159 protein-coding genes, 3 tRNA genes and 1 pseudogene (1 of these 163 running past the window's edge) are annotated in these 195,568 nt (G+C 60.3%); 83 read left to right on the top strand and 80 right to left on the bottom strand.

The window, feature by feature from the left end; translation table 11 throughout:
* From carB to ABIB44_RS11615, 3 genes are all read left to right on the top strand, one after another.
* On the top strand, positions 1 to 3,002 hold a 3,002-nt coding region (gene carB, locus ABIB44_RS11625), incomplete at its 5' end, for a carbamoyl-phosphate synthase (glutamine-hydrolyzing) large subunit (RefSeq protein ID WP_354584831.1).
* Between the two features lie 154 nt (positions 3,003 to 3,156).
* Positions 3,157 to 4,101, top strand: coding sequence for a Rossmann-fold NAD(P)-binding domain-containing protein (locus tag ABIB44_RS11620; RefSeq protein WP_354584830.1), 945 nt, complete (start codon positions 3,157 to 3,159; stop codon positions 4,099 to 4,101).
* A gap of 311 nt (positions 4,102 to 4,412) precedes the next feature.
* Positions 4,413 to 5,651, top strand: coding sequence for a phage integrase SAM-like domain-containing protein (locus ABIB44_RS11615; RefSeq protein WP_354584829.1), 1,239 nt, complete (start codon positions 4,413 to 4,415; stop codon positions 5,649 to 5,651).
* A gap of 158 nt (positions 5,652 to 5,809) precedes the next feature.
* Here ABIB44_RS11615 and ABIB44_RS11610 read toward each other — a convergent pair whose 3' ends face one another.
* The 14 genes from ABIB44_RS11610 to ABIB44_RS11545 form a co-directional block, all read right to left on the bottom strand.
* The gene (locus tag ABIB44_RS11610) at positions 5,810 to 6,631 is read right to left on the bottom strand and encodes an IS3 family transposase (RefSeq protein ID WP_354584828.1); all 822 of its coding nucleotides are present in this window, start codon (positions 6,629 to 6,631) and stop codon (positions 5,810 to 5,812) included.
* 57 nt (positions 6,632 to 6,688) lie between these two features.
* Complete coding sequence (locus ABIB44_RS11605) at positions 6,689 to 6,949, bottom strand: transposase (protein ID WP_354584827.1); 261 nt, start codon at positions 6,947 to 6,949, stop codon at positions 6,689 to 6,691.
* Positions 6,950 to 7,070: 121 nt separating this feature from the next.
* A complete protein-coding gene (locus tag ABIB44_RS11600) occupies positions 7,071 to 7,823 on the bottom strand; it encodes a tetratricopeptide repeat protein (protein WP_354584826.1) in 753 nt (250 codons plus the stop codon).
* Positions 7,816 to 9,363: a hypothetical protein gene (locus tag ABIB44_RS11595; protein ID WP_354584825.1), complete on the bottom strand. Its 1,548-nt coding sequence runs from the start codon at positions 9,361 to 9,363 to the stop codon at positions 7,816 to 7,818. Before ABIB44_RS11595 ends, ABIB44_RS11600 begins: the two co-directional genes overlap by 8 nt.
* A complete protein-coding gene (locus ABIB44_RS11590) occupies positions 9,311 to 10,018 on the bottom strand; it encodes a tetratricopeptide repeat protein (RefSeq protein WP_354584824.1) in 708 nt (235 codons plus the stop codon). Before ABIB44_RS11590 ends, ABIB44_RS11595 begins: the two co-directional genes overlap by 53 nt.
* On the bottom strand, positions 10,015 to 11,031 hold the full coding sequence (locus ABIB44_RS11585) for a vWA domain-containing protein (protein WP_354584823.1): 1,017 nt from the start codon (positions 11,029 to 11,031) through the stop codon (positions 10,015 to 10,017). The genes ABIB44_RS11590 and ABIB44_RS11585 overlap by 4 nt, the downstream gene beginning before the upstream one ends.
* A gap of 7 nt (positions 11,032 to 11,038) precedes the next feature.
* Positions 11,039 to 12,034, bottom strand: a complete 996-nt coding sequence (locus ABIB44_RS11580; RefSeq protein WP_354584822.1) for a VWA domain-containing protein — start codon at positions 12,032 to 12,034, stop codon at positions 11,039 to 11,041.
* A gap of 4 nt (positions 12,035 to 12,038) precedes the next feature.
* Entirely contained in the window at positions 12,039 to 12,968 is a 930-nt protein-coding gene (locus ABIB44_RS11575; protein ID WP_354584821.1) for a hypothetical protein, read from the bottom strand.
* Positions 12,965 to 13,831 carry a DUF58 domain-containing protein gene (locus ABIB44_RS11570; RefSeq protein ID WP_354584820.1) on the bottom strand — a complete coding sequence of 289 codons (867 nt, stop codon included), beginning with the start codon at positions 13,829 to 13,831 and terminating at the stop codon, positions 12,965 to 12,967. The genes ABIB44_RS11575 and ABIB44_RS11570 overlap by 4 nt, the downstream gene beginning before the upstream one ends.
* A 22-nt stretch (positions 13,832 to 13,853) precedes the next feature.
* On the bottom strand, positions 13,854 to 14,858 hold the full coding sequence (locus ABIB44_RS11565) for an AAA family ATPase (RefSeq protein ID WP_354584819.1): 1,005 nt from the start codon (positions 14,856 to 14,858) through the stop codon (positions 13,854 to 13,856).
* 75 nt (positions 14,859 to 14,933) lie between these two features.
* Positions 14,934 to 17,945: a tetratricopeptide repeat protein gene (locus ABIB44_RS11560; RefSeq protein ID WP_354584818.1), complete on the bottom strand. Its 3,012-nt coding sequence runs from the start codon at positions 17,943 to 17,945 to the stop codon at positions 14,934 to 14,936.
* Between the two features lie 24 nt (positions 17,946 to 17,969).
* Positions 17,970 to 18,692: a hypothetical protein gene (locus tag ABIB44_RS11555; RefSeq protein ID WP_354584817.1), complete on the bottom strand. Its 723-nt coding sequence runs from the start codon at positions 18,690 to 18,692 to the stop codon at positions 17,970 to 17,972.
* Positions 18,693 to 18,979: 287 nt separating this feature from the next.
* A complete protein-coding gene (locus ABIB44_RS11550; RefSeq protein ID WP_354584816.1) occupies positions 18,980 to 20,182 on the bottom strand; it encodes a hypothetical protein in 1,203 nt (400 codons plus the stop codon).
* A 433-nt stretch (positions 20,183 to 20,615) separates the two neighbouring features.
* Complete coding sequence (locus ABIB44_RS11545; RefSeq protein ID WP_354584815.1) at positions 20,616 to 21,590, bottom strand: type VI secretion system baseplate subunit TssG; 975 nt, start codon at positions 21,588 to 21,590, stop codon at positions 20,616 to 20,618.
* Between the two features lie 210 nt (positions 21,591 to 21,800).
* On the opposite strand from ABIB44_RS11545, the gene ABIB44_RS11540 reads away from it, so the two are divergent.
* The 4 genes from ABIB44_RS11540 to ABIB44_RS11525 all read left to right on the top strand — a co-directional run bounded on the left by ABIB44_RS11540 (position 21,801) and on the right by ABIB44_RS11525 (position 25,318).
* Entirely contained in the window at positions 21,801 to 22,658 is an 858-nt protein-coding gene (locus ABIB44_RS11540; protein ID WP_354584814.1) for a TssN family type VI secretion system protein, read from the top strand.
* A 178-nt stretch (positions 22,659 to 22,836) separates the two neighbouring features.
* Positions 22,837 to 24,003 (top strand): hypothetical protein, encoded by a 1,167-nt coding sequence (locus tag ABIB44_RS11535; protein ID WP_354584813.1) that lies wholly within the window; start codon positions 22,837 to 22,839, stop codon positions 24,001 to 24,003.
* Positions 24,004 to 24,036: 33 nt separating this feature from the next.
* Positions 24,037 to 24,945, top strand: coding sequence for a hypothetical protein (locus ABIB44_RS11530; RefSeq protein WP_354584812.1), 909 nt, complete (start codon positions 24,037 to 24,039; stop codon positions 24,943 to 24,945).
* A 103-nt stretch (positions 24,946 to 25,048) separates the two neighbouring features.
* Positions 25,049 to 25,318 (top strand): hypothetical protein, encoded by a 270-nt coding sequence (locus ABIB44_RS11525; RefSeq protein WP_354584811.1) that lies wholly within the window; start codon positions 25,049 to 25,051, stop codon positions 25,316 to 25,318.
* Between the two features lie 149 nt (positions 25,319 to 25,467).
* Here ABIB44_RS11525 and ABIB44_RS11520 read toward each other — a convergent pair whose 3' ends face one another.
* The 5 genes and pseudogenes from ABIB44_RS11520 to ABIB44_RS11500 all read right to left on the bottom strand — a co-directional run bounded on the left by ABIB44_RS11520 (position 25,468) and on the right by ABIB44_RS11500 (position 29,644).
* Positions 25,468 to 25,983: a DUF4123 domain-containing protein gene (locus ABIB44_RS11520; protein ID WP_354584810.1), complete on the bottom strand. Its 516-nt coding sequence runs from the start codon at positions 25,981 to 25,983 to the stop codon at positions 25,468 to 25,470.
* Positions 25,984 to 26,021: 38 nt separating this feature from the next.
* Entirely contained in the window at positions 26,022 to 26,963 is a 942-nt protein-coding gene (locus tag ABIB44_RS11515; RefSeq protein ID WP_354584809.1) for a transglycosylase SLT domain-containing protein, read from the bottom strand.
* Positions 26,960 to 27,349 (bottom strand): hypothetical protein, encoded by a 390-nt coding sequence (locus ABIB44_RS11510; protein ID WP_354584808.1) that lies wholly within the window; start codon positions 27,347 to 27,349, stop codon positions 26,960 to 26,962. The genes ABIB44_RS11515 and ABIB44_RS11510 overlap by 4 nt, the downstream gene beginning before the upstream one ends.
* Positions 27,350 to 27,515: 166 nt before the next feature.
* Positions 27,516 to 27,812, bottom strand: a pseudogene (locus ABIB44_RS11505) (PAAR domain-containing protein); the annotation flags it as partial.
* A gap of 2 nt (positions 27,813 to 27,814) precedes the next feature.
* Positions 27,815 to 29,644, bottom strand: coding sequence for a type VI secretion system Vgr family protein (locus ABIB44_RS11500; RefSeq protein ID WP_354584807.1), 1,830 nt, complete (start codon positions 29,642 to 29,644; stop codon positions 27,815 to 27,817).
* A 32-nt stretch (positions 29,645 to 29,676) separates the two neighbouring features.
* On the opposite strand from ABIB44_RS11500, the gene ABIB44_RS11495 reads away from it, so the two are divergent.
* On the top strand, positions 29,677 to 30,876 hold the full coding sequence (locus ABIB44_RS11495) for a hypothetical protein (protein ID WP_354584806.1): 1,200 nt from the start codon (positions 29,677 to 29,679) through the stop codon (positions 30,874 to 30,876).
* A 3-nt stretch (positions 30,877 to 30,879) separates the two neighbouring features.
* The gene (locus ABIB44_RS11490; RefSeq protein WP_354584805.1) at positions 30,880 to 31,245 is read left to right on the top strand and encodes a hypothetical protein; all 366 of its coding nucleotides are present in this window, start codon (positions 30,880 to 30,882) and stop codon (positions 31,243 to 31,245) included.
* A 71-nt stretch (positions 31,246 to 31,316) separates the two neighbouring features.
* Here the strand turns inward: ABIB44_RS11490 and tssD (ABIB44_RS11485) are convergent, their stop codons facing one another.
* Positions 31,317 to 31,721, bottom strand: coding sequence for a type VI secretion system tube protein TssD (gene tssD / locus ABIB44_RS11485; RefSeq protein WP_354584804.1), 405 nt, complete (start codon positions 31,719 to 31,721; stop codon positions 31,317 to 31,319).
* Positions 31,722 to 31,755: 34 nt separating this feature from the next.
* Positions 31,756 to 32,151 carry a type VI secretion system tube protein TssD gene (gene tssD, locus ABIB44_RS11480; protein WP_354584803.1) on the bottom strand — a complete coding sequence of 132 codons (396 nt, stop codon included), beginning with the start codon at positions 32,149 to 32,151 and terminating at the stop codon, positions 31,756 to 31,758.
* 361 nt (positions 32,152 to 32,512) lie between these two features.
* Here tssD (ABIB44_RS11480) and ABIB44_RS11475 point away from each other — a divergent pair, with 361 nt between their 5' ends.
* On the top strand, positions 32,513 to 32,938 hold the full coding sequence (locus tag ABIB44_RS11475) for a GPW/gp25 family protein (RefSeq protein ID WP_354584802.1): 426 nt from the start codon (positions 32,513 to 32,515) through the stop codon (positions 32,936 to 32,938).
* Between the two features lie 42 nt (positions 32,939 to 32,980).
* A complete protein-coding gene (locus ABIB44_RS11470) occupies positions 32,981 to 34,864 on the top strand; it encodes a hypothetical protein (protein ID WP_354584801.1) in 1,884 nt (627 codons plus the stop codon).
* Positions 34,865 to 34,965: 101 nt separating this feature from the next.
* Here ABIB44_RS11470 and ABIB44_RS11465 read toward each other — a convergent pair whose 3' ends face one another.
* Entirely contained in the window at positions 34,966 to 37,527 is a 2,562-nt protein-coding gene (locus tag ABIB44_RS11465) for an ATP-dependent Clp protease ATP-binding subunit (protein ID WP_354584800.1), read from the bottom strand.
* A gap of 341 nt (positions 37,528 to 37,868) precedes the next feature.
* Between ABIB44_RS11465 and ABIB44_RS11460 the strand changes: the two genes are divergently transcribed.
* The 8 genes from ABIB44_RS11460 (at position 37,869) to ABIB44_RS11430 (ending at position 42,913) form a co-directional block, all read left to right on the top strand.
* On the top strand, positions 37,869 to 38,309 hold the full coding sequence (locus tag ABIB44_RS11460) for a hypothetical protein (protein ID WP_354584799.1): 441 nt from the start codon (positions 37,869 to 37,871) through the stop codon (positions 38,307 to 38,309).
* A gap of 51 nt (positions 38,310 to 38,360) precedes the next feature.
* Positions 38,361 to 39,734: a DUF5458 family protein gene (locus ABIB44_RS11455; RefSeq protein ID WP_354584798.1), complete on the top strand. Its 1,374-nt coding sequence runs from the start codon at positions 38,361 to 38,363 to the stop codon at positions 39,732 to 39,734.
* A gap of 170 nt (positions 39,735 to 39,904) precedes the next feature.
* On the top strand, positions 39,905 to 40,306 hold the full coding sequence (gene tssD / locus ABIB44_RS11450) for a type VI secretion system tube protein TssD (RefSeq protein ID WP_354584797.1): 402 nt from the start codon (positions 39,905 to 39,907) through the stop codon (positions 40,304 to 40,306).
* A 93-nt stretch (positions 40,307 to 40,399) separates the two neighbouring features.
* Positions 40,400 to 40,840 carry a hypothetical protein gene (locus ABIB44_RS11445; RefSeq protein ID WP_354584796.1) on the top strand — a complete coding sequence of 147 codons (441 nt, stop codon included), beginning with the start codon at positions 40,400 to 40,402 and terminating at the stop codon, positions 40,838 to 40,840.
* 77 nt (positions 40,841 to 40,917) lie between these two features.
* Entirely contained in the window at positions 40,918 to 41,205 is a 288-nt protein-coding gene (locus tag ABIB44_RS11440) for a hypothetical protein (protein ID WP_354584795.1), read from the top strand.
* Positions 41,206 to 41,720: 515 nt separating this feature from the next.
* Positions 41,721 to 42,029 carry a transposase gene (locus ABIB44_RS11435; RefSeq protein WP_354584794.1) on the top strand — a complete coding sequence of 103 codons (309 nt, stop codon included), beginning with the start codon at positions 41,721 to 41,723 and terminating at the stop codon, positions 42,027 to 42,029.
* A 40-nt stretch (positions 42,030 to 42,069) separates the two neighbouring features.
* Entirely contained in the window at positions 42,070 to 42,213 is a 144-nt protein-coding gene (locus ABIB44_RS20530; RefSeq protein ID WP_502916492.1) for a hypothetical protein, read from the top strand.
* Complete coding sequence (locus ABIB44_RS11430) at positions 42,200 to 42,913, top strand: IS3 family transposase (RefSeq protein WP_354584793.1); 714 nt, start codon at positions 42,200 to 42,202, stop codon at positions 42,911 to 42,913. The genes ABIB44_RS20530 and ABIB44_RS11430 overlap by 14 nt, the downstream gene beginning before the upstream one ends.
* A gap of 177 nt (positions 42,914 to 43,090) precedes the next feature.
* Here ABIB44_RS11430 and ABIB44_RS11425 read toward each other — a convergent pair whose 3' ends face one another.
* From ABIB44_RS11425 to ABIB44_RS11415, 3 genes are all read right to left on the bottom strand, one after another.
* Entirely contained in the window at positions 43,091 to 43,750 is a 660-nt protein-coding gene (locus ABIB44_RS11425; protein WP_354584792.1) for an IS630 family transposase, read from the bottom strand.
* Positions 43,747 to 44,187, bottom strand: a complete 441-nt coding sequence (locus ABIB44_RS11420; protein WP_354584791.1) for a helix-turn-helix domain-containing protein — start codon at positions 44,185 to 44,187, stop codon at positions 43,747 to 43,749. The genes ABIB44_RS11425 and ABIB44_RS11420 overlap by 4 nt, the downstream gene beginning before the upstream one ends.
* 196 nt (positions 44,188 to 44,383) lie before the next feature.
* A tRNA-Lys gene (locus tag ABIB44_RS11415) sits at positions 44,384 to 44,456 on the bottom strand.
* A gap of 326 nt (positions 44,457 to 44,782) precedes the next feature.
* Here ABIB44_RS11415 and ABIB44_RS11410 point away from each other — a divergent pair.
* The 3 genes from ABIB44_RS11410 to ABIB44_RS11400 all read left to right on the top strand — a co-directional run bounded on the left by ABIB44_RS11410 (position 44,783) and on the right by ABIB44_RS11400 (position 46,969).
* Entirely contained in the window at positions 44,783 to 45,301 is a 519-nt protein-coding gene (locus ABIB44_RS11410; RefSeq protein WP_354584790.1) for an SH3 domain-containing protein, read from the top strand.
* Positions 45,302 to 45,382: 81 nt separating this feature from the next.
* Positions 45,383 to 46,207, top strand: coding sequence for an MOSC domain-containing protein (locus ABIB44_RS11405; protein WP_354584789.1), 825 nt, complete (start codon positions 45,383 to 45,385; stop codon positions 46,205 to 46,207).
* Between the two features lie 96 nt (positions 46,208 to 46,303).
* Positions 46,304 to 46,969, top strand: coding sequence for a DUF2461 domain-containing protein (locus tag ABIB44_RS11400; RefSeq protein WP_354584788.1), 666 nt, complete (start codon positions 46,304 to 46,306; stop codon positions 46,967 to 46,969).
* Between the two features lie 161 nt (positions 46,970 to 47,130).
* Here the strand turns inward: ABIB44_RS11400 and ABIB44_RS11395 are convergent, their stop codons facing one another.
* Positions 47,131 to 47,754: a deoxynucleoside kinase gene (locus ABIB44_RS11395; protein WP_354584787.1), complete on the bottom strand. Its 624-nt coding sequence runs from the start codon at positions 47,752 to 47,754 to the stop codon at positions 47,131 to 47,133.
* A gap of 132 nt (positions 47,755 to 47,886) precedes the next feature.
* Between ABIB44_RS11395 and ABIB44_RS11390 the strand changes: the two genes are divergently transcribed.
* The 3 genes from ABIB44_RS11390 (at position 47,887) to ABIB44_RS11380 (ending at position 49,355) form a co-directional block, all read left to right on the top strand.
* Positions 47,887 to 48,312: a hypothetical protein gene (locus tag ABIB44_RS11390; protein WP_354584786.1), complete on the top strand. Its 426-nt coding sequence runs from the start codon at positions 47,887 to 47,889 to the stop codon at positions 48,310 to 48,312.
* 130 nt (positions 48,313 to 48,442) lie between these two features.
* Positions 48,443 to 48,976, top strand: coding sequence for a GNAT family N-acetyltransferase (locus ABIB44_RS11385; RefSeq protein ID WP_354584785.1), 534 nt, complete (start codon positions 48,443 to 48,445; stop codon positions 48,974 to 48,976).
* Between the two features lie 148 nt (positions 48,977 to 49,124).
* The gene (locus ABIB44_RS11380; protein ID WP_354584784.1) at positions 49,125 to 49,355 is read left to right on the top strand and encodes a CDGSH iron-sulfur domain-containing protein; all 231 of its coding nucleotides are present in this window, start codon (positions 49,125 to 49,127) and stop codon (positions 49,353 to 49,355) included.
* Between the two features lie 150 nt (positions 49,356 to 49,505).
* Here the strand turns inward: ABIB44_RS11380 and ABIB44_RS11375 are convergent, their stop codons facing one another.
* Positions 49,506 to 50,546, bottom strand: a complete 1,041-nt coding sequence (locus ABIB44_RS11375) for a hypothetical protein (protein WP_354584783.1) — start codon at positions 50,544 to 50,546, stop codon at positions 49,506 to 49,508.
* Between the two features lie 154 nt (positions 50,547 to 50,700).
* A complete protein-coding gene (locus ABIB44_RS11370; RefSeq protein WP_354584782.1) occupies positions 50,701 to 50,955 on the bottom strand; it encodes an acyl-CoA-binding protein in 255 nt (84 codons plus the stop codon).
* A gap of 234 nt (positions 50,956 to 51,189) precedes the next feature.
* Between ABIB44_RS11370 and ABIB44_RS11365 the strand changes: the two genes are divergently transcribed.
* The 3 genes from ABIB44_RS11365 (at position 51,190) to ABIB44_RS11355 (ending at position 54,645) form a co-directional block, all read left to right on the top strand.
* Positions 51,190 to 52,479 (top strand): amidohydrolase family protein, encoded by a 1,290-nt coding sequence (locus ABIB44_RS11365; RefSeq protein ID WP_354584781.1) that lies wholly within the window; start codon positions 51,190 to 51,192, stop codon positions 52,477 to 52,479.
* Positions 52,480 to 52,712: 233 nt separating this feature from the next.
* On the top strand, positions 52,713 to 53,897 hold the full coding sequence (locus ABIB44_RS11360) for a zinc dependent phospholipase C family protein (RefSeq protein ID WP_354584780.1): 1,185 nt from the start codon (positions 52,713 to 52,715) through the stop codon (positions 53,895 to 53,897).
* Between the two features lie 7 nt (positions 53,898 to 53,904).
* The gene (locus tag ABIB44_RS11355) at positions 53,905 to 54,645 is read left to right on the top strand and encodes a peptidylprolyl isomerase (protein WP_354584779.1); all 741 of its coding nucleotides are present in this window, start codon (positions 53,905 to 53,907) and stop codon (positions 54,643 to 54,645) included.
* A gap of 146 nt (positions 54,646 to 54,791) precedes the next feature.
* On the opposite strand, the gene ABIB44_RS11350 is transcribed toward ABIB44_RS11355, so the two are convergent.
* Together ABIB44_RS11350 and ABIB44_RS11345 are read right to left on the bottom strand one after the other, a co-directional pair.
* Complete coding sequence (locus tag ABIB44_RS11350; RefSeq protein WP_354584778.1) at positions 54,792 to 56,888, bottom strand: M13 family metallopeptidase; 2,097 nt, start codon at positions 56,886 to 56,888, stop codon at positions 54,792 to 54,794.
* Positions 56,889 to 56,968: 80 nt separating this feature from the next.
* Positions 56,969 to 59,029 (bottom strand): M13 family metallopeptidase, encoded by a 2,061-nt coding sequence (locus ABIB44_RS11345; RefSeq protein WP_354584777.1) that lies wholly within the window; start codon positions 59,027 to 59,029, stop codon positions 56,969 to 56,971.
* 173 nt (positions 59,030 to 59,202) lie between these two features.
* Between ABIB44_RS11345 and xseA the strand changes: the two genes are divergently transcribed.
* The 4 genes from xseA (at position 59,203) to ABIB44_RS11325 (ending at position 62,441) form a co-directional block, all read left to right on the top strand.
* Complete coding sequence (gene xseA / locus ABIB44_RS11340; protein WP_354584776.1) at positions 59,203 to 60,576, top strand: exodeoxyribonuclease VII large subunit; 1,374 nt, start codon at positions 59,203 to 59,205, stop codon at positions 60,574 to 60,576.
* Positions 60,577 to 60,636: 60 nt separating this feature from the next.
* Positions 60,637 to 60,945 carry an exodeoxyribonuclease VII small subunit gene (xseB, locus tag ABIB44_RS11335; RefSeq protein ID WP_354584775.1) on the top strand — a complete coding sequence of 103 codons (309 nt, stop codon included), beginning with the start codon at positions 60,637 to 60,639 and terminating at the stop codon, positions 60,943 to 60,945.
* A 288-nt stretch (positions 60,946 to 61,233) separates the two neighbouring features.
* Positions 61,234 to 62,040, top strand: a complete 807-nt coding sequence (locus ABIB44_RS11330; protein ID WP_354584774.1) for a sensor histidine kinase — start codon at positions 61,234 to 61,236, stop codon at positions 62,038 to 62,040.
* The gene (locus tag ABIB44_RS11325; protein WP_354584773.1) at positions 62,037 to 62,441 is read left to right on the top strand and encodes a response regulator; all 405 of its coding nucleotides are present in this window, start codon (positions 62,037 to 62,039) and stop codon (positions 62,439 to 62,441) included. Before ABIB44_RS11330 ends, ABIB44_RS11325 begins: the two co-directional genes overlap by 4 nt.
* Positions 62,442 to 62,599: 158 nt before the next feature.
* Here the strand turns inward: ABIB44_RS11325 and ABIB44_RS11320 are convergent, their stop codons facing one another.
* Positions 62,600 to 65,239 carry a TonB-dependent receptor gene (locus ABIB44_RS11320; RefSeq protein WP_354584772.1) on the bottom strand — a complete coding sequence of 880 codons (2,640 nt, stop codon included), beginning with the start codon at positions 65,237 to 65,239 and terminating at the stop codon, positions 62,600 to 62,602.
* A gap of 163 nt (positions 65,240 to 65,402) precedes the next feature.
* Between ABIB44_RS11320 and ABIB44_RS11315 the strand changes: the two genes are divergently transcribed.
* Positions 65,403 to 66,875, top strand: coding sequence for a hypothetical protein (locus ABIB44_RS11315; RefSeq protein WP_354584771.1), 1,473 nt, complete (start codon positions 65,403 to 65,405; stop codon positions 66,873 to 66,875).
* 8 nt (positions 66,876 to 66,883) lie between these two features.
* Here the strand turns inward: ABIB44_RS11315 and ABIB44_RS11310 are convergent, their stop codons facing one another.
* A complete protein-coding gene (locus tag ABIB44_RS11310) occupies positions 66,884 to 67,264 on the bottom strand; it encodes an MGMT family protein (RefSeq protein ID WP_354584770.1) in 381 nt (126 codons plus the stop codon).
* A gap of 146 nt (positions 67,265 to 67,410) precedes the next feature.
* Here ABIB44_RS11310 and ABIB44_RS11305 point away from each other — a divergent pair, with 146 nt between their 5' ends.
* From ABIB44_RS11305 to ABIB44_RS11295, 3 genes are all read left to right on the top strand, one after another.
* Entirely contained in the window at positions 67,411 to 68,628 is a 1,218-nt protein-coding gene (locus ABIB44_RS11305) for an efflux RND transporter periplasmic adaptor subunit (protein ID WP_354584769.1), read from the top strand.
* Positions 68,629 to 68,820: 192 nt separating this feature from the next.
* A complete protein-coding gene (locus tag ABIB44_RS11300; protein WP_354584768.1) occupies positions 68,821 to 71,910 on the top strand; it encodes an efflux RND transporter permease subunit in 3,090 nt (1,029 codons plus the stop codon).
* A gap of 120 nt (positions 71,911 to 72,030) precedes the next feature.
* Entirely contained in the window at positions 72,031 to 73,413 is a 1,383-nt protein-coding gene (locus ABIB44_RS11295) for a TolC family protein (RefSeq protein WP_354584767.1), read from the top strand.
* Between the two features lie 203 nt (positions 73,414 to 73,616).
* Here ABIB44_RS11295 and ABIB44_RS11290 read toward each other — a convergent pair whose 3' ends face one another.
* The 9 genes from ABIB44_RS11290 to mltG (ABIB44_RS11250) form a co-directional block, all read right to left on the bottom strand.
* Positions 73,617 to 74,510, bottom strand: a complete 894-nt coding sequence (locus ABIB44_RS11290) for a T9SS type A sorting domain-containing protein (RefSeq protein ID WP_354584766.1) — start codon at positions 74,508 to 74,510, stop codon at positions 73,617 to 73,619.
* A gap of 204 nt (positions 74,511 to 74,714) precedes the next feature.
* A complete protein-coding gene (locus ABIB44_RS11285; protein WP_354584765.1) occupies positions 74,715 to 79,391 on the bottom strand; it encodes a choice-of-anchor D domain-containing protein in 4,677 nt (1,558 codons plus the stop codon).
* Positions 79,392 to 79,671: 280 nt separating this feature from the next.
* Complete coding sequence (locus ABIB44_RS11280; protein ID WP_354584764.1) at positions 79,672 to 80,934, bottom strand: zinc dependent phospholipase C family protein; 1,263 nt, start codon at positions 80,932 to 80,934, stop codon at positions 79,672 to 79,674.
* Between the two features lie 86 nt (positions 80,935 to 81,020).
* Positions 81,021 to 82,085: an aldose epimerase family protein gene (locus ABIB44_RS11275; RefSeq protein WP_354584763.1), complete on the bottom strand. Its 1,065-nt coding sequence runs from the start codon at positions 82,083 to 82,085 to the stop codon at positions 81,021 to 81,023.
* Between the two features lie 116 nt (positions 82,086 to 82,201).
* Positions 82,202 to 82,286: transfer RNA gene (locus tag ABIB44_RS11270), tRNA-Ser, on the bottom strand.
* Between the two features lie 72 nt (positions 82,287 to 82,358).
* Positions 82,359 to 82,448: transfer RNA gene (locus ABIB44_RS11265), tRNA-Ser, on the bottom strand.
* A gap of 111 nt (positions 82,449 to 82,559) precedes the next feature.
* Positions 82,560 to 83,552, bottom strand: coding sequence for a YihY/virulence factor BrkB family protein (locus ABIB44_RS11260; protein WP_354584762.1), 993 nt, complete (start codon positions 83,550 to 83,552; stop codon positions 82,560 to 82,562).
* A gap of 88 nt (positions 83,553 to 83,640) precedes the next feature.
* Entirely contained in the window at positions 83,641 to 84,132 is a 492-nt protein-coding gene (locus ABIB44_RS11255; protein WP_354584761.1) for an acyl-CoA thioesterase, read from the bottom strand.
* A gap of 112 nt (positions 84,133 to 84,244) precedes the next feature.
* Positions 84,245 to 85,327 (bottom strand): endolytic transglycosylase MltG, encoded by a 1,083-nt coding sequence (gene mltG / locus ABIB44_RS11250; protein ID WP_354584760.1) that lies wholly within the window; start codon positions 85,325 to 85,327, stop codon positions 84,245 to 84,247.
* Between the two features lie 205 nt (positions 85,328 to 85,532).
* Here mltG (ABIB44_RS11250) and ABIB44_RS11245 point away from each other — a divergent pair, with 205 nt between their 5' ends.
* The gene (locus ABIB44_RS11245) at positions 85,533 to 86,165 is read left to right on the top strand and encodes an L-threonylcarbamoyladenylate synthase (RefSeq protein WP_354584759.1); all 633 of its coding nucleotides are present in this window, start codon (positions 85,533 to 85,535) and stop codon (positions 86,163 to 86,165) included.
* A gap of 152 nt (positions 86,166 to 86,317) precedes the next feature.
* Here the strand turns inward: ABIB44_RS11245 and ABIB44_RS11240 are convergent, their stop codons facing one another.
* On the bottom strand, positions 86,318 to 87,232 hold the full coding sequence (locus ABIB44_RS11240) for a lysophospholipid acyltransferase family protein (RefSeq protein WP_354584758.1): 915 nt from the start codon (positions 87,230 to 87,232) through the stop codon (positions 86,318 to 86,320).
* Positions 87,233 to 87,234: 2 nt separating this feature from the next.
* Positions 87,235 to 88,107 (bottom strand): hypothetical protein, encoded by an 873-nt coding sequence (locus tag ABIB44_RS11235; protein WP_354584757.1) that lies wholly within the window; start codon positions 88,105 to 88,107, stop codon positions 87,235 to 87,237.
* 170 nt (positions 88,108 to 88,277) lie between these two features.
* Here ABIB44_RS11235 and ABIB44_RS11230 point away from each other — a divergent pair, with 170 nt between their 5' ends.
* The 13 genes from ABIB44_RS11230 to ABIB44_RS11170 all read left to right on the top strand — a co-directional run bounded on the left by ABIB44_RS11230 (position 88,278) and on the right by ABIB44_RS11170 (position 107,511).
* Positions 88,278 to 88,691 (top strand): hypothetical protein, encoded by a 414-nt coding sequence (locus ABIB44_RS11230; protein ID WP_354584756.1) that lies wholly within the window; start codon positions 88,278 to 88,280, stop codon positions 88,689 to 88,691.
* Between the two features lie 148 nt (positions 88,692 to 88,839).
* A complete protein-coding gene (locus ABIB44_RS11225) occupies positions 88,840 to 93,399 on the top strand; it encodes a CusA/CzcA family heavy metal efflux RND transporter (RefSeq protein ID WP_354584755.1) in 4,560 nt (1,519 codons plus the stop codon).
* 162 nt (positions 93,400 to 93,561) lie between these two features.
* Positions 93,562 to 94,746, top strand: a complete 1,185-nt coding sequence (locus ABIB44_RS11220) for an efflux RND transporter periplasmic adaptor subunit (RefSeq protein WP_354584754.1) — start codon at positions 93,562 to 93,564, stop codon at positions 94,744 to 94,746.
* 160 nt (positions 94,747 to 94,906) lie between these two features.
* Positions 94,907 to 95,581 carry a WbqC family protein gene (locus ABIB44_RS11215; protein ID WP_354584753.1) on the top strand — a complete coding sequence of 225 codons (675 nt, stop codon included), beginning with the start codon at positions 94,907 to 94,909 and terminating at the stop codon, positions 95,579 to 95,581.
* A 160-nt stretch (positions 95,582 to 95,741) separates the two neighbouring features.
* Positions 95,742 to 98,357 (top strand): ATP-dependent Clp protease ATP-binding subunit, encoded by a 2,616-nt coding sequence (locus ABIB44_RS11210; RefSeq protein WP_354584752.1) that lies wholly within the window; start codon positions 95,742 to 95,744, stop codon positions 98,355 to 98,357.
* A 240-nt stretch (positions 98,358 to 98,597) separates the two neighbouring features.
* Positions 98,598 to 98,873: a hypothetical protein gene (locus tag ABIB44_RS11205; RefSeq protein ID WP_354584751.1), complete on the top strand. Its 276-nt coding sequence runs from the start codon at positions 98,598 to 98,600 to the stop codon at positions 98,871 to 98,873.
* Between the two features lie 125 nt (positions 98,874 to 98,998).
* Positions 98,999 to 101,158: a S9 family peptidase gene (locus tag ABIB44_RS11200; RefSeq protein ID WP_354584750.1), complete on the top strand. Its 2,160-nt coding sequence runs from the start codon at positions 98,999 to 99,001 to the stop codon at positions 101,156 to 101,158.
* Positions 101,159 to 101,385: 227 nt separating this feature from the next.
* Positions 101,386 to 102,954 (top strand): acyl-CoA carboxylase subunit beta, encoded by a 1,569-nt coding sequence (locus tag ABIB44_RS11195; protein ID WP_354584749.1) that lies wholly within the window; start codon positions 101,386 to 101,388, stop codon positions 102,952 to 102,954.
* Positions 102,955 to 103,080: 126 nt separating this feature from the next.
* Positions 103,081 to 103,983: a LysR substrate-binding domain-containing protein gene (locus tag ABIB44_RS11190; protein ID WP_354584748.1), complete on the top strand. Its 903-nt coding sequence runs from the start codon at positions 103,081 to 103,083 to the stop codon at positions 103,981 to 103,983.
* 161 nt (positions 103,984 to 104,144) lie between these two features.
* Positions 104,145 to 105,215, top strand: a complete 1,071-nt coding sequence (locus ABIB44_RS11185) for a YeiH family protein (protein ID WP_354584747.1) — start codon at positions 104,145 to 104,147, stop codon at positions 105,213 to 105,215.
* Positions 105,216 to 105,313: 98 nt separating this feature from the next.
* Positions 105,314 to 105,439, top strand: a complete 126-nt coding sequence (locus ABIB44_RS11180) for a hypothetical protein (RefSeq protein ID WP_354584746.1) — start codon at positions 105,314 to 105,316, stop codon at positions 105,437 to 105,439.
* 68 nt (positions 105,440 to 105,507) lie between these two features.
* A complete protein-coding gene (locus ABIB44_RS11175; protein ID WP_354584745.1) occupies positions 105,508 to 106,578 on the top strand; it encodes a M42 family metallopeptidase in 1,071 nt (356 codons plus the stop codon).
* A 123-nt stretch (positions 106,579 to 106,701) separates the two neighbouring features.
* Positions 106,702 to 107,511, top strand: coding sequence for an ABC transporter substrate-binding protein (locus tag ABIB44_RS11170; protein ID WP_354584744.1), 810 nt, complete (start codon positions 106,702 to 106,704; stop codon positions 107,509 to 107,511).
* On the opposite strand, the gene ABIB44_RS11165 is transcribed toward ABIB44_RS11170, so the two are convergent.
* Entirely contained in the window at positions 107,495 to 108,739 is a 1,245-nt protein-coding gene (locus ABIB44_RS11165) for a 3-phosphoshikimate 1-carboxyvinyltransferase (RefSeq protein ID WP_354584743.1), read from the bottom strand. The genes ABIB44_RS11170 and ABIB44_RS11165 overlap by 17 nt on opposite strands.
* A gap of 79 nt (positions 108,740 to 108,818) precedes the next feature.
* A complete protein-coding gene (gene aroB, locus ABIB44_RS11160; protein ID WP_354584742.1) occupies positions 108,819 to 109,868 on the bottom strand; it encodes a 3-dehydroquinate synthase in 1,050 nt (349 codons plus the stop codon).
* A 173-nt stretch (positions 109,869 to 110,041) separates the two neighbouring features.
* On the opposite strand from aroB, the gene ABIB44_RS11155 reads away from it, so the two are divergent.
* Positions 110,042 to 110,590, top strand: a complete 549-nt coding sequence (locus ABIB44_RS11155; protein WP_354584741.1) for a hypothetical protein — start codon at positions 110,042 to 110,044, stop codon at positions 110,588 to 110,590.
* A 6-nt stretch (positions 110,591 to 110,596) separates the two neighbouring features.
* On the opposite strand, the gene ABIB44_RS11150 is transcribed toward ABIB44_RS11155, so the two are convergent.
* Entirely contained in the window at positions 110,597 to 111,724 is a 1,128-nt protein-coding gene (locus ABIB44_RS11150) for a chorismate mutase (protein ID WP_354584740.1), read from the bottom strand.
* A 141-nt stretch (positions 111,725 to 111,865) separates the two neighbouring features.
* On the opposite strand from ABIB44_RS11150, the gene ABIB44_RS11145 reads away from it, so the two are divergent.
* Positions 111,866 to 113,065 (top strand): proline dehydrogenase family protein, encoded by a 1,200-nt coding sequence (locus ABIB44_RS11145; protein WP_354584739.1) that lies wholly within the window; start codon positions 111,866 to 111,868, stop codon positions 113,063 to 113,065.
* A 217-nt stretch (positions 113,066 to 113,282) separates the two neighbouring features.
* Positions 113,283 to 113,651 carry a hypothetical protein gene (locus ABIB44_RS11140; protein ID WP_354584738.1) on the top strand — a complete coding sequence of 123 codons (369 nt, stop codon included), beginning with the start codon at positions 113,283 to 113,285 and terminating at the stop codon, positions 113,649 to 113,651.
* 142 nt (positions 113,652 to 113,793) lie between these two features.
* Here the strand turns inward: ABIB44_RS11140 and ABIB44_RS11135 are convergent, their stop codons facing one another.
* The gene (locus tag ABIB44_RS11135) at positions 113,794 to 114,543 is read right to left on the bottom strand and encodes an RDD family protein (protein ID WP_354584737.1); all 750 of its coding nucleotides are present in this window, start codon (positions 114,541 to 114,543) and stop codon (positions 113,794 to 113,796) included.
* 201 nt (positions 114,544 to 114,744) lie between these two features.
* On the opposite strand from ABIB44_RS11135, the gene ABIB44_RS11130 reads away from it, so the two are divergent.
* From ABIB44_RS11130 to ABIB44_RS11075, 12 genes are all read left to right on the top strand, one after another.
* Positions 114,745 to 115,698 (top strand): stage II sporulation protein M, encoded by a 954-nt coding sequence (locus ABIB44_RS11130; RefSeq protein ID WP_354584736.1) that lies wholly within the window; start codon positions 114,745 to 114,747, stop codon positions 115,696 to 115,698.
* Between the two features lie 175 nt (positions 115,699 to 115,873).
* Positions 115,874 to 116,905, top strand: coding sequence for a DUF7847 domain-containing protein (locus tag ABIB44_RS11125; protein ID WP_354584735.1), 1,032 nt, complete (start codon positions 115,874 to 115,876; stop codon positions 116,903 to 116,905).
* A complete protein-coding gene (locus ABIB44_RS11120) occupies positions 116,886 to 117,770 on the top strand; it encodes a DUF4129 domain-containing protein (protein WP_354584734.1) in 885 nt (294 codons plus the stop codon). Before ABIB44_RS11125 ends, ABIB44_RS11120 begins: the two co-directional genes overlap by 20 nt.
* The gene (locus ABIB44_RS11115; RefSeq protein WP_354584733.1) at positions 117,767 to 119,131 is read left to right on the top strand and encodes a DUF4350 domain-containing protein; all 1,365 of its coding nucleotides are present in this window, start codon (positions 117,767 to 117,769) and stop codon (positions 119,129 to 119,131) included. Before ABIB44_RS11120 ends, ABIB44_RS11115 begins: the two co-directional genes overlap by 4 nt.
* Positions 119,132 to 119,289: 158 nt before the next feature.
* Complete coding sequence (locus ABIB44_RS11110) at positions 119,290 to 119,553, top strand: hypothetical protein (protein WP_354584732.1); 264 nt, start codon at positions 119,290 to 119,292, stop codon at positions 119,551 to 119,553.
* Positions 119,554 to 120,636 carry an AAA family ATPase gene (locus tag ABIB44_RS11105; protein ID WP_354584731.1) on the top strand — a complete coding sequence of 361 codons (1,083 nt, stop codon included), beginning with the start codon at positions 119,554 to 119,556 and terminating at the stop codon, positions 120,634 to 120,636.
* 45 nt (positions 120,637 to 120,681) lie between these two features.
* Positions 120,682 to 121,041, top strand: a complete 360-nt coding sequence (locus tag ABIB44_RS11100) for a four helix bundle protein (protein WP_354584730.1) — start codon at positions 120,682 to 120,684, stop codon at positions 121,039 to 121,041.
* 40 nt (positions 121,042 to 121,081) lie between these two features.
* A complete protein-coding gene (locus tag ABIB44_RS11095) occupies positions 121,082 to 122,431 on the top strand; it encodes a DUF58 domain-containing protein (RefSeq protein WP_354584729.1) in 1,350 nt (449 codons plus the stop codon).
* A gap of 111 nt (positions 122,432 to 122,542) precedes the next feature.
* The gene (locus ABIB44_RS11090; RefSeq protein ID WP_354584728.1) at positions 122,543 to 124,597 is read left to right on the top strand and encodes a beta-N-acetylhexosaminidase; all 2,055 of its coding nucleotides are present in this window, start codon (positions 122,543 to 122,545) and stop codon (positions 124,595 to 124,597) included.
* A 76-nt stretch (positions 124,598 to 124,673) separates the two neighbouring features.
* On the top strand, positions 124,674 to 126,203 hold the full coding sequence (locus tag ABIB44_RS11085; protein WP_354584727.1) for a hypothetical protein: 1,530 nt from the start codon (positions 124,674 to 124,676) through the stop codon (positions 126,201 to 126,203).
* An 80-nt stretch (positions 126,204 to 126,283) separates the two neighbouring features.
* Positions 126,284 to 126,901 (top strand): 3'-5' exonuclease, encoded by a 618-nt coding sequence (locus ABIB44_RS11080; RefSeq protein WP_354584726.1) that lies wholly within the window; start codon positions 126,284 to 126,286, stop codon positions 126,899 to 126,901.
* Positions 126,902 to 127,588: 687 nt separating this feature from the next.
* Entirely contained in the window at positions 127,589 to 129,091 is a 1,503-nt protein-coding gene (locus ABIB44_RS11075) for a hypothetical protein (protein ID WP_354584725.1), read from the top strand.
* 182 nt (positions 129,092 to 129,273) lie between these two features.
* On the opposite strand, the gene ABIB44_RS11070 is transcribed toward ABIB44_RS11075, so the two are convergent.
* The 18 genes from ABIB44_RS11070 to ABIB44_RS10985 all read right to left on the bottom strand — a co-directional run bounded on the left by ABIB44_RS11070 (position 129,274) and on the right by ABIB44_RS10985 (position 154,713).
* A complete protein-coding gene (locus ABIB44_RS11070) occupies positions 129,274 to 133,146 on the bottom strand; it encodes a DUF8818 domain-containing protein (protein ID WP_354584724.1) in 3,873 nt (1,290 codons plus the stop codon).
* Positions 133,147 to 133,221: 75 nt separating this feature from the next.
* The gene (locus tag ABIB44_RS11065; RefSeq protein WP_354584723.1) at positions 133,222 to 137,121 is read right to left on the bottom strand and encodes a sensor histidine kinase; all 3,900 of its coding nucleotides are present in this window, start codon (positions 137,119 to 137,121) and stop codon (positions 133,222 to 133,224) included.
* A gap of 318 nt (positions 137,122 to 137,439) precedes the next feature.
* The gene (locus ABIB44_RS11060; protein ID WP_354584722.1) at positions 137,440 to 137,694 is read right to left on the bottom strand and encodes a CAMCR motif-containing small membrane protein; all 255 of its coding nucleotides are present in this window, start codon (positions 137,692 to 137,694) and stop codon (positions 137,440 to 137,442) included.
* A gap of 40 nt (positions 137,695 to 137,734) precedes the next feature.
* Positions 137,735 to 138,310 carry a DUF420 domain-containing protein gene (locus ABIB44_RS11055; RefSeq protein WP_354584721.1) on the bottom strand — a complete coding sequence of 192 codons (576 nt, stop codon included), beginning with the start codon at positions 138,308 to 138,310 and terminating at the stop codon, positions 137,735 to 137,737.
* A complete protein-coding gene (locus ABIB44_RS11050; RefSeq protein WP_354584720.1) occupies positions 138,294 to 138,968 on the bottom strand; it encodes a hypothetical protein in 675 nt (224 codons plus the stop codon). The genes ABIB44_RS11055 and ABIB44_RS11050 overlap by 17 nt, the downstream gene beginning before the upstream one ends.
* 3 nt (positions 138,969 to 138,971) lie before the next feature.
* Complete coding sequence (locus ABIB44_RS11045) at positions 138,972 to 139,316, bottom strand: cytochrome C oxidase subunit IV family protein (RefSeq protein WP_354584719.1); 345 nt, start codon at positions 139,314 to 139,316, stop codon at positions 138,972 to 138,974.
* Positions 139,317 to 139,403: 87 nt separating this feature from the next.
* Positions 139,404 to 140,177: a cytochrome c oxidase subunit 3 gene (locus tag ABIB44_RS11040; protein WP_354584718.1), complete on the bottom strand. Its 774-nt coding sequence runs from the start codon at positions 140,175 to 140,177 to the stop codon at positions 139,404 to 139,406.
* Positions 140,178 to 140,198: 21 nt separating this feature from the next.
* Complete coding sequence (locus ABIB44_RS11035; protein WP_354584717.1) at positions 140,199 to 140,783, bottom strand: cytochrome c oxidase subunit 3; 585 nt, start codon at positions 140,781 to 140,783, stop codon at positions 140,199 to 140,201.
* Between the two features lie 87 nt (positions 140,784 to 140,870).
* Positions 140,871 to 141,725, bottom strand: a complete 855-nt coding sequence (gene cyoE / locus ABIB44_RS11030; protein WP_354584716.1) for a heme o synthase — start codon at positions 141,723 to 141,725, stop codon at positions 140,871 to 140,873.
* A gap of 66 nt (positions 141,726 to 141,791) precedes the next feature.
* Positions 141,792 to 142,931 (bottom strand): COX15/CtaA family protein, encoded by a 1,140-nt coding sequence (locus ABIB44_RS11025; protein ID WP_354584715.1) that lies wholly within the window; start codon positions 142,929 to 142,931, stop codon positions 141,792 to 141,794.
* Positions 142,932 to 143,065: 134 nt separating this feature from the next.
* Positions 143,066 to 144,889, bottom strand: coding sequence for a cytochrome c oxidase subunit I (locus ABIB44_RS11020; protein ID WP_354584835.1), 1,824 nt, complete (start codon positions 144,887 to 144,889; stop codon positions 143,066 to 143,068).
* 94 nt (positions 144,890 to 144,983) lie between these two features.
* On the bottom strand, positions 144,984 to 146,054 hold the full coding sequence (locus ABIB44_RS11015; protein WP_354584714.1) for a cytochrome c oxidase subunit II: 1,071 nt from the start codon (positions 146,052 to 146,054) through the stop codon (positions 144,984 to 144,986).
* Positions 146,055 to 146,153: 99 nt separating this feature from the next.
* Positions 146,154 to 147,464 (bottom strand): quinol:cytochrome C oxidoreductase, encoded by a 1,311-nt coding sequence (locus ABIB44_RS11010; RefSeq protein ID WP_354584713.1) that lies wholly within the window; start codon positions 147,462 to 147,464, stop codon positions 146,154 to 146,156.
* Positions 147,465 to 147,470: 6 nt separating this feature from the next.
* Positions 147,471 to 148,223 (bottom strand): c-type cytochrome, encoded by a 753-nt coding sequence (locus tag ABIB44_RS11005; RefSeq protein WP_354584712.1) that lies wholly within the window; start codon positions 148,221 to 148,223, stop codon positions 147,471 to 147,473.
* Between the two features lie 2 nt (positions 148,224 to 148,225).
* Positions 148,226 to 148,750 (bottom strand): DUF3341 domain-containing protein, encoded by a 525-nt coding sequence (locus ABIB44_RS11000; protein ID WP_354584711.1) that lies wholly within the window; start codon positions 148,748 to 148,750, stop codon positions 148,226 to 148,228.
* Entirely contained in the window at positions 148,743 to 150,197 is a 1,455-nt protein-coding gene (nrfD, locus tag ABIB44_RS10995; RefSeq protein ID WP_354584710.1) for an NrfD/PsrC family molybdoenzyme membrane anchor subunit, read from the bottom strand. The genes ABIB44_RS11000 and nrfD overlap by 8 nt, the downstream gene beginning before the upstream one ends.
* Positions 150,198 to 150,213: 16 nt before the next feature.
* A complete protein-coding gene (locus ABIB44_RS10990) occupies positions 150,214 to 153,225 on the bottom strand; it encodes a TAT-variant-translocated molybdopterin oxidoreductase (protein ID WP_354584709.1) in 3,012 nt (1,003 codons plus the stop codon).
* A 153-nt stretch (positions 153,226 to 153,378) separates the two neighbouring features.
* Positions 153,379 to 154,713, bottom strand: coding sequence for a c-type cytochrome (locus tag ABIB44_RS10985; RefSeq protein WP_354584708.1), 1,335 nt, complete (start codon positions 154,711 to 154,713; stop codon positions 153,379 to 153,381).
* Positions 154,714 to 155,212: 499 nt separating this feature from the next.
* Here ABIB44_RS10985 and rpsF point away from each other — a divergent pair, with 499 nt between their 5' ends.
* The 6 genes from rpsF (at position 155,213) to priA (ending at position 164,330) form a co-directional block, all read left to right on the top strand.
* On the top strand, positions 155,213 to 155,590 hold the full coding sequence (gene rpsF / locus ABIB44_RS10980) for a 30S ribosomal protein S6 (protein WP_354584707.1): 378 nt from the start codon (positions 155,213 to 155,215) through the stop codon (positions 155,588 to 155,590).
* 13 nt (positions 155,591 to 155,603) lie between these two features.
* Positions 155,604 to 155,879, top strand: a complete 276-nt coding sequence (rpsR, locus tag ABIB44_RS10975; protein ID WP_241934763.1) for a 30S ribosomal protein S18 — start codon at positions 155,604 to 155,606, stop codon at positions 155,877 to 155,879.
* A 90-nt stretch (positions 155,880 to 155,969) separates the two neighbouring features.
* On the top strand, positions 155,970 to 156,413 hold the full coding sequence (rplI, locus tag ABIB44_RS10970) for a 50S ribosomal protein L9 (protein WP_354584706.1): 444 nt from the start codon (positions 155,970 to 155,972) through the stop codon (positions 156,411 to 156,413).
* 101 nt (positions 156,414 to 156,514) lie between these two features.
* Complete coding sequence (locus ABIB44_RS10965) at positions 156,515 to 159,478, top strand: GSCFA domain-containing protein (RefSeq protein ID WP_354584705.1); 2,964 nt, start codon at positions 156,515 to 156,517, stop codon at positions 159,476 to 159,478.
* 108 nt (positions 159,479 to 159,586) lie between these two features.
* The gene (locus ABIB44_RS10960; RefSeq protein WP_354584704.1) at positions 159,587 to 161,683 is read left to right on the top strand and encodes a thioredoxin domain-containing protein; all 2,097 of its coding nucleotides are present in this window, start codon (positions 159,587 to 159,589) and stop codon (positions 161,681 to 161,683) included.
* A gap of 103 nt (positions 161,684 to 161,786) precedes the next feature.
* Entirely contained in the window at positions 161,787 to 164,330 is a 2,544-nt protein-coding gene (gene priA / locus ABIB44_RS10955) for a replication restart helicase PriA (RefSeq protein WP_354584703.1), read from the top strand.
* A gap of 79 nt (positions 164,331 to 164,409) precedes the next feature.
* On the opposite strand, the gene ABIB44_RS10950 is transcribed toward priA, so the two are convergent.
* Positions 164,410 to 165,012 (bottom strand): hypothetical protein, encoded by a 603-nt coding sequence (locus tag ABIB44_RS10950; protein WP_354584702.1) that lies wholly within the window; start codon positions 165,010 to 165,012, stop codon positions 164,410 to 164,412.
* Positions 165,013 to 165,208: 196 nt separating this feature from the next.
* Here ABIB44_RS10950 and ABIB44_RS10945 point away from each other — a divergent pair, with 196 nt between their 5' ends.
* From ABIB44_RS10945 to ABIB44_RS10935, 3 genes are all read left to right on the top strand, one after another.
* Positions 165,209 to 166,009 carry a class I SAM-dependent methyltransferase gene (locus ABIB44_RS10945; RefSeq protein WP_354584701.1) on the top strand — a complete coding sequence of 267 codons (801 nt, stop codon included), beginning with the start codon at positions 165,209 to 165,211 and terminating at the stop codon, positions 166,007 to 166,009.
* Positions 166,010 to 166,129: 120 nt separating this feature from the next.
* Positions 166,130 to 167,365, top strand: coding sequence for an S-adenosylmethionine:tRNA ribosyltransferase-isomerase (locus ABIB44_RS10940; RefSeq protein ID WP_354584700.1), 1,236 nt, complete (start codon positions 166,130 to 166,132; stop codon positions 167,363 to 167,365).
* Positions 167,366 to 167,481: 116 nt separating this feature from the next.
* A complete protein-coding gene (locus ABIB44_RS10935; RefSeq protein ID WP_354584699.1) occupies positions 167,482 to 167,790 on the top strand; it encodes a hypothetical protein in 309 nt (102 codons plus the stop codon).
* A gap of 276 nt (positions 167,791 to 168,066) precedes the next feature.
* On the opposite strand, the gene ABIB44_RS10930 is transcribed toward ABIB44_RS10935, so the two are convergent.
* On the bottom strand, positions 168,067 to 168,246 hold the full coding sequence (locus tag ABIB44_RS10930; RefSeq protein ID WP_354584698.1) for a hypothetical protein: 180 nt from the start codon (positions 168,244 to 168,246) through the stop codon (positions 168,067 to 168,069).
* Between the two features lie 214 nt (positions 168,247 to 168,460).
* On the opposite strand from ABIB44_RS10930, the gene ABIB44_RS10925 reads away from it, so the two are divergent.
* Both ABIB44_RS10925 and ABIB44_RS10920 read left to right on the top strand, forming a co-directional pair.
* Positions 168,461 to 168,922: a hypothetical protein gene (locus tag ABIB44_RS10925; RefSeq protein ID WP_354584697.1), complete on the top strand. Its 462-nt coding sequence runs from the start codon at positions 168,461 to 168,463 to the stop codon at positions 168,920 to 168,922.
* A gap of 36 nt (positions 168,923 to 168,958) precedes the next feature.
* The gene (locus tag ABIB44_RS10920; RefSeq protein ID WP_354584696.1) at positions 168,959 to 169,870 is read left to right on the top strand and encodes a prohibitin family protein; all 912 of its coding nucleotides are present in this window, start codon (positions 168,959 to 168,961) and stop codon (positions 169,868 to 169,870) included.
* A gap of 69 nt (positions 169,871 to 169,939) precedes the next feature.
* Here the strand turns inward: ABIB44_RS10920 and ABIB44_RS10915 are convergent, their stop codons facing one another.
* Both ABIB44_RS10915 and ABIB44_RS10910 read right to left on the bottom strand, forming a co-directional pair.
* The gene (locus tag ABIB44_RS10915; protein ID WP_354584695.1) at positions 169,940 to 171,334 is read right to left on the bottom strand and encodes a RagB/SusD family nutrient uptake outer membrane protein; all 1,395 of its coding nucleotides are present in this window, start codon (positions 171,332 to 171,334) and stop codon (positions 169,940 to 169,942) included.
* Between the two features lie 36 nt (positions 171,335 to 171,370).
* Positions 171,371 to 174,499, bottom strand: coding sequence for a SusC/RagA family TonB-linked outer membrane protein (locus ABIB44_RS10910; protein WP_354584694.1), 3,129 nt, complete (start codon positions 174,497 to 174,499; stop codon positions 171,371 to 171,373).
* A gap of 270 nt (positions 174,500 to 174,769) precedes the next feature.
* On the opposite strand from ABIB44_RS10910, the gene ABIB44_RS10905 reads away from it, so the two are divergent.
* On the top strand, positions 174,770 to 175,936 hold the full coding sequence (locus tag ABIB44_RS10905) for a ribonuclease D (RefSeq protein WP_354584693.1): 1,167 nt from the start codon (positions 174,770 to 174,772) through the stop codon (positions 175,934 to 175,936).
* Positions 175,937 to 176,081: 145 nt separating this feature from the next.
* Here ABIB44_RS10905 and aceA read toward each other — a convergent pair whose 3' ends face one another.
* Together aceA and aceB are read right to left on the bottom strand one after the other, a co-directional pair.
* Positions 176,082 to 177,365 carry an isocitrate lyase gene (aceA, locus tag ABIB44_RS10900; protein ID WP_354584692.1) on the bottom strand — a complete coding sequence of 428 codons (1,284 nt, stop codon included), beginning with the start codon at positions 177,363 to 177,365 and terminating at the stop codon, positions 176,082 to 176,084.
* 118 nt (positions 177,366 to 177,483) lie between these two features.
* Entirely contained in the window at positions 177,484 to 179,109 is a 1,626-nt protein-coding gene (gene aceB / locus ABIB44_RS10895; protein ID WP_354584691.1) for a malate synthase A, read from the bottom strand.
* A 294-nt stretch (positions 179,110 to 179,403) separates the two neighbouring features.
* On the opposite strand from aceB, the gene ABIB44_RS10890 reads away from it, so the two are divergent.
* The 4 genes from ABIB44_RS10890 (at position 179,404) to ABIB44_RS10875 (ending at position 184,838) form a co-directional block, all read left to right on the top strand.
* Positions 179,404 to 180,903, top strand: coding sequence for a helix-turn-helix domain-containing protein (locus ABIB44_RS10890; RefSeq protein ID WP_354584690.1), 1,500 nt, complete (start codon positions 179,404 to 179,406; stop codon positions 180,901 to 180,903).
* Between the two features lie 138 nt (positions 180,904 to 181,041).
* Positions 181,042 to 182,088: an endolytic transglycosylase MltG gene (mltG, locus tag ABIB44_RS10885; RefSeq protein WP_354584689.1), complete on the top strand. Its 1,047-nt coding sequence runs from the start codon at positions 181,042 to 181,044 to the stop codon at positions 182,086 to 182,088.
* 76 nt (positions 182,089 to 182,164) lie between these two features.
* Positions 182,165 to 183,409 carry an OmpP1/FadL family transporter gene (locus ABIB44_RS10880; protein WP_354584688.1) on the top strand — a complete coding sequence of 415 codons (1,245 nt, stop codon included), beginning with the start codon at positions 182,165 to 182,167 and terminating at the stop codon, positions 183,407 to 183,409.
* Between the two features lie 37 nt (positions 183,410 to 183,446).
* On the top strand, positions 183,447 to 184,838 hold the full coding sequence (locus ABIB44_RS10875; protein ID WP_354584687.1) for a hypothetical protein: 1,392 nt from the start codon (positions 183,447 to 183,449) through the stop codon (positions 184,836 to 184,838).
* Between the two features lie 118 nt (positions 184,839 to 184,956).
* Here ABIB44_RS10875 and ABIB44_RS10870 read toward each other — a convergent pair whose 3' ends face one another.
* Complete coding sequence (locus ABIB44_RS10870) at positions 184,957 to 186,471, bottom strand: glycosyltransferase family protein (protein ID WP_354584686.1); 1,515 nt, start codon at positions 186,469 to 186,471, stop codon at positions 184,957 to 184,959.
* A 63-nt stretch (positions 186,472 to 186,534) separates the two neighbouring features.
* On the opposite strand from ABIB44_RS10870, the gene dtd reads away from it, so the two are divergent.
* Positions 186,535 to 186,981 carry a D-aminoacyl-tRNA deacylase gene (gene dtd, locus ABIB44_RS10865; protein WP_354584685.1) on the top strand — a complete coding sequence of 149 codons (447 nt, stop codon included), beginning with the start codon at positions 186,535 to 186,537 and terminating at the stop codon, positions 186,979 to 186,981.
* Positions 186,982 to 187,000: 19 nt separating this feature from the next.
* Positions 187,001 to 187,327 (top strand): nucleotide pyrophosphohydrolase, encoded by a 327-nt coding sequence (locus tag ABIB44_RS10860; RefSeq protein WP_354584684.1) that lies wholly within the window; start codon positions 187,001 to 187,003, stop codon positions 187,325 to 187,327.
* Positions 187,328 to 187,445: 118 nt separating this feature from the next.
* Here the strand turns inward: ABIB44_RS10860 and ABIB44_RS10855 are convergent, their stop codons facing one another.
* The 8 genes from ABIB44_RS10855 to ABIB44_RS10820 all read right to left on the bottom strand — a co-directional run.
* Positions 187,446 to 188,165 carry a 2-phosphosulfolactate phosphatase gene (locus tag ABIB44_RS10855; RefSeq protein ID WP_354584683.1) on the bottom strand — a complete coding sequence of 240 codons (720 nt, stop codon included), beginning with the start codon at positions 188,163 to 188,165 and terminating at the stop codon, positions 187,446 to 187,448.
* Positions 188,166 to 188,246: 81 nt separating this feature from the next.
* The gene (gene gcvT / locus ABIB44_RS10850; RefSeq protein WP_354584682.1) at positions 188,247 to 189,350 is read right to left on the bottom strand and encodes a glycine cleavage system aminomethyltransferase GcvT; all 1,104 of its coding nucleotides are present in this window, start codon (positions 189,348 to 189,350) and stop codon (positions 188,247 to 188,249) included.
* Positions 189,351 to 189,490: 140 nt separating this feature from the next.
* The gene (locus ABIB44_RS10845) at positions 189,491 to 190,555 is read right to left on the bottom strand and encodes a branched-chain amino acid aminotransferase (RefSeq protein ID WP_354584681.1); all 1,065 of its coding nucleotides are present in this window, start codon (positions 190,553 to 190,555) and stop codon (positions 189,491 to 189,493) included.
* Between the two features lie 138 nt (positions 190,556 to 190,693).
* The gene (locus ABIB44_RS10840; protein ID WP_354584680.1) at positions 190,694 to 191,242 is read right to left on the bottom strand and encodes a cob(I)yrinic acid a,c-diamide adenosyltransferase; all 549 of its coding nucleotides are present in this window, start codon (positions 191,240 to 191,242) and stop codon (positions 190,694 to 190,696) included.
* A 120-nt stretch (positions 191,243 to 191,362) separates the two neighbouring features.
* On the bottom strand, positions 191,363 to 192,079 hold the full coding sequence (locus tag ABIB44_RS10835) for an ABC transporter ATP-binding protein (RefSeq protein ID WP_354584679.1): 717 nt from the start codon (positions 192,077 to 192,079) through the stop codon (positions 191,363 to 191,365).
* A 12-nt stretch (positions 192,080 to 192,091) separates the two neighbouring features.
* Positions 192,092 to 194,869 carry a tetratricopeptide repeat protein gene (locus ABIB44_RS10830; RefSeq protein ID WP_354584678.1) on the bottom strand — a complete coding sequence of 926 codons (2,778 nt, stop codon included), beginning with the start codon at positions 194,867 to 194,869 and terminating at the stop codon, positions 192,092 to 192,094.
* Between the two features lie 3 nt (positions 194,870 to 194,872).
* Entirely contained in the window at positions 194,873 to 195,160 is a 288-nt protein-coding gene (gene gatC / locus ABIB44_RS10825) for an Asp-tRNA(Asn)/Glu-tRNA(Gln) amidotransferase subunit GatC (RefSeq protein ID WP_354584677.1), read from the bottom strand.
* Positions 195,161 to 195,186: 26 nt separating this feature from the next.
* Positions 195,187 to 195,568 carry the end of a lysophospholipid acyltransferase family protein gene (locus ABIB44_RS10820; RefSeq protein ID WP_354584676.1) on the bottom strand. 446 nt of this gene lie beyond the right edge of the window, so the window shows 382 of its 828 coding nt (coding positions 447–828); its start codon lies off the right edge, out of view; the stop codon is at positions 195,187 to 195,189.

Here is a 195,568-nt window from a genome sequence, read left to right as displayed (position 1 = left end):
AAGAGCGGCCCGATGGCATTCTGGTGGCCTTTGGCGGCCAAACAGCCCTGAACTGCGCCGTGGCCCTGTACCGCGCCGGCGTGTTCGAGCAGTACCACGTGCAGGTACTGGGCACGCCCGTGCAGAGCATCATCGACACCGAGGACCGGGAGATTTTCAAGGTCAAGCTCGACCAGATTGGCGTGCTCTCGGCCCGCAGCGTGGCCTGCATCAGCCTGGCCGAGGCCCTGGCCGCCGGCGAAACCATTGGCTTCCCCATCATCGTGCGGGCCGCGTTTGCGCTGGGCGGGCTGGGCAGCGGCTTCGCCAACAACCTGGACGAGCTGCGCGCCCTGGCCCGGCAGGCCTTCACGACTTCCGACCAGATTCTGGTGGAAGAATCGTTGAAGGGCTGGAAGGAAGTGGAGTACGAAGTGGTGCGCGACCAGTTTGACAACTGCATCACGGTCTGCAACATGGAGAACTTCGACCCCATCGGCATTCACACCGGTGAGAGCATCGTGGTGGCTCCGTCCCAAACGCTGAGCAACCGCGAGTACCACAAGCTGCGCAGCATTGGCATCCAAACCATCCGGCACCTGGGCATCGTGGGCGAGTGCAACATTCAGTACGCCCTCGACCCCGTGTCCGAAGATTACCGGGTGATTGAGGTGAATGCCCGCCTCTCGCGCTCGTCGGCGCTGGCCTCGAAGGCAACGGGCTACCCGCTGGCCTTCGTAGCCGCCAAGCTGAGTTTGGGCTACTCGCTGGCCGAGCTGAAAAACAGCGTCACGCAGACCACCTCAGCCTTTTTCGAGCCGGCCCTCGACTACGTGGTGGTGAAGCTGCCGCGCTGGGACCTGGGCAAATTCTCGGGCGTGAACCGCCAGATTGGCTCAGCCATGAAGAGCGTGGGCGAGGTGATGGCCATCGGCAAATCGTTCGAGGAAGCCATTCAGAAGGGCCTGCGCATGCTCGATACCGGCAAGCGCGGCTTCGTAGCCAACCGGCCCGAAAACATTGAACTCGACACGATTGACCAGCTGCTGAGCGAGCCGAACGAGGAGCGCATCTTCGCCATCAACAACGCCTTCGAGGCCGGCTACACGCTGGAGCAGGTGCATCAGTTGACCAAGATTGACCACTGGTTTTTGCAGCGCCTGTACACCATTTTTGAGCTGGGCCAGCAACTGGCCGCCGGCCGCGCTACCGGCCTCGATGGATTAGAAACCAAGCTGTTGCGCGAAGTCAAGAAAGCCGGCTTTTCGGACCAGCAGATTGCCGTGCAGCTGCTGGGCGAGGGCGACGTGAAGGCCGACGAGCTGCGCGTGCGCGCCCGCCGCAAAGCCCTGGGCGTGCTGCCCGTAGTGAAGCAGATTGATACGTTGGCCGCCGAATTTCCGGCCAAAACCAACTACCTCTACACCACTTACCACGGCACCGAAAACGACCTGGCCCGCGAAACCGCCAAGTCCATCGTGGTGCTGGGCTCGGGCGTGTACCGCATCGGCTCGTCGGTCGAGTTCGACTGGTGCGGCGTGCAGGCCGTGCAAACGGCTGCCGAGGAGGGCTACAAAACCATCCTCATCAACTACAACCCCGAAACCGTATCCACTGACTACGACGTGAGTGACCGGCTCTACTTCGAGGAGCTGAGCTTCGAGCGGGTGATGGACATTCTGGACTTCGAGCAGCCGGGCGGCGTGATTCTGAGCACCGGCGGCCAGATTCCCAACAACTTAGCCATGCGCCTCGAAGAAGCCCACGCGCCCATTCTGGGCACCACGGCCGCGCACATCGACGAGGCTGAGAACCGCCACAAGTTCAGCAGCATCATGGACGAGTTGGGCATTGCCCAGCCGCGCTGGAAGGAACTGACCTCGCTGGAAGCCATGAACGGGTTCGTGCGCGAAGTGGGCTACCCGGTACTCATCCGGCCGAGCTACGTGCTGTCGGGCGCGGCCATGAACGTGGTTTCCAACGCCTTCGAACTGGAAGAATTCCTGAAAGCGGCCAAGGAAGTGAGCGCCGAATACCCGGTGGTGGTGTCCGAATTCATGCAGGAAGCCAAGGAAATCGAGTTGGACGCGGTGGCCGATAAAGGCGAAATCGTGAGCTACGCCATTTCCGAGCACGTCGAGTTTGCCGGCGTGCATTCCGGCGACGCCACCATGTACTACCCGCCCCAGCGGGTGTACGTGGGCACCATCCGCAAGCTCAAAATCATCGCCGAAAAGGTGGCCCGCCGCTACGACATCAGCGGCCCGTTCAACATCCAGTTCTTGGAAAAGAACGGGGCCATCAGCGTGATTGAGTGCAACCTGCGGGCCTCGCGCAGCTACCCCTTCGTGTCGAAAATCTCGGGCAACAACCTCATCAAAAAGGCCACCCAGGTGCTGCTGGGCAAGCAAGTACCCCGCGACGAGAGCGAGCGGGTCTACGACCTGCCCTTCGTGGGCGTGAAGGCCCCGCAGTTCTCCTTCACCCGCCTGCCCGGCGCCGACCCCGTGCTGCGCGTGGACATGGTGAGCACCGGCGAAGTCGGCTGCCTGGGCGACACCGCCGAGGAAGCCCTGCTGAAATCGATGCTGAGCGTGGGCTACAAAATCCCGGCGAAAACGGTGCTCATTTCCGGCGGGCCCCTCCAGTCGAAAGTGGCGCTGCTCTCGGCCAGTAAGCTGCTGGTGCAGCGCGGCTACCAGCTTTACGCCACCCAGGGCACCCACCGCTTCTTCGCCGAAAACAACGTGCCCAGCAGCCTGCTCTTCTGGCCCGACGACCAGCAGGAACCCAACGTGCTGACCTACCTGAAGGAGAAGAAAATCGACCTGGTCATTAATATCCCCAAAAACCTTTCAAAAGGCGAATTGGATAACGACTACAAAATCCGCCGCACGGCCGTGGATTCGGGCATCGGGTTGCTGACGAATGCGCGGCTGGCCAAGGCATTCATCCGCGCCTTTTGCACGCTGGGAATGGAGGATTTGAAAATTAAGAGCTGGAATGAGTATAAGGCGATGTAATCATTGAACGTTGTAAAACATCCACCCAGAACGTCATGCTGAGCTTGTCGAATCATCTCCACTGCTTCGGCAAATCAGCATTGGTTACTACTATGGTAGCGATGCTTCGCCAAGCTCAGCATAACGTTCTTTTTGAGTTAAGAAATACCATTAAATGAAAAATTTCACCTCCTTTGCCGATGCGGGCGACTATAAAGCCTTGTTGCAGCAAGCCTTGGAAATCAAGGCTAACCCTTACGGGTACCAGCACATCGGGCGCAACAAAACCGTCGGCCTTATCTTCTTCAACCCCAGCCTGCGCACCCGGCTCAGCTCCATCAAGGCGGCCTACAACCTGGGCGCGCAAGCCTGGGTGCTGAACGCCGGAGCCGATTCCTGGACCCTGGAAATGGCCGACGGCGCGGTGATGAACGGTGGCACTCAGGAACACATCAAGGATGCCATCGCCGTAATGAGCCAGTACTGCGACGTGCTGGGCGTGCGCACATTTCCCACTCTCAAGGATAAAGCCGAGGACTACGGCGAAGTCGTCTTCAACAAGATACTGCAGTACGCCACTGTGCCCGTCATCAGCCTGGAAAGCGCTACCCTGCACCCCCTACAAAGCTTCGCCGACCTCATCACGGTAGCTGAAACCAAGCAGAAGGAGCGCGTGAAAGTGGTGCTCACCTGGGCCCCGCACGTGCGCGCCCTGCCCCAGTGCGTGCCCAACTCCTTTTGCGACTGGTTCTCGGAAATCGACTGGGTGGATTTCGTCATCACCCACCCCGAAGGCTACGAGTTGGACCCGCGCTTCACCAAAGGTGCCCGTATTGAATATAACCAGCAGAAAGCCCTGGAAGGTGCCGACTACGTGCAGGCCAAGAACTGGAGCAGCTACCTCGACTACGGCCAGGTGCTCGGCAACGACCCCGCCTGGATGCTCACCCCCGAGCACATGGCCTTCACCGACACCGCCAAATTCCTGCACTGCCTGCCCGTGCGCCGCAATGTGGAAGTGTCCGACGCCGTGCTCGACGCACCCGGCTCGCTCATCATTCAGGAAGCCGGCAACCGCACCATTTCCATGCAAACCGTGCTGCATGAGCTACTGAAGTAGCTCCAGCGGCTATAATCAGCCCGGCATTTTGCGCAGTCTGCAACCTGACCTCCCAACACCAATGAAAAAGCCCCATCCTGTTGCCAGAATGGGGCTTTTGCTGTGATCCCGCTGGGATCACCTACGTTTTACCATACTTGTACGAATACTAACTTTAAACGCTCTAAAAAGGCCTTTTTATTGAGCTCTCTGACCTCATTTCACTTGACTGAACTGTATTTTGCGGTCCCACTCGCGGTCCCACTTTTTCCTTTACTACATTTGTTCAGCTAAGGATATCGACTCAACCATACACTCGACCAAGCAACATAATGGCCTCTGTAAAGCTCCTCATTCGCAGTGATCGAAAAGACCTGGGCACTACCACCATTTACGCGCAGTACACCTACAAGTCGGACAAAAAGAAATTCAGTACCGGCCGCAGTGTAGCACCCAAGCAGTGGGACGCCGAGCACCAAAAGGTTATCGGCAGCAGTGTGGAAGTGCAGGAGCTAAACGCGCACGTGCAAAAGGTAAAAGGCCGGCTCGACAAAATTATTATCGCAGCTAACATGGCGGAGGTTGAGCCAACGCTGGAATATGTCACCGAACGATTTAAAGACAAAACGAACGCAGATTCTCCACCAGCGCCTGAAAAAGAGAAAAAGAAAGCAAAGGCTCTAGATTTTCTGGAGCTCTTTGAAGAATACATCAATGCCACCAGGGCCACCAAAGCCCACGGAACCTACAAGCATTACAAGACAACGCTCAACCATTTGCGGACCTTCGTCGCTCTCAAGCACTGCAAGCTGGGCTTGGAAAACATAGACACCCTTTTTTATTATGATTTCATCACCTTCCTAACCCAGGTAAAGAAGATGACCAATGGAACAACTAATAACCAAATCAAACGCGTCAAAGTGGTGATGGGCTATACTGGGGAACGCGGTTTGACCCTCAACTCGTCCTTTCGCAAATTCAAACGGTTGCCCATGACACAAAAGCCGATCGTGTACCTTACCCAAGCTGAATTAGACCTACTTCATCATTTCGACCTCACAGCGGAACCGCGACACACTAAACTGCGCGACATGCTCGTGTTTGCTTGTGCCACCGGGCTGAGGCACTCAGATTTCATTCGTGTAACACCAGCACACGTCACTGACGACACATTGAGACTACGCACCATTAAGACAGAGCAATGGACTGAAGTAAAATTGAATTCTTATTCACGACCCATTCTTTCAAAATACCCCGAAGGCTTTCATAAGCTATCACAGCAAAAATTTAATAGCTATGTAAAAGAACTGGGAAAGTTCTGTGGCATAGATGCCAAAGTGCAAATTGTTGAAGATCAGGGCTCCAAGACAACAATTAAATGGGTACCTAAGCATGAGCTCATGTCATCGCATATGGGGCGCAAAACCTTTGTAACCCAAGCCTTCGAACGCGGCATGGACGCTGCCGTCGTAATGGCGATTACGGGACACACGGATCACCGCTCTATGAAGCCCTATCATGCAATCGCAACGACAGAAAAACGCAAGCAGATGGAAAATGCCTGGGGTTGATAAGTGGGGAATAAGTTAACTTGGCAATTCTCACAATAACGAATTGCACTGTATGCGCTAGGATTACACCGCAACTTGATTGTGTTGGTCCAGTGAAAACAGACAGCGAACTAAGATAGGTTGATTTTGAAGTCGTGTTCGAATTGGTGGGGCGAGCGTTAGCTGAGGGCGGAGTGGCGGCGGTCGAGGTTGAAGTAGGTGTCGAGGTAGTGCGCCACTTCCAGGCGGGCTTCTTCGAGGGAGGCGAACGCAGTGCCGTGCGGCAGCAGCTCGGTTTTGAGCGTGCTCCAACCGGCCTCCGCCTGAGCGTTATCGGAAGGATTTCCGGGCCGGCTGAAGCTGGGCACGGCCCCGGCTTGGGCAACGCGGGCCCGGCAAGCGGCGCTAGTGTACTGGCTGCCGCGGTCGGCGTGGACGATGAACCCCGGCGCGAGTTGGCGCAGCGTCAGGGCCCGTTCCAAAACCAGCAGCACGAGTTCAGTGGGCATCTGCGCGGCCAGGTGCCAGCCCACCACACGCCTAGAGCAGGCATCGCGCCACGTAGCCAGGTAGCACCAGCGCCCGCCCACCAGGGGTAAGTACGTAATGTCGCCCACCCACACACGGTCGGGGGCAGTGGGCGCGGGCTGCCCCAACAAACGGTTTTCGGCGACCACGGCCGCCGGGTCGGCCACGGTGGTGCGGGGCCGTTGCGGGCGAGTGCTCAGGGCCCGCAGCCCGTGCCGGTACAGCCACGAGCGCAGCGCGTAGCGCCCCACGGCATGGCCTTCGGCGCGCAATTTAGCCCGCAACCGGCGCGTGCCGTAGCGCCGGGCGTGGCGTAGGAAGGCGGCCTGCGCCGCCACCTGCCACGGGACTGGCGCTGGCTGGGCACGCCCCCGCCACTGATAGTAGCCCGCGCAACTGACGCCCAGCACCTGGCAAAGCACCTGCACAGGCCACAGTTCCGTGCAATCTTGGATGAACTGGTAGCGGCTCATGACTGAGGCGGCTGGGAAAATGCGCTTCAAGCATTTGGCAGGTGGTCACGACTTTTTTTAAAATGTCGCGCTCCATTTCCACGCGCCGGAGTTCGGCGCGCAATTGCTTGATTTCTGCCCGTTCGGCACTGCTGGGCACGGCTTGTTCCAGCGCTTGGCGCTGCCAGCGGCCCAGAACGCCGGCGAAATGCCTTGGGCACGGGCCACGTCGCTTTGCCGGGCACCGGCCGATACTTGGCGGACGCACACGGCCTTGAAAGCCGGCGTGTATTGCTTACGGGTAGTGGGCAATCCACCAGGATTCAGTTTTTCAGTCATGAGCAGCGGAAGTTAAGACTTCCCGCTGTCCGTTTTAGCTAGACCACCTCAGACCACCTCACTCACCAACAACTTCTTCAAACTACTACTCTAAACTGTATAGCTTAAATGGACCACCTCATTATTCCTCGCTGTGTAAACGAGCAGCGCTAGAAAGCTTAATCCACCCCTGCCGAGAAGTAGTTGTAGATACTTTTATCCAGCCTCGATACTGTTTAACTACTAACACTTTTTGCCCCTCCTTTATTTGAGCAATCTGTCGGGCTGCTTCGCTAGGACCCATTCGTACGGCACTACCATGTGCAACAACTATGGCAGCATCTTGACCAGACCAGAGCCTTAGAAACAGCAAAATTATCACCAGCCCTGCGCCACTTATTAAAAGTGTACTTGCTACAATGCTCAGCTGCCGGGAATAGCGTTTGTTACCAGCATAAACGGATATCAATACCACCACAGCACCAAGCAACAGGCCGCTAACGGAAACTTCTGTTGCTTTGTTGATAATAAATTGAAATCGAGGTATTTCCGCAATAGTGGGTGGAGTGGTGTTAATGTCCAGTCGTTGTAAAACTAGACGTCGGTTCGCCAGTATCTGCGAGTCCCAGGGAGCCAGCCGCAGGCCATGCTCATAATAATAGCGCGCCAGTCCTAGTCGCCCAGTTTTCAAGTAAACATTGCCCATGTTGCAGTACAGCTCCGCTCGCTCAATACCTTGCTGGTCAAGCTGCTGGTAGATGGCAAGGGCCTTGCGGTAGTTGCCCGCGGCGGCTTCCTTATTGCCGCGCTCGAAGAGCAAGCTGGACTGCTTCTGATGGGCCAAACAGCCGGTCAGGCCAAGCAGCAAGGCTAAATAGAGGATGCCGTTACGCATGGGGATAAAATTCTATTTCATCTATTAAGTGCAGTAAATCGGTGCCGTAGCGTCGGTCGGCGGTGGCCGGTGGGTTTGCGGAAAAGCGCAGGCAGTTGAGCTTGCCGAGAAAGGCACTGAGGCGGTCGCGCAAAGGAGCAGGCCCAAGCCGGGACAAGTGCAAGACTGGATTGGAGGATGCATATTCCTGGCGGGTGCTGCCGTGCCGGCGACAATAATAATCCACCAGAATGAGGTATAAGCTGCGGTAGTAGAGGCCCGGTTCGACCCCGGCTTGCGTGTTCCGTTCCAGCCGTTTCAAGTCGCGCAGGGCCCATTTATGCGCTTTGCGGTGCCGGTGCTGGCCAATGGTTGCCGCCCGGTACTGAAGTAGGAGCTGATGACCAAGCATGGCCAGCAGCAGCGCACCCGAAGCCAGCAGCAGGGCGTAAAAGGCCGGGGAGCTGGTAAAAAGCCGCAGCCGATTGTCCTGGTAAAGGGAGTGCTTGTAAGAAAGCGTATTGTCTCTCTGGGCGGTGGAACTGTTTGGTTGGCCAAGCCGGGGAACTGGGAGGCCCTGGGTCACGGCCCAGGCAAACGCGGAATCCTTGAATACCACGTAGCGGCCCTGGGCCGGATTGAAGTACGACAGGCGTACCCCCGGCAGCCGGTAATGCCCCTGGTACTGGGTCACCACGTTGTACGAATACTCGCCCTCGGCCATCATCCCGCTGGCGACTAGCCGGTGCTCCTCCCGCCGATGGCTGTTAAACAAGTCAACGCCCGCCGGCAGCACGGGGGGCGCCAGCCGCAACTTGCGCAGGTTGCCCGGGCCCGCCCACTTTATGCGGACGGTCAGCATGTTGTCGGCTTTGGGGGAAACTTCATAGCTGGCCTTCACCCGAAACTGCCCGATTGCCCGACAGAAAGCCACCGAATCCCGACTGGCAGGCAGCGGTTCGACCTGCAAGCTGAGCGCTGCTGATTGCACATCGCGAGACGTCATGCTGGGCTGCCCAAAAAAGTCCTCGGCCGATGGGGCAGCCATAAACCGGTAGCGGCGCTTCAGCACCGGCAGTGGCTGCAGGCCGGTCAGTTCGGGAATGATGAGAAACTGCTTCAACAGCTTCACCCGATAGCGCTGCCCGTCGATTGTTTTCTTCTGCTCCTGGGACGACGGCGGATATTCCTCGACGAAGCAATTGGGAAATGATAGGGAGTTCTCCTCGTCCGGGTCAACCAGCGGAACGCGGTAGTATAGCAAATAGCGCATGGTCAGGGCCTGACCGATATATACTTGGCGGCTGCTAGGCTCGGCCTTGATAAAAACCTCCTCGCTGGTCTGCTCACTGCCAGATTGTGCCGCGGCGGGCAGCGCCAAACGCAGCAGCACCGTGGCCAGTGCAAGCCAGAAGCGCTGGCCGCCGGCCCGGCGGCCCGGCGGCCGCTGGGCGGCACCACTGGTATCGGGCACTCTCTCGGTGGCCACACCTGAGTTCCCCGTCTGCTTAATAGTCTTGCTCATCGGATTCTGGCTTTCTGCCCCGCTGGCGGGAATCACTCATTTTTTCCCGCACCCGGTTCTCGTTTTCGTCAATCAATCCCATGATGTCCTGGATGTCGCGGTTGGAAAGCTGAGCGGAAGGCTTCGGGGGCGGGCCAGGTTGAGGGCCCTTCGGGCTTGGGGCACCGGCCCCTTTTGGCGGTTGCTGAGCCTTATCGGCAGCGGAGGCCGGGGCAGGGCGCTTGGTGCGGGCGAGGAAATGGCGCCGGACAAAGAGGAAATCCTGGCGGATGGCTTCATCGTCAGGGGCCAGTAGCAGCGCGCTCCGGTAGGCTGCGTAGGCATCGGGCAGCCGTTGGGTGCGGTAATACAACTGGCCGAGGTTGGCCCAGGCCCGAGCCCGCACCAAGCTATCGGCAGCGTGGGTGGCGGTTAGGTAACAAGCCCGGGCTTCGGGGTAGCGTCCTTGCTGGTAAAGCGCATTGCCCAGATTATACTGCACTGGGCCAGCCTGGGCCGGCGCAATGGGTAGCTGCCGAAAAAAGATTTCGGCGTCGTCGTAGGCTGAAGCCCGGTAGGCCGCAACGCCTCGGGCAAAGCTGACCGTGTGCCCGACCTGCGCCGGCAGCTTTAGTTGCCACAGCACCCCCAAGCCCACGAGCGTACCCAGCAGAAGCATCCACTGGCGACGAATAAACGGGATGATTTTCATGGCTTCGACGCTGAAAATCCGGTGGGTAGCAACAATTCCACTACCAGCAACCCTAAACTGACCAGCAGCCACAACTGGTAGCCAGCGAATGGTTTGTCATCGTCGGCCGAAGCCCAGGCGTGCTTCGGTGGCGGGCCCTGGATGTGTTTCAGCAGCATAGGCACGGTGCGCTGCCAGGAACCAAGGCGGGTGTAATGGTCGGGCTGCCCCTGCACCAGGCGAAGCAGCTGGTCCTCGTGGAGCCGACTGAGAATAGGCTGTCCGCTACGGGTGGTTTTGAAGCCGGACGGAGAACTGCCCGGCGAACCCACCGGAATGAAAGAACCCGCCGGAGTGCCCACGCCGACGACCACCAACTCGACCCCAGCGCGGCGCAGCGAATCCGCCAGCACCGCATACCCGGCCGAGTGGCTCTCGCCGTCCGAAAGCAGGCACAGCAGCCGGCGGGGATGTTCACGAGACGCCACCAGCACCTGGCCCGCCACACCCAACGCCTCGGCCAGAGAAGTGCCCTGGCGCCCTACCAGGCTGGGCGCGAGCGCCTGGCAGGCCCGTTCCACTGCCCCGTAATCAGTAGTGAGCGGCAGATGCAGCTGCGCGTTTCCGGCAAACGCCACAATGCCCACTTCTTCTCCGCTCAGCCGGCGCACGGTTTCTGTGATGACCTTCTGGGCTTGCGTCAGGCGGTCTGGCAAAATATCCGCCGCTAGCATGCTGCGGGATACATCGACCACGAACACGACCCGGGGCATGGCCTGGGCGGCCGGTGCCAGGCCAGGAATAGCCCGGCGCGAACCGGCCACGGCCACCAGCAGCCCCCCAATAGCCGCTAGCCGCAGCACCAGCCGGACCCGGAACAGCCAGCGACTCTTGCTCGAAATCAGAGTCCAGCCACCCTTGCCCGCCGCCCGGTCTAGTTTCCGGTTCTGAACACGGCTTAGCCAGCCGGCCACCACCAGCCCAACCGGAACCAACAGCAGATACAAAGAAGAAGAGGGCGCGAAACTGCTCATAAAAAGGCTAAGCCAGGCTGCGCAAAAGGGTGATTCTTAATATTTCGGCCAGCGCCAGACTTCCGATGGCGGCCAGCAGAAACCAGCGGTAGTGCAGCGTGAACTGCGTTTGGTTGCGGTAGCCGGCCGGCGCTTGCGTCAGGTGGTCTATCTGCGCGTATATCTGGCGCAGCGAAGATGCATCGCGGGCCCGGAAGTATTGGCCGCCCGTGCGTTGGGCCATGTTTTGCAGGGCCGGCTCGTCAATCTTTACCTGCACATAACGGTAGGTTTTACGTCCATTCAGGTCATAAAAGGGCCAGGGCGCGCGGCCCATGCTCCCAATTCCAATGGTGTATATCCGCATGCCGTTCCGGCGGGCCAGTTCGGCGGCCACGGCCGGCTCCAGAAAGCCGGTGGTATTCTCGCCGTCTGTCAGCAGAATAATGACTTTGCTCCGGTGGAGGCCCGGGCGCAGGGCCTGCACAGCCGAAGCCAACCCGACCCCGATGGCCGTACCATCGGCCAGGGCGGGCTCGTCCAAACGGTTGAGCTGCTGCATCAGGTAGCCATAATCACGGGTCAGAGGGCACCACATGATGCTCTCGCCGGCGTACACGACTAGGCCGATTCTGTCGGCCGAGCGGCCGGCCACAAAGCGGCGGATAACGCTTTTCAGCCCTTCTAGGCGGTTGGGTTTGATGTCTTCAATCCGCATGCTACTCGAAATGTCCATCGTCAGCATGATATCGACCCCCGCTGGCGGCTGTTGCTGCCGGGTAGTGGTGGCCGTGCGCAGGTCTGCCAGGGCCAGGATGATGCCGGCCAGCGCCAACAGCCGCAGCAGCAGCAGCAGGTCGGGCGGCGTCAGGTATTGGGGGCGGGCGGGTTGGGCCTCGGGCAGGCTGGCAAATTGCAGCGTGGGGTGCTGCCGCCGCCAGTAGCGCAGGTGCAGGTCCAAGGCCAGCGGAAACAGCAGAAACAGCCACAGCCAGGCGGGTTCCTGAAAAGCAACGTGCTGCATGGCGCTAGGGCTTTTCGGGTAAAGTGGTGGTTTCATCGGCCCCGACCAGCTCGCGCGCCCGCGCCAGCAACCCCGGCAGCGCATCCGTCCCCCAGCGGTGCGGGGCAAAACGAATTCGGCTCAACTCGTTCAGCAACCCGTTGAAGCCGGCGCGCCCGGCCCGGTCAGGTTCCGTGACCAGCGTACGGGGCGCGCGCACTTCTGGGGCACTAACCGGCTCATTATCGGCCTGCTCCTGCGCCAAGTAGGCGGTCAGGATGCGGTAAAGGTGCTCTGGCGTTGTACGGCTGGCCTGGGAGCCGGCCGCCAGTTGGCGCTCGAGCTCCTCCATGGCGAGCAGGGTCTGCTGCCGGGTGGGTGCCGGTGCCCGCAATTCCCCGGCGCGGCGCTCTCGATTCTTGGCCTGGCGAGATGCCAGCCAGAGCGCCCCGCCGGTGCCCAGCACCAGAGTAGCCAGCGCCAATACGCCGGTTTTAGAAAGCAGCCCGGCTTGCTGCGCGCTCATCACCGGCCTTAAGGGGTGAAGGCCGAAACGAGGGGCTTCCGGTTGAAAGCGGAGCCTTACCCCCGGCACGACCAGGGTATCCGGCACCGCGTTGCCCCTTGCCAGCAGCGCGCACAGCCGGCCCGAATCATAGGTGCCGCTCTGCGCACGCGTAAACACCACATCGTGCCGCATCGTGGCATGGCCCAATGCGTGAGTAGAAACCTGCAAAATCGCCACGGCGGTGTCCGCTGCTATTTTCTCATCAACCAAGTTCCAGCGAATGGTGGTGCCCGGTGGTTGGGTCGTTTGCAGCGTCAGCGTGACCGGATGGCCAACCAGACAGCTGCGGGAGCTGACCCGAACCGTCACGGCGGGCCGGGCGCTCGCCCCCGGCCCGCCCCCGGGGGCAAGCAGCAGGGCGGCGAAGGTGGCGGCAAGGCAGCTCATCGGCGGTGTTGCAAAAAGGTAATCAGCTCTTCCCGGTAGTTGCCCTGAATGCCCAGGGTGAGCTGCCGGGTGTTGGTGTCGTGGTAAGCCTGCCGGAATCGGTCGGCCACTTTTTGGTACTGCTGCTGCCGCTTCGCCTGAAAGGAGGCGGCCGAGGTATTCAGCCAGCGGGCGCTGCCGCTTTCCGCATCCTGCACCCGCATCCAGCCAAGCCGCGGTGCCCGTTGCTCGCTTTCGTCGTTGATGCGCAGCGCAATCAGCTCGTGCTGGTGGGCCAGCACCCGCGAAGGCGCCTCGTAGTCATCGCCAATGAAATCTGAAAGCAGAAAGACCAGGCTGCTTTTGGTTTTGTGCCGCAACAGGGTTTCCAGCGCGCCGGCCGTATCGGTTGCCTTGCCCTGCGGCCGCACACCAACCAGCTCCCGGGCAATGCGCCAGAAATGAAGGCGCCCGCGCGCAGCCGGAATCAGCCGCTCGATGCGGTCGCTGTAGAGAATCACCCCCACTTGGTCCTGGCTTTCCAGGGCGCTGAAGGCGATGGCGGCGGCCACCTCGGCGGCCACCTCGTATTTGCCCCGTCCGGGGGCTTGCACCATCATGGAGCGGCTCACGTCAATCAGAATCCAAACCAGCCGCTCCTTTTCCTGGGTAAACGTTTTGACGAAGGTTTCCCGCAGCCGGGCCGTCACATTCCACTCGATATCCCGGACATTATCCCCCGGCTCGTACCGGCGGATGTGGTCAATGGCCCAGCCCCGGCCGTGAAACGTGCTGTTGAATAGCCCCGCCAACTGCTGCCGGGTCAGCTTCTCACAGACCAGCTCAAATTTCTGAATGCTTTGGATGAGTTCCGTAAGTTCCATGAGCACAGGTAGATGAGGGCGGCTAGGGGGCGGGCACCCGGCCCAGAATTTCCTGGAGAATCGTATCGGAGGTCATGTTCTCGGCGCGGGCGGCGTAGGTCAGGCCGATGCGGTGCCGTAGCACATCGTGCGCGACGTGCCGCACGTCGTCGGGCGTCACATACCCACGCTTTTGCAGAAAAGCATAGGCCCTGGCCGCCAGGGCCAGGTTGATGCTTCCCCGCGGCGAAGAGCCGAACCGAATCAGGGGCTGCAGGTGCGCCAGCGAATAGCGTTGCGGAAAACGGGTGCAAAAAACCAGGTTCAGGATGTAATCCTCCACCTGCTCATTGATGTAAATGCGCTTGACCAGCTCCTGCGCCCGCAGAATGCTGGCGAGCGGAAAGGTAGCCGGCCGCACATCCGCATCAGCCTCCAGGTTGCGCCGGATAATGAGCCGCTCCTCCTCCAGAGAAGGATAGCCGATGAGTACTTTCAGCATGAAGCGGTCCATCTGCGCCTCCGGCAGCTCGTAGGTGCCGCCCTGCTCAATGGGGTTTTGGGTGGCGAGCACCAAGAAGGGCGGCGCCAGTGGGTAGGTAGTGCCCCCAATGGTCACCTGCCGCTCCTGCATCACTTCCAGCAGGGCGCTCTGCACCTTTTCCGGCGCGCGGTTGATTTCGTCGGCCAGCACGAAGTTCGAGAATATCGGCCCCTGCTTCACGCTGAATTCGTTGGTGTGCAGGTTAAAAATCATGGTGCCCAGAATATCCGCCGGCAACAAGTCGGGAGTGAACTGCACCCGCGAGAACTGCGCGCTGATGGCTTGCGCCAGGGCTTTTACGGTCAGGGTTTTGGCCAGCCCGGGCACGCCTTCCAACAGAATATGGCCGTTGCCGAACAGGCCCACTAGCAGCTTCTCCAGCAGGTCCTCCTGGCCCACAATGGTCTGCCGGAGGGCAGCCCGTAGTTGGTCTACGGCTGCACTTTCCTCCTCAATTTCCCTTTCCAGCTGTTCCCAGACGCTTGTTTCTATAGCTGCATTCATCGCAATGTTGTTAGGCTTTTGGGCAGTTGGATGCTTCGGCAATCGCTCATGTCGACGTAGCCGTAGGCTAGCAGATTAGTTGGTTACCGAAGCGGTGGGCGGAGCTATACTTTTTTTCAGCTGCGCATATTGATTGCGGTGGGCCTTGACTTTGTTGAGTTCTACCAGAAACGTTTCTTCTTCCAGCCGGACGTCCTCTTTGCGCAGCCGGTGGGTTCGAAAAGCAAGCTCAAATTGCTTGAGGGCCTTATCGAACTGCCCGGCTTTGGCGTAGGCGCACCCCAGGCCATAAAGTGCCCGCGCTTGATTAGGGCGCTGACTCAGCGCATGTTGAAATTGCTCGATGGCGTCCGCGTCGTGGTTAAGATACAGGTTAAGCATGCCAAAGTCCGCAAAAAACAAGCTATCGGCGGCTTCCGCCCGCTTATTGTATTCGGTAAAATCCTTGAATGCCAGGTCTAGCTGCCGGCTCCTGAAATAGCTCAACCCGCGCAGGTAGCGGGAATCCCGGATGATAGGCAGCGTATCTAATCGGATGGTTTGCGTAAAATTGCTGATGGCCTGCTCATACTTCTCCGCGCCGAGCAATGCCTTGCCGTTGGCGTAGTAGTACTTGTAATGGGGGGTGTAGCGAATGGCCTCCGCATAGCATTTCAACGCCTTGGACACGTCTTTCTGCCCTTCCGCAGCCAGTCCTTTCCAATATAGGGCTTCCGCGTTCTTTTCGTTGAATCCCAACGCTTGGTCCGCGTTAAGTATAGCTTTAGCAAAGTCGCGCTTGTGGTACCAGGACTCGCTAATTAATTGGTTGGCCACGGAAAGCCGGTTGCTAATTCGCATTATCTCGTCCTTCTGGCTGTTTTTACGGGCCGCCACTAGGTTGAACTGAAGCAGCGTCACGGCTCGGGAAAAGTCAGGAATTGCTTCCGAATATTGCTTTAAGGCCAAGCGAGTATTGCCCCGACCAATGAACGCCTCCACGTTATTAGCGTCGCTTTTAATGGCGTCGTCGTAGCTTTTCAAAGCCTGCTCATAGTTGGCATTGCGGTGATAAGCTTGGCCGGTCTTGTAGGAGGCATCCGAATACCGACTATCGCACTCCAACGCTTTCTGATAAAGCTCAATGGCTTGGTTGTAGTTATCTCGGGAAGCCGTTGAGTGAGGATTAGCGGCTTGTTGCTCTGCGGTTACGAAGCGAATCTCGGCTTTCCCATGCCAGGCCTTAGAGTTGCAGCGCCGCACGGCAATGGCGTTGTTGTACTGGCTATCGGCGCGAGGAAGCAGCCCGGCTTTAAAGGCCTTTTGGCCGGCTTCTAAGTAGTCGTTACTCACCTTTTCCACCATCTTCAGCTGATATGGTTCCAGTCCCAGCTTTTCCCCCGAACCGAAGTCGCCTCCCGCGCTTGCCGCGTCCTTCAGCCCCGCTTGGCTTAGGCCCCGGAAATAATAGGCCGAGCTATTTCTGGGGTCCAGCTTGAGCACTGCATCAAAGCTGATTACCGCTTCCTGGTAACGCTGCAAATTATAGAGCAGCTCCCCCGTCGCAAACCGAGGTGAAACAGCATTGGGGTCAAGGACCGTGGCTTTAGCGAAGTCATCGAGGGCTCCCGAAGTATTTTTAAGCAGAATCTTCCATTTACCCTTCACAACCAGATAGCGGGGCTTTTCAGGAAAGTAGTCGAGGGTGTTGTTAGTTACAGCATCGTAGTCCGTAACCGCATTCTCATAGTCATGCTTATACTTTGCATAAAATGCGGCCCGCGCCAGCCGGGCGCTGGAGTAGTTAGGAAAGGACTGAATCGCCAGCGTGTAATTTTCTAGCGCCCGTTCCAGATTGCGCGTATCGGCTGGCTGTTTGGTCGCCAGGGCCATCTTCTCGGCCATCTGTTCATATGCCTGTCCTTTGATAAAATAAAACTCGGACAGGTCATTGCTAGATTTTTTGTTTTCCTTCAAAACTTTGTCGCACGCATCAATTGCGCCTTGGTAATTCCCCGCTTCCAACTTGTTTTTAGGCAGAGAAATCTCTGCGAGCTTGCGGGTTAAAAACGCCATGTCGTCCGACACAAGTGGAAGCGCTTCTGGCTTAATATCCACGGCCTGCTTGTAGTTCTGGAGCGCGTCACTATAACGTCGTTCGCTTTTGGCTTGGTCAGCCCGGCTTTTAAGGCCTTCAAACGTGTAGATTGCTGCCAGCCGGCGGCTATCTAGGATGCGCTTATCCAGCGAAGGCACGAGTGACCTGATATCCTTAGCCTTCAGGAATAGGTCCAACGCTTCCTTGTACTGTTTGTTCTGCGCGTAAGTGTTGCCAAGGGCAATGTACTCCTCAAACGCCGCCTGCTTCTTCTTTTCCTCCTGCTGACGGGCAAACACCAAATCCTCCTTTTCCCGCTTAAAATCCTCATCGGATACGATGCTGGCCGTGGCCGTGGCATCCGAAGTAATCTGAACGTCTTCCTCCGTGATGGCAGCATCTGCCGAACTGGGTTCATAAAAGGTTAAGCCCGCAATCAGGGCCTGCCACTTACCATTGCCTTGGTTGACAAGTTGCACCAGCGCCTCGCGCATGCGCGGCTGGTATGTTTTCCCGTTTAGCTTATTGGTGCTGCTAAAGACCTCTTCAAATGTGACTTTGACGTAGAAATACTGCTTTTTCTTTATTTTGGAAACCTGTATTTTGGAAAAGAGGATGCTGAAATCAGCAGTTTTTACGTACTGCAGGTCCAATACATCGAGGTATTTGCTGACAATGAGGTCCTTGGTCGTGTTATTTGAGTAATCGGGGTCGGTGTCGTCTTCAACTATAACATTTCCGTCTACGAAAATCTGATTCCTTGTTGGAGTGTAGCTATCCTTTTTATAAGAGAGCATGTCACTATCTATCACGTCATTGAAAGTGATGGAATTCAGGAGGGTCTGCAGGTCCTCGACTTTGGCTTCGGCCTGTAAGGACATTTCGGCTGCATCGCGCTTCGATACCTTTTCCTGCGCCCACCCCGTAACGGGCAATAGCAGGGCTAGGAGCAACCAGAGCCGCCCGTAAAAGCCTGGAATGATGACAGGTATTAAGTTAGCAGTACACATATACCAGCGGCTGAATAAAGTTGCTTAAGACCGTTTTTTTACAAGAGCAAGCTTGCTAATTAGCCAGCCCGAGTTCATCGATTGGCGGGTAAACTGGCTGATTTCAATACGCCAGCCCTTGATTTGCAGAAAGCTGTAGGTGACAGAGTTGGCCCTGACGATTTTGAAACGTTTCCTCAGGCAGGCATCAATGAACAGGTTCAGGTTTCGGCTGCGGTCGCCGGGGCCGATGACGAAATTGCTGATGTTCTCCGGGTTACGGGTAGCCAAATCGATGTTGAGAAACCCGGTAGCATGGCTCATTGGGTTGTAGGAAGTGGTCGAGTCGGCCGGTGCCGGGCAGGGCAGTAGCTCCTCGGCACTGTCTTTTTTCAGGGCGAGGCGAACCCGTTCCGAGAAATTGATGTCCGCGATTACCCACTTTGAGGCGCCATTGGCCAATGTATCGGTTTGTAGAATCAACGTGGCATCCTCCGGCCGGCCATTGCACAGCACGCGGCATTTAACCCGGGCAAACCAGCCGTCGCCATTAAAGTCAAGGTACTGAGGAGCATCGGGGCTGCTAACCTGTTTGATAAAATCGTTGATTTGCTGGTAGTTCCAGCCGCTGGCCTTGGCATTGAAGAGTGATTTAATCATCTTCTCCCGCGTCAATGGCCCAGCCTGTCCGCTCTTCTGGGCATACTCGTTGATGAACGAGGAAGGGTCGTTATTGAACCGCTCAATGAATTCATCAACCTGCTTCACCTGCCAGGCAAAATTCAACCCGTATTCCTTCTCCGTGCTCTGAGCCAGGAGGAGGTTGGGCGCGAAAAGCATTATCAGGAACATCCAAAATTTGTAGGACATAGGGACAGTTCGCTAAAAGCCTGATTTAAATAGACAAATTGGACAATCTTCTTCCTGTGTTGATGTGCAGCAGGGGCGGCACGCTGCAGCTACCCGGGCTGGTGACAAGAAGGTGGGGCTCAAAGGCGACGCGCCCCACGCTAAAGCCGCAAAGCATTCGAGGTACTTGCCGGCCCCTGGCAAAATCAAAGCTTTTTGGTTTCTACCACCCCGATGTCGCCGAGAAAGACTTCCCAGCCCATCATTGACTCACCGTTCACTTCTTTTTGATATGGCTTGACAATGATTTCGACGGTGCGCTCGGTAATGTCACCGTAGGTAACCTTGTCATCCATCAACCCCTTGAATTTCTGGACGAAAGAAACGGAGGCGTGATAATTGCCATCAGCTCCTTTCATAAACTTCGACACCTTGAAGACTTCAGCAAACTCCAGCTGAACCTTGTCTAGCTGGCTGCTCCGAAGCATGAGCCGGGTCAGGTAATTCCGTATCAGATACCGGGTGCTGCTAGGCGCGTTCACATTTGATACCTCCACCCGCGCTTCTTCATTCGAGAAAAGGGCACAGGCCAGGTTTATAGCCTTTTTGGACGCCGTATTGTTGGTGTTGACTGCGGTAACCGTTTTGAGGTATCCTGTGAATTCTCTCGTTTTTTCCAGCGCTTTTTTCTTGAACTCCTGCTCTGAATACTCCACCGTCTCGGGCAAGCTTGCCGTGCCGGTTGCCGGACGGATTTTCACCTGGTTCACTGGTGGCTTGGTTGCGGGAGGCGCCGGGGCTTGGGCCGGGGCCGGGGCCGGGGCCGGGGCCGGTGCCGGGGCTGGCAGGCTGCGGTCGGAAGTGGTCGGGGCCGGGGTCGTGGGGGTTCCCGTCAATAGCTTGCCAATAATTTCCCGGTTTGAAATGAGCAGGGGCAATGCCTGGCGGGAACCGACAAACAGTTGATGGGTGCCGTCGCGGCGAACGACGCAGCACAGGCCTGATTTGGCTAGTTTTACCTTCTTGCCTTTGATAAGGCAGTTAAGCTCCGTGTCGCTTTCGTTGGTAATGGTGGTTGACTGCGCACTGCCGCTCAGGTCCACCAGCACATCGAAAATATTGGTGCGGTAGGGGGGATTGATAAAGTCTTCCTTTTCCTGCTTGCTGGGCTGCTGGTCTTTCGTAAAGATGAGGTAGCTGCCCGTGGAGTTGAAGGCAAACGCAATATCGTCGGTCGACCGGCTGTAAGTAGGGCCGGTAAGGTCTTCCAAGTTTTTAAACTTGACCTTATGCGCCGTAATCTCGGTAATTTTGCCGGGCATCTTGGTACCATCCACCATGTACACCAGGTGCTGAGCGGCCAGCCTGGTGCTGCACAGGGTTAGGCAGAGCAAAATGAGGTATTTCATTGGGGGCTTACTGTTGGAAATGAATGGAAACTGCTTCTGCATCCTGCCATCAGCGAGGGAATGGTAAAGTCGGGAGTTTCCGCAAACGAAGTCAAAATCAACGCCCAAAGAATCTATTTGCAGCGAAGGACAACAATGCGGAAGCAAAATTCATTATATTGTTTCAATAATCAATGATAATATAAGGCAAATATATTAGCAATGGCTCAACTTATATATACAATAAAAAATTAAATCTATCTATTGCCCTGTTAAGGCCCTGGCGGTATTATTCACAGCTATTTGGTTAATGAGCTGCACGCCGGATTGGTGCTCGCTGTCCACCTGCGAGGATGTAGCCCCCTCGTCAGCGAATGCGGCTTGTGTCTCCGGCCACGACGCAAGTGCCGCCCCGAACAAGTGGAAGCGTTGGTCCGTCGGCCGCAATAATTGCCTAAATGCCCGCTGTGGTGTAGCCCAGTACTGCCGATTGGGCTCCCTCACCTAGCAGAAAGGACGGGGTAGACTGAGCCAGGCCGTAGACCAACGTCACATCGGTTTCAAAAGCAACGAAATACTCCAGCAGCAATGACAGCGCCCGGGCCGGCCATTCCTGATTGAGATACGCTTCCAGCTCTGAAACCGAGAGTTCCAGCAGCGAGACTTCCAGCGCAGGCAGCACCTCCCGGTAGTCGCCCCCCAACACTAGGTCGACGCCCAATGCCAGGTCTCCCAATGCGGCTCCTCCCATACTAGCTTTGGGTGCGGCAGGCAGGGCAAATTGCAGGGGCGTCACCACGCGAAAACTAACCGGATGGCCCAGCACGCTTTCAAAGCAGCGCTGGGTGCGCGGCAAATCCCCCACCAGGCCGTGGGCCAGGGGCAGCAGGTAAAGCAGGCTGCTGAGCGGGCCGGCAGGCAGGCAGGCATCCGCAATGCCCCAAAAGCGCGCCATGGTTTCGTTGTACCACTGCGCCGAGACGTTGGCCAGGTAGCGGCGCTCTTCCTGTTCAATCCGAACCCGGCAGCGGAAAAACTCCTGTTCCAGCGGTAAGAAAAACTGGCGCGTAGCCCGCTCTTTCTGGCGCTGGCGGCGAATCTCCTCAATCATCGACGCGGTGCCCGGCGTTCCCGATGCCGCGCCCGGCTGATGGAACAGTTGCTGGGGCAGGGCATCATAAAGCCCCTCCCGGTGCACTTCGAGCACGGTGCGGACCACCTGACGCCGGGCACGTTCAAATTTTTCTTCGTAAACTTCACCCAGGTCACGCCGGTAGCGTCGGGCAAACAAGCCCAGCGGGCGCACCAGAAATTCCTCCAGGGTATGGCCATGGTCCAGCAGCTCGGCCAAAATTACTTCCAGGCGCAAATCGTAGGGCTGCTGGCGCAGGAAGTCCAGCAAATGGGTAGCGGGTTGGTTCTCCTTCATAGCAAAAGCAAGGTATAAAATAATACTTATAGCTCCCTATTGGCTTTGTGAAGTCGGAGCTACGCAATTTGGTTGGAGAAAAAAAATTCGTACTTTGGTCTCAGCGTGAATACCTAAGTATATCTTATTCACTAATGTAATTCAGTAATTTCTGCTGATTTACATTTCTCTTTTTCAAACCATTACGGCATTATAGCTCTCGGCTTGTCAATGTTTTCTGACCCTTCTTCTCAGGCCCGCGGGGCGGCCGCTGGTGCCATGTCCGGGCTGGCCGCGCAGGCCAAGGGCAACCGTGCGTTGCTAAACGGTATCCTATATTTTCTGGGTACGGTGCTGGGGTTTGGGTTGCTGGGAATGGCTGCTGTGCGCAGTTCCTGGTCTTATCCACTGACCGGTGCCCTCCTGCAACTGGCTTGCCTGCTGCTGGGCTGGCTGTATGCCGCCCGCCTGCCGGCCTGGCTGGGCCTGGCCGGCACCGAGCGCCGCTGGCAGCGCGCCCTGGTGCTGTTGCTCACAGCTGTGGTCGCTGCTGGGGTTATCCTTGCGTTGCGCTGGGTGCCGTGGGCCAAAAACCATTTTTCGCCGGACGGCTTTGCCACAGCTACCATTCCGTTTCTGCTGCCGTTCTTCTTCTGGGAGGCGTACCAGACCTGGCTGGAAATTCCCCGGCCGGAATACAAGCTTTGGCAATACAACCCCCTTGCTCCGCCGCCCAACTTTTCGCGCATCGACCTGAACCACTTTATGGTAGTGCACTTCTGGATGTCCCGCCGCTTCGCCGACCCGCTCTACCACGACTTCACGTCCAAGGCCCCCTATGAGATGCGACTAGGGGACTTGTTTGCGATTTTCATGACCGACTACAACCGCCTCAAGCCCGACCAAACCCTGCAGTATCTGGACAACCAAGGCCGAGCGTTTGGCTGGCTTTTCTATGCCAAGCGGCCCTGGTGGCGGCGACGGCAGTACTACGACCCCGATTACACGTTTGAGGATAATTTTCTGCGGCAGGGCAGTATCATCGTGGCAGAGCGGGTACCGCTTTATCACGGTCCGCAGGAGGAGTAAGTCAATGACAATGCACAGACATTAGCCGCAGGTTTCTTCGCTGCATGGCGCATTGGTTCTACCGAAAGCATCAAGCCGCTTTCGGGCCGCCGCCGCGGGGCCGACATTATATCCACTTTGGTCTATTTTGCTCATGCTGCCAGCCATTACCCACTTTCCCGTGAACTGGGTGGACGGAATGAAAATTTCCCGCCGCCATTTTGAGGAGTCCAGCCATGCTTTTGCCGACCAGCTACGCGACGCAACGGCCTTGCACCTGCGGCCGGATTACTACGGCCTGCTGCCGAGTTTTAATGAGTTGAGCGGCTCCGATTTTGAGCTCCTCGTGACGGTGGACCCCCAAAACGAAGTGCAGGCCCGCCTGACCCAGTGCCAGGCGGTGACCGCCGGTGGGGCCCGGATAGAAATCTCGGCTTCCTCGACCCCGCTCACCGCCCGCACCAATCTGGTGCAGCTGTTGAATACGTTCGGGTTGCCGGCCAACGAGGGCACGCGCTTCAGTGTGATGCTCACCGTGAACCCCTTTGAGCGGGTACCTGCCGGTGCCCCATCGCCCGACGAACTGCCCCCGCGCCATCCCTATTCCCGGCCCACCTACGGACTCTCTTTCGTGCCCACCCAGCAGCTGCATACCGCCATCAGCGCGGCCTTTGCCCTGCCCGTGGGCGAGCTGCTGCTCACGGATGGTATGCTGCGGCCGGTTGGCCATTTTGTGCCGCCTTGCACCGCCGTGGCCAGTCATCCGGCGCTGCTGCAAATGCTGCACCAACTCGACTTTCAACTCACGGAGCTGGAAACAGATGCTTTTAAGGTGATTCACAAAGTCAAGCTGCGCCTCGACAAGAGCAACCCCCTGGCCGAGCTGGTGCGGGCGCTGGCTGAGCACACCGTATTTGCCTTAGCGCAGCAGCTCACCACGCTGCGGCTTATGGCAGCAGCTCAGCCGCCCCTCTACCTGCTCGATGCGCTGGCCCGGGTGGCCAAACAGGTCAAGACCTCCCTTGACAGCCTGACCGAAGCCGAGCGCGAGGAATTGCTGAAGTACTTTGAACAGTGGTCGGAAATTTTGCCAGCAACGCTGCTGGCGGCTTTGCAGACGGCCGTCAACATCGCCTACGACCACCAGCAGGTGCATGAGCACCTGAGGCAGCAGCAGTATTTATGGTCGTTGGTGGGGGGCATTTTTCGCCAGCTTAGCCAACTGGAGTACATCGGGAAGAATAAAGAGGGGTGGCAGACCTTCATCAACGAGAATCCCATCGCCAAAGCAACCGCCGGCGGAGCCATCGGCTCGGAGGGTCGCTCCAATGGCGCAACAGCCTGGACGCCTTTTACTTCCAGTTAAATAGCCCTTGCTTTTCGCTTCTATTTTTCGTTCATGAATTCCCTCAATCAAGCCGAACGCCGCACCCGTCTGTGGCAGTTTTCATTGCTGTACCTGCTCGCGCTGCTTATCCCGCTCGGTGCGTCCTACTACCTTTTTTCCAATTCAAGCATTGCGGACGAAAACGCGCGGCTGCGGGCCGAGATGGACCGCACGAGGCAGGAGCAGGCCCAACTGGTGACCCGGTTCGATACGCTGACGCAACGGTTGCAGCACACGGTTGCCATTGACCAGCAAATGAGCAAGACCAAGAAGGACGACCTGCTTGAGCTGGGCAAGTTCACCACCATGAATCAGGACAACATGGCGGCCATCGTTAACACGCTGAGCAAGCTGAAGGACGACTCGGCGGGCATGACCGTTCCGGCCCACCGCCAGCTGGCCAGCAATGTGCTGCGCGACTTTGCGCTGTTTCGCTCAAACCGGGGCACCATTGATTTGATGCAGCAGGAGCTCAACCGGAGCGGCGATGCGGCCAAGGGCAATGTGGCCCTGGCGGCGGAGCTGTCCCAGGCCAAGCAGCAGATTATGATGCTGCAGGCCATTGCCAACAGCCGCCCGGCGGCCGCGCCAGCACCCGCGCCCGCCGCAGCGGCGGCAGCGCCGGCGCCCCGCCCCAAGCCCAGCCAGGCCGCCGCCACGCCAAGCGTATCGACGCTGCTGCAGATTGAAGAGCTGAAAGACAAAGTGGCTTTTGCCGAAGCCGACTGCATGCGCCAGCGCGGGCTGGACTTTAAAGCCGGCAGCCGCGAGCGCAAGCAGCTGCTCGAACAGTCCCGCACGGCCCTGCTACAAGTGCGGGAGGATGCCTCTACTGCGGAAATGAAACAAAGCGCGGAGAAAGCCCTGGAATCCATCAATGTCGAACTCGGGCGGCCCGCCCGGTTCTTTGGAGTGTTTTAGGGGCAGCCGAGCATAGCTTAGTATCCGCTTAGCTTGCATTATAATAGGTCGGATTAACAAACGGCAAAAGGCAATGATACTTTTTGGACCCATTTCGGCAGTCATGAATTCCTACAAGGGCCAGTACGTGAAGTACACAGGCCCCAACACCCGGATGCAGACCCACAAAAATGAGGTGGTGCAAATCCATAAGGGTGCTGTAGGCGTTTGCAGCAGCGTTATAGGGCCCAAGATTACCGTGGCTTTTAAAGAGGACTTGGGCAAGCAGGTACCCACCAACCCAGGCTTAGGCCATGAGGCAAGCTGGAAGCACCAAGTTGACTTTTACCCGTTTGACGAGTCTAACAGCTGGGAGATAGAGCTGGACTTGTAGTATGGCTTGTTGGCTGGAAAGCGAAAGGCTGCCTAGTAACTACTGATAACAGTGTTACTAGGCAGCCTTTTTCATCTTAATCCACAAGCTGACAGACAATTTGAAATTCAGCCAACTGCAGTTTGACATATGGCCTAAGAAAATCCTTTTTAGTTGTCAGCTATTGTACTAGTATTTGAAAATAATGTCTCTGTCACTATGACCTTACAATTAAGCTTACCTTGCCTCAACGAGAAAACCAATGCTTGTTTCGGGCTCTCGTCTTCCATAATAAAAAAGCTCACTGGACCAAAGAAGCTTAAAAGCTGTGCTTCATCACAATTTTGCAAAAATATCCGTAACACCCTAGGGTCATAAAAACGAAAATACAGTTTTTTCCCTGTATCTGTTTGGACCATCAAAAATTTGCGAAAATGACGATGAATCTCTTGTAAAGTAGCAGAGGAATTGATAAAAATCCCAAAGGAATTCCCCCAGCCTCGCTTTATTAACCATTTAGTAAAAATGGTTTCTTTTTGAAAACAAAAAATGTAAGGGGCTACCGATGATAACGCACCCCACTTATCGCCTCTATAAAGTGATAAATAATTATTATTTAATCTTTGCACAGTTGCTAATAGGCTCAGCATTTTAGCGCCATCTAAAATAACGTATGTATATGTCATGACTAAAAAGGAAGAACAAACAATTGAAAATTAAACGGTTATGATAAATTTTCATATCGAGGTTTATCAAAACCTAAAATTCGGGGTCCTTCCAAATATTCAATACTTGGCTTATCTAGTTCATCAACCTTGTCATCATTAACTTTATATTTTTCAATCCACATATCAACGAACTGTTCAGGCGATTTGTCTTTGCCCCCGTTCAAATCAAACGATTTTCGTTCTCTATCATTTATAGCTAAATCAGAAATGGTATTATCCATTTTAGCTTTAAGCAGCTTTCCTCCTAATGGGGCGCCCTGCTGGTGTATAACATATAAATTTGTAGGCGTAACGGGAATGTTTTTCCTTTTCAACTGCTTCGCGCTATCAGCCAAAAGCCTAGCAGCTGCATCAGTATTAGCTTGTGGGTCGAATCTATTGTCAAACGGCTTAAGGTCAGCATCTTGATTTACTAGCTTCATACTCCTGCCCGTTTTTTTGGCAAACTGAAATAGTCCCCTGCAATCGGTCCTGCTAACAGCATTGGCGTCCCCCTTTGATTCAATATACATCATAGTTTTCAGTGTTTTAGCTACCTCCATTGGCGGCAACCCTATTTCTTTACTGTATTTATTTGCTGCATCAGCTATGTACTTTTCGTAGAGTTGTTTATTATCGAGATAATTTTCGTGCCAACCTTTTTTCTTTAAACTTAAGCTCTTTTTCTTTTTACGTAAAGGGCACTCCTTAATAACTTCACTCGAATTGACATTAGCATGACTACTGGCCTTGGCACCCTTTAATGCTTTCATAAAAGAATCTACCCTCTTATTTGCACCAGACTCATTTTTTTTGATTGAAACATGACTGTTCACATCGTGCTGTGACGAGTGCCTAGCCTTACTTAAATCTACAGAAAGACTTTCCGACGCCAATGCAAGAGAAATTGCATTAATAATATTAACAATTTTTTCATGCAAGGACTGTTCCTTTTTCATAACAATTGCGACTTAACAAAGTCGATTAGATGACCAGCTTTTTTATCCGAATCCAAATAATCATTATTAAGGATAGAAGACATCCATTTATTTCCAATTTTATCTTCAAAACCAATTCCCAACAATATTATTGAACTTACATACAATAAAACTTTCCATTCTTGCATCAGCCCGTATTTATTCGCTTTTGCTACACATTCGCGTAACAAATAAGTTAGCTCGTTATCATTTAAACTGTTAGTTACAATCGGATAATACTGGGCAATGTATTCCTTTATTCTCTTCTCAGAAGTGATTTTTTGGGCATCTGCTATTGCTGAAAATTGCTCCTTATTGATAACAAACATTGGTTTACTGATTAAAGAGAGACTGGTAACATTTTTCACAGAATGGAACACCCTCTTTCGCCGCTTCTATTAAAACAGCTATTTGTTCAATAACCATTACAGCCTTCTTATCTATTCCATTTAACAACTTAGCTTGTTGATTTGTCGGCAAACTTGCAAAAGCTGAAATACCCCCACCCCCGCTAACACTACCCGGACTCGTCTCCCCAATCAAAACCGTAGGACACCCCACCGTAATAGAACCGCCATGGGCTGTCATATCCCCCATGCGGGCGGCAGGCTTCCCTCCAATAAAAACCCCTGTAGAACCCAGCACCACCGTCGCAGGCGGCCCAACACAAGTACACATATCCCCCATCACCGCCGCAGGCATCCCCCCTATCAGTACCGTAGGGCAGCCGGGCCCGGTGATGGGCCCACCCACGTGCGGGATAGGCGGCAGCCCCGGTGTTACCATCGGGCACATATGCATATCACCAATTCGAGCAGCGGGCTTTCCCATGGTTAGTTGATTTTTACCAAAGCGCCCTTCACGGTGGTCATGGAGGAGCCGCTGAGTTCGGCGGTGAGGCCTTCTACTTTGACGCCGGTTTGGCCGGCTAGCTTAGCGGTAGTTTGGGCGCTCATCTCCAACTTCTGGCCTTTCACTGTTACCCCTTGCGTGGCCTGCACGTCAGTGGTGCCCGAGCTATTGATGGTTATCTTCTTGCCGGCTTGCAGCGTTATCTTGTCGTCGGCCTGGAGGCTGATTTCCTTGGATGCGAGCGAAATTTTGGTTTTGGCATTCAGCGTGATGCTGCCTTTGGTTTCCAACAGTATGGCGCCATCTTTATCGAAGGAGATTTCCAGCTTGGTATCACGCTTGCCGGGCTTGCCGTTGGATATGAGGATGCGCTCCTTGCCGGCTTCGTCGTGGAACACGATTTTGTTGCCGCCGGCCGTTTGCAGGCCTTTCACTTTGTTTTTGTCGGGGCTGTAAGCGGCTCCTTGCTTGTTTTTGGGGTGGAATAGGTTGCCGACTACCACCGGGAAATCGGGGCGGCCGTGCTCGTAGCTCACCAGCACCTGCGAACCCACTTCGGGCGTGAACATGTGGCCTTTGCCGTCGCCGCTGTAGGGCGACGTTACGCGCAGCCAGCCCGATTCGGCTTCTTTCGGCTTGGCCACGTCCCACTGGAAACGCACCCGGACGCGGCCCAGGTGGCGCGGGTCGGCCAGGTCGATTACTTCGGCCAGCTCGGGATGAGCAGCGGGCGAGGCGTAATGCTCATTCACTGGCGGGCTATCCAACGTGCCGGACATGGCTTTGAAGCGGTTTTGGTAGTTGCCGTCGCCGTCCAGCTCGTGCTCCACGGCCAGCACGCGGTATTGGCCATAGTCTACGCCCGCGGCGTCGCGCACGTCTAGCAGGCCACCGGGGCGGAGGTCGAACGCTTCGCCGTGTCCTTCCAGTGCCACCAGCCCGCTCACCTGCTTGGCCGCAAGCGTGTCGATGGTTTGTTGGAGTTGGCTTTTATCGGTCAGCACGGAGTCGGCCAGCAGCCGGTGCGGCTGCCTGAACAAGTCCTTTGAGCGCTGCACCGCAAACTTGCTGAACGCATCTACCCCGGTGGGCACCTTGGCCGTGGCTTGCAGGGGCTGGTGGGCGCGGTAGTTGTAGTGGCTGGCTCGGAGCTGCCCGGGCTGCAGGTTCATCGAGAGGGTGAAGTTCTGCACCCCGCTACTTTGAAACTTGCTGGCTTTGGCAGTGCCCAGCCCAAGCCGGAGGGTGGTGCCGTCGTAATAGAGCCATTCGCCCTGCTGGGCAGCTAGGCGGCTGAGGAAATTGTAGTTGCTTTCGTCGTATTGCGCCACATAGGGCAGGGTGCCTTTCTGCCGGGGTTTGAGCTGACGGGCGAATGCATTGCCGTCGTAAGCACCGAGTACATCCGAGAAAATTTGTTGCACGGTTTGCTTTACAAACGAACGGCTCTGGCTGCCGTCTTCTAGCAGCACGGTGGGGCTGGCGCCGCTAACGTGGTAGTAATTGGTAAGGTCGGCGCTGGTCTGGATGCTGGTTTCGGTAATGAGGCCCTTAAACTCGAACTTACGGCCTTTGTCGCTGTCCAAGGCACTGCTCCAACTGATGGTCAGGTACTTGCCACTCAGTTTTTCGTGTCCCTGCTTGAAAAGTAGGTCGGGGCGAATACCCAACGCTTTGCCCAGGGCCTCAAACGAAAAGTCGAGCGCGAACGTGTGGTGCGTGAATAAGTCCTGCGTAATCATCAGGCTTTTGAAATCGGTCAAGGCACGCCCGCCTTCGACATGAACACTTACTCGAACGGGATAGGACATAGGACTAGCAATATAATTGTTATTCTCTTAACTTGTATAAATATTTCTCACTCGCTGTCCCGAAGTATACCTGCTTCTCGCGCCGCCTGAGGCAAAAAACATTCACTCCGATGCCACTACCCACGTCTCGTTTCAGCTATTTCACCGTTGCCGGCACAAACCGGGGCGGCGCCGGTCACCCCCGCGGCCCGCGGGCGTGCGTCACCTCGCGCGGTACCAACGATGCCGTGCTTCGCAGCGGCCCGGCCCCGCAATTACGCCCGCGCACGATGGAGCAGGCGGCGAGTGGGGGCGGTTCAGCCACCTTCAGCCGGGCGTACGCTTCCTCTTTCTCCGACTTTGGCCAGGGGGTAATGGAAGGCCTGACAGATTCGCTGAAAAACGCCTGGAATTTGGTAAGCCGCGACATGTGGGAGAGCAAAACCTACAGCGAACTGGCCACCACCGCCATGGCACTTAGCCTCTTCCGGCCATTGGATGTGCCCAGCGGCCTGGCGGCAGCGCAGGCGTTTGACTGGCTGTGGGGCACGCATGTGGCCCAGCGGCAACTGGAGATATTGCAAGCCATCAACCAACTGGTGTTAGACGTACCCCGCTGGACCTGTCGGCAATGGGGGCACGCCGTGGGGCGAATTATCGGGGATGTGGTTCTAGCCAAAGGTGGCGGGGCAGCGCTCAAGATTGGGGCAGGCGTGGCGGTGAGTGAAACTGTGCAGCTGCGTTCCATTGCCACTTCTTTGCAAAAGCTGGGTACGCTGCCGGCCGGTGCAGGCAGAATTGCCCAAGCCCGTGCCGTTTTGCCAGTGTACCGCCGGTTCACGTCCGTCCGCCTTCAAATTCCTTTTCGCAACGTGAGCACCTTGCCCAACAAGTCTGCTTTTTGGTCGGGGCTGGAAGGCAGTTCGGCCGAAGCCAAGGCATTGGCCAACTCAAGCGGCCGGGCCACGCTGGAGATGACAAAGGGAGGCGCGTGGCTCGAAACCCAAACGGCCTTGTTTGACCCGCGCTTGCTCCGCGAGACGCCGTTTTGGAATAACCAAATGCGGCCACAATGGTCCCGGCTGTCGAAGCGCTTTGCAAGTCAAGCCCGGGGCGAGGTTGAAGTGTTTCAAGGCCCCCGCTACGACGCGGTGAACAGCATATGGGTAACCGAGGAGAAAGGCGTGCTGGAAGCCTCCCAACGCGCGGGCAAAGTGAAGAATATTACAATCAAACCCATCCCCAAAAAGTAAGCTATGGGCTGGTTACAATCCTTCATGGGCCGGCGGCAGGCCGCACCGTCCCCAAAAGAAGTTCGAAGCACCGAGGACCCCTTCAACTTTTTGATGGACCAGTACCTGCGTTTCAACCAAGGGGCTGAAGCCCCCTTGCTAGCCGTTACCCGGCAACGTTTTACCGCCTTGAGCAGCGCAGCCGTCGAACAACTCTGGCGGGAAGTGGTCGAGGCTTACAATTTTGCAGCGGCCCGGCAATACGACGTGCGCGACGGCGCGTTGGCCCCCGAGCGCGTGGCGGCAGCCGTCGCGGAGCGTTTTCCACAGCTTGATGCGGAGAACATGCGCGCCCTGCTGGCCCAAACGCAGACCGGGTCCTACCGGTAACGCCGAGCCACGAATTGGTTTTTAGCTTTGCCCAACCGCCTCGGAGCAGCTACCCAAATCCCAGGGTTCAGCTAGCGCGTTTGTGTCCAGTAACTGTCATTTTCGACCGTTCCCATGGTCAGCTTAGCGGCTGAAATTTGCACGGTGCATTGGTAGGCGCCATCCATGCCATCGCCGGAAACAAATACTTCCTCATAAGATACGCAGAAGGCGTCCTCAAAGGCGAGCTTTTCGCGGGCCACGGGGCGGTTGGTTTCCTGAAAAACCAACTCCCCGCTAAGCTTCTTTCGCGAGTCGGCCGCCCATGCTACTAATAGGTCGCTTTCGGGCACGTCGAGTTGCAGCGTGATGAGCCCACTACGTACCTTGGCTGCGACCCGGCCCCGCTCGTTGGTAGCTTGTTTGAATTCGTAAGAGCAGTGAATGACCGGAAAGTCCTGATTGCCGACCGTGAGGATGCAGAGAAAAGATGCCATAGGGAAAACCGAGTATGCCCCGGCAATGAAAGTGCTAGGTAGGCCAATTATTGTCCAGCTCCACTTCGCCGATATTGAGGCGGTTTGCCGAAAGGGTAAGCGTCATTGTCATCCCGTTGCCGGAGGCAGAGCCATCAAATCGTTTGCCCAGCCCGATGCAGTAGGCGTCGGTGAACTTGATGGTTTTACGACGGGAAAGGCGGTTATCCGGCGAGAAAACCACTAATTCACCACTCATCTTTTTGGTGTCGTCCAAGCCCCAATGGTGCAGGGTCTCATCTGCTTCGGAGTCCAGTTCGACCACTAGCTGCCCACCCTGTACGCGGGCGTCGGGGCGCCCCATAGCATCGGTTCTCTGCTGCACGCTCCACATGAAACTGCGTACCGAATAGCTCTTGTTGTTGACGATGAAGGCTGCACTAAATGACATGGAAGCAATGAAAAAGTGGTGGTTTGCACCAACGAATCAGAGCGTGGTGTGAGCTTGTCGGATTCGGGTAGCAACAATAGATAATCATCGACGCCCCACCGGCTAAGACGTCTTGCCAACAACAGCAAGGCAGACTATCATCTCATTGGCTGCCTTTTAACGGGTTTGGCCTGTGGCATTGGGCAATGAAAACACAAAGCAAAAATCGTTTCCAGGCTCTTTGATTAGCAACCCGTCAATGCACAAAGACATAGCGAAGGGTACCTACAACAGGATTTCGATAGTGCAAAATAAACAACTTTGATTAATAAATAAAGATAATTCACTATTATTAGCCTCCATTTCTACTCCCCGCGTTTCCATGGGTAATACCTACTATCAATTACCGCTTGATTTGGCGGGCATTGTCGAGCGCCAGCAGCTGGTGCGCTGTTCACTGCAGGAGTCCATCGCGCAGCACCTGTACTTGATGCTGACCACTTATTTTGGCGAGTCGCGATACGAGCCTGCTTTTGGCTGCCAGGTGTGGGAACAGGATTTTGAAGCCATGACCACGATGCGTTGGAAAGACACCGTGCAACGCTCCGTGGAAGAGGCCATCCGCAACTTTGAGCCCCGTCTGGTGCATCCCCGGGCCCAAATAGCGGTGTCGGACTTCGAAAGCAAGAACGTGGGCCAACAAGTCCGCAAACGCCTGGAGGTGGTCGTGACGGCCGCTTTGCACCGGACCGATGAGCCATTTACTTTTCAGGCCAGCCTGTTCATTGCCCCGCTCTCGGTAGAGTAAACCAGTTCAATACAATACCTTTTACGACTCTCAGCTTTTACCGTGCCTACTCCTTCGTCCTTTGCTTCTGCGGCAGCTACTGATTTCAGTAAAGCCAGCGTTAAGAGCCGCCTTACCCGCCAAGCGGCGGAATTGTGGGGCTACAGCGAAGCGGAGCTAGATGGCTTTGACCCCTTGGTGCAACTGCTGCTGGAAGCCTGCTCCGTGGAGTTTGAAAAAGTTGGCCAGGAGCTGAACAACACCCAGTACCGCCTCGTGGAACGGCTGGCCCGGCTGCTAAATCCCGACGTAGTGGACGCCCCGCAACCGGCCCATGGCATTGCCCAGGCCCAGGCCAGCGAGCCCGCGGTCATATTGCCCGCCACCGCACAATTTGTGTTTGTCCCCCCTACCGTGGGCCGACAGGCGGCCGGGCAAGAGCTGTTTTTTTCGCCGCTGCAGGATACGCGCCTCGTGAGCGGCGCGGTGCGGTGTCTAGCCACGGACTCGGCAGTCTGGCTCGTTGAGCCCACGGGCCAAAAGCAGGTAGTGGCCCAGGCCTTGGCCCCACCGCCGTCCGCTCACCGCCGCCTGTGGATAGGGCTGGAATTACCAACTCAAAGCGCAAGCTTTGATGATTTGACCTTTTACTTTGACTGGTTGAACGAGCCGCAGCGAGACTTCTACGCCGGTTTCTTGCCCGGCGAGCAGTGGCTGTTGGGGGGCATTGAAGTGAAGCCTCTTCAGGGATTGCGCGAGCCCGGGCAGGCCAGTGGCCAAACAGATGGGGCACTCAACCGGGAGTATGATTTTCTACAGCGCGTCGAGCAGCAGGTGCGTGGCCTGTACGGCCCCGCTTTTGTGCGGCTCGCGGGCCCTTCCGGCGCGTTAAAAACCTACGAACCCCGCCCTTATCCCATGGAGTTGACCGCCGCCTTTACCGACCCGGCCACCGAGCTACAGGCCCTTACCCAGCCGCTGATATGGCTGGAGTTGCGTTTTGCTCACGCTTTGCCACCGGCGGCCTTCGACCAGATGGTGTGTGCCTTGAACTGCTTTCCGGTGCTGAACCGCCGCTTGCACAAGGTGCTTTTCAGGTTGCAACCGGCCTTGAACATATTTCCTTTGGTGAGCGAGGAGCCTTTTCTAGCCGTCCGGGATGTGTACAGCCTGAGCAATGTGGTGTACCGCTTTACCACCTTGGCGGACCTAACTGAAGGCCCAACGGATACCTACACGCTCCGCACCCACGGAGTGGGCCGCTTCGACACGCGCACCGGCCGGGAAGCCCTGCGCGAACTACTGGAGCTACTGCGCGACGAGAGCCGGGCTTTTACAGCGGCCGGCACTGATTTTATTGGCTCCATTCTGCGCGAGTTAGACCAGAACCTGGCGCGTCTCGAAGAGCGCCTCGACCGGACCGGTGCGGTGGAACAGCCGGTACCGTACTTGCTATTGCGCCCCCAAGAGGTGAACGACAGCGTGTATCTGGAGTACTGGTCGAGCAACGGGGAAGCCGCCAACCGATTGGCGGCCGGCAGCCCACTGCGTGTTTACGACGGCCAGGACATCGACGAAGTGCGACTGCTTAGCAGCACCGGGGGCGGCCGGGAGCGGCCCAGCCCCGAAGAGCGCACCCATGCACTGCGCCGCAATTTGCTGGCTCGCAATCGTCTTGTGACCTTGGCTGACATTAAATCAGCGTGCTGGGCTGAGCTGGGCACCCACCTTGCCGAGGTGGAGGTTCAGAAAGGGTTTCAAAGCGGAACTACGCCCACGGCTGGCTTCGTGCGTTGCATTCAGGTGCTACTCACCCCCAGCGTGGCCAACAAACTCAGTCCGCCGGAATGGCAGCTCGCGGCCCAAGAGCTACGCACTACTCTTGCCGGGCAGTCGTCAATGAACCTTCCATATGAGGTAGTGGTAAAACCGACGGCGGTGGTATAACGAAACGAGCCAGCTAATGCTAACAAAAAAGCTTCCGCACTGCAACGTACGGAAGCTTTTTGCTGAAAACCAGACGGTACCGCGAGTTGATTACCACCCGGTCATAGCGTTTCCGCGTCGGCGACTGCGGCAGCTACCGACACCTCTTCAATTTCCGGTGTTGCTTCCGCTGTTTGGGTGGTGGTCCACCTCACGGCTTCGCTGCCTTCAGGCAAGTCTAGGGCTAACAAGGTACCCTGGCGCGCCTCACCGCCGATGATGAGCCGCGAAATGGGCCGCCGCAGTTGCTGCCGAATCACGCCGGTGATGGGCCGCGCGCCGTACTTGGGCGTGAAGCCCGACAGGGCAAGGTGCTGCCGCGCCTCGGGGCTCAGCGTCAGGGTAATGCCCTGACGCCGCAGCTGCTCCACCAAAGGCCGCAGGTGAATATCGAAAATACGGCCCACGTTGGCTTCGGAGATGGGCGCAAAGGGCACGATTTCGGTCAGACGCGCTAGGAACTCGGGGCGAAAAAAACGGGTCATGGTATCCATCAGGTCGGTGGAAGACGGAATCTGCCCGGCGGTAAAAGAGGCGGCAATCTGCTCCGAACCGATGTTGGAAGTGAAGAGGATAACCGCGTTGCTGAAGTCGCCTTCGCGGCCCAGGCGGTCGCTCAGCCGGCCCTCGTCCAGAATTTGCAGGAAGATGTCGAACACCGACGGGTGGGCCTTTTCAATCTCATCGAAAAGCACCACCGAGTACGGCTTTTCCCGGATTTTATTCACCAGCAGGCCGCCTTCTTCGTAGCCCACGTAGCCGGGAGGCGCGCCGTAGAGCAGCGCAGCGGAGTGCTCCTCTTTAAACTCCGACATATCGAAGCGAATGAGAAACGACTCGTCGTTAAACAGAAAATCGGCCAGGGACTTGGCCAGCTCGGTTTTGCCGGTGCCGGTAGGCCCCAGAAAAAAGAACGACCCGATGGGCTGCCCGGCCTTGGTCAGGCCCGAGCGGGATTCCAGAATGGCCGCGCACATGGCTTTCACGGCATAGTCCTGGCCTATCACGCGCTTTTGCAGTATCTGGTCCATGTGCAGCAGCTTCTCGCGCTCGTTGCTTTGCAGCTTGCCCAGTGGAATGCCGGTTTTGCCCGACACGATGGCCGCGATGTCGTGTTTTTCCACGCTTTCTTTCTTCGTGTCGGCCAGGGCCAGCACCGCCCCCAGAATCTCGCGCAGGTAGGTTTCCAGCTCGGCGCTGGTTTCCAGGGTTTCGGGTTGCTGGTCGTTTTCCAGCTGGTTGAGCCACAGCTGGCTCACCTGGTTTTGCACCTGGTAGAGCAGCCAGCGCAGCTCCCGCAGGTAATCAGCTTCACCCAGCTCCGTGCCCCGTGCGGCCAGGGCCTCAAAATCCGTTTGCAGCTGCGTGAGGCCAATTACCGCTTGCTCGTCGAGCATCCGGATAGCAGCCATGGTTCGGTCCACGAGGTCGATGGCGGAATCCGGCAGCTGCCGGTCCTTGAGGTAGCGCTTGGCAAGGCGCACCGCCTCGCCTATCGTGCCCTCGCCAATGGCCAGCCCGTGGTGGGCCGCATAAATGGGGAGCACCCGGTCCAGCATGCGCTCGGCCACTACCATCGTGGGTTCTTCTACCCGTACAATGTCGAAGCGGCGGTTGAAAGCCTCGTCTTTCTCAATGTACTGGCGGTATTCATCGTTGGTGGTGGCCCCGATAACCGTCAGTTCCCCCCGCGCCAACTCGGGCTTGAGCAGCTGCGCGATGCCGCTGCCGGCGCTGCCTTTGGGGTCGAGCAGCACGTGAATCTCATCAATAAACAGAATGGCGCGGGTGTACTGCTTTACTTCTGTGAGCACCTTGCGGATGCGGTCTTCCACCTCGCCCTTATAGGAGGCGCCGGCCACCAGCGTGCCCAGGTCCAGCTCAAACAACGTTACCTCGCGCAGGTGCACCGGCACCAAGCCTTGGGCAATCTGCTGGGCAAAGCCTTCAACCAGCGCCGACTTTCCCACGCCGGGCTCGCCAATCAGCAGCACGTTGGGCTTGGTGCGCCGCCCTAGAATCTCAGCCATCAGCCGGATTTCGCGGTCGCGGCCCACAATGGGGTCCAGCTTGCCGTTGCGGGCCTGGGCCGTTTTATCGGTGCAGTAAGTGGCAATAGCGCCGCCTTTGCCGGCCGCTGGGGTCCCGGCGGCTTTGTTGCTGCCAGATTCTTCCGCCGCGCCGGCGGCCACGGGCGGCAGGTCGGCCAGGGCCGCATCCGTCACCTCTTTTTGGGTGAGGGGAAACGATTTCAGCTGTTCGGCCGAGAAGGCGAGGCCCGGCCGTAGCAGCGCCGCCAGGGCGCTGAGCGGGTCGGTTTGGTCGCGGGAGAGTTGCAGGGCCACTAGGTCGGCCATTTCCAGCACCTGCTGCACGCCGGCGTCGGGGGTGGGCATTTCGGGCGGCCGGGCCGCCTTGGGTTGGTCTTCGAGGCGCACTTCGGCCCATTCGCGCAGGTAATGGATGTCTTTGTCCAGCACCGATACCAGCCAGGAGGCCAGGCCAATTTCGTTGTGAAGCAAGGCGGTGAGCAAGTGCGGAGCCGCATAGTGCTGCTGCCGGTATTCGTGGGCCACGGCCTGCGCAATGTGCAGGCTGCGCTTGAGGTTGTCGGAGTACGCCATAAAACGCTGAAAAGAAAGATTTAAATGAAAAAGAGCGGCCTGCGGAGCAAAGTATTTCGGGTTCTAAGGTATAGAACTATATTTGAAGCGCTGCAAATCTAGATGTATATTGCTCGCCAGTTGTTTAGCTGTGATTATATTCTCTGTTTAGTGGGAAAAGGAAAAATAATCCTGCGATAATAGAAATTATTTTTAAAATAGAAAAATTTCATATCTTAGCACAACTTTATAGCGCTGCCTAAGTGGTAAAACTCAAAAGTCTTTTTTCACTCAACACCTTCACCGATTGGCTGCGGCGTGTCTTTTTGCCCGCATCATCCCTTTCACAACCCCCCACAATTATGTACTCATATGGAATTGGTGGCCAGGAACGGAAGCTCGACAATGCTTCTGAAGCCATTTCGGAAATCCCCCTCAACCGCACCCTGATGGTGCAGAAGCTCACCACCAACACCCCGACGCGGCCGGTGGTGGTCACGGGCCTCAAAACCCCGGAAGCAGTGTTTGCCCACTACAAGCCCGAGGTGGCCGTCGATTTTGAGAATGCCCAAGGCGCCACGGTGCCCGAGAAGCTGCACTTCGCCTCGTTGGGCGACTTTGGTAAAAAAGGCATCATCAGCCAGAGCAACTTTTTGCAAGGTCTCTCCTCCGAAACCGACGACTTGCAAAAGCTCCTGCGCCAACTCAAGTCCAACAAAATACTCAAGTCGGCCCTCGAAAAGCCGGAAACCAAGGCGGCTTTTCTCGACGCCATTCAGGCCATGATTGAGGAGCTCAACTAGGTTCTGGCCATTCTCACTTTCTCCATTCCAGTCAATAGCCGATTTCTAACTATGGCCCCCGAACAGCAAGACACCACTGCTACTGCCTACCGTCAGCGCGAAGGAGTTGCCCCCAACCTTGAACAAAGCACCCAGGCCCTGCTGAAAGTGGGCGGGTTCGACTTGCTCGAGACCACCATCGACGGCGCTTCCAACCTCAATCCGGAAAAGAAAGCCCGCAAGAAAATCTTCCTTTCGGAAGACAACAAGAAGAACGACCGGCAGCAGCTCAAGAAGCGGCTGGCCTTATGGCACACCGTATTGAGCGGGGCCGAAACCGTGGCCGAAGCCGTGGACGTAGCCCAGCAGCGCGTGGAATCTACCCAGCAGCTGCTCACGGCCAACCTCAAAACGGCCGTGGAAGCTACCCACGAACTCGAGCAGGCGTACCGCTCGGTTACGCTTTTTTACCGGAACACCGAGCAGGATGAAGTCAAAAATATTTCCATCCTGAACGCCGACAAGGACCAGATACAGGACTTGGATAATACCATATTCATCGATGCCGTGTCCGACGAGCTGGAACAGAACTACGACCGGCTCGACCTGCGCGACAACTACTCCCTGCTGGTGGTGCCCGGATACCTCGGCTCCACGGCCGTAGTGGATAAATGGGCCAAAATTGCATATAAAAACAAGGTGATGATGGTCACGGATTTTGAGCATCACGAGACGCCGGAGGACGTTATAGAGCTGTTTGAAGAGGCCAACCTGACCGGCGCCGACGCCTACAAGTCCAACGTGGTGATGACGGCCAACTGGCTGGTAGGTCGGGGCAAAATTGAAGAAATTGGCGAGGAAGAAGACATGTTTGTGCCGCCCTCTTCCTCCCTGGCGGGCCGCATTTACTCGACCTTGGCGTCGCAGGTGACGGCCGGCCGCAAGCATGGCACCCTGAACGAGGTGGAAGGGGTGAAATTCCAGCTGCGCAAAAGCGAAATTTCCAACATGGAAAAAATCGGCCTCGTGCCGATGGTCAATGAGTACGGCCGCGTGATGGCTTTCTCGGCCAAAACCCTCTTTAGCGGCGACAACATCGGCTTGCAGACCTATTCGGTGGTGCGGGTGTTCGACTACGTGACCAAGGTGCTGATTGATTTCCTCAACCGCCGCGCCTTCGAGAATTGGGACCATAACATGCGGATGGACATTCAGAACCAGATTGTGCGCTTCCTCGACGGCATTGCGGGTCCCGGCAAATTGATTGAAAAGTTCTCGATTAAGAAGTTTGAGCGGGACCCCGACCAGAAGGACCGCATCAACCTCGACATTCACATGGTGCCTTATTTCCCCGCAAAAACCTTTATGGTTTCGCTGGATGGCACCAAGGGCGACGACCCGGACAACCCCGGCCGCGACTGGAGCGCAGAATACGCGCAGCAATAAGCGTTTTTCACGGCAGGATGAAAAAATAAGTTGTTATTGTTATTAATTTTAGCAACTTATTACTATATTTGACTTAATAAGTGTTTTTTCTGTCTTCAGAAGGGTTTTCTCGGGACAGTAGAGCTACTTCGTACAGCAACCATTTTTCCACCAACCCCATTTTTATCACCATGGCATCTTTTAGTGCTGTTTTCGACGCTGCTGGCAGCGAGGAGTGTGAAGTAGTGAGCTGCGGCTACTCCTTCAACCAAACCACCGATGATAAAGGACGTCCATCTTCCGTAGTACAGGGCGGCACCATTAAGGTGACCATCGTGTCGACGGATAGCGTGAAGCTTATCAGTTGGATGCTTGACCCTTACAAGCGGGCGGATGGAAAAATAGTGTTTAAGCGCGGCGACCAGGATTCCAAGATGAAGGAAATTTCCTTCAAAGAGGCCTACTGCGTCGGCTACACCGAAAGCTTCGATGCCCGCGGCGGCGGCTCCCAAGCTTCAATGGTATTAAGCCTGGTGATTTCGGCTAACAAGATTGATGTAAACGGCGCTTCGCTGGATAATAAGTGGGTGTAAAGCCCATTAACAAAAGAAGCCCGTCAAAATTTGACGGGCTTCTTTTGTTAATGGGCTAGCAGGTAAATCATGCTTTTCTAAACAAGCGAGAAAATGGACAAGCTACAATTCCAGGCCATGCAGCGCGCGACGGCCGCTCACACGGCCCGACAGGAAGGAATTTCCGCGCTGGGCGAAGTAGTGAAATGGGCCATCGGCAAACTGGGGGAGCACGGGACGGAACTGCAAGTCGAGAACGAGCTGAAAAGACTCGAGCCCGAAATCCAAAGAAGGAGGCCCAAAGGAGGCGGCGTATTGGTGCGCATTGGCCTCATGGAGTGGGCCGCGCCCGATTTTATGGGTGACCGCGCCCAGCGCTTTATGGACATTGCCATTGTTGGTACGGGCATGGACGCGGGCACAGTGCTTCGCCAGTACGAGCAAATGGACCACCTTTTAGCAGGCCCGCCCGATGGGTGGCGGCGGCGCGACTCGTATATGTGGGTGACAAGCCCTGAGCACCATGACGAAATCAAGCCACTCACCCTTGACTAACAGGCAGTCCGCACACGCCATATGCCGGTTGCAAAACTGTAAGCCACTGGTTATTCCTCTTCATCCCCATTTTAGCCATGAGCCCACACGTACAACCGGGTCTTGCGATTAAGGCCAAACCAACGCAGATAAACGAGGCATGCGGGATTGATGCTGTAACTGCAAAAGGCTATATCTGTAAAGTTGATGAGGGTGGAATTTCTGTCTACTTGCAGCGGGAACATAATCGGGGATGGATTGAGGCCGTGATGCACCCTGAAATCTTCGCTTGGAATTTCGAGGAGGACAGGCAGCGTGGCGATAACATTGCTTACCGCAACCCCAACCATTTCAACCAGCGCTACCCAGACGACTATAAGGTTTGATGTCAGTAAGCCAATGCCAGTATGAATCGGTGAGTCTTAAATAATCGTGTGGCGAGTTTCTTATGTTTTTCAAACATATTCTTCTCGCTGCTTGCCCTGAACGCTTTAAACTTACAGCGCTTGAAGCATGGTTGGCTTGTCGCCCGCATCTGCTGATGCGCACGTCGGCCGCAAGCCGTGCTGGGGCATTAATGGGACACTTGCATGGGTCATTAGCGACCTTGTTTAACGTTGGTTACAAGTTGGTTGCGCGACGCGACTAGCAAGCGTACAGGGTGATTGGGTTGGCCGAAGGAAAGCGCATTTGTCGCCTCCTCGAACTGTCCTGGTAGTAAAAGGTAGCGGCTTGGGTAGGGGGCGACCCAACAGTTGTACGATTGGTTACTGGCCATTCGCAGGGCTTGGCAAAATCTTCACGTCAGCACCTTGCGACTAATGGCTCGGCAATTCAATCACTGCTAGAGACTGAGGTGGTCGGGTAAAAGTTGACACGGCGAAAGTAACTTTCCCTTGTCATGGAAGCAGCAAAACCAGCAGGTGAACGGCATCGAACCAAGTATGATGCGGCCTTTCCAACCGAAGCAGTCCGCCGGGTAACCCAGGATGGACAGGCGGCGGCACGCGGCGCGCAGGCGCTGGCCATGAGCGAGGCCGTGTCAGGCAAGTGGGTGCGGGCGGCCCTCACCCAAGCGGCGCGTACAGCAGGCAGCGAAGCGCTGGAGCAGGAAAACAAGCAGTTGCGGGCCCAATTGGCCCGCGCGGAAATGGAGCGCGATATTTTAAAAAAAGCGCTGACCATCTTTTCACAACCGACGGGCCGATGAAACGCTTCGCTTTCATTGCCTTACACGCTCCCTGCTGCCAGTGCGTGAGCAGTGCCGCTTGCTGGATGTCAGCCCCAGCTGCTACTACGCGTGGCGCAAGCGCGCGCCGGCTGCGGCCGAGCCAGCGCTTCCCGCCTGGCAGGTGGCAGCCCAGCGTGTCTTTGCTACCCATGCCGGCCGCTGAGGTCAACGCCGGCTGCGCGCCCAGCTGCGCCACGAAGGCCATGCGGTGGGCCGGCAGCGGCTGCGCGGCTGGCTCCGCGCCAGCGGCTTACGCGCCCTCTGCACCCGCGCCAGCATCCATCCCCCCGCGCACCACCCAGGCCGACCCACAGGCCGTTGTTGCCGCCAACAAGCTCGCCAGCTGGCCCGCGGCTACAGCCCCCAACCAAATCTGGGTCGGCGACATTACCTACTTAGTCCTGGCCACCGGGCACTGGGCCTACCTGGCCTGCTGGCGCGATGCTTTTTCCCGACGCGTGGTCGGCTGGCACGTGAGCGAGTCGCTGCATACGGACTTAATGCTGACCGTCTTTAACCGGGCCGTGGCCGTCTGCCAGCCCCCGCCTGGTCTGCTCGTGCACGCCGACCGCAGCAGCCAGTACACGAGCGACGCCTTCACCCAATTCCTGGACCGCACTCAGGCTATTGCCAGCCTGAGCCGGCCGGGTAACCCGTATAACAACGCCTTGGCCGAGAGCGGCTGGAGCACCCTCAAAATGGAGATGCTGCCCCGTGGATCATGCTTTGCCGACATGGAAGAAGCCCGCTTAGAACTGGCTGATTACTTGGACTATAACTACAACACTCAGCGACTAAACTCCGCGCTGGGCTACTGTACCCCGCTCGACATCGAACTCCACTCCCTTTTCAACCTACCTTAGCTCGGTGTCCGTTTGTAACCAACCACCTCAGTTCAGTTTTTCAGTCATGGACAGCGGAAGTTAAGACTTCGCGCTGTCCGTTTTAGCTAGACCACCTCACTTGAATAAAGACAAAAGGGTGTTTACCACGGCTAGTGCATAGTCAGGCAAGTTAGTTATCCTAATTTTCTGATAGTGTCAGTCAAGTTTGACACGGGCTTTTTCCGGCGTGAACTGCCATTTGACCGTGGCCCCCGCCGCATTGCGCTCGGCCACGCAAGCAGCGACATGGGCGGTGAGTTCTTCCAGGGTGGGAATGCGCTGGTGCAGGCACTGGCGGGCGATGGCCGAGAATTCAAGTTCGACCATGTTGAGCCAGGACGCATTTTTAGGGGTGTAATGCAGCTCGAAGCGGGCGGCCAGGGCGCGGGCCTGGGCAGCGGGCAGATGCTGGTGGAAGACGGCGTCGGTGTGGGTGTTGAGGTTGTCCTGCACGAGCACGATTTTCGCGGCCTGGGGGTAGTGGACGGCCAGGCGCTGCAGAAAGCGGCAATAGTCGGTGCCGGTGCGGCGGGCCGAGACCTCGACCAGGCGCTGGCCCGTGCCCGGCTCAAAAGCGGCCAGCAAACAGGCCGTGCCCTGGCGCACGTAGGTGCTGCTCTCGCGCCGGGGCCGCCCGGCCTTCGCCGGCTCTTCGCCTACGGCGGGCTTGGCGGGCACCGGTAGCAGGGGTTCGACGGGTTGGCCGTGGAGTACGCAGGGACGCTCATCGAAGCAGACGACGGGAAACTGCGGGTCGTAAGGCCGCTCGTAGACGGCCAGCACATCTTCCATCCGGGCTAAAAAGGCGGCGTTCATTGCCCCCAAGCACCAGTGCTGCTGGCGGTGGGGCTGCAGTTCGTTTTTTTGAGCACCTGGCTCACCGTTTCGTGCGAAATCTTGTCCAGCAGGCGCAGCGTCCAGCGGCTGTGCCCGGTGGGCGCCGGCGTACAGGCCAAGGCCATCAGCGCGGCCCGCTGGGGCCCGTCGAAGCGCGGGGGCGTGCCGCTACGCGGAGCCTCGGCCAGGGCCGCTTGCCAGTCGCCAGCTTCGTGGCGGCGGCGCAGCTCGCTGACGGTCTGCCGGCTCAGGCCCACGGCCTTGCCGGCCGCCTGCTGGCCGATGCCGGTCGCTAAGGCCAGCATGGCTTGGGCACGGCGCACGGCCCGCACCGGGCGGCGACCCGTGCGGGTGAAGGTTTCGAGGGCGGACTGGTCAGCAGCCGGCAGCAGAAAGGGAGTGAGGGGACGGGCCATATACCCGCAACGGCAGAACCTGCATTTTGTTGGCTAACTTGTTTGACTAAGCACCAGCCATATCCTACTTACTTTATTTTATCTGACTTTACCACGAACGGCCAATCCACGACTAGGTTACGAGCAAATCACGGTCCCACTTGCGGTCCCACCAAATAAAAAAGCCCCTTAGCGATGCGCCAAGGGGCTTTTGCTGTGATCCCGCTGGGATTCGAACCCAGGACCCGTACATTAAAAGTGTACTGCTCTACCAGCTGAGCTACAGAATCGGTACCTTGCACCTTGGAAGGACGTTTCCTTCTTTGGTGGCACAAAAGTAGTACGGCCTTCCGGATTACACAACTCTGCCTTTAAAAAAAAGCCTTCTCTCCTTACCGTGCGCGCCCTTTTTCTCCTCTTAACCCTGCTGCCTTTCTGTAGTTTGGGTGCAATTCCGGGAGCAAAAAAAAGTTTAACATTCCCGCAATCTGTTGCCGTTCCAACCTTGGCGCGTGCTGATTCTTTGTTTGCCGCCGGCCAGTATGAAGCGTCTTTCCCCGGTTATCGGGCGCTGGTGTGGCAAAAGAATCGGGCTTCTCCCGAATTATTTTTAAAAATGGCCTACGCCCAGCAGCAGCTCGGCCACTACCCGGCGGCCCTGCTCTACCTGAGCATGGCCCAAGCGCGCCAGCCCCGGGTGCGTACCTGGCAGCAGTTGGCTTCGCTGGCCGCCCAGCACCAGCTGGTGGGCTACCCCAATACCTGGCAGCAGGAGCTGCGGGTGCAGGCGCAGCGCTACTACTACCCCGGGCTGCAAGCCCTGCTGGCGGGGGCCGTAGTAGGGGCTGTGGGGCTGCTGCTGCGCCGCCGGGGGCGCGGGCCGTGGGTGGCATTTGGGGCGTACCTGCTGCTGCTGGCGGCTTACCTGCACCTGGTGCGCCCGGTGCCGGCGGGGCTGGTGTCGCGGGCGGGAGCGGCCCTCATGGCTGGGCCAGGGGCCAGCGCGGCCTGGCTGAGCACCGCCGCGCTGGGCGACCGCCTGCCCGTGCTGGGCCGCGAAGACATCTGGTACCGGGTGCAGTGGCAGCAGCGGGTGGCCTACGTGCGGGCCACCGACCTGCTGGTGGTGGAGTAGTAGGCTGGCACACCAGCAGATTCCATTTCTATTGGGCATTCCGACAACCTAACAATCCGCCAGCGCGCCTACTTTTGCGCCATGCCCACCGCCCTTTCCCTTACCGGCCTGTACCTGTACCCCGTGAAATCCCTCGGGGGTTATGCCGTGGCCCAAGCCGAGGTGACGGCCCGCGGCCTGCGCCATGACCGCCGCTGGCTGCTCGTCGACGAGCGCAACCGCTTCCTGACGCAGCGGCAGCACCCCGAGCTGGCTTTGCTGACGCTGGCCCCGGCCTACAATGGCTTTTTGATTTCGCACCGGCAGCAGCCCGAACTGCTGCCATTATTCATTCCTTTTGAAGCGCAGCCCGACCGCACACTGTTTGTAACGGTGTGGGACGATATTTTGTGGGCGTGGCGCGGTACGCCGGAAGCCGACGAGTGGTTGAGTAACGCCCTGGGACGTACCTGCCGCCTGGTGTATATGTCGGACATGGTGCGGCGCGACGTGGAGCCCGACCTGAATCCCGAGGGCCAGCTCGTGAGCTTTGCCGATGGCTACCCTTTCCTGCTGGCCGGCGAGGCGGCCCTGGCCGACCTGAATACCCGCCTGGCCGAGCCCGTGCCGATGAACCGCTTCCGTCCCAACCTGGTGTTTGGTGGCGGCGAGGCCTACGAGGACGATGCCTGGGAGCAGTTCCGGATTGGTAACGTGCCGTTTCGGGCCGTGCGGGGCTGCGGCCGCTGCGTGCTCACCACCATCGACCAGCAAACGGCGCAGAAAAACCCATTGGGCGACCCGCTGCGCACGCTGGCCACGTATCGCCAGGCCGAGAATAGCACGCTGTTTGGCCAGAACGTGACCGGCCCCGCCCACGGCCGCCTGCGCGTGGGCGACGCCCTGACGGTACTAAGCCGCAAATAGCATTCGGCCCCGGGCCGACGCGGGCAGCAACTCCGGCGGCAGTGGCCGCGTTGGACAATGCCGCGCCTACTCACTCTCACCCGCGCCGCTTGCTTGATGGAACTGGATTACCTGCTCGATTTCATGGCCCGACTGGCGGCCAACAATACCACGGCCTGGATGGCCGAACATCGCCCCGATTACCAGCGCGCCCGCGCCGCCTGCACCGAGCTGGTGCGCCAGGTGCTGGCCCGCGTGGCGATTACCGACGCCGACCTGGCCAGCCTCACACCCACCGACGTGCTGTTTCGGCTGCACAAAAACGACCGCAGCCAGCGCGACCCCGAACCCTACAAGCGGCGCATGGGCGCGGGCCTGAAGCAGGGCGGCCGCCACGCCCCGCGCGCCGGCTACTTCATCGCCATTCAGCCGGCGGGGCGCAGCTGGCTGGGGGCGGGCACCTTCCACCCTACTCCGGAAATGCTGGCAGCCATCCGGCAGGAAATTCACTACAGCCCCGACGAGTTTCATCGGCAGCGGCTGGCCCCGGCCCTGCTGCGGCACTTCCCGGCCGGGCTCGATACCACCGGGCCGCAGCTCACGCGCCCGCCGCGCGGATACGCGGCGACCGACCCCGATGTGGCGTGGCTCAAACTAAAAACCTTCGGCGTAGGGAAGCTTTATGCCGATGCCGAAGTGCTCGCCCCCGACTTCGTAGACCACTTGGTAGCCGACATTGTGGCGGCCCGGCCATTGGTCGATTTCTTCAACGAGGCGCTGTGAGGGGTTATTAGCTACTAATAGCATCCCAAATAAACGTCATGCTGAGCGCAGCCGAAGCATCTCTACCGCGCAAGTTATCTGGTTGATAGGACTACTGTTAGCGGGCAAGGTCCTTCGGCCGCGCGCGGCATGACATTTTTTGTCGTGCCCCGAACAACCCTTTAAAACAACCCGAACAAGGTGTTATCAATCTTCTCGATGATGGTACCCAAATCTTCGGGGTTGCGCACGTAGTCGAGCTCGTTCACGTCGATGATGAGGCTGCGGCCGGCGCTGTAGGTGCTAATCCACTTCTCGTAGTGCTCGTTGAGGTTTTTGAGGTACTCGATGCTGATGGTGTTCTCGTAGTCGCGGCCCCGCTTCTCAATCTGGCCGATGAGTTTGGGCAGGTCGGCGCGCAGGTAGAGCAGCAGGTCGGGCGGCGCGACGAGGTCAATCATCGACTCGAACAGGGCGTAGTAGTTGTTGTAGTCGCGGGTTTCGAGCAGGCCCGACTCGTGCAGGTTGGCCGCGAAGATGTGGGCGTCTTCGTAAATGGTGCGGTCCTGAATGATGCCCTTGCCCGCTTTCTGCAGCTCCTTGATGCGCTGGGTTTGCTGGAAACGGCCATTGAGAAAATAGACCTGCAAATGGAAAGCCCAGCGGGGCATGTCGTGGTAAAAGTCCTTCAGGTAAGGATTGTCATCCACGTCCTCCAAAAAAACTTCCCAGCGGAAGTGTTGAGCCAACTTATGAGCCAGCGTGGTTTTACCGGCCCCGATGTTGCCGACAATGGCAATGTGCATGTGCTGCGAACAATAAAAGGTACTAAATAGCAGAACCCCAAAGATAGCAGGGCTGCGCCGTCGGGACACCGGTAAGTCAGAACCTTTTTAGTATTGTTGTATCGCAATAACCGATAACTGAATTCTAACGCCATGGTCGCCACCGATACGAAACCCGTGCTCGCGCTGAACGACCGCCACGGAGCGCCGCTGGCCGAATTCTACTACCTGCCGCAGAGCCAGGTGCTGTATGTTCAATGGCATGGCAACCTCACGGCCGACGAGGTTATCCGGGGGGTGAGCATGGGCACGAAGCTGATGGCCACGTATCCTTTCACGCGGGTGCTGAACGACAAGCGCACCACCAGCGGCGACTGGAGCGAGGCCCTGCCCTGGCTCGAATATGAATGGCTGCCGCTGGCCGTGGCCGCAGGAGTCCGAGCCATTGCGTACCTGCTTTCACCCGACTTAGAATCGCAGATTGTGACCCAGGATTTTATGGCCGCGATTAGCCGGCAGCTGCACACGGCCCTGTTTCTGCACGAGGAGCCGGCCCGGCGCTGGCTGTTGCAGCAATAGCGGTTTTTGAAACGGCAGGCCACACCAGTAGGCTGATTGGCGTGCTGTAACGGCCGGCCCCGGCTGGCCGTAGCAGGCCGAGCCGGCTAGTTTCGGTTTTTTCGCCGCAATTTCGTGTTTTACCGCTAGTATGACTTCTGACGCTCCCGCCGCGCCGCCGCGCATCGAGCCCGCCACGCTCACCGATATTCCGACCATTATCCGGCTGGCCGAGGCTACCTGGGAACCCACCTACCGCTTCATCATCTCGGAGGAGCAGCTGGAATATATGTACCGGGTAATTTATTCGCCCGCCGCCCTGAAGCGGCAGATGGTGGAGCAGCAGCACGTATTTCTGGTGGCCTACGTGGCGGGCGAGCCGGCCGGCTTTGCCTCCTTCTCGCCCCAGCCCGCCGAGGCCGGGGCCGAGGGCCCCACCGGCTATAAGCTGCACAAAATTTACGTGCTACCCACCCGCCAAGGGCAGGGCCTGGGCCAGCACCTTATAGAAGCCGTGGAAAACGCCGCCCGGGCTGCCGGCGGCCATTTCCTTGACCTCAACGTGAACCGCTACAACCCGGCCATTGCCTTCTACGAGCGGCGCGGCTTTGAGCGCCAGCGCGAAGTGGACGTGCCGATTGGCCCGTACTTTATGAACGATTACATCATGCGGAAGTCATTGTGATTTCCGGCTGTCATTCCGGGCCGGCGAAGGACCTTATTACGTTTGAATAGTTTGCGGCGGCAAATGGAGCAGGCGTGATAAGGTTATTCGCAAGCCTAGGATGACTACCACTGCTCACTAATTAATTCACCCCTCAAAACCCAACCAAATGGCCATCAAACTAACCGTCCTTTCCAACGGCTCCCTCCGCGTAGAGGGCGAAGACATCGAACTCGTGGATGCCCAGGGCCAGCCCTACGGCCTCGGCGGCCGCGAGCGCATCAGCATCTGCCGCTGCGGGCTCTCCAAGCAAAAGCCCTTCTGCGACGGCTCGCACAAAGGCCACTTCGAGCACGACGCCACGGCATTCGATTTGCCCGCGCCCAAGCCCGCCATGTAAGTAGCACGGAAGCTACCGGCATTGCCGCAAAAAGAACGTCATGCTGAGCTTGTCGAAGCATCTCTACCGCCATACTAAAATTGGTTAGTTGCGCGGTAGAGATGCTTCACTGCGTTCAGCATGACGTTCTTTTTAGCTCTTGGTGCTACCCTAACCCGCCGCCCGGCGCAGCTGCGGGCCGAGCATCTGCCACAGGTTCTGGCGCACCACGTCGCCCATCGAGTCGCAGCGGTCGAAGGCGGTGGTATGGTGGTAGCGGTTGAGCTCGGCCTTGAGCTGGGCCACCTTTTCGGGCGGGGCCAGCTCGTGGCGGCGCATAGCTTCGAGCAGGTCGCGCAGGCGGTGGCGGTCGGCGCGGGCGCGACGGGCCATCAGGGCGCGCTCCTCGGCCTGGTACTGGCGCAGAGTTTCGGGCTTGATGTGGCGGGCACACATGGCCACTACTTCGCTGTTATCCTTAAAAAACCGGGGCAGGTACATGGCCCGGCGGCCCTCGTAGCTCTGCTGGTCGAAGTCGATGGCCCGAACCCGGTACTGCTCGTCCTCGAAGTCGGGCGTGACGGCGATGACGTAATTGTAGGCGCGCATGTCGCCGAGCAGCTGCACGAAGCAGCGCTCATTGAACTTGACGAATTCCTTGGCCACGCGCACTTGGTTGAGCTGCGGCTGGTTGAGGTGCTTTTTGATAAAATCATCGCCCGGAATGCCCACGATGTGCTCCTCAATCAGCGTATCGCCGCTCACCAGGAAGTTGATGGAATTGGGCGAGAGCAGGTGCTCCAGCTCCAGCCCGTAAAGGCGCGAGGCGTCGGCCCGCTTCACGTAAAAGTAATCGTGGTTGTCGTTGAGCTGGTTCACGATACGCACCCGAAACGGCTGCGAATTACCGAACTCGCAGTAGTCCACCCGGTCGGCCAGCAGGTGCTCGGTGAAGCTCAAATCGCCGGCCGTTTTCAGCAGCGCGTACACTTCCGTCAGGCCCTGGCTGAGCTCGCGCAGGGTCTGGGGCTCGTAGTACACGGTTTGCCAGAGGGTGTCCGTCCCGGTGCGGTCGAGCAGGGCAAACGAGCCGGTGAACTGCCGCAGCTCAGCATAAGTCACGGGCAGCACGGTATCGCGGTCGTAGGCGCGCAGGTAGCGGCGTAGCTCCGGCGTGATAGGGTACGGGGGCTTCTTGCGGGAGATTTCCACGTTCGGCAATGGTTGATTAGAAGGAAAACAAAAGAACGTCATGCTGAGCTTGTCGAAGCATCTCTACCGTCTTAGTAAAATCAATTACTGGTGCGGTAGAGATGCTTCGACAAGCTCAGCATGACGTGCTGGGCAAGCTAAATCAGCAAGGCATCTACCCTGCCAATTCCGCTACCATCTCCACGTACTGCTGGCGGGCGGCTTCCTTGCTGGTGCCGTGCAGGCCTTTCCAGGCGTCGTACTTGGCAATGGCTTTGAAGTCGAAGCCCCCGGGGCGGTCGCCGGTGGTGTCGCCTTCGGTGGCTTGCTTATACAGGGCGTAGAGCTGGAGCAGCACCATGTTGCTGGGCTTGGAGGGCAGTTGCTGGGCGCGTTGGCTGGCAGCTTCGAATTCGGCTTGCGTGGTCATGTTGGTGGAGAATTGGGTTGATGGAACGACGCAAAGAACGTCGTGCGGGCTGAAAGAACGTCGCTTCGAAATAACGGAACGTCATGCTGAGCGAAGTCGAAGCATCTCTACCGTGTAACTAATCCTGTCGTTTAGATTACTGCGGCGACAGAGATGCTTCGACTTCGCTCAGCATGACGTTCTTTGGATTCACCAATCCGTTCTCTCACTCGTTCCAACCCGCCAACCCACCTTATGAAGCGTACCGCTATTCTCGCCGCCGCGCTGCTGCTGGCCGCCCCGGCCGCCTTTGCCCAAAAAACGCTCCTGCACTGCGGCCGCCTGCTCGACGTGCGCAGCGGCAAGCTGCTCAGCCAGCAAACCATCGTGGTCGAGAAGGACCGCATCACGGCCGTGCAGGCCGGCTACACCGCCGCCAGCAGCCCCCAGGATAAAGTCATCAACCTGGAAAACCGCACCGTGCTGCCCGGCCTCATCGACTGCCACGTGCACCTGGAGTCGTCGCCCAGCCGCAACAGCTTCCGCGAAGGCTTCACCCTGAACCCGGCGGATGTGGCTTTCCGCGCCCAGGGCAATGCCCTGACGACGCTGCGCGCCGGCTTCACGACGGTGCGCGACTGCGGCGGCTCGGGCGTGAACACCAGCCTGCGCAACGCCGTAGCCCAGGGCCTGGTGCCGGGGCCACGCATCTATTCGGCGGGCATGGCTATCTCGGCCACCGGCGGGCACATGGACGAAACCGACGGCCTCAGCGAAGACCAGATTGTGAAAGCCGGCCACCCCATCAACCTGGCCAACGGGCCCGACCAGTGCCGCGAGGCCGTGCGCGAGCAGTTCAAGCGCGGGGCCGACCTCATTAAGATTGCCAGCACCGGCGGCGTGCTCGATTTGAGCAAGGACGGTACCGGCGCGCAGTACACCGAGGCCGAAATTCGGGCCGTGGTCGAAACTGCCCACGATTTGGGCATGCGCGTGGCCTGCCACGCCCACGGGGCCGAAGGCATCAAGCGGGCCGTGCGGGCCGGCGTCACGAGCATCGACCACGGCTCGCTGATGGACGATGAAGCCATTAAGCTGATGGCCAAAACCCGCACCTGGTACGTGCCCACGCTCATCGCCGGCAAGTCGGTGGCCGACACCGCCCGGCTGCGGCCCGGCTACTTTCCGCCCGTCATCGCCCGCAAAGCCCTCGACGTGGGCACCAAAATGCAGGGCACCTTCAACCGGGCCAACAAAGCGGGCGTGCGGGTGGCTTTTGGCACCGACGCCGGCGTGTTCCGCCACGGCCAGAATGCCCGCGAATTCGGCTACATGGCCGAGGCTGGCATGTCGCCGCTCGAAACCATCCGCACCGCTACCCTGAACGCCGCCGAGCTGTTGGGTGAAACCGCTGATTTAGGCACCATTGAAGCCGGAAAATTCGCCGATATCGTGGCCCTGGACGGCGACCCGCTCCAGGATATTTCGGCCATGATGCGGCCGGTGTTCGTGATGAAGGCCGGCGTGGCGTATCGACAGGAGTAGTTTTTGGGGGACCGGGGACCGGGAACTTCTGTCATCCTGAGCTCGCGAAGGACCTGACCACTGGAGAAAGATGAGTAGTAATCATTCTAACTACTTCTAAATGGTCCAAGCGTGATAGGGTCCTTCGCAAGCTCGGGATGAGCGCCGGACCACTACTCCCAACCAAATATGACACGCGTTGCCGAACTTTGGCCGGGCCCCTGCCCTTTTCCGCTAAATTAATTTCCGCCTTCATGAAAAAATCCTTGCTATCGCTGCTGCTCGTGGCGCTGGTGCTGGCTGCCGGCACCGCCAGCGGCTGGGGCTTCTTCGGCCACCGCACCATTACCCAGATTGCCGTGTACCACTTGCCGGTCTCTTTGCAGGCATTCTATTTCCGCAACATGACGGCGCTGGTGCGCCTGAGCACCCTGCCCGACGAGCGCCGCGCCACCGACCCCAGCGAGGCCCCCAAGCACTTTATCGACATGGACCATTATTCCGAGGAAGACCCCTTCGGCAAAATGCCCCGCCAGTACGACCAGGCCACCTCAAAATACACCGCCGACACGCTGAAAAAGTACGGTACTGTGCCGTGGGTAGTCATCGAGATGAAGGACAGCCTGACCGAGGCCTTCCGCAACCGCGACACCACCGACATCATCCGCTACTCGGCCGAGCTGAGCCATTACGTGAGCGATGCCTTTGTGCCGCTGCATACCACCATCAACTACGACGGCCAGCTAACCGACCAGAAGGGCCTGCACGCGCTCTGGGAAAGCCAGCTGCCCGAGCGGTTCATCAACACCTACCGTCTCGACGGCGAGCCCGCCAAATACCTCAAAAACCCACTCGATGCTATTTGGGTAGTGCTGGGCCAGAGCTACGGCTTCCTGGGCGAAACCTTCGACCGGGCCCTGAAAATCGAGAAAACCATGAAGCCGGACGTGCGCTACACATTTGCGCACCGCTATGGCAAAACCTCGCGCCGCTTCTCCGATGCCTTTGCCGATGAGTACGACAAGGCCGTGGGCGGTATGGTCGACTACCGCCTGCGCTCGGCCCCCAGCCTGGTGTCGTCGCTCTGGCTCACGGCCTGGCAGGATGGCGGCAAGCCCGACCTCAACGCCCTGATGCACCCCGGCAAGGCCACCGCCGCCGAAAAAGCCCGGCTCGCCACCGAGCTCGCGGCCTGGAAGAAAAATACCCTCTCCCAGGACCAGCTACTGCTGGCCCAGCAGAAAATGAAAAAGGTGGAAGCCGCCGAGAATATCAAATCGGCCCGCGACATGGGCGACAGCTCCGCCGAAACGCCCGCGGCCGACGCCCCCACCCCAGCCGCCGCCGATGACGACGCGCCCGGCTTCGACAAGGTGAAGGTGAAAACCAAGCGCCGCGGGGCCGATACCCAGAAAATTAAGGAGAAGGCCGACGAATAGCCCGCGCATGAATTCTTTTGCCGCTCCCGCTCGCCTGCTGCTGGGCCTGGCCCTGCTGGCTGCCTGCAACCAGACGCCGCCAGCCACCGCGCCCGTGGCCACCAAGCCCGTGGTGCCCGGCCCCGACCTGGCCACCCTCACCGATAGTGCCGCGCCGGCCGCGCTGCTGGCTTACGGCCGCCAGTACCCCGGCTCGGAGGTGCTGATTAAGACGCGGCTGGGCAACATTCGGGTGAAGCTTTACGACGATACGCCCATTCACCGGGCCAACTTCCTGCTGCTGGCCCGCAAGGGAGTGTTCGACGAAACGATGTTCAACCGGGTGGTGAAGGATTTTGCCGTGCAGGGCGGCCAGACCTACGGCGCGCGCACCATCCGGCTGAAGCGCTACCGCCTGCCGCCAGAAATCCGGGCCGCCCACTTCCACCACAAGGGCGCGCTGGGCATGGCCCGATACGACGACGAACAGAACCCCGGCCACCTGTCGTCGAACACCGATTTTTATTTCGTGGTGGGCGAAAAACTGGCCCCCAACCAATCGCAGGCCATGACTGGCCGGAAGCTAACCCCCGCCCAAACGCGGGCCTACGCCACCGTGGGGGGCGTGCCGTCGCTCGATGGCCAGTACACCGTTTTTGGCGAAGTCATCGAAGGCCAGGACGTGGTTGATAAAATTTCCAACCAGCCCGTAGAGTCGGATAAGTGGCCGGTGGAGGATATCAAGCTCACGGTAGAGGTGGTGAAGTAAGGAGGCTGGTTGTCTTTGCGGGCAGAGCGCAGCGGAATGCGGCCTCAAAAACGTAAAAAGGCCCGCTCCCAGGGGAAGCGGACCTTCTCTTATCGGGCGCGGAAACATTTTTCCGTGCGTGATTCAAACAAACTGAAGCAAAGAGCTTACCAAATTTTGGCGCGGGCGGTGGTGGGGCGCACCATTTTATCGCCCTCCTTGCAGCTAAAGGCCTTGTGGAACTCCGGGAAGTTCTGCAACGGCCCGATGGTGCGGAACTGGCCCGGCGAGTGCGGGTCGGTTTGCACGAGCTGGCGGGTAGTTTCGGGGCGCTGGTTGATGCGCCAGATTTGCGCCCAGCTCAGGAAGAAGCGCTGCTCGGGCGTGAAGCCGTCAATCAGCTTGCCCGACTTGGCCTGGGGGGTTTTCATGAAGGCCGCGTAGGCAATGGTGAGGCCGCCGAGGTCGGCCAGGTTCTCACCCATCGTCAGCTTGCCATTCACGTGCAGCGAGTCGAGGGGCATGAAGCCATCGTACTGCTTGCCCACCACGTCGGCTTTGGCCATGAACTTTTCGCCGTCTTCCTTGGTCCACCAATCGCGCAGGTTGCCCTCCGAATCCACTTTCCGGCCCTGGTCGTCGAAGCCGTGGGTCATTTCGTGGCCGATTACCGCGCCAATGCCGCCGTAGTTCACCGCGTCATCCGCCTTGGGGTCGTAGAACGGAGCCTGCAGAATGCCGGCCGGGAACACGATTTCGTTCAGGCTCGGGTTGTAGTAGGCATTCACCGTGGGCGGCGTCATGCCCCACACCGAGCGGTCGACGGGCTGGCCGAAGTGACCGAAGTTGTCATAGGTATTGAAATCGGCCACGGCAAACAGGTTGTTCAGGGCGCTTTCGCGGCTGACGCTCAGCTTGGAGTAGTCCTTCCACTTGTCGGGGTAGCCAATTTTCACCACGAAGGCGTTGAGCTTCTTCAGGGCTTCGGCCTTGGTGGCCGCGCTCATCCACTCAGTGGCCTGAATGCGCTCGGCGTAGGCCACGCGCATGTTTTCCACCATTAGCTTGGCGCGAGCTTTGGCCGCCGGGCTGAAGTCCTGGTCTACGTACAGCTGGCCGAAGGCTTCGCCCAGCGCCCCATCGGTGGCGGCAAAGGCGCGCTTCCAACGGGCTTGCGGTACCTTGGCCCCCGTCAGCACTTGCGAGAAGCGGAAAGCCTCGTCCACGTAGGCCTTGGGCAGGGCCGCGGTCACGCTTTCCACCAGATGCCAGCGCAAGTACTGCTTCTGGTCGGCAATGGGCTCGTCCTTTATCATGGCATTGGCCTCCTTCAGGTAGTCGGGCTGGCCAATGATAATGTCTTTGGCTCCGCTCAGGCCACTTTCTTTCAGGCGCAGCGGGAAGTCCAGGTTCGGGTACTCGGCGGTCACCTGGGCCACAGTCATCTTGTTGTAGTTCTTTTCGCGGTCGCGGAGGGCCACCCGGTCGCGGCTGGCTTTGGCCATGCGGGTTTCGATGCGCGTCACGGCATCGGCGTTTTTCTCCGCCGTGGCCTGGTCATCGCCCAGCATTTTGAACAGGTTGACCTGGTAGGTGCGGTAAGCCGCCCGAATGGTTTTCGAGCGGGCATCGTCGTTGAGGTAGTAGTCGCGGTCGGCCAGCGTGAGGCCACCCTGGCGCACCTGCACGGCGTACAGGGTGCTGTTCTTGCTGTCCTGGCCCACGCCAAAGCCGTACCAGCCCTTGCCCACGTTCTTGGGGTCGGCCAGGTAGCGCTGCACGTCAGCCAAATCCTGGATGGCGTTAATCTTATCGAGGCGGGGCTGCAGGTACTTCAGGCCGGCCTTTTCTACGGCCATGCTGTCCATGGCGGCAGCGTAAAAGTCGCCCACTTTTTGCGCGTTCGAGCCGGGCTTGGCGGTGCGGTCGGCGGCTACTTTATCCAGAATGCCCCGGGCCACGTCGCGGTTGCGGTTGCGCAGCTGGTTGAAGCCGCCCCAGCCGGTTTCGGAGGCCGGAATGGGGTTGTTTTTCATCCAGTTGCCGTTGGCAAAGCGGTAGAAATCGTCGCAGGGCTCCACCGTACGGTCGAGGTTGGCGAGCGTGATGCCCACGCCGGACTGGCCGGGGGTGGCGGGCACGGTGGTTTTGGTTTTAACCCCGTTGCTTTTGGTTTTGACTTTGGTTTGGGCCTGGGCGGCCCCGGCGGCCAGCCCCAGGGCGGCTAGCAAGGCTGCCCGGGTTAAGAGAGAAGATTTCAGCATCGTGAGAAATGGAATGATGAGGGAGAAAAGAACTGATAAAGTAGCACGTCATGCTGCCATTTAATGGTCTACTATGTGAATTACCAGATTTTAGCGCGGTCGGTCTGGGCGCGCATCATCTTGCTGCCGTCCGCGCAGCCAAAGGCCTGGTAGAACTCGGGCATGTTTTGCAGCGGCCCGATGGTGCGGTACTGGTCGGGGGCGTGCGGGTCGGTGAGGATGAGCTGGCGCGTCATTTCGGGGCGGGTGTTGCTGTGCCACACCTGGGCCCAGCTCACGAAGAAGCGTTGCGCCGGCGTGAGGCCGTCGATGGCCTGCGCGGCCTTGGCCTGGGGGGTTTTCTGAAACGCGGCGTAGGCAATGGTGAGGCCGCCGAGGTCGGCCAGGTTCTCGCCCATCGTCAGCTTGCCGTTCACGTGCACCGAGTCCATCGGCGAGAAGGCATCGAACTGCTTGCCCACCACGGCAGCGCGCTGGTTAAATTTCTCGCCGTCCTCCTTGGTCCACCAATCGCGCAGGTTGCCCTGGGCATCATACTGGCGGCCCTGGTCGTCGAAGCCGTGCGTCATTTCGTGGCCGATTACAGCCCCGATGCCGCCGTAGTTCACCGCATCGTCGGCCTTGGGGTCGTAGAAGGGCGGCTGCAGAATGCCGGCCGGGAACACAATCTCGTTCATGGCCGGGTTGTAGTAGGCGTTCACCGTGGGCGGCGTCATGCCCCACTCGCCGCGGTCAATCGGCTTGCCGAAGTGGTTGAGCTCGTCGCGGCTGGCCCACTCGCGCGAGGCCAGCAGGTTATTCAGGTACGATGCGCGGTTGATGGTCAGGGCCGAATAGTCTTTCCACTTGTCGGGATAGCCAATCTTCACCGTGAAGGCGTTGAGCTTCTTGAGGGCCTCAGCCTTGGTGGCCGCGCTCATCCAGTCGGTGGCTTTGATGCGCTCGGCGTAGGCCAGGCGCAGGTTTTCAATCAGCTGCTTGGCCTTGGCCTTGGCGGCGGGCGTGAAGGCCTTGTCGACGTAGAGCTGGCCGAACGCCTCGCCCAGGGCGCGGTCCGTCGAAGCCTGCATGCGTTTCCAGCGGGGCTGCTGCTGCTTGGCCCCGCTCATCACCTGCGAGAAACGGAAGGCTTCGTCGCCAAACGCTTTGGGCAGGGCCCCGGTCAGGCTGCTCACCAAGTGGAAGCGCAGGTACTGCTTCTGGTCGGCAATGGTCTCGGCCTTCAGCATCGCGCTCACTTCCTTCAGGAATTCGGGCTGGCCCAGAATCACCTCCTTAGCCGTGCTTAGCTGGTTTTGCTTCAGAATGAGAGGCAGGTTGAGGTTGGGGTAGGCGGCGGTAGCCGCGGCCACCGTCATCTTATGGTAGTTGGCGTTGGGGTCGCGCAGGTCCACGCGGCTTTTGCTGGCTTTGGCCAGGCGCGTTTCGATGCGCGTCACGGCCGCCGCGTTGGCTTTGGCCGTGGCTTCGGAATCGCCGAGCATTTTGAAGGTGTTCACCAGATACGTCTCGTAGGCGGCGCGAACGGTTTTCGAGCGGGCATCGTCCTTGAGGTAGTAGTCGCGGTCGGCCAGGGTGAGGCCGCCCTGGTACATCTGCACGGCGTATTTAGAGCTGATTTTATCGTCCTGGGCCACGGCAAAAGTGTACCACACGCTGCCGGCGTGCGCCTTGGGGTCGGCCAGGAAACGCTGCATCTCGCCCAGGTCCTTGATGGCCGCGATGCGGTTGAGGTGGGGCTGCAGGTACTTGAGGCCCGCCGCTTCGATAGCTACCGAGTCCATGGCCGAGGCGTAGTAGTCGCCCACTTTTTGCGCGTTGGTGCCTTTGGCGGCGGTGGCGGCGTTTTTAGCGGCCTCGTCCAGAATGCCGCGCAATACCACCTGGTTTTGGCCGTAGAGCACGTTGAAGGAGCCCCAGCGGCTTTCGGCGGCCGGCACGGGCGTGTTTTTAAGCCAGTTGCCGGAAGCGTAATGGTAAAAATCCTCGCAGGGATTTACCGTCAGGTCCATGTTGGCGAGGTCAATGCCGACGCCTTTTTGGGGAGGAGTTGTGGGCGGGCCGGCTGCAAGTGCGGCCGCCAAGCCGCCGAGTCCGAGTACGGCCAGGCTGAGACGCCGGGCCATCGAGGTTGAAAACATGAAGAAGATATTGGGGTGGGAAATGATGCCGTGAAGTTAGGGACGCGCGCGCTTCATCACCGTTGCACGAAGGCCACAACATTTGGCACTGATTCCGGATTGGGCAGATGGATGGCCAAACCGTTGGGCCCTGCCCGTGCCACCCACGGCCAATGGCCCGTAACTTGCGCCCCATGCCCCTCTACAACCGTCGTCCCGAGTTGCCGCCTACGCCCGCGCCGGCCCCGCTGGGCCTGGCCGAACTGCTGAGCCAGGTACGCCTGGCCCTGCAACGGCAGCTGGCCGACTCCTACTGGGTGGTAGCCGAAGTTTCCGACCTTACCCTGCCCCGCTTTGCCGGCGCGCACTGCTACCTTACTCTTACCGAGCAAACCACCGACGGGCGCGGCATGCCCATCAAGGCGCAGGCCCGGGCTACGCTCTGGAGCCAGCGCTACCAGCAGCTGGGCCCGGCCTTCGAGCAGGCTACCGGCCAGCCCCTGCGCACCGGCCTGAAACTGCTGCTGCGCGTGCAGGTACGCTTCCACGAGCAGTATGGCCTGAGCCTCGACGTGGTGGCCATCGACCCGAGCTACACCGTGGGCGAGCTGGCCCTGCTGCGCCTGAAAACCCTGCGCCAGCTCGAAGAAAAGGGCCTGCTCGAACGCCAGAAGCAGCTAGCCCTGGCACTGGCCCCGCAGCGGCTGGCCGTCATCTCCTCCCCCACCGCCGCCGGCTTCCAGGATTTTGTGCAGCAGCTGCGCGAGGCCCCGTACGATTTCGCGCTCACGCTGTTTCCGGCCACCATGCAGGGCGACGAGGCCCCGGCCAGCATCCGGACGGCGCTCGATGGGGTGCGCGCCCGGCGCGGGCAGTTCGACGCCGTGGTGCTGATTCGGGGCGGGGGCAGCCGCACCGATTTGCTGGCTTTCGATGAATATGGGTTGGCGGCGGCCGTGGGCGCGTTTCCGCTGCCGGTGCTCACGGGTATCGGGCACGAGCGCGACGAGGCCGTGGTCGACCTCACCGCCCACCGCGCCCTGAAAACGCCCACCGCCGTGGCGGCCTTTCTGGTGGATAGGCTGGCCCGGCTCGAAGCCGCCATTCTGGACCTGGGCGAGCAGGTGGTGCAGGCCGCCCGCCGCCAGCTGGGCCAGCGCCACACCCGCCTCGACCAGCTTGCCGGCCGTACCCGCCAGGCCGCCCAGGGCCAGCTCGACGCCGCCCACGACCGGCTGCGTGCCCGCGCCCGCCAGGCCACCCAGGCCCCGCGCGAGCAGCTGCGGCAGCTGGGCCAGGGCCTGGAGCGCTTTCGCCACCAGCTGCCCCGCGCCGCCCGGCGCGCCCTGGCCCGCGAGCAGCGCGACCTGCGCCAGCGGGGCCGCCTGCTGCTGCGCCGCTTTGCCCGCCACCACCAGCGCCGCCGCGAAACCCTGCTGCGTCGCCGCTACCAGCTGCAGCTGGCCCTGGAGCGCACCCTGCACCGGCAGGAGCTGCGGCTTTATCAGTTAACAGTTAACAGTGAGCAGTTAACAGTGAGCCGACAGCGGCAAGAACCCAATCAATAACCACAATTTGCTTCATTGCTCTTTGCTCACTGATAACTGATAACTGATAACTGATAAAATATGACTTACCGCGAAGCTATCGAAGAGCTCGAAACCATCCTGCGTGCCCTCGAAACCGATGCGGTTGACGTGGACGACCTCACGGCGCGCGTCGAACGCTCGGCCGAGCTCATTCGCCTCTGTCGCCACAAGCTGCGCCACGCCGAAGCCTCGCTCGACCGCGTGTTCGACTCGCTGGATGAAGACGAGGAAAACGAAGAAGAAACGGAGGACGAAGACGACGAGGAAAGCGCAGAAGTCGAAGAGGACGGAACCGACGAAGACGACGAGCATGACCACCTGCCCGGTGGCCCCGGCCGGGCCTGGTAGCCCCTATTCCGGTCGCAAACGCCTGCGCCTATGGGGCCACTTTGCTGCTGTTCAGCGAGTGATAGCACCTATTTATTTTTGCAAATCAGCTACTTAACTCCTTAATAGCCGTATGCGGCGAGGCCGCCGGAGCGGCCATGGGCCAACTGCCACCGTCTTAGCCGTTATTTGTCCTTCGGCCCACTTCCGCTGTTGGCCAGGCCACCGGCTTCGTGGGCAAACCAAGGTTCTCGATTCTTTTGCACAACTTGCCGGCGTCCGGGCGTTCACGTGGCTCATCTGTCTCCCTTGCTTCTACTCACTCCTGCTCTGCTCCTGCTCGTGCTCGGGCTCGTGTGGTTTGTGGTGCGCTACCAGCGCGGGCAGCTGCAGCAGCAGCAGGAGCTGGCCCAGCTGCAGGAAGCGGCCCAGCAGCAGGCCCTGGCCGCCGCCCTGGTGGCCCAGGAAGACGAGCGCCAGCGCATCGCCGCCGAGCTGCACGATGGCGTGGGCACCATCCTGGCCCTGGCGAAGCTGCACCTCTACGCCCCCGGCAGCCCCCCCGCCCCCGAAGCCAGCGCCCTGATTGACCAGGCCGTGGCCGAAGTGCGGCGTATTTCGCGCAACCTCCAGCCGGCCACGCTGCAGCAGCTGGGCCTGGGCCAGGCGCTACGGGCCCTGGTGCAGGCCGTGCCGACCGACAATGGCCCCGAGGTGCAGCTCGAACAAAGTGGGGTGCTGGGCCGCCTCATTCCCTCGCACGAACTCATGGTGTACCGCATTGCCCAGGAGTTGCTCGCCAATGGCCTGATGCACGCCGAGGCCGGCCACATCCTGTTGAAAGTTACGGCCACTCCCGGGCTGCTCGTGCTCACCTATTCCGACGACGGCCACGGCTTCGACCTGGCTACCCTGGAGGAAATGCCACCGCCCGGGCCCCACGGCCAGGTTGTGGGCATGGGCCTCATCAACCTGCGCAGCCGCGTGGCCGTGCTCGGCGGCCAGCTCAGCTACCACTCGCAGCCCGGCGTGGGCACCCGCGTCGAGACCACATTGCCGGTGACGCTGCTGGCCGCTACTTCTTCGCCTAATTCCTCCATTACATTTGCCTTATGAACACGCCTACCGCTGCCGCCCCTCCCGTGCGCCTGGCCATCGTCGACGACCACATCCTGTTCCGCAAGGGTCTGCGTGCCCTGCTCAGCGGCTACGCGGGCATTGAGGTAATATGCGAGGCCAGCAACGGCCAGGAACTCCTGGAGCTCCTCGACCAAGGCAGCCGCCCCAACGTCATCCTGATGGACATGCAGATGCCCGTGCTCGACGGGCTGCAAACCACGCGCCTGCTGCGCACCCAGTTCCCTGACGTGCGCGTCGTCATCATCTCTATGCACGACGACCCTTCGCTGGTGAGCACCGTGCTGGCCGAAGGTGCCCACAGCTACCTCGTGAAAAATACCTCGCCCGAAGAAATGCGCGGGGCCGTGCTGGCCGCCGCCGCCGCCGGCGCGCGCTGATTGAGGAGTACAGGTTGACAAACCCCTGAAAGCGCGTCATGCTGAACGCCGTGAAGCATCGCTACCGCAGCAGTAACTGGTTTTACTATTGCGGTAGCGATGCTTCACGGCGTTCAGCATGACGCGCTGACCATTTTCCGCCTTATATCATTCGCCCCTTACAGCGTGATGGACAAACCCGCCGTGAAGGTGCGGCCCCGGTTGAAGAAGGCCTGCAACAGGTCGAGGTTGCCGGCATTGGAGTTCGAGCGGTTCGATACGTCGGTGAAGTAGAACTCATTCAGCACGTTCAGGACCGAGGCTTTTAGACCGAACCGGGTGCCGTTCTGGAACATCGGCTTGAAATCGTAGCCGAAGTGCAGGTCGAGGTTGCGCGAGGTGGGCAGGCGGTAGGAGTCGGTGCTGGTGCTCTGGTTGAGAATGGTTTCGGGGTTGAAGTCGGCGTAATACTTGGTGAAAATCAGGAACGACGGCCGGATGTAGGCTCCCCGGAAAGGCTCGTAGCGCAGGCCCACCTGAAACTGGTTCTGGGCGGCATTGCCCACGTGCACGCCGTTGAGGAACACGGCCTGGTCGAGGCCGCCCTCGATGGGAAAGCCGGCTTCGTCGGTCTGGTTAAGCAGGCCCTTGCCCGTCCAGCGCCAATCGCCGAGCGAGATGGCGGCATCCAGCTGCAGCCGGCGGCTGATTTCCTGCGCCACGCTCATTTCCACGCCCATGTGGCGGGCATCCACGTTGCGCACGTTGCTGTACACGCCGGTGCCCGAGTTGAACGAGGTCGTGGTTTTGTTGGCCCACAGCGTGTAGTAGGCATTCAGGGTCACCTTCAGGCTGGGGTAGCTGATGCCGTAGCCGATTTCAGCGCTGGTAATGCCCTCGGGCTTCACGTTGTCGTACTTGCGGCCCGAGGTAGTGTAGAGCAGGTTGAAGAACGGCACCTTGCTGTTGTAGCCCACGTTCACGAACACGTTGTCGTGCTCGGTGAGGTTGTAGTTGGCCCCGGCCTTCAGGCTGTAGCCGTTGAAGGTCGTCCAGCCCGTCGAGGCCGGGCTGCCATCGGCCTGCACTTTCTGGAAGTAGTCGATGCGCTTGTACGACACCTGCGAGAGCGTGCCGCTCACCACGGCCGAGAGCAGCGGGGTTTTGTATTCGAGTTGCGAGTAGCCGCCCAGCCAGCGGGTTTTGCCGTCGTAGTTATAGCTCAGCTTGTCGCCCAGGCCCAGGCGGGCCGTGGGGTCGTTCTGGTTGCCGCCGTTCACGTAGTAGTCGCCGCCCAGCAGGTCGCGCACTTCGCGGTAATGCAGGCCGGTGTAGTCGCGGCCATCCACGCCGGCCGACAGCGTAAGCTTGTCGTTGAGCAGGTAGTCGCCGCCCACCACAAAGCCGTACCAGCGGTGGCTGTTCACGGCATTCACCAGGATTTCGGAAGATTTGCGCTGCCCGTCGGCCCCCACGGCCGCGTAGTTGGTATCGTATATTTTTTGAAAGCCGGTCTGCCCGTTGGCATCGGTCACGGTGTTGGTCGAGGAGTTGCCGGTGAGGGTGGTGGAGCCCCCGCCGGTGCCGTACGAGGCGTAGGCCACCGTCGAAATAAACAGCCGGTCGTTCACCTGCCACAGGTCGTTGAAGTTCACCTGGGGCTTGTGGTAGAAATTGGTCCGCTCGTTCAGGGTTTCCTGGCCGTGGCTCACCTTCACACCCCCCACGATGGAGTAGCGGTCGAGCGTGCCCCAGTAGGGGTTGTATTGGAAGCCCTTGTCGCCGCCCGGTTTCACCTGGGCCCCGATTTCGCGGGCCTTTTCATACGAGTACTTGTAGACCTCGAAGGGGAACGAGCGCTGCCCGTGCCGCTGGGGCGAGCCCAGGCCGGTGAGCGAAAGGGTATGCTTGCCGGCGCGCTTGCTCACGGTGCCAAAGTAGGTCCAGGCATCGTCGAAGGCCTTATCGACCCAGCCGTCGGAGGTGCGGCGCGAGCCATAAACCGTCACGGCCCAGTCGCCCTTGAGCTGGCCCGTGCTGAGCATGAGCGAGTACTTCTGGTAATTATTCGAACCGGTTTCGACGCGGGCCAGCACGGCCTTTCGGTCGTCGAAACCCTTGGTGAGCACGTTGATGGTACCGCCCACCGAGGGCACGGCAATTTTGGAAGCCGACAGGCCGCGCTGCACCTGCAGCGACTTCGTGACGTCGCCCAAATCCCAGTTGCTCCAGAATACCTGGCCGTTTTCCATGTCATTCACGGGCACGCCGTTGATGAGTACGGCCACGTTGCGCTGGTCGAAGCCGCGCACGCTGATGCGCGAGTCGCCGGTGCCGCCGCCGCCCTGGGTGGCGTACACACCGGGCGTTTCGTTGAGGATGAGGGGCAGGTCGCGGTTGCTCAGGGTTTCGCGCAGCTTCACTTCGTTCACGGCCGAGAAGGCCACGGGGGTTTCGCGCTCCTGGGCCTGAGTGGCCACCACCTGTACCTCGGCCAGGCTCGCGTTGTCGGAGCTGAGGGGGAAGGAAGCCACCACGCTCTGGGCCGAAATCTTCACGGTTTGGGTGCTGGGCTTGTAGCCCACAAAGCTGGCCTGCACCGTGTAGGTACCGGCGGGCAGGTTGGCCACTTTGTAATTGCCTTCGGTGTCGGCCCCGGTGCCGGTGTTCTGGCCGTTGCCGGTTACCTGCACGGTGGCCCCGGGCAGGGTTTCGCCAGTCACCTTATCGAGCACGCGCCCGCGGATGGAAAATGTGGTTTGCGCGACGGCTGGCAAGCTCAGCAGCAGGGCAACAAGCGCAGTAATAAAGTGCTTCATACCTATTAAAAAAGCCACCGGCACACTCCGGGCACAACAAATATACGGTGCGGCGGCGGCCAGCCATCAACCACGCGGCCAATGCTTTTCAGGTAGCTACATCCGGCTGGGGCAGGCTGCCCAAAACCATTGGCCGGGCAGCAACAGCTACGTAGTTTTGGGCATGTATTTCTTTCCTTTCGTTCGTATTTCCGCTTGTGCCGGGCTGCTGGCGGCCCTGTGGTTGGCCGCGCTCCCGGGCCGCGCCCAGGCCCCCGTCTACCGCTTCGACCTGCGCGCCGAGAAGCTCGACGTGCCCGCCAGCGCCTGGCAGGTAACGCACGTGCTCGACCTGCGCACCGACCGCAGCCAGCTGGGCAGCATTCATCGCGGCCTGGGCAACCAGCTGGTTCCGGCTACGTTCGCCCAGCCGCTGGCCGCCGAGGTGCAGCAGCTCATTACGACGCAGCTGCCGGCCCGCGCCGGGGCCCGGCCAGTCATCCTGCGGGTCTTCGCCCTCAGCATCGGCGAAGACCTGCGCCCGACGTCCGAGCATGGCGAAGCCGAATTAGTAGCCGACTTCCTGGAGCTGCTGCCCGACAGCACGTTCCGGGTATTGCTGCCGGTGGGTGAAACCACCCGGCGCGGTGGGCTCGACGTGACCAAATTTCACCCCACCAACATTGCCTTGGTGCTGCAGCAGGCCCTGCGCCGGCTGGCGGCCCTGCCCACCGCCCCGCCCACCGCCGAAACCCTGAGCCGGGCCGATGCCCTGGCCGGCCGGGGCGGAGCCGCCGCGTTGCGTTTTGCCGTGCAAGCGGCCGCCGCGCCCAAACGCGGCTTCTACCGCAGCCTGCAGGAGTTTCGCGACAATGCTCCCACCGACCCCGGCCAGCCTTTTCTGGTTACGCACGTGCCCCACGCCGGCAAGCGCTGGGCCGGCTCCGATGAGATTCAGGCCAGCTACCTCTACCTCGACGCCACCCACCCGGCCCGGCCCGTGCCCACCGGCGACCTGTGGGGCCTGAGCGACGGCCAAGAGCTGTTCATTGCGTACCGCAACCGCTTCTACCAGCTGCTGGCCGCGCCCGATGGGCGCAGCTACACGTTTGTGGGGCCGCCCGTGTTCAACCCGCAGGTGGCCGCCGGCCGGGCCGCCGCCACGATTGGGGGCGGGCTCATCGGCGGGGCGCTGGCCGGGGCAGCCTACGGGCCCGACCTGATGGCCCCCTACGAGCTGCACCTGGCCAGTGGGCGCGTGCTGCCGGTGCAGGATGCCGGCCAGACCGATGCCGATGGCTTCGCGAAGGCTGCCGCTACGGCGCAGGTCTACGTGTACCGGACCGCCGATGCCGCCCGGCGCACCACCCTCACCCTCCGCGCCAACGGCCAGCCGGCCAGGGACCTGCCCGCCCGCTACTTCATGCCCATTACCTGGGAAAACCGCCGCACCGAGCTCCAGCTTTGCATGCAGGCCGGTACCGGCCCCGAAACCTGCCAGTCGTTCATGCCCAGCTTCGACCAGCCGACCTACCTGGAATGCACCGTGCCCGCCGACGGGGGCGCGCCGGTGCTGCGCCCGGTTTCGGCTAAGGATGGTGCCGCGGCCGTGCGACGAATGCAGTCGGTGCTAACCGCCGACCCTTCGGATAAATAGCCCCGTGCCTACGCCAGCTCCACGGCCGGGTCCCAGAACAGCTTGTCGAAGTCGACCACCCGGTCTTCTTCCACCTTTATTCCCTCGGCTTCGAGGGCATCCTGCATGGCGGTGGGCGTGGCAAAGTGCAGCCGGCCGGTGAGGTGGCCCAAGCGGTTGAGCACGCGGTGGGCCGGCACCGAGGCGTCGGCGTGCGCGGCCAGCATGGCGTAGCCCACCGTGCGCGCCCCGCGCCGCGAACCCAGGTAGTGGGCAATGGTGCCGTACGAGGTAACCCGGCCGGCCGGAATCAGGCGCACGACTTCGTGCACGTCCTGAAAAAAATTGCGGGGTTCGGGCGGGGTTTCGGCGTTCGGCTTCATCACCGCGAAGATAGGCTTGGTCTGCATGATGGGCCTGCTGGTCGATATTTGGGGGTAGCTGACGCAACCTGCGGGCCGAAAACACACTTATTGGGGTTATCAACCCCACCGCCCTTCGGCGCAAGGTGGCCGGCCCGCGAACATCGGGCCCCGCTTGCGCGTTCATGCTCTCTATGTCGCTGGATAATCCCCCCGTTGCCGAGCCCAAAACCTGGGACACTACTTCGACGCCCGCTCCCACGGCGGCCCCGCCGTTGGCCTCCACCGAACCCGACCACGAGCCGCAACCCAAGGGCAAGCGCGGCTGGCTGGGCTGGCTCGTTGCGCTGGTACTGATTGCCGGCTTGGCCTGGGCCAAAGTCACGTACTTCCCCAGTCCCAATAATGACAAAGATGCCGGGGCAAAAAAGGGTAAAGGCGCGGCTCCGGGCGGCAAAGGCGGCGCTGGAGGCAAGCCTAAAGTACCGGTGCAGGTATACGTGGTGGCCGCCAGCAAGCTGGCTGATGAAGTAGCTTCCACGGGCTCGGTGATGGCCGATGAGTCGGTCACCATCCAGAGCGAGATTTCGGGCAAAATCACCAGCCTTAATATCCCGGAAGGCCAGCCGGTGCGCAAGGGCCAGCTGCTGTTCACCATCAACGCGGCCGACGTGCAGGCCCAATTGCGCAAGCAGGAATACAACATCAAGCTCTACCAGGACCAGGAAAAGCGCCAGCGCACCCTATTGGCCAAGGAATACATCAGTCGGCAGGAATACGAGCAGAGCAACAACTCCTTGCTAACCGCCCAGGCCGACCTGCAGGCCCTGCGCGTAACGCTGCAAAAAGCCTACGTGCGCGCCCCGTTCGACGGCATTCTGGGCCTGCGCAACACTTCGGTGGGCGCTTATGTGTCGCCGGGCACGGCCATTACCACGCTCTCGCGGGTGTCGCCGGTGAAGGTGGACTTCAGCGTGCCGAGCCGCTTCGCCCAGTCGGTGCGCGTGGGCGACCCCGTGCTGGTGACCGATGAGGCCACGACCAAGAAAATCGAGGCCAAAGTCTACGCCATCAACCCGCAGATTGACCCCGTGTCGCGCACGCTGCCGGTACGGGCCATCTATGCCAACAAAAACATGGAGCTGCGCCCCGGCGGCTTCGTGAAAGTGAACCTGGAGCTGGGCGAAACCGCCGAGGCCCTCCAGATTCCGACCGAGGCCGTGGTGCCGGTGGCCAGCGGCTACACGGTGTTCACGGTGAAGAACGGCAAGGCCGTGGTGCAGCCCGTGAACATCGGTGTGCGCTCGGACAAGCTGATTCAGATTACCAAAGGGCTGGCCGTGGGCGATACGGTGATTCGGACGGGCATTTTGTCGGTGAAGCCCGGCGATGGGGTGAAAATTCAGAAGTAAGATTTGATTGGCGGACGCCTGTCATCCTGAGCATTCTGCGCATTAAGCAGAGACGAAGGACCTTATTACCGCTAAACGTTTTGCGTTGATTAAGCTAAGCAGACGTGACAAGGTCCTTCGTCTCTGCTTAATGCGCAGAATGCTCAGGATGACAGGCGGACAAACACATTTAAAAATAGACCGCTTTAAACAATGAGTCTTTCCTCCGTCAGTATTAACCGCCCGGTGCTCGCCATTGTGATGAGCCTGCTCATCGTGATTTTTGGCGTGATTGGGTTCCGCTCGCTCGCCATTCGCGAGTACCCGAGCGTCGACCCGCCCATTATCACGGTGCAGACCGGCTACACCGGGGCTTCGGCCGACGTGATTCAGAGCCAGATAACCGAGCCGCTCGAAGAAAGCATCAACGGCATCGCGGGCATCCGAAACCTCACTTCGTCCAGCCGCGACGGGTCGAGCAGCATCACGGTGGAGTTTGACCTGGGCGTGGACCTCGAAGCCGCCGCCAACGACGTGCGCGACAAGGTATCGGGCGCACAGGGCAAGCTGCCGCGCGACGTGGACCCGCCCACCGTGAGCAAGGCCAACGCCGACTCCTCCCCCATCGTGCTCAGCTACCTGAGCTCATCGTCGCGCACGCTGCTGGAGCTGACGGACTACGCCAACAACGTGCTCAAGGAGCGCCTGCAGACCATTCCCGGCGTGAGCGAAATCCGGGTGTGGGGCGAGCGCAAGTATTCCATGCGCCTCTGGCTCGACCCCGTGAAGCTGGCCGCGCTGGGCGTGTCGCCGGTAGATGTGCAGCAGGCCCTGGCCCGCGAAAACGTGGAGCTGCCCAGCGGGGCCGTGCAGGGCCAGAGCACCCAGCTCTCGCTGCGCACCATGGGCCGTCTGACCTCGGTGAGCGACTTCAACAACCTTATTATTCGCAACGACCCGGCCTCGCTGGTGCGCATGAGCGACGTGGGCTACGCCGAGCTGTACCCCGAAAACGACCAGACCGTGCTGCGCCGCAACGGCTCGCCGATGGTAGCATTCATGGCCATTCCGCAGCCGGGGGCCAACCAGATTGCCATCACCGACGAGTTCAACAAGCGGGTGAAGCTCTACCAGAACGACCTGCCGAAAGACTTGAAAATCAGCACCGGCTTCGACAACTCGGTGTTCATCCGGGCCTCGATTTCGGAGGTGGAGCACACGATTATCGAGGCGTTTGTGCTGGTGGTGTTCGTCATTTTCCTGTTCCTGCGCGACTGGCGCTCCACGCTTATCCCGGTGGTGGCCATTCCGGTGTCGCTGGTGGGCATTTTCTTCGTGATGTACGTCATGGATTTCTCCATCAACGTGCTCACGCTGCTGGCCATCGTGCTGGCCATCAGCCTGGTGGTAGATGATGCCATTGTGGTGCTGGAGAATATTTACAGCCGGATTGAGGAAGGCGAAACGCCGCTCAAGGCAGCCAAAAAAGGGTCGCAGGAAATCCTGATGGCGGTGGTTTCGACTACCGTGGTGCTGGCGGCGGTGTTTCTGCCGGTGCTGTTTCTGCCGGGCATCACGGGGCGGCTGTTCCGCGAGTTCGGCATTGTGCTGGCCGGCTCGGTGCTGATTTCGGCCTTCGTGTCGCTCACCCTCACCCCCATGATGTGCTCGCAGCTACTCAAAAAGCAGCAACACAACTGGCTGTACCGCAAAACGGAGCCGTTCTTCGAGGCCATTACCAATGGCTACCGTCGCTCGCTCGAAACGTTTTTGCAGCGCCGTTGGCAGGCCTGGGTGCTGGTGGCCGTGACGGGCGTGGGCATCTGGTTTTTCATGAAAAGCCTGCCCTCGGAGCTGGCCCCGGTGGAAGACCGCAACCGCGTCTCCATTAACTCCACGGCACCGGAAGGCGCGTCGTTCGAGTACATGGATGCCTACATGAACGACCTGTACAAAGTGCTGGCCGACAGTGCTGGCCGCGAGTCCGACAACATCCTGACCGTGACTTCGCCCGGCGGCGGCGGCGGCAGCGCGGGCAATTCCGGCATTGCCCGCGTGCTGCTGAAAGACGCCGACCAGCGCCCCCAGACCCAGCAGCAAATTACCGATGTGCTGACCGCGGCGGTGAAGAAATACACCGGGGCGCGGGTGTCGGTGTCGCAGGACCAGAGCATCAGCTCGGGCGGCCGGGGCGGCCTGCCGGTATCGTTCGTGGTGCAAACCCAGGATTTCGAGAAGCTGACCACCGCCGTACCGAAGTTTCTGGAAGCGGCCCAGGCCGACCCGACTTTCGCCTTCGTCGACGTGAATCTGAAGTTCAACAAGCCCGAGCTGCGCGTGGTGATTGACCGCGAAAAGGCCCAAAGCCTGGGCGTGAGCGTGCAGGACATCTCCCAGACCCTGCAGGCCGGCCTGAGCGGACAGCGCTACGGTTACTTCATCCGCAACGGCAAGCAGTACCAGATTATCGGCCAGGTGGCCCGCGAAGACCGCAACCAACCGCTCGACGTACGCACCCTGAACGTGAAAAGCCGCACCGGCAAGCTCGTGCAACTCGACAACGTGATTACGCTGGTCGAGAAAAGCACGCCGCCCCAGCTCTACCGCTTCAACCGCTACAACGCGGCCACGTTCTCGGCCTCATTGGCCAAGGGCAAAACCCTGGGCGAAGGCATTGCCGCCATGCAGGCCATCGCCGATAAAACCCTGGACGACAGCTTCTCCACGGCGTTGTCGGGCACCTCGCGCGACTTCGCCGAAAGCTCTTCGTCCATCCTCTTCGCCTTCGGCCTAGCCCTGATTCTGATTTACCTGATTCTGGCCGCTCAGTTCGAGAGCTTCCGCGACCCCGGCATCATCATGATTACGGTGCCGCTGGCCCTGGCCGGGGCGCTGTTCAGCCTCTGGTACTTTAACCAAACCCTGAACCTGTTCTCGCAAATCGGCATCATTATGCTGGTAGGCCTGGTCACGAAAAACGGTATTCTCATCGTGGAATTCGCCAACCAGAGCGTGGAGCGAGGTGCCGACTACATGACCGGCCTGATTGAAGGGGCCACCGCCCGCTTCCGCCCCATTCTGATGACAAGCCTGTGCGCCGTACTAGGTATTCTGCCCATTGCCCTGGCCCAGGGTGCGGGCGCGCTGGGCCGCCGGGCCATGGGCATTGGCGTGGTGGGCGGCCTGCTGTTTGCCACCGGCCTCACCCTGTACGTGGTGCCGGTGATGTATTCGTATTTCGCCACGGCCAAAAAGCATTCCGCTAAATCCATAGAGACCGAGCCGGAAGCGGTAACGGCCTAATAAATCGAACGTCATGCTGAGCGCAGTCGAAGCATCTCTACCGCTTCGCTGCACTGGTTGTAATTACTTCTCCGGTAGAGATGCTTCGGCTGCGCTCAGCATGACCGTGTTTTTTCTTTCATGAAATTTCCAGCTTTCCTTTTTCTCGTTCTCCCTTTCAGCACCCTGGCGCAGGTGCCGGCGACACCGCCGGGCCAGCTTACCCAGCCTGCTAAGGTGCCGGCCGGCCCGCCGCTGTCGCTGCAGGAGGCCATTGCTGAGGCTCTGCAGCACAACTACGGCATTCTGCTGTCGCGGCAGGATGAGCAGATTGCCCGGAACAACGTGACGCGCGGCAACGCCGGGCAGCTGCCCAACGTGAGCGCCAACATCACCCGCACGTTCAACAACAACAACATCACCTCCACCATCGGCTCCAACGAGCCGCGCGTCATCAACGGCGGCACTTCCAACCTACTGAATACCAACCTCACACTGGGCTGGACGCTGTTCGACGGCTTCGGGATGTTTATTGCCTACGACCGGCTGCAAACCCTGCGCCAGCAGCAGCAGCAGCTCACCCGCGCCACGGTGGAGGAAACCGTAGAAACCGTAAGCAACGCCTACTACGATGTCGTGCGGCAGGCCGGCAAAATCAGTTCGCTCGAAGAGGCCCTGCGCATCGGTCAGGCCCGCATCGACCTCACCCAGGCGCAGGTGGACGTGGGCGTGAGCGCCAAGGTGGAAGTGCTGACGGCCCGCGTCGACTACAACGCCGACCGCAGCCAGCTGCTCCAGCAGCAGCAGACGCTGGCCGCCGCCAAAATCACCCTCAACAACCTGCTGGGCCGTACCCCGCGCACGGCCTTCACGCCCAGCGATACCCTAGCCGTTACCCGCGACCTGCGCGAAGACGTTATCACAGCCGGCATCAAAGCCAACAACCCGCGCCTGGCCCAGGCCCGACTGGGCGTGGACGTGGCCACCTACAACCGCCGGCTGGTGAATGCCGCGCGCTACCCGCAGGTGAACCTGGTGACGGGCTACGGCCTGAACCGCAACATCAACAACGCGCAGTTTATCAACCTGCCGACCGGCCCGGTGCTCACCACCAGCACCAACAACGTGCGGGGCCTCAACTACGGCATCACGGCCTCAGTGCCCATTTTCGACGGTTTCAACCTGCGCCGGCAGGAGCAGAACGCCCGGGTGGCCGAGGAGCAAAGCCGCCTCACCCTGGCCCGGACCGACCTGCAGCTCGACGCCAACGCCGCCACCGCCTTCGCCCAGTATCAGAATTACCTCGAGCTACTCGGCCTGGAGGAGGCCAACATCCAGCTGGCCCGCCAGAATGTAAACATTGCCTTGGAGCGCTACCGCCTGGGCCTGCTCACGCCGCTGGCTCTGCGTGAGGCCCAGCGCAATGAGCTGGCCGCCGAAACTCGGCTGCTCGATATCCGCTACGCGGCCAAGCAGGCCGAGCTGGCCCTACGCCGGCTGAGCGGCGAGCTGGTACGGGAGTAGGTCGTTCACGCGCAACCTCACGGTACCCTTTTGGGGCATGACCCCCTCTCCAAAAAAGAGGGGGCACCGGAAATGCACACATAACGGTATTTTGAAAAACGAAGAGCCAGCGCATTGCGCTGGCTCTTCGTTTTTCAGGCAACCAGACCGATGTCCCCTCTCCCCAAGGAGAGGGGGTCATGCCCCAAAGGGGTCCCGTGAGGTTACTCCTTCACAAACCGCTTGGTCTGGGTGCCGCCTTTGGTGATGATTTTATAGAAGTAAGTACCGGCCGGCAGGTCGCTCAGATTGAGGGACTCGGTGTGCGCACCCTTTTCCTGGGTGGTTTCGGCTACCAGCGTGCGCAGTTTATTACCGTCCTTATCGAGCAAATCCACGCGCACGGGGCCGGCTTTTCTCACGTCGTATTCCAGCTGGGTAGTCGCGGCGGCGGGGTTCGGGTAGAAGCTGCTGCTACCGACGCCGCGCTCGGCAGGTGCTTCGGCCGGAGCGTTGGGGTCCATCAGCAGGAACCTGGTGGGCTTGAAGAATTTGCGCAGGCCGCCGGAGCCGTGGCCTACGCCGTGGCGGCGATTCTGGCGCGCAGCTAGCTTTTGCTGCTGCTCGGGGGTCGCATTTTTGGCTACGATGGCTTTAAGGTCGGTTGCCCACTTTTCCTTTTGCGGCTGCATTTCCTCGGTCAGCTTCGAGATGGGGCCATCATACTTGCGGGCCATTTCGGCCACGCTCAGCATAATGCCCCGGGCCTGGAATCGTAGCTGATGAGCTTGCTCCCGCTGAGCCTCGGTGAGGACAGGGCGCGTGCCGGGCGTGGCCCCACCGGCCGGGGCAGCAGCCTGGCGCAGGGTGCGGCCCTGCTCCCTCAGGGCTCTGAGCTGGGTACGGTAGGTGGCGAGCTGGGCGCGGTCGGCGGCGGCGAGCTGGGGCTCCAGCAGCTGGCGCTGCTGGCGAAGCACGGGTACAATGTTGGCCTGAAAGTAAGCTTTGACTTCGCGGCGGATAGGCCGGTTCTCGCGGGGTGAGCGGCGGGCCAGGCCAGCCACGGTAGCGACTAATATCAGCAACAGGACCAGCGTGTAGGTGAAACGTAATTTCATGGAAGAGAATGATGAATAGCGAATGAAAAACCAATAAATCTGACGTTGAGACTACCACCCGGCCAGCAGGTTTAAGCGGCGGCTACGTTTTTTGGGGCGGCCCACCAGCAGCGGACTGCGTAGCACGAACATCGCGGTAACCACCGCGCATGAAAAAGCCCGCTGCTTGCGGCAGTGGGCTTTTTCTATTACAATGCGACGGGTTTACTCTACCACCACCTTGCGCACCACGGGCGTGCCGTTCACGTTCAGGCGCAGGGTGTAAACCCCCGCCGCCAGGACGCGCACGTCAAACTCGGCGTCGATGGCTTGGCCGGCCGCCGCGCTCAGCGTACGGCTCAGCACGGTTTGGCCCAGGGCGTTGGCCAGCGTGGCCTGCACCGTGGTTTTGCCGGCCAGCAGCGGCAGCTGCACCCGGAACGAGCCCGAAGCCGGGTTCGGGAACAGCTGGGTCTGGGCGGCCAGGGCCTGGGCGGCCGTGGTAGCCAGCGCCCCGCCGGGGCGGAACTCCAGCGAGAAGCGGCCCGTGGCGGTGGTGCTGCTCAGGCTGAAGGCGTAGGCCGTGCCGGCCGTCAGCACCGTGCGGGTGCTGGTCAGGGCGTCAATCAGCGTCACGGTCGTGCCGGCCAGGTTGGCCAGCGTGCCGGCCTTCAGCGAGTAGCTGCCGGCTTGCGGGGCGGCCACGTTCAGGGGCACCAGCACCGTAGCCGAGCCCAGCACGGGCAGGCCGTTGATGGCCAGGGCTTCGCCGCCGGCCAGCGAAGTCAGGTTCAGGCCTGTAGAGTTGGCCAGCTTAGTGGCATCAAACTCCACGTCCTTGCCCGCGGTAGCGCCGGCCTGGAAGTACACGTAGGCGTCATCCGAAACCGAAGTGCCTTGCAGCGTCAGGGCTACCTGGGGGCGGGTGTCGGCGGTGCCGCGCCCGAAGTCGGGCTGCGTGCCGAAGGTGGTCACGCGGTTAGAGTTATTGAGGTTCACCTGGCCACTGGTCTGGCCCGTCGCCACCCGCACGAAGTAGCCATGGGCCGCAACCACGAGGGGCTGCGGGCTGTTGCCGTTGCCGCCCACGCCGTTCACGCTGGCGCGGTACGAGCCGCCGTACTGGCCGGCGCTCTCAAACACGTAGATGGCGGCGTCCATGCCAGGGCGCTGGCCGGCCGCTACCGTGCTCCAGTCGAGGGGGCTCGGGTAGGGGTTGCCCAGCAGGTGCCAGCCGGCGGCGGCATCGGTACCGCGGCTCAGCGTGCCCGAAGGCACCGGGCCGTTGTTCAGGCTACCCACAAAATCAATTAGGGCGGTGTTGGGGGTATTCACGGTGTAGCCTTTGCCCACTACCATCGGGTCGCCGGGGCCGGCGGGCGAGAACCAACCCTTATCGAAGGCGCTGAAGTTCGAGCTAACCGTGGCAATACGGTCCTGGTTGTAGCCGAACACCGTTGGGAAGGGCGTTACCGTGCCCGGCGTGGCGCTGCTGTTGTAGCCGCTGTTGAAAACCGGCGAGAAGCCGGTGGCGTTCAGGTCGGCGAAGGTGGTGTTGCTTACCGGGGCCGAGTAGTGGCGGTAGCCAATGGCGTTAGTGCTGTTAATATAGCGCTGCACGGTGACCGCGCCATTCACAACTCCGCCAACATTCACCACCAACGCCGTGCTCGCGGCCGACGACAGCAGCGTCAGCGACTGGCCGTTGGTGCTCAGGTTGCCCGCTTGTAGCTGCAGGCCCTGCACCAAACTCACGCCCTGGCTCAGGTTCACGCCGGCCGGGTTCTGCACGCCCAGCGACAGCACCGTGGTCGGCAGGCCAAGGCCGGTGATTTGCAGTACGGTGCCATTGTACGCATAAATGGCACCAGGGCTGTAGGTGCGGGTTCCCGTCAGTAGCACCGCGCCGGTGGGCACACCCGTGGGCGAAATACCCGCCGCGTCGCAGATGGCCAGCGCAGCGCCAGCCTGCAGGTCGAAATTACCCGTGCCGGTCAACAGCTGGCAGTTCTGCGACAGCACACCCCCGGCCTGTACTGTGAGGGTCCCCGCTACCGTGAGGGGGCCCACCAGCAGGGCGCGGCCCGTGCTGGTGATAGTCACGTTATTGTAGTTGCCGCTGACGGGGGTAATGGGCGATGAATTGCTCACTACCAGGTCGGGCAGAGCGGCGGCCTGGCCGTTGCCGGTCAGATTCACAGTGTAAACAGCGCCATTGGTAGCGTCAGAGTTAATGACCAGCGAGCCGCTGCGGGTGCCGGTGGCGGTGGGCGTAAACGTCGCGCTCACCGTGGCCGTGCCGCCATTGGCCGCCACCGTGGTTGGAGCCGCGCCGCTCACGGCGTAGTCGCCGGTGGGCGTGATGGAGCTGATAGTCAGGGCATCAGGACCGTTGTTAGTCAGCGTGAAGCTTACGGGCGCGCTGGTCGTGCTCACCGTCTGGTTGCCGAAGCCGTACGCCGTGCCACCACTGGGGTAGCTGGTGCCGGCCTGCGTCACGGCCAGCGTGGGGGCCAGCGCCAGCGTGGTGAAGTTTACCATTGCGGCGCTGGAAGTGCTGGTCGTTGAGCAGTTGCTCACGATGCTCACCGCGTAAGCCGTAGCGGGCATCAGGCCCGAGAAGCTCACCGACGTTGCCCCGGCCGCCAGCATCTGGGTAGTGGTCACCGGCATCGTCGTCACGGTGTAGCCGTTGGCGGCCGAGGCGCTGCCCGTAAAGCTCACCGTGGCCGAGCTGCTGGTGATGCTGCCGGGCGTCAGGCCGGTGGGGGCGTCGCAGACGGCAGCGGTGAAGTTGCCGATTTGCAGGTCGTCGATATTGATACGCGGATTCAACCCAGCCGTGAGGTTGGTCGACGACAGGCGCAGCCGCACATTGCCGGCCACGTTCAGCGTGAAAGGATAGGCCGTAAGCGTACTGGTGAGCACAGGCGACGTGCCGGCAACCGTGTAGTTCGTCCCGCCATCCGTCGAGTATTCCAGCACGAAGCTCGCGCCCGTATCAGTGCCGTATAGCGCGGAATTCACCGTCACCAGGCCGGCACCGGTGGTTTTGTCGAAGTTCATGGCCAGGGTGCCGCCGCCGCGCAGGCGCACGCTCTGGGCATTGTTCTTTTTGTCGCTGGCATCGCTGTTCAGCAGCAATCCCTGGAACAGGTTCCAGCTTCCGGTGGTGAGGGCTACCGCCGTGCCGCCCGCCGCAACAACGTAAGTCGATTGGGTGGCCGCTTCGAAGGGCTCAAAAAAGCCCGCCGGCGGCGTAGTGGCCGTTACGTCCACAGTATTTGAGGTACCGCCGGGCGTGGTCACACTCACCGGGAAGGTACCGGCACTGGGAGCCGCGACACGCACCGTAACCGAAGTAGCCGATACTGAGCTGGGCGTGAGCGTGCCGCCATTGAAGTTGACGGTCGAGCCCGTCAGGCTGGTACCCGTGAGGATAACGGGCGAGGAAATACCCACCAGCAGGCTGGTTGGGCTGGCCGAAGTGAGCGTGGGCACGGGCGTTACGCCGGTGCCGTTCAGGGTGATGGAGTAGCTGGGCGTGCCTTGGCTGTTGTTGGTGATAACAACGGTTCCCGTGCGGGTGCCGGCGGCCGTGGGCGTAAAGGTGAGGTCGAAGGTGGCCGTGCCGCCATTGGCGGCCACCGTGGTTGGCACCGTGCCGCTCACGGCAAAGTTGCCGGTGGTTGCGATGCCGGTGATGGTCAGGGCATCGGTGGTGCTGGCGTTGGTAATGGTGAACGTAACGACCGGCGAGGTGCTGCCCACGAAGGTGTTGGCAAAGCCTGAGAACGTGCTGGCGTCGGCATAGGCAGTACCGGCCTGGCTCACGGCAATCAGCGGGTTGGGGGTAACCGCAACGGCCTGGGCGCTCAGATTGATGACGTACGTGGCCTCGTCCGCGTCGTCGTTGGCGACGGTCACCGTACCCGTGCGGGTGCCGATGGCCGTGGGCGTAAACGTCACGTTGAAAGAAGCGGTGCCATTAGCGGCCACCATGGTGGGCACGGTACCAGTCACGCTGAAATCGCCGGTCGCCACGATACCGCTGACATTGAGCACGGTGCCACCCAGGTTCTCGATGGTAAACGTCTTGACGTCGGTGCTGCCGGTGGTGGTGGTGGCAAAGCCGCTGTAGGTGCTGCCGGTGAGGTAGGTAGTCGTGCCCTGCTTCACGTTGATTTCGGCCGGGGTAACGGGACCGCCGCAGGGTGCCAGCGTCGTCGAACGATTACGCACTCCCGGAGCTGCATTTGCAAAATCTGCCACGTTACTGTTGGTATCGGTGCAGCCGTTGCCCCCCCGAAACAGGGCCGAAGTTGTGTTAGTCGGTGCCGGTGCGGCGGCAGTTCCCTCGTACGCGGAGGCCGTTGCGCCGTAGCCCACGAAATCCTGCAGGGCCGCCGAAGCCGGCGGCGTTGTAGCAGTTGTAATGGCCAAGGCCGTCGTATTATTAGTCAGCGCCAGTTTGCCCTGAGAGTTCGACAGGCTCGAAGTAGTTGTGGCAGTTACATAGTCAGCATTACCCGCTGCTGTCCCCTGCGCGATGGTAGCCCCGGCCGTGCCAGCCCCACCCAGCACCACTGTGTAGTACTGGCCGGGCTGCAGGTTGATGGGAGTGCCCGGGGTAGCCGTTACGGCATTCGCCGTGTAGCTACCCGTTGTAGTAGCCCCCGCAGCATACTGAATGGCATAGCCGCTGATATCAATTGCAGCCGTTCCGCGATTGAACAGTTCCACGTAGTCCCGTGTGTAAGTCGTGCCCGCTACACCCGAGCCACCTGCCGCGTATACCTGGCTGATAACAACCTGCGCCCGCCCCGCTAGTGGCAGCAAAAGCAACAAACTCAGCAGCCGCATCCAGCGGAACGACTGCCCTTTCGTGTAAAGTGTGTGCATAAGCAGTGAATGATTGATGGTGGGAAATGAAAATGGTACTGAGCGCAAGAAAACCGGAAGCCACGCCCCCGATATCCGTGTTAAAAAGCGTAAAGCTAGGCAAAGTCATATTCATAAAAACAATATATAACTATACTTACCAATACAATTCAACGAACCCGCTGGGATGGTACCAGACAAGGTAAGCAAAAAAAATGCGCCCATCCAGCTAGCTGCACGCAACTAGCTGGATGGGCGGGCGCTAGCCTTCCATTATCATTATGTGAACCAAAACGAGCCGCTATTTTACGGCCCGCAGCTCTGCAAGTGCCTTCTGCGTTTCGGCTTGCTTGTGCCGCTCCTTCTCCTCGCCCGAGACCGGTACTTTGGGCTGCGTCCCGTAAAAAGCCAGAATATTCTGCCGGGCCACTGGGTTTAGGTTCTCGAATTTTTTATCGGCCAGCTTGCGCAGCCATTCGCCGTAGGTTTCATCGGCCAGCGGGTACTCGCCGGCTTTGGTCGGATGGCCGGTGTCAAAATCGACATTGGCCAGCTTCAGCGGCGCGGCGGCCGTATCGGCCGGCTGCTGGCTAATATCGGCGCAGTAGGCCGCCATGGTTTTGCGGAAGCTCGCCCGGAACAGCTGCTCGGCCTCGGGGGTAGGCAGCTTGAAGGCAAAGGGCTTGAGGGGACCAACTTTAGGCAGCACCCGAATAAAATACGAAATAATGCGCGCCCCGAAGCCCGGTTTTTTATACGTGTCGCCATAGAGCTTGCGGTACTCCCGGGGGCGCTCCTGCTTCAGGTAGTCGCGCCGGCGGGCCCCGGGGCTCAGCTTCAGAATATCCTTGCGCTTGGAGTGCCAGGCCGCCCGGGCGGCCGTCGGAATCAGCTGGCTCACGGCAAAGCGGAAGCTGGCAATGCTCAGGTCCACGTTCACGATGACCTGGCCCAGCTCCAAGCCATAGGTTTTCAGAAAAGCCCGCTCCAGCGTGGCTTTGCTCACCTGAAAGCCGATTTTCTGGTGGTATTCCGAATTGCGGTACTTGCCGCTGGCCAGCTGCACCACATCGAAGGCAAACTCCAGCTGGGTGTGCTGCTTGGGAGCTTCCTGGTAGGTAATTGCACTGCCAAACTTCGCCTGCAGCTCGGGGTATACCGAAGACATGGCCCTGTTGGTGCCCTCGGGGTGGCCGTTGAGGTCGGCCTCGTAGTGGGCCAGGCTGCCCAGGGCAAAGGCGTAGTCGTTGCGGTCGCGGGCCGCGGCCAGCATGTTGCGCACGAAATCGCCCGAGCGCACATAGTGCGTCAGGTTGGTGAAAAGCACCGAGCCGAAAGGATAGTACCCCATATCCTGAATAATGGCCCCGCCGTAGGCATAGGCCTTGGCATCAGCCAGTTGCTCAGGCGTCGAGCTAGGGTATCGCTTCAGAATAGCCGGCACTAAGCAGCGTTCCCAGGTCGAGTCGATATTGGCCTGATGGGTGAGCACGGAGTAGCCAGCAGCCGGCCGGGCTGCCAAAGCCAGCACCAGGGCCAGCAGCAAAGTGAGAGAGCGCAGCATGAAAGAAGAAAAAGTAAGCACAACGTTGAGTGGGGGCTCAACGGCAAACCCCCGGCCGACGTTGTCGGCCCCGGCCCGGCGGGCAGCTACGGCTGCAGCCCAAAGGTATAGGTACTGCGCGAGCGAAATGCTTGGCCGGGTCGCAGCACGGTGCCGGGGAAGGCGGGCTGGTTGGGGGAGTCGGGAAAATGCTGCGTTTCGAGGCAGAAACCCGAGTGCTTGCCGTAGGCCACTCCCCCACGCCCGACGAGCGAGCCATCGAGGAAATTGCCCGCGTAGAACTGCACGCCCGGCTGGTCGGTGGTTACTTCCAGCGTGCGGCCCGAGGCGGGGTCGTAGACATGCGCGGCCCGGTGGGAGCCAGTGGCCTCGTTCAGCACCCAGTTGTGGTCGTAGCCGCCGGGCACCTGGCCAATCCGCGCGCCAATGGCGTGCGGCGCGCGGAAATCGAAGGGCGTGCCCGCCACCGGCCGCAGCTCACCAGTCGGAATCAGCGTGTCATCGACCACGGTGTAGCGGTCGGCGGCCAGTTGCAGCTCGTGGCCCAGTATATCGGGGCTCGTGCCCAGGCTCAGGTTGAAGTAGGCGTGGCTGGTGAGGTTGACGATGGTGGGCTGGTCGGTGGTGGCCTCGTAGTCGATAATCAGGGCATTGGCAGCCGTGAGGGTGTACCTCACCGTCGTGCGCAGGTTGCCCGGGTAGCCCTCCTCCCCGTCCGGGCTCCGGTAGGTGAGCGTGAGCGTGGGCCCCTCCGGCAAGGTGCCGGGCTCGGCCTGCCAAATGCGCTGGTCGAAGCCACGCACGCCGCCGTGCAGCGAGTTGGGGCCGTTGTTGATGCTCAGCTGATAGTGCCGGCCATCGAGCTCGAAGCGGCCCCGGGCAATGCGGTTGCCATAGCGGCCAATGAGCGCGCCCAGGTAGGGCGTGGTTTGCCGGAAGGCCGGGCTTTGGTAGCCGCTCACCTCATCAAAGCCCAGCACCACGTGGCCCAGCCGGCCGTGCCGGTCGGGCACCTGCAGCGAAGTGAGCGTGCCGCCGTAGTTGGTAATGGTGGCCCGGGCCCCGCCCACCCCCACGAGGGTGAAGAGCTGCACGGCAATGCCGTCGGTGGTAGTGCCGAAAGGAGTGGATTGGGGAGCAGGTTGGGGCATGGCGGGGGCGCGAAGGGTTAGGCAAGGCTACCCGGGCATACGCACACCGGCCGGTTTGGTAAGCCGCCGGCCCACTAAAAAGCCCCGCTTCCGGGCCGGAAACGGGGCTTTATCAGTAGAGAGCGAGGGATTCGAACCCCCGGAGGTTTGACCCTCAACGGTTTTCAAGACCGCCGCAATCGACCACTCTGCCAGCTCTCTAGGGTCAATTAATTGTGCGCCAACTTGTTCAACGAAACAAAAAAGGCTTTCTCCGGCGCAGAAAAAGCCTTTTGGTAGAGAAGGGGGGATTCGAACCCCCGATACCGTTGCCGGTATAACGGTTTTCGAAACCGTCGCATTCGACCACTCTGCCACCTCTCTAGAAGCTCCCCGAGTGATTGGGGAGTGCAAAAGTAAAAAGGAAACCGAAATGAAAAACCTGCTTGGCGAAAATATTTCCAACTTTCTGCTAGTACCCTGACTGCCAGCACCTCATTTTTCGACGCTGATGACGAGCTGAGCTCCCAGCTGCTCGCGCATCATCTGGCGGCGGCGACCGGTGATGGCGTCCATGCTCACATTCACCTCAAAGCCGATGATAAGCGTCATGCACACGAATTCGAGCCACACCATGAAGCCGACCAGCGCGCCGATGGAGCCATAAAAAGTGTTGTAGGAATTGAAGATGCGCACGTAAAGCGTGAACAGGAATGACACCAGAAAGATGAGCAGCGTAGCCACGATGGCCCCGGCCGACAGCAGCGGCCACTTGTCGTGCACGGGCGGCACGAAGTAATAAATCACGCAGGTTGTGCTCAGAAATAACCCCACCAGCGAGCCGTACCGGATGAGGGTGAGGACCAAATCGGTGAACCGCTCGGGTACGATTTCATAAAACACCAGCCCGTCGATGAGGTAAGTGCCGAAGAAAATACCCGCGATGGCCAGTAGCAGTATTAGCGCCAAGACGAACGTCAGCGCGGTGGCAATCATGCGCTTGCGCAAGTAGCTGCGGTGCTTGAACCACGGGTACTTCTTCTCGAAGGCATCGAGCAGGGCCATGATGCCGTTGGAGCTGAGTACCAGCGCCGTGCCGAAACCGAAGGATAGCAGCCCACCGTGCGGGATGTTCACAATGTCTTCGATGGTGCTGGCCGTGGCCGCGTACAACTCGCGCGGCATGAAATCGGCCAGGAACTGGAGAATGTCCACGTTCAGGTTCGGCACGGGGATGTACGGAATGAGCGTGAACAGGAAAATAATGGTCGGAAACAGGGCCACCGTGAGGTTGAAGGCCATGTAGGCAGCACGCTTTTCCAGCGAGTCGAGCCGCAGCTCGTGCAGGATACGGGCAAGCAAATCGTAGAGCGAAGCCCGGCCGCGGCCGATTCGCAGGCGCTTGAGGCCCACAATCAGCCGCCGGTAATGGCGCTGCTGGCGCACATCGGGCAGGCGGGCTCGGCTGATGGCGGCGGGGGCTTTCATTTTTTTAATTAAAAGTGAAAAATTAAAAATCCAGGCGTCTTACCCAACAGCCTTTTCGGACACTCATTTTTAATTAATAATTTTTAATTTATTTACGGAACGCCGCCGGAGCGGGCGCATCGGGCGGGATGGCCCCGGGCGTGGGCCGCACGGGGCTATCGAATTCGTCTTCGCTAAAATACGGCAGCAGACGTTCCTGAATGTTGGTGGGCATGGCCACGGGCCGGCCGGTGGCCGTTTTCACGAACACCATGAGGGTGTGGCCTTCGGTGAGCAGCTGGCCGGCCTCGTTGTAAATCTCATACTCGAACAGCACGCGGGCTCCTTCGGGCGGCTGGCGCAGCAGCAGGCGCACGGTCAGCAGGTCGTCGTAGCGGGCCGGGCGGCGAAATTTGGTGCGCAGCTCCCCCACCGGCATGCCCACGCCGTCGCCCTCCAACTCCTTGTAGCTGATGCCGAGCTTGCGAAAAGCCTCGGTGCGGGCCACTTCAAAATACGCCGCGTAGTTGCCGTGATATACGTAGCCCATCTGGTCGGTTTCGGCATAGCGCACACGAATTTGGATGTCGGAGGTATACATAGTGTCGTGTTTTTTTGACCGAGGTAGGGGCGGGTTGCACCCGCCCGGACGCTCGCATCTTTAAGTACGGTTCCGCGCAACGATGCGGACGGTGGGCGGGTACAACCCGCCCTTACCGGATACCCGCCCGATTCAGCGCCGCTTGGTAGCGGCGGGCGTTAGCAATATGCTCGGTTTCGTTGGTCGCAAAAGCGTGGTAGCCGCTGAAATCCTCCTTGGCGCAGAAATACAGGTAGTTGTTGCTCTCCGGCTTCAGCACCGCGTCGATGCTGGCGATGCTGGGCAGGTTGATGGGGCCGGGCGGCAGGCCGGCGTACTTGTAGGTGTTGTAGGGCGAGTCCTTTTGCAGGTGCACGTTCAGCACGCGCTTGATGGTGAAGTCGCGGTTGGCGTACACCACGGTGGGGTCGGCCTGCAGCTTCATGCCTTTTCTCAGGCGGTTGAGGTACACGCCGGCAATGCGGGGGCGCTCGTCGGCGTGCTGCTGCTGCTCGGCCTCCACAATGCTGGCCAGGGTGCTCACCTGGGCGCGGGTGAGGTGCAGCTTCTCCCGCTCAGCGTCGCGGGCGGGCGTCCAGAACTTCTCATATTCCTTCTTCATGCGCTGCATGAGGTTGGTGGCCGTGGTGTTCCAGTACAGCTCGTAGGTGTTGGGGATGAACATGCTGAGCACCGTGGTGGTATCGAAACCCAGGCTGCGGGTGTAGCTGGGGCTGCTCAGCAGCGAGTCGATGGTAGCGGGGCGGGCGTCAATCTGAGTCGAGAGTTTGTCGGCCAGCTCGCGGCGCAGCCGCACGTTGGTGAACGTGAGCTTGAGCGGCGACTGCAAACCGGCCTTTAGCACGTTGATGAGCTGGCGGTTGGTGTACCCATCCTTGAGCTCGTAGCGGCCGGGCTTCACGTGCTGCGGGTATTTCATGAGCTTGGCCACGAAGTGCAACGAAAGCCGGTCGACCACGGTGCCGGTGGCGTCGATGGTATTCAGGGCCGCCTGCCAGTCGTCGCCGCGATGCACGATGACGTAGGTGGGCTTGCCCTTGGTTTCGATGTTGGCGGTGAAGAACACCTGGTAGAAATAATACGAGAAGCAGACCAGGGCGAGCGTGAAAACGACACTTACGGCCCCCCAGCGCTGGCGGCGCTTCAGGGCGTCGTCGCGGCGTTCGAGGATGGTCTTTGGGGCGGGTTTGGCCATGGGAAATAAAGCAGAAGTCGGAGAAGCGACGTCAAAAGTACGAAGCTCCGACACGGCGGCCCGCGCGACGCGGCCAAGTTGGTGCGTTTCGGCGGGCGGTAGTACCTTTCCCGCGCCTTTGGCCCCGGCGGGCCGCTGAGCCGGTTTTGGCCGGCTTCCAGCAGCCTCCACCCGGCCCGTCTCACCTTCATTCTTCGTTTTTTCTATGCCCGCCACCCTGCTCCGCATTCACCCCGAGAATCCGCCCCAAAATCGCATTCAGCAAGCTGTTGACGTGTTGCGCAAAGGCGGAGTCATTATTTACCCCACCGATACCGTGTATGGCATCGGCTGCGACGTGACCAATGCCAAGGCCGTGGAGCGAGTCTGCCGCATCAAAAAGCTGCTGCCCGAAAAGGCCAACCTGAGCTTCATCTGCTACGACCTGTCGCACATCTCCGACTATGCCCACGGCATCACCACGGAAACCTATAAAGTCATCAAAAAAGCCCTACCCGGCCCGTTTACGTTTCTTTTTGAGGCCAGCTCCAATGCCCCGCGCTTCGGCGGCACCAAGCGCAAGACCGTCGGCATCCGCGTGCCGGACAACCAGATTATCCGCCAGCTGGTGAAAGAACTGGGCAACCCCATCGTGAGCACCTCGGTGCGTGAGAGCGCCGAAACCCTCGAAGAATACGTAACCGACCCGGACCTGATTTTCGAGAAATACCGCCTGCTGGTTGACCTCGTGATTGACGGTGGCTTCGGCGGCAACGTCCCCAGCACCATCATCGACTGCACCAACGACGAGTTTGAGCTCGTGCGTGAGGGAGCCGGCGATATTGAGCCGTTTTTGTAGGTTATAGCCAACTGCTGGCGCTTCTAACCAGAACGTCATGCTGGGCGAAGCCGAAGCATCTCTCCCGCGCAACTAATCCTTCCGATTGGATTACTGCTACCCGCGAGATGCTTCGACTTCACTCAGCATGACGTTCTTCTTTTTTCTCTCTCCTACCGTTTGTGCTTCCAGCGCCGGTGCGTCCACAGGTACTGCTCGGGCGAGGCGCGCATGTCCGCCTCCAGCTGCCGGGCGAAGGCCTCGGTAACGGGGAAGGTGCCGGCCGGGGCCACCTTGGCCACCCGGCCATCGGGCAGCTCGGTGAAGGTGACTTCGTAGTAGCCGCGCCGCACGCGCCGGATGCCCACGTAAAGCACCGCGCAATCGAGCTGAGCAGCCAGGCGGTCGGCGCTGGTGTAGAAGCTGGTGTCCTGGTGCAGGAACTGGGTCCAGTAGGGTTTGTCTTCGGGGCCGGCGGCCTGGTCGGTGAGCAGGCTGAGGGTGTGGCCCTGGCCGCGGTGCGCCACCAGGTAGCGCAGCGTGGCCAGCATGGGCACGGCATCGGCCCCGAGCCGGGTACGCAGGCGGCGCATAAAGTGCTCGAAGAACTGATTGTTCAGAGGCTTGTATACGCCGGCGGCCCGGCCGGGAAACTCGAGCGCCGCCCCGCTCAGTATCCACTCCCAGTTGCCCATGTGCGAGCCCAGCGACAGCACCAGTCGTTTGTCGGCGAAGTGGCGCGTCATCAGCTCGGGGTTGGTGAAGCGCAGGCGCTGTCGCAGCTCGTCGGGCGGCATGGCAGCCAGCTTCAGGATTTCGACCACCACCTGCGAGAAGTGCCGGTAGAATGCCTTGCCGATGCGCTCAATCTCGGCGGGTGTTTTCTCGGGAAAAGAATTGCGCAGGTTCTCCGTGACGACGCGCCAGCGGTAGCGCACCCCATAGGCCAGCAGCAAATAAATCACCTCCGAAAATAAATAAAGCACCGCCAGCGGCAAATGCGCCAGCCCCAGCAGCAGCCAGCGCAGCGGCTCGAAATACCAGGCATAGGGCCGGGCAGCGCTTGCCGGAGTTTCTATGGCTCCCATGCTTAGCGGGCGGCCGGGGCCCCGGCGGGCGCATAGTCGGCCACGTTGTGCTGGCCAATGGCCCGGTGGCCGGCGATGAGCTTGGTGTTGCCCGGGCCACCGTATACTTCCACAAACAGCGTGAACGGGCCATCGGGCAGCGGGCCAAAGGGCAGCTGGCCCACCACGGTGGTGGGGCGGCCGGCTTGCGGGGTGAGCTCGCCGTCGGCATCCGCGGCCGAGCCGTCGAGGGTGGTGAGGTGGTAATGCACGCGCAACGCCTTGCCGGCCGGGGCATTGTGCAGCTCGGTATAGAAGAACAGATTTTCGGTGCCCCGGCCGTAGCTGCCGCCGGGCGTGCGGGTGAGGCGGTAGCCGCCCCGGCCGAAATTATCGGGGCTGGCTCCGCGCACGGCCGGGCGGGCCAGCAGCACCACGTCGCTCAGAAAAGGGCCAGTGGCGGGTGCTTCCAGCACCAGCGGCTTCTCGACAATCGTTTCGCCGTTGGCACTCTTGTACTGGTCCTTTACGGTGCCGCGCAGGGTGTACTTGCCATCGGGCAGCATGATGCGCTTGAGGAAGCTTTGCGGGTTTTTGATGGCAATAGTAGTGTCGTTCAGCACCGGCGGCTTCAGGGTGATGACTTCGTGGTAGGCGGATTTGCCGTCGGCTTTCAGAATATCGAGCGTAACAACGGCCGACGACTGGAACGAGCGCGGCGCGCGCTGCCGGTAAGTGAGCGGCTGCGTGGGCACGGTCACGTAGATTTCGACTTCGGCCCCCTTCTCCACTTTGTTCAGGTTGCGAAAGCGGGCCACGTCGAGTAGCAGCTGCGGCGGGCCGGCCTGGGCGACCAGTGCGGTGAGGGCAATAAGGCAGGTCAGAAAGTAGCGCATAGGGCAAAAGTACGGCGAGGGAAAAGGAAGGGTATGTAAGAATGCGCAATGGCGTATGCAGAACCGTGCCGTTCTTTGTGCCCCGCCCCGCCACTCCGCCACGGCTTAAGATTCACTTAATTCACCGGGTGCGGCAAACTTTCGCCCGGCCCGGCCGTTCCTCCCCCGATATGCGCGCTCCGCTTGCCTTCTTTCTGGGAATCCTGATGCTGCTGGGCAGCTTCGTGCCCGAGAATGATTTGGGCGAGCTGGCCAAGCTGCCGCAGCTGGTCGAGCATTACCAGTACCACCACTCGGCCGCGGGCGGCGGGCTGACTTTTGGCCAGTTCATTGCCGAGCATTACGGCGCGGGCACCAAGCACTACGCGGGCTGCACGCTCTCGCCCCGCCACCAGCAAGACCATCACAATCTGCCCCTGCGCTCCCACCACGGCGGCACGGTGAGTTTTGTGGTGGTGGCTGCGACGCGGCTGGTGTTCGCGGGCCGGACCGAAACGGCCGTTGCGTCGGCCTATCGGGCGGCCACGGCACCGCGCTACGCCTTCACTTTCAGCAGCTCGCTGGGCCAGCCGCCCCGAGCGTAGCCCGGTTGCGCCCCCGGACGCAGTGTGCCCGTGCCTAAACCGGTGCTGGCCCCGAATTCCGGCCCCCTCCCCTCTCTTATTGGATTTTTAGCGCCTTCCGGGCCGGCCATTGGCTGCGTCTAGTTTGCGCGACTTTGCACCGTATCGCATGATTTCGGCAATTGTTAATTTTAGCATTCGCAACAAGCTGCTGGTGGCTCTCATGCTGGCCGGGCTCGTGGCCTGGGGCGTGTTTTCGGCGGCCAGCCTGCCGCTCGACGCCATTCCGGACGTCACCAACAACCAGGTGCAGGTCATCACCCAAAGCCCGGCGCTGGCAGCGCAGGAGGTCGAGCAGCTCATCACCGTGCCGCTCGAACTGCAGCTGCGCACCATCCCGGGCGTCACGGAAATCCGGTCGATATCCCGTTTCGGGCTGTCGGTGATTACCGTGGTGTTTGAAGAAGACGTGGACACCTACCACACCCGGCAGCTGGTGGCCGAGAAGCTGAAAGTGGCCGAGGCCGACCTCGGGCAGGGCATTGGCTCGCCGGGCATGGCCCCCATCACCACCGGCCTGGGCGAGATTTACCAGTACACCATCAAAGTCAAAAAGGGCTACGAGAAGCAGTATGGCCTGGCCCAATTGCGCGAGGTGCAGGACTGGCTGGTGAAGCGCCGCCTAGCCGGCGTGGAGGGCGTGGTGGATGTGAGCAGCTTCGGCGGCTACGTGCGGCAGTACGAGGTGAGCGTGGACCCCGCCCGACTGGCCGGCGCGGGCGTGAGCATGGCCGAGCTCTACGAAGCCCTGCAGGCCAACAACGGCAACGCCGGCGGCAGCTACCTGGAGCGCGGCCCCCGGGCGTTTTTTATTCGGGGCGAGGGCCGGGCCACTTCGCTGCAGGACATCGGCAACATCGTGGTGAAGCCCGTGGATGGCGCTAATAAAGGCGGCGCGCCGCTGCTGGTGCGCGACGTGGCGGCCGTGCGCTTTGGCCACGCCGTGCGCTACGGGGCCATGAACCGCGACGGCCTGGGCGAAGCCGTGGGCGGCGTGGTGCTCATGCTGAAAGGCGCCAGCTCCGAAGTCACCATCAAAAACGTGAAGGCCCGGGTGGCCGAAATTCAGCAATCGATGCCCAAAGGCCTCGAAATTGAGCCCTTCCTCGACCGCACCAAGCTGGTGGATAGAGCCATTCATACGGTGGTGAAGAACCTGATTGAGGGCGGCGTTATCGTGGTGCTGGTGCTGCTGCTGCTGCTCGGCAACCTGCGGGCCGGGCTGGTGGTGGCGGGCATGATTCCGCTGTGCATGCTCTTCGCGCTGGGCATGATGCGGACTTTCGGCGTGTCGGCTAACCTGATGAGCCTGGGCGCGTTGGACTTCGGCCTCATCGTGGACGGGGCCGTGATTATCGTGGAGGCCGTCATCGCCCACCTGCTGCACGAGCGCCTCAAAGCCGCCCACGAAACGATGGACGACATCACCGAGGGCGTCACCAACCGGCTCATGCGCTCGGCCCTGTTCGGCCAGCTCATCATCCTGATTGTGTACCTGCCCATCCTCTCGCTCACGGGCATCGAAGGCAAAATGTTCCGCCCCATGGCCCTCACGGTCAGCTTCGCCATTCTGGGAGCCATGATTATGTGCCTCACCTACGTGCCGGCCGTCACGGCCTGGGCCCTGAAGAAGAATGTGAGCGAGAAGCCCAACCTGGCCGACCGCATCGTGGGCGCGTTGCACAAGCTCTACGACCCCATTATTCGGGCGGCGCTGGGGGCGCGCTGGCTGGTGGTGGGCGTGGCCCTGGGGCTGTTGGTACTGGGCGGCTTCGTGTTTTCGCGGCTGGGCGGCGAGTTTATTCCGCAGCTCGACGAGGGAGACTTCGCCATGAACGTGACGCTGGCCCCGGGCTCGTCGCTGGAAGAAAGCATCCTGCTGACCTCTCGGATTCAGCGTATTCTGAAGAGCAAATTCCCGGAAGTCATTCAGGTGGTGGGCAAAATCGGCACTTCCGAAATTCCCACCGACCCCATGTCGCTGGAAGACAGTGACCAGATGATTATTCTGAAAGACCACGCCGACTGGACCAGCGCCAGCACCCGCGAGGAGTTGGCCAACAAGATGCAACTTGCCCTGGCCGGCGTGCCCGGCGTGAGCCTGGAATTCCAGCAGCCCATCCAGATGCGATTTAACGAGCTGATTTCGGGCGTGAAATCGGACGTATCGGTGAAGATTTACGGCGACGACCTCGACATTCTCAAAGCCAAAGCCGACGAGGCCGCCGCCCTTATTACCCCCCTGCAAGGTGTGGGCGATATTAAAGTCGAGCAAATCATTGGCCTGCCGCAGCTGCGCGTGACTTACGACCGCGCCAAGCTGGCCCAGTACGGCCTGCGCGTGCGCGACCTGAACACGCTGCTGCAAACCGCCTTTGCCGGCCAGACCACCGGCCAGGTGTACGAAGGCGAGCGCCGGTTCGACCTCGTGCTGCGCCTCGATTCCCTGCACCGTCGCGGTCCCGACGACCTCAACCAGCTCCTCGTGTCGCTACCCGGCGGCAGCCAGATTCCCCTGGCGGAAGTGGCCACCGTGGCCCTGAAACCGGCCCCGGCCCAAATCTCCCGCGACGACGCCCGCCGCCGCGTCAACATCGGCGTGAACGTGCGAGGCCGCGACGTGCAAAGCCTCGTGCAGGACATTCAGGGCAAGCTCAAAAGCGGCCTGCGCCTGCCCGCCGGCTACAGCATCGTGTACGGCGGCCAGTTCGAGAACCTGAACCACGCCAAGGCCCGCCTGGCCGTGGCCGTGCCGATATCCTTGGTACTGATTTTCATGCTGCTGTTCCTAGCCTTCCGTTCGGTGAAGGAGGCGCTGCTAATTTTCACGGGCATTCCGCTGGCGGCCATCGGCGGCGTGCTGGCGCTGGGTATCCGGGGGATGCCTTTCAGCATTTCGGCCGGCGTGGGCTTCATCGCCCTGTTTGGGGTGGCTGTTTTGAACGGGATTGTGTTGGTAGCCAGTCTGAACGAGCTGGCCACGGCCGGCGTACGCAAAGTGCGCGAGCGGGTGCTGCGCGCCACCGAGGAGCGGTTTCGGCCGGTGCTGCTCACGGCGGCGGTGGCCTCGCTGGGCTTCTTGCCCATGGCCTTGTCCGGCTCGGCCGGCGCGGAGGTGCAGAAACCCCTGGCCACCGTGGTTATCGGCGGGCTGATTACGGCCACGCTGCTCACGCTGGTGGTGCTGCCCGTTCTCTACACCTTCTTTATGAAAGACGACGAGCCTAGCCCCGAAGTGGCCGCCGAAGAAGCGGAAGAAGCGAAAATCCTGGGAGAAACCGGCGGCAAACCAACAACGGAATCGACAGATTCAGTGGAGCGCAAATCTAGTGCTGCTAATCACCTAAAAACCGAAGCTGAACGCGTGACCGAAAAGAAAGCCGAAGCCAAAAAATCGACAAACGCTGATTCCAAAGACGCTGGCGCGGCGGGGGCAACGGGCGTTTTGGCAGTGGCCGTGCTGCTGCTGGTAGCCCTGGCCGCCCTGCTGCCCAACACCGCCCGCGCCCAGAAGGCCCCGACGGATGTGCCACTTAGCATCTCCCAAGCCCTGACCACTGGCCTGGCGCAAAGCCCGCTGGTGCAGGCCGCTACCTTGCAGGCGCAGCAGCAGCAGGCCCTGGCCCGCACCGGCTATGACCTGCCGCGCTTGGTGCTCGACTACCAGTACGGCCAGATTTCGGGGCCACTCAGCGACCACAGCTTCAACGTGCTGCAACAGTCGGCTTTCCCTACCGTGTACGGGGCGCAGCGTCAGGTGCTGCAAACCACGGCCGAGGCCGGCTCCATCCGGGCCCGCGCCCAGCGCCGCGAGCTAAGCCGCAGCATCCGCTCGGGCTATTACAATCTGCTGGTAACGTACCGCCTCGCGGCCCTGCTGCGTCGGCAGGACAGCCTTTACCAGCGCGCCGCCCGCGCCGCCCGCATCCGCTACCAGGTGGGCGAAACCAACCGCTTGGAGCAGGTTTCGGCCGAAGCACGGTCGCGCGAGCTGCAAAACCGCCTCGCCACCCTGCGCTCCGAACTATTGGTGCAGCGCCGCCAGCTGGCCCTGCTGCTGGGCCAGTCCAATTTGGCCAGTATCGACACCACCGCCAGCCCCCGCGCCATTCTGCTCGCCTCCGACACGGCTGCCCTCACGCCCGCCACCAACCCCACGCTGGCCCTTTACCAGCAGCAGCTCACCCTCAGCCAGCAGCAAAGTCGCCTCGAAAAGCTCCGCCGCCTGCCCGACCTGCGCGCCGGCTATTTTAATCAGACCATCAACCACGAAAAGGGTTTCAGCGTGGCCCAGGCCGGTATTGCGGTACCGCTATTGGGCGGTGCCCAGCGTGCCCGCATCGCGGCCGCCAAAATCGGTGAGGAAGCCGCCCAGGTGCAGCTGGCCTACGCCAACACGCAGTTCGGCACCCAGCTAAGCACCCTGCGGCAGCAGCTGGCTCGCGCCCAGGCCTCGCTGCTCTACTACGAGAACTACGCGCTGCCGCAAGCTCGCCTCGTCCTCGGTACGGCCGAAAAAAGCCGCCGCGCCGGTGATATCAATTACGTGGAATACGTGGTGAACACCCAGCCCGCCTGGCAAATTCAGGAGGCGTATTTTGAACAGCTGCGCCAGTATAATGAGCTGGTGGCCAATATCCAGGCGCTGGCTGGGGCCGATGCGCCTTGATTTAGTAGACGGAATAAAATGAACGTCATGCTGAGCGCAGCGCAGCGGAGTTGAAGCATCTCTACCGCGCAAGAAAACAATCCCGCACCAACGAAGCGGTAGAGATGCTTCGGCTCCGCTCAGCACGACTGTTCCGGCTGACAAATAATAAAACCCATCCCCATGAAACTCCTCCCCTACATCGCCCTCCTCCCCTTCCTCATCGCCTGCGGCAGTAAAGCGGAAGAGGCCGCCGACAAGCCCGCCCCGCCCCCACCCCGCGCCCCCGACGAGGTGTTCCTCAGCAAAGCCCAGCTGCAGGCGGCCGGCATCGAGCTCGGCACCTTCACCCGTCGCGCGCTGGGCACCGAGGTGCAGGCTACGGGCCAGGTTGACGTGCCGCCCAGCCACAAAGTATCCATCACGGCCATTATGGGCGGCTACGTGCAGCAATTGCCCGTGCTGCCCGGCCAGTTCGTGAAGCGCGGCAGCGTGCTCGCCACCCTGCGCAGCCCCGACTACCTCAAGCTCCAACAGGACTACCTCCAGAGCCAGGCCCGTATAGTATTCCTGCAGCAGGAAACCAACCGCCAGCAAATCCTCAACGACGAGGACGTGGGCGCGCGCCGCAAGCTCCAGCAGGCCACTTCCGAGCTACGCACCGAGCAGGCCGCCGCCGGCAGCCTCGCCGCCCAGCTCCGCCTCATCGGCCTGAGCCCCGGGCGCATCACGCCGGGCAATATCCGGCCCAGCGTGCCGCTCATCGCGCCCATTGGCGGCTACGTGAAGGCCGTGCTGGTGAACCCCGGCCAATTTGTGAACCCGCAGGATGTGCTGATTGAGCTGGTCGACCGCTCCGACCTGCACCTCGAACTGAAAGTTTTTGAGCGCGACATTGCCAAGGTGAAAGTGAACCAGGACATTCTGTTCACGGTGCCGGCCCAGGGCGCGGGTACCCGGCCCCTGCCGGCCACGGTTTTCCTAGTGGGCAAAGCCTTCGACGACGATGGCCGCACCGTGAGCGTGCATGCCCACCTGCACGACACCGGCCCAGATGCCGCCGCTGCCGCCGCCCTGCTGCCCGGCCAATACGTCAGTGCCCGCATCATCACCGGCCGCACGCCCCAGCGCACCCTGCCCGAAGATGCCCTCGTGCCCGGCGGCGAAGTCAGCTACGCTTATTACCAAGTGAAATCCGATGCCAAGGGCAGTACTTTCCGCCGCTTCAGCCTGCGCCCCGGTACCAGCGACCAGGGCCAGGTAGCCGTGCGCCCGCTCGACAAGCTGGCCGACACCACGCACCTGGTCGTGAAGGGCGCTTATTTTTTGGATGCCGAGCGCAGCAAGGGCCAGGGCGGCGACGAGTAAACAACCCACTGCATCACTTCATTAAACGTCATGCTGAGCGCAGCCGAAGCATCTCTACCGCTTCGTTGCTGCCGATTGGATTACTTGCGCGGTAGAGATGCTTCGACAAGCTCAGCATGACGTTTTTTTGTTAGGTTGCCCAAGGCAATTAGTCCTTCTTATGATTCTTCTCACCGAGCTTCACTACCACCCCCCGGCCGCCCTGTTCGCCGAGCTCCTCCGTGCCGATGGCATCCTGCTCGAAGCCCATGAGCACTACCGCAAGCAAACCTACCGCAACCGCTGCCTCATTCGCACGGCGCAGGGGGTGCAGCAGCTCACCGTGCCCGTGCTCGATGGCAACCGGGCCGAAAAGGTCAGCGTCGCCGAAATCGAAGTCGACTACCGGCAAAACTGGATTCACCGTCATTGGCGCACGCTCCAAACCGCTTACGGCAACAGCCCGTATTTTGAGTATTACGCCGACTATCTGCACGATATTTACGTAAACAAGCCCGCGTTGCTTTTCGACTTAAACCAGCAGTTTTTACGTTTATTGCTGAAGTGCTTCCGCATCACCCTGCCCCTGCAGCTCACCACCGAATACCACGCTCGCTACCCCGCGCAACCTTCTGCCGATAATGCTGGTCTACTTGCTGCCCACCCCAGCATTGCCGACCGGCGCGACTGGCTGACACCCAAAGCCGCCCCCAAAACGCCCGAACCTGACACTCCGGCAGCCTCCGCCCTGGTGCGGCCCTACCCGCAAGTGTTTGGCCCAGGTTTTGAGCCCGGCCTGAGTGTGCTGGACCTGCTGTTTTCGCAAGGCCCGGCCGCTGGCCGCTATTTGCAGTAACCCGCAGATTTCGGCCGCCGTTACGCTAATAGTACCGGACTAAAAATTAGTCCGAACCTTCGCCCGAACCGGCTTGTTTGCAAGCCATACCGGCCCAACCCGTACATCGTGTTATTCGCCCGACGCGGGGCTTATTTGATTTTTCACTACGTTTATTGGCATGGAAGCTAAATTCTCAAACCGCGTCAAGGAGGTGATTTCCCTCAGCCGGGAGGAAGCCATCCGTCTCGGCCACGACTACATCGGCACCGAGCACCTGCTCCTGGGCATGATTCGCGAAGCCGAAGGCACCGCCCTCGGCTTGCTGCGCAAGCTGGGCGTGAGCATCGACGAGCTGAAGTTTTCGCTCGAACAGGCTACGCGCAACACCGCTACGCAAGGCACCAGCATCACCGGCTCGATTCCGCTCACCAAGCAGACCGAGAAGGTGCTGAAAATCACCTACCTCGAAGCCAAGATTTTCAAGTCGGAAATTATTGGCACCGAACACCTGCTGCTCTCCATTCTTCGGGATGAAGACAACATTTCTTCCCAAATTCTCAGCAAATTCAACGTGAACTACGAAACTGTGCGCGACTCGCTGGATTACCACGGTAATGCCGGTGCTGCCCCGCAAAACCGCACGCCCGATACGGACGACGACGACAACGACCGCCTCTTTGGGGCCTCAGGGCCTGGTGGCGGCCGGGGTGCCGGCGCTGGTGCCGGAGCGGCCAAAAAGCCCGGCGAAAAGTCGCGTACCCCGGTGCTCGACAACTTCGGCCGCGACCTCACCAAATTGGCCGAGGACGACAAGCTTGACCCCATCGTGGGCCGCGAAAAGGAAATTGAGCGCGTGGCCCAAATCCTGAGCCGCCGCAAGAAGAATAACCCCATCCTCATCGGTGAGCCCGGCGTGGGCAAAACGGCCATCGCCGAAGGCCTCGCCCTGCGCATTATCCAGAAAAAGGTTAGCCGCGTGCTCTTCAACAAGCGCGTGGTAACGCTGGATTTGGCTTCGCTGGTGGCCGGCACCAAGTACCGCGGCCAGTTCGAAGAGCGCATGAAGGCCGTGATGAACGAGCTGGAGAAGTCGCCCGACGTGATTCTGTTCATTGACGAGCTGCACACCATCGTGGGGGCCGGCGGCGCTTCGGGCTCGCTCGACGCTTCCAACATGTTCAAACCCGCTTTGGCCCGCGGCGAGATTCAATGCATCGGCGCTACCACCTTGGATGAGTACCGCCAGTACATCGAGAAAGACGGTGCCTTGGCCCGTCGTTTCCAGATGGTGATGGTGGACCCCACCACGCCCGAGGAAACCATCGAAATCCTGCACAACATCAAGGACAAGTACCAGGACCACCACCACGTGGTGTACACCGACAAGGCCATTGAGCAGTGCGTACTGCTGAGCGACCGGTACATGTCCGACCGTTTCCTGCCCGACAAGGCCATCGATATTCTCGATGAGGCCGGTGCCCGCGTGCATATCAACAACATCGTGGTGCCCGAGGACATTCTCACGCTCGAAGAGCAGATTGAGAACATCAAAGGCGAGAAAAACCGCGTGGTAAAATCGCAGAAATACGAGGAAGCCGCCAAGCTTCGCGACACCGAAAAGAAGCTGCTGGACCAACTCGAAACCGCTAAGAAAAGCTGGGAGGAGGAGACCAAGAAGAAGCGCTACACGGTGAAAGAGGAAAACGTGGCCGAGGTCATCGCCATGATGACCGGCATCCCCGTTTCGCGCGTGGCCCAGAACGAAAGCCAGAAACTCCTCAACATGAACGAGGAGTTGCAGGGCAAAGTAATCGGCCAGGACAAAGCCATCAAGCAATTGGTAAAGGCCATTCAGCGCACCCGCGTGGGCCTGAAAGACCCCAAGAAGCCCATCGGCTCGTTCGTATTCCTCGGCCCCACGGGTGTAGGTAAAACGGAGTTGGCCAAAGTGCTGGCTACTTACCTCTTCGACAAGGAAGACGCGCTGGTGCGCGTGGATATGTCGGAGTACATGGAGAAATTCAGCGTGTCGCGCCTGGTGGGCGCGCCTCCCGGCTACGTGGGCTACGAAGAGGGCGGCCAGCTGACGGAGAAAATCCGCCGCAAGCCGTACTCGGTCATCCTGCTCGACGAAATCGAGAAGGCGCACCCGGACGTGTACAACCTGCTCCTACAGGTGCTGGACGACGGTATCCTGACCGACGGTCTCGGCCGTAAGGTGGACTTCCGGAACACCATTATTATCATGACCTCAAACATCGGGGCGCGTGACCTGCAGGACTTCGGTGCTGGTATTGGCTTCGGTACCAAGGCCCGCCAGGACAACTTGGATGAGCTAACGAAGAGCACTATCACCAACGCCTTGAAGAAGACGTTCTCGCCCGAGTTCCTCAACCGCTTGGACGATGTGATTGTCTTCAACTCGCTGGACAAAAAGGACATCCACAAAATCATCGACATCAGCCTGGCCAAGCTCCTCTCGCGGGTGCAGGCCCTCGGCTACCGCGTCGAGCTGACCGAAGCCGCCAAGGATTTTGTGTCGGACAAAGGCTACGACCCGAAATACGGTGCTCGTCCGCTGAACCGAGCCATCCAGAAGTATATCGAAGACCCGATTGCCGAGGAGATTCTCAAGGCCCAGGTGGTGCACGGCGATGTAATTACCGCCGACTACACCGAAGGTGCCGAGGAGCTGACCTTTGCCGTAACCAAGAGTGGCGAGGCCCAAAACCTGGCCAGCGACGAGCGTCCGGCCGATAAGCCGGAAGCACCCGACGCGGATGCGAAGAAATAAGTGTTAGCTAGCAGACGTTAGAGGGCTGGTTTCCGCAAGGGAGCCAGCCCTTTTCTTTGCGCCTATTCTTTCACCTTGCTCGCTTTCATGATGTTCAAAACAACTTTTCACGCGCTAGCCGTTGGCCTGCTTTCAGCCACTCCAATAGCCGCCAGTGCCCAGGAACAAAAGCCAGAAGCACCGTACAACGCTCGACTTGTTATCCGTCAGCCTGAAATTGGGCAGGGCAACCCCTCATTTGTGCCTTCGCCGCAAGTGCGCGGCATGAAGGCCCTCGCCGATGGCAAGGTTTATCTGGTATCTACCGACAACAAACACTTGCTGGCGTACCAGGGCAACCGCCTGGCGTGGCAGGCCGATGTGGTGGGCTCCTGCCCTGCCGTTGTCGGCCCACGCAAAATCAGCAAGGTGTTGCTCGGTCCGAAGACGATTCTCGTGACGGTTGGCGAGCGCACCTTTGCCGAAGTTGATACGGCTACCGGTAGCGTAAAAGTGGCTGACGTGCCGAAGAACTAACCGCAATTGACCTCACTAAGAAAACCGGCTCCCGATAAGGGCCGGCTTTTTTGCGTCTATGCATTACCTTGCTAGTTGATTTAGAACACCCTAACTGCTCTTACGGTACTTATCGCCTTCTTCTTATGAATTTTCTGCAACGAATGGCCCTCGCGGGGGCAGGCGCGGCTTTGGCCGGTGGTGGGGCTTTTGCTCAGTCGGTTCCGGTGGCTCCGCCGGTAGCGCCTATTAAACCGAAGGTTTTTACCGATTTCGGCATTCAGCGCACCGACAACTACTATTGGCTAAACAAGCCGACCGACCCGGCGGTACTCAAATACTTAAACGCCGAAAACACCTACTACGACCAGCAAATGGCTAGCATGGTGCCTTTGCAGAAGAAGCTGGCGCTGGAAATTAAAAACCGCATCAAGCAGGAAGACGCCACCGAGCCCTACCGCGACAATGGCTACTACTACTACTCGCGCTACGAATTCGGACGCGAATACCCCATCTACTGCCGCAAAAAAGGCAGTGCGATTGGCACGGAGGAAATTCTGCTCAATGGCGACGAAATGGGGACTGGCCGGCCCTATTTTCAGATTGGCGACTGGGCCGTGAGCGACAACAACCAGCTGCTGGCTTTCTCGACCGACACGGTGAGCCGCCGCCTCTACACGCTGCGCTTCCGCAACCTGACCACGGGCAAAGATTACCCGGAGCGGATTCAGAATACCGGCGGCGAAATGGCTTGGGCGGCCGACAACAAAACCGTGTTTTACACCCGCAAGGACGTGACTACGCTGCTGCCCTACCAGGTATACCGGCACGTGCTGGGCACCGACCCGAAGAACGATGCTTTGGTGTATGAGGAAAAGGACAACACCTTTAATGTGCACGTAAGCCGCTCAAAATCAAAAAAATACATTGGCCTAAACATGGTCAGTTCGCTGTCGTCGGAATACCGCTACCTTGATGCGGCCGTGCCCACTGAGCAGCCCAAGGTGTTTCAGCGGCGCGAGAAGGACCACCTCTACGACGTGGAGCACCTGGGCGATAAATTCTACATCCGCACCAACCTGGGCGCGCCCAACTACCGCCTGATGACGACGCTGGTGACGGCCACCGGCAAATCGGCCTGGGCCGACGCCCTCACTCGCCACCCCGAAATTTTCCTCGACGGCTTCGAGCTTTTCAGCAACTACGTGGTGCTGAACGAGCGCAAAGGCGGCCTGCGCCAGTTGAAAGTGGTGAGCCTGAAGGACAAACAGGAACATTATATTCAGTTTGACGAGCCGGCCTACACCGCCACCATCGGTGTGAACGCGGAGATGGATACGCCGGTGCTGCGCTACAACTATACCTCGCTCACCACGCCAGCTTCCATCTTTGAATATGACATGAGCACCCGAGCCAGCACCCTGGTAAAGGAGCAGGCCGTGCTGGGCAATTACAATAAATTCGACTACGTGACGGAGCGCGTGTTCGTAAAGTCGCGCGATAACAAATTCATTCCCATGGCGTTGGTGTACAAGAAAGGCACCAAGCTCGACGGTACTGCCCCACTACTGCAATATGCTTACGGCTCCTACGGCTTCTCGCAGGACCCCACCTTCAGCGCCGCCCGCCTAAGCTTGCTGAACCGGGGATTCGTGTACGCGCTGTGCAACATTCGGGGCGGGCAGGAAATGGGCCGGCAATGGTTTGAAGACGGCCGCATGAGCCACAAAATCAACAGCTTCAACGATTTTATCGACTGTTCGGAATTCCTAACCCATCCGCAGGACGTGCGGGTAGGCAGCGCAACGGTCAAAAAACAGTTCACCGCCAAAGACAAGCTGTTTGCCATGGGCGGAATCGCCGGCGGCCTGCTGATGGGCGCGGTAGTGAACATGCGCCCCGACCTGTACAAGGGAGTAATTGCCGCCGTGCCGTTCGTGGACGTAGTCACGACGATGTCGGACCCCAGCATTCCGCTCACCACCAGCGAGTACGACCAGTGGGGCAATCCCGCCAAGGAGGAGGAATTCAAGTACATGCTTTCGTATTCGCCCTACGATAATGTGGAGAAGCAGGCCTATCCCAACCTACTCGTTACCACCGGCTTGCACGATTCGCAGGTGCAGTATTTCGAGCCTGCCAAGTGGGTGGCCAAGCTCCGCGTGATGAAGACGGATAAAAACCTGGTGCTGCTGCACACCGACATGGCTGCCGGCCACGGCGGGGCCTCGGGCCGGTTCAAGTCGATTGACGACACGGCGCGGCAGTACGCGTTTCTGCTGATGATGATGGGCAAGACGCTCTAGGGCTGCATAGAAGCGAAAAGGGGAACGTCATGCTGAGCGCAGCCGAAGCATCTCTACCGCGCAAGTAATTATTTACTACTGCGGTAGAGATGCCTCGGCGGCGCTCGGCATGACGTTTTTTTATTCCACTATCCCTCGCCAACTCCCCGCCCCCATAATCTACCCGTAACCTACCTTTGGGCTTCAACTCCCGCGCACTCATCCCACCCGCGCGCTTAGCCCCGCTCATGCCCGACCCGCACGCCCACGCCCACCTCTCCAAAACCGAATTGCTGGCCCGCAAAAACGAAGAAGCCCTCCTCGGGGGCGGCCAGGCCCGCATCGATGCCCAACACAAAAAAGGCAAGCTCACCGCCCGCGAACGGGTTGATTTGCTGATGGATGAAGGCTCGTTCGAGGAAATCGGCAAGTTTGTAATGCACCGCTCCAAAGACTTCGGCCTGGACAAGGAGCATTACCTCGGCGATGGCGTGATAACCGGCTACGGCACCGTGAACGGCCGGCTGGTGTACGTTTTCTCGCAGGATTTCACGGTGTTCGGAGGCTCGCTGAGCGAAACCCACGCCGAGAAAATCGTGAAAATCATGGACCTCGCCATGAAGAACGGCGCACCGGTAATTGGCCTGAACGACTCGGGCGGTGCCCGCATTCAGGAAGGCGTAGTGAGCCTCGGCGGCTACGCCGACATCTTTTATAAGAATACACTGGCCTCGGGTGTGGTGCCGCAGCTTTCGGCCATCATGGGGCCGTGCGCGGGCGGCGCGGTGTATTCGCCGGCTATCACCGACTTCATTCTGATGGTGGAGAACACGAGCTACATGTTCGTGACCGGCCCCAACGTGGTGAAAACCGTGACCCACGAAACCGTAACCAGCGAGGAGCTCGGCGGGGCCAGTACCCACTCGGCCAAGAGCGGTGTCACGCACTTTTCGTGCGCCAATGAGGTCGTGGCCATCAACCACATCAAGCAGCTGCTGAGCTACATGCCCCAGAACTGCGAGGAAACCGCTCCGCACCAGCCCTACGAAGCCAGTGGCGACGAAAGCCGCCCGGTACTCGACAAGCTGATTCCGGACAATGCTAACCAGCCCTACGACATGCGCGAGGTGATTGAGGGCCTTATCGATGCCAATTCCTTTCTGGAAGTCCACCAGAATTTCGCCGAGAACATCGTGGTGGGTTTTGCGCGACTCGCGGGCCGCAGCATCGGCATTGTGGGCAACCAGCCGGCCGTGCTCGCGGGCGTGCTCGACATCAATGCCAGCACCAAGGCGGCCCGCTTCGTGCGCTTCTGCGACGCCTTCAACATTCCGCTGCTGGTGCTGGAAGACGTGCCCGGCTTCCTGCCCGGCACCGACCAGGAGTGGCGCGGCATCATCACCAACGGTGCCAAGCTGCTTTACGCCTTCTGCGAAGCCACCGTGCCGCGCATCACCGTGATTACCCGCAAAGCCTACGGCGGGGCGTATGACGTGATGAACTCCAAGCACATCGGGGCCGACATGAACTACGCCTGGCCCACCGCCGAAATTGCGGTAATGGGGGCCAAGGGTGCGGCCGAAATCATCTTCAAGCGCGAAATTGCGGCCGCCGAAAACCCCGAAGCCAAACTCCAGGAAAAGGTCGACGAGTACCAGGAGAAGTTCGCTACGCCCTACCGCGCCGCCCATCGTGGCTTCGTGGATGAGGTAATTTTACCCTCGCAAACCCGCCAGAAGCTGATTCGCGCCTTCAAGATGCTGGAGAATAAAGTGGACACCATGCCCCGCAAAAAGCACGGCAATATTCCGCTGTAGCAGCGGGCTCGCTGCTGGCCTGAACGTCATGCCCGGCACCGCGCCCGGCATGACGTTTTCGTTTACTGGACCTGGGGTGGCCCACATGGCTCCCTCCCAACCGCCGCACCGGTTTACTTTGCGGGCATGTCCGACTTTCGCCTTCGCGTGTTTGCCGCCGTGGCCCGGCACCTGAGCTTTACCAAGGCTGGGCAGGAGCTATTTGTGAGCCAGCCGGCCGTGACCAAGCACATCCGCGAGTTGGAAGCGCAATATGGCCAGCGTCTGCTGGCACGGCGCGGCAACCGCGTGAGCCTGACCGAAGCCGGCCGCCTGCTGCAAGCGCACGCCGAAGCCGTCGCCAGTGCCCAGCTGCTACTTGATGACCAGCTGCTGGCCCTGCGCGACCCCGACGAGGCCGCCGGCCGCCTGCGCCTGGGGGCCAGCACCACCCTCAGCCAGTATGTGCTGCCGGGGTTGCTGCCCGGTTTTCAGGCTCGCTACCCGCAGGTGCAGCTTACGCTGCTCAACGCCAACTCCGAGCGCATTGCCGAAGCCCTGCTGGGCGGCGAGCTCGATTTGGGCTTCGTGGAAGGCCGCACCAAAAGCAAGGACCTGCACTATGAACTGCTGCTGCCCGACGAGCTGGTGGCCGTGCGCCGCGCCACACCTGATGGCCCACCAGCCGCGCCGCTTGCCCTGGCCGAAGCACTGGCCCACCCGCTGGTGTTGCGTGAGCGGGGTTCGGGCACGTTGGAAATTCTCGAATTTGCCCTGCGAGCGCAGCAAATCAAGCTCAACAGCCTGCCCGTGGCAATCTACCTGGACAATACAGAAGCAATAAAGAGCTACCTCGAAGCAGCACCAATAGCGCTGGGCTTCGTATCGCGCCGGGCGCTGGCCCGCGAGCTGGCGGCCGGGCTGCTCGAAATCGTACCCATCCGGGGGCTGCACCTGGCCCGGCAGTTTGAGGCGGTGTGGGTGCAGGGACAGGTGCTGGCCCGGCCGGCACAGCGGTTTCTGAGTTTCGCGCAGGCGCAGCTGGCTTGAACCAGCCCGCCTAACCTTCTGGCAGGGTTGGGCTGAGAAATGGATGGAAAGCTGTACGTTTGGCATTTGCATAACCAATGGTTATCTCAGATAACATCATTGGATAATCCAAATCGCAGTGAGAAACGTAAATTTGCATCAGCAACAAACGCCTCCTACTTATGCCATTTCCGGTTCAGCAAGCTCCGTCCCCGGTTCCTGCTACCCTATCCACCGCTGTACCGAATGACGAACCCACCACTGCCGGATTCGATAAAGCCACGGGCTTTCACCGTCACCTGCACACCCCCCGCGTGCTGTTTGGACGTGGCTTCACGCTGAAGCAAGTAGTGTTCGGGCTGCTGCTCGTGTTCTGCCTCACGCCTTGGGCCTCGCCGCCCATTGCCCTGGCCCTGGGCCTAGTGCTGGCCCAGACTCTGGGCAACCCCTTCGGCACGCAAACCAAAAAAGCCACGGCTAAGCTGCTGCAATTTTCGGTTATCGGGCTAGGCTTCGGCATGAATGCCCACGCGGCGGTTCAGGCCGGCAAATTGGGCATCCTGTTCACGGTCGGGTCCATTTTCGGCACGTTGCTGCTGGGTTTTTTGGTGGGCCGGTGGCTGGGGCTGGGGCGGCACGTGGTGCACCTGATTTCGTGCGGCACCGCCATTTGCGGGGGCTCGGCCATCGCGGCCATCGGGCCGGTACTGCGGGCCAAAGACGAAGAAATGTCGGTAGCGCTGGGTACGGTGTTCGTACTCAACGCCATTGCCCTGTTCACCTTCCCGCCCATCGGCCACGCGCTGGCCATGACGCAGAACCAGTTTGGCCTGTGGTGCGCCATTGCCATCCACGACACGAGCTCGGTGGTGGGCGCGGCGGCAACCTACGGCACCCAGGCTTTGGAAGTGGCCACCACCGTGAAGCTGGCCCGCGCGCTCTGGATTATCCCAATTTCCATTGGCACGGCCATGATTTTCAAGCAGAAGGGCGTCAAGGTCAAGATTCCGTATTTCATCTTTGGCTTTATTGCCGCCATGCTCGTCAACACCTTCGTGCCCGCCGCCCGGCCGCTGGGCCCGGTGATGGTGAGCCTGGCCAAAATCGGCCTTACCGTTACCCTGTTCTTCATCGGGGCGGGCTTGTCGGCCAAGGTGGTGCGCTCGGTAGGTCCGAAGCCTTACGTGCTGGGCATTCTGCTGTGGGTGGTGATTTCGGTTGGCTCGCTGTATGTAATTCTCCACACGGTGTAGCGGCCAGGCACGGGTAAAACGCATTGGCCAGCTGAAGTTTAATTGCCGAACGACCAGCTGACAAACAACCACCGTCCACTCAATTTCTCGCGTTTTCGATGTCAATTATTCCCATTCGCCCTACAACGCCGGCCGAGGCCCCTGCCGGGCGCGCCCACTGCCAGCGGGGAGCCGCCGCGCATGGCCCGGAAGCCGATATTTCGGTGGCCTGGCACGTGAATTAGCCCGCGCAAACCGCTCAAACATCGTAGCTTGCCACTTGTATCATCGTTTTCAAAACCAACCACTGCCAATGCGTCCCGAATCCCTCACCTTCCTCCAAACCTACCTCAACAACCCCTCCCCCACCGGTTTCGAGAAAGAAGGCCAGCAGCTCTGGCTCGAATACCTCAAGCCCTACATCGACGAGTATTTCGTAGATACCTACGGCACGGTGGTGGGCGTGATTAACCCCGATGCGAAATACAAAGTCGTGATTGAGGCCCACGCCGATGAGATTTCCTACTTCGTAAATTACATCACGAAGGAAGGCTACCTGTACCTGCGCCGCAACGGCGGTTCCGACCCGCTGGTGGCCCCAAGCAAGCGGGTGAACATCTTCGGCGAAAAGGGCATCGTGAAAGGCATTTTCGGCTGGCCCGCCATCCACGTGCGCAAGGTGGAGCAGGATAAGGCACCGACCATCGAAACCGTGTTTCTGGACTGCGGCGCAAGCAGCGCCGACGAGGTGACCGAAATGGGCATTCATGTGGGCTGCGTGGTCACGTTCGAGGACGAGTTCACGGTGCTGAACGACAAGTTTTACGTGGGCCGCGCCCTCGACAACCGCGTGGGCGGCTTCATGATTGCCGAGGTGGCCCGCATGCTGAAGGAGAACAATAAAACCCTGCCCTTCGGCCTCTACATCGTGAACGCGGTGCAGGAAGAAATCGGCCTGCGCGGGGCTGAGATGGTGGCCCACCGCATCAACCCCGACGTGGCCATCGTCACGGACGTGACCCACGACAGCCAGTCGCCGATGTATGAGAAAAAGACGGCCGGCGACATTTCCTGCGGCAAGGGCCCGGTCATTACCTACGGCCCGGCCGTGCAGAACAACCTGCGCGACCTCATCATCGACACGGCCAAGGCCGTGGAAATCCCCTTCCAGCGCGCCGCCGCCACCCGCGCCACCGGCACCGATACCGACGCTTTCGCCTACTCGGGCTCGGGCGTGGCCTCGGCCCTGATTTCGCTGCCCCTCAAGTACATGCACACCACCGTCGAAACCGTGCACAAGGACGACGTAGAAAGCGTGACGCGCCTGATTTACGAGACGCTGCTGCGCATCGAGGACGGCCACGATTTCCGGTACTTCAAGTAAGCCGGTTTCACCACTTGTCATCCTGAGCGCAGCGAAGGACCTTATCATGCTTGCTTCGATTGAAGGCATTCAAGCGCGATAAGGTCCTTCGCTGCGCTCAGGATGACCGCATTTTTACTTTACATGGAGCTTCCCCTCATTCCCGTCCTCCCGCTCAACGTGACCGACCAGATGGGCCGGCGCGTGGCAGTGCCATTTCCGCCACGGCGAATTGTGTCGCTGGTACCATCGCAGACCGAATTGCTGTTTGATTTGGGGCTGGGAGCGCGGGTGGTGGGCGTTACCAAGTTCTGTATTTACCCGGCTGAAGCGCGCACGGCAGCAGCGGTCATTGGCGGCACTAAAAATTTCAATTTCGACAAAATAGCCGCGCTAAAACCCGACCTGATAATTGGGAATAAGGAGGAAAACTATCAGCAAGGCATCGAAGAACTAGCCGCGAATTACCCGGTGTGGCTCAGCGACATCAGCAACCTGCCTGACGCGCTGGACATGATTCGGCGGGTGGGCTTTATCGCTGGCGCGAAGGAAAAAGCTGCCGCGCTCGCCGATACAATTGAGGCATCTTTTGCGGGCTTAACAACGCCTGGCAACCAGGCGGCGGCCGTTTCGGCCGCTTATTTTATCTGGCGCAAGCCGTACATGGTGGCTGCCACGGGCACGTTTATCGATGACATGCTGCGCCGGGCGGGCTTCGCCAACGTTTTTGCCGGGCTGAGCCGCTATCCGGAAATTACGGCCGAACAATTGGTTTCTGCGGCACCGCAACGCCTCTTTCTATCCTCCGAGCCCTACCCGTTTGGCAACAAGCACATCGCGGAATTTCAGGCAATCTGCCCGAATGCTAAAATCGAGATTGTCGACGGCGAATTATTCAGCTGGTACGGCAGTCGCTTGCGGCAATCGGCGGCCTATTTCAGCCAGCTTCGCTAACCGCAAAGCCACTTTTTGCTAACACATTCCAAAATTGCGGGTACGACTTGCGCACCACCGTGGGGGCCTCGATGGTGAGCCCGCCGCGCAGAGCCAGCGGCGCGAAAGCCATGGCCATGCGGTGGTCGTGGTAGGTGGCCACGGTTTGGCCCTGCACGGCAAAGCCCTTGGATTCGGCCCGGAAACGGCCTTCACTAAGGTCGCGCAGGTCGCCGCCAAACTTAGCCAGCTCGGTTTGCAAGGCAGCAATGCGGTCGGTTTCCTTGATGCGCAAGCTTTCGAGGCCGGTCATATCCACCGGGCGGCCCAGGGCCGCCGCCACTACGGCCACCGTTTGGGCCAAATCGGGGCAGTCGGTGAAATCGAGGGTTGGGGTTTCAGTTTGCGGGATGAGCGGCACCTGGCGCAGGTGCACGGCCTCGGGCAGGAACGTGGTTTCGACCCCAAACTGCGTCATCATTGCCGCAATGGCCTGGTCGCCCTGCAACGATTCGCGGCGCAGGCCGGGCAGCGTGATTTCGGAGCCGGCCGGGGCCAGCGCTACAAACGAATACCAGTAGCTGGCGGCCGACCAGTCCGATTCCACGGTGTAATCGGTGGGGCGGTAAGCGCCGGGGCGCACCGTCAGCACGTCGCCCTCGGCCGCGTAGTCGGCCCCGAAGCGCTGCATCAGGGCCACCGTCATGTTGATGTAGGGGCGCGAGCCGATGTGGCCGGTGAGCGTGAGGCGCAGGCCGCCGGGCAGGCGCGGCCCCACCATCAGCAGCGCCGAAATATACTGGCTGCTGATGTCGCCGCGCACGGCTAGTTCGGTGGGCGTGGCGGCCCCTTTAGCCGCCTGAAAGCCGGCGATTTCCAGCGGCGGGTAGCCTTCTTTATTCAGATACCTGATGGTGGCCCCGGCCTGTCGCAGGGCATCGACCAGCACGGCAATGGGCCGCTCCTGCATGCGGGCGGTGCCAGTGAGGCGGCCACGCCAGTCTGTGACGGTGAGGTAGGCCGTGAGGAAGCGCATGACGGTACCGGCATCTTCGGCGCTCAGCTCGGCGGTGTTGGGTACGGCGGCCAGCAGGCGCATCATCAGCTGCGTATCGTTGGCGTCGGAAAGGTTGCCGAGGGTGCCGCCGCCGGCCAGGGCCTGCAGAATGAGGGCGCGGTTGGCTTCGCTTTTGGAAGCCGGGAGTTGGGCGGTGCCGCGCAGGGGGCCGCCGGGCCAGGAGAGGTGCATAATCAGCGGACGGGAAGCTTTAGCTTGCCGTTGGAAAACAAGAAGCGGAGGAATAACGAGGCGACAAGCTAAAGCCGCCCTATAACCGGTGGTAGTAGCGCAGCGACTCGGCGATTTCGGCCACCGTTACCGGCTGGTCGTACACGCCGTGGCCGATGCCGTTGAGCAGCGTGCAGTTGATGGTGGCACCCGCGTTTTTCTTATCCTGAAGCGCGAATTCAGCGATGGCGTCGGTTTCCAGCGTCACATAATCCAGCTTATCGAACACCGAAAACACGAAGGTTTCGATTTTGTCCAGCTCCTCGGCGCTCAGCAGGCCGCGCTGCACCGACAGCCAGCTCTCGCACACGAGGCCGGCGGCCACGGCCTCGCCGTGCAGGGCCTCGCGACCAGGCTGGGCGAGCAGGTAGCTCTCCAGCGCGTGGCCCACGGTGTGGCCGAAGTTGAGCAGCTTGCGCGGGCCGGCTTCGAGCGGGTCGGCGGCCACGATGCGCTGCTTGAGCGCCACCGACTCCCGAATAATACCAGTCCAGTCATCGGTCAGCCAGCCCAGGCGGCGGTTGGTATCAAAGGCTTCGGCATCGGCAATGAGCCAGTGCTTAATGACTTCGGCGTAGCCCGATTTGAGTTGGCGCGGGTCGAGGGTTTCGAGGAATTTTGGCTCGACAAATACCCCCGCCGGCTGCTGAAACACGCCGAGCTGATTTTTATAGCCCTGAAAATCGACGCCCGTTTTGCCGCCCACGCTGGCATCCACTTGCGCCAGCAGCGTGGTCGGCACCTGCACGAACCGGATGCCGCGCTTGTAAAGCGCCGCCGCGAAGCCGCCCAAATCCGTCACCACGCCGCCGCCCAGGTTCACGAGCACGGCGTAGCGGTCGGCGCGCTGCCCGGTAAGCTCGCCCCACACCAGTTCGCAGCTGGCCAGGGTTTTATACGCTTCGCCGGCGGGTATTTCGATGAGCTGATAATCGGCCGGCAGGTGCGGCAGCAGCAGCGGCAGGCACTGGCGGGCCGTATTGCTATCTACGAGCACGAACACGCGGCTGACGGCCGGGCGGAGCAGCAGTTCGGCCAGGGCGGGCAGGGCCGAGGGGCCAATAATGACGGAATTTTCTAGGTCGTCCATGGGGCAAAAGTCGGCACAAAAAGTTTCGGCTCGCGCACCCCAGTGGCAGTGGCGGTGGTCAGGGATTGACAAGCAGGCACCAATCCTTGTGCTCGCTGCTTTTCGGAACCATCCTACTGCCAAAGTCCTGGAAACCGAAGATATTTCGGACCCGCAATATTTTGCTCCTACATTTGGCCGACATCCATCCTTTCATACTTCAGCCGTTTGCAATGACCAATTTCTTCCCACGACGCCATTTGCTTCCGTTGCTGCTAGCTGGGGTGACCATTGCTGGCGGCTGCAAGTCGAAAACTGAACCGCAGCCCGACCCAGCGCCATTAGCTACTACTGAGCCTTTCGATACGGAGAGCGACATTTTCAGCCGCTCGCATGGCTATTGGGAGTGGATAAACAGTACGCTTCTCATTGGCCAAATCACCCCAACCTCCGTTGGCTTCACCCGTCAATTGGTGTTCAAGGGCGACAGCATCGTGTACATTTTCCATAACCAAAAGCTGGAGATGCAGCCGACTTATCATCTTCATGCCGGTCCAACTCGCTGTTCGCAACCTAATCGCCCGCTGGTAGACTTCAATGCTGAGCCTAAACTGCTGAACAGCTACGTACGCACCTACGACATCACGCGCACCGCTGCCGATACAACCCTGCGCATCATGGGCGAAGCAATATGCCTGGATGCCGGGGCTATCGAGCGTTATAAGTGGCACCGCCGCCGCTAAACCTGCCTACAGCCCCGGCCCGAGGTGCTCCACGCCGTCTACCTGCGGGCGGCCGTTGAGCACCTCGGTTTGCTTGCGGATGCTTTCGAGGTGAATGAGCTTGTAGAGCTCGGCCACAAACTTGTCGTTCACGTTCAGCTTGGCGGCCCAGCCGGTGCGGGTTTCAAAAATCTCCTTCCAGCGGTCGAACTGCAGGATTTTCACGTTGTTTTCCTTCTTGTATTCGGCCAGTTCCTCCACCAGGGCCATGCGGCGGGCCAGGGCTTCCACGATTTCGCGGTCGGCTTCGTCCATTTTCTGGCGCAGCTCCTCGGCTTTGTTGAGGTATTCGGCGTTGTCGGAGGAGCGATAGCGGTACTTCAGCTCGTTCAGGATTTCGCCCAGGCGGGCGGGCGTCACCTGCTGCTCGGCATCGCTCAGGGCGTGGTCGGGGTCGGGGTGGGTTTCGATGATAAGGCCATCGTAATCGAGGTCGAGGGCCTTTTGGGCGATGGGCAGCAGCAGGTCGCGCCGGCCGCCAATGTGGCTGGGGTCGCAAATGAGCGGGATGTGCGGGAAGCGCGTTTTCAGCTCGATGGGCAGAATCCAGGTGGGCGCGTTGCGGTAGCGGCTGGGCGCAAACGTGCTGAAACCCCGGTGGATAGCCGCCAAATCCGTGATTCCGGCCCGCTCCAGCCGCTCGAGCGCGCCGGCCCAAAGGGCCACGTCGGGGTTCACGGGGTTTTTCACCATCACGGGCACGCCGGTGCCGGCCAGGGCGTCGGCCAGCTCCTGCACGGCGAAAGGGTTGACGGTGGTGCGCGCCCCAATCCAGAGCACGTCGATGCCGTGGGCCAGGGCTTCTTCCACGTGGCGCGGCGTGGCTACTTCGATGGTCGTCGGGATGCCGGTTTCGACCTTCACGCGCTGCAGCCAGGGCAGGGCCACGGCACCCATGCCCTCGAACGAGCCCGGCCGGGTGCGGGGCTTCCAAATGCCGGCCCGGAACAAATCAATCTTGCCCAGCGCTTTCAGGCCGTGGGCGGTGGCCATCACCTGCTCCTCGGTTTCGGCCGAGCAGGGGCCGGCGATGAGAATAGGCTGCCCTTTTTGCGCCAGCAAGCGGGTGAAATACGTATCAGAAACAGAAGCCATGGAAGTGAGTTGTTACGGGGGCCGCGCACCAGCACCGGGCGGGGCTGCAAACCTAACTCAATCCCGGAAAAGGTTGTTTCCCTTTTACCTTCGTACCACCGTTCGTCCGCTTGCCATCCCACCCACCACCTGCTTTTTTCCATGACGCCCGCTCCCGCTACTCAGGCCCCGCCCCTATCCTTCGAAGATACGCGCGTGGCTTTCGCCTCCAAGTCCGATGCGCAGCTGCGCAAAGTGTACGCGCTGTTCGCGGCCATGAACAGCGGCAGCCTGGTGAAAACCGGCAGCGGCCTGATGAAAACGGCCCTAAAGTGGAATCTGCCCGGCACGAAGTTTCTCATCAAGCACAGCATTTTTGACCAGTTCTGCGGCGGTGAAACCATTGCCGAGTGCCGCCCCGTTACGGCCGAGCTGGGCAAGTATAACATCGGCACCATCCTCGACTACTCGGTGGAGGGCGAAGGCAGCGATGCCAGCTACGACCACACCCGCGATGAGGTGCTGGCCACCATCGACGAGGCCCACCGCTCGTCCCACATTCCCTTCTCGGTATTCAAAGTAACCGGCGTGGCCAACGTGGCCATTCTGGAGAAAATTCAGGCCGGCCAGCTACTCACGCCCGCCGAGGAAGCGGCGCACAACCGCGCCCTGGCCCGCGTGGAGGCCTTGTGTGCTCGTGCGCATCAGCACGGTGTGCGCCTGTTCATTGATGCCGAGGAAAGCTGGTTTCAGCACACCATCGACCTGTTGGCCTACGACATGATGGCCAAGTATAACCGCGAGCAGGCCATCGTTTGGAACACTTACCAGCTCTACCGCCACGACCGCCTTGATGCGCTGAAAGTCGCTCACGACCACGCCGCCGAGGCCGGCTACTACTTCGGGGCCAAGCTGGTGCGCGGCGCTTACATGGAAAAAGAGGCCCGCGTGGCCAAGCAGCGCGGCCAGCAGAACCCCATCAACCCGACCAAGCAGGCCACCGACGACCTCTACGACGAGTCGCTGCGCTATTGCATCGACCACATCGACCGCATCAGCTTTTGCGCCGGCACCCACAACGAAGCCAGCTCGCTGCACCTCACCCAGATGATGCAGCAGGCCGGCCTGGCCCCCGGTGACCCGCGCGTATGGTTTGCCCAGCTCTACGGCATGAGCGACAACCTCTCCTACAACCTCGCCAATGCCGGCTACAACACCGCCAAGTACCTGCCCTACGGCCCGGTGGCGGCCGTGATGCCCTACTTGCTGCGCCGCGCCGACGAAAACACGGCCATCGCGGGCCAGAGCAGCCGCGAGTTCCTGCTTATCCAGAAGGAGATTCGCCGCCGGCAGCGCCGGTAACCGGACGGCCCGTCAGGTTCCGCCAAGCTGGGTTTAACCTTCCCTCAACAGGATGAAAACCGGGCAGCGGGAAAATTCTCGGAACGATTATGGCAGATAAGTAGCCGGCTGGCTGAAAATTTTGTGAGGGATGGTCGTACAAAAAATACCGCCGTCCAACTAAAATTCGCTAATTTTCAGCCCCCAAAACGGTTTTTTGCTCATCCTTCGTCCCGCCATGATTGCTCGTATTCGCAAGTATCTCATCCGTTATTCCCGGCTGCAAACCGGAACTGTAAGCTACCTGACCTTGGTGCAGGAAGCCGAATTGGGCCTGAATCTGGAAATTTCGCACGAAAAATCCCGCCTCAACGAAATGCTGGCGGAAATCTCGATGGCCGAGCACGAAGCTGGTCGCCCACCCCTGAGCTGCCTCGTGAAAGTACAGGGCTCGAAAGGCCAGGGCGACAACTTCTACAAGCTGTGCGAAAAGATGGGCATGGGCGAATGGCGCACGCTGAAACAAGACGAGGAGTTTCTGAAAAACCTCATCATCGACTGCCGCCAGTTCTGGCGCGAAGAAGCTAATTTTCAGCAGTTCGCTTAGCGTCGGGCTAGCAATTTGAACGTCATGCTGAGCTTGCCGAAGCATCTTGCCCGCAATCAATCATTCTTTTGGTTGGATTGCGTTGTGCGGTAAAGATGCCTTCGCTGCGCTCTGCATGACGTTCTTTTGTTTCCGCCACCGCTCAATAGCCGCTGCCGTGGGTAGCCAGGTGCGCGTGGTCGCGCAGCACAGTTTTCAAGAAGGGGTCGTCGGGCAGGGTGGTTTGGATACCGGTCAAGGCCTTCACTTTGTTGGCAACCTCGTTCAGCAGGCCGTAATCTTCGCGCACGGCGGCCTGCTGCATCAGCTGGCGCACCAGGGCCAGGTCGTGGTCGGCCAGCAGGGCAGCCTGCGGGAAAACCACCTGGTAGCCTGCTGGCAGCACGGGCAACTCGGCGCTTTGCGAGGCCAGGCGACGCAGCTTGATGACGGTGGTGCCGGCGGCCAGGTCGCCGAGGCGCTGGCCCTTGCCATTGAGCAGGATGGTTATCATGGCCACGAAGCCACCCACCACCGGCAGGCCAGTATCAACAATGCGCAGCAGCCAGCGCAGTAGGTAGTCGCCCAGGCGCGGGGCCGTGCCGTCGAGGCGCACTACCCGAATGTCGCGGGCTTTTTTGCCGATGCTCTGGCCGTTGAGAAACACTTCGCAAACGAGGTTGTAGAACACGTAGGGAATGCCTACAAGCACGCCCAGCACCACCACGGCCACGGTATTACCCGCATTGCCCCGGCCCAGCTTCAGCACGTTGAAGACGACGAGCGCGCAGGCAATGAGCCAGGCCACTAGAATAATGTTGTCGATGATGGCCGCCACGAGGCGGTCGCCTAAACTGGCTACTTCGTATTCGAGGGTAACGTTTTGGGCCGTATGAACGCGGATGGTAGCCATGATTCGGGGTATGAGGGTAGGCGGGTACGAGGGCAAGAGTTGAGGAAAACTCCTAACAAATAAAATTACAGCTGCTCGAGAAGGGCAGCAAAGCCCAAATCTAGTTTCTTCGCTTTTACAAAGGGAGGAAATTGGGTTTTTATCTCATCCATTCGAACTCCTGCCCTTCTACCCGCCCCCCCTCATCCCCTCCCGTAACCCGTGCGCGAACCCGTTTTCCTACGCCAGAACCAGGCGCGCTGGCAGCAGTACGAGCAGCAGCCCACCACCAATCCCGACGAATTGGCCGCCCGCTTTGTGGCCCTGACCGACGACCTGGCCTACGCCCAGACCTTCTATCCCAACAGCCAGACCACGGCCTACCTCAATGGCCTCACGGGCCGGCTGCACCAGCACCTGTACCGCAACAAGCCCGAAAAAACGGGCCGCTTTGGGCAGTTCTGGGCCGAGGAGCTGCCGCTGCTGGTGGGCCGGCACCACCGCACGCTGCGGGTGGCGGCGCTGCTGTTCGTGGTGTTCACGGCCATCGGGGTACTGTCGGCGGCGCTCGACGACCGGTTTGTGCGCGTGGTACTCGGCGACAGCTATGTGAACATGACGCTGGAAAACATTCGGAAAGGCGACCCGATGGGCGTGTACAAGAGCCAGAGCGAAGCGCCGATGTTCCTGCTCATCACGGGCAATAATATTTACGTGTCGCTGCGGGTGTTCGTCTTCGGCGTGGCCGGCGGGGTGGGCTCCATCGTCGAGCTGTTTCGCACGGGCATTATGCTGGGCTCGTTCCAGTATTTCTTCGTACAGAAGCACGTGGGCCTGCAATCCTTCCTCACCATCTGGATTCACGGCACGCTCGAAATCTCGGCCATTGTGCTGGCCGGCGGGGCGGGCCTGGTAATGGGCCAGGGCATCCTGTTTCCGGGCACCTACTCGCGGGCCGAGTCGTTTCGGCGCGCCGCCCGCGACGGCGTGAAGCTGGCCCTGGGCCTGGTGCCCATTTTCGTAGTGGCCGGCTTCCTCGAAGGGTTCGTAACGCGCCATACCGAAATGCCCATTGCGGCCAGCCTGGCCATTATCGGCACGTCGGCGGCCTTTATCGGCTGGTATTTCGGCATTTACCCGGGGCAGGTGCGCCGGCGGCTGGCCCGCGGGGCGTAGCTTTGGCAATGGGCCGTTTGCGGGGCGCTGAACAACGTTCCAACGGTCATGCTGAGCGCAGTCGAAGCATCCTACCACCATAGTAAATCTGCTTACTGATGCGGTAGAGATGCTTCGGCTGCGCTCAGCATAACTCACAACCAATCCTACCTGCTCACTTCCTTTCTGCAACCCAATGAAACCTCTTTTTACCCAGGAATCTGATTTCCGCCGCGAGCGGGACTTTGGCGCTAAAGTGTCGGCCACGTTCGACTTTCTCAGCTCCCAGTTTAAGCCTTTTATCAAGTGCCTGGCCTATTTCACGCTGCCGGGCGCTTTGCTGATGGGCATTGGCCTGGCCCTGTTCATGGGCAAGGCCGTGGGGTTTTATGCCGCCATGTTTAGCGCGGCCCGAACCGGTGGGGCCCATGCCATGGCCGGTATCGACCCACTGGCCATGTACCGCGGCTGGAGCGGCGTGGGCCTGGCCCTCACGGCACTGGGCGGCATCGTGACGCTGGTGCTGCTGAGCGCCACCGTTTATAGCTATCTGCGGGTGCGCCTGCACCTGCCCGCCGCCGAAACCGTGCAGCCCCGCCAGGTATGGGGCTGGCTGCGGCCCCGCCTGGGCCGCATGGCGCTGGCCTGCCTGCTGCTGCTGGGCCTGTGGCTGGGGGCCATGGTGGTGCTGAGCGTGGTGATGGGCGGCATTGTGGCGATGGCCGGTGTGCGCTGGATGTTTGTTTTGGTCATGGTACTGTATGCCGCCATTTTCTGGCTGGCCGGCTGCCTGGCGCTGTATTTCCCGGTGATGTGGCTCGAAGACCTGGGGCCGGTGCAGACGCTGCGCCGCTCCTTTTACCTGATAAAGGGCAAGTGGTGGTCGACGTTCGGGCTGGTGATGGTGATGGTCATTATTCAGACCACGATGAGCTACCTGTTTGCCATTCCCATGTATGGGCTGCTGATGATGGACGTGCTCCAGCTCAGCAAGTCCGGCACCGGCCACGATTCGTCGCTGCTGATGCAGGCGGCCACGCTGCTCTACGCGGGCAGCGCCGTGCTGCTGCTGGCCCTGCCGCTGCTGGCAATGGGCTTCCAGTACTTCAACCTGGCCGAACGCCGCGACAGCATCGGGGCCCGGCAGCAGCTGGCCCTGCTGGGCCAGACGGCCACGCCCGAGGCTGCCAACCACTACTACCGACCCGATGAGGAAGGCGAATACTAGCGCCGCCACTTGGCCTAGTCGGCGTGCACCGGTTCGCTACGGCCTGGCGGTAGCCGCGCTACTGCTGGCCCGCCTGGCATTGGCAGAACCACCGGAGCAGCAACCCGTGGCGGTGCCGCAGCCCGGGCCGCCGGCCGCGCCCGCCCCGGCCACCCGCTCCACCGAACCGCTGGCTACCGATAACGCGGCCATCAAAGCCTGGCCCCTGCCGCCCGACCGCACCACGCCCCTGCCGGCCCGCCACCCCGACGAGGCACGCCTGCGCGAGCTGCGGGCCGACTCGAACTTCCAGTACGCCGAGGCCGCCCACGAGGGCCTGGGCCTCTGGGACCGGTTCTGGTACTGGGTGGGCCGCCTGCTGGAGCGCCTGCTGCGCACGCCCGGCGGCCGGCTCACGTGGCAGTACGGCTGGTACGCGGCCATTGTGGCGGCGCTGGTATTCGGCGTGCTCAAGCTGCTGAAAGTGGATTTGACCGGCGCTTTCGGCCGCTCGGCCCGCCGCTCCGGCCTAGATTACGACGTGCTGGCCGAGGATATTCACGGGGTGGATTTCCCGGCCCGCCTGGCCGAGGCCGAAGCCGCCGGCAACTACCGCCTAGCCGTGCGCCTGGGCTACCTCGAGGCCCTGAAGCACCTCAGCGACCTGGGCCGGCTGCACTGGGAGCCTAACAAAACCAACCACGCCTACCTGCAGGAGCTGCCGGCCGGGGCGCTGCGCGAAGCATTTCGGGTGGCCACGCGCCAGTTCGAGTACGTGTGGTATGGCGAGCTGCCGCTCACGGCCGCGCAGTACCAGCCCGTGCGGGTCGCCCAGCGGGCGGTGCGCGCTGCCGCTTCTTCCACCTCTCCCGTCGCTGCCCGATGATGCGCCACGTCACCACGTTTCGGCTGTATATGCTGGGCCTGACCCTGTTGTTTGGGGTGTACGTCGTGGTGGAATCGCACCGCCCCAAGCCCCTCGACTGGACGCCGACTTACATCAATACCGATAAGATTCCCTACGGAACCTACGCGCTGTTCGACCAGCTGCCCCGCCTGCTCGGCACCGACTCTATCGAAGTGACGCGCCTGCCCGCCTACAACCAGCTAACCGGCCTTTCGCTCGACGACTCGCCAACTGGCCGTTCCCGTTCGGGCCGGCCCACGGTAACCGTCAGGCACTCCCGCGATTCGGCGGGCAACGTCACCACGACGACTTCCGAGGCAGAAGCCCCGGCCACCGACCTCGCCGCTCTGCCCCTTCGCGAGGGCCTGCGTGCCAACTACCTATTCGTCAATAATGCCTTCGCCAACGACGCGCTCGATGGACGCGCTCTATTGGCCCTGGCCCGGCGCGGCAACGCGGTTTTTATTACCGCCGAAGACCTGAACGGGGCGTTCGCCGGTTCGCTCGGGGTGCGGGTTGAGCGCCTAACGCCGCGTATCCGGCCCACTCCCGGCCACCCGTTCGGGCCCGATTCGGTGGAGCTGCGCTTCAGCAACCCGGCGCTGGCGGCCGGGCACTGTTGGCTGCCCGGCAATGTCGCCGAATACCGTTTCGTGCTAAGGCCGGGCGCGGCCGGCCATACCCTCGCCACCGATGCCCGGGGCCGACCCGTGTACGTAGAGCTGCCGGTAGGCCGCGGGCACCTGTACCTGTGCGCGGTGCCGGCGGCGTTCAGCAACCGCTATTTTTTGCAGCCGCGCACGCGGCCATTTGCGGTAGCGGCGCTGCGCTACCTGCCGGCCCGCCGCACATTCTGGGACGAATACCAGAAGCAGGGCGCAGCCGGCGAGCAATCGCTGCTGCGGGTGCTGGTGGCGCACGAGCCTCTGCGGCTGGCCTACTTCATCACCCTAGCCGGCGCGGTGCTGTTCGTGCTCACCGGCGCACGACGGCGGCAGCGCATCATCCCCACCATCAACCTGTTGCCGAACACCACGCTGCTGTTCACGCGCACCGTGGCCGGCCTCTACCGGCAGGGCCGCAGCCACGGGCTGATTGCGGAGAAGAAAGTCAGCCTGTTCATGGATTACCTGCGCACGCGCTTCCAGGAGCCCAGCCCCGATTTTGGCGATGAGCAGTTCCGCGAGCGGCTCAGCCAGAAGTCGGGCGTGCCCCGGCCGCGCGTCGATGAGCTGCTGCGGCTGGTGAATTTCGCCCGCACCGCCCCGCAGATGACTGATGCGCAGCTGCTGCAACTGAGCTCGGCCGTCAACGATTTCAAGCGGGAGGTCCGCCGCTGATTTTCGTTTTTTGCACTGTGGCCGGATTTGGGCTTTTTAACAAATTTAACTATTCCGTGAAACGGCTTTTTTAACCCACTCAGCTGACTTTTTCAGCTTTTCGCCCGTCCTTTTCAGCCAGATTCAGGCGCAAAGCCCGTCGCTAACCCCTTTCTGCCATGCTCACCGTTGCCAAGCTTACCATCCTCATCAAGTATCGCTGGGATAATCACCTGTTCAAAAAGCAGGCTTCGGCCCCGGAAAAGGAGTTGCTGGCCGATATTGACTGGGACGATATTAGCGAAATTTTGCAGGACCTCACGCGCTACCATCGCCAACTCGTATCGGCCGATTACGCCCAAAAAATGCTTACTGACCTCCGGCAGGTTTGCGCCGACGACGAAACCGTTCAGACTTTACTTGGCTACGCCAGCACTCTATAGATGGAACCCGAAAACCTCGACCTGACGCCCACCCCGGCCGCACCCGTAGCATCGGCCGCGCTGGCTCCAGCAGAAGCTTTGGCAGAAACTGCCGCGCCTGCCGCCAACCCCGAAGCCAGCTTCGCCCCGCGCACCGATTTCGCCCGGCTCACGGCCCGCACGGCGGCTATTCGGGATGAAATTGGCAAAATAATCGTCGGCCAGACCGATTTGCTGGAGCTGCTGCTTACCGCCGTGCTGGCCGATGGCCACGTGTTGCTTGAAGGAGTGCCCGGCGTGGCCAAAACCCTGATGGCAAAGCTACTGGCCCGTACGCTGGCCGTGCCGTTCAGCCGCATCCAGTTCACCCCCGATTTGATGCCGAGCGACGTGCTGGGAACTTCGGTGTTCCGGCAAAACAAAGGGGATTTTGAGTTTCGGCCCGGCCCTATTTTCGCCAGCGTGGTGCTGATTGACGAAATCAACCGCGCGCCCGCCAAGACACAATCGGCCCTGTTTGAGGTGATGGAGGAGCGCACCGTGACCCAGGACGGCACCACTTACACCATGCAGGAGCCCTTTCTGGTGCTGGCCACCCAGAATCCCATTGAGCAGGAAGGCACCTACCGCCTGCCCGAGGCCCAGCTCGACCGCTTCCTGTTCAAGCTGCACGTGGGCTACCCCACGCTGGCCGAGGAAGTGCAGATTCTGACCGGCCACCACGCCGGCCTGGGCAGCACCAACCTGGAGGCCGTGCAGCCCATTCTGAGCGCCGCCGACCTGGCCCAGCTGCGCCAACAAGTGCGACAGCAGCGCGTGGAGGCCAATATTCTGGAGTACATCGCCAAGCTGGTGGGCCAGACGCGGGCGCACAAAGCCCTATACCTGGGCGCGTCGCCCCGCGCCTCGCTGGCCCTGCTGAACGGCGCGAAAGCCCTGGCCGCCCTGCGCGGCCGCGACTTCGTGACGCCCGAAGACGTGCAGTTTCTGGCCCCGAGCGTACTGCGCCACCGCATCATGCTCACGCCCGAGCGCGAGATGGAGGGCAGCACGCCCGATGAAGTGGTGCAGCAGATTATCCAGAGCGTGGAAGTGCCGCGGTGAAGGGAATTAAAAATGAAGAATTAAAAATTAAAAAGGTTGGCCGGCATGAAAGATGAAAACCCTGTACTGGTAAAAAGCTACGCCTTTTCCAAGCGGGTTGTGCTACTCTACAAACTGCTGCTCAGAAATAAGCAGCCTCGCTCCATAGCCGACCAAATACTGCGCTGCGGCACTTCTATTGGGGCAAATGTTGAAGAAGCCGTGGGCGGGTTTTCACGGCGTGACTTTGCAGCTAAATGCAGCATAGCCTACAAAGAGGCGCGCGAGGCTCACTACTGGTTGCGGCTATTGCTCGATACAGAATGTCTCGAACCCAATCTCGCCGCATCAATGATTGATGATGCTGAAGAGCTAAAGCGCATTCTGGCAGCCATCATCATCTCGACCAGAACCCCGACAGAATAATTGTCACGGGATTTTTTAATTTTTAATTCTTCATTTTTAATTGACTTTATTCCTCACCGCTCGCTTCTTCCAAACCCTGGCGGCCATCGTCACTGGCTTCGTGGTGGCGTTTTTCCTCCCCGCGCTGTTGGGGCCGATGAAAATTGCGCTCGGGCTGCTCATCGTCCTCACGCTGCTCGATGCGCTGTTGCTCTACGCGCCGGCCAAGGGACAGGCCACGCCGATATTCGGGCGGCGGGTGCTCGGCGACAAGCTCGCCAACGGCTCGGACAACGACGTGCGGATATACCTCGAAAACCGCTACCGTTTTCCGGTGCAGACGGAGACAATTGATGAGATTCCGCACCAGTTTCAGCGGCGCGACGTGCTGTTCAAAGCGGCCATCCGGCCCGGCGAAACGCGGATTATCGACTACCAGCTGCGGCCCACCAAGCGCGGCGAGTATGCGTTTGGGGCCTTGAATATCTTCGCGGCCTCGCCGCTGGGGCTGGTGCGGCGACGGTTTCGCTTCGAGCAGGGCAAGGTGGTGCCGGTGTACCCGTCGTTTTTGCAAATGCGGCAGTACGAGCTGCTGGCCATCCACAACCGCCTCACGGAGGTGGGCGTGAAGCGCATCCGGCGCGTGGGCCAGAGCATGGAGTTCGAGCAAATCCGGCCTTACGTGCCCGGCGACGACCCGCGCAGCATCAACTGGAAAGCCACGGCCCGCCGCGCCGGCACCGGGACCGCCGACGCGCTGGTGGTGAACCACTTCCAGGACGAGCGCGCCCAGCAGGTATACTGCCTGATTGACAAGGGCCGGGTGATGCGCATGCCGTTCGACGGGCTGAGCCTGCTCGATTACGCCATCAATGCCACGCTGGTCGTTAGCAACATTGCATTGTTGAAGCACGACAAGGCGGGGCTGCTCACCTTTTCGAACAAACCCGGCGCTGCGCTGGCCGCCGACCGCCGGCCCGGTCACCTGCTGAAGCTGCTGGAAATCCTTTACCGCCAGAAGACCAAGTACCTCGAAACCGATTTCGAGCTGCTCTACGCCACGGTACGGGCCAAAATCAAGCAGCGCAGCCTGCTGATTCTGTTCACCAATTTTGAGACGCTGCACGGCATGCAGCGCCAGTTGCCCTACCTGCGCCGCCTGGCCAAGGACCATCTGCTGCTGGTCGTGTTTTTCGAGAATACCGAGCTGCGGGCTTTTCTGGAAGCGCCGGCCGCGACCACGGAAGCGGTATACAACCAGACCATCGCCGAGAAATTTTCCCAGGAAAAGCGCCAGATTGTGCTCGAATTGCAGCGCTACGGCATTTATTCGCTGCTGACCGCACCCAAGGACTTAACGGCAAATACCATCAACAAATACCTGGAATTCAAGGCCCGGGGCCTGATATAGACCCCGGATTAGCGCGGATTTTAGCGGATTTCACGGATTTTAGCTTGCGCTGACCTTCGGTTGTGGACGACTATTTGTAGTCGGCGGAGAAATTAATTTCAATTAAGTACGATGCGGAAGGCTAGCAAAGCGAGCGAGTTGGTGAAATGGCTGGTGCTGGGGCTGGTACTAATGACGCGCCCGGCGGCGGCCCAAATCGAGCCCACGCTATTGCCGCTACCCACCGAAGCCCGCTACGGCCAGGGCCGCCTGCCGTTGAAAACGGCGCTAAAACCCCTGCTGCCCGCGACCGTTGATGCGGTAGTAGCGGGCGCGGTGGCCCGCACCCTCGGCCGTTTGTCGCCGGCCAAAGCCGTGGGAACGGCCACGCTGCAAATCCGCTACGGGCGGGTGGGCCGGGCCGAGCTGCTTGACGAGGAGCGGTATTCGCTGCGCGTGACGCCGATGGGCGTGAGCATCGACGCTCCCACCAGCCTGGGCGTGCTGCGGGCCCTGGCTACGCTGGAGCAGCTGCCGCGCACCGATAAAAAAGGCCGCTACCTGCCCGAAGTCGACATCCGGGACCAGCCGCGCTTTGCCTGGCGCGGGCTCCTGATTGACGCGGCCCGGCACTTTATGCCGGTGGCCGTCATCAAGCGCAACCTCGACGGCATGGCCGCCGTGAAGCTGAACGTGCTGCACTGGCACCTCACCGACGACCAGGGCTTCCGCGTCGAGAGCCAGGTTTTTCCGCGTCTGCAAACCGTGGGCAGTACCGACGGACTCTTTTATACCCAGGCCGAAGTGCGCGAGGTAGTGGCTTACGCGGCGGCGCGCGGCATCCGGGTGGTGCCCGAGTTCGACATGCCCAGCCACACCACCAGCTGGATTGTAGCGTATCCGCGCCTGGCCTCGGCCGACTCGGTGTATGCCCCCTACACGCGCTGGCGCACCACCAACGTGGCCATCGACCCAACCCGCGAAACGACCTACACCTTCCTCGATTCGCTGCTGACCGAAATGACGGCGTTGTTTCCGGACCCCTACTTCCACGCCGGCGGCGACGAGAACGACGGGCGTAACTGGCGGCGCACCCCGCGCATTGTGGCGTACATGCAGGCCCACGGCATGGTGAAAGCCGATGGCAAAACCGTAGATAAGCACCAGCTACAAACCTATTTCAACCGTCGCGTAATGGCTCTGCTGCAACAGCACGGCAAAACGATGATTGGCTGGGACGAAATTCTCGGTCCCGACCTGCCGAAAGCAGTCGTCATTCAAAGCTGGCGGGGCAAAAAAGGGCTGAACGAGGCCGCCCGGCTAGGCCATCCGGTGCTGCTTTCGAATGGCTATTATCTGGATTTGAACTTCAGCGCGGCCAGCTCTTACCTCACCGACCCGCTGCCGCCCGACACGCCCCTCACGCCTACCGAGCAGCAGCTCGTGCTGGGTGGTGAGGCCGCGATGTGGGCCGAATTCGCCGACTCCGTGGTGCTCGACTCGCGCATCTGGCCCCGGGCGGCAGCCGTGGCCGAGCGGCTGTGGTCGCCTCAGGCGGCCACCCGGAGCGTGGCCGATATGTACCGCCGGCTGAACGTGCTTTCGCCCCAACTCGAAACCCTGGGCTTGCGCCACCGCCGCGTACCGGAGCTGCTGCTCACGCAAATGGCCGGCACCGGCAGCGTAGCCCCGCTCCGCACATTAACCGAAGTAATCGAGCCGGTGAAGGAGTATAAGCGCCATTTCCAGGGCTACGACTACACCACCGCCAGCGTGCTGAACCGCCTGGTGGATGCCGCTCCGGCCGAGTCGGAAGTGGCCCGCCGCTTCGCCGGGCTCGTGGACAGCGTAGTGACGTTCCGCCCCGGCGCTCCCGGCTTCCTGCCGCCGGTTCCGCGCCAAGTGGCGGCCTTGCGCGCCCAGGCTATCCGCTGGCAGGCCAACGACGTGCTGCTACAGCCCCTGCTGGCCGCCAACCCCAGCCTGACGGAATACGCGCCGCTCTCGGCCCGGCTGGCGGCCGTGGCGGCCGTCGTACTCGAGCGCCTCACGCAGCTGCAAGCCAGCCAGACGCCCGGCCCCGCGTGGCTGGCCGCCGCCCGCGCCACCCTCGATGCCGCGCAGGCCCCCGCCGGCCAGGCCGAATTGGCCGTGGTGAAAGCGGCCCGCAAGCTGGCCGGGCTGTAGCGGCGCATATTTGCGGCTTCTTGTTGGGCGGCGACGGCTGAATCCCGGCCTGATTGTTTAACGACGCGGCGCAAATATGCGCCGCTACACCGTTTCTGCTTTGCCCACCACTTCTTCGCTGCGCCTGCTGCTGCCGCGCCTGGGCATCGTCCTGGCGCTGGCCCCGTTCCTGCTGCTCTGCGCTTTCAATCAGCCGTTTTTTGATGATTTTCGCAACGGCACCTGGCTGCGGGAACACGGCACCTGGGGCGTGCAGGTGTGGCTGTTTCAGACCTGGACGGGCCGCTTCACCACTACATTTCTGATGACGGTGCTGAACCCCGTGGCCTACGGTTGGCTGGGCGGCGTGAAGGTGGCGGCGGCTGGTTTTTTTCTGGCGATGTGGGCCAGTCTGGCGCACCTGCTGCGGGCGCTGCGGTGGCCGCCGCTGGGGTTTAGCTGCTCGCGCAGTCGGGCCGGGTGGGCGGCCGGACTGCTGCTGGCCCTGTTCTGCAACGCCGCCCCCGCGCCGTTTTCGTTTTTGTACTGGTTTGCCGGCGCGCTGGTGTATCAGCTCACACTCATCAGCTTGCTAAATTTTACAGCCCTGGCGCTGCGCGTGGGCTGGGGGCCAGTCGCTGGTCGCCGGCGCGCGGCGATGTGGGCCAGCCTGCCGCTGGCACTGGCCCTGACGGGCAATGAGCTGACGCTGGTGCAGGCCCTGCCAGTGCTGGCGCTGCTGGCCATGGCCCTGCCCCGAAGGACGCGGCCGGCGCTGCTGGGCTGGCTGCTCATCGGCGCGCTGGCCACGGCCGTGGCGGCAGCCGCACCCGGCAACTGGGCCCGCGCCGCCGCCATGGCCCCACCCTCCGACCCGTACTACGCCTACCGCTGGCTGGTGCTCATTCCCCGGTCGGTTTTGTCGATGGTGCTGTTTCTAATCCGGCCCATGAATGGCCTGAGCGTACTGGCGGCGGCGGCCGTGGGCTGGTGGGCCGGGCGGCAGGCCCATGCGACCGGCCCAGCTCCGCGCCTGCTCGTGCGGCGGCAGTGGCTGGCGCTGCTGCTGGCCTACGCGACGCTGAATTTCCTCGGGTTTCTGCTCTTCCGCTACCTGATTGTGGGCACGCCGCTGCTGCGGGCGCAGAACGAAATGCTGCTGGTGCTGCTGGGCTCGACGGCCGGGCTGGGCTGGCTGACAGGGCGGCATTGGGGCCGGGCCACAACCGCGTGGCCGGCAGCAACGCCACCGCCGTGGTTGGTCAAGCATCGCCCGGCTCGTGCGCTATTTTTGCTGCTGCCGCTACTGGGCCTCTTTGCCGCCGGGCACGTGCCCGAGGCCTGGCGCGAACTGGCTACCAGCGCGGCCCCCTTTGATACCCAGATGCAGGCCCGCTTTGCCGCGCTGCGGGCCGCCCACCGCGCCGCGAAGCCCCAGGTAACCTTGCCGCCCCTACGCCTGCCCTACGGCCGCGTGCTGATTCCACTGCGGCAATTCAGCACTGATATTGAGTTCGACATTGACCTGACCAAAGGTTGCGAGGGCAACATCAATGGTGTAATGGAACGCTATTTCGGGGTGCCCGACGTGTGCTGCGACCCGAACGCTACACTTGTTGAAGAATGAAGCACAAAAACAGCAGGAGCGAAATTGCTCACTGCTCATTCTTCGTTCCGCATTGAGCGCAACGCCCTAACTTGCGGGTTATGCAAGCAGAAATTTCCCGCGCCCTAGCCAGTCTCGACTTCTCGGCTATCGACTTTGAGACGGCCAACGAGCAACGGGCCAGCGCCTGCGCCGTGGGCGTGGTGCGGGTGCGTGGCGGCCAGATTGTGGAAACCTACGCGACCCTGCTGCGCCCCCGCGTGCTGCGCGTGGACTGGCGCAACCAGCAGGTGCACGGCATTTCGGCAGCCGAGCTGCACAACGCGCCCACCCTGGCCGACGTGTGGCCCCAGCTGCTGCCCTACCTGCACCACCAGCCCGTAGTGGCTCACAACTCGGCCTTCGATGTGAGCGTGCTCGAATACAGCTGCCGCGATTTCGGCGTTCCCATTCCGGCCTTTCACGCCCTGTGCTCGGTAAAGCTGGCCAAACTGTGCTGGCCCCACTTCGAGCGCCACAAGCTCGACCACGTAGCCGGGCAGTTTGGCATCCCGCTCAGCCACCACGATGCGCTGAGCGACGCCCGGGCTTGTGCCGAAATTACGGTGCGCGCTTTTCGCTCGGGTACGGCCCTGCCGCTGTGCTACAAGCAGCGCGAACTCACGGCCGGGCTGGCGGCCCGGGCCGCCCGGCAGGCCGCCAAGGCCCGCCTCGCATAGCATCGGCGTTGCCTCATCGCCTGGGTACTAAAAGCAAGAGCCTGCGCCATAATTGGCGCAGGCTCTTATACCTTTTTGTCCGATAAGCGCGGATAGACGCTTGTTTCGCCGCAGGTGGGGGCCGCTGAGCGGACCCATCGTTTGCTGGCTATTGGTAGATGGACAAGGCAGGCGGCGGACTGGAGTAGCAGTCCGCCGCCCTCATGCGGAAGAGAAGGACAAACGAACGGAAAGGCAGAAAAAAGGTAGGTACTGGGGGTAGCGGCCAAATCGTTGGGCCGCTGTTGCCGGCATTGGCTGGGGTAAGCCTGCTAATCGACGACTATTCTGAGCAATAAGAAATTATATTGAATACAAGAAACAGCAGTACACTAAGCTAGTTAATTAACTGACTATCAGAATATTTTTACAAATTTAGACCTCCTTACGCCAAATAAAAAGGAAGTTTTGGCTATTTTGAGGACAGCAGCTGAAGCACATTTAATGGCTCTAAAATCAGTGATTAGTCTCCATCAACGGCGTTTACTAGCGATATTCGGCCTTTATTCGCCTTTTACAGGAATGAATAAAGGCTTTTTTGAGGACATTCCTTCTCCGTAGCTGTACTGCCGGCGGCTACCTAACCCAAGTCACTTGGACGCGGCCGCTTTACGTACGGCCCGATAATGATACAACCGGCTTTTCGGCATGAATGACATATTAACGCTGGCACAAATTGTGACCTCGCGGCGGCAGACGGCGCTCCCGATTATCGATTTGGACCAAGCTCCCGATAGTCGGGAAAGCCAGTTGGTAGGCCTGTTGCTAACGGGAACGGCCCTCACGCCGTTGCAAACTGCCAAGGCCCTGTACGGCCAAGCCACCAGCGCCAACCTCGTGGCCCTGAAGCGTCTGAAAAGCCGCGTGCAGGCCAAGCTGCTCAACCACCTCTACTTTCTCGACCACAGCGACCCGCTCAGCCTGGTATCGCGCCGCTACCAGATGGCGTGCCTGGATTTGTTACACAAGGGCATCGCTCTGTACACCGAGGGCGACTACGTGCTAAGCCAACGCCTGCTGCGCCGCTGCCTAACGGAAGCCCAGGCCGGCGAGTTCACGGCCTACGCCGTGCAGAGCGCCCGCCAGCTCTGCACCATTTACGCGCACTTGAACAAGCCCGCGGCTTACCAGCAAATGGACCGACTGCTGCAACAGCAACTAGCCGTGCAGCAGTTGGAGGACGAAGCGGAGCGCCTTTACACCAGTAGTTCGCTTGCGTTGGCCGGGACGGTGAAGGCCCGCCGCACCCTGCTACCGCAGATACCCGAGATTTTGAAGCAGCTGGAGGTCCTGCATCGGCGGGCCAACTCATACAATACCTTTTCTTTCCAGTACCGGCTACGAATTGCCCACGAAGAGTTGCTGGGCAACTTCACCGAGCTAATGCGCCTGACGGGGGCCGCCGCCCGGCAAATGAGCCAAGGCAAGCTCAATGCCCGGCGTTTCGACCTGCGCTACAACACCTTCATGAGCATTGTGGCCTATCTGCGGGGCCGGCAGCCCGAGAAAGGCCTGCGCTTGGCCCAGACGGGCATTCAACACTTTGCCTGCACATCGAGCAACTGGTTTTTGTTTCAGGAGTATCACCTGCTGCTAGCTCTCCACGGCAAAAAATACAGCTATGCGCAGCAGCTGCTACTGCTGGTGGCGCAAAACCCCGCCGGAGCCAAGCTGCGCCCGGCGGCCCTGGAGCACTGGGACTTGTATCGGGGCTACGTCGATTTTGTGGCCCTGCCCACCGCGCCGGGGGCTCCGCCGTCGGCCGCCAGATGGGCGCTGCTACTGCCGGAGCACAGCCGCGACAAAAGCGGCCAGAATGTGGCCATCCTGGTGTTGCAACTGCTGCATCACCTACGCCAACAAAACTTCGACGAAGCCCTGGTGCGGCTGGAGCGCCTGCGCAAGTACCAGCAACGGCACCTGCTCGGCGACCAAGCCAAGCGCAGCCGGCTGTTTCTGCGCCTGCTGCGCGGCCTGGCCGACACGGGCTTCGACCCCGCGAAGGCCCGCAAGCGCGGCCAGCCAACGTTGGAAATGCTGACCAGCACCCCCCTGCCCGGCAATGCCTTTGCCGAGGTTGAAATCATACCCTACGAGCACCTGTGGGAGCTGGTACTGCTGCAGTTGCAGCTACGCCCGGTAAAGGGGTGAGTGGTGGGCGTTTAGCCCGGAGAATCAGAAAACGTATGAACGTCCTGCTCATCTAGCGTCCGCGCAGGCGAAGCATCTCGCGGGTGGCCGTACTCCAATCGAAAGGATTACTTGCGCGGGAGAGATGCTTGGACTGCGCGGACGCAAGATGAGCAGGACGTTCTACTGATAGAATTGCACAGCTAAAACAGCACGGCCACCTGCATGCGGCCGGTGTGCACGGTGTTGAGGCCGCTGGCCTTGCGGCCATCGTAGGCCAGCGTGATGTTGAGGCCGTTGCTCAGGCGCTGCTCCACGTTCAGGTTCCAGGTGAAGTTGCTGCCGGGGCGCAGGGCATTGAGGATTTCGATGGCGACGACCGAGTTGAGGGCGGCGGGCTCCACGTCGAACTGCACCCGGGTGTAGTGCGTGGCGGCCGACACAGTGCGTTTGCTCACCTGGCTCAGGCGGGCTTCGAGGCCGAGGTCATCGAAAATGCCGGGGGTGGTTTCGGCGGGCGTGGGCGTGGGCCGCGTGGGCAGGGTGGCAAGGGTATTTTGCTTCTGGGTGTGGGCGTAGGTGCCCGTCAGGCGCAGGGCGGGCGTGGGTTGATAGCTGATTTCGGGCTGCACGGTGTAAATCAGCAGGCGGTAGTTGCGCGAGGCGAGGTAGCTGCTAGTGGCCTCGCGGATGTCGCGCGCGGCCGTGAGACGACCCGTGAACGTGGTGGCCAGCGTGCGGCGCAGCAGCAGGCTCTGGGTGCTGAGGTTGCGCAGGTCGAAACCCTGCACGAGCTGGGTTTTCTGCTGGGTTTGCTGGAAGGTGAGCTCCGCCCCAAAAATGGGATTCGAGCGGTTGAAATACAGCGTGTTGCGGAACAGCTGGTTGAAAGCCAGCAGCTGGGCATCCTCCTTGTCGAAGCTCAACGGGCTGAGGCGCTTGAGCACGGCCGGGTCCGTCGTGCGGCGGTCGACGGTAATACTGGTGAGCGTAGCGAAGCGCGAGGCCACCGCGCGCCAGCCGCCAGCGTCGCGCCAGCCCCGCGGGGCCGCCGTGGTAAGGCGGTAGGCCAGCCGGTTGGTGTAGGCCGTGATGTAGTCGTTGGTGGGCAGGTATACTTTGATGAAAGTGCGAAACTGCGCGTCGGGCGTTTGGGCCTCGAAGAATTCGTCTTTTTCCTGTAGCTTGTTGCCATTGAGGTCGTTCCAATAGTGGGTGCCCTGGCCAGCGGGCACGGCCAGAAAAGAGTAGTCGCGCTTGAGCTCGCGGCCGGTGGCGATGCTGTAGTTCAGCTCCGAGCGCACCTGGTTTTGCAGCAGCCCCACGTTGTAGAATAGCTGCCCGAGCACGGTGCGGTTGCGGGCCAGACCCAGCGAGTCGAGGTCGCGGTAGGTGCCCAGCACGCGCACGTCCTGGTTTTTGCCCAGCCGCGAGGCCAACGTACCCTGCCAGGTTTGGGCAGTGCCGCGCCGTTGCAGGGCGGTTTGCTCGCGGTTGGGGGTCTGGTCGCGCCGGTAGGTATAGTCGAGGCGAAACTGGGTGCGGGCCGAGTCGCGGCTTTGGATGAACACGTCGTGCTCATCAAAGTAGTTGGCCGAGCGGATGGTGTCGGTGCGGGTCGAGCTCACCAGGTTTTTATCGAAGCGGTAGGCGTAGCCGGGCACGATGCGACCACCCACGTAGCGCCCCGTGGCCTCGCCCCGCGCCCAGCTGGAGGTGAAGCGCCCGGCCTGCGAGTTCAGCAGAAACAGCGAGCCGCGCATCTGCAAATTGCCCACCTGCTGGGCCGCGTCGAGCCAGTGCTGCACGCCGTTCACCTCGCCGGGCCGGAAGCGGCGGCTCAGGCGGTAATTCACATTGTTGTTCAGGTCGCGGCTGGCCCCCACGCTGAAGTTGAAAATATTGTCCTCCCGGGCCACGGCGGCCGCGCCCACGTTGGCCGTGTTGCTCACGTTGCTCCAGTTGCGGTCGAATTCGATGTCGCGGTAGCGGTCAATCGGCGCGAAGCGCTTGCCGGTGTACTCGTAGTCCATGGTCGAGCGCAGGCGGTAGCCGCGCAGCACCCCGGCGGCCAGCGCGGCGGGCAGGCGGCGGTCCTGCACCACGTAGCCCACCCGGAAAGCCCCGTCCTGGTCGCTCACCGGCGAAAAGCGGTTGCGGTCGAGCCGCGAACGGGCCGCGTCCACAAACACCGTTGTGCTGCTGTCAACCTGCAAACTCACGCCCACGGTGGCCAGCTGCTTCAGCAGCGGCGTCGGGATGCGGCGCACGGGCAGGTAGCGGCCCAGGCGCACGCCGGCCACCGGGGCCACGTACTTATACACCCGGCCGTTGCTGGTCTGGTCGGCCACGTCGGTCGAGAGAATATAGTCGCCGTTGCCCTGCCCCACGTCCGTAAAGCGCACCGAATACACGCCGCCCAGCGTATCGGCCCCCACGGCCCGACTAAACTGGCCCGTGGCCGGGTCGCGGCGGTACAGCACCTGGGTGCGCGCGTAGGCTACCGAGTCGCCGCCCGCCACCTGGGCCACGGCCACGTTGCCGGCGCGGCGCAGCTGCCGCAGCACCGTGGTATCGTTCAGGTTCAGGTTGAGGGCGTTGTTGGGATTGTCGGCTTCCTGGTAGAAGTTGCCGTGCACACTCAGGCGGCCCAGCTGCTGGTAATGGCTGGCGGCCACCAGCGAACGCGAATAGTTGAGGTCAGAATACTCAAAATCAATTTTGATGCGCGAATTGCGCGTGATGAGGTGGCGCGGCGTAAACGTGACCTCGGCCAGGTTGTAGTCGATGGTGTAGTCGGCATCGAAGCCCCGGGTTTGCAGGCGGCCGTCGAGGTACACCTTTTCCGAATTGGCCAGCACGATGATGAACTGCTCACCATTGGGCCCGCTGAGGCGGTACGGCCCCTGTACGTTCTCAATCGGCGGCACGTCGAGGCTAGCGAACTTGCCCTTGGCCACCCCGCCCGCCACGGCCGTCGAGGAGCGCCAAACCAAGCCCTTGCGCACGCCGCTGCTCGTCACGGTACTGCCGGCCAGCGGGGCCTGGTCGCCCAGCGGCAGCGGCGGGGCCACGCCGGGCACCTGCCGGTTGGGGTCCGTGAGCTGGGGCTGGCTGATGGCAGGCGGGTTGAGCGTGGCCGGCGAGGGACCGGCAATGCCGCCGCCCGGCACCTGCCCGGCCACGCCGTTTAGGAAAGTGGCGTTGGCCACGCCCTGAGTCGCGCCGTAGCCCGCCAAGCCCACGATGGGCGGCCCGAAATTGGCCTCAGCGGCCGCGCCCTGGATGTTTTTGTAATAGCGCAGGAAGTAGTCGGGCTTGTTGCGCAACACCACGTCGCCGGCCGTCAGGTTCCAGATGGGGTTGGTGAGGGTGAGGTAGATTTTGTCGAACTGCTGGAGCTGCTGGGTGTTGCCCTCGGGCTGAAACGGCACGTTCTGGTCCGAAATCGCGGCCGTGAGGTGAATGTTCTCGGCCAGCTGGCCTTCCAGCTGCAGGTTCAGGGCCGAGTTCACGAACACGTTCTGGGTGTTGCCAAAGCTCAGCCCGCGCGACAGATTACCCGTTTTGCTGATACCCGGTGTGTTGAGAATCTGCTCCTTCACCGAGAAATCCTCCATCCGCATCGAACTCTGCCGAAATCCAATGCTGTCCATCAGGCTGCGCGGCCGCCGGAACCGGGCCGCCGTGAGGCGCAGCGGCAGCACCCGGTAGCACACCAGCAGCGAATCGGGCCGCCCGGCGCTGCTGCTGTCGCGCGGGGCCGTACCCGGTAGGGCGGGCCGCACGTAGCGGTAGCGCTCGGTGCGGCCGTCGTAGTCCAGCCCACGCCCGTTGGCCCTACCGGGTACGACCCGCACCGACGACGGCACGATGGTCAGCGAATCCGTCAGCACGAAGCTGGTAGTATCGCGCCCCGGAGCCAGCTGTACCCAGCGGCAGCGGCGGGTACTGGGCGGCGGCGCTTCGCCGGTTTTTGCCGGGCGTACCTGCGCCCGCACTTCTCCCCTCTCCAACAACAACGCCACCACGAGCAGGCCCACGAGGGGGAAGCACAGACGTAAGCGACGAATCATGCGGTAAAGGTCGGGTTTGGCGGGTAACGCCGGGGGCAGGTAGTTTCGTGCCGTGGCCAAGGCCCGGCCGCGACATTATCCGGCCAGCGGCAGCTCGATAAAAAAGTCGGTTCCCTCCCCCACCCGCGTCTCGAACCAGATTTTGCCGCCGGCGCTCTCGATGCCACGCTTGGCTACGGCCAGCCCGATGCCCGAGCCGGTTTCCTTGGTGGTGAAGTTGGGCACGAATACTTTTTCGCGCACGTCGTCCGATATGCCCGCGCCGTTGTCGCGGATGGCCACGCGCACGCTGCCCGCGCCCACATACCCCAGCGAAATGTCGATGTGCGGGGCGCGGCCTTCGGGCACGGCTTGGCGGGCGTTTATCAGCAGGTTGTTGAAGGTGCGCACCAGCAGGTTTTCGTCGGCGTACACGATGTAGCGACCGGTTTCGGCATCGGCCGGCAGGTGCAGGTCGAGCGCGCCATCGTCGGTATCGGGCTGGTGCAGGCCGGCGCAGCGCCGCAGAATCTCGGCCACGTCGAGCCGCTCGGGGCGCATGGCCGGCAGGTTGGTGAACGTGCTGAAGCTGGTGGCGATGTCGCTCAGCACGTCAATCTGGGTGATGAGCGTTTGGGAGATGCGGCCAATCAGCTCTTCCGAGTTGGGCCGGCGCTCGGCAATGGCTTTCTGCAGAAACTGCAGGCTCAGCTTCATCGGCGTGAGCGGGTTCTTGATTTCGTGGGCTACCTGCCGGGCCATCTCGCGCCAGGCCGCCTCTTTTTCCTGGGCGGCCAGCTCGCGCTTGCTGGCCTCCAGCTTGGTGAGCATGGCGTTGTACTCGCGCACCAGCAGACCAATCTCGTCGTCGGAGCTGCGGTAGTCGAGCAGCTCGTTTTCGCCCGTCAGCGTGGTTCGCGTCAACTTTTCGGTGATGAGCGTGAGCGGGGCCGTGAGCTGCCGCGCCGCCACGTAAGCCAGCCCCAGGAAAATCAAAAACATCAGCGTGAAGATGTTCAGTATTGTCGTGAACAGCTCCGTCAGCTTGGTATTCAGGGCTTTTTCCGAGTCAAAAAACGGAATTCCCACATAGCCTAATATAGGGCCGGTGGGCATGGCCATTTCGTCGGCCGACGACCCGTCGTCATCATCAAATGGCGAGTTCACCTTGTATTTGGCCTCCTTTTTCTTGTTCGTGCCCGGCCGGCCCAGCGAGTGGCCTGCCAGGTCGGCCACTACGGTTTCGCCCGCGCCGGCCCGCACCGGAAGGTACAGCGAGTTGAACGAGAGCGAGCCGGCCCGCTCCGTGAGCAGGGCACGGGGCCGGTTTTGCTCGCGCAGGGCCACCATAGCATGCGGGTTCAGCAGGGGCCCGAGCAGCCCGGCATCAAAAATCAGCGGCTGGCTGCTGGAGAGCAGCTCGCCGTGGGCATCGTACAGGTTGAGGTCGGTTTCGGTGAGGGCCGCCACGTTCTTCGCCAGCGCCGCCAGCGTGGGCCGGGCCGTGCTGTCGGACAGCAGGTGGCGCTGCCGGCGCAGGCTTTCCAGCGCCAGTTGCCCGCGCCGCTCGTAGGTACGGGCCAGGTCGCGCTTGTACGAGGAAATAAGCTGGCTGGCCGTGGCCAGGCTCACCACCAGCAGCGGCACCACAATGCCCACGTTCAATAGCAGCTGAATACGGGTGCTGAAGTTGAGGCGTGGCAGGGCCCGGTCGCGCACCAGTACGCCGGCCGCGCCCAGCAGCAGCCAAAAACCCGCCGACAGCAAAAACTGAAACGAGAAGTTGGCCAGCCAGTCGCCCACCGAGTAGGTAGCCGTGGTCACTACCACCGTGCGGTCGAGCGAGCCACGCAGCGCGAAGTGCTGGTAGCCCTTGCGGGCAAGGCCGGTGGCGTAAAGGCGCGGGTCGGTGAGCAGGTCGGCAGGCAAGCGGTTGGCATAGTCGAAATCACCCTCGCTGTACACCAACTGCCCGTGGTTGTAGCCGGCGTAGCTCAGCTCGGTGGCCAAGCCGGGCTCGAAGAATTTCTGGTCGACCAGCAATTCGGGCAGCACACTGTACGAAGTCAGCTTTTTCAGGGTCAATTCCACGCGCACCGCGCCCAGCGGCAGGCCAATGCCGTTCACCCGCTGCCCGGGCACGGTGATATAAGCCACGTAGCGCCGCGAGCCAAACGGGTTGTCCGACTGCACCAGAAACACCCCCGCCTGGCCGGTAGCCGTGGCCGTGCGCGCCGTGAAAACGCGCGCCAACAGCAGGTTAGGCGTGCCCGAAGCTGCGCCCACGGCATCGCCGGGCGCATCGTAGAGCGTGATGTTGCTCTCGTATTTGTCGAAATAGTCGCTCAGGTACTGCCGGGCAATACGCTCGCGCACCGCGTCGGGGTTAACGAAAGCCGCCGTTAGCGCCCGTCGCACGAAGGGGTCGGTCGCAATTTTGCGCATCTGCTCACTCAACAGATATTCCCCCTGAAAATCGTTGTCGATGAGCAGGTTGCCGGCCAGGCGCTGCTTGTCTACCAGCAGCTGCTTCTCGAAGTGGGCATAGAGCGCCAGTGCGCCCGTGGCCGAGGTGAGGGCCAGCAGCAACACCACCAGCACCGCCGCTTGGTAGCTGCCCGGCCCGGGCGTTGCCCGCAGGTTCACGGCCCGCACCAGCGCCGCAAATAATAGCAGCACGCCTGGCAGCAGCAGCCACGGCTCGCCCAGCACCAACCCCAGCCCCAGCACCGGCAGCGCTACCGCCAGCGGACCCCACAGCAGCACCTGGCGCGGTACGTGGCGCAGTACCCGGCCAGCCACCTGCGTCAGACCAAATAAGCCCGTCAGCCACGCGGCGGTGTGCAGCAGCACGGCTAGCCCCAGCACTACCCAAAAGCCGCTGGGCTGCACGTTGCGGCTCACATCGAGGCTCAGCTGCGCACTGCCAAAGGCGGTAGTGTAGTAGCCGAACAAGAGTCCCAGCCAGCCGGCGAAAGCAGTGCTTATCACTGCCGCCGCAATCAGCTGCCCGCGCGTTTCGGCCGAGGCTGGCAACCGGTCTGGCACATTGTAGCGCCGCCACAGAGCCACGGCCCCCACCGCTACCAGCAGCGCCAGCAGCGCATTCAGCAGCAGGTCGCCGAGCGAGGGGGCCCACCAGGCCGCCGCATACACGCGTGGGTCGAACAGCGGTAACTCAATGAAAGAGTATGGCAGCCCCAGAAATAGCAGCACCGCCCGCAGCAGCAGCAGCGGCAGCACCAGCGCGGCCATTGCCCGGCCGGCGCGGCCACCACGCCACCAGCGCCGCGCCAGCACCAGCCAGGCCGCCGCATATAGTATGCTACCCAGGGCCAGCAGCGCCAGCGGCACGTATTGGCCCGTGAGCGGGTTGGGCTGCAGCCGCCGGATGGAGAACAGATAATGCCCATCGGCCGCCTCAAACTGCGCCAGTCCCTTGGCGGCGTTATCCGCCACAACTTCCAGTTCGAGCCCTCGAAATAATGCCTGCTCGCCGCCCTCCCGCAAATAGCGGTTGCTGATGCCGTAATGGCGTTCCAGCGGCAGATACATTAATATCAGAAACCGGCCGGCCGACCGCCTCAACTGCACAAAATGGCCCACCGGCGTTTCAATCAGCCGCTCCGATATGGTCGGGGCCGTTTCCGTTTCGGGCCGCAGCGTGGCGTCGGACCAGTAGCGGAGCACACCGTTTTCCAGCACGCAGGTTGGGTAGGTGGTCTCGCTAATTAGCGCCTGAAAGCTGTAGGGGCCGCGCTGCAGCTGCGTGGCAACGGTATTGGCCTCGCGGCGGGCGGTGGCTTCGGCCAGGTGCACCAACTCCTGCAGGTGGGCCACATCGGTGCGCTGCACCACGCCGGGGGCTTGCCCGTAGCGACTGGCCAAGTAGCCACCCCCAAAGCACAGTGCCGCCGCCAGCAGCAGCAGCCACGGCAGGCGCTGCCGCGTGGGTGCCGAAAGTAGAGCCGACGATAGGCGAAAGGGAGCGCGCAAGAAAGCGGTTGTCAGGTCAGAAATAGGGCGAAACCATAGAGCCCACCCAAAGAAAGCCAGTAAGCACGACAACCACGCTACCATACACTTGGCAGCCGCGCGCTTGTAGCCTCGCAAAATCCAAGCCCAATAAAAAATGCTGCCCGAGAGCAGCATTTCAAAATAAGGCAACCAGCTACGGGCTAGCGTCATAAATACCGGGCATTCGGCCGGCAAGTGGATACTTAAAGCTCCAAGCCAAATGCGTAGACACCTTACCATTGTGGCAACGCGAGCAACGCAGTTCCAATAACGCCAGCGCCGTGGAGGGCACGGCCACTAAGCGGTGGCCTTCTTCGGGTGCGTACGGCGGTACCAAAAATAGCCTACTGCTCCCATCAGGATATAAGGCACGGTCATGATGTAGATGATGCCCTTGTTCAGGCCGGCCACATCGTAGTCGTCACGTTCTTGCCGGGCGGCTTCCACCTGCGACTTACACATCGAGCATTGGGCCTGCGCGGCCAATGGCGCGAGACTCAGCAGCAGGCCAAATAGCAGGGCGAAAACGGCAGTAAAAAAGGTCTTTTTCATAATTAGAATAACACCACTAGGATGGCAAAGTTTCTCAACATCAGGTGTAATACGGCGAAATCATAAAATATACGATTACGCCCGTTACCGAAACATAAAGCCACACCGGAAACGTCCAGCGTGCAATAGCCTTGTGCTTGGTGTATTGCCCGGTAAGGGCAAAATACAGCGTGAACAGTACCAGCCCAACCGTGACTACGGCCAGACTGATGTGCGTGAGCAACAGGAAGAAGTATATCCCCCGTACTGCCCCAACTCCGCCAAAATGCGTGCTGTCTACCTGTGAGTGGTAGGCGACGTAAGAAATCAGAAACAGACCGCCGAGCGCGAAAGCGGTACCCATGGACGCACGGTGAGCCAGCACGTTTTTTTGCCGGATAAAATAGAAGCCTACCAGCAGCGCTACCGCCGTCAGCGAGTTCAACACCGCGTTGAGAGCTGGCAGCGACTTGAGGTAAGAATCAGCACCCGGAATTTTGAAAACGCCTTTGTAGTAAAACAGCACGGCCACCAGCAGCGGCACTACCGCTCCCAGCGTACCGAGAATGACTTTGTAACGCGTGTAGTCGCCGGGGGCTAGTACCGGCGGGTGCAGTTGTTCAGTGGGGGTGTTCATAGTCGTAGAGCTGCACGGTTACCTCCGTGAGTAAGCGGTCGATTTCACGCCCGTCGGCACCGTCATAGATACCGCGCACGCGGCGCTGATTGTCGACCAATAACAGCCGGCCGGCCGGGATGTTAGCCGTGTATACGGCTCCAGGCAGGCGCTTGGGGTCGGCGGGGAGCCGGAACTCGCGCTGGGTGAGTCGTTGCAGCGTATCGGCGGAACCGGCGAGGAAAAACCACTTGCCGGCAATCGTGCCGTACTGCTCGGCTAGCTCCGCAAGACTCCTGGTATTGCCGGCGTCGCGGTTGAGCACGAACGTTACCAGCTTTACGCGGGGCTCGTGCCGGAATTTTTCCTGTACGCGTAGCAGCTGGCGAGCTACTTTGGGGCTAGCTGCGTCGTCGGCAAAAAACTGCGCGATGTACATACCCTGCCCTAGTTCCTGGCTGCTCACTATCCGCCCGGTTGAGGCAGACAGTTGGAACGGCGCAAGTTGGTGGAAAACAGTATCGCGCTGCCACTCCCCGCCAACCTGAGTGGAATCCACACGGTCGGGCAGGTAAGTAGGCAGCGCGTAACGGTTGGCACCGAAGCGAAACAGGAATAAAAAGGCCAGTACCGGCAACAATAGCAGCAGCCCCAGCAAAAGAGTTTGGCGGGGCCGCATTCGCTATTTGAACATGTTTTGCAAGACTTCGCCCATAAACGAGCCCTCCGTAATAAGGGCTACCAGCAGCCAGACCAGCAGCGTCACCGGCACCATAATGGTCCAGATAAGGCCTTTGGTTTCGTGCTTCAGGTGCATAAACTCGGCTACGATGAAGAACGCCTTGAGAATGGTGAGGCCGATAAAAATGCTGTTGCGCAGCGTGCTCGGATGCATCAAGAACACGAACACGAACTCAATAGCCGTGATGGCCACCAGAATGCCGAAAACGCGCCAAATCCAGGCGGTATTGGGTTTGGCGATTTCGCCGGGGGCGAGCGTGTGCTCGGTGGTTGCGTGAGAATCCATTTTTTAATTTTTGAGTGTTGAGAGTTGAGGGTCGAATGTTGGCCAGCTTAAAATCTCAGCACTCAACATTCAGCATTCAACACTTTTTTAAACGAGGTAGAAGAAGGTGAACACGAACACCCACACCAGGTCTACGAAGTGCCAGTAAAGGCCGATTTTCTCAATCATCTCGTAGTGGCCCCGCTTTTGGAAGGTGCCGTTGGTGGTGGCAATAAAGCACCACACCAGTAGGCATACGCCCGAGAATACGTGCGTGCCGTGGAAACCGGTGATGAAGAAAAACAGGTCGGCGAAGAGCACGGGGCCGTACTGGTTCATGTGCAGGTTGGCACCGAAGAATTTGGTACCGTCAGCCATGATGGTCGGCTCGGCGTGGCCGTTGATGAAGTGGCCCCACTCCCAGGCCTGGCTGGCGAGGAAGGTCGAACCAAACAGGATGGTCCAGAGCAACCATTTCTGCACGTCGGCTTTGTCCATGCGGTGGCCGGCCTCTACGGCCAGCACCATGGTTACCGAGCTCAGAATCAGAATCATGGTCATCAAAGCCACAAATCCCAGGGGAACGTTGGTTTCGCCCATGCCGGGGAAGGCATTAAATACGTGGTCCGGAATGGGCCACCAACGCGTGCTAAAGACAAAATCTTTGGCTTCACCGGTAAATACCTCGTGCTTATGGCGAATCATGCCATAAGTGGTGAGGAAGGCGGCGAAGGTGAAGGCGTCAGAAAGCAGGAAAAACCACATCATCAGCTTGCCGTAGCTCGCTTTGAAAGGTTCGTTGCCACCATCCCAGTTGCCGGTGCGAGGAGCGTCGAGGGTAGTGGCAGCAGCAGGCGGCTGCAAAGTGGTCGGTTGGGACATAGCGGACAGCGTAACGTCTAATTAATGATTCAAAAGTAAGAACAAATACAGGTACAGCCAAAGGCCGCCCAAGAAGTGCCAGTACAGCGTGGCGTTGCCAATAGAGAGCAAAGCACGCGAATGCACCTGATAATTAAGCGTCCTCTTCAACACTACGGCCAGAAAAACAAGGCCGGTAATGAGGTGAAAAGCGTGCACCCCCATGAGCACGTATACGAACGAGCCGGAGGGATTGGCATCGGCACCACCGAAATACGTGTTGCCGGCTACCAAATCGCCAAAGCTGTAGTACTGCCCCACCAAAAAGGCCAAGCCCAGCACCAGCGTGATAATCATCCCGGTTTTCACGCGGTTGATTTCGTCTTTGCGGGCCGAGAAATAGGCCCACTGCATGCTGGCACTGCTGAGGGCAATGAGAATGGAGTTGATAAGCAGCGAAGCCGGCAGGTCGAATTCGCGCCAGTTACCCTCGTCGCGGCGTACGATGTAGCCGCTGGTGAAGGCCGCAAACATCATTACGATACTGAAGATGAGCAGAATGAGTAGCACGCGCTTCGGGTGCCAGCCCAACCCGGTTTCCTTGCCGGCTAAAATATCAGGAGTCATACTGTTTATTATTAATGGTCAGTGGTTAATGGTCAACGGACGGTCAAATGAAGCACCAATCATTCCCCGCTACTTATTAACAATTAACTACTGGATTTTGTCCAGTACCAAAGCAATTTGTACGATGGGCAAGTACAGAAACGAAGCAAACATGATGCGAAGCGCCGCCTTGCGCGACTGGGTGCGCATGAGCTGCACCGTAAGCAGCAGAAACAGAATACCCGCTACCACAGCTACCAGCGCCGAGATACGCCCAGAAATGTTGAACTCCAGTGGCAACAGGCTAAGCGGAATCAACAGGAGCGTATAGGTCATTATCTGAAAGGCAGTGCGCAGGTCGCGGTTGCCCGGCGAAGGCAGCATTTTGAACCCAGCCCGTTTGTAGTCGTCGTCGGCCACCCAGGCAATGGCCCAGAAGTGCGGAAACTGCCACATGAACTGAATACCGAACAGTACCCACGCCTCGACACCAATATAGCCCGTGGCGGCGACCCAGCCAATGAGGGGCGGTAGCCCGCCGGGAATGGCCCCCACAGCTACGCAGATGGGCGATATCGTCTTCAGCGGGGTGTAGATAAAACCGTAGAGAATCAGCGATAGCAGCGACAGCCCAGCTGTGAGAGGGTTGAAACCATACCAGAGTAAGCTCAGCCCGGCCACGCCCAGCAGCACGCAGAATACCCAGGCTTCGGTCGGCGACAATACGCCCGTAGGTAGCGGGCGCTTAGCCGTGCGGGTCATCAGCTTGTCGAGTTCCCGCTCGTGCACCTGATTGATGATGTTGGCCGAGCCCGTTACGAGCAGGCCACCCAGCATCACCAGTAGCGCACGGCTCCAGCTGAACTCGTGGGCTCCAAGCATATAGCCAATGGCACTGGAAAACGCCACGGTGAGCGAAAGCCGGAACTTGAGCAGTTGAAAATAGGCGCGGGCCTTCACCATCAATACCTGAGTTTTATGCACCGCGAGCGCTGGCCCCAAGAGCCAATTCCCAACGGGGCCGCAAAGTTACGCAACAACCCGCCGGGCAGCATCCGACGACACAATTGTTTCTGGGCCTTTTCGGGCGCGCGCAACTGCCAGCAGCAGCAGAAACTGCACGCCAAACAGTACGGTCGCCAGCGTGAGGTGGACCGGCTGCGCGGCCGGTGGCAGCGCAAACGAGGCCAAGACAACACCTACGGCAATCTCGAGGCCAATAATAGCCAGCGTGGCCGTTACCAGCCGGCGCAGGCGTTCCCGGCCCAGCTGCCACAACTCGTACCCTACGTACACGTTCAGCAGCAGCACGGCGGCCGACATGGTGCGGTGCACACTAAATGTGCTGCCCAGTTGGCTCACCCAATTATCGCGCCCCAGATAGTCGGCTGCAGCCGATACAATATCAACCTGCTCGCGCACCTGTGTGCCCAGCATAATCTGCCAAAAGGTAAGCAGTAGCGCTGCCCACAGCCAACCGACCAATGTCCTTTGCGGTCGGATTCCATCAGCTACAGTCTCAAGGGTCGCGGCGGCATCGGCATAAGTCTCAGTAGTCCTCCCCCACCGCGCCCGGTCAACAGCATAGAGCAGCAAGGCTACAATCACCAGCGCCAGGGCCATGTGAATGGTAACCATTACCGGCAGTAAGTTGGTCGATACCACCAAAGAGCCAAGATATCCCTGCACCCCCGTGAGCAGAAAAGAAGCCAGCGCCAGCCAGAAAATGGCCCGGTCGCCTCGCCAGTACGGCAAAGCAAATACCACCGTCAGGAATACGAACACCCCGATGAGCGCTCCCAATAAGCGGTTTATGTACTCAATCCAGGTTTTCACCGGGTTGAAATCAGTCTCAATGTACTGCGTAGGGTGAGCGAAAATGCTGCCTGCTACTTGAGCAAAGCCCATTTTTTGCAGCGTTCGGGCCAGTTTTTGGTTTTTGGCCACGCGCTGGGCAGTATATACCTCCTTGTAGTTTGCCGGAAGCTGGCTTGCTTCGGTGGGCGGCACCCATTGGCCAAAGCACTTAGGCCAATCGGGGCAACCCATCCCGCTCCCAGTGCTGCGTACTACGCCACCTACTAGTATCAACAAGTAAACGGCAATTACCGTGAGAATGCCGAACGAGCGAAAGCGGCGCAGGGCGGCACTATTGAAATTTTTCTCCATTCTAACTATAGGAAGCAGTTACTTGCCCCACTTCTTTAACCAATAACCCCAGTGGTTTGTGACTAATCAGGAGACTAAAAAAAACGGGCCGCCGATAAGGCGGCCCGTTAGAGGACTTGGTTGGTCTGTATTACTTAGTCGGCTAATTCCTGCTCGTACGGCAGGTTTGACGACTGCGTTTGCGAATAAGGCACGTTCTGGGGTATAAAGTCTACCTCCGAACCGGGCTTACTGTAGTCATAAGGCCAACGGTACACAGCCGGAATCTCGCCGGGCCAGTTGCCGTGGCCGGGATTGATGGGTGTGGTCCACTCCAGCGTAGTCGAATTCCAAGGATTCTGAGTGGCACGACGACCACGGAAAATGCTGTAGAAGAAGTTGAAGATGAAGATGAACTGGCCCAAGAAGGCAATAATAGCTGCAATTGAAATGAACTTGTTCAAGTCAGCGAACTGCGAGAAGGCATCGAAGCCAGTCCAAGCATAGTAGCGACGGGGGAATCCAGCGATACCGACGTAGTGCATGGGCATAAACACTAGGTACACGCCCACGAAGGTCAGCCAGAAGTGGATATAACCCAGCTTCTCGTCCATCATGCGGCCAAACATCTTCGGGAACCAGTGGTACACGCCGGCAAACAAGCCGAAGAAAGCCGAGCTACCCATTACCAAGTGGAAGTGAGCCACCACGAAGTACGTGTTGTGCATCTGAATGTCAAGCGTAGCGTTACCGAGGATAATACCCGTCAGACCACCCGAGATGAACAGCGACACGAAGCCAATGGCAAACAGCATGGCGGCAGTGAAGCGGATGTTACCGCGCCACAGTGTAGCCAGCCAGTTGAACACCTTCACGCCCGAAGGCACGGCGATAATCAACGTCAAAAACATGAAAACCGAACCAAGGAACGGATTCATACCCGTCACGAACATGTGGTGGGCCCATACGACGAATGACAGCAAGGAAATACCAATCAGTGAGCCAATCATTGCACGGTAGCCGAAGATAGGCTTACGGGCGTTGGTAGCCAGTACTTCCGACACCATACCCATCGCAGGCATGATTACGATATACACCTCGGGGTGGCCCAGGAACCAGAACAAGTGCTGAAAGAGAACCGGCGAACCGCCCTGATTACTCAACGCCTGCCCAGCAATATAAATATCGGACAGGAAGAACGATGTGCCGAATGAGCGGTCAAACACCAGCAACAGCGCTGCCGAGAACAATACCGGGAACGACAGGATACCGAGAATAGCCGTGAGGAAGAACGCCCAGATAGTCAGGGGCAGCTTGCTCATGCTCATGCCCCGAGTACGGAGGTTGATTACCGTCGTCACATAGTTCACACCGCCCAAAAGCTGCGAAACGATGAAGAATACCATGCTCACCAGCCACAGCGTCATGCCAGCGCCAGAACCCGGAATAGCTTGCGGCAATGCGCTCAATGGCGGGTAAATAGTCCAGCCAGCCGCAGCCGGGCCGGTTTCAATGAACAGCGAGGAAAACATAATCACACTGGAAATAAAGAAGAACCAGTACGAAAGCATGTTCATGAAGCCCGAAGCCATATCGCGGGCACCCACTTGCAGCGGAATAAGGTAATTTGAGAACGTTCCCGACAAGCCCGCCGTGAGCACGAAGAACACCATGATGGTGCCGTGCATGGTCACCAGCGCCAAGTAAAACTCAGGGTTTAGCTTGCCAGCTTCAATCCAATGGCCGAGCACAGGTTTCAGCCACTCCATGGTGCCAGCGGGCCAGCCAAGCTGCAAACGGAACAAGCTCGACAGCGTGCCACCGACAATTGCCCACAGCATACCCGTAATCAGGAACTGCTTGCCAATAACCTTGTGGTCCTGGCTGAAAACATACTTCCACAACCAATGCTGGTCATGGTCGTCGTGCTCGTGGTCTTCGTGGTGCAGGAGGTGGTCACCATGCTCCGCGGTTGGCACCGGAGCGGAGCCAACGCCGCCTTGCGTTTGCACGCTTGGCGATAAATTGGGTTTAGGTGTCAGGTCTGACATTACAGGGTAGCGTTTATAGTAATTAGTTCGAAGCGGCCAAAGGCATGGGAGCAGCTTCCACTTCTGGCGTGGCAGCTACAGGAGTAACCATCGTTTTGCCTTTCTGTTTGAGCGCAGCCATTACTTCAGGGTTCTTTTGCGAGAAAGATTGCTGCGCGGCGTACCAGTTCTGGTAATCATCTGGCTCATCCACAATCACCGTAGCTTTCATCGCGTAGTGGCTACCCCCGCACACCTGGTTGCAAGCCAACTCATAGTTGAATTTAGGGTTACCCAAACGTGCGCGCATCTCGTCGGTAGTGGTGGTCGGCGTAAACCAGAAGCGGGTTGGCATGCCCGGCACTGCGTACATCTGCACGCGGAACTGTGGCATGTAGACGGCGTGCAGAACATCGCGCGAGCGAATTTTAATCAGCACCGGAACACCCTTAGGAATGTGAATTTCATTGGTCGTGAAGTCATCAAGCCCAGCCTTGTCGCTCAGGTCAAAGCCCCACTCGTTCACAGCGTCAATCATGCGGTAATTGATTACCCCTAGCTTCATATCGCGACCGGGGTAACGTACCAGCCAGTTGAACTGCTTACCCATCAGCTCCACCACAACCGAGTTTTTCGGCGCGGGACCGGTAATGCGCGTCCAAGCTTTCCAGCCAGCGAAAATCAGCGAGGCCATTACAATAGCCGGGATGATTGTCCAGATTACTTCAATTTTATTATTGTGAGCGAAGAAGTATGCCCGGCGACCTTCCTTGTGCTGATACTTATAGGCATACCAAAACAGCAAAATCTGCGTGATGGCAAAGGCTACACCAATCACAGCCATTGTGGTCCAGAACATGGTTTCCATTTTGTGGCCATGCACTGAGGCAATGGGCGGATTCATTTTGCTGAAGTTTTCAACAAAAGAATATGCAAACCAAGCACCACCTACAATCAGGAACACCATCATTAAAATAGCATTCACGCTGTTGCTTACGCCAATATCGCGGGTAAAAGAACCCGAGAAAATAGAAGTAAAAATCTGCAAGCGAAACAGCAGGCCGAATACAACCAGCAGCAGCACCAGCACCAGTAAAATGGTTAGAGCAGTCATTGAATTTATAAGTAGTAAGTACTGAGTATTGAGTATTAAGGATTAAAAAGTGGTTTAGGCCAGTTCTTTTGCTCAATACTGTCTACTTGAAGCTGAACCTTAAGTAGTATGGTGCAGGCTCTCGTCAAAGAAGGGATGATTCACGGGTACCAGCGAGGCCGAAGCCAGACGACGAGTGAACAGAATCAGGAATGCGCCGAGGAAAATGGCAGCAATGCCAATCTCAATTAAGAACCCGTTTTCACCGCGCAAAGTGCCCGGCATCAGCATCAAATAGAAGTCCGACCAGTGACCACACAGAATGGCAATAGCCACGATTTTCATCATAATCATCTGGCGCTTGGCATCCCGCGTCATCAGACCGAGGAATGGGAAGACAAAGTTGATAACGATGTTGAAAAAGAACATAAAGGTGTAGCGACCTTCAAATCCGCCAAGGCGCTGATTGAAGTACACCGCTTCTTCGGGCAAGTTGGCATACCAGATAAGCATGAACTGGGAGAACCATACGTAAGTCCAGAATATGCTGAAGCCGAACATCAGCTTGCCCAAATCGTGGATGTGACTGGCATTTAAAGCTCGTAGATAGCCATTTTGTTTCAGAAAAATAGCGGTGAGAGCGATGGCGGCAATGCCCGATACCCACCACGAGGCGAATACGTACCAGCCAAACATGGTGCTGAACCAATGCGGGTCAACCGACATTACCCAGTCCCAGGCCGACATCGATGAGGTAACGGCATACAGCACCAGAAACAACGCTGAAGCGGTGATGCTCTTGTGAAACCAATAGGTACCACCATTCAAGTCTTCCGCCAGCGATAACTGCCGTAGCTTCCAACTGAATGCACCCCAAATGATGAGGTAGCTAGCCATGCGAATCACATAAAATGGCAGGTTCAGGAATCCCTCTTTGCCCTTAATGACAGCATCAAAATGTTCCGACTTAGGGTCCATGATGCCCTCGTGGGTCCAGTGAAATATATCCTGACGGCCCACAAGAAACACGATAAGCATTATTACACCACCGGGAATTACCCAGGCGCTGAGGGCTTCGGCAATGCGCTTCACCATTACCGACCATCCGGCGTAGGCTACGTAGTTGATAGCTACGAATACAGTACCAACCGTGGAAACACCGAGGAAAAACAAATTGCTGTGCCAAAGGCTCACCAGCACGCGCTTAATCAGGACTGAGTGTCCTTCTTCATGCGCCACGCTGTGAGCGGCGGTAGCGTGGCCGGCCGCCTCGCTGTGCTCAGCGGCCCCCCAACCCATTACCTGCGCGATAATACCCACAATGAGCAATACCACGCCGGCAACGATGATAGTAATAAAAGTTTTACGGGCGCCATCCGTAACGACGAGCTGTTCAGCCGTGGCGCTTTCTTGGTGCGTCAGAGTTGCCATAGTGCGTTATTGAGGAGTTGCGGTGCCGTTTTTTGCCTTGGTTCCGCCCTGTCCGGGTGTTTCGGAGCCTTTACCTGCTTGTGCCTGCCCCACGGGGAGTTGGTTGCTGCTATCAGTCATTTGGGTCGAGTCGCTGGCCATACTGGTCGGGCCTTTCGCAATCAGTTTGCTCAGGGCATCGGGGCCTTCGCCAAGTTCCAGGACGCGCACATACATGGCAATTTTCCAACGTTCTTCCGGGTTCACGATGGAGCCGTGGGGCATCATGCGGTTGCGCCCCCACTGGATGACGTGGTAGATATGCCCGTCGTTCATGTTCTTGTAGTAGCCCGTGGCGTAGTTTGGTACGCCCTTGTACTTAATGCCTACAAGCCCCTGGCCATTGCCCTGCTCACCATGACAATGTGAGCAGATGCGCGTGTACAGCACCTTGCCCTCTTCCAGGTTAGCCTTGGTGTAGGCATAAGGGTTACGAAGCGTGCGCTCCGCAATGCCCACACTATCCTTCGGGATGTGGTCAAAATAGTTGAGCTTACCACGGGGGACAGTGCCGTTAGCCGGAGTACGCTCATTTATGCCGAACGCATTAACCGGGTTGAAGTGCGTCTGGCTCAGGGGTTCGTACGGGATGGACTGGTACATCTCCGGTGCGTATTCCACGCCGGGGTCGTTTCCGTCGTTAGTACAGGCCGTAGTGGCCAGTCCCAAGGACAGTAGCAGCGCGGAAACGCGCAGGCTCAAGGTCAGCGGATGCGTCATTACTAGTTGGTCATTTCTTTTTGGTTGACTTCCGAAGCGCCGTTTTCGCGGAGCAGCTGAGTCAGCCGGGGAAACTGCGAGCTGGTTTCATCCAGTTCGATGGCCACAACAAACTTGTCGTCGGTGGCACGCACGTCCATCACCGGCACTTTGAAACGTGGGTAAAGGCCCGTGATGGTGAAGAACGTAATAGCCATGCCGTGGCAGGTGAAAAACACGGTGAGCTCAAAAGCGACCGGCACAAAGGCAGGCAGACCAATGTGAGGCTTACCACCAATAATCATCGGCCAGTCGAAGCCCAGCATATAAATCTGCATCCACAGTGCGAAGGCTAAGCCCGTCATTCCGAAGAAGAAGGCTGCAATAGGCAAACGCGAACGCTCGATACCTAACGCATCATCGATGCCGTGCACCGGGTAGGGCGAGAAGACATCGTAGATTTTCACGCCGGCGGCGCGTACATTTTCTACCGCGTGCAGCAGCACGTCTTCGTCTTCGAAGATGCCGAGGGCGAATTGCTTAGTCATGCTGGTTATAATTTACGGGAGCCGAAGCGGGAACACCGGGAGTGACAGTTTGGGCGGGAGCGTGGTGAGCTTTGTTGGGGTTGTAAGTCGGACCGTTGTCGACGGTATACTTCAGGATGGTCTTAATTTCAGCCATGTTAATCACGGGAAAGAACTTGGCGAAGAGCAGGAACAGCGTGAAGAAAAGGCCGAGGGTACCTACATACAAACCGATGTCGATAATCGAGGGCGAGAACATGGCCCAGCTCGATGGCAGGTAATCGCGGTGCAGCGAGGTCACTATGATTACAAAGCGCTCGAACCACATACCAATGTTAACCACAATAGAGAGTGCGAAGGTGAGCGGGATGCTATACCGTACGCGGCGGAACCACACTAGCTGCGGTGTAATCACGTTGCAGGTCATCATCGAAGCGTAAGCCCACCAGTAGGGTCCGGTAGCCCGGTTGATGAAGGCATACTGCTCAAACTCCACCTGCGAATACCAGGCGATGAAGAATTCCGTGATGTACGCCACGCCCACGATGGAGCCGGTTACCATCATGATTTTATTCATCAGTGCGATGTGCTCCAAGGTGATGTAGTCTTCAAGGCGGAACACCACGCGAGTAATCAACATCAGGGTAAGCACCATAGCGAAGCCCGAGAAAATAGCACCAGCCACGAAGTAGGGCGGGAAGATAGTGGTGTGCCAGCCCGGAACCACTGAGGTGGCAAAGTCCATTGATACAATAGTGTGTACCGAGAGCACCAGCGGAGTCGAAACACCAGCCAGAATCAGCGAAACCGTTTCGTAACGCGACCAGGCTTTGGCCGAGCCTTTCCAGCCGAAGCTCAGCATCGAGTAGCTGAACTTAGCGATAGGACCCTTCGCACGGTCCCGAATCGAGGCGAAGTCCGGAATCAGACCGATATACCAGAACACCAGCGACACGGTAAAGTAGGTCGAGATGGCGAACACGTCCCACAGCAGGGGCGAGTTGAAGTTAGCCCAGAGCGAACCCAGCGTGTTCTGGAACGGAAAAACGTAGAAGGCCAGCCACGGACGCCCCATGTGCAGTACCGGGAACATAGCGGCGCAGATTACGGCGAAGATGGTCATGGCTTCGGCCGCGCGGTTGATGGAGCTACGCCACTTCTGACGGAACAGCAGCAGTACCGCCGAAATCAGCGTACCGGCGTGGCCAATGCCTACCCACCACACAAAGTTGGTGATGTCCCAGGCCCAGTTCACGGTCTTGTTCAGTCCCCACTCGCCGATGCCGTACCAAACGGTGCGGTAAACGGAGTAGAAAAAAACCCCCAGAAAAAACAGGGCTACGCTTAGGGCGGCCATCCAACGCAGGTTGGGCTTGGCTTCGACCTGGTAGCAGATGTCTTGCGTGACGTCGTGTAACGTCTTGCCGCTGGTTACGAGCGGTTCGCGTATGGCTGATACGTGCTGCATAAGAGGATAATTAGGCTTAAGCTTCTACTTCGGGGGCAAAAAACTCCGACTCGGCATTACGAATCTTAGTTAGATAAGTCACGTTCGGCTGCACGTTAATGGATTCGAGCGAGTGGAAGGCACGCTCGCCATCTTCGCGGCGCAGCAACTGGCTGATACGGCTTGCTGGGTCTTTCATGTCACCAAACACAATGGCTTCGGTGGGGCACGACTGAGCGCAGGCCGTTACAATTTCGCCATCTCTGGGACGACGCTTCTGCTTCTTAGCTTCGAGTTTGCCAAGCTGAATGCGCTGCACGCAGAACGAGCACTTTTCCATCACGCCACGGGCGCGAACCGTTACATCCGGGTTCAGCACCATGCGGCCGAGGTCGGTGAACATGTGGCCGTTCACTACTTCAAACTTCTCGTTCGAGTAGTACGAGAACCAGTTAAAGCGACGCACTTTATACGGGCAGTTGTTGGCGCAATAACGGGTACCGATGCAACGGTTGTAGGTCATTTGGTTGAGACCTTCCGAGCTGTGGGTAGTAGCCAGTACCGGGCATACCGTTTCGCAGGGCGCGTGGTTGCACTGCTGGCACATCATCGGCTGGAAAATAACCTGCGGGTTTTCCGAGGGGTCCTCCATCGCGGCGTAGGTCGCCACTTTGCCTTTGGTATCAAATGAGTCTTTATGGGTATCCGAGCTATAATAGCGGTCGATGCGCATCCAGTGCATCTCGCGGCGATTAATCACCTGCTGCTTGCCTACCACGGCGGTATTGTTTTCGGTCTGGCAACCTACCACGCACGAGCCGCAGCCAATGCACGAATTCAGGTCGATGGCCATGCCCCAATGGTGGTTGTTATACTGGTAATCCTGCCACAACGACACCTTATTGGGGGACTGCAGCCCATCGGGCGTAGACACCTTCTCGTATTCGGTTACCTTCTTGGGGTCTTTTACATAGAGTGCCAGCGTGCTCTCCTGCACCACCGGGCGGCGGTCCATCAGCGTCTGGTGCGTCTGGGTCTGGGCAATGGGCGAGGTGGCACCGGTTTTTTCCAGCGTCACCACGTTCTGGTACTGAATGCCGCCACTGGCCGTCATGGCCAGCGGAGCGGCGTTCTCCCCTACTTTATCACCGGCTTTGCCCGCCAGCGTGCGGCCGTAGCCGAGGGCGATGCTCACCGTACCATTGGCCTGACCGGGCTGGATTAGTACTGGCAATTCAATGCTGTAGCCGTTGGCGGTTACCTTCAGCACGTCGCCCTGCTCCCATTTCTGCTCGATGGCCATCTTGCGCGGCACGGCTATGTAGTTGCCCCAAGTAGCTTTCGAGATTGCGTCTGGCAACTCCTGCAGGAAAGGGTTGTTGGCTTCGGTGCCAGAAGCGCTCAAGCCCCCTTTTTCGTACAGGGCCAACTCCACGCCCGAAGCTTTGGCACCTCCACTCAGCTGCGAGGCAGCCGCAGCGGCGCTCATGCCGGTCATGGCCGGGTTGGCGGGCATAGCCGAACCCATCATCACACCGTCGTGCACGGCCTTGTCCCAGGCAGCGTCATTCGGAGTGATGCCCCGCCAGTTGGCGCGCAGGAATTTGTAGTAGGTAGTATTGTTTCCGGCCCAGTGCAGCAAACTCTCCTGTGCCTGGCGGGTAGCAAACAGCGGCGTAATGGCCGGCTGCGCGATGCTCAGGTAGCCACGCTTGGGCTCAAAGTCATTCCACGATTCCAACCAATGGTTGTCGGGTGCGGCGTACTGGCAGAGAATACCCGTTTCGTCGAGGCGGTCATTGAGTGAAATGGTGAGGGGTACTTTGGCAATACCGCTTTTCACCTTGGCACCCAGTGGATGGTTGAAAACCGGGTTGGCATTGTAGAAAACCACTGCGCCTACCGCTCCGTTGTTCATGTCATTCACCAGCGCGGCCATGCGGGCATCGTCGCCTTGGCACACGTTGCTCGGCGCACCGCCGGTAGTAGTAGCGCCGTTGCCTAACGCTTGGTTGATAGCCGTTACCAACGTCTGCACGGCCAAGTCGTTCGAACCCGACACGACAAGGCCAGCGCTACCGGCGGCTTTCAGTTCGGCCGCGGCCTTACCCAGCGGGGTTTTGGCATCGGCCCCACCATTGCCAGTCACAGCATTGTAAAGCGCCAGCGCCGTAGCGCCCATTTCCGAAGGCTTGATGGGCACGCGCACGTCGGCGTTGGAGCCAGAGAGTGAGAGGGCCGTTTCGAATTGGAAGTGGCGCGACATGCTACGCTTAGCGCTGCTTACCTTACGGGTAGCCACGTATTGGCGGGCATATTCCACCGGCGAAATCCAGCTACCGAGGAAATCGGCACCCAGGCTCACGATAACGCTGGCCTTGCTGAAATCGTAGCCGGGTACCACGCCACCATTGGCCTGCAACAGGGCCGAAGCCGAGTGCGCGTCGTACATGACGTGGGAGGTGTTGGGATAGCGAGCGGCGAATTCAGCAATAGCCTTCTTCGTGCTTGGGCTAATAATAGTGGGCGATACGATGGCAATACGGCCCGTGGTACCCGCCAGTTTGGTGCGAATTTCCTGGTCGACCTGCTTCATCTCGGCTGGCTTGCCCTTAATGGCAAACTGCTGGAGACGGCCGCCGTCGTAAAGGCTCAGTACAGCTGCTTGGGCGCGGGGCGAGAGACCACCTTTGGTGATGGGCGACTCGGGATTACCTTCTAGCTTAATTGGCCGACCGTCGCGGGTTTTCACCAGCACGGCATTGTAATCGGCTCCAATGAAGTAGGTGGAAGCGTAGAAGTTTGCGATAGCCGGGTCTACTTCCTCGGGCTTGTTCAGGTACGGAATAGCCTTTTTTACCGGCGTTTCGCACGAGGCCAACACCGCAGCGCCAACGCCGAAACCCATCAGTTTGAGGAAGTCGCGGCGGGGAGCCGACGTAGCATCGCTGCTCTCATGGCTTTCCTTTACCGGCATAAACTCGGCAAAGGCCGATTGCATGAACTCCGGGGCGCTTTCCAGTTCCTCAATTCCTTTCCAGTACTTCATTTTTGGGGACTTAGAGACTCGGGGACTTGGGAACTTAGCCACAGCCGCGAGGTACTTGAATTTATAAGCGAAGTCGTTTTTTGTTGCAGTCGGAGCAAAAGGCTGAGTCCAAGAAAAATGATTTTCCTCAGACGCTAAGCCCTTATTATCCGATTAGTAGTGGCACTTCGAGCACTCGGTACCGCCATTCGACGATACGGTGAAGGGAGCACCACCATTTTTGGTGTCGTGTAATTTCACGAGGTTGTCGTAATACTTGTTATCCTTGGTGTTGAGGGGCATCTCGCGGTGGCAGTTGATGCACCAGCCCATCGTAAGCGCTGAGTACTGGTATACCACTTCCATGTTCTGGATGGGGCCGTGGCAAGTCTGGCACTGCAGGCCAGCCACCTGCGTGTGCTGGGAGTGGTTGAAGTAAGCCAGGTCAGGCAGATTGTGGATACGCACCCACTGAATGGGCTGCTTGCGCTCGATGGCGCGGTAGATTTTCTTGATTTCGGGCGATTCCGTCTTAATCTGCGAGTGGCAGTTCATACAGATGTTGGCCGAAGGAATGTTGGCCGACTTGCTCTTGTACACCGACGTGTGGCAGTAGGCACAGTTAATTTGGTGCTCGCCGGCGTGCAGTTTGTGCGAGAAAGCAATGGGCTGGGTAGGCTGGTAGCCTTGGGTAAGGCCCACGGCCATTACGCTTTGAACGCCTTCATAGAGTAAGACGAGGGCGAAAACCGCTCCTACGATACCACGCAACACGGGCGAGCGGTAGAACTTGCTCCAGTCGAAGCGCTGCTCCAACACTTCTACGTCGCGGCCGTCGAGGCCCTTGCGGCCGCGAAGCACATCACGCATCAGGTTACCAATAATAACCAGTGTCACCACCAGCACAATCAGCACTACGACCAATACGATGAGGAGCATGTCGACATATTTGCCGGAGCCGGCATCAGCGCCAGCATCGGCGGCAGCGCCGTCTTTACCGTCAGCGCTGGCAGCGTTCTGGACGGTAACGCCACCGGCAACTTTACCTTCTTCCGACGTGATGTAGGCCACAATCGAAGTAATCTCCTTGTCCGACAGGGCGAAGGAGGGCATTTGCTGCTTGTTGTATTTGTTGTAGAGGGCCACGGCGTAATCATCGCCGCTGGCTACTACCTTGCTCGAGTTCTTAATCCAAGGAATAATCCAGGAGATAGGGCGGCGCTTGGTAATACCGCCAAGAGCCGGGCCAACAACCTGCTCGTTCACGGCGTGGCATTGGGCGCAATTGCCTTTGAAAAGGGCATCACCAGCGGCGATGGCGGCAGCATCGCCCCCACCAGCGGCGGGTGCGGTAGCAGTGGCGGGAGTAGCGGCAGCAGTAGCGCCGGGAACTACCCCTTCCTTTTTCACCGTGGCAGCATCCTGGGCGGTGGCCTGCTGAACACCAGCAAACGTGAGCACCAGCGCCAGCAACAGATGAGGTAACGAGCGGAATCGAAGGCTCTTCATAGAAAAATAAAGGATAAAGCGAAACGCTAGGGGCATTTCAAGGCCACAAATGTAGGTCAGGATTCGCAGGCGGCAAAAAACGAGGTGCAATTTCCAGCGGATACTGTCTATTGCGCGCGGCCTCATTCACGGGCTCCCATCCACTTCCCGACACTCCCTTTCTTAACCGCAACAACCCGAATAAAGTTGGTCAGACCAGCGGTTATTCTGGTGATTTTGAAAGTGCCGTATTGGAACTACCGATACCAGCATTTGTTGGCGACGGCCCCCCTTTTAAACCGGCTTTTTTAGCAATCACCCTTCGTTCCGAACAGCTTATCTAGGGAGTGGGCGATTTCTAATGAGGAATCTGGCTGGGCGGTTGGCTGGGCTGGGCGGGGCCGCAGCTTAACACCAGCCGATTGGCAGTATTAAGAGTTCAGGGCTTGGCAATGTGCCCGAAAGTCAGTACCTTTGCGCCCCAATCAATTTTTTTCACCCCCAATTCACCCCCATCGTAATGGAACAAAGAAATTACGAGACGGTCTTCATCGTGACTCCCGTTTTGAACGAGAGCCAGGTGCAAGAAACGGTCGAGAAGTTCACTCAGGTGCTTAAGGAAAATAGCGCCGCCCTTTTATCCACCGAAGCCTGGGGCCTGCGCAAGCTGGCTTACCCGATTCAAAAGAAGAGCACAGGCTACTATTTCTGCCTGTCCTACACTGGCGAAGGCAACATCGTGGACGTGCTCGAACTGGCTTTCCGCCGCGACGAGCGTGTTATCCGCTTCCTCACGACCGTGCTCGATAAGCACGCCGTGGAGTACAACAACCGCCGCCGCAACGGCGAAATGAACCAGCAGAAGGCTGCCAAGGAAACCGAAGCCGTAGCCCAATAATCCAGCATCGACAATGGCATCTCCCGCATTCAACCGCAACAACGACCGGTCGGCTAATAACAAGCCCCAGGACAACCGCAAGAAATACTGCCGCTTCAAGAAGAACGGCATTAAGTACGTGGACTACAAAGACCCGAACTTCCTGCTGAAGTTTGTGAACGAGCAGGGCCGCGTGCTGCCCCGTCGCCTCACCGGCACCAGCCTGAAATTCCAGCGCAAAGTGACTCAGGCCATCGCCAAGGCCCGCCACCTCGCCCTGATGCCATACGTAGCCGACGCTCTGAAATAAGTAGCTAGTAGAGAGTAATAAGTAGTAAGATTCCTTTTAAGGCGACCATCTCACTACTCAATACTTGATACTTAATACCATAAAAACGACATGGAAATTATCCTCAAAGACGACGTTAAGGGCCTCGGGTACAAGAACGATATCGTAACCGTGAAATCGGGTTACGGCCGTAACTTCCTGCTGCCGCAGGGTCTGGCCATGCTGGCCGACAAGACGAACAAAAAAATCACGGCTGAGAACGTGCGCCAGGCCGCACACAAAGCCGACAAAGTTAAAGGTGACGCTCAGGCCATTGCCGACCAGATTGGTGGCATGGTGCTGGATATCCTCGCCAAGGTGGGCGAGAGCGGCAAAATCTTTGGTCGCGTAACTACCCTGCAATTAGCCGAAGCGCTGAAAGCCAAGGGTGTGGACATCGACCGCAAGCGTTTGTCGTTCGACCAGGAGCCGGCTGCGGCTGGCGACTACACCGCTACGGCCAACCTGCACAAGGAGGTAAAGCACACGATTAACTTCCGTGTAGTAGCCGAATAGTCTCGGTTTCAATGCTCCGTTGAGAAAGCCCTGCCTGCTGGCGGGGCTTTTTTTATTCCGGTTTTCGGGCCCGTGCCCGGTTACGGGCTATTTTTGCTTTAATGTTTAGAACTGAATTGACAATTGCCCCGGCCGCCGGGCAGCTGCCGCGCACGGCGCGGGTGATGACGATAGGCTCGTGCTTTGCCGACAGCATCGGTACGCGGTTGGCGGCCCATAAGGTAGAAACGCGGGTAAACCCGTTTGGCACCGTGTTTCAGCCGCTGGCGCTGGCCCGACTGCTGCGCGCGGCCGCCGGCGAAGAAGTGGATTGGCAGCAGCACCTGGTGCAGGCCCGCGGCCGCTGGCAGAGCTACGACCTGCACGGCAGCGTGGGGGCCGACTCGCCGGTGGAACTGCTCCAGTACATCCAGGAAGTGGTGCGGCAGACGGGCGAATTCCTGCGCAACACCGACCTGGTGCTGCTGACGCTGGGCACCGCCTGGGCCTACCGCCTGCGCGAAACCGGCGAGCTGGTGAGCAACTGCCATAAGCAGTCGGCCGACTTGTTCGTGCGCGAGCTGCTGACCCCCGACGAAATTATTAATGCGCTGGCCGAAACGCACGCCTACCTGCGCCGCATCAACCCCGAGCTGCGCTTCGTGTTGACGGTGAGCCCAGTGCGTCATTTAAAGGACACGCTGCCGCTGAACTCGGTGAGTAAGTCGGTGCTGCGCGTGGCCACGCACATTGTGAGCGACCTGTTGCCGGGTGTGGCCTACTTCCCGGCGTTTGAGCTGCTGACGGATGATTTGCGCGATTACCGCTTTTACGCGGCCGACATGCTGCACCCGTCGGAAGTAGCCGAGGATTACATCTGGGACAAGTTTGCCCGCACGTATTTCGATGCCGATTTCGGCCGTTTCCGCAAAGAGTGGACAGCGGTGCGGCAGTCGCTGGGCCACCGCCCGCTGCACGAAGGCGCACCCGAGCACCGGCAGTTTCTGGAAAGCACCCGCGAGAAGCTGGAGCAGCTGAGCCTGCGCCAGGTAGATGTAGCCGACGAACTGCGCAGCGTGCGCAGCCGTTTGGCAGCTTTGCCCCTCCCCATTCAGCCCATGGCCTTGGCCGAGACGGAGGACGACGAGGAACGAATTGATATTGGTGAAGGCGCTCGTACCGCAGCTGCTACGCCTGCGGACGCGATTGCCGACAGCGAAACGCCCCGCCCCGAGCAGCCTACGGGCAACTCCGGCCGTCCCCCGCGCCTGTCGCCCGAAGAATTCCGGGCGCAGCGAGCGGCGCGCCCCGAGCGCGGCCGGCGCGATGGCCGGGGTAAGGGCCAGCCGATGCAGCCCTCCGAAATCGAGCAGTTCCAGGCGGCCAGCTTTGCGCAAGCGGATGAATTTGCCCAGCAGCCTTTCCTGTCAGAATCAACTGCTGGTGAATTGGTGGCCGTGGATTCGACTTCGGAAGCTACCGCCGGTGCCCCTGACGCAACTGCGGACGCGGCAGAATTGGAAGCCGGCCGCAAAAAGAAGCGTCGCTCGCGGGGCGGAGCCAAGCGCACGGCGCGCAAACACGCGTTGCGCGCCGCCGAAATGAGCCTGGACGAAAGCCAACTGCCTGCTTCGGAAATCGCCTTGGAGAATGCCGCCGAAGCTTTTATCACGGGCAATAATGCTTCGGCAGTATCGGTTCAGGCAGAAAGTGAATCGGCTCCTGAAGCCCGGGAACCACGCCATGACCAGCGGAACGGAAGGAACCGTGGCGGCGTGGCACGGGTGCCCCTGTTCGCAGCCGCAACTTCGGCGGCGGATGCTTCTGATGAAGCTTCCGAAAATTTGACTGCGCCAACCGAAACTGAGGCTAATTTGGAGCAGAATGATGCAGTTTCATCGTCGCGTAAAAGCCGCAATCGCAAGAAGAAAAAGGGTAACCGCCCGGTGACGGATGAAAGCGCTGATGTGGGGCAAAATACTGCCCCGGTACAAGTGCCACGCGGCGCGGTTGAGGCGATTGTGGACCCGGAAACGATAGCAGCCCGCGATAACAACCGCCGGGATAACCGGGACAGTAACCGACGCGACAATCGTCGGCAGGACCAGCTGGTGGCCACGCTACCAGTAGATGGCGCGACGGTAGCCGTGGCGGCAACACCAGTGGTGTTGGTGGCGGCTCCTCAGCCAGCGGAAGCGCAGGCCGCTACTCCAGCTGCGGCGAAACCTTCGAAGCGCAAAGCCCGGGCGATGATAGGTGGGCGCACCGTAAAACCGGAATTTGATTCGCCGATTATCCCAGTGGTTGATGCCTTGGTGGTACGCTCGCAGGTAGCCGCAGGGCGACTGACGGGTAGTTCTGCTTCGTTGGTTGAGCCTGCAGCGCCGGCCAAGGCCAGCAAGGCGGCTTCGTCGGCCAAGCTGGTCGCGGCCAAAGCGCGCGGGGCAAAAGCACCTGCGCCCAAGGCAGCAGCCACAACAAGCAGCCTCCCCACGCCAGCTGAGCCGCAAGCGCCGGCTGCTTCGACCGCAATCCCGGCCGCGGTGTCGGGACCTTTGCCCCAGCGTACGGCGGCTAAGCCTGCCAAATCCGCTAAAAGGGGTAACGCTGCTCCTAAAGCGGCTGAAGCACCTGCGGCTCCGGCTACTGCGGTGGCGGCTCCGACTCCGGCCCCAAGCAAGCCGGCGACCAATAAGGGCGCGGCTAAAGCTCCTGCGGCTGCTGAGGCAATGCCAGTTGCGCCCGTGCAACCGACAGCCAGCGTCCAACTGGCCGCTACGAAACCCACGAAGAAGACCCCGGCAAAAACCAAAGCTCCGACAGTATCGCCGGAGCCCGTAGTGAAGGCCGTGGCCAAATCGGAGGCGAAACCAGCGGTAGCAGCGGCTCCAAAAACAGTCGCCGTCGCCAAAGCTTCTTTGAAAGCACCTGCCAAAGTGGCTAAACCCGCAGTAGCAGCCGCTGATAAGCCAGCAGCAGCAAAAAAAGCTAATCCGAAAGCAGCACCTAAGGCGGCAACCACAGCGGCGGCACCGGCCAAAGCCAGCGGCGCTAAAGTAAAATCTTCGAAAAAGTCGGCTTCGTAGGCTGGCAGAATTTGTGGCTGATATTCGGCCTCTTGCGTTAATTCCCTCCCAAGCCCGGCCTTTTTCGCCGGGTTTGGTGTTTCAATGCCTCCCCTACCCCATTCCGTTATGGCTCACGCTGCTCCGCACACCAACCGCCTCGCCCAGGAAACCAGCCCCTACCTGCAACAGCACGCCCACAATCCCGTGGACTGGTACCCGTGGGGCCCCGAGGCGTTGAACCGCGCCCAGGCCGAGCAGAAGCCTATTCTGGTGAGCATTGGCTACGCGGCCTGCCACTGGTGCCACGTGATGGAGCGCGAGTCGTTTGAGAATGAGGCCGTGGCGGCGGTAATGAACGCGCATTTTGTGTGCATTAAGGTCGACCGCGAGGAACGGCCCGACGTGGACCAGATTTACATGGATGCCCTGCACGCCATGGGCCTGCAGGGCGGCTGGCCGCTGAACGTGTTTCTGACGGCCGATGCCAAGCCGTTTTACGGCGGCACCTATTTCCCGCAGGGCAACTGGACCAAGCTGCTCACCAACATTGGCCAGGCCTACGCCGGCGAGCACCGCGCCGAGTTGGAGCAGTCGGCCGAGCGGTTTATGGAGGTGATTGGCCGAAGCGAGCTGGCCAAATACGGCGGGCAAAACCACAACGCGGCCCAGGAAGCCGATTACACCGCGTTGGAAGCCATTGGCGTAGCACCGGAAACCGGCCCGGCCGGCGTTTCCGATGAGGAGTTTAAGCTATTGGTGTATAACCTAAGCACAAATTTCGACCGCGAACGCGGCGGCATGAACCGCGCCCCGAAGTTTCCGATGCCCAGCATCTGGCGGTTTCTGCTGCGGGCCCATGCCATCAGCGGCAGCCGGGCGGTACTCGACCAGGCCGTGCTCACGCTGCGCGAAATGGCCTGGGGCGGCATCTACGACCAAGTGCACGGCGGCTTCGCCCGCTACTCGGTGGATGGCGAGTGGCTGGCCCCGCACTTCGAGAAAATGCTGTACGACAACGGCCAATTGGTGAGCTTATACAGCGAAGCCTTCCAGCTGACGCAGGACGAGCTTTTCCGGGAAACGGTGTACGATACCATCGAATTTGTCCGGCTGGAGCTGACGAATGACGAAGGCGGCTTCTATTCCTCGCTCGATGCCGACAGCGAGGGCGAGGAAGGCAAGTTTTACGTGTTCACGAAGGAGGAGCTACGCGGGATTCTGGGCGAAGAGGAGCCCCTGTTTTCCGCGTACTACCACTGCACCGCCGCCGGCAACTGGGAGCACGGCCGCAACATCCTGCACCGCCGCGAAACCGACGGAGCCTTTGCCGCCGCCCACCAGTTGGCCCCCGGCGCACTGCCCGAAATGGTAGCGGGCTGGAAGCAGAAAATAATGGCCGTGCGGGCCACCCGCGTGCGCCCCGGCCTCGATGATAAAGTCCTGACCGGCTGGAATGCGCTGATGCTGCAGGGCCTGACCGATGCCTACCGGGCCTTTGGCGAACCCGAGTTTCTGGCGATGGCCGAACACAATGCCCGGTTCATCGAAGCCAACCTGCGCGACGGCGCGCGCCTGTTCCGAACCTGCAAAAACGGCCGCGCCAGCATCAGTGCCTTTCTCGAGGATTATTCGCTGGTCATTCAGGCCTACATCAGCCTCTACGAAGTCACCTTCGCCGAAAAGTGGCTGCGCGAGGCTGAAACCCTAACGGAATACGTGCTGGCCAACTTCTTCGACCCCAGCGAAACGCTGTTTTTCTACACCGATAGCCGAGCCGAGCCGCTCATCGCCCGCAAAAAAGAGTTGTTCGACAACGTGATTCCGGCCTCCAACTCCATTATGGCGCACAACCTGCGCCGGCTGGGCCGCCATCTCGAAAAAGCGCAGTACACCGATTTGGCGGTTAAGATGCTGCTCCAGCTGCGCCACCTCGTAGTGAAAGAGCCGCAGCACCTCACCAACTGGGCCTCGCTGTACGCGGCCTTGCTGCGGCCGGGAGCCGAAATTGCCATTCAGGGTCCGGAAACTGAAACTTTCCGTGAAGAGCTCAGCCGACGTTTCCTGTTTGATACCGTGCTGGCTGGCACCGAAGCCGCGTCGGAGCTGCCGCTGCTGCAGCTGCTGCCCACGCCCACGGATGGCCGCACGGCGGTGCACGTGTGCCGCAACTACACCTGCCAGGCCCCGGCTTATGGCGTGGCCGAGGCGCTGGCGGCGCTGTAGTGACACCTCCTCCCAGCCCCCGCGCCAGCCCTCAACAGGGAGCCCGACGATACGCCTCACCCCCTGCTTATCTTTACTATCCGCCCCCTACGCTATACCCGTTTTGAGTCTTACGCTTGATTTTATTTCCCCCGCCGCCGTGCCCGCGCCCGACCGGGTGACGCTGTTTGCCGACGTTATTCTGCCCTTGCCCCTGCCCCGGCTCTACACCTACCGGGTGCCGTACGAGCTGAACGATAACGTGGTAATTGGCGGGCGCGTCATCGTGCAGTTTGGGGCCAAAAAGACGCTCAGCTGCATTGTGGCGGCCGTGCACGAAACTGCGCCCAAGGACTACCAAGCCAAGTACATCCTCGAATTCATCGACGATGCGCCCGTTGTGACCCAGCCCCAGCTCAAGCTTTTCCGCTGGATGGCCGATTACTACCTCTGCACCATTGGCGAGGTGATTAACGCGGCGCTGCCTTCGGCGCTCAAGCTTAGCTCGGAGTCGCGTATTCAGCTGCACCCGGGCTTTGCGCGGGAAGACAATGAATACCCGCTTTCCACGCAGGAAGAATTGATTGTGGACGCGCTGGGCGTGGTGGAAGATGGCAAGGCGCTGACCTTTACCGAAGTGGGCGACCTGCTAGGCATCACGTCCTTCCACAAGGTTATCAAATCGCTGATGCACAAGGAGGTAATTTTCCTGTTTGAGCATACCGCCGATAAGTACGCGCCCAAGGTGGTGAAGAAGGTGCGGCTGGCGCATCATTTCATCATGGAAGCTTCGTTGGAGCGGCTGTTTGAACAGCTCACTAGTAAGCCCAAGCAGCTCGATGTGCTGATGAAGTACATGCAGCGCGTGCCGGTGTACCAGAATGAGCACGCCAACCAGGCCGGCATCGAGAAAGCCTACCTCAGCAGCAACCCCCACCTGTCGGCCTCGGCCGTGAACACGCTCATTAAGAACGGCGTGCTCGAGCAGTTCGACCAGATTGTGTCGCGCTTCCCGCTCGAAAACGAAGGGGCCATTCAAATGCACTTCTCGCTCACCGAGGCTCAGACCACGGCGCGCGATGAAATCATGGCCCACTTCGGCGAAAAGGAAATTGTGCTGCTGCACGGCGTAACCGGCGCGGGCAAAACCGAAATCTATATCGACCTCATCCGCAAGGCGATGGACGGCGGCGGGCAGGTGTTGTATCTGCTGCCCGAAATCGCCCTTACTGCCCAGATTGTGACGCGCCTGATGCGCGTGTTTGGCTCGCGGCTGGGCGTGTACCACTCCAAATTCTCCGACAACGAGCGGGTGGAAGTATGGAACGGCGTGCTTTCGGGCCGCTTCCAAGTGGTGGTGGGGGTGCGCTCGGCGGTGTTTCTGCCCTTCGACAACCTCGCGCTCATCATCGTGGACGAAGAGCACGAATCGAGCTACAAGCAGTACGACCCCGCCCCGCGCTACAACGCCCGCGAAGTAGCCCTGATGATAGCCAGCTTCCAGGGGGCCAAAACGCTGCTGGGCTCGGCCACGCCGGCCGTGGAGACTTACTACCAGGCCAAGCAGGGCCGCTACGGGCTAGTTAGCCTCACCAAGCGCTTCGGCGAGGCCGGCATGCCGGAAATTGAGCTGGTGGACACCCGCAAAGCCCGCGAGCAGAAAACCATGCACAACCACTTCACCGCCGACCTGCTGGGCGAAGTGGAACGCACCCTAGGCCGCCAGGAGCAGGTGATTCTGTTCCAGAACCGCCGCGGCTACGCGCCCGTGGTGGCCTGCCAGGACTGCGGCTGGATACCCAAATGCACCAACTGCGCCGTGAGCCTGAGCTACCACAAGCACAGCCACGAGCTGCGCTGCCATTACTGCGGCTACCACGACCCCATGGTGAGCAAGTGCCCCGCCTGCGGCTCGCGGGCCGTGAAAACCCAGGGCTTCGGCACCGAAAAGATTGAGGACGACCTCAAAATCATGTTGCCCCAGGCCAATATCCAGCGCATGGATTTGGACACCACCCGCGCCAAAAACAGCTACCAGCAAATCATCGGCGACTTCGAGAAGCAGACCACCAACGTGCTCGTCGGCACCCAGATGGTGACCAAAGGCCTCGATTTCGCCAACGTGAGCTTAGTGGGCATCATCAACGCCGACAGCATTATTCACTACCCCGATTTCCGGGCCCACGAGCGGGCCTACCAAATGTTTGTGCAGGTGAGCGGCCGGGCCGGGCGTAAGGGCAAAAAGGGCAAGGTCATCATCCAGACCGCCGACCCCACGCAGGTGATTTTCGACAAGGTGATTCGCAACGATTACCTCGAGTTCTACAACTACGAAATAGTGCAGCGCCACGAACACGGCTACCCGCCCTTCATGCGCATCGTCAAGATGACGGTGAAACACATCGACCAGGGGGTGGGCGAGGCCGCCGCCATTCTGCTCACCCAGGAGCTGGTGGAGCGCCTGGGCCGCGCCGCCGTGCTGGGGCCGGAAGCACCCTATATTTTCCGTATCCGCAACTTCTACCTGCAGGAAATCACCATCAAGCTCGACCGCGCCCACACGGTACTCAAACAAGCCAAACAGCTGATTTGCGCGGCCATGGACGTGGTGAAGGACCAGAAAGAGTTTAAGCAGGTGCGGCTGGTGGCCGACGTGGACCCGATGTAACGAACCGGCCGCGTAGCAACGAAAAAGGTCCGCTCAGTGATTGAGCGGACCTTTTTTTGACAAAATTTCAGCGCCGGAGCTATACCTGGTCGAGCAGCCAGAGGACGATGAAGATGAGGCCGATAATGGCGATGATGGCACCGATGTAGCCATTGATGATTCCGACCAGCAAACCAATCAGCAGCAGGATAATACCGATGCGCAGGTTGCCGCTAATGCTGCCCCGGGCCGTCGAAGCCGTGTTGTCGTGCTGACGCACGGCCCCGGACTTCTGTATGAGCTTATCCATTTTATGCGTGAGCTTGCTCATGGCCATGCGTTGCACGAGGTTCAGCTTGGGGGCCGGAGCCGTTGTGGCTGCTGCAGCCGGAGCAGTGGCGCTGGCAGCCGGAGCTACGGCCACGGTGGCGGCTTTGGCGGCTGGGGCCATTACCGCAGCTGGCTGAGCCGGCACGGTGGCCACGACCGGCGCAGAAGTAGTTTCGGCTGGCGTAGCAGCCACGTTGCTAACGACTTCTGAAGCCGGTGCAGCTGCGGGCACGGGGGTAGCCGCGCGGGCCACACCGTGGTAGGAAGCCCCCTTGGGGAGCATGGCGTATTCGGCACGGCTACAGCTGCCGAGCGACAGGGCGCAGGCAGCTACAGCTACTAGCTTGGCAACGGAAGAGAAATGGTTTTTCATGGGTGTTGGGGTAAAAAAATCAATAATGCCGGTTCTACGGGCGAATGCGCAATATTGGCGATAAACCAGCAATTTTTCTCCGGAAGGTATTCCCCCTATACCCGTCCCGGAATCTAGCTCCGCAACTTAGCCCCTGGCTGAACGCACCATAGCCCTTCGCTGTTGACCCAGGCAAATGTGCTTACTTGCACCCCCTATGAGGTATTATTTTTCGGCTCGACAGCGGGCAAATGGCATCGTGAGCACCGGATTGAGCGTGGGCCTGCTGGCGGTGGGCTGCACCCAGATGCCCACCGAAACCCGCGCTCCAACCAATAGCGCACGGCTAGTATCGGTGGCCGCCGCCGCCGACACTACTGGCTACGAAACCGCCCCCCCGCGCGACCCCAACGGCATTGGCACCTATTACCTGGGCCGCCAGATTGCCCACGTAATGGGCCACGAAGGTGCCAGCTGGCTCGAGCGCAGCGGCCGCCGCCAGGAAGAAGGCACCGATATTCTGCTGCGCGAGTTGCAGCTGAAGCCCACCGACGTGGTGGCCGACATTGGCGCGGGCACGGGCTTCTTCTCCTTCCAGCTGGCCAAGCGGGTGCCGCGCGGCGAAGTATTGGCCGTCGATATTCAGCCCGAAATGATTGCCGCGCTTCAGGCGAACAAGCAGAAGCTCAAAATTCGTAATGTGCGTTCCTTGCTGGGCACCACCACCAACCCCGCCCTGCCGGCCGACAGCGTCGATGTGGTGCTCATCGTGGATGCTTACCACGAGTTCGACCACCCACGCGAGATGGGCCGCGCCATCCGGCGGGCACTGCGGCCCGGCACCGGCCGCCTGGCGCTGGTCGAGTACCGGGCCGAAGACCCCAACGTGCCCATCAAGCGCATTCATAAAATGAGCATCGGGCAGGCCCGCAAGGAAATGGCCGCCGTGGGGCTGGTCCTCACCGACTCCATCGAAACCTTGCCACAGCAGCATTTGCTGCTATTCCGCCGCAAGTAAGCGTCAGCGGAGAGGTAAAAGTGGAGAGTTAAAAGTTAAAAAGCCTGCTTGAATTGTTAAGCGGGTTTTTTTAACTTTTAACTCTCCACTTTTAACTACTCCCAATCCGACCTTTGCGGCATGAACCCCGACCCGCGCCAGCTCTCTATTCACGATTTCACTTACCCACTACCGGCCTCCCGTATTGCGCCCGAACCCCTGCCCGACCGCGCCGCCAGCCGCCTGCTGGTGAGCCACAGTGGGGTGATTACCGACCACATTTTCCGCGACCTGCCCAGCCAGCTGCCCCCGGGCGCACTGCTCGTTTTCAACGATACCCGCGTGGTGCGGGCGCGGCTGCTGGCCCGGCGGCCCACCGGCGGGCAGGTCGAGCTGTTTTGCCTGGAACCCGTGGCCCCGCACCGGAGTCTGGAGCTGGCCTTGCAGCAAACCGGCTCCTGCACCTGGCGCTGCCTGGTAGGCAATGGCCGCCGCTGGAAAGACGGGCCCGTACGCCTCGAATTTGAAACCGCCGACGGCCAGCCAGCCACCCTGCACGCCGAGCGCCAAACGCAGGAAGCCGGCACGGCCCTGATTGACTTTCGCTGGAACCTGGCCGAGCTGCCCTTTGCCGAGGTGTTGCGCGCGGCCGGCCACCTGCCGCTGCCGCCCTACATCGACCGGCCCGATACCGCCGCCGATGCCGTACGCTACCAAACCGTGTACGCCGCCGCCGAAGGGGCCGTGGCCGCCCCCACGGCCGGCCTGCACTTCACCCCCAAAATACTGACTGAGCTACGGAGCCGGGGCTTTGCCATCGGCCACGTGACGCTGCACGTGGGCGCGGGCACTTTCCAGCCGGTGAAAGCCGCCCGCATGGCCGACCACCCCATGCACACCGAGCCGATTATCGTGACGGCTGCCCTGCTGCGCCAATTGCTGTCCCAGCAGCCCAGACCGGTTATCGCGGTGGGCACCACCAGCCTGCGAACGCTGGAAACGCTGTATTGGCTGGGCGTTGGCCTGTTGCTGGCTGCTGCCGAGCCCGCCGCCCTGCTCGTAACGCAGTGGCAGCCTTACGAGCAAGCCGAAGCAGCGGCCGGCATCAGCTCAGGGGAAGCGCTTACGGCCCTGCTACGCTACCTCGAAGCCCGGGGCACCGATACGCTGGAAGCCAGTACGCGTCTGCTCATCGCGCCGGGCTACCGCTTCCGTTTAGTGAACGGGCTAATTACTAATTTTCATCAGCCTGAGAGTACGCTGCTGCTGCTGGTAGCCGCGTTGCTGGGCCCGGGTTGGCGGGCAGTATATGACCACGCCCTGGCCCACGACTACCGCTTTCTGAGCTATGGCGACAGCTCGCTGCTGCTGCCGTAGTCCGCCCGCAGGCAGCGGGTAGCAGGCCCCGGGCAACATGGCACGATACTGGTAATAACCTTTGCCGAAGGGGCGCGTACAAGCCACCAAAAGCCCTTTTTCTTTCTGAAAAATCCATGAAAAAAGCAACTCTTTTCCTCGCCCTGTCGGCTTTCGCCACCACTGCTTTCGCCCAGACTACGCCTTCGACCGAAGTGAAAACGCGTGACAACGGCACCACCAAAGTGGTAACCAAAACCGGCAAGACCAACGTGGGCCAGGCCCTCGACAACACCAAGGATGCCGCCGGCAACGTAGCCCACAAAACGGGCCACGCGATGAAGCGCGGTGCCATGAAAACCAAGCGTGCCGTGAAGCGTGGTGCCAATAAAGTGAGCACCAAAACCAAAGAAGGTACCGCTAAAATGGAAGCTAAAACCGAATAGTCCTTTCCAAGAACTGTTCCTTTCCGTATTTCCAGAAAGACCCCGGCTTCGGCTGGGGTCTTTTTTTTGTTGGTGCTATTCCAGTTGAGCCGTTCGGAAGTATTCAAGCAAAATAACTGCCACGCAGCGCGCGGCGAAGTGCCTTGCCCGAATCATTAAACACATGATTTGTTGGCACAAGCAGGATAATTCGCCGCGCGCTGCCTGGCGTTCTTCACTCGTTTACTTTCCTTGAGTACTCAAAACATCCTGCCGGGCATGTTCGCGGCACAACCTCTACCTCTGGTCGTGGTGCGGCGCGGACTTTTCGCGCACTTCGTGCAGCACTTTTTCAACCACGCTGCGCCCAAAAAGGCTGATGCCGGTATTGAATACGACCAGCGCGGCCGTGCCGGCGGCCAGCCATTTGGCGGTGGGGGCGTGCTGGTCTTTCAGGCTGCCGGCCCAATGTATCATACTGGCACCCGCTCCGATTACACTCAGTCCTAAGGGAGCAAACAGGAGCCATTTTTTCTTATGGGTCATCGGAATAAATTACGGGTAAGGGTGAATGTAATGCCGCGACCGCACCAACGATAAATGCCGGAGGCTAGGGCTAGCGCGTACCTTGCGCCCTTTCGCCTACGCACCCCCGCCGTCCCGGTTGCGGCTCCAACCACTGGTTTTTATCATGACACCCTACGAACAACTGCTGCATCTAGCCTTCACTGCTCCCAACGACGTGAAGTATTACCTCACGCCCACCGCCCTGCGCGCCTACGACCAGCTGCGTGCGGCATCCCCGGCGCAGCTGCCCTTTCGCTTCGAGCAGGTGCGCCTGGGGGTGGCCATGGGGCTGCTTAAACTGGTGTCGGAGCTCGGCGACCACGACGAGAGCCGCCAGGTGCTCGACGTGCTGCACCGCGCCCTGAGCGAAGCCCGCTCGCCGGAGGATATCGACCGCATCGTGGGCCGTGAAACCCGGCTGTTCGACCGCCTCTACGAAAACCTGTACGTGAACGAGCAGGGCGAGGAATTGCTCAACCTTTTCGGCCGCACCCTCGATGCCGATGCCCCCGCGCTGCTCGAAGAAATTGCCCAAGAAGGCGTGGATTTGGCCCGCACCCTGGATTTTGAAACCGACGAAGACTAACTCCCCCACTCTTTCAACTGCTAACTTTTTACTGTCATGACCCTCACCATTCTTGGTTTTATCATTCTGGTACTGGGCCTGAATGCCTCGCGGTTTTCGGACCGGCTGGAACGCCTGCGCGGCGGGCTTATTTTTCTGGGCGGTGCCTTTCTGGTGCTGGGCCTGGTACTAAGCACGGTGGTGCAGATTGGCGTGGGCCAGGTAGGCGTGCAAACGCTGTTTGGGCAAGTGCAGCAGCGCGTGCTGCTTCCCGGCCTGAGCGTGGTGAACCCCCTGGTAGACGTAACCCGCTTCGATACCCGCACCCAGAACTACACCATGTCGGCGGTGCGCGGCGAGGGAGCCCAGACGGGCGACGATGCCATTCGGGTGCTCTCGGCCGACGGCCTTGAAGTTGTCATCGACCTCACCGTTCTCTACCACGTGGTGCCGGGCCAGGCACCCAAAATTCTGTCCACCATCGGCGAAGACTACCAGGATAAAATTGTGCGCTCCATTTCGCGCACCCGCATCCGCGACGGGGCCGTGTTCTACGACGCCGTGGCCCTGTACTCGACCCGGCGCGAAGAATTCCAGACCCGCATTCTGGCCGCCATTGAAAAGGATTTCCGCAACAACGGCCTGCAACTCGACCAGCTGCTCATCCGCAATATTCAGCTGCCGCAGTCGGTAAAAGCCAGCATCGAAAGCAAGATTTCGGCCGAGCAGGATGCGCAGAAAATGCAGTTTGTGCTGCAAAAGGAAAAGCAGGAAGCCGAGCGCAAGCGCGTGGAGGCCCAGGGCATTGCCGACTACCAGCGCATCGTCAATACCGAGCTCAGCGACAAGCTGCTGCAATACGAAACCATCAAGGCCAACCAGGCCATTGCTACTTCGCCCAACGCAAAGGTCATCATCATGGGCGGCGGACGCGGGGCAGTGCCGCAGCTGTTGCTAGGCGATAAGTAGCGCTAATTGCTGCCCACAAAAAAAGCCCGTAACAGCTGTTACGGGCTTTTTTTGTGGGCAGCAATTAGGCTAGTAGCCCGAGTTCTGCGTCAGCTTCGGATTCACGCTGATTTCACGTAGCGGAATCGGAAAGACGAGGCGGGGCGAGTTCCAAGGCAGTAACGTGCCGCTGGCGTCGTGTACCGACTCGCGATTGCGCTTCACATCGCCCAGCCGGAAGCCTTCAAAGGCAAGCTCCAGCTTTCGCTCTGCTAGGATGATACTCAAGGTTAGATTGGCCAGCGATGGCAGGCCTACGCGGTTCCGGATACGGTTGACGTCAGCTAAAGGTGTAGCGCCCAATACGCCGCCAGTGCGGAAATTGCCTTCGGCGCGCGTTAGGTACATTTCGGCCAGACGAATCAGCTTGATGTTGCCGTATTGTGAATCATATTTATCGCTGTACGACTGCTGGCCACCCGTGCCGATGGTGAACAGGTTGAGACGGTCGTCGGCCGAGTTGTAAAGGTTAAGGTGCTTATCTTCGATGGCAACATCACCGCGCTGAAAGGGCGAGTAGAAGTTGTTGAGCTGATTGCTACCGCTCTGAGCCGAATTCTGAATAGCGAAAATGTCTTCGCTGGAGTTGGCCAGCAAGTCAGCGCCCGAGTAGAACTCATCTATATAGCTGGAATTTAGGCTGTAGCGCGGCATACCCGTCGACGTTACAGCCGCAATGACGCGGTTGGCAGCGGCTGTGGCTTCAGTAAAACGGGCCTGCTGCAGGTAAACGCGCGAGAGCATGGCGGCGGCGGCCGACGTACCGGCGAAGAAGTTGCCTGCGCTTGAGACGGCCGTCATCTTGCTTTCAGCGGTGGTGAGGTCTGAAATTACTTGCGCGTAAACTTCGGCTACCGAGTTGCGCGCCACTTGGGATGAGGCATCGACCACCTTGGTAGGCGTGAGCACCAGCGGCACGCCGGGGTTCGAAGAGGGCGTACCATCGGCCCAGTCGCGGGCATACAGGCGCACCAGCTCGAAGTACATAGCACCGCGGATGAAGCGGGCCTCGCCCTCCACACGCGCCACTTTGGCCGGCGTATCGAGCTTGTCGAGGTTAGCCAGCACATTGTTGGTGCGGTTAATCACATTGTAGGCATTCGTCCAGATACTCTGCACAAAGCCATTATCCCGCAAGATAGACTTCCGGTTGATTTGGTTGGGTGGAACAAATGTGCCCACAAACGAAATCTCGCCGTCATCGGCCAGCAAATCAGACATCAGCTGAATGTAGCCACCGTAAGCCTCGGCATTCTGCATGCCAGTGTAAGAACCCACCAAAGCGGCTTCTACGTCCGAAGAAGTCAGCAGGGCTTGGTCGGCAGCTACGTTATCGACGGGTTTAATATCAAGCTTCTTATCGCAGCTTGTGAGCGTACCGGTCAACAGCAGAGCAGTGGCCAGCGCATAAACTATTTTTTTCATATCAGAAAGAAGTCAAAGGGAGGAAAAAGCCAGACGCTAGAAGCCGACGTTGATACCGAACGTGATGGTACGCGGCTGCGGGGCCGAGTAGAAATCGATGCCCTGGTTGATGTTGCCCTGGGTCGCCGTGACGGTGCCCAGACTGCCCGACGAAGCGAGGTAGTCGGCGTTCACTTCAGGGTCCCAACCTTTGTATTTTGTGAAAGTGGCCAAGTTTAGTGCTTGGGCGTACACGCGCACCGATTGCAGGTAACCCTTCTTCACAAGCGAGGCAGGCAGGTTGTAGCCTAGCGTTACGGTGCGCAGGCGGCCGTAAGAGCCGTCGCGCACGAAGCGCGAAGAGTTAGCAGTGCCGTTACCGCTCAGGTAGTCGGCTTTGGGCACATCGGTGATATCGCCGGGCTTGCGCCAGCGGTTAAGCTGGTCGCGGGTTTGGTTATCGGGCCCGTTGTTGAACGCCACCGAATAAAACTGCCCACCAGCATCAAATATTTTGTTGCCGAACACGCCGGTAAGCGTAGCACTCAGGTCAAAGCCTTTGTAGGTAAAGGTGTTGGTGAAGCCCAGCGTCCAGCGGGGGTTAGGGTCACCCACGGGCACCAATTGCGCCGAGTCGACCACGCTGGTCTTGCCGGCGTTGTGGTCGATGTATCCCGTGCTGGTGCCATCATTGCTGGCACGGTTTCGATAGTAGAGTGCATTACCGTTGGCGGGGTCAACCCCGGCATACTCGGCACCAAAGAAAGTCCCAAGCGGGTAGCCTTCCTGTGCACGGCTGAGGAAGCTTCCCAGCACCGGCTGCCCCTGCAGAAAAGTTACCTTGTTGGCATTACGGCTCGCGTTAGCAGTCGTGGTCCAAGTGAAATCACCTACGAAATTACGGGTAGTCAGGGCAAATTCAATGCCCTTGTTTTCCAGATTACCCACGTTCTGAAACTGCGTGAGGAAACCCGAAGTACCTGGTACCGGTGCGTTCAGAGCCAAGTCGGTGGTGCGCTTCAAGTACACATCGACCTCCCCGCTGACGCGGCTATCGAACAAACCAAATTCGATACCGGCATCGGTCTGGGTAGTCGATTCCCACTTCAGGTTGGGGTTGGCCAGCTGCAGCGGACGCTGACCCGGTACGCCGACGTAGCCCGATGTGCCCGAGTACAGACCCAACGAGGCAAAGTCGGGAAAGCCCTGGTTGCCGGTTCGGCCAATGCTCACGCGCGGCTTCAGGAAACTGAGCACCTTCTGGTCTTTCAGAAAGGCTTCCTCCGTCACGACCCAGCCCAGTGAAGCGGCTGGGAAAAAGCCGTAGCGCTTGTTCGCTCCGAAGCGCGATGAACCGTCGATGCGAGCACTCAGGCCCAGCAGGTACTTGCTGGCAAACGCGTAGTTAACACGAGCGAAGTATGAAAGCAGTGCATTGCTGGTGCTGTTGGAACTGCCGGCCGTGTAGGTAGCGGCATTCCCAAGAGTGCGATAAGCATCGCTGGCGAACTGCGTACCCTGCACGCTATTCGCCGTAGCACGGCGCTGCTCAAACGAAGTACCCAACGTGGCTTCAATGCTGTGTACCTCGTTCAGCACCTTACGGTAGGAGAAGTAGTTGTTTGTGGTGAAGCGGGCGCTGGTAGTGTGAGCGCTGAAGCCAAACCCGTTGGTGGGGTTAGAGTTGCGCGACGTCACTCGGGCCAGGTACTGGTCTTCGTCCTGGTTCAGCAGGTCGAGGCCCAATTCGCTGCGGAATGACAAGCCGGGCAGAAACTCGTATTGTGCATACACGTTGCCGAGGGCTCGGTAGCCATAGGTCGTATACGTTGCCGCGTTGTTCTGAATGCCCAACAGCGGATTATAGTAGAAGGGGAAGTTAGTGTTAGGGTTTCCGGTGGCCACATCAAGCGCACCGCTGGTCAGGCCCGTGCGGGGGTCAATCAGGGGAGTAATAGGAGCCAAAGCCACGATTTGAACGGGGTTACTGAAGGCGTTGTCGTTGGGCAGACGGTTGTTCTGCGTGCGCGATAGGCCCACATTGGCACCCAGTGTCAACTTTTCGGTTGCCTGGTGGTCAACATTAAAGCGACCAGCAATACGCTGCAGCTTATTGCCGAGCAAAATACCCTCCTGGGTGTTGTACTGGCCCGAGATAAAGAACTTGGTTTTTTCGGTACCACCGCTGGCGTTCAGGTCATACTGGCTGAAGTTGCCTTTGCGGAACGCCTGGTCCTGCCAGTTAGTGTCCACGTTGTAGTTCGCATCTACGGTTACACCAGCGGCATAGCCCCGGAAGCGGTTGACAATGCTGGCGTCGGAACGTCCGGCGTTTTTCAATGCTTCCGTAAACAACTCCACATACTCTTTGGCATTCAAGAACTCGCGCAAGTGAGTAGCCTTGCTGCTACCCGTCTGGAAGCCTAGGTTGAAGCGCGTGGCACCCGCTTTACCTCGCTTAGTGGTGATGAGCACCACACCGTTGGTACCGCGCGAACCATAGATGGCCGACGCGGCGGCGTCTTTCAGGACAGTGATGTTCTCGATATCGTTGGGATTGATATCAGCAATGGGGTTAGTCGGAGCACTGGTCGACGACAGGTTATCCGTCTGGACTGGAATACCATCAATTACGTACAGTGGCTGCGTGTCGCCGCTTACTGAAGAAGTACCGCGCACCCGCACCTTAATGCCCTGGCCTAGCTTACCACTGCTGTTTTCGATGACTACGCCCGCAGCTTTACCCTGAATGGCCTGCTCAAACGTCGTCACCGGGGCATTGTTGATATCCTTGGTGGTAAGCGTTACAATAGAGCCCGTTACGTCGGCCTTTGTTTGCGTGCCGTAACCCACCACAATGGCTTCGCTCAACTGCGTGGTCGAGGCGGCCAGCGTGACGTTAATTACACTTTGGCTGCCTACTGCAACGGTCTGCGCCGTGTAACCTACTGAGCTAATGACCAGCGTGGCGTTGGGCTGCACACTGAGCGAAAAAGCACCGTCGGCATTAGTACTTACACCGTTGGTGGTACCGCGTTCGAGAACGGTAGCGCCGGGCAGGGCACCTCCGTCCGAAGCCGTGACCCGACCACTGATGGCACTGGACTGCGCCCAGGCCGATGCCGAACACAAGCAAGCTGTCAGCAAAAGCAGCAGCCTGAAATGAGAGAATAAGCGTTTTTTCATGAGAGAAAAGATAGTTGGTGAGTGATAAGACGGGAACAACTTTCGGTACAAATGTTTCGAAAGCAGAAAAACATAACATGGAAAAAATGGTCAATTCATCATTCCTGACTCCACGATGCTAGGGCGAATATAATTGCACACGCTCAACTACCCTACTACTTCCCTATTCGGCGCAATAGTTTCGCCAAGCCTGCCTACCGTACCTACCTTTACCGCTCTTACATTCGGGTCCGTCTCCGGGCGGCTCTCTTCGTTCTGCATTCCGCTTCAATGCCCACCATTCATTACCTGACCACCGCCGAGGCCGTGGCCACCGCCGCCGCGCATTTTGCCACCCTGCCCCGCATTGGTATCGACCTGGAATTCGACGATATGCGCCACCGCTATGGCCGTCATCTGGCTCTAATACAGGTTTTTGATGGCCAACAGGCGTATCTGATTGACCCCCTGCCCCTGCCTAACATGGCTGCCGATTTGGAGCCGCTGTTCGCCGTGCTGCGCGACCCGACGGTGGCCAAGGTGTTTCATTCCTGCAAGTCCGACATCCTGCTGCTCGACGAGGTGTTCAGCGTGAATTGCCTCAATATCGTCGATACCAGCGTGCAGTTTACCCTGCTGGCCGCCGAGGATAATAATATTTCGCTCGGCCGCCTCATTCAGGCCGAACTGGGCTTGGAAGTGGACAAGGGCGAGCAGAAATCGAACTGGCTGAAGCGCCCGCTCACCGAAGCACAGAAGGAATACGCGGCCAACGACGTGCTCTACCTCTTCGAGCTCACCGACCGCCTCAGCGCCCGGCTCGAAGAGCTGGGCCGGGCCGATTGGGCCGCTCAGGAAAACCTGGCCCTCGAAGCCGTCCGCTACGGCCGCGACGACCCGCGCCCGTGGTCGCGCAATGCTGCCAAATACAAGATTTCCAGCCAGGAAATGCCCATATTCCGCGAACTGTTCATGCTGCGCGATACCGTGGCCCGGCAGCTCGACCGCCCGCCGTACCATGTTCTCAGCAACGACCGGCTGGCTGAGCTCGCCCGTAACCCGCTCGAAACGGCCCTGCAGCTACGCACCGCCAATGGCCTGCACCCCGAGCTGAAACGCTCGCCCTACGCCGAGCAGCTCCTCGCCATCGGCACGACCGATTTGGAACCCGATGCCCCGCTGCCAGCCGAGCAGCGCAAGTTCCCTTTCCGCCGCCGTCTTGGCGGTCCCGCTGCCGCCCGCGCCGATGCCCGCGAAGCCCTGCTCATGGCCCTTAAAGGGCACCTCGCCACCGACCACGGCAGCACCATGGCCAACATGGTACTCAGCAACCGCCTCATCGCCGACATCATCGAGCTGGGTACCGAAGCTGCCTTACGTCCCTGGCAGCAGCAGCTGCTAAAAGGTACGGCCGAGAAGCACGGCGAGGATTACGCCTCGATTGAGCAGCCGTTTTAGGTTTTGGCTGAATAATAAAGTACGTCATGCTGAGCGAAGTCGAAGCATCTCGCGTGTGGTAGTAATCCAATCGAGAGGATTTACTATTGCACGCGAGATGCTTCGACTTCGCTCAGCATGACGTACTTTATTATTCAGCTAATGCTTAAAACTGTGCCTCCTCGGTGCTGCCCACCAGGGCGGCGGTGCTGGTCTGGTTGCTGGTCACCACGTTCTGCACGGCGTCGAAGTAGCCGGTGCCCACGAACGACTGGTGCTTCACGGCCTGGTAGCCATCCTTGGCTAGCGCAAACTCGCGCTCCTGTAGCTCGGAATAGCCGGCCATGCCGCGCTGGCGGTAGGCCTGGGCCAGTTCGAACATGCTGGTGTTGAGGGCGTGGAAGCCTGCCAGCGTGATGAACTGGAACTTGTAGCCCATCGCGGCCAGCTCCTCGCGGAAGGTTTCCATCTGCTCCACGCTCAGCTTGGAGGCCCAGTTGAAGGACGGTGAACAATTGTAAGCCAGCAGCTTACCCGGGTATTTGGCATGAATGGCCTCGGCAAATTTGCGGGCGTCACCCAGGTCGGGATGTGAGGTTTCCATCCAGATGAGGTCGGCGTAGGGCGCGTAGGCCAGGCCACGGGCAATGCCGGCCTCAATGCCGCAGCGGATGCGGTAGAAGCCTTCGTTGGTGCGCTCAGCTTCCTGCAGGATGAAGGGCTGGTCGCGCGGGTCTACGTCGGCGGTGAGCAGGTCGGCGGCATCGGCATCGGTGCGGGCCACAATCAGGGTGGGCACGCCCAGCACGTCGGCGGCCAGGCGGGCGGCCACCAGCTTGTTGATGGCTTCCTGCGTGGGCACCAGCACTTTGCCGCCCAGGTGTCCGCACTTCTTGGCCGACGACAGCTGGTCTTCAAAGTGTACGCCGGCCGCTCCGGCCTCAATCATCATTTTCATCAGCTCGAAGGCATTTAGGTTGCCACCAAAACCGGCTTCGGCATCGGCCACGATGGGCGCGAGGTAATGAATGTCGCTGCGGCCGTCGAGGTGCTGAATCTGGTCGGCCCGCAGCAGGGCGTTGTTGATGCGGCGCACCACGGCCGGCACGCTGTCCACGGGGTACAGGCTTTGGTCGGGGTACATGTGGCCCGCGCCATTGGCATCGGCCGCCACCTGCCAGCCGCTGAGGTAGATGGCCAGCAAGCCGGCCTGCACTTCCTGCACGGCCTGGTTGCCGGTGAGCGCGCCCAGCCCGGCCACATACTCACGGGTGTGCAACAGCTCCCAGAGCCGCTCAGCACCTTGGCGGGCCAGCGAATACTCGATGTGCACGGAGCCCTGCAGCTTCACCACATCCTCGGGCGAGTAGGGACGCTCAATGCCAATCCAGCGGGGATTGTGGGCCCAGTCGAGGGCAATTTCGGCGGCGCGTTGGGGGGTGGTTTTCATGGGAAACAGATTGAATGGTGAAGGATTGGGTTTGGGCAAAGCGGTGCCGGGCAGCCCGGCAGGCCGCTTTTTAACTATCGGAATTTGGGGGGGGAGTAGCGCAGCCGCTACCTGCTGGCTACGCCAGTTGCTCGTAGGCTGGCACAGTCAGGAATTCGATGAACTGCTCGCTCATCACCAGCTTATCAAACAGGCGGGCCGCATCCATGAAATGGCCTTTTTCATAGGCGTCATCCCCCACCTGAGCCTTAATTTTCTCCAGCTGGCCGGGCACCAGCCCACGGTACAGCTCGGTCGTGACGGCGCGGCCATCGGCCAGTACCGTGCCCGGCGTGTGCAGCCACTGCCACACCTGCGCCCGGCTGATTTCGGCCGTGGCGGCGTCTTCCATCAGGTTGTAAATCGGCACGCAGCCATTGCCGCCCAGCCAGGAGGCCAGGTACTGAACGGCCACGTCGATGTTCAGCTTCAGGCCGTCCTCGGTGATGTTGCCGGTGGGCGCTTTCACCAGGTCGGCGGCTGTCACATGCACGTCGGGGCGCTTGTTCTCGATTTGGTTGGGGCCGGGCATAAGGCGGTTGAAGACTTCCAGCGCCACCGGCACCAGGCCGGGGTGGGCCACCCAGGTACCGTCGTGGCCGTTGGTGGCTTCCCGGATTTTATCCTGCCGCACTTTCTCCAGGGCCGCGTCGTTGGCGGTGGGGTCGTTCTTGATGGGAATCTGGGCGGCCATACCGCCGATGGCGTGCACACCCCGGCGGTGGCAGGTTTGCACCACCAGGGCCGAGTAGGCAGCCATAAAGGGCACCGTCATGGTCACCTCGGCGCGGTTGGGCAGGCGGAAGTCGGGGTTAAGGCCCAAGCGCTTGATGTAGCTGAAAATGTAGTCCCAGCGCCCGCAGTTGAGGCCCGCGCTGTGCTCGCGCAGCTCGTACAGGATTTCATTCAGCTCGAAGGCCGCCGGCAGGGTTTCGATGAGTACGGTAGCCTTGATTTGACACTTGGGCAGCTCCAGGGCCAGCTGCGCGAAGTTGAACACGTCGTTCCAGAGGCGCGCTTCGAGGTGGCTTTCGAGCTTGGGCAGGTAGAAATAGGGCGCGGTGCCCTGCGCGCACCGCTCGTGGGCGTTGTGAAAATAGTAGAGGCCAAAGTCGAGCAGCGCGGCGCTGATGGGCTCGCCATCGACCAAAATGTGCTTCTCGACCAGATGCCAGCCGCGCGGGCGCACCATGAGCACGGCGGTTTTCTCGTTCAGCTTGTACTCTTTGGTAGGCGTGCTAAGCGAGATGGTGCGACGCACAGCATCACGCAGGTTAATCTGACCCTGGATGACGTTGTCCCAGGTCGGAGCGTTCGAGTCCTCCAAATCGGCCATGAACACGCTGGCTCCGGAGTTGAGGGCGTTAATAATCATCTTGCGCTCCACGGGGCCGGTGATTTCCACGCGGCGGTCGAGCAGGTCGGCCGGCAGCGGGGCCACGGTCCAGTCCTGCTCGCGGATGCGGATGGTTTCGGGCAAAAAGTTCGGCAGGATGCCGGCCTCAAAATCGGCCTGCCGCTCGGCCCGGCGGGCCAGCAGGGCCTGGCGGGTGGGGTCGAAGTGGCGGTGCAGCTCAGCCACGAAGGCCAGGGCCGAGGGCGTGAGGATTTCGGCAAAGGCCGGCGAATACGCGCCGATGACCTTTACCCGCTCGGGGGTGAGGTAAGTGGGCGCTGGGGCGGGAGCAACGTCGGTGAAGGTCATTTAGGAAATGTGAGAAGGTGAGAAGGGGAAATGAGAAAATGACTTCGTTCAGTCTTCATCTCTCGGCTTATACATGACAACCGATACAAACATAGCGAAGCGAATTTAAATATCCAGCGAATATTCGCTAAAAGTAAGAAATTTGCTTTTGCGACTACCTTTGTTATTCCAACTGAGACCTTTTTAAAGTCGCCATATTCGACTCAAAATGGCTTTTCACGGTGGTAGGCCTCTGCCAATTCAGGCAAAAGAAATTTATCGGATTTCCACATTTTCCACGCTCTCACATCGAAAATGCTCAATCACGGCCAGGTCGTTCGCCTCATTTTTGGTCTGAAGCTGCGCGAGCTGCGGCAGGAGCGCAGCCTGAGCCCGGCCGAGCTGGCGCGGGTATGCGACGTGTCGGTGAGCTACCTGAATGAGATTGAAAAGGGCAAGAAGTACCCCAAAGCCGACAAGATTCTGAGCCTGAGCAAGGCCTTGGATGTGCGCTACGACCAGCTGACCTCGCTGGAGCTGCCGCGCCGGCTGGAGCCCATTGGCGAGCTGCTGAACTCGAAGATGCTCAAGGAGTTTCCGCTGGAGATGTACGGGCTGGAGCCGGCCCGCATCATCGAGCTGATTGCCAACGCCCCGGCCCGGATGAATGCCTTCATCAGCACCATATTTGAGATTGCGCGCAACTACGAGATGCGCCAGGAACACCTGTTTCTGGCCGCGCTACGCTCGTTTCAGGAGATGCACGACAACTACTTCGAAGAGCTGGAGCAGGATGTGCGCGCCTTCGTGGGGAGCCACCAGTTGAGCACCGTCGCGCCCTTCGACCTCGGCCAGCTGGAGCGTGTGCTGACCGGGGAATACGGCTACACGCTGGACCGCGAAACGCTGGGCCGGCACGCCGTGGCCACCCAGGCGCGGCTGCGGAGCGTGTTTCAGCCCAAAACCAAGCGACTGCTGCTGCGGCCGGGCCTGAGCCGGGGCCAGCAGGCGTTCGTGCTGGGCCGCGAGGTGGCCTTCAACTACCTGAAGCTGACGGAGCGGCCCTACGTGAGCAGCAGCCTGCAGGTGAGCTCCTTTGATGAGGTATTGAACAACTTCAAGGCCTCTTACTTCGCCGGCGCGCTGCTGATGGAGGAGGAAAGCCTGCTGCGCGACGTGAAGAAGTTTTTCGGGGCCAAAAAGTGGCAGCCCGAGCTGCTGCTGAACCTGATGACGCAGTACGACGTGAGCCCCGAGATGTTTATGCAGCGCCTCACCACGCTGCTGCCGCGCCATTTCGGGCTGCAAAGCCTGTTCTTCCTGCGCTTCGACCAGGCCGATTCATTAGCTCCCTACGAGCTGACCAAGGAGCTGCACCTGGCCCGCCTGCACAACCCCCACGGCAACGAGCTGAACGAGCACTACTGCCGCCGCTGGGTGAGCCTGCGCTTGCTGGACGAGGCCCGCGCCCTGCCCCTGCCCGATACCGCCGACGCCCCCGTGACGGTAGCCGGCGCGCAAAAGTCCCGCTACTTCGGCACCGACGATGAATACCTCTGCTTCACGCTGGCTCGCGCCGGCACCCCCACCCAAATGGCCCTGAGCGTGACCGTGGGCCTGCGCTGCGACGACAACCTGAAACAGCACGTCCGCTTCCTGGCCGACCCGGCGCTGCCCTTCCGCATTGTGAACGAAACCTGCGAGCGCTGCCCGATTGCCGACTGCGAGTCGCGCGCCGCGGCCCCGACGGAAATCGTGCGGCTGGCCGAGCGGGCGGCGTTTGAGGCGGCCGTAGCGGAGCTGGTGGCGGGGTAGGGCGGGGTGAGGGTAGGAAGGCAGGAATTGTTGGTGAATTAAGAACGGGGTTTCGCCAAATAATGAAACCAGGCAACTCCCACCCTACTACCCTTCCAAAACTGCCCTAACTTTACCCTTCATCCTGCCCCAACGCATTTGCCCCGCCGCTCCCGCCGCCTGCTCCCCTACTTCCTGCTCGTGCTGGGCCTGTCCGCTGCAGCTGGCTACGCCGTGTGGCGCGTGGCCTACCGCCCCAATGTCGCGGCCGACGCCGAAGGGCCGGCCTACCTCTACATCCGCACCGGCACGGGCTACGCAGCGGTGCTCGATTCGCTCCAAAAACATGAGCTGCTGCAAGAGCCGACCACCTTCCGCTGGGTGGCCGAACACCACGACTACCCGGCCCACGTGCGAGCCGGCCGCTACCGCCTGGACCCCGGGATGGGTAACATCGACTTAGTAAGCATGCTGCTATTTGGGCTGCAAGACACGGTGAAGTTCGAATTGAAGCCTTTTCACTACCTCGACCAGCTGCCGCGCAAAGTGTGCGGCCGGCTCGAAACCGACTCCTTTAAGCTGGAGCTGCTGCTGGGCGATAACGAAGGCTTGCAGCGGCGCTACCACCTCGATACCTGTACGATTCGCACCATGTTCATCCCCGGGCAGTACCGGCTGCTGTGGAACACCAGCGCCCCGGTTTTTCTCGACTCGGTGGCGGCCCGCTACCGCCGGTTCTGGCGGCCCGAGCGCCAGGCCCGGGCCGATTCGCTGCGCATGACCCGCGTGCAGGTGAGCGTGCTGGCCAGCATCGTGCAGCGCGAAACGGCCCAGCCGACCGACAAGCCGCTCATCGCCGCCGTGTACCTCAACCGCCTGCGCCTTGGCCAGCCCCTGCAGGCCGACCCCACCCTGCTCTGGCCCCTGCACGGCCTGGGCACCCGCAAGCGCGTACTCAACGTGGACAAGAAAGTCGATTCGCCCTACAACACCTACCGGCACAAAGGGCTGCCGCCCGGCCCCATCACCACGCCCCTGCCCGGCTCGCTGCTGGCCGTGCTCCGCCCCGCGCACAACCAAAATCTGTTCTTCTGCGCCCGGCCTGACGGCAGCGGATTTTCCGATTTTGCCGAAACCTATGCCGCGCACAAACGCAACGCCCGTCGCTACCAGCACCGCCTGGATAGCCTGGGCGTGAAGCGCTGAAAAATGATAGTAGCCAGCAGTTAACACTGCCCGTGGCGATGTACATTTGTTTGCAATTTTCCGCCAAACCGCCCGTATGCGTCAACCTCTCCTTTTTCTGATTCCTGTCTTCTGTGGACTTACGGCTTCGGCCGGCGGGTTTGATACCGGCCCGCAGGGGGCGCGGGTACTGGGCCTGGGTGGGGCCAGCACGGCCTACATCAACAGCATCGCGGGCCTGAGCATGAACCCCGGCCTGCTGAGCCAGTGGGGCGATTCGCTCACGCGCCTGAGCTTCGGCGGCATCGGCCAGGTACGGCGCGCCTCCTTCGTAGGCCAGGACACCTACCTGCGCACCGACCAGGAGCTGACCGTGCAGCCCGGCGGCTACTTCTACGCCACGCGCGCCCTCAACAAGCGGGTAAGCCTGGGCCTGAGCCTGACCACGCCCTACGGCTACCACACCAAATGGCCCGACAACTGGGAAGGCCGCGCCGTGATTCAGGAAAGCCGCCTCAACACATATTTCGTGCAGCCTACGGTAGCCTTCAAACTGAATGAGAACTTCGGGGCCGGGGTGGGTTTCATCTACGCTTACGGCAAATACGCGCAGCGCCGCGCCTTAGGCCAGTACGACGACCCGGCCGCCAATGCCCAGCTTAGCGCCAGCGGCTCGGGCTACGGCGTGAGCGTGGGTTTGTACGGCCGCACCGGCGACAATCTTTCGTTCGGTATCAGCTACCGCACCGGCGTCAACCTCAAGCTCAAAAACGGCACCAGCACTTACACCGGCGTGCCCACTCGCGACGCGGCCCTGCTACCGGCCAGCACCGGCCTGGGCACCCAGCTTAACCTGCCCAACGTGGTGTCGGTGGGCATTGCCGACCGCATCAACAAGCAGCTGCTGCTCACGTTCGACTTCACCCTCACCGGCTGGAGCAACCTCGATTCGCTGAAGCTCGACCTGGCCGCCAACGGCACCCAGCCCGCCCGCCGCGTGAACCAGCCGCGCCGCTACGAAGACGCCATGACCTTTCGCATCGGGGCCGAATACCAGGTGAACCCGGCGCTGACGCTGCTGGCCGGCGTGCGCTACGACGAAACGCCCATCCGCGACGAATACATCAATCCCGAGTTCATCGATGCCAACCGCCTTGGCGTATCGGCCGGCTTGTGCTACCAACTCACCAAGCGCCTCAATCTCGAAGCCGCTTACTCCTTCGAATACGGCCAACAGCGTGTGGCCCGCACCAACCCGCTCAGCGCGCAGGTGGCCAACATCGGCGGCAGCTACCGCATGGCTGTGCAAACCGCTTCGGTGGGCTTGGCGGTAGCCTTCTAGTCAATCTTCTTCCTCGGTTCTTTTTTGCTTTTTTATCATGATGAAGATGTATTCGCTGTCGGTTGGTGCCTGGGCCCGCCTGGGTGCGGCCAGCGCCCTGCTACTCGCGGCCTGCGCCCCAAGCCAGGACACGCCTACGCCCAGCACCGGCTTCGATGCCAGCCGGTACGTGGCCGTGGGCGACAGCTACACCGCCGGCCTGAGCAATGGGGGCCTCACCCACGCCAGCCAGGACTATTCCTTTCCCAACCTGCTGGCCCAGCAGTTCAGCCGCGCCAGTGCCAGCGCCATGTTCAGCCAGCCCTACCTGGATGGCTCGGGCTCGGGCTACCTCATGCTAGTCGACCTGCCGGCCACCGGCCTGCCCCGCGTGCGGCGCGTAGCCGGCCAGGCCGTGCTGCGTACCGTTATCAGCCCGGCGGCCTGCGGCGGGCCCGACACCGTGCGCCTGCTCACGCGCAGTGCCACCGCCGGTACTCTGCCCCAGAACCTGGGCGTGCCCGGCCTGCAGCTCACCCAAATTGAAACCGTCGGCCTGGGCAATGCCGCCAATGCTACGCCGGGCGGCGCGTTCAACCCCTACTTCGAGCGCCTGCTACCGGCGGCCGACAGCCGCACCTACCTGCAAGCCGTGAGCACGGGCAGCGCGTCGGCCACGTTCTTCACCTACTTCATGGGGCTTGATGACCTGCTGCCCTTCGTGCGCAGCGGCGGCGAGTGCAACCTGCCAAGCACCGCCTTGCTGAATGCTAACGCCAAAAAAATCCTAGATGTGCTGACTGCCGGTGGTCGTCAAGGCATGATTGCCCGCCTGCCCGCCCTGAGAAACCTGCCGCTGCTGCGCTTGGGCCAGGGCCTGGCCCTGCAGAGCAGCCTGCAAGCGACTTTCGGCGATGCTGCCTTGGTGTACATCGAAGAATCGAATAACCTCGGCGCGGCCCAGGTCATCACCAACGACGATTACGTGCTAGCCACGGCCGTGCCACGCCTAGGGCAGCGCACCCCCGTGGTGGTGAACGGTACAACCCTGCAACTGCCCTACGGCCGCGACAGCCGCAACCCCGTGCGCAATGCCGATGTGATTGACAAGACCGAGCTGGCCCGCGCCAACCGGGTAGTGACGGACCACAATAAGTACCTCGACGAAACACTAGCCGCCATCTACAAACTGCCCATCGGCCTAGATAGCAAGCGCACGCTCGATTCCAACGCGGCCTTCCCCAATTTCTTGGGCGAGAGCATTCTGGTGAATGGCGTGACCTATTCGGCCGAGCCCGTGCGCGGCAACTTCTTCTCGCTCGATTACTACAGCCTGACGCCGCGCGGCAGCGCCTTGTTGGCCAATACGTTCATTCTGGCCATCAACACTGCTTACCGCGCCAATATTCCGGCTATCGAAGTTAATAAGCTGCCCACGTCGGTGCAGTAAGGTCTGCGCTCAACGTTTATTTCGCTTCCGGGTCCCGGCGGTGGGCGGCGCCATAGGCAGTAGCCCACCGCCGGGACTTTTACGTTGCCGGTTTCGTGACTGCACCACTCGCCCGGTTCTAGCGCAGGCGGTACAGGAGCAGTGCCAGCGAGTCGGCCGCCGCGGCCCGGCTGGCGGCCAGGGTTTCTTCAAAATTCAGCCCGGTGAACTCGGAATGCTCCAGAAACAGCAGCGGCTGGTGCAGTGGCGCGGCGGCCCAGGCGGCCACCGGCACCTGCCGTCGCAGCGAATCGAACCGGGCCACGCCGGCCACGCGCCAGTACCCATCGAGGAGCACGTACTGCACGCCCTGGCGGCGCAGCGCGGCCAGCTCGCGCTCATCGGTGATGACCGTTAACGACTGGCTGGGGCTCAGGTAGGGCGCGAGGCCGTTGCCCACGGTGCTGGCCACGCGCGTGGCCCCGTGCTGCCGTAGCCAGGCCGCCACGGCCGGGTAGCGCCCGGGCAGCGGCGCGTAAAGCTGCATTTGGATGCGGTGAACATTGAGGCCCACCGCCGCCAGCAGCCCCACCAGCAGCACCCGGCGGGGCAGCAGCTGGCGGCCACTCAGCACGGCCAGCGCAGCCAGGGGCAGGTAGGCCAGCAGCAGCCCGCGCGGGGCCTTTATCAGCAACGACATGCCAGCCAGCAGGCAGCCCGCCCACACCAACAGGTAGGGCAGCAGCGGCAACGGCTGGCCCCGCCGCAGGTCGCCGCGCCGCCATTGGCGGGCCACCAGCCCCAGGGCCGCCGCCAGCCCCAGCAGCAGCAGCGGCGACTCGAACACGGCCAGATAGCGGAAGTAGTACAGCACATCGAAATGCAGCGTTCCCTGCCGGCCGGCGGTGTTGGCGGTAGCGGGTACCACCGTGCGCCAGTAAAAGCCCAGCCAGCGGTACCACGGCAGGCCCACGGCCATGCCCAGCAGCCCCAGCAGCCCATAGGGCGCGGCCAGCACAAACAGCGCCCGGGCCCCGGCGCGCCGCCACAAACCATCGGCCCGCCACCACTCCAGCACGGCCAGAATGGGCACGGCGAACAGAAATTTGTAGTTGATGCACAAGCCCAAAGCCAGCCAGGCCGCCCCCGCCACCAGCCGCCGCGGTACGGGCTTGTGCAGCCGCGCGTAGTGGCTCCGCAACAGCCCGGCCGCCACCAGCAGGCTGGCTGAGCTCATGTTGAAGTCGCGCCCCGAAAAGGTGAGCAGCAGCCCGGTACCGCCCAGCAGCACCAGGCCGGCCGCTTCGGGCCCCGGCAGCCGGTCCTGCCGGGCCACCCAACCGGCAAACATGCCCAGCCCCGCCACCCCAAGCAGGGCATTGATAAGCTGGAAAACCAGAAAGCTCCGCGTGAGGGCGGCCACGGGCGCAAAAAGCAGCATAAACCCCGGGCTGCCGTGATGAAACAAGTGCGCAAAATTGCCTTGCGCCAACTCATGCACCACCTGCCAGTTGCGCACTGAGTCGAAATCGGGCGGGCCGGCCTCGGGCAGCCGCCACAGCCGCAGGACCGCCACGGCCAGCAACGCACCCAGCAGCCACGCGGTGGGGCGTGGACGTTCGGGGGCGTTATTTGTGGAAGCAACGGTGGGCATAGGGCGGCGCGAAGGTCGGCAGCCGTCCCCCACATTTCCTCGTTCCATTTTCTCCTCTCCCCTATGCGCCTTGTTATTCAGCGCGTCCGCGAAGCCTCCGTTACCGTCGGGGAACAGGTTACGGGCCAGATTGGCCCCGGCCTGCTCGTGCTGGCCGGCTTCGCGCCCACCGACAATACTACTTCTCTCGCCTGGATGTGCCGCAAGCTGGTGCAGCTGCGCATTTTCGGCGACGACAATGGCCAGATGAACCGCAGCGTGCAGGACCTCGACGGCCAGATTCTGGTGGTGAGCCAGTTCACCCTGCTGGCCGATGCCCGCAAGGGCAACCGCCCCAGCTACATCGGGGCCGCCCCGCCCGCCGTGGCCGAACCGCTGTACGAGCAGTTTGTGGCCATGGTGGCCGCTGAGCTGGCCCGGCCCGTGCCCACCGGTATTTTCGGGGCCGATATGCAGGTGCGCCTCCTCAACGATGGCCCGGTAACCATTGTGCTCGATTCGCCGGCTTAGCGCCTTTTCTTACTCCCTTATGACAATCGAAGAAGCCCAAAAAACCGTCGACACCTGGATTACGACCACCGGCGTGCGCTATTTCAACGAGCTCACCAACATGGCTATGCTCACGGAAGAGGTCGGCGAAGTAGCACGCATCATCGCCCGCCAGTACGGCGAGCAGTCCTTCAAAGAATCGGACAAAGGCCGTGAGCTTGGTGATGAGCTGGCCGACGTGCTATTCGTCGTCATCTGCCTGGCCAACCAAACCGGCGTCGACCTCACCGAAGCCATGACCCGCAACCTGGCCAAAAAAACCCAGCGCGACAGCCAGCGCCACAAGGAAAACGAGAAGCTGAAGTAGCCGTCCGCCTTGTGTCATCCTGAGCTTGCGAAGGACCTTATCAGATTTGCGCCGATTGCGTTTCGGCAAACCGCTCTAGCGTGATAAGGTCCTTCGCAAGCTCAGGATGACAAAAGTTTTACTCCAATACCAACCTATCTTCCCGCCACACGGGCAGCACTTGGGCATACGCATCCATCCGCAGGCAGAACTCAAAGTCCTTGCTCGCCTCCAGCGAGTTGAGCCGCCGGACGTGGGCTGATTGCAGCAGGTACGCCGATAAATCAGCCTTGCCCTGTTCCCACAGATGCAGCGCGGCCAGCGCGGCATCGGAGCTGCGCACGTCAAAATCCGCGCTCAGCCGCTCGGCCAGCGCCCCACCAAACACCGTGTCTTCGAGGCAAAACTGACCTTTCCAGCCAGCGCATACCACCAGCACATCACGCTGCTGCTGCCGGGCAAAATTGGCCACCGCCGCCAGGTTCAGGAAAGACCCTACCACGACTTCGGCCGCCGCCAGCGAGCGGCGCAGGGCCGCCGTGCCGTTGGTGGTGCTGATGACGAGGGCCTCGCCGCGCACCGGACGCGCCGCGTCCAGGAAGCCGAAGGGCGAATTGCCCAGGTCGAAGCCCGGGGCGGGCAGGCCGTCGCGCTCGGCGGCGGTCAGGCAGCCGTGCTGTTGGCCGTAGGCGGTACATTCCGCCAGCGAAGCCACCGGAAAAACGTGCGTAACGCCCTCGCCCAACGCCGTAACGATGGTGCTGGAAGCCCGCAGAATGTCCACGATAACCGCTACCTGGCCGCGCAAGTTATACAGCGGCAGCAGCTCGGGGGAAAAGCAAATATCTAGTTTGGGCACTGTTTAACGGTTAGTGGTTAACGGTTAGTGGTTAATGACTAACCGTTAACCACTAACCGTTAATCACTAACCACTTAACGCCTACTCCTCGGTTCCCTTGGTCAGCGGGAGTTTGCTCACGGTAGCGGGCAGGTTTTTGCCGCGAATCTGCACGAAAATGGGCGTACCGGGGGCCGCCAACTCGCTCTTCACGTAGCCCATGCCAATGCCTTTGCTGAGCGAGGGCGACTGCGTGCCACTCGTCACGTCGCCGATTTTCGCGCCATCGGCATCCACCAACTCGTAGTGGCCGCGCGGAATCCCCGCACCGTCCATCACGAAGCCGACCAGCTTTTTGCTCACGCCGGCTTCTTTCTGCTTTTTGAGGCTGTCCGAGTTGGTGAACTCCTTCGCAAACTTGGTAATCCAACCCAGGCCGGCTTCGAGGGGCGACGTCGTGTCATCAATATCATTGCCGTAGAGGCAGTAGCCCATTTCGAGGCGCAGGGTGTCGCGCGCGCCCAGCCCGATGGGCTTGATGCCATAAGGCTGACCGGCGAGCATGATTTTATCCCAGACCATGGCCGCGCTTTCGTTCGGAATGTACAGCTCGAAGCCGCCCGCGCCGGTGTAGCCGGTGGCCGAAATAATGACGTCGGGCGCGCCGGCAAAGGTGCCCTGCACGAACGAGTAGTATGGAATGCTGCTCAAGTCCACGTCCGTCAGCCCTTGCAGGGCCGCCTGCGCCTTGGGTCCCTGCACGGCCAGCAGGCTGGTGCGGTCCGAAATATCCTCCATTTCCACGCCCTGCGTGTTGTGCTCCTTAATCCAGTTCCAGTCTTTTTCGATGTTGGAGGCGTTGACTACCAACAGGTAATCCTCATCGGCCAGCTTGTACACCAGCAGGTCGTCCACGATGCCGCCGTCGCGGTTGGGCAGGCACGAATACTGCGCCTTGCCATCGGCGAGCTTGCTGGCGTCGTTGCTGGTTACGCGCTGAATGAGGTCGAGGGCCTGGGGGCCGCGCAGGCGAAATTCGCCCATGTGCGACACGTCGAACATGCCCACCGCGCGGCGCACGGTGTGGTGCTCGTCGAGGTCAGAAGAATAGCGCACCGGCATGTCGTAGCCGGCAAAGGGCACCATTTTGGCACCCAGCTCGCGGTGCTTGCTATCGAGGGTAACGGTTTTCAGGGAAACGGTCATGTAACTGGTGGGTTGGCGGATGGGTGGGTTGGCGTATTACGCTGCAAAGGTGGGGCAAAAAAGAAAAGCCGCTTCGGTTGAAGCGGCTTTTCTATCCAGACCGTCATGCTGAACTGGTCGAAACATGACGGTCCAATCCATTACACGGCCACCATCCAGTTGTGCACGTCGGCCCCTTCGCCGGTGCGGATGGCATCCAGGGCCGCGCCCACGCGCTTCGAAAAGCTATCGGGGCGCGTGGCGGGCAGCTCGTAGTCGTGGCCCTCGTAGCCAATAACGGCCATGGGGGCGATAGTTGCGGCCGTGCCCACCCCGAAGGCTTCCTCCAGCTTGCCGGCTTGCAGGGCTTCGATAATTTCGCGGCTGCTCACCTTGCGCTCTTCCACGGGCAGGCCCATGTCGCGGGCCAGTTGCAGCACGCTGCGGCGCGTCACGCCATCAAGAATGCTGGTGCTGAGGGCGGGCGTAATCACGCGGCCATCAATCACGAAAACGGCGTTCATCGTGCCCGACTCTTCCACGTAGCGGTGCTCCGAGGCATCGGTCCAAATGAGTTGGTTGTAGCCTTCCTGCTGGGCCAGCTTGGTGGGGTACATGGCCGCGCCGTAGTTACCGGCGTTTTTGGCGAACCCCGCGCCGCCCTCGGCCGAGCGCACGTACTTCTGCTCGAAGCGCACGCGCAGCGGCTTGTTGTAGTACAGGCCCACGGGGCAGGTAAAAATCACGAAGCGGTACTCCTCCGACGGCCGCACGCCGATGAAGCCATCGGTGGCAAACATGAAGGGCCGTATGTAGAGCGAGCTGCCCGCGAAGGTGGGCACCCAGCCGGCATCGAGCTTGATAAGCTCGCGCAGGCCCTGCATAAATAGTTCTTCCGGCATGGTGGGCATGCACATACGCTCGGCCGAAGCGTTGAGGCGCGCCCAGTTGTCGAGGGGTCGGAACAGAGCCACACCGCCGTCGGCCTGGTGGTAGGCCTTCATGCCCTCAAAAATGGCCTGGCCGTAATGAAGGGCCGAGTTGGCCGGGCTCACCGGGATATCGCCGTAGGGCAAAATCTGGGCATCCTGCCACTCGCCGTCCCGGTAATCGACCACGAACATGTGGTCCGAGAAGGCCTTGCCGAATTCGAGGTGGTCGAAATCCTGCGTGGCCAGCCGCGACTCCGTCGTCGGCTGCGTGTGAATGGTGAGGGTGTCAATCATAAGAAAGGCAATTAGAAGTACGCGTGGGTGGGATTTTCCGAGTACGGAGATGGAGGGGAGAACGGTTAAAACGAAGAGGATTTCGCCGCAAATGACTAAATGATGTAGTGCCCGGGGCCAGCTCCCGGCCCCGCCGGCTTACATACGTGCCTGCCAGGTTACTTCTTCCACGCCCAGCTCGTGGGCCATGGCTCGGCTCAGCACAAAAAGGAAGTCGGAAAGCCGATTCAGGTATACGGCTACCAGCTCGGCTACAAACGATTCTTCGCTGAGGTGGATGACTAGGCGCTCGGCACGGCGGCACACGCAGCGGGCAACATGCGTGTGGCTCACGGCCGGATGCCCGCCGGGCAGGATGAAGGCCCGTAGCTCAGGCAGGTCGAGATTGAGGCGGTCCATCTCGTCTTCCAGTAGCGTGATGTCGGCCTCGTGCAAGTCGGGCAGCTTCATTTTCGACTTCTCCGGGTCGGCGGCCAGGGCCGAGCCGATGGTGAACAGGCGGTCCTGAATTTCCTTCAGCAGCGGCCGGCGACCGGCGTTCACGTCCTGGTCGCGCACCAGCCCGATGTAGGAATTCAGCTCATCCACCGTGCCGTAGCACTCGATGCGGAGGCTGCTCTTGGGCACGCGCGTGCCGCCAATGAGGGAGGTGAGGCCTTTATCGCCGGTTTTGGTGTAGATTTTCATGGGTTGCTTGGTTTCTGAACGTCATGCGGAGCGTAGCCGAAGCATCTCCCCTGCGCAACGCAATTCAATCGATTGGTTTACTAGGCGGTAGAGATGCTGCGCCAGGCTCAGCATGACGTTCTATCCCACTACGGCATGGGTATGCACGTTTTGGTTCACTTCATCGGACTCCACCAGCCCATCGCGCAAGCGCACGATGCGGTGGGCGTAGCGGGCAATGTCCTCCTCGTGCGTTACCATGATGATGGTATTGCCCCTGGAGTACAGCGCCTCGAACAAGTCCATAATTTCGTGGCTGGTCTTCGAGTCGAGCGCGCCGGTGGGTTCGTCGGCCAGTAGCACGCTGGGGTTATTGACGAGGGCGCGGGCAATGGCCACGCGCTGGCGCTGGCCGCCGCTCAACTCGTTGGGGCGGTGCGAGGCGCGGTCGGCCAGGCCCACGGCGCGGAGGCTTTCGAGTGCCCGCTCGGTGCGCTCGCGTTTGCTTAGGCCGGCATAGATGAGGGGCAGGGCCACATTATCCAGGGCCGAAGCCCGAGGCAGCAGGTTGAAGCTCTGGAAAACAAAGCCGATTTCTTTGTTGCGCACCTCAGCCAGCTGGTTGTCGCTCATGCGGCTCACATCCTGTCCGTTCAGGATGTACTCGCCCTTGCTGGGCGTATCGAGACAGCCGACAATGTTCATCAGCGTTGACTTACCCGAGCCCGATGGCCCCATGAACGCCACGTACTCGCCGCGCTTAATCTGAATACTCACCGATACCAGTGCGTTGATGACCTCATGGCCCATCACATAGGTTTTGGCGATGTCGGTGGTTTCGATGACGTTCGGATTCATAGGGAAAAAGGCTTATTGCAGCGGCGCAAACGTGGCCGCGCCGGAGAAAGACGCCGCCGCCGCCGCGCGGGCTGCCTGATGCGCGGCGTATTCGGCTGCTAAAGTAGCGGCTGCCGCCGGTGGCAGCCGGCGGCGCAGCTGGGCCAGCGCCTCAGCCGCGTATTCCGTGAGGCCGGCATCGGCCGCCGCCAGCACGTAGGCCCGTAACAGCGGCAGCGACGCAGGGTTTTCGTTGAGGCCGGCCCGCAGCGCGGCATAGGCTGCCTGGGCCTGGTGCTGCCGGGTGTAGAACATCGCCGCCGCCAGCACCCCCGCCTCGTTGAAAGGAGCCTCGCGCACGATGCGCTGGTAAGCAGCGACGGCGGCTTTCACCTTGCCTTTCGCCGCGGCGGCCTGGGCAGCGGCCAGCCAGTCGGCCCCGATATGCGCTGGCGCTTTCTGTGCCAGCACCGGCGCGGCCAGCCTTTGCCGCGCCCGTTGGCCCTGCCGCTGCTGCGCCGTATCGGCCGAGGCCAGCAGGCGCGCCGTGGCCGCTTGCACCGAGTCGGCTTCCCCGCTCAGAGCCAGGGCATACACGCGCATCTCAGCCGCCGGCGGCGCGCCGTGCGAGGCGGCAAAGCCCAGCTGGTCGGCGGCCGTAGCGTATTGGCCCTGTTGCAGCTGCCACAGGCCCAGCAGCTGTTGGTAATAAGCGGCCGTGGCCGAAGTACCGGTAGCCAGCGGCAGCAGTAGCTGGCGGGCCAGCAGCTCCTGGCCGCGCGCGTGGCGGCCCAGCGCCTGCAGAAACAGCAGTTGCTCGTAGTAGTCGGCATTGGCTGGCTGGCTGGCCAGCCGGCTCAAGTACTGAAACAGGACGGGCGTGAGTTGGGCCGGGTGCCGCGACACGGCCAACAGCACACCGTGGTACAGCTGCGCGAAGCTGGCAGCGTTCAGCTGCAGCGGTCCGGTTTCGGGGCTCGGCAGGCCAACGGCCAACGGCGCGGCCGTGCGCAGCTGCAACAGCGCGAGGTTGCTGAGCAGCGCGGGCTCGGCCGTGCCGGCCGCCAGTTTCGCAGCTTGCGCCCGAGCCTCGGCCAGCAGGTTCTGGCTCAGCAGAAAAGCCAGCTGGTTGGTGCGGCTGGCGTAGCTTCCCGGGGCCAGCTGCTCGGCTTTGTCCAGGTAATGAGCAACCGAGTCGGTGAGGGCCGTTTGGGTGAAAAGCTGGGCCAGGTCGCCGGCCAGGGCCGCGCTGCGGGGCTGGGCCTTGAGGCCGCGGCGCAAGATATCGAGCCCCTCAAATAAGTCGTCGGGTTGGTCGTAGAGCGAAGCCAGCCGCACGGAAACCTTCTCGTTGGGGCCACGCAACAGGGCCCGGCGCAGCGAGTTGATTTCGTTCTGGCGCTGCTGGCGGAAGCGGTAGAGCGCCGCCCGGCCCAGCTCGGCATGCAGGTTGGCGCGGTAGCGCACGTCGCCGCTTTCGGCGTAGTAGCGTTCGGCCAGGCCGGCCAAGGCCAGGTCATCGGGGGCGGCTTCGCTCTGCTGGCGCGTGAGGTCGCCCAGCAGAATGAACTGCCCGGCCAGCACCTGGTCGAGCAGTGGGAAGCCCTGGCGCGACTGCAGGAAAATAATACCCCCGATGCCCAACACGTACACCGCGTAGAACGGCAGCCGGCGGGGCTCGAACACCACCCGGTACACCCGTAGCCGCTGCCTAATCAGCGGCCCGAAATTTATCAGTACATACAGCAAAAAAGCCGCTCCCAGCAGCCCGAGCGCCGCCCCCGTGAAGCTGCGGGCCGCCACCAGCAACGGAGTGTTGGCGGTAGCAAAGGCGTAGCCCAGCGCGCCTGCTGCTCCCAGTACCGCCAGTGGGTACAGTTGCGCCGCCCCCAAGCGGTAGGGCACCCAGTCGCCGTAGCTCGGCGCGCGCAGCCGCAGGCCCAACCAGCCGGCCACCACGGCCGGCAGCAGCAGCACCAGCGGGTCCAGCGCCAGGCCGGGCCACAGTTCCAGGCTGCCGTTGTTCCAGAGGTAGAGCAGCAGCGCACCCACATAAAAGCCCGCCGCCAGCACAAAGGGCACGAGCCCGAAGCGGCCGCCCGGCTGCTCCGCCTGGGTGTTGAGCCACAGCAGCGCCCGCACGTTCTCCACGCCCACCCACAGCACCACCAGCGCCAGCAGCACCGCGCCGCCGGTAGTGGCGTAGGCGGCTAGCTGCAAGGTGGTTTCCTCGGCCGGCAGCAGGCTTTGCGCATACATTACTGCGCTCAACCCCGCCACGATAATGCCCACAATAAGCACCCGCCAAGGAAGCTTCAGGCCTTCGGCAAAGGCGTGTAGCCCGAAAGCCGTGCCCCCAATCGAGCCCAGCATCAGGTACAGGAAATACCGCTCGCTGGTGCCAAACAAGCCTAGCGACTCGGTATTGAGCGACAGCAGCAGAAATATCAACGGCACCATGCCGGCCACGAAGGGCCCGCGCGCCAGTGTGCTCACTACCGCCACCCAGCCCACCAGCGCCCCGGCCAGCAGCAGCAGAAACAGCGCCGCCGCCACCGGCTGCGAGTAGGGCCCCGCCACGTCGTGCGTGAGCGTGGTGATGAAGCCGCTGGCCTGCACCGGCAGGTACACCGGGCCGGCCGCCACGCTGTCGAGCGTTAGCACCAAGGGTTGCAGGTGCGGCACCGTGCGCAGCGGTAGCGTGCCGGTTTCACCCGTGAAATAGTAATAGCCGGCCAGCCCCACGGCCAGCGCCGCCAGCCAGACCAGCCAGCCGGGCCACGCGGGCCGGCTGGCAACTTGCGCCTTCATCAACTAGTCCAGCACTTTGGGCACCCGGAAATAGTCGGAGTCTTTGCGCGGGGCATTGCGCAGGCCCTCCTGGTGGCTCACGGTGTTGCGGGCCTCGTCGTCGCGCAGCACGTTGATTTCCTGCGACAAGTGCACCAACGGCTCCACGCCGGTCGTGTCCAGGCCTTCGAGCTGGGCCACAAAATCGAGAATGTTGTTCAGGTCGCCGAGCATTTGCTGCTCGCGGGTTTCGTCAAATTCGAGGCGGGCCAGATGGGCCAGGCCGCGCAGGGTACCAAGGTCGGTGCTCACGTTAGGTATGCGTTAAAAGGTATGCGTTATGAGTTGGTGGTTGCGCGCTGCTGCTCGATTGGCGCAACGGCCGCCGGGGCGCGCCAGGTGCTGGGACCGGGCTTCACGGCCCCTTCGGGCAGGAAATCGCCGGTGAGCTGGGCCGCCACCCGTTCCTTCAGGGCCGGTATATCGGCCAGCGTGAGGCCAATAGTGGCAATGGGCGGATGAAACACGATTTTAAGCCGGTGGTAGCGCACGCGCAAGCTCTTTTCCACGTCGGGCATAAACATGTGGTTGAGCGGCATGCCCACCGGCACCAGCGGTACGCCGGCCTCCAGGGCCATTTGGAACGCACCATCGAGCAGCGGCAGCAGCTCTTTGCCAGGGCTGAGCGAAATGCGACCTTCGGCGAAAATAGCAATGCTT

Source organism: Hymenobacter sp. UYCo722 (assembly GCF_040547115.1).
Taxonomy (GTDB): Bacteria; Bacteroidota; Bacteroidia; order Cytophagales; family Hymenobacteraceae; genus Hymenobacter.
This window is presented reverse-complemented; position numbering and strand designations above follow the sequence as displayed.

What these genes read in the sequence shown, in the direction of transcription:
- ABIB44_RS11620 (WP_354584830.1), top strand. Translation starts at nt 3,157, where the DNA reads ATGAAAAATTTCACCTCCTTTGCCGATGCGGGCGACTATAAAGCCTTG.
- ABIB44_RS11615 (WP_354584829.1), top strand. Translation starts at nt 4,413, where the DNA reads ATGGCCTCTGTAAAGCTCCTCATTCGCAGTGATCGAAAAGACCTGGGC.
- ABIB44_RS11610 (WP_354584828.1), bottom strand. Translation starts at nt 6,631, where the DNA reads ATGAGCCGCTACCAGTTCATCCAAGATTGCACGGAACTGTGGCCTGTG.
- ABIB44_RS11605 (WP_354584827.1), bottom strand. Translation starts at nt 6,949, where the DNA reads ATGACTGAAAAACTGAATCCTGGTGGATTGCCCACTACCCGTAAGCAA.
- ABIB44_RS11600 (WP_354584826.1), bottom strand. Translation starts at nt 7,823, where the DNA reads ATGCGTAACGGCATCCTCTATTTAGCCTTGCTGCTTGGCCTGACCGGC.
- ABIB44_RS11590 (WP_354584824.1), bottom strand. Translation starts at nt 10,018, where the DNA reads ATGAAAATCATCCCGTTTATTCGTCGCCAGTGGATGCTTCTGCTGGGT.
- ABIB44_RS11585 (WP_354584823.1), bottom strand. Translation starts at nt 11,031, where the DNA reads ATGAGCAGTTTCGCGCCCTCTTCTTCTTTGTATCTGCTGTTGGTTCCG.
- ABIB44_RS11580 (WP_354584822.1), bottom strand. Translation starts at nt 12,034, where the DNA reads ATGCAGCACGTTGCTTTTCAGGAACCCGCCTGGCTGTGGCTGTTTCTG.
- ABIB44_RS11575 (WP_354584821.1), bottom strand. Translation starts at nt 12,968, where the DNA reads ATGAGCTGCCTTGCCGCCACCTTCGCCGCCCTGCTGCTTGCCCCCGGG.
- ABIB44_RS11570 (WP_354584820.1), bottom strand. Translation starts at nt 13,831, where the DNA reads ATGGAACTTACGGAACTCATCCAAAGCATTCAGAAATTTGAGCTGGTC.
- ABIB44_RS11565 (WP_354584819.1), bottom strand. Translation starts at nt 14,858, where the DNA reads ATGAATGCAGCTATAGAAACAAGCGTCTGGGAACAGCTGGAAAGGGAA.
- ABIB44_RS11560 (WP_354584818.1), bottom strand. Translation starts at nt 17,945, where the DNA reads ATGTGTACTGCTAACTTAATACCTGTCATCATTCCAGGCTTTTACGGG.
- ABIB44_RS11550 (WP_354584816.1), bottom strand. Translation starts at nt 20,182, where the DNA reads ATGAAATACCTCATTTTGCTCTGCCTAACCCTGTGCAGCACCAGGCTG.
- ABIB44_RS11545 (WP_354584815.1), bottom strand. Translation starts at nt 21,590, where the DNA reads ATGAAGGAGAACCAACCCGCTACCCATTTGCTGGACTTCCTGCGCCAG.
- ABIB44_RS11540 (WP_354584814.1), top strand. Translation starts at nt 21,801, where the DNA reads ATGTTTTCTGACCCTTCTTCTCAGGCCCGCGGGGCGGCCGCTGGTGCC.
- ABIB44_RS11535 (WP_354584813.1), top strand. Translation starts at nt 22,837, where the DNA reads ATGAAAATTTCCCGCCGCCATTTTGAGGAGTCCAGCCATGCTTTTGCC.
- ABIB44_RS11530 (WP_354584812.1), top strand. Translation starts at nt 24,037, where the DNA reads ATGAATTCCCTCAATCAAGCCGAACGCCGCACCCGTCTGTGGCAGTTT.
- ABIB44_RS11525 (WP_354584811.1), top strand. Translation starts at nt 25,049, where the DNA reads ATGAATTCCTACAAGGGCCAGTACGTGAAGTACACAGGCCCCAACACC.
- ABIB44_RS11520 (WP_354584810.1), bottom strand. Translation starts at nt 25,983, where the DNA reads ATGACATATACATACGTTATTTTAGATGGCGCTAAAATGCTGAGCCTA.
- ABIB44_RS11515 (WP_354584809.1), bottom strand. Translation starts at nt 26,963, where the DNA reads ATGAAAAAGGAACAGTCCTTGCATGAAAAAATTGTTAATATTATTAAT.
- ABIB44_RS11500 (WP_354584807.1), bottom strand. Translation starts at nt 29,644, where the DNA reads ATGTCCTATCCCGTTCGAGTAAGTGTTCATGTCGAAGGCGGGCGTGCC.
- ABIB44_RS11490 (WP_354584805.1), top strand. Translation starts at nt 30,880, where the DNA reads ATGGGCTGGTTACAATCCTTCATGGGCCGGCGGCAGGCCGCACCGTCC.
- tssD (WP_354584804.1), bottom strand. Translation starts at nt 31,721, where the DNA reads ATGGCATCTTTTCTCTGCATCCTCACGGTCGGCAATCAGGACTTTCCG.
- tssD (WP_354584803.1), bottom strand. Translation starts at nt 32,151, where the DNA reads ATGTCATTTAGTGCAGCCTTCATCGTCAACAACAAGAGCTATTCGGTA.
- ABIB44_RS11475 (WP_354584802.1), top strand. Translation starts at nt 32,513, where the DNA reads ATGGGTAATACCTACTATCAATTACCGCTTGATTTGGCGGGCATTGTC.
- ABIB44_RS11465 (WP_354584800.1), bottom strand. Translation starts at nt 37,527, where the DNA reads ATGGCGTACTCCGACAACCTCAAGCGCAGCCTGCACATTGCGCAGGCC.
- ABIB44_RS11460 (WP_354584799.1), top strand. Translation starts at nt 37,869, where the DNA reads ATGTACTCATATGGAATTGGTGGCCAGGAACGGAAGCTCGACAATGCT.
- ABIB44_RS11455 (WP_354584798.1), top strand. Translation starts at nt 38,361, where the DNA reads ATGGCCCCCGAACAGCAAGACACCACTGCTACTGCCTACCGTCAGCGC.
- tssD (WP_354584797.1), top strand. Translation starts at nt 39,905, where the DNA reads ATGGCATCTTTTAGTGCTGTTTTCGACGCTGCTGGCAGCGAGGAGTGT.
- ABIB44_RS11445 (WP_354584796.1), top strand. Translation starts at nt 40,400, where the DNA reads ATGGACAAGCTACAATTCCAGGCCATGCAGCGCGCGACGGCCGCTCAC.
- ABIB44_RS11440 (WP_354584795.1), top strand. Translation starts at nt 40,918, where the DNA reads ATGAGCCCACACGTACAACCGGGTCTTGCGATTAAGGCCAAACCAACG.
- ABIB44_RS11435 (WP_354584794.1), top strand. Translation starts at nt 41,721, where the DNA reads ATGGAAGCAGCAAAACCAGCAGGTGAACGGCATCGAACCAAGTATGAT.
- ABIB44_RS11430 (WP_354584793.1), top strand. Translation starts at nt 42,200, where the DNA reads ATGCCGGCCGCTGAGGTCAACGCCGGCTGCGCGCCCAGCTGCGCCACG.
- ABIB44_RS11425 (WP_354584792.1), bottom strand. Translation starts at nt 43,750, where the DNA reads ATGAACGCCGCCTTTTTAGCCCGGATGGAAGATGTGCTGGCCGTCTAC.
- ABIB44_RS11420 (WP_354584791.1), bottom strand. Translation starts at nt 44,187, where the DNA reads ATGGCCCGTCCCCTCACTCCCTTTCTGCTGCCGGCTGCTGACCAGTCC.
- ABIB44_RS11410 (WP_354584790.1), top strand. Translation starts at nt 44,783, where the DNA reads ATGGCCTACGCCCAGCAGCAGCTCGGCCACTACCCGGCGGCCCTGCTC.
- ABIB44_RS11405 (WP_354584789.1), top strand. Translation starts at nt 45,383, where the DNA reads ATGCCCACCGCCCTTTCCCTTACCGGCCTGTACCTGTACCCCGTGAAA.
- ABIB44_RS11400 (WP_354584788.1), top strand. Translation starts at nt 46,304, where the DNA reads ATGGAACTGGATTACCTGCTCGATTTCATGGCCCGACTGGCGGCCAAC.
- ABIB44_RS11395 (WP_354584787.1), bottom strand. Translation starts at nt 47,754, where the DNA reads ATGCACATTGCCATTGTCGGCAACATCGGGGCCGGTAAAACCACGCTG.
- ABIB44_RS11390 (WP_354584786.1), top strand. Translation starts at nt 47,887, where the DNA reads ATGGTCGCCACCGATACGAAACCCGTGCTCGCGCTGAACGACCGCCAC.
- ABIB44_RS11385 (WP_354584785.1), top strand. Translation starts at nt 48,443, where the DNA reads ATGACTTCTGACGCTCCCGCCGCGCCGCCGCGCATCGAGCCCGCCACG.
- ABIB44_RS11380 (WP_354584784.1), top strand. Translation starts at nt 49,125, where the DNA reads ATGGCCATCAAACTAACCGTCCTTTCCAACGGCTCCCTCCGCGTAGAG.
- ABIB44_RS11370 (WP_354584782.1), bottom strand. Translation starts at nt 50,955, where the DNA reads ATGACCACGCAAGCCGAATTCGAAGCTGCCAGCCAACGCGCCCAGCAA.
- ABIB44_RS11365 (WP_354584781.1), top strand. Translation starts at nt 51,190, where the DNA reads ATGAAGCGTACCGCTATTCTCGCCGCCGCGCTGCTGCTGGCCGCCCCG.
- ABIB44_RS11360 (WP_354584780.1), top strand. Translation starts at nt 52,713, where the DNA reads ATGAAAAAATCCTTGCTATCGCTGCTGCTCGTGGCGCTGGTGCTGGCT.
- ABIB44_RS11355 (WP_354584779.1), top strand. Translation starts at nt 53,905, where the DNA reads ATGAATTCTTTTGCCGCTCCCGCTCGCCTGCTGCTGGGCCTGGCCCTG.
- ABIB44_RS11350 (WP_354584778.1), bottom strand. Translation starts at nt 56,888, where the DNA reads ATGCTGAAATCTTCTCTCTTAACCCGGGCAGCCTTGCTAGCCGCCCTG.
- ABIB44_RS11345 (WP_354584777.1), bottom strand. Translation starts at nt 59,029, where the DNA reads ATGTTTTCAACCTCGATGGCCCGGCGTCTCAGCCTGGCCGTACTCGGA.
- xseA (WP_354584776.1), top strand. Translation starts at nt 59,203, where the DNA reads ATGCCCCTCTACAACCGTCGTCCCGAGTTGCCGCCTACGCCCGCGCCG.
- xseB (WP_354584775.1), top strand. Translation starts at nt 60,637, where the DNA reads ATGACTTACCGCGAAGCTATCGAAGAGCTCGAAACCATCCTGCGTGCC.
- ABIB44_RS11325 (WP_354584773.1), top strand. Translation starts at nt 62,037, where the DNA reads ATGAACACGCCTACCGCTGCCGCCCCTCCCGTGCGCCTGGCCATCGTC.
- ABIB44_RS11320 (WP_354584772.1), bottom strand. Translation starts at nt 65,239, where the DNA reads ATGAAGCACTTTATTACTGCGCTTGTTGCCCTGCTGCTGAGCTTGCCA.
- ABIB44_RS11315 (WP_354584771.1), top strand. Translation starts at nt 65,403, where the DNA reads ATGTATTTCTTTCCTTTCGTTCGTATTTCCGCTTGTGCCGGGCTGCTG.
- ABIB44_RS11310 (WP_354584770.1), bottom strand. Translation starts at nt 67,264, where the DNA reads ATGCAGACCAAGCCTATCTTCGCGGTGATGAAGCCGAACGCCGAAACC.
- ABIB44_RS11305 (WP_354584769.1), top strand. Translation starts at nt 67,411, where the DNA reads ATGTCGCTGGATAATCCCCCCGTTGCCGAGCCCAAAACCTGGGACACT.
- ABIB44_RS11300 (WP_354584768.1), top strand. Translation starts at nt 68,821, where the DNA reads ATGAGTCTTTCCTCCGTCAGTATTAACCGCCCGGTGCTCGCCATTGTG.
- ABIB44_RS11295 (WP_354584767.1), top strand. Translation starts at nt 72,031, where the DNA reads ATGAAATTTCCAGCTTTCCTTTTTCTCGTTCTCCCTTTCAGCACCCTG.
- ABIB44_RS11290 (WP_354584766.1), bottom strand. Translation starts at nt 74,510, where the DNA reads ATGAAATTACGTTTCACCTACACGCTGGTCCTGTTGCTGATATTAGTC.
- ABIB44_RS11285 (WP_354584765.1), bottom strand. Translation starts at nt 79,391, where the DNA reads ATGCACACACTTTACACGAAAGGGCAGTCGTTCCGCTGGATGCGGCTG.
- ABIB44_RS11280 (WP_354584764.1), bottom strand. Translation starts at nt 80,934, where the DNA reads ATGCTGCGCTCTCTCACTTTGCTGCTGGCCCTGGTGCTGGCTTTGGCA.
- ABIB44_RS11275 (WP_354584763.1), bottom strand. Translation starts at nt 82,085, where the DNA reads ATGCCCCAACCTGCTCCCCAATCCACTCCTTTCGGCACTACCACCGAC.
- ABIB44_RS11260 (WP_354584762.1), bottom strand. Translation starts at nt 83,552, where the DNA reads ATGAAAGCCCCCGCCGCCATCAGCCGAGCCCGCCTGCCCGATGTGCGC.
- ABIB44_RS11255 (WP_354584761.1), bottom strand. Translation starts at nt 84,132, where the DNA reads ATGTATACCTCCGACATCCAAATTCGTGTGCGCTATGCCGAAACCGAC.
- mltG (WP_354584760.1), bottom strand. Translation starts at nt 85,327, where the DNA reads ATGGCCAAACCCGCCCCAAAGACCATCCTCGAACGCCGCGACGACGCC.
- ABIB44_RS11245 (WP_354584759.1), top strand. Translation starts at nt 85,533, where the DNA reads ATGCCCGCCACCCTGCTCCGCATTCACCCCGAGAATCCGCCCCAAAAT.
- ABIB44_RS11240 (WP_354584758.1), bottom strand. Translation starts at nt 87,232, where the DNA reads ATGGGAGCCATAGAAACTCCGGCAAGCGCTGCCCGGCCCTATGCCTGG.
- ABIB44_RS11235 (WP_354584757.1), bottom strand. Translation starts at nt 88,107, where the DNA reads ATGCGCTACTTTCTGACCTGCCTTATTGCCCTCACCGCACTGGTCGCC.
- ABIB44_RS11230 (WP_354584756.1), top strand. Translation starts at nt 88,278, where the DNA reads ATGCGCGCTCCGCTTGCCTTCTTTCTGGGAATCCTGATGCTGCTGGGC.
- ABIB44_RS11225 (WP_354584755.1), top strand. Translation starts at nt 88,840, where the DNA reads ATGATTTCGGCAATTGTTAATTTTAGCATTCGCAACAAGCTGCTGGTG.
- ABIB44_RS11220 (WP_354584754.1), top strand. Translation starts at nt 93,562, where the DNA reads ATGAAACTCCTCCCCTACATCGCCCTCCTCCCCTTCCTCATCGCCTGC.
- ABIB44_RS11215 (WP_354584753.1), top strand. Translation starts at nt 94,907, where the DNA reads ATGATTCTTCTCACCGAGCTTCACTACCACCCCCCGGCCGCCCTGTTC.
- ABIB44_RS11210 (WP_354584752.1), top strand. Translation starts at nt 95,742, where the DNA reads ATGGAAGCTAAATTCTCAAACCGCGTCAAGGAGGTGATTTCCCTCAGC.
- ABIB44_RS11200 (WP_354584750.1), top strand. Translation starts at nt 98,999, where the DNA reads ATGAATTTTCTGCAACGAATGGCCCTCGCGGGGGCAGGCGCGGCTTTG.
- ABIB44_RS11195 (WP_354584749.1), top strand. Translation starts at nt 101,386, where the DNA reads ATGCCCGACCCGCACGCCCACGCCCACCTCTCCAAAACCGAATTGCTG.
- ABIB44_RS11190 (WP_354584748.1), top strand. Translation starts at nt 103,081, where the DNA reads ATGTCCGACTTTCGCCTTCGCGTGTTTGCCGCCGTGGCCCGGCACCTG.
- ABIB44_RS11185 (WP_354584747.1), top strand. Translation starts at nt 104,145, where the DNA reads ATGCCATTTCCGGTTCAGCAAGCTCCGTCCCCGGTTCCTGCTACCCTA.
- ABIB44_RS11180 (WP_354584746.1), top strand. Translation starts at nt 105,314, where the DNA reads ATGTCAATTATTCCCATTCGCCCTACAACGCCGGCCGAGGCCCCTGCC.
- ABIB44_RS11175 (WP_354584745.1), top strand. Translation starts at nt 105,508, where the DNA reads ATGCGTCCCGAATCCCTCACCTTCCTCCAAACCTACCTCAACAACCCC.
- ABIB44_RS11170 (WP_354584744.1), top strand. Translation starts at nt 106,702, where the DNA reads ATGGAGCTTCCCCTCATTCCCGTCCTCCCGCTCAACGTGACCGACCAG.
- ABIB44_RS11165 (WP_354584743.1), bottom strand. Translation starts at nt 108,739, where the DNA reads ATGCACCTCTCCTGGCCCGGCGGCCCCCTGCGCGGCACCGCCCAACTC.
- aroB (WP_354584742.1), bottom strand. Translation starts at nt 109,868, where the DNA reads ATGGACGACCTAGAAAATTCCGTCATTATTGGCCCCTCGGCCCTGCCC.
- ABIB44_RS11150 (WP_354584740.1), bottom strand. Translation starts at nt 111,724, where the DNA reads ATGGCTTCTGTTTCTGATACGTATTTCACCCGCTTGCTGGCGCAAAAA.
- ABIB44_RS11145 (WP_354584739.1), top strand. Translation starts at nt 111,866, where the DNA reads ATGACGCCCGCTCCCGCTACTCAGGCCCCGCCCCTATCCTTCGAAGAT.
- ABIB44_RS11140 (WP_354584738.1), top strand. Translation starts at nt 113,283, where the DNA reads ATGATTGCTCGTATTCGCAAGTATCTCATCCGTTATTCCCGGCTGCAA.
- ABIB44_RS11135 (WP_354584737.1), bottom strand. Translation starts at nt 114,543, where the DNA reads ATGGCTACCATCCGCGTTCATACGGCCCAAAACGTTACCCTCGAATAC.
- ABIB44_RS11125 (WP_354584735.1), top strand. Translation starts at nt 115,874, where the DNA reads ATGAAACCTCTTTTTACCCAGGAATCTGATTTCCGCCGCGAGCGGGAC.
- ABIB44_RS11120 (WP_354584734.1), top strand. Translation starts at nt 116,886, where the DNA reads ATGAGGAAGGCGAATACTAGCGCCGCCACTTGGCCTAGTCGGCGTGCA.
- ABIB44_RS11115 (WP_354584733.1), top strand. Translation starts at nt 117,767, where the DNA reads ATGATGCGCCACGTCACCACGTTTCGGCTGTATATGCTGGGCCTGACC.
- ABIB44_RS11110 (WP_354584732.1), top strand. Translation starts at nt 119,290, where the DNA reads ATGCTCACCGTTGCCAAGCTTACCATCCTCATCAAGTATCGCTGGGAT.
- ABIB44_RS11105 (WP_354584731.1), top strand. Translation starts at nt 119,554, where the DNA reads ATGGAACCCGAAAACCTCGACCTGACGCCCACCCCGGCCGCACCCGTA.
- ABIB44_RS11100 (WP_354584730.1), top strand. Translation starts at nt 120,682, where the DNA reads ATGAAAGATGAAAACCCTGTACTGGTAAAAAGCTACGCCTTTTCCAAG.
- ABIB44_RS11090 (WP_354584728.1), top strand. Translation starts at nt 122,543, where the DNA reads ATGCGGAAGGCTAGCAAAGCGAGCGAGTTGGTGAAATGGCTGGTGCTG.
- ABIB44_RS11085 (WP_354584727.1), top strand. Translation starts at nt 124,674, where the DNA reads ATGCGCCGCTACACCGTTTCTGCTTTGCCCACCACTTCTTCGCTGCGC.
- ABIB44_RS11080 (WP_354584726.1), top strand. Translation starts at nt 126,284, where the DNA reads ATGCAAGCAGAAATTTCCCGCGCCCTAGCCAGTCTCGACTTCTCGGCT.
- ABIB44_RS11075 (WP_354584725.1), top strand. Translation starts at nt 127,589, where the DNA reads ATGAATGACATATTAACGCTGGCACAAATTGTGACCTCGCGGCGGCAG.
- ABIB44_RS11070 (WP_354584724.1), bottom strand. Translation starts at nt 133,146, where the DNA reads ATGATTCGTCGCTTACGTCTGTGCTTCCCCCTCGTGGGCCTGCTCGTG.
- ABIB44_RS11060 (WP_354584722.1), bottom strand. Translation starts at nt 137,694, where the DNA reads ATGAAAAAGACCTTTTTTACTGCCGTTTTCGCCCTGCTATTTGGCCTG.
- ABIB44_RS11055 (WP_354584721.1), bottom strand. Translation starts at nt 138,310, where the DNA reads ATGAACACCCCCACTGAACAACTGCACCCGCCGGTACTAGCCCCCGGC.
- ABIB44_RS11050 (WP_354584720.1), bottom strand. Translation starts at nt 138,968, where the DNA reads ATGCGGCCCCGCCAAACTCTTTTGCTGGGGCTGCTGCTATTGTTGCCG.
- ABIB44_RS11045 (WP_354584719.1), bottom strand. Translation starts at nt 139,316, where the DNA reads ATGGATTCTCACGCAACCACCGAGCACACGCTCGCCCCCGGCGAAATC.
- ABIB44_RS11040 (WP_354584718.1), bottom strand. Translation starts at nt 140,177, where the DNA reads ATGTCCCAACCGACCACTTTGCAGCCGCCTGCTGCTGCCACTACCCTC.
- ABIB44_RS11035 (WP_354584717.1), bottom strand. Translation starts at nt 140,783, where the DNA reads ATGACTCCTGATATTTTAGCCGGCAAGGAAACCGGGTTGGGCTGGCAC.
- cyoE (WP_354584716.1), bottom strand. Translation starts at nt 141,725, where the DNA reads ATGGTGAAGGCCCGCGCCTATTTTCAACTGCTCAAGTTCCGGCTTTCG.
- ABIB44_RS11025 (WP_354584715.1), bottom strand. Translation starts at nt 142,931, where the DNA reads ATGGAGAAAAATTTCAATAGTGCCGCCCTGCGCCGCTTTCGCTCGTTC.
- ABIB44_RS11015 (WP_354584714.1), bottom strand. Translation starts at nt 146,054, where the DNA reads ATGACTGCTCTAACCATTTTACTGGTGCTGGTGCTGCTGCTGGTTGTA.
- ABIB44_RS11010 (WP_354584713.1), bottom strand. Translation starts at nt 147,464, where the DNA reads ATGGCAACTCTGACGCACCAAGAAAGCGCCACGGCTGAACAGCTCGTC.
- ABIB44_RS11005 (WP_354584712.1), bottom strand. Translation starts at nt 148,223, where the DNA reads ATGACGCATCCGCTGACCTTGAGCCTGCGCGTTTCCGCGCTGCTACTG.
- ABIB44_RS11000 (WP_354584711.1), bottom strand. Translation starts at nt 148,750, where the DNA reads ATGACTAAGCAATTCGCCCTCGGCATCTTCGAAGACGAAGACGTGCTG.
- nrfD (WP_354584710.1), bottom strand. Translation starts at nt 150,197, where the DNA reads ATGCAGCACGTATCAGCCATACGCGAACCGCTCGTAACCAGCGGCAAG.
- ABIB44_RS10990 (WP_354584709.1), bottom strand. Translation starts at nt 153,225, where the DNA reads ATGAAGTACTGGAAAGGAATTGAGGAACTGGAAAGCGCCCCGGAGTTC.
- ABIB44_RS10985 (WP_354584708.1), bottom strand. Translation starts at nt 154,713, where the DNA reads ATGAAGAGCCTTCGATTCCGCTCGTTACCTCATCTGTTGCTGGCGCTG.
- rpsF (WP_354584707.1), top strand. Translation starts at nt 155,213, where the DNA reads ATGGAACAAAGAAATTACGAGACGGTCTTCATCGTGACTCCCGTTTTG.
- rpsR (WP_241934763.1), top strand. Translation starts at nt 155,604, where the DNA reads ATGGCATCTCCCGCATTCAACCGCAACAACGACCGGTCGGCTAATAAC.
- rplI (WP_354584706.1), top strand. Translation starts at nt 155,970, where the DNA reads ATGGAAATTATCCTCAAAGACGACGTTAAGGGCCTCGGGTACAAGAAC.
- ABIB44_RS10965 (WP_354584705.1), top strand. Translation starts at nt 156,515, where the DNA reads ATGTTTAGAACTGAATTGACAATTGCCCCGGCCGCCGGGCAGCTGCCG.
- ABIB44_RS10960 (WP_354584704.1), top strand. Translation starts at nt 159,587, where the DNA reads ATGGCTCACGCTGCTCCGCACACCAACCGCCTCGCCCAGGAAACCAGC.
- ABIB44_RS10950 (WP_354584702.1), bottom strand. Translation starts at nt 165,012, where the DNA reads ATGAAAAACCATTTCTCTTCCGTTGCCAAGCTAGTAGCTGTAGCTGCC.
- ABIB44_RS10945 (WP_354584701.1), top strand. Translation starts at nt 165,209, where the DNA reads ATGAGGTATTATTTTTCGGCTCGACAGCGGGCAAATGGCATCGTGAGC.
- ABIB44_RS10940 (WP_354584700.1), top strand. Translation starts at nt 166,130, where the DNA reads ATGAACCCCGACCCGCGCCAGCTCTCTATTCACGATTTCACTTACCCA.
- ABIB44_RS10935 (WP_354584699.1), top strand. Translation starts at nt 167,482, where the DNA reads ATGAAAAAAGCAACTCTTTTCCTCGCCCTGTCGGCTTTCGCCACCACT.
- ABIB44_RS10930 (WP_354584698.1), bottom strand. Translation starts at nt 168,246, where the DNA reads ATGATACATTGGGCCGGCAGCCTGAAAGACCAGCACGCCCCCACCGCC.
- ABIB44_RS10925 (WP_354584697.1), top strand. Translation starts at nt 168,461, where the DNA reads ATGACACCCTACGAACAACTGCTGCATCTAGCCTTCACTGCTCCCAAC.
- ABIB44_RS10920 (WP_354584696.1), top strand. Translation starts at nt 168,959, where the DNA reads ATGACCCTCACCATTCTTGGTTTTATCATTCTGGTACTGGGCCTGAAT.
- ABIB44_RS10915 (WP_354584695.1), bottom strand. Translation starts at nt 171,334, where the DNA reads ATGAAAAAAATAGTTTATGCGCTGGCCACTGCTCTGCTGTTGACCGGT.
- ABIB44_RS10910 (WP_354584694.1), bottom strand. Translation starts at nt 174,499, where the DNA reads ATGAAAAAACGCTTATTCTCTCATTTCAGGCTGCTGCTTTTGCTGACA.
- ABIB44_RS10905 (WP_354584693.1), top strand. Translation starts at nt 174,770, where the DNA reads ATGCCCACCATTCATTACCTGACCACCGCCGAGGCCGTGGCCACCGCC.
- aceA (WP_354584692.1), bottom strand. Translation starts at nt 177,365, where the DNA reads ATGAAAACCACCCCCCAACGCGCCGCCGAAATTGCCCTCGACTGGGCC.
- aceB (WP_354584691.1), bottom strand. Translation starts at nt 179,109, where the DNA reads ATGACCTTCACCGACGTTGCTCCCGCCCCAGCGCCCACTTACCTCACC.
- ABIB44_RS10890 (WP_354584690.1), top strand. Translation starts at nt 179,404, where the DNA reads ATGCTCAATCACGGCCAGGTCGTTCGCCTCATTTTTGGTCTGAAGCTG.
- ABIB44_RS10880 (WP_354584688.1), top strand. Translation starts at nt 182,165, where the DNA reads ATGCGTCAACCTCTCCTTTTTCTGATTCCTGTCTTCTGTGGACTTACG.
- ABIB44_RS10875 (WP_354584687.1), top strand. Translation starts at nt 183,447, where the DNA reads ATGATGAAGATGTATTCGCTGTCGGTTGGTGCCTGGGCCCGCCTGGGT.
- ABIB44_RS10870 (WP_354584686.1), bottom strand. Translation starts at nt 186,471, where the DNA reads ATGCCCACCGTTGCTTCCACAAATAACGCCCCCGAACGTCCACGCCCC.
- dtd (WP_354584685.1), top strand. Translation starts at nt 186,535, where the DNA reads ATGCGCCTTGTTATTCAGCGCGTCCGCGAAGCCTCCGTTACCGTCGGG.
- ABIB44_RS10860 (WP_354584684.1), top strand. Translation starts at nt 187,001, where the DNA reads ATGACAATCGAAGAAGCCCAAAAAACCGTCGACACCTGGATTACGACC.
- gcvT (WP_354584682.1), bottom strand. Translation starts at nt 189,350, where the DNA reads ATGACCGTTTCCCTGAAAACCGTTACCCTCGATAGCAAGCACCGCGAG.
- ABIB44_RS10845 (WP_354584681.1), bottom strand. Translation starts at nt 190,555, where the DNA reads ATGATTGACACCCTCACCATTCACACGCAGCCGACGACGGAGTCGCGG.
- ABIB44_RS10840 (WP_354584680.1), bottom strand. Translation starts at nt 191,242, where the DNA reads ATGAAAATCTACACCAAAACCGGCGATAAAGGCCTCACCTCCCTCATT.
- ABIB44_RS10835 (WP_354584679.1), bottom strand. Translation starts at nt 192,079, where the DNA reads ATGAATCCGAACGTCATCGAAACCACCGACATCGCCAAAACCTATGTG.
- ABIB44_RS10830 (WP_354584678.1), bottom strand. Translation starts at nt 194,869, where the DNA reads ATGAAGGCGCAAGTTGCCAGCCGGCCCGCGTGGCCCGGCTGGCTGGTC.